At 32.5% G+C, this 230,686-nt stretch carries 261 protein-coding genes and 11 pseudogenes (1 of these 272 cut by a window edge); 122 read left to right on the top strand and 150 right to left on the bottom strand.

The window, feature by feature from the left end; all coding sequences use genetic code 11:
- The 32 genes and pseudogenes from NST60_RS26180 to NST60_RS26025 all read left to right on the top strand — a co-directional run.
- On the top strand, positions 1-284 hold the final stretch of the coding sequence (locus NST60_RS26180; protein ID WP_016204173.1) for a hypothetical protein. The gene continues 367 nt to the left of window position 1, outside the view; only the last 284 of its 651 coding nucleotides appear in the window; the start codon falls outside the window, past its left edge; it ends in the stop codon at positions 282-284.
- Entirely contained in the window at positions 272-952 is a 681-nt protein-coding gene (locus NST60_RS26175) for a hypothetical protein (RefSeq protein ID WP_016204174.1), read from the top strand. Before NST60_RS26180 ends, NST60_RS26175 begins: the two co-directional genes overlap by 13 nt.
- On the top strand, positions 945-1,502 hold the full coding sequence (locus NST60_RS26170) for a hypothetical protein (RefSeq protein WP_016204175.1): 558 nt from the start codon (positions 945-947) through the stop codon (positions 1,500-1,502). Before NST60_RS26175 ends, NST60_RS26170 begins: the two co-directional genes overlap by 8 nt.
- A 20-nt stretch (positions 1,503-1,522) precedes the next feature.
- Positions 1,523-2,071: a hypothetical protein gene (locus NST60_RS26165; RefSeq protein WP_016204176.1), complete on the top strand. Its 549-nt coding sequence runs from the start codon at positions 1,523-1,525 to the stop codon at positions 2,069-2,071.
- A gap of 165 nt (positions 2,072-2,236) precedes the next feature.
- Entirely contained in the window at positions 2,237-2,683 is a 447-nt protein-coding gene (locus NST60_RS26160; protein ID WP_016204177.1) for a response regulator transcription factor, read from the top strand.
- 98 nt (positions 2,684-2,781) lie between these two features.
- Entirely contained in the window at positions 2,782-3,093 is a 312-nt protein-coding gene (locus NST60_RS26155; protein WP_040343929.1) for a DUF2325 domain-containing protein, read from the top strand.
- A gap of 15 nt (positions 3,094-3,108) precedes the next feature.
- Positions 3,109-3,516 (top strand): hypothetical protein, encoded by a 408-nt coding sequence (locus NST60_RS26150; RefSeq protein ID WP_016204179.1) that lies wholly within the window; start codon positions 3,109-3,111, stop codon positions 3,514-3,516.
- A gap of 14 nt (positions 3,517-3,530) precedes the next feature.
- Entirely contained in the window at positions 3,531-4,376 is an 846-nt protein-coding gene (locus NST60_RS26145; protein WP_016204180.1) for a hypothetical protein, read from the top strand.
- 264 nt (positions 4,377-4,640) lie between these two features.
- Positions 4,641-4,883 (top strand): hypothetical protein, encoded by a 243-nt coding sequence (locus NST60_RS26140; RefSeq protein ID WP_156827841.1) that lies wholly within the window; start codon positions 4,641-4,643, stop codon positions 4,881-4,883.
- A 19-nt stretch (positions 4,884-4,902) separates the two neighbouring features.
- Positions 4,903-5,436 carry a signal peptidase I gene (lepB, locus tag NST60_RS26135; protein WP_016204182.1) on the top strand — a complete coding sequence of 178 codons (534 nt, stop codon included), beginning with the start codon at positions 4,903-4,905 and terminating at the stop codon, positions 5,434-5,436.
- Complete coding sequence (locus NST60_RS26130) at positions 5,433-5,843, top strand: hypothetical protein (RefSeq protein WP_016204183.1); 411 nt, start codon at positions 5,433-5,435, stop codon at positions 5,841-5,843. Before lepB ends, NST60_RS26130 begins: the two co-directional genes overlap by 4 nt.
- Positions 5,844-5,856: 13 nt before the next feature.
- Positions 5,857-7,203 (top strand): hypothetical protein, encoded by a 1,347-nt coding sequence (locus NST60_RS26125; protein WP_341100934.1) that lies wholly within the window; start codon positions 5,857-5,859, stop codon positions 7,201-7,203.
- A gap of 4 nt (positions 7,204-7,207) precedes the next feature.
- Positions 7,208-7,855, top strand: coding sequence for a hypothetical protein (locus NST60_RS26120; RefSeq protein ID WP_016204186.1), 648 nt, complete (start codon positions 7,208-7,210; stop codon positions 7,853-7,855).
- Between the two features lie 309 nt (positions 7,856-8,164).
- Positions 8,165-8,374 carry a hypothetical protein gene (locus tag NST60_RS26115; RefSeq protein WP_040343916.1) on the top strand — a complete coding sequence of 70 codons (210 nt, stop codon included), beginning with the start codon at positions 8,165-8,167 and terminating at the stop codon, positions 8,372-8,374.
- A 231-nt stretch (positions 8,375-8,605) separates the two neighbouring features.
- Complete coding sequence (locus NST60_RS26110) at positions 8,606-8,911, top strand: hypothetical protein (RefSeq protein WP_016204188.1); 306 nt, start codon at positions 8,606-8,608, stop codon at positions 8,909-8,911.
- Positions 8,912-9,028: 117 nt separating this feature from the next.
- A complete protein-coding gene (locus NST60_RS26105; protein WP_156827843.1) occupies positions 9,029-9,199 on the top strand; it encodes a hypothetical protein in 171 nt (56 codons plus the stop codon).
- A 21-nt stretch (positions 9,200-9,220) separates the two neighbouring features.
- Positions 9,221-9,451 carry a DUF3850 domain-containing protein gene (locus NST60_RS26100; protein ID WP_016204189.1) on the top strand — a complete coding sequence of 77 codons (231 nt, stop codon included), beginning with the start codon at positions 9,221-9,223 and terminating at the stop codon, positions 9,449-9,451.
- Positions 9,452-9,483: 32 nt separating this feature from the next.
- The gene (locus NST60_RS26095; protein WP_047944115.1) at positions 9,484-9,681 is read left to right on the top strand and encodes a hypothetical protein; all 198 of its coding nucleotides are present in this window, start codon (positions 9,484-9,486) and stop codon (positions 9,679-9,681) included.
- A gap of 557 nt (positions 9,682-10,238) precedes the next feature.
- A complete protein-coding gene (locus NST60_RS26090; RefSeq protein ID WP_156827845.1) occupies positions 10,239-10,406 on the top strand; it encodes a hypothetical protein in 168 nt (55 codons plus the stop codon).
- Positions 10,407-10,496: 90 nt separating this feature from the next.
- A complete protein-coding gene (locus NST60_RS26085; RefSeq protein WP_016204193.1) occupies positions 10,497-11,354 on the top strand; it encodes a DNA cytosine methyltransferase in 858 nt (285 codons plus the stop codon).
- A 242-nt stretch (positions 11,355-11,596) separates the two neighbouring features.
- Positions 11,597-11,740, top strand: coding sequence for a hypothetical protein (locus tag NST60_RS26080; protein WP_156827846.1), 144 nt, complete (start codon positions 11,597-11,599; stop codon positions 11,738-11,740).
- Between the two features lie 442 nt (positions 11,741-12,182).
- Complete coding sequence (locus NST60_RS26075) at positions 12,183-12,464, top strand: hypothetical protein (protein ID WP_016204194.1); 282 nt, start codon at positions 12,183-12,185, stop codon at positions 12,462-12,464.
- 181 nt (positions 12,465-12,645) lie between these two features.
- On the top strand, positions 12,646-12,996 hold the full coding sequence (locus tag NST60_RS26070) for a hypothetical protein (protein WP_341100915.1): 351 nt from the start codon (positions 12,646-12,648) through the stop codon (positions 12,994-12,996).
- Positions 12,997-13,055: 59 nt separating this feature from the next.
- Positions 13,056-14,617: pseudogene (locus tag NST60_RS26065) on the top strand (IS3 family transposase).
- 303 nt (positions 14,618-14,920) lie between these two features.
- Complete coding sequence (locus tag NST60_RS26060) at positions 14,921-15,130, top strand: hypothetical protein (protein WP_016204196.1); 210 nt, start codon at positions 14,921-14,923, stop codon at positions 15,128-15,130.
- Between the two features lie 344 nt (positions 15,131-15,474).
- On the top strand, positions 15,475-15,828 hold the full coding sequence (locus NST60_RS26055) for a hypothetical protein (protein ID WP_016204197.1): 354 nt from the start codon (positions 15,475-15,477) through the stop codon (positions 15,826-15,828).
- 55 nt (positions 15,829-15,883) lie between these two features.
- The gene (locus NST60_RS26050) at positions 15,884-16,048 is read left to right on the top strand and encodes a hypothetical protein (protein ID WP_156827847.1); all 165 of its coding nucleotides are present in this window, start codon (positions 15,884-15,886) and stop codon (positions 16,046-16,048) included.
- Positions 16,049-16,073: 25 nt separating this feature from the next.
- Complete coding sequence (locus NST60_RS26045) at positions 16,074-16,283, top strand: hypothetical protein (RefSeq protein ID WP_016204198.1); 210 nt, start codon at positions 16,074-16,076, stop codon at positions 16,281-16,283.
- Positions 16,284-16,322: 39 nt separating this feature from the next.
- Positions 16,323-16,472, top strand: coding sequence for a hypothetical protein (locus NST60_RS26040; RefSeq protein WP_198013219.1), 150 nt, complete (start codon positions 16,323-16,325; stop codon positions 16,470-16,472).
- 221 nt (positions 16,473-16,693) lie between these two features.
- A complete protein-coding gene (locus NST60_RS26035) occupies positions 16,694-16,831 on the top strand; it encodes a hypothetical protein (protein WP_156827848.1) in 138 nt (45 codons plus the stop codon).
- Positions 16,832-16,903: 72 nt separating this feature from the next.
- Positions 16,904-17,356: a DUF1281 family ferredoxin-like fold protein gene (locus NST60_RS26030; protein ID WP_016204200.1), complete on the top strand. Its 453-nt coding sequence runs from the start codon at positions 16,904-16,906 to the stop codon at positions 17,354-17,356.
- A gap of 180 nt (positions 17,357-17,536) precedes the next feature.
- Entirely contained in the window at positions 17,537-17,824 is a 288-nt protein-coding gene (locus tag NST60_RS26025; RefSeq protein ID WP_016204201.1) for a hypothetical protein, read from the top strand.
- A gap of 263 nt (positions 17,825-18,087) precedes the next feature.
- Here NST60_RS26025 and NST60_RS26020 read toward each other — a convergent pair whose 3' ends face one another.
- The gene (locus NST60_RS26020; protein ID WP_016204202.1) at positions 18,088-19,251 is read right to left on the bottom strand and encodes a tyrosine-type recombinase/integrase; all 1,164 of its coding nucleotides are present in this window, start codon (positions 19,249-19,251) and stop codon (positions 18,088-18,090) included.
- A 284-nt stretch (positions 19,252-19,535) separates the two neighbouring features.
- On the opposite strand from NST60_RS26020, the gene NST60_RS26015 reads away from it, so the two are divergent.
- From NST60_RS26015 to NST60_RS26005, 3 genes are all read left to right on the top strand, one after another.
- Positions 19,536-19,859, top strand: a complete 324-nt coding sequence (locus NST60_RS26015; RefSeq protein ID WP_144545643.1) for a hypothetical protein — start codon at positions 19,536-19,538, stop codon at positions 19,857-19,859.
- A 133-nt stretch (positions 19,860-19,992) separates the two neighbouring features.
- Positions 19,993-20,976 carry a helix-turn-helix domain-containing protein gene (locus NST60_RS26010; RefSeq protein WP_186325668.1) on the top strand — a complete coding sequence of 328 codons (984 nt, stop codon included), beginning with the start codon at positions 19,993-19,995 and terminating at the stop codon, positions 20,974-20,976.
- Between the two features lie 93 nt (positions 20,977-21,069).
- Positions 21,070-21,894 (top strand): abortive infection family protein, encoded by an 825-nt coding sequence (locus NST60_RS26005; protein WP_144545647.1) that lies wholly within the window; start codon positions 21,070-21,072, stop codon positions 21,892-21,894.
- A 106-nt stretch (positions 21,895-22,000) separates the two neighbouring features.
- Here NST60_RS26005 and NST60_RS26000 read toward each other — a convergent pair whose 3' ends face one another.
- Positions 22,001-22,474, bottom strand: coding sequence for a hypothetical protein (locus tag NST60_RS26000; RefSeq protein ID WP_144545648.1), 474 nt, complete (start codon positions 22,472-22,474; stop codon positions 22,001-22,003).
- A 175-nt stretch (positions 22,475-22,649) separates the two neighbouring features.
- Between NST60_RS26000 and NST60_RS25995 the strand changes: the two genes are divergently transcribed.
- Positions 22,650-23,765, top strand: a complete 1,116-nt coding sequence (locus tag NST60_RS25995) for an IS4 family transposase (RefSeq protein WP_100525938.1) — start codon at positions 22,650-22,652, stop codon at positions 23,763-23,765.
- 539 nt (positions 23,766-24,304) lie between these two features.
- Here the strand turns inward: NST60_RS25995 and NST60_RS25990 are convergent.
- Positions 24,305-24,649, bottom strand: a complete 345-nt coding sequence (locus tag NST60_RS25990; protein ID WP_144545650.1) for a helix-turn-helix domain-containing protein — start codon at positions 24,647-24,649, stop codon at positions 24,305-24,307.
- Between the two features lie 147 nt (positions 24,650-24,796).
- Between NST60_RS25990 and NST60_RS25985 the strand changes: the two genes are divergently transcribed.
- From NST60_RS25985 to NST60_RS25915, 15 genes are all read left to right on the top strand, one after another.
- Positions 24,797-25,099 (top strand): hypothetical protein, encoded by a 303-nt coding sequence (locus NST60_RS25985; protein WP_144545652.1) that lies wholly within the window; start codon positions 24,797-24,799, stop codon positions 25,097-25,099.
- A gap of 193 nt (positions 25,100-25,292) precedes the next feature.
- Complete coding sequence (locus NST60_RS25980; protein ID WP_100525935.1) at positions 25,293-26,417, top strand: IS4 family transposase; 1,125 nt, start codon at positions 25,293-25,295, stop codon at positions 26,415-26,417.
- 308 nt (positions 26,418-26,725) lie between these two features.
- The gene (locus NST60_RS25975) at positions 26,726-26,953 is read left to right on the top strand and encodes a hypothetical protein (protein WP_047944800.1); all 228 of its coding nucleotides are present in this window, start codon (positions 26,726-26,728) and stop codon (positions 26,951-26,953) included.
- A 54-nt stretch (positions 26,954-27,007) separates the two neighbouring features.
- Positions 27,008-27,307 (top strand): hypothetical protein, encoded by a 300-nt coding sequence (locus NST60_RS25970; RefSeq protein WP_144545654.1) that lies wholly within the window; start codon positions 27,008-27,010, stop codon positions 27,305-27,307.
- A 65-nt stretch (positions 27,308-27,372) separates the two neighbouring features.
- Positions 27,373-27,561 carry a hypothetical protein gene (locus NST60_RS25965; RefSeq protein WP_047944802.1) on the top strand — a complete coding sequence of 63 codons (189 nt, stop codon included), beginning with the start codon at positions 27,373-27,375 and terminating at the stop codon, positions 27,559-27,561.
- Positions 27,562-27,573: 12 nt separating this feature from the next.
- Positions 27,574-27,747 carry a hypothetical protein gene (locus NST60_RS25960; protein WP_186325669.1) on the top strand — a complete coding sequence of 58 codons (174 nt, stop codon included), beginning with the start codon at positions 27,574-27,576 and terminating at the stop codon, positions 27,745-27,747.
- A 185-nt stretch (positions 27,748-27,932) separates the two neighbouring features.
- Positions 27,933-28,556, top strand: a complete 624-nt coding sequence (locus tag NST60_RS25955) for a thermonuclease family protein (RefSeq protein ID WP_341100902.1) — start codon at positions 27,933-27,935, stop codon at positions 28,554-28,556.
- A 40-nt stretch (positions 28,557-28,596) separates the two neighbouring features.
- Entirely contained in the window at positions 28,597-28,770 is a 174-nt protein-coding gene (locus NST60_RS25950) for an aspartyl-phosphate phosphatase Spo0E family protein (RefSeq protein ID WP_016204211.1), read from the top strand.
- Positions 28,771-28,800: 30 nt separating this feature from the next.
- Positions 28,801-29,046 (top strand): hypothetical protein, encoded by a 246-nt coding sequence (locus NST60_RS25945; RefSeq protein ID WP_328283185.1) that lies wholly within the window; start codon positions 28,801-28,803, stop codon positions 29,044-29,046.
- A 296-nt stretch (positions 29,047-29,342) separates the two neighbouring features.
- Positions 29,343-29,669, top strand: coding sequence for a DUF4257 domain-containing protein (locus tag NST60_RS25940; RefSeq protein ID WP_016204213.1), 327 nt, complete (start codon positions 29,343-29,345; stop codon positions 29,667-29,669).
- Between the two features lie 115 nt (positions 29,670-29,784).
- Positions 29,785-30,039: a hypothetical protein gene (locus NST60_RS25935; protein WP_016204214.1), complete on the top strand. Its 255-nt coding sequence runs from the start codon at positions 29,785-29,787 to the stop codon at positions 30,037-30,039.
- 263 nt (positions 30,040-30,302) lie between these two features.
- Positions 30,303-30,758, top strand: a complete 456-nt coding sequence (locus NST60_RS25930; protein WP_144545660.1) for a hypothetical protein — start codon at positions 30,303-30,305, stop codon at positions 30,756-30,758.
- A 15-nt stretch (positions 30,759-30,773) separates the two neighbouring features.
- Complete coding sequence (locus NST60_RS25925; protein WP_144545662.1) at positions 30,774-31,055, top strand: hypothetical protein; 282 nt, start codon at positions 30,774-30,776, stop codon at positions 31,053-31,055.
- Positions 31,056-31,316: 261 nt separating this feature from the next.
- On the top strand, positions 31,317-32,912 hold the full coding sequence (locus tag NST60_RS25920; RefSeq protein WP_186325670.1) for an NlpC/P60 family protein: 1,596 nt from the start codon (positions 31,317-31,319) through the stop codon (positions 32,910-32,912).
- Positions 32,913-32,933: 21 nt separating this feature from the next.
- Positions 32,934-33,248: a hypothetical protein gene (locus tag NST60_RS25915; protein WP_144545664.1), complete on the top strand. Its 315-nt coding sequence runs from the start codon at positions 32,934-32,936 to the stop codon at positions 33,246-33,248.
- Here the strand turns inward: NST60_RS25915 and NST60_RS25910 are convergent.
- Entirely contained in the window at positions 33,228-33,803 is a 576-nt protein-coding gene (locus NST60_RS25910; protein ID WP_186325671.1) for a helicase HerA domain-containing protein, read from the bottom strand. The two genes, NST60_RS25915 and NST60_RS25910, sit on opposite strands and share 21 nt — an antisense overlap.
- A 127-nt stretch (positions 33,804-33,930) precedes the next feature.
- Between NST60_RS25910 and NST60_RS26910 the strand changes: the two are divergent.
- From NST60_RS26910 to xerS, 10 genes and pseudogenes are all read left to right on the top strand, one after another.
- Positions 33,931-34,020, top strand: a pseudogene (locus NST60_RS26910) (SEC-C metal-binding domain-containing protein); the annotation flags it as partial.
- Between the two features lie 138 nt (positions 34,021-34,158).
- The gene (locus tag NST60_RS25905; protein WP_321198299.1) at positions 34,159-34,563 is read left to right on the top strand and encodes a hypothetical protein; all 405 of its coding nucleotides are present in this window, start codon (positions 34,159-34,161) and stop codon (positions 34,561-34,563) included.
- A 308-nt stretch (positions 34,564-34,871) separates the two neighbouring features.
- Complete coding sequence (locus NST60_RS25900) at positions 34,872-35,564, top strand: DUF2726 domain-containing protein (protein WP_341100885.1); 693 nt, start codon at positions 34,872-34,874, stop codon at positions 35,562-35,564.
- Between the two features lie 277 nt (positions 35,565-35,841).
- Positions 35,842-36,150 (top strand): hypothetical protein, encoded by a 309-nt coding sequence (locus tag NST60_RS25895; protein WP_321198301.1) that lies wholly within the window; start codon positions 35,842-35,844, stop codon positions 36,148-36,150.
- Between the two features lie 22 nt (positions 36,151-36,172).
- A complete protein-coding gene (locus tag NST60_RS25890; protein ID WP_328283192.1) occupies positions 36,173-37,222 on the top strand; it encodes a hypothetical protein in 1,050 nt (349 codons plus the stop codon).
- A gap of 403 nt (positions 37,223-37,625) precedes the next feature.
- Positions 37,626-38,432: a hypothetical protein gene (locus NST60_RS25885; RefSeq protein ID WP_341100877.1), complete on the top strand. Its 807-nt coding sequence runs from the start codon at positions 37,626-37,628 to the stop codon at positions 38,430-38,432.
- A 22-nt stretch (positions 38,433-38,454) separates the two neighbouring features.
- On the top strand, positions 38,455-39,009 hold the full coding sequence (locus tag NST60_RS25880) for a hypothetical protein (RefSeq protein WP_152112342.1): 555 nt from the start codon (positions 38,455-38,457) through the stop codon (positions 39,007-39,009).
- Between the two features lie 92 nt (positions 39,010-39,101).
- Positions 39,102-39,899, top strand: coding sequence for a hypothetical protein (locus tag NST60_RS25875; RefSeq protein WP_341100875.1), 798 nt, complete (start codon positions 39,102-39,104; stop codon positions 39,897-39,899).
- On the top strand, positions 39,862-40,296 hold the full coding sequence (locus NST60_RS25870) for a helix-turn-helix domain-containing protein (protein WP_341100874.1): 435 nt from the start codon (positions 39,862-39,864) through the stop codon (positions 40,294-40,296). Before NST60_RS25875 ends, NST60_RS25870 begins: the two co-directional genes overlap by 38 nt.
- Before the next feature lie 80 nt (positions 40,297-40,376).
- Entirely contained in the window at positions 40,377-41,483 is a 1,107-nt protein-coding gene (xerS, locus tag NST60_RS25865; protein WP_341100873.1) for a tyrosine recombinase XerS, read from the top strand.
- 406 nt (positions 41,484-41,889) lie between these two features.
- Here the strand turns inward: xerS and NST60_RS25860 are convergent, their stop codons facing one another.
- The 3 genes from NST60_RS25860 to NST60_RS25850 form a co-directional block, all read right to left on the bottom strand.
- Positions 41,890-42,129: a hypothetical protein gene (locus NST60_RS25860; protein ID WP_144545499.1), complete on the bottom strand. Its 240-nt coding sequence runs from the start codon at positions 42,127-42,129 to the stop codon at positions 41,890-41,892.
- A gap of 322 nt (positions 42,130-42,451) precedes the next feature.
- A complete protein-coding gene (locus NST60_RS25855; protein WP_144545501.1) occupies positions 42,452-42,691 on the bottom strand; it encodes a hypothetical protein in 240 nt (79 codons plus the stop codon).
- Positions 42,692-43,488: 797 nt separating this feature from the next.
- Complete coding sequence (locus NST60_RS25850) at positions 43,489-43,734, bottom strand: helix-turn-helix domain-containing protein (protein ID WP_144545503.1); 246 nt, start codon at positions 43,732-43,734, stop codon at positions 43,489-43,491.
- Between the two features lie 91 nt (positions 43,735-43,825).
- On the opposite strand from NST60_RS25850, the gene NST60_RS25845 reads away from it, so the two are divergent.
- Both NST60_RS25845 and NST60_RS25840 read left to right on the top strand, forming a co-directional pair.
- A complete protein-coding gene (locus tag NST60_RS25845) occupies positions 43,826-44,797 on the top strand; it encodes a DNA adenine methylase (RefSeq protein WP_144545505.1) in 972 nt (323 codons plus the stop codon).
- A gap of 64 nt (positions 44,798-44,861) precedes the next feature.
- Complete coding sequence (locus NST60_RS25840; RefSeq protein ID WP_144545507.1) at positions 44,862-45,509, top strand: hypothetical protein; 648 nt, start codon at positions 44,862-44,864, stop codon at positions 45,507-45,509.
- A gap of 20 nt (positions 45,510-45,529) precedes the next feature.
- Here NST60_RS25840 and NST60_RS25835 read toward each other — a convergent pair whose 3' ends face one another.
- The 4 genes from NST60_RS25835 to NST60_RS25820 all read right to left on the bottom strand — a co-directional run bounded on the left by NST60_RS25835 (position 45,530) and on the right by NST60_RS25820 (position 48,511).
- Positions 45,530-46,792: a Y-family DNA polymerase gene (locus NST60_RS25835; protein ID WP_144545509.1), complete on the bottom strand. Its 1,263-nt coding sequence runs from the start codon at positions 46,790-46,792 to the stop codon at positions 45,530-45,532.
- A 10-nt stretch (positions 46,793-46,802) separates the two neighbouring features.
- Positions 46,803-47,024, bottom strand: a complete 222-nt coding sequence (locus tag NST60_RS25830) for a hypothetical protein (protein WP_016204233.1) — start codon at positions 47,022-47,024, stop codon at positions 46,803-46,805.
- Between the two features lie 339 nt (positions 47,025-47,363).
- Positions 47,364-47,516, bottom strand: a complete 153-nt coding sequence (locus tag NST60_RS25825; protein WP_162837595.1) for a hypothetical protein — start codon at positions 47,514-47,516, stop codon at positions 47,364-47,366.
- Between the two features lie 134 nt (positions 47,517-47,650).
- A complete protein-coding gene (locus NST60_RS25820; RefSeq protein ID WP_152112357.1) occupies positions 47,651-48,511 on the bottom strand; it encodes an ATP-dependent DNA ligase in 861 nt (286 codons plus the stop codon).
- Between the two features lie 323 nt (positions 48,512-48,834).
- Here NST60_RS25820 and NST60_RS25815 point away from each other — a divergent pair, with 323 nt between their 5' ends.
- Together NST60_RS25815 and NST60_RS25810 are read left to right on the top strand one after the other, a co-directional pair.
- A complete protein-coding gene (locus NST60_RS25815) occupies positions 48,835-50,016 on the top strand; it encodes a hypothetical protein (RefSeq protein ID WP_152112358.1) in 1,182 nt (393 codons plus the stop codon).
- Positions 50,009-50,755, top strand: coding sequence for a hypothetical protein (locus tag NST60_RS25810; RefSeq protein WP_152112359.1), 747 nt, complete (start codon positions 50,009-50,011; stop codon positions 50,753-50,755). The genes NST60_RS25815 and NST60_RS25810 overlap by 8 nt, the downstream gene beginning before the upstream one ends.
- On the opposite strand, the gene NST60_RS25805 is transcribed toward NST60_RS25810, so the two are convergent.
- From NST60_RS25805 to NST60_RS25770, 8 genes are all read right to left on the bottom strand, one after another.
- Complete coding sequence (locus tag NST60_RS25805) at positions 50,756-51,403, bottom strand: hypothetical protein (protein ID WP_152112360.1); 648 nt, start codon at positions 51,401-51,403, stop codon at positions 50,756-50,758.
- On the bottom strand, positions 51,400-51,945 hold the full coding sequence (locus tag NST60_RS25800) for a hypothetical protein (protein ID WP_152112361.1): 546 nt from the start codon (positions 51,943-51,945) through the stop codon (positions 51,400-51,402). Before NST60_RS25800 ends, NST60_RS25805 begins: the two co-directional genes overlap by 4 nt.
- A 17-nt stretch (positions 51,946-51,962) precedes the next feature.
- Positions 51,963-54,035, bottom strand: a complete 2,073-nt coding sequence (locus NST60_RS25795) for a peptidoglycan DD-metalloendopeptidase family protein (protein ID WP_226793379.1) — start codon at positions 54,033-54,035, stop codon at positions 51,963-51,965.
- Positions 54,036-54,041: 6 nt separating this feature from the next.
- Positions 54,042-58,424 carry a hypothetical protein gene (locus NST60_RS25790; RefSeq protein ID WP_053215801.1) on the bottom strand — a complete coding sequence of 1,461 codons (4,383 nt, stop codon included), beginning with the start codon at positions 58,422-58,424 and terminating at the stop codon, positions 54,042-54,044.
- Between the two features lie 20 nt (positions 58,425-58,444).
- Complete coding sequence (locus NST60_RS25785) at positions 58,445-60,559, bottom strand: VirB4 family type IV secretion system protein (RefSeq protein ID WP_047944562.1); 2,115 nt, start codon at positions 60,557-60,559, stop codon at positions 58,445-58,447.
- Positions 60,507-61,415 carry a hypothetical protein gene (locus NST60_RS25780; RefSeq protein WP_016204244.1) on the bottom strand — a complete coding sequence of 303 codons (909 nt, stop codon included), beginning with the start codon at positions 61,413-61,415 and terminating at the stop codon, positions 60,507-60,509. The genes NST60_RS25785 and NST60_RS25780 overlap by 53 nt, the downstream gene beginning before the upstream one ends.
- A gap of 1 nt (position 61,416) precedes the next feature.
- On the bottom strand, positions 61,417-61,767 hold the full coding sequence (locus NST60_RS25775) for a PrgI family mobile element protein (protein ID WP_016204245.1): 351 nt from the start codon (positions 61,765-61,767) through the stop codon (positions 61,417-61,419).
- A 68-nt stretch (positions 61,768-61,835) separates the two neighbouring features.
- Complete coding sequence (locus NST60_RS25770; protein ID WP_016204246.1) at positions 61,836-62,219, bottom strand: pilin; 384 nt, start codon at positions 62,217-62,219, stop codon at positions 61,836-61,838.
- 849 nt (positions 62,220-63,068) lie between these two features.
- On the opposite strand from NST60_RS25770, the gene NST60_RS25765 reads away from it, so the two are divergent.
- Entirely contained in the window at positions 63,069-64,403 is a 1,335-nt protein-coding gene (locus NST60_RS25765; RefSeq protein WP_016204248.1) for a hypothetical protein, read from the top strand.
- 709 nt (positions 64,404-65,112) lie between these two features.
- Entirely contained in the window at positions 65,113-65,250 is a 138-nt protein-coding gene (locus NST60_RS25760; protein ID WP_019380831.1) for a hypothetical protein, read from the top strand.
- Positions 65,251-65,352: 102 nt separating this feature from the next.
- Here NST60_RS25760 and trxB read toward each other — a convergent pair.
- The 24 genes and pseudogenes from trxB to NST60_RS25640 all read right to left on the bottom strand — a co-directional run bounded on the left by trxB (position 65,353) and on the right by NST60_RS25640 (position 79,609).
- Positions 65,353-66,304: pseudogene (gene trxB, locus NST60_RS25755) on the bottom strand (thioredoxin-disulfide reductase).
- Between the two features lie 168 nt (positions 66,305-66,472).
- Complete coding sequence (locus NST60_RS25750; RefSeq protein WP_016204384.1) at positions 66,473-67,642, bottom strand: MFS transporter; 1,170 nt, start codon at positions 67,640-67,642, stop codon at positions 66,473-66,475.
- A complete protein-coding gene (locus NST60_RS25745) occupies positions 67,623-67,772 on the bottom strand; it encodes a hypothetical protein (RefSeq protein ID WP_019380829.1) in 150 nt (49 codons plus the stop codon). The genes NST60_RS25750 and NST60_RS25745 overlap by 20 nt, the downstream gene beginning before the upstream one ends.
- A gap of 47 nt (positions 67,773-67,819) precedes the next feature.
- The gene (locus NST60_RS25740; protein WP_016204385.1) at positions 67,820-68,419 is read right to left on the bottom strand and encodes a class I SAM-dependent methyltransferase; all 600 of its coding nucleotides are present in this window, start codon (positions 68,417-68,419) and stop codon (positions 67,820-67,822) included.
- 26 nt (positions 68,420-68,445) lie between these two features.
- Positions 68,446-69,012, bottom strand: coding sequence for a peroxiredoxin family protein (locus NST60_RS25735; RefSeq protein ID WP_016204386.1), 567 nt, complete (start codon positions 69,010-69,012; stop codon positions 68,446-68,448).
- Entirely contained in the window at positions 69,009-69,734 is a 726-nt protein-coding gene (locus tag NST60_RS25730; RefSeq protein WP_019380828.1) for a cytochrome c biogenesis CcdA family protein, read from the bottom strand. Before NST60_RS25730 ends, NST60_RS25735 begins: the two co-directional genes overlap by 4 nt.
- Before the next feature lie 19 nt (positions 69,735-69,753).
- Positions 69,754-70,416, bottom strand: a complete 663-nt coding sequence (locus NST60_RS25725) for a hypothetical protein (RefSeq protein ID WP_016204387.1) — start codon at positions 70,414-70,416, stop codon at positions 69,754-69,756.
- Positions 70,417-70,641: 225 nt separating this feature from the next.
- Positions 70,642-71,034 carry a rhodanese-like domain-containing protein gene (locus NST60_RS25720; RefSeq protein WP_019380827.1) on the bottom strand — a complete coding sequence of 131 codons (393 nt, stop codon included), beginning with the start codon at positions 71,032-71,034 and terminating at the stop codon, positions 70,642-70,644.
- 319 nt (positions 71,035-71,353) lie between these two features.
- Positions 71,354-71,734, bottom strand: a complete 381-nt coding sequence (locus NST60_RS25715; RefSeq protein WP_016204390.1) for a peroxiredoxin family protein — start codon at positions 71,732-71,734, stop codon at positions 71,354-71,356.
- Between the two features lie 14 nt (positions 71,735-71,748).
- Positions 71,749-72,096 carry a DsrE/DsrF/DrsH-like family protein gene (locus NST60_RS25710; RefSeq protein WP_016204391.1) on the bottom strand — a complete coding sequence of 116 codons (348 nt, stop codon included), beginning with the start codon at positions 72,094-72,096 and terminating at the stop codon, positions 71,749-71,751.
- A gap of 52 nt (positions 72,097-72,148) precedes the next feature.
- Positions 72,149-72,925, bottom strand: coding sequence for a sulfite exporter TauE/SafE family protein (locus NST60_RS25705; RefSeq protein ID WP_016204392.1), 777 nt, complete (start codon positions 72,923-72,925; stop codon positions 72,149-72,151).
- Between the two features lie 52 nt (positions 72,926-72,977).
- The gene (locus NST60_RS25700; protein WP_016204393.1) at positions 72,978-73,205 is read right to left on the bottom strand and encodes a sulfurtransferase TusA family protein; all 228 of its coding nucleotides are present in this window, start codon (positions 73,203-73,205) and stop codon (positions 72,978-72,980) included.
- A 26-nt stretch (positions 73,206-73,231) separates the two neighbouring features.
- Entirely contained in the window at positions 73,232-74,359 is a 1,128-nt protein-coding gene (locus tag NST60_RS25695; protein WP_016204394.1) for an MBL fold metallo-hydrolase, read from the bottom strand.
- Positions 74,360-74,411: 52 nt separating this feature from the next.
- On the bottom strand, positions 74,412-74,804 hold the full coding sequence (locus tag NST60_RS25690; protein ID WP_016204395.1) for a DsrE/DsrF/DrsH-like family protein: 393 nt from the start codon (positions 74,802-74,804) through the stop codon (positions 74,412-74,414).
- Between the two features lie 12 nt (positions 74,805-74,816).
- Positions 74,817-75,050 carry a glutaredoxin family protein gene (locus NST60_RS25685; protein WP_016204396.1) on the bottom strand — a complete coding sequence of 78 codons (234 nt, stop codon included), beginning with the start codon at positions 75,048-75,050 and terminating at the stop codon, positions 74,817-74,819.
- Between the two features lie 16 nt (positions 75,051-75,066).
- Positions 75,067-75,642 carry a sulfurtransferase TusA family protein gene (locus NST60_RS25680; protein WP_016204397.1) on the bottom strand — a complete coding sequence of 192 codons (576 nt, stop codon included), beginning with the start codon at positions 75,640-75,642 and terminating at the stop codon, positions 75,067-75,069.
- Between the two features lie 60 nt (positions 75,643-75,702).
- A complete protein-coding gene (locus NST60_RS25675) occupies positions 75,703-75,999 on the bottom strand; it encodes a rhodanese-like domain-containing protein (RefSeq protein ID WP_016204398.1) in 297 nt (98 codons plus the stop codon).
- A gap of 15 nt (positions 76,000-76,014) precedes the next feature.
- A complete protein-coding gene (locus NST60_RS25670; RefSeq protein WP_016204399.1) occupies positions 76,015-76,377 on the bottom strand; it encodes a rhodanese-like domain-containing protein in 363 nt (120 codons plus the stop codon).
- Between the two features lie 44 nt (positions 76,378-76,421).
- Positions 76,422-76,901: a DsrE/DsrF/DrsH-like family protein gene (locus NST60_RS25665; RefSeq protein WP_016204400.1), complete on the bottom strand. Its 480-nt coding sequence runs from the start codon at positions 76,899-76,901 to the stop codon at positions 76,422-76,424.
- 124 nt (positions 76,902-77,025) lie between these two features.
- Positions 77,026-77,289 carry a metal-sensitive transcriptional regulator gene (locus tag NST60_RS25660; protein ID WP_016204401.1) on the bottom strand — a complete coding sequence of 88 codons (264 nt, stop codon included), beginning with the start codon at positions 77,287-77,289 and terminating at the stop codon, positions 77,026-77,028.
- Positions 77,290-77,301: 12 nt separating this feature from the next.
- Positions 77,302-77,673, bottom strand: a complete 372-nt coding sequence (locus tag NST60_RS25655) for a rhodanese-like domain-containing protein (RefSeq protein WP_016204402.1) — start codon at positions 77,671-77,673, stop codon at positions 77,302-77,304.
- 96 nt (positions 77,674-77,769) lie between these two features.
- The gene (locus NST60_RS25650; protein WP_016204403.1) at positions 77,770-78,573 is read right to left on the bottom strand and encodes a cytochrome c oxidase assembly protein; all 804 of its coding nucleotides are present in this window, start codon (positions 78,571-78,573) and stop codon (positions 77,770-77,772) included.
- A complete protein-coding gene (locus NST60_RS25645) occupies positions 78,554-79,057 on the bottom strand; it encodes a DUF2243 domain-containing protein (protein WP_016204404.1) in 504 nt (167 codons plus the stop codon). Before NST60_RS25645 ends, NST60_RS25650 begins: the two co-directional genes overlap by 20 nt.
- A gap of 150 nt (positions 79,058-79,207) precedes the next feature.
- Positions 79,208-79,609, bottom strand: a complete 402-nt coding sequence (locus NST60_RS25640; RefSeq protein WP_016204405.1) for a DUF2892 domain-containing protein — start codon at positions 79,607-79,609, stop codon at positions 79,208-79,210.
- A 111-nt stretch (positions 79,610-79,720) separates the two neighbouring features.
- Between NST60_RS25640 and NST60_RS25635 the strand changes: the two genes are divergently transcribed.
- Entirely contained in the window at positions 79,721-79,900 is a 180-nt protein-coding gene (locus NST60_RS25635; protein ID WP_016204406.1) for a hypothetical protein, read from the top strand.
- On the opposite strand, the gene NST60_RS25630 is transcribed toward NST60_RS25635, so the two are convergent.
- Genes NST60_RS25630 through NST60_RS25600 form a run of 7 tightly spaced genes read right to left on the bottom strand, consistent with a single transcriptional unit; the run spans position 79,897 to position 83,696 of the window.
- On the bottom strand, positions 79,897-80,676 hold the full coding sequence (locus NST60_RS25630; RefSeq protein WP_019380822.1) for a sulfite exporter TauE/SafE family protein: 780 nt from the start codon (positions 80,674-80,676) through the stop codon (positions 79,897-79,899). The genes NST60_RS25635 and NST60_RS25630 overlap by 4 nt on opposite strands.
- A gap of 60 nt (positions 80,677-80,736) precedes the next feature.
- Positions 80,737-80,964 (bottom strand): sulfurtransferase TusA family protein, encoded by a 228-nt coding sequence (locus NST60_RS25625; protein WP_016204409.1) that lies wholly within the window; start codon positions 80,962-80,964, stop codon positions 80,737-80,739.
- Between the two features lie 11 nt (positions 80,965-80,975).
- Complete coding sequence (locus NST60_RS25620) at positions 80,976-82,112, bottom strand: MBL fold metallo-hydrolase (protein ID WP_016204410.1); 1,137 nt, start codon at positions 82,110-82,112, stop codon at positions 80,976-80,978.
- 13 nt (positions 82,113-82,125) lie between these two features.
- Complete coding sequence (locus NST60_RS25615; RefSeq protein ID WP_016204411.1) at positions 82,126-82,362, bottom strand: glutaredoxin family protein; 237 nt, start codon at positions 82,360-82,362, stop codon at positions 82,126-82,128.
- Positions 82,363-82,376: 14 nt separating this feature from the next.
- On the bottom strand, positions 82,377-82,766 hold the full coding sequence (locus NST60_RS25610) for a DsrE/DsrF/DrsH-like family protein (RefSeq protein ID WP_016204412.1): 390 nt from the start codon (positions 82,764-82,766) through the stop codon (positions 82,377-82,379).
- A gap of 16 nt (positions 82,767-82,782) precedes the next feature.
- Positions 82,783-83,355: a sulfurtransferase TusA family protein gene (locus NST60_RS25605; RefSeq protein ID WP_016204413.1), complete on the bottom strand. Its 573-nt coding sequence runs from the start codon at positions 83,353-83,355 to the stop codon at positions 82,783-82,785.
- Positions 83,356-83,375: 20 nt separating this feature from the next.
- The gene (locus NST60_RS25600) at positions 83,376-83,696 is read right to left on the bottom strand and encodes a rhodanese-like domain-containing protein (RefSeq protein ID WP_016204414.1); all 321 of its coding nucleotides are present in this window, start codon (positions 83,694-83,696) and stop codon (positions 83,376-83,378) included.
- 314 nt (positions 83,697-84,010) lie between these two features.
- On the opposite strand from NST60_RS25600, the gene NST60_RS25595 reads away from it, so the two are divergent.
- Complete coding sequence (locus NST60_RS25595) at positions 84,011-84,211, top strand: hypothetical protein (RefSeq protein WP_142385654.1); 201 nt, start codon at positions 84,011-84,013, stop codon at positions 84,209-84,211.
- A gap of 130 nt (positions 84,212-84,341) precedes the next feature.
- On the opposite strand, the gene NST60_RS25590 is transcribed toward NST60_RS25595, so the two are convergent.
- The 7 genes from NST60_RS25590 to NST60_RS25560 form a co-directional block, all read right to left on the bottom strand.
- The gene (locus tag NST60_RS25590; RefSeq protein WP_019380820.1) at positions 84,342-84,725 is read right to left on the bottom strand and encodes a DUF302 domain-containing protein; all 384 of its coding nucleotides are present in this window, start codon (positions 84,723-84,725) and stop codon (positions 84,342-84,344) included.
- 12 nt (positions 84,726-84,737) lie between these two features.
- On the bottom strand, positions 84,738-84,911 hold the full coding sequence (locus tag NST60_RS25585) for a hypothetical protein (RefSeq protein WP_016204417.1): 174 nt from the start codon (positions 84,909-84,911) through the stop codon (positions 84,738-84,740).
- Positions 84,912-84,996: 85 nt separating this feature from the next.
- Complete coding sequence (locus tag NST60_RS25580) at positions 84,997-85,329, bottom strand: class I SAM-dependent methyltransferase (RefSeq protein ID WP_250637168.1); 333 nt, start codon at positions 85,327-85,329, stop codon at positions 84,997-84,999.
- A 136-nt stretch (positions 85,330-85,465) separates the two neighbouring features.
- On the bottom strand, positions 85,466-86,683 hold the full coding sequence (locus tag NST60_RS25575) for an MFS transporter (RefSeq protein ID WP_016204419.1): 1,218 nt from the start codon (positions 86,681-86,683) through the stop codon (positions 85,466-85,468).
- A 48-nt stretch (positions 86,684-86,731) separates the two neighbouring features.
- The gene (locus NST60_RS25570; RefSeq protein WP_016204420.1) at positions 86,732-87,460 is read right to left on the bottom strand and encodes an MBL fold metallo-hydrolase; all 729 of its coding nucleotides are present in this window, start codon (positions 87,458-87,460) and stop codon (positions 86,732-86,734) included.
- 19 nt (positions 87,461-87,479) lie between these two features.
- Positions 87,480-88,133 carry an ArsR/SmtB family transcription factor gene (locus tag NST60_RS25565; RefSeq protein ID WP_016204421.1) on the bottom strand — a complete coding sequence of 218 codons (654 nt, stop codon included), beginning with the start codon at positions 88,131-88,133 and terminating at the stop codon, positions 87,480-87,482.
- 437 nt (positions 88,134-88,570) lie between these two features.
- A complete protein-coding gene (locus tag NST60_RS25560) occupies positions 88,571-89,146 on the bottom strand; it encodes a recombinase family protein (RefSeq protein WP_016204422.1) in 576 nt (191 codons plus the stop codon).
- A gap of 147 nt (positions 89,147-89,293) precedes the next feature.
- Here NST60_RS25560 and NST60_RS25555 point away from each other — a divergent pair, with 147 nt between their 5' ends.
- Positions 89,294-92,260, top strand: a complete 2,967-nt coding sequence (locus tag NST60_RS25555; protein WP_152112362.1) for a Tn3 family transposase — start codon at positions 89,294-89,296, stop codon at positions 92,258-92,260.
- Between the two features lie 23 nt (positions 92,261-92,283).
- Here the strand turns inward: NST60_RS25555 and NST60_RS26905 are convergent, their stop codons facing one another.
- From NST60_RS26905 to NST60_RS25540, 4 genes are all read right to left on the bottom strand, one after another.
- The gene (locus NST60_RS26905) at positions 92,284-92,442 is read right to left on the bottom strand and encodes a hypothetical protein (RefSeq protein WP_161798415.1); all 159 of its coding nucleotides are present in this window, start codon (positions 92,440-92,442) and stop codon (positions 92,284-92,286) included.
- Positions 92,443-92,567: 125 nt separating this feature from the next.
- Positions 92,568-92,780, bottom strand: a complete 213-nt coding sequence (locus tag NST60_RS25550; RefSeq protein ID WP_016204426.1) for a hypothetical protein — start codon at positions 92,778-92,780, stop codon at positions 92,568-92,570.
- Between the two features lie 150 nt (positions 92,781-92,930).
- A complete protein-coding gene (locus NST60_RS25545) occupies positions 92,931-93,521 on the bottom strand; it encodes a cell wall hydrolase (protein WP_047944574.1) in 591 nt (196 codons plus the stop codon).
- Positions 93,522-93,694: 173 nt separating this feature from the next.
- Positions 93,695-94,600 (bottom strand): C39 family peptidase, encoded by a 906-nt coding sequence (locus tag NST60_RS25540; RefSeq protein ID WP_016204428.1) that lies wholly within the window; start codon positions 94,598-94,600, stop codon positions 93,695-93,697.
- 171 nt (positions 94,601-94,771) lie between these two features.
- Between NST60_RS25540 and NST60_RS25535 the strand changes: the two genes are divergently transcribed.
- Positions 94,772-95,065: an AbrB/MazE/SpoVT family DNA-binding domain-containing protein gene (locus tag NST60_RS25535; RefSeq protein WP_040344032.1), complete on the top strand. Its 294-nt coding sequence runs from the start codon at positions 94,772-94,774 to the stop codon at positions 95,063-95,065.
- A 108-nt stretch (positions 95,066-95,173) separates the two neighbouring features.
- Here NST60_RS25535 and NST60_RS25530 read toward each other — a convergent pair whose 3' ends face one another.
- From NST60_RS25530 to NST60_RS25520, 3 genes are all read right to left on the bottom strand, one after another.
- The gene (locus NST60_RS25530; RefSeq protein ID WP_016204430.1) at positions 95,174-95,353 is read right to left on the bottom strand and encodes a DUF2933 domain-containing protein; all 180 of its coding nucleotides are present in this window, start codon (positions 95,351-95,353) and stop codon (positions 95,174-95,176) included.
- Between the two features lie 88 nt (positions 95,354-95,441).
- Positions 95,442-96,389 (bottom strand): metal ABC transporter solute-binding protein, Zn/Mn family, encoded by a 948-nt coding sequence (locus NST60_RS25525; RefSeq protein ID WP_016204431.1) that lies wholly within the window; start codon positions 96,387-96,389, stop codon positions 95,442-95,444.
- Positions 96,390-96,511: 122 nt separating this feature from the next.
- Positions 96,512-97,777 (bottom strand): murein hydrolase activator EnvC family protein, encoded by a 1,266-nt coding sequence (locus NST60_RS25520; protein WP_016204432.1) that lies wholly within the window; start codon positions 97,775-97,777, stop codon positions 96,512-96,514.
- A gap of 264 nt (positions 97,778-98,041) precedes the next feature.
- On the opposite strand from NST60_RS25520, the gene NST60_RS25515 reads away from it, so the two are divergent.
- From NST60_RS25515 to NST60_RS25505, 3 genes are read left to right on the top strand one after another with little or no spacing between them, the layout of a single operon-like run.
- Complete coding sequence (locus NST60_RS25515) at positions 98,042-99,424, top strand: HAMP domain-containing sensor histidine kinase (protein ID WP_016204433.1); 1,383 nt, start codon at positions 98,042-98,044, stop codon at positions 99,422-99,424.
- Complete coding sequence (locus NST60_RS25510; protein ID WP_016204434.1) at positions 99,421-100,104, top strand: response regulator transcription factor; 684 nt, start codon at positions 99,421-99,423, stop codon at positions 100,102-100,104. Before NST60_RS25515 ends, NST60_RS25510 begins: the two co-directional genes overlap by 4 nt.
- Complete coding sequence (locus NST60_RS25505; protein ID WP_016204435.1) at positions 100,101-100,661, top strand: TVP38/TMEM64 family protein; 561 nt, start codon at positions 100,101-100,103, stop codon at positions 100,659-100,661. Before NST60_RS25510 ends, NST60_RS25505 begins: the two co-directional genes overlap by 4 nt.
- Positions 100,662-100,754: 93 nt before the next feature.
- On the opposite strand, the gene lgt is transcribed toward NST60_RS25505, so the two are convergent.
- From lgt to NST60_RS25440, 13 genes and pseudogenes are all read right to left on the bottom strand, one after another.
- Positions 100,755-101,558, bottom strand: a complete 804-nt coding sequence (lgt, locus tag NST60_RS25500; protein WP_016204436.1) for a prolipoprotein diacylglyceryl transferase — start codon at positions 101,556-101,558, stop codon at positions 100,755-100,757.
- 40 nt (positions 101,559-101,598) lie between these two features.
- On the bottom strand, positions 101,599-102,186 hold the full coding sequence (locus tag NST60_RS25495; protein ID WP_016204437.1) for a DUF1405 domain-containing protein: 588 nt from the start codon (positions 102,184-102,186) through the stop codon (positions 101,599-101,601).
- Positions 102,187-102,277: 91 nt separating this feature from the next.
- Positions 102,278-103,839, bottom strand: a pseudogene (locus NST60_RS25490) (multicopper oxidase family protein).
- A gap of 220 nt (positions 103,840-104,059) precedes the next feature.
- Positions 104,060-106,498, bottom strand: a complete 2,439-nt coding sequence (locus NST60_RS25485; protein WP_016204439.1) for a heavy metal translocating P-type ATPase — start codon at positions 106,496-106,498, stop codon at positions 104,060-104,062.
- A gap of 173 nt (positions 106,499-106,671) precedes the next feature.
- Positions 106,672-106,878 (bottom strand): copper chaperone CopZ, encoded by a 207-nt coding sequence (gene copZ / locus NST60_RS25480; protein WP_016204440.1) that lies wholly within the window; start codon positions 106,876-106,878, stop codon positions 106,672-106,674.
- A gap of 15 nt (positions 106,879-106,893) precedes the next feature.
- Entirely contained in the window at positions 106,894-107,235 is a 342-nt protein-coding gene (locus NST60_RS25475) for a metal-sensitive transcriptional regulator (RefSeq protein ID WP_016204441.1), read from the bottom strand.
- Between the two features lie 236 nt (positions 107,236-107,471).
- Positions 107,472-107,852 (bottom strand): hypothetical protein, encoded by a 381-nt coding sequence (locus tag NST60_RS25470; RefSeq protein ID WP_016204442.1) that lies wholly within the window; start codon positions 107,850-107,852, stop codon positions 107,472-107,474.
- A 124-nt stretch (positions 107,853-107,976) separates the two neighbouring features.
- Complete coding sequence (gene spoIIP, locus NST60_RS25465) at positions 107,977-109,083, bottom strand: stage II sporulation protein P (RefSeq protein ID WP_016204443.1); 1,107 nt, start codon at positions 109,081-109,083, stop codon at positions 107,977-107,979.
- Positions 109,084-109,235: 152 nt separating this feature from the next.
- On the bottom strand, positions 109,236-109,952 hold the full coding sequence (locus tag NST60_RS25460; protein ID WP_016204444.1) for a YwmB family TATA-box binding protein: 717 nt from the start codon (positions 109,950-109,952) through the stop codon (positions 109,236-109,238).
- A 131-nt stretch (positions 109,953-110,083) separates the two neighbouring features.
- Positions 110,084-110,701 (bottom strand): hypothetical protein, encoded by a 618-nt coding sequence (locus NST60_RS25455; RefSeq protein WP_016204445.1) that lies wholly within the window; start codon positions 110,699-110,701, stop codon positions 110,084-110,086.
- Between the two features lie 61 nt (positions 110,702-110,762).
- The gene (locus NST60_RS25450) at positions 110,763-111,344 is read right to left on the bottom strand and encodes a YdhK family protein (protein ID WP_016204446.1); all 582 of its coding nucleotides are present in this window, start codon (positions 111,342-111,344) and stop codon (positions 110,763-110,765) included.
- A 157-nt stretch (positions 111,345-111,501) separates the two neighbouring features.
- The gene (locus NST60_RS25445) at positions 111,502-111,861 is read right to left on the bottom strand and encodes a hypothetical protein (RefSeq protein ID WP_016204447.1); all 360 of its coding nucleotides are present in this window, start codon (positions 111,859-111,861) and stop codon (positions 111,502-111,504) included.
- 231 nt (positions 111,862-112,092) lie between these two features.
- Positions 112,093-113,208: an IS4 family transposase gene (locus tag NST60_RS25440; protein ID WP_169187985.1), complete on the bottom strand. Its 1,116-nt coding sequence runs from the start codon at positions 113,206-113,208 to the stop codon at positions 112,093-112,095.
- Positions 113,209-113,520: 312 nt separating this feature from the next.
- Here NST60_RS25440 and NST60_RS25435 point away from each other — a divergent pair, with 312 nt between their 5' ends.
- On the top strand, positions 113,521-114,762 hold the full coding sequence (locus NST60_RS25435; RefSeq protein WP_016204448.1) for a hypothetical protein: 1,242 nt from the start codon (positions 113,521-113,523) through the stop codon (positions 114,760-114,762).
- Positions 114,763-114,819: 57 nt separating this feature from the next.
- On the opposite strand, the gene NST60_RS25430 is transcribed toward NST60_RS25435, so the two are convergent.
- Complete coding sequence (locus NST60_RS25430) at positions 114,820-115,149, bottom strand: four-helix bundle copper-binding protein (RefSeq protein WP_016204449.1); 330 nt, start codon at positions 115,147-115,149, stop codon at positions 114,820-114,822.
- Between the two features lie 165 nt (positions 115,150-115,314).
- Between NST60_RS25430 and NST60_RS25425 the strand changes: the two genes are divergently transcribed.
- On the top strand, positions 115,315-115,980 hold the full coding sequence (locus tag NST60_RS25425) for a winged helix-turn-helix transcriptional regulator (protein WP_016204450.1): 666 nt from the start codon (positions 115,315-115,317) through the stop codon (positions 115,978-115,980).
- 219 nt (positions 115,981-116,199) lie between these two features.
- Here the strand turns inward: NST60_RS25425 and NST60_RS25420 are convergent, their stop codons facing one another.
- On the bottom strand, positions 116,200-117,207 hold the full coding sequence (locus NST60_RS25420) for a hypothetical protein (RefSeq protein WP_016204451.1): 1,008 nt from the start codon (positions 117,205-117,207) through the stop codon (positions 116,200-116,202).
- 175 nt (positions 117,208-117,382) lie between these two features.
- Here NST60_RS25420 and NST60_RS25415 point away from each other — a divergent pair, with 175 nt between their 5' ends.
- Positions 117,383-117,883, top strand: a complete 501-nt coding sequence (locus NST60_RS25415; RefSeq protein WP_016204452.1) for an RsfA family transcriptional regulator — start codon at positions 117,383-117,385, stop codon at positions 117,881-117,883.
- A 45-nt stretch (positions 117,884-117,928) separates the two neighbouring features.
- On the opposite strand, the gene NST60_RS25410 is transcribed toward NST60_RS25415, so the two are convergent.
- Positions 117,929-119,041: a tetratricopeptide repeat protein gene (locus tag NST60_RS25410; protein ID WP_016204453.1), complete on the bottom strand. Its 1,113-nt coding sequence runs from the start codon at positions 119,039-119,041 to the stop codon at positions 117,929-117,931.
- Between the two features lie 45 nt (positions 119,042-119,086).
- A complete protein-coding gene (locus tag NST60_RS25405) occupies positions 119,087-119,323 on the bottom strand; it encodes a hypothetical protein (protein ID WP_016204454.1) in 237 nt (78 codons plus the stop codon).
- A 321-nt stretch (positions 119,324-119,644) separates the two neighbouring features.
- Between NST60_RS25405 and NST60_RS25400 the strand changes: the two genes are divergently transcribed.
- Positions 119,645-119,884: a hypothetical protein gene (locus NST60_RS25400; RefSeq protein ID WP_016204455.1), complete on the top strand. Its 240-nt coding sequence runs from the start codon at positions 119,645-119,647 to the stop codon at positions 119,882-119,884.
- Positions 119,885-120,041: 157 nt separating this feature from the next.
- Here the strand turns inward: NST60_RS25400 and NST60_RS25395 are convergent, their stop codons facing one another.
- Both NST60_RS25395 and NST60_RS25390 read right to left on the bottom strand, forming a co-directional pair.
- Entirely contained in the window at positions 120,042-120,701 is a 660-nt protein-coding gene (locus NST60_RS25395) for a hypothetical protein (protein ID WP_053215802.1), read from the bottom strand.
- 481 nt (positions 120,702-121,182) lie between these two features.
- Positions 121,183-122,205 (bottom strand): annotated as a pseudogene (locus NST60_RS25390) (Tn3 family transposase); the annotation flags it as partial.
- 3 nt (positions 122,206-122,208) lie between these two features.
- Here NST60_RS25390 and NST60_RS26900 point away from each other — a divergent pair.
- The 4 genes and pseudogenes from NST60_RS26900 to NST60_RS25370 form a co-directional block, all read left to right on the top strand.
- Positions 122,209-122,385 (top strand): annotated as a pseudogene (locus NST60_RS26900) (Tn3 family transposase); the annotation flags it as partial.
- Between the two features lies 1 nt (position 122,386).
- Positions 122,387-122,725: pseudogene (locus NST60_RS25385) on the top strand (Tn3 family transposase); the annotation flags it as partial.
- Positions 122,709-123,302 carry a DUF4158 domain-containing protein gene (locus NST60_RS26895; protein ID WP_445304426.1) on the top strand — a complete coding sequence of 198 codons (594 nt, stop codon included), beginning with the start codon at positions 122,709-122,711 and terminating at the stop codon, positions 123,300-123,302. The pseudogene NST60_RS25385 and the gene NST60_RS26895, both read left to right, overlap by 17 nt.
- Positions 123,303-123,467: 165 nt before the next feature.
- Positions 123,468-123,797, top strand: coding sequence for a four-helix bundle copper-binding protein (locus NST60_RS25370; protein ID WP_016204462.1), 330 nt, complete (start codon positions 123,468-123,470; stop codon positions 123,795-123,797).
- Between the two features lie 134 nt (positions 123,798-123,931).
- On the opposite strand, the gene NST60_RS25365 is transcribed toward NST60_RS25370, so the two are convergent.
- The 7 genes from NST60_RS25365 to NST60_RS25335 all read right to left on the bottom strand — a co-directional run bounded on the left by NST60_RS25365 (position 123,932) and on the right by NST60_RS25335 (position 127,813).
- Positions 123,932-124,162, bottom strand: coding sequence for a hypothetical protein (locus NST60_RS25365; RefSeq protein ID WP_016204463.1), 231 nt, complete (start codon positions 124,160-124,162; stop codon positions 123,932-123,934).
- 12 nt (positions 124,163-124,174) lie between these two features.
- Positions 124,175-124,489, bottom strand: a complete 315-nt coding sequence (locus NST60_RS25360; protein WP_016204464.1) for an SHOCT domain-containing protein — start codon at positions 124,487-124,489, stop codon at positions 124,175-124,177.
- A gap of 40 nt (positions 124,490-124,529) precedes the next feature.
- Positions 124,530-124,718 carry a hypothetical protein gene (locus tag NST60_RS25355; RefSeq protein ID WP_016204465.1) on the bottom strand — a complete coding sequence of 63 codons (189 nt, stop codon included), beginning with the start codon at positions 124,716-124,718 and terminating at the stop codon, positions 124,530-124,532.
- A gap of 68 nt (positions 124,719-124,786) precedes the next feature.
- Positions 124,787-125,167, bottom strand: coding sequence for a hypothetical protein (locus NST60_RS25350; RefSeq protein ID WP_016204466.1), 381 nt, complete (start codon positions 125,165-125,167; stop codon positions 124,787-124,789).
- Between the two features lie 48 nt (positions 125,168-125,215).
- Positions 125,216-125,458 carry an SHOCT domain-containing protein gene (locus NST60_RS25345; RefSeq protein ID WP_016204467.1) on the bottom strand — a complete coding sequence of 81 codons (243 nt, stop codon included), beginning with the start codon at positions 125,456-125,458 and terminating at the stop codon, positions 125,216-125,218.
- Between the two features lie 296 nt (positions 125,459-125,754).
- Positions 125,755-127,122 (bottom strand): sensor histidine kinase, encoded by a 1,368-nt coding sequence (locus tag NST60_RS25340; protein WP_047944567.1) that lies wholly within the window; start codon positions 127,120-127,122, stop codon positions 125,755-125,757.
- On the bottom strand, positions 127,106-127,813 hold the full coding sequence (locus NST60_RS25335; RefSeq protein ID WP_016204470.1) for a response regulator transcription factor: 708 nt from the start codon (positions 127,811-127,813) through the stop codon (positions 127,106-127,108). Before NST60_RS25335 ends, NST60_RS25340 begins: the two co-directional genes overlap by 17 nt.
- A 985-nt stretch (positions 127,814-128,798) precedes the next feature.
- Between NST60_RS25335 and NST60_RS25330 the strand changes: the two genes are divergently transcribed.
- Both NST60_RS25330 and NST60_RS25325 read left to right on the top strand, forming a co-directional pair.
- Positions 128,799-129,653 (top strand): recombinase family protein, encoded by an 855-nt coding sequence (locus NST60_RS25330; protein ID WP_082138441.1) that lies wholly within the window; start codon positions 128,799-128,801, stop codon positions 129,651-129,653.
- 61 nt (positions 129,654-129,714) lie between these two features.
- Entirely contained in the window at positions 129,715-130,887 is a 1,173-nt protein-coding gene (locus NST60_RS25325; RefSeq protein ID WP_413466082.1) for a transposase, read from the top strand.
- Positions 130,888-131,010: 123 nt separating this feature from the next.
- Here NST60_RS25325 and NST60_RS25320 read toward each other — a convergent pair whose 3' ends face one another.
- The 14 genes and pseudogenes from NST60_RS25320 to NST60_RS25255 form a co-directional block, all read right to left on the bottom strand.
- The gene (locus tag NST60_RS25320; protein WP_016204921.1) at positions 131,011-131,295 is read right to left on the bottom strand and encodes a hypothetical protein; all 285 of its coding nucleotides are present in this window, start codon (positions 131,293-131,295) and stop codon (positions 131,011-131,013) included.
- A gap of 768 nt (positions 131,296-132,063) precedes the next feature.
- Positions 132,064-132,396 carry a hypothetical protein gene (locus tag NST60_RS25315; RefSeq protein ID WP_016204923.1) on the bottom strand — a complete coding sequence of 111 codons (333 nt, stop codon included), beginning with the start codon at positions 132,394-132,396 and terminating at the stop codon, positions 132,064-132,066.
- A 394-nt stretch (positions 132,397-132,790) separates the two neighbouring features.
- Positions 132,791-134,257 carry a hypothetical protein gene (locus NST60_RS25310; RefSeq protein WP_109769258.1) on the bottom strand — a complete coding sequence of 489 codons (1,467 nt, stop codon included), beginning with the start codon at positions 134,255-134,257 and terminating at the stop codon, positions 132,791-132,793.
- Between the two features lie 72 nt (positions 134,258-134,329).
- Positions 134,330-134,794, bottom strand: a complete 465-nt coding sequence (locus NST60_RS25305) for a hypothetical protein (protein WP_341100796.1) — start codon at positions 134,792-134,794, stop codon at positions 134,330-134,332.
- Between the two features lie 207 nt (positions 134,795-135,001).
- Positions 135,002-136,563 (bottom strand): annotated as a pseudogene (locus NST60_RS25300) (IS3 family transposase).
- 54 nt (positions 136,564-136,617) lie between these two features.
- On the bottom strand, positions 136,618-137,622 hold the full coding sequence (locus tag NST60_RS25295) for an alpha/beta fold hydrolase (RefSeq protein ID WP_341100794.1): 1,005 nt from the start codon (positions 137,620-137,622) through the stop codon (positions 136,618-136,620).
- A 410-nt stretch (positions 137,623-138,032) separates the two neighbouring features.
- Positions 138,033-139,676 (bottom strand): FAD-dependent oxidoreductase, encoded by a 1,644-nt coding sequence (locus tag NST60_RS25290; protein ID WP_016204927.1) that lies wholly within the window; start codon positions 139,674-139,676, stop codon positions 138,033-138,035.
- A 60-nt stretch (positions 139,677-139,736) separates the two neighbouring features.
- On the bottom strand, positions 139,737-141,035 hold the full coding sequence (locus NST60_RS25285) for an arsenic transporter (protein ID WP_016204928.1): 1,299 nt from the start codon (positions 141,033-141,035) through the stop codon (positions 139,737-139,739).
- A 15-nt stretch (positions 141,036-141,050) separates the two neighbouring features.
- Positions 141,051-141,380: an ArsR/SmtB family transcription factor gene (locus tag NST60_RS25280; protein WP_016204929.1), complete on the bottom strand. Its 330-nt coding sequence runs from the start codon at positions 141,378-141,380 to the stop codon at positions 141,051-141,053.
- A gap of 167 nt (positions 141,381-141,547) precedes the next feature.
- Positions 141,548-141,886 carry an ArsR/SmtB family transcription factor gene (locus tag NST60_RS25275; protein ID WP_016204930.1) on the bottom strand — a complete coding sequence of 113 codons (339 nt, stop codon included), beginning with the start codon at positions 141,884-141,886 and terminating at the stop codon, positions 141,548-141,550.
- Positions 141,887-141,999: 113 nt separating this feature from the next.
- A complete protein-coding gene (locus NST60_RS25270) occupies positions 142,000-142,209 on the bottom strand; it encodes a hypothetical protein (protein ID WP_016204931.1) in 210 nt (69 codons plus the stop codon).
- Positions 142,210-142,231: 22 nt separating this feature from the next.
- Entirely contained in the window at positions 142,232-143,602 is a 1,371-nt protein-coding gene (locus tag NST60_RS25265; protein ID WP_109769256.1) for an NAD(P)-binding domain-containing protein, read from the bottom strand.
- 1 nt (position 143,603) lies between these two features.
- Positions 143,604-144,131 carry an arsinothricin resistance N-acetyltransferase ArsN1 family A gene (locus NST60_RS25260; protein ID WP_016204933.1) on the bottom strand — a complete coding sequence of 176 codons (528 nt, stop codon included), beginning with the start codon at positions 144,129-144,131 and terminating at the stop codon, positions 143,604-143,606.
- A gap of 69 nt (positions 144,132-144,200) precedes the next feature.
- Positions 144,201-144,659 carry a MarR family winged helix-turn-helix transcriptional regulator gene (locus tag NST60_RS25255; protein WP_016204934.1) on the bottom strand — a complete coding sequence of 153 codons (459 nt, stop codon included), beginning with the start codon at positions 144,657-144,659 and terminating at the stop codon, positions 144,201-144,203.
- Positions 144,660-144,932: 273 nt separating this feature from the next.
- Here NST60_RS25255 and rnjA point away from each other — a divergent pair, with 273 nt between their 5' ends.
- The 3 genes from rnjA to NST60_RS25240 all read left to right on the top strand — a co-directional run bounded on the left by rnjA (position 144,933) and on the right by NST60_RS25240 (position 148,896).
- Entirely contained in the window at positions 144,933-146,603 is a 1,671-nt protein-coding gene (rnjA, locus tag NST60_RS25250) for a ribonuclease J1 (RefSeq protein WP_047945031.1), read from the top strand.
- A gap of 301 nt (positions 146,604-146,904) precedes the next feature.
- Positions 146,905-147,447 carry a recombinase family protein gene (locus tag NST60_RS25245; RefSeq protein ID WP_016204937.1) on the top strand — a complete coding sequence of 181 codons (543 nt, stop codon included), beginning with the start codon at positions 146,905-146,907 and terminating at the stop codon, positions 147,445-147,447.
- Positions 147,448-147,621: 174 nt separating this feature from the next.
- The gene (locus NST60_RS25240) at positions 147,622-148,896 is read left to right on the top strand and encodes an MFS transporter (RefSeq protein ID WP_016204938.1); all 1,275 of its coding nucleotides are present in this window, start codon (positions 147,622-147,624) and stop codon (positions 148,894-148,896) included.
- 33 nt (positions 148,897-148,929) lie between these two features.
- Here NST60_RS25240 and NST60_RS25235 read toward each other — a convergent pair whose 3' ends face one another.
- The 3 genes from NST60_RS25235 to NST60_RS25225 all read right to left on the bottom strand — a co-directional run bounded on the left by NST60_RS25235 (position 148,930) and on the right by NST60_RS25225 (position 151,419).
- Complete coding sequence (locus NST60_RS25235; protein WP_016204939.1) at positions 148,930-149,349, bottom strand: universal stress protein; 420 nt, start codon at positions 149,347-149,349, stop codon at positions 148,930-148,932.
- A gap of 166 nt (positions 149,350-149,515) precedes the next feature.
- On the bottom strand, positions 149,516-149,935 hold the full coding sequence (locus tag NST60_RS25230) for a universal stress protein (protein WP_016204940.1): 420 nt from the start codon (positions 149,933-149,935) through the stop codon (positions 149,516-149,518).
- Positions 149,936-149,955: 20 nt separating this feature from the next.
- Positions 149,956-151,419 carry a SulP family inorganic anion transporter gene (locus NST60_RS25225; protein WP_016204941.1) on the bottom strand — a complete coding sequence of 488 codons (1,464 nt, stop codon included), beginning with the start codon at positions 151,417-151,419 and terminating at the stop codon, positions 149,956-149,958.
- 174 nt (positions 151,420-151,593) lie between these two features.
- On the opposite strand from NST60_RS25225, the gene NST60_RS25220 reads away from it, so the two are divergent.
- Positions 151,594-152,151 carry a recombinase family protein gene (locus NST60_RS25220; protein WP_016204942.1) on the top strand — a complete coding sequence of 186 codons (558 nt, stop codon included), beginning with the start codon at positions 151,594-151,596 and terminating at the stop codon, positions 152,149-152,151.
- 363 nt (positions 152,152-152,514) lie between these two features.
- Here the strand turns inward: NST60_RS25220 and NST60_RS25215 are convergent, their stop codons facing one another.
- The 5 genes from NST60_RS25215 to NST60_RS25195 all read right to left on the bottom strand — a co-directional run bounded on the left by NST60_RS25215 (position 152,515) and on the right by NST60_RS25195 (position 157,557).
- Positions 152,515-153,042 (bottom strand): arsinothricin resistance N-acetyltransferase ArsN1 family A, encoded by a 528-nt coding sequence (locus NST60_RS25215; RefSeq protein WP_016204943.1) that lies wholly within the window; start codon positions 153,040-153,042, stop codon positions 152,515-152,517.
- A gap of 69 nt (positions 153,043-153,111) precedes the next feature.
- Positions 153,112-153,570, bottom strand: coding sequence for a MarR family winged helix-turn-helix transcriptional regulator (locus NST60_RS25210; protein ID WP_016204944.1), 459 nt, complete (start codon positions 153,568-153,570; stop codon positions 153,112-153,114).
- A gap of 284 nt (positions 153,571-153,854) precedes the next feature.
- Positions 153,855-154,826, bottom strand: a complete 972-nt coding sequence (locus tag NST60_RS25205; protein ID WP_016204945.1) for a TniB family NTP-binding protein — start codon at positions 154,824-154,826, stop codon at positions 153,855-153,857.
- 10 nt (positions 154,827-154,836) lie between these two features.
- Entirely contained in the window at positions 154,837-156,912 is a 2,076-nt protein-coding gene (locus NST60_RS25200; RefSeq protein ID WP_016204946.1) for a Mu transposase C-terminal domain-containing protein, read from the bottom strand.
- A 6-nt stretch (positions 156,913-156,918) separates the two neighbouring features.
- The gene (locus tag NST60_RS25195) at positions 156,919-157,557 is read right to left on the bottom strand and encodes a TnsA endonuclease N-terminal domain-containing protein (protein WP_053215733.1); all 639 of its coding nucleotides are present in this window, start codon (positions 157,555-157,557) and stop codon (positions 156,919-156,921) included.
- Between the two features lie 62 nt (positions 157,558-157,619).
- Between NST60_RS25195 and NST60_RS25190 the strand changes: the two genes are divergently transcribed.
- Positions 157,620-159,431, top strand: coding sequence for a TniQ family protein (locus NST60_RS25190; protein ID WP_016204949.1), 1,812 nt, complete (start codon positions 157,620-157,622; stop codon positions 159,429-159,431).
- A gap of 76 nt (positions 159,432-159,507) precedes the next feature.
- Here NST60_RS25190 and NST60_RS25185 read toward each other — a convergent pair whose 3' ends face one another.
- From NST60_RS25185 to NST60_RS25165, 5 genes are all read right to left on the bottom strand, one after another.
- Positions 159,508-161,400 carry a TniQ family protein gene (locus tag NST60_RS25185; protein WP_016204950.1) on the bottom strand — a complete coding sequence of 631 codons (1,893 nt, stop codon included), beginning with the start codon at positions 161,398-161,400 and terminating at the stop codon, positions 159,508-159,510.
- A gap of 167 nt (positions 161,401-161,567) precedes the next feature.
- Positions 161,568-162,830 carry a DUF3854 domain-containing protein gene (locus NST60_RS25180; protein ID WP_016204951.1) on the bottom strand — a complete coding sequence of 421 codons (1,263 nt, stop codon included), beginning with the start codon at positions 162,828-162,830 and terminating at the stop codon, positions 161,568-161,570.
- Between the two features lie 23 nt (positions 162,831-162,853).
- Entirely contained in the window at positions 162,854-163,147 is a 294-nt protein-coding gene (locus tag NST60_RS25175) for a DUF4258 domain-containing protein (protein WP_016204952.1), read from the bottom strand.
- Positions 163,148-163,335: 188 nt separating this feature from the next.
- Positions 163,336-164,697 (bottom strand): hypothetical protein, encoded by a 1,362-nt coding sequence (locus NST60_RS25170; protein ID WP_047943232.1) that lies wholly within the window; start codon positions 164,695-164,697, stop codon positions 163,336-163,338.
- Positions 164,669-164,908: a helix-turn-helix domain-containing protein gene (locus NST60_RS25165; protein ID WP_040344260.1), complete on the bottom strand. Its 240-nt coding sequence runs from the start codon at positions 164,906-164,908 to the stop codon at positions 164,669-164,671. The genes NST60_RS25170 and NST60_RS25165 overlap by 29 nt, the downstream gene beginning before the upstream one ends.
- Positions 164,909-165,284: 376 nt before the next feature.
- Between NST60_RS25165 and NST60_RS25160 the strand changes: the two genes are divergently transcribed.
- The 6 genes from NST60_RS25160 to NST60_RS25135 are packed head-to-tail and all read left to right on the top strand — an operon-like array spanning position 165,285 to position 169,684.
- On the top strand, positions 165,285-166,268 hold the full coding sequence (locus NST60_RS25160) for a Rad52/Rad22 family DNA repair protein (RefSeq protein WP_053215732.1): 984 nt from the start codon (positions 165,285-165,287) through the stop codon (positions 166,266-166,268).
- 56 nt (positions 166,269-166,324) lie between these two features.
- Positions 166,325-167,464 (top strand): DNA polymerase III subunit beta, encoded by a 1,140-nt coding sequence (dnaN, locus tag NST60_RS25155; RefSeq protein ID WP_016204957.1) that lies wholly within the window; start codon positions 166,325-166,327, stop codon positions 167,462-167,464.
- Positions 167,465-167,515: 51 nt separating this feature from the next.
- Positions 167,516-167,860 (top strand): hypothetical protein, encoded by a 345-nt coding sequence (locus tag NST60_RS25150; RefSeq protein ID WP_047943231.1) that lies wholly within the window; start codon positions 167,516-167,518, stop codon positions 167,858-167,860.
- Between the two features lie 14 nt (positions 167,861-167,874).
- Complete coding sequence (locus NST60_RS25145) at positions 167,875-168,426, top strand: hypothetical protein (RefSeq protein WP_047943230.1); 552 nt, start codon at positions 167,875-167,877, stop codon at positions 168,424-168,426.
- A complete protein-coding gene (locus NST60_RS25140; protein ID WP_047943229.1) occupies positions 168,404-169,117 on the top strand; it encodes a hypothetical protein in 714 nt (237 codons plus the stop codon). The genes NST60_RS25145 and NST60_RS25140 overlap by 23 nt, the downstream gene beginning before the upstream one ends.
- A gap of 27 nt (positions 169,118-169,144) precedes the next feature.
- A complete protein-coding gene (locus tag NST60_RS25135; protein ID WP_341100758.1) occupies positions 169,145-169,684 on the top strand; it encodes a hypothetical protein in 540 nt (179 codons plus the stop codon).
- A 129-nt stretch (positions 169,685-169,813) separates the two neighbouring features.
- Here NST60_RS25135 and NST60_RS25130 read toward each other — a convergent pair whose 3' ends face one another.
- A complete protein-coding gene (locus NST60_RS25130) occupies positions 169,814-170,929 on the bottom strand; it encodes an IS4 family transposase (protein ID WP_169187985.1) in 1,116 nt (371 codons plus the stop codon).
- A gap of 232 nt (positions 170,930-171,161) precedes the next feature.
- On the opposite strand from NST60_RS25130, the gene NST60_RS25125 reads away from it, so the two are divergent.
- From NST60_RS25125 to NST60_RS25110, 4 genes are all read left to right on the top strand, one after another.
- Positions 171,162-171,512: a hypothetical protein gene (locus NST60_RS25125; protein WP_341100755.1), complete on the top strand. Its 351-nt coding sequence runs from the start codon at positions 171,162-171,164 to the stop codon at positions 171,510-171,512.
- Complete coding sequence (locus NST60_RS25120) at positions 171,513-172,361, top strand: ThiF family adenylyltransferase (RefSeq protein ID WP_047943227.1); 849 nt, start codon at positions 171,513-171,515, stop codon at positions 172,359-172,361.
- Between the two features lie 216 nt (positions 172,362-172,577).
- Positions 172,578-173,102 carry a hypothetical protein gene (locus NST60_RS25115; RefSeq protein WP_016204963.1) on the top strand — a complete coding sequence of 175 codons (525 nt, stop codon included), beginning with the start codon at positions 172,578-172,580 and terminating at the stop codon, positions 173,100-173,102.
- 1 nt (position 173,103) lies between these two features.
- Positions 173,104-173,832 (top strand): hypothetical protein, encoded by a 729-nt coding sequence (locus NST60_RS25110; protein WP_047943226.1) that lies wholly within the window; start codon positions 173,104-173,106, stop codon positions 173,830-173,832.
- A 249-nt stretch (positions 173,833-174,081) separates the two neighbouring features.
- On the opposite strand, the gene NST60_RS25105 is transcribed toward NST60_RS25110, so the two are convergent.
- The 4 genes from NST60_RS25105 to NST60_RS25090 form a co-directional block, all read right to left on the bottom strand.
- Positions 174,082-174,267 (bottom strand): hypothetical protein, encoded by a 186-nt coding sequence (locus NST60_RS25105; protein WP_047943225.1) that lies wholly within the window; start codon positions 174,265-174,267, stop codon positions 174,082-174,084.
- A gap of 91 nt (positions 174,268-174,358) precedes the next feature.
- The gene (locus tag NST60_RS25100) at positions 174,359-174,919 is read right to left on the bottom strand and encodes a recombinase family protein (RefSeq protein WP_047943224.1); all 561 of its coding nucleotides are present in this window, start codon (positions 174,917-174,919) and stop codon (positions 174,359-174,361) included.
- 391 nt (positions 174,920-175,310) lie between these two features.
- The gene (locus tag NST60_RS25095; RefSeq protein ID WP_053215731.1) at positions 175,311-176,690 is read right to left on the bottom strand and encodes a phenylacetate--CoA ligase family protein; all 1,380 of its coding nucleotides are present in this window, start codon (positions 176,688-176,690) and stop codon (positions 175,311-175,313) included.
- A 111-nt stretch (positions 176,691-176,801) separates the two neighbouring features.
- Positions 176,802-177,464: a class I SAM-dependent methyltransferase gene (locus NST60_RS25090; RefSeq protein WP_047943222.1), complete on the bottom strand. Its 663-nt coding sequence runs from the start codon at positions 177,462-177,464 to the stop codon at positions 176,802-176,804.
- Between the two features lie 211 nt (positions 177,465-177,675).
- On the opposite strand from NST60_RS25090, the gene NST60_RS25085 reads away from it, so the two are divergent.
- Positions 177,676-178,017: an ArsR/SmtB family transcription factor gene (locus NST60_RS25085; protein ID WP_341100749.1), complete on the top strand. Its 342-nt coding sequence runs from the start codon at positions 177,676-177,678 to the stop codon at positions 178,015-178,017.
- Between the two features lie 59 nt (positions 178,018-178,076).
- Positions 178,077-179,638: pseudogene (locus tag NST60_RS25080) on the top strand (IS3 family transposase).
- A gap of 381 nt (positions 179,639-180,019) precedes the next feature.
- Here the strand turns inward: NST60_RS25080 and ccsB are convergent.
- The 4 genes from ccsB to resA all read right to left on the bottom strand — a co-directional run bounded on the left by ccsB (position 180,020) and on the right by resA (position 184,220).
- Positions 180,020-181,195 carry a c-type cytochrome biogenesis protein CcsB gene (gene ccsB / locus NST60_RS25075; protein ID WP_047943221.1) on the bottom strand — a complete coding sequence of 392 codons (1,176 nt, stop codon included), beginning with the start codon at positions 181,193-181,195 and terminating at the stop codon, positions 180,020-180,022.
- Positions 181,196-181,217: 22 nt separating this feature from the next.
- Positions 181,218-182,852 carry a cytochrome c biogenesis protein ResB gene (gene resB, locus NST60_RS25070; protein WP_047943220.1) on the bottom strand — a complete coding sequence of 545 codons (1,635 nt, stop codon included), beginning with the start codon at positions 182,850-182,852 and terminating at the stop codon, positions 181,218-181,220.
- Between the two features lie 104 nt (positions 182,853-182,956).
- A complete protein-coding gene (locus NST60_RS25065) occupies positions 182,957-183,664 on the bottom strand; it encodes a cytochrome c biogenesis CcdA family protein (RefSeq protein WP_047943219.1) in 708 nt (235 codons plus the stop codon).
- A 28-nt stretch (positions 183,665-183,692) separates the two neighbouring features.
- A complete protein-coding gene (resA, locus tag NST60_RS25060; protein WP_047943218.1) occupies positions 183,693-184,220 on the bottom strand; it encodes a thiol-disulfide oxidoreductase ResA in 528 nt (175 codons plus the stop codon).
- Between the two features lie 263 nt (positions 184,221-184,483).
- Here resA and NST60_RS25055 point away from each other — a divergent pair, with 263 nt between their 5' ends.
- The 3 genes from NST60_RS25055 to cysK all read left to right on the top strand — a co-directional run bounded on the left by NST60_RS25055 (position 184,484) and on the right by cysK (position 187,214).
- The gene (locus tag NST60_RS25055) at positions 184,484-185,161 is read left to right on the top strand and encodes a CadD family cadmium resistance transporter (protein ID WP_047943217.1); all 678 of its coding nucleotides are present in this window, start codon (positions 184,484-184,486) and stop codon (positions 185,159-185,161) included.
- A gap of 109 nt (positions 185,162-185,270) precedes the next feature.
- A complete protein-coding gene (gene lspA, locus NST60_RS25050; RefSeq protein WP_019380908.1) occupies positions 185,271-185,717 on the top strand; it encodes a signal peptidase II in 447 nt (148 codons plus the stop codon).
- Between the two features lie 564 nt (positions 185,718-186,281).
- Complete coding sequence (gene cysK, locus NST60_RS25045) at positions 186,282-187,214, top strand: cysteine synthase A (RefSeq protein ID WP_047943216.1); 933 nt, start codon at positions 186,282-186,284, stop codon at positions 187,212-187,214.
- Between the two features lie 79 nt (positions 187,215-187,293).
- On the opposite strand, the gene NST60_RS25040 is transcribed toward cysK, so the two are convergent.
- Positions 187,294-187,518, bottom strand: a complete 225-nt coding sequence (locus NST60_RS25040; RefSeq protein ID WP_047943215.1) for a hypothetical protein — start codon at positions 187,516-187,518, stop codon at positions 187,294-187,296.
- Positions 187,519-187,708: 190 nt separating this feature from the next.
- Between NST60_RS25040 and NST60_RS25035 the strand changes: the two genes are divergently transcribed.
- On the top strand, positions 187,709-188,002 hold the full coding sequence (locus NST60_RS25035; RefSeq protein WP_047943214.1) for a hypothetical protein: 294 nt from the start codon (positions 187,709-187,711) through the stop codon (positions 188,000-188,002).
- 223 nt (positions 188,003-188,225) lie between these two features.
- Here NST60_RS25035 and NST60_RS25030 read toward each other — a convergent pair.
- The 23 genes and pseudogenes from NST60_RS25030 to NST60_RS24915 form a co-directional block, all read right to left on the bottom strand.
- Positions 188,226-188,441, bottom strand: a pseudogene (locus NST60_RS25030) (putative iron-sulfur cluster-binding metallochaperone); the annotation flags it as partial.
- A gap of 232 nt (positions 188,442-188,673) precedes the next feature.
- Positions 188,674-190,314: a mercury(II) reductase gene (gene merA / locus NST60_RS25025; protein WP_047943213.1), complete on the bottom strand. Its 1,641-nt coding sequence runs from the start codon at positions 190,312-190,314 to the stop codon at positions 188,674-188,676.
- A 15-nt stretch (positions 190,315-190,329) separates the two neighbouring features.
- Positions 190,330-190,626, bottom strand: coding sequence for a mercury resistance system substrate-binding protein MerP (gene merP / locus NST60_RS25020; protein WP_220040973.1), 297 nt, complete (start codon positions 190,624-190,626; stop codon positions 190,330-190,332).
- 50 nt (positions 190,627-190,676) lie between these two features.
- On the bottom strand, positions 190,677-190,979 hold the full coding sequence (merT, locus tag NST60_RS25015; RefSeq protein ID WP_047943212.1) for a mercuric transport protein MerT: 303 nt from the start codon (positions 190,977-190,979) through the stop codon (positions 190,677-190,679).
- On the bottom strand, positions 190,976-191,236 hold the full coding sequence (locus NST60_RS25010; protein ID WP_047943211.1) for a hypothetical protein: 261 nt from the start codon (positions 191,234-191,236) through the stop codon (positions 190,976-190,978). The genes merT and NST60_RS25010 overlap by 4 nt, the downstream gene beginning before the upstream one ends.
- Before the next feature lie 13 nt (positions 191,237-191,249).
- Complete coding sequence (gene merR1 / locus NST60_RS25005; RefSeq protein WP_047943210.1) at positions 191,250-191,648, bottom strand: mercury resistance transcriptional regulator MerR1; 399 nt, start codon at positions 191,646-191,648, stop codon at positions 191,250-191,252.
- A gap of 508 nt (positions 191,649-192,156) precedes the next feature.
- Positions 192,157-193,146 carry an arsenic resistance protein gene (locus NST60_RS25000; protein ID WP_082138368.1) on the bottom strand — a complete coding sequence of 330 codons (990 nt, stop codon included), beginning with the start codon at positions 193,144-193,146 and terminating at the stop codon, positions 192,157-192,159.
- A 289-nt stretch (positions 193,147-193,435) separates the two neighbouring features.
- Complete coding sequence (gene lpdA / locus NST60_RS24995; protein ID WP_047943208.1) at positions 193,436-194,854, bottom strand: dihydrolipoyl dehydrogenase; 1,419 nt, start codon at positions 194,852-194,854, stop codon at positions 193,436-193,438.
- Positions 194,855-195,089: 235 nt separating this feature from the next.
- Complete coding sequence (locus NST60_RS24990) at positions 195,090-197,489, bottom strand: heavy metal translocating P-type ATPase (protein ID WP_047943207.1); 2,400 nt, start codon at positions 197,487-197,489, stop codon at positions 195,090-195,092.
- Positions 197,482-197,847, bottom strand: coding sequence for an ArsR/SmtB family transcription factor (locus tag NST60_RS24985; RefSeq protein ID WP_047943206.1), 366 nt, complete (start codon positions 197,845-197,847; stop codon positions 197,482-197,484). Before NST60_RS24985 ends, NST60_RS24990 begins: the two co-directional genes overlap by 8 nt.
- A gap of 402 nt (positions 197,848-198,249) precedes the next feature.
- Entirely contained in the window at positions 198,250-199,509 is a 1,260-nt protein-coding gene (locus tag NST60_RS24980; RefSeq protein WP_047943205.1) for a cytochrome P450, read from the bottom strand.
- Between the two features lie 257 nt (positions 199,510-199,766).
- Entirely contained in the window at positions 199,767-199,997 is a 231-nt protein-coding gene (locus tag NST60_RS24975; protein ID WP_047943204.1) for a hypothetical protein, read from the bottom strand.
- Between the two features lie 138 nt (positions 199,998-200,135).
- Positions 200,136-200,339, bottom strand: coding sequence for a hypothetical protein (locus NST60_RS24970; protein ID WP_047943203.1), 204 nt, complete (start codon positions 200,337-200,339; stop codon positions 200,136-200,138).
- A 273-nt stretch (positions 200,340-200,612) separates the two neighbouring features.
- Positions 200,613-203,558 carry a Tn3 family transposase gene (locus tag NST60_RS24965; RefSeq protein ID WP_047943202.1) on the bottom strand — a complete coding sequence of 982 codons (2,946 nt, stop codon included), beginning with the start codon at positions 203,556-203,558 and terminating at the stop codon, positions 200,613-200,615.
- 97 nt (positions 203,559-203,655) lie between these two features.
- Positions 203,656-203,814 carry a hypothetical protein gene (locus NST60_RS24960; RefSeq protein ID WP_161798403.1) on the bottom strand — a complete coding sequence of 53 codons (159 nt, stop codon included), beginning with the start codon at positions 203,812-203,814 and terminating at the stop codon, positions 203,656-203,658.
- Between the two features lie 73 nt (positions 203,815-203,887).
- The gene (locus NST60_RS24955) at positions 203,888-204,748 is read right to left on the bottom strand and encodes a hypothetical protein (protein ID WP_047943201.1); all 861 of its coding nucleotides are present in this window, start codon (positions 204,746-204,748) and stop codon (positions 203,888-203,890) included.
- Positions 204,745-205,407: a hypothetical protein gene (locus NST60_RS24950; protein WP_047943200.1), complete on the bottom strand. Its 663-nt coding sequence runs from the start codon at positions 205,405-205,407 to the stop codon at positions 204,745-204,747. Before NST60_RS24950 ends, NST60_RS24955 begins: the two co-directional genes overlap by 4 nt.
- A complete protein-coding gene (locus NST60_RS24945; RefSeq protein WP_047943199.1) occupies positions 205,404-205,979 on the bottom strand; it encodes a hypothetical protein in 576 nt (191 codons plus the stop codon). The genes NST60_RS24950 and NST60_RS24945 overlap by 4 nt, the downstream gene beginning before the upstream one ends.
- Before the next feature lie 160 nt (positions 205,980-206,139).
- Positions 206,140-206,985 (bottom strand): tyrosine-type recombinase/integrase, encoded by an 846-nt coding sequence (locus NST60_RS24940; RefSeq protein ID WP_047943198.1) that lies wholly within the window; start codon positions 206,983-206,985, stop codon positions 206,140-206,142.
- A gap of 417 nt (positions 206,986-207,402) precedes the next feature.
- Positions 207,403-207,861: a hypothetical protein gene (locus NST60_RS24935; RefSeq protein WP_047943197.1), complete on the bottom strand. Its 459-nt coding sequence runs from the start codon at positions 207,859-207,861 to the stop codon at positions 207,403-207,405.
- A 486-nt stretch (positions 207,862-208,347) separates the two neighbouring features.
- Entirely contained in the window at positions 208,348-209,292 is a 945-nt protein-coding gene (locus NST60_RS24930; protein WP_047943196.1) for a hypothetical protein, read from the bottom strand.
- Positions 209,293-210,009: 717 nt separating this feature from the next.
- Positions 210,010-211,464, bottom strand: a complete 1,455-nt coding sequence (locus NST60_RS24920; RefSeq protein ID WP_047943195.1) for a cell division protein FtsZ — start codon at positions 211,462-211,464, stop codon at positions 210,010-210,012.
- A 33-nt stretch (positions 211,465-211,497) separates the two neighbouring features.
- Positions 211,498-211,872: a hypothetical protein gene (locus tag NST60_RS24915; RefSeq protein ID WP_047943194.1), complete on the bottom strand. Its 375-nt coding sequence runs from the start codon at positions 211,870-211,872 to the stop codon at positions 211,498-211,500.
- Between the two features lie 1,177 nt (positions 211,873-213,049).
- Between NST60_RS24915 and NST60_RS24910 the strand changes: the two genes are divergently transcribed.
- From NST60_RS24910 to NST60_RS24830, 17 genes and pseudogenes are all read left to right on the top strand, one after another.
- Positions 213,050-214,342, top strand: a complete 1,293-nt coding sequence (locus NST60_RS24910) for a replication-relaxation family protein (RefSeq protein ID WP_047943193.1) — start codon at positions 213,050-213,052, stop codon at positions 214,340-214,342.
- Positions 214,317-216,941 carry a type IV secretory system conjugative DNA transfer family protein gene (locus NST60_RS24905; RefSeq protein ID WP_047943192.1) on the top strand — a complete coding sequence of 875 codons (2,625 nt, stop codon included), beginning with the start codon at positions 214,317-214,319 and terminating at the stop codon, positions 216,939-216,941. Before NST60_RS24910 ends, NST60_RS24905 begins: the two co-directional genes overlap by 26 nt.
- 200 nt (positions 216,942-217,141) lie before the next feature.
- Positions 217,142-218,047 (top strand): S1 RNA-binding domain-containing protein, encoded by a 906-nt coding sequence (locus NST60_RS24900; protein ID WP_226752557.1) that lies wholly within the window; start codon positions 217,142-217,144, stop codon positions 218,045-218,047.
- Positions 218,048-218,199: 152 nt separating this feature from the next.
- Positions 218,200-219,003, top strand: coding sequence for a replication-relaxation family protein (locus NST60_RS24895; protein ID WP_226752558.1), 804 nt, complete (start codon positions 218,200-218,202; stop codon positions 219,001-219,003).
- Positions 219,004-219,406: 403 nt separating this feature from the next.
- Positions 219,407-219,853, top strand: a complete 447-nt coding sequence (locus NST60_RS24890; protein WP_016205275.1) for a hypothetical protein — start codon at positions 219,407-219,409, stop codon at positions 219,851-219,853.
- Positions 219,846-220,460, top strand: coding sequence for a hypothetical protein (locus tag NST60_RS24885; RefSeq protein WP_016205276.1), 615 nt, complete (start codon positions 219,846-219,848; stop codon positions 220,458-220,460). Before NST60_RS24890 ends, NST60_RS24885 begins: the two co-directional genes overlap by 8 nt.
- Before the next feature lie 740 nt (positions 220,461-221,200).
- A complete protein-coding gene (locus NST60_RS24880) occupies positions 221,201-222,043 on the top strand; it encodes a polymorphic toxin type 44 domain-containing protein (RefSeq protein WP_053215730.1) in 843 nt (280 codons plus the stop codon).
- 591 nt (positions 222,044-222,634) lie between these two features.
- Positions 222,635-224,101: a hypothetical protein gene (locus NST60_RS24875; RefSeq protein ID WP_016205138.1), complete on the top strand. Its 1,467-nt coding sequence runs from the start codon at positions 222,635-222,637 to the stop codon at positions 224,099-224,101.
- Positions 224,098-224,847, top strand: coding sequence for a hypothetical protein (locus NST60_RS24870; protein ID WP_016205137.1), 750 nt, complete (start codon positions 224,098-224,100; stop codon positions 224,845-224,847). Before NST60_RS24875 ends, NST60_RS24870 begins: the two co-directional genes overlap by 4 nt.
- Before the next feature lie 15 nt (positions 224,848-224,862).
- A complete protein-coding gene (locus NST60_RS24865; protein ID WP_016205136.1) occupies positions 224,863-226,017 on the top strand; it encodes a ParA family protein in 1,155 nt (384 codons plus the stop codon).
- Between the two features lie 15 nt (positions 226,018-226,032).
- Positions 226,033-227,571, top strand: coding sequence for an ATPase, T2SS/T4P/T4SS family (locus tag NST60_RS24860; RefSeq protein ID WP_016205135.1), 1,539 nt, complete (start codon positions 226,033-226,035; stop codon positions 227,569-227,571).
- Positions 227,564-228,544: a hypothetical protein gene (locus tag NST60_RS24855; protein WP_016205134.1), complete on the top strand. Its 981-nt coding sequence runs from the start codon at positions 227,564-227,566 to the stop codon at positions 228,542-228,544. The genes NST60_RS24860 and NST60_RS24855 overlap by 8 nt, the downstream gene beginning before the upstream one ends.
- A gap of 22 nt (positions 228,545-228,566) precedes the next feature.
- The gene (locus NST60_RS24850) at positions 228,567-229,475 is read left to right on the top strand and encodes a hypothetical protein (protein WP_016205133.1); all 909 of its coding nucleotides are present in this window, start codon (positions 228,567-228,569) and stop codon (positions 229,473-229,475) included.
- A gap of 194 nt (positions 229,476-229,669) precedes the next feature.
- Entirely contained in the window at positions 229,670-229,825 is a 156-nt protein-coding gene (locus NST60_RS24845) for a hypothetical protein (protein WP_193224519.1), read from the top strand.
- 16 nt (positions 229,826-229,841) lie between these two features.
- Positions 229,842-230,018, top strand: coding sequence for a hypothetical protein (locus NST60_RS24840; protein ID WP_162837589.1), 177 nt, complete (start codon positions 229,842-229,844; stop codon positions 230,016-230,018).
- Between the two features lie 64 nt (positions 230,019-230,082).
- The gene (locus NST60_RS24835) at positions 230,083-230,454 is read left to right on the top strand and encodes a hypothetical protein (protein ID WP_016205132.1); all 372 of its coding nucleotides are present in this window, start codon (positions 230,083-230,085) and stop codon (positions 230,452-230,454) included.
- A gap of 9 nt (positions 230,455-230,463) precedes the next feature.
- Positions 230,464-230,686, top strand: a pseudogene (locus tag NST60_RS24830) (peptidase M23); the annotation flags it as partial.

The raw sequence follows: 230,686 nt of genomic DNA, 5'->3' as shown, positions 1-230,686 counted from the left end.
AATTTAAAAAGCTCATCCCTCTTTATCCCATAATTAATTCGATAGAGGTTCAAGGAGAAAGAAAACAGTTAAATCAAATTCGAATTTACCTTAACCCTAAGGAAAAATCCTATTTAATAAATGAAAATAAAACGGATGTTTTAGGACAATGGATAGCAAGTTTTGATAATTTTATAGACAATCTTCCAGAAACACCGTTCTATACAAAAATTAAAGTCCAAAATGGAATGATAAAACCAATACAATTTATAAATGAAAAGGAGAAATGGAAATGGTTCGTATAGGAGAAAAAAGTATAAATGAGATTATGGTAACAATTAAGGAAAAACAATTAAACTTATCGAGATTAGAATTTAAAACGAGAGATAAGTTTGTTTTAATAGGGCCAATTGGTACAGAGAATATAAAGCAAGAAGATGACTATTATGAAAATGTAAAAGAAAATCTTATATTTGCTAATTATAGCTGGCTTTCACCATTATGCGATGATTTAAATTGTCCATTTCAAGGACATTTAGAAGTCTTACCAACAGGAGAAATGAACCATCATAATATTGATTTAACAATCAGTATCCCACTATCTGGAAGTCTAGAAAAGGCAAAAATAATGAGTACATTATATGAGCAATTTAAGGTGTTAGAAAAATATCGGAATTTCATCCAATTTTTTGATGTAAGTGGTTTTAAATACATGACAAATCTCATCCATGTAAGTTTAAAAATTCCTGGTAATAAAATTACGCCTCTTTTAAAAGAGGCAAAAACAAAACCTGTGAATAAACAAATTATTTCTCAGTGGTTAGCTACAGTAGAAAATATCATGGATCAGAATGCCAATAATTTCAGTTATTCACATAAGGTTTATGCTGTTGATGGAAGAATGCAATCCACTACTTTTGAGTCGAAATTCACTTTTAAAGTTCATCAACGAAGAGGGATCTTTAATGATTAGAAGCCAAATCAAAACGATCATGTCATTAATAATATTCACAATTTTATTGATTCCTACAAAAGCAATGGCAAATCCCTTTAGTGATGCTCCATCTATGGATGATATGATTACAAATTGGGGAAATTCCATAAATGATTCTGCACCAATAGTTTCTAGTTTATTCTCTTCCCTTTTTACGATAATGTTCCTAGTTGGAGTTGTTAGGCTAGGGTATTCAATTGTTACAAAAACTGGGCAAGTTATGAAAGGGGCTACCGGAGTACTAATTTGGGCTCCAATTTCTTTCTTTATAATTCGTATTTTTTTAATAGTATTATTTACAATAAACACAACAAATGTTACACTGTTTGCAACTGATGTGATAAACTTATTACAGTTATCTGGTTTTTATACAGTAGTGGGAATGACATTAGTGGGATTAGTTATGTTTCTATTCTATAAACTTTTGAAACACCCTGAATTTGGTAGATGGAGTAAGAGACTATGGGCATCTGCGGGATTTCTATTGATTATTAGCTTTATAATCCCTTATGCATTTGGTGCAGCATAAATAAAGAAGGTGATATCTTGTTGTCTTTAGTAGTAGATAATACAAAAAATGCGAAAGAAATATCTTATACATGTCGGAATTCTTGTGATCTTTATGATGTTTTAACAGAATCCTGTTCAATTAAGAATAAGATAGATGTAGATAATCCGTTAGTTGTTTCAAAATGTAGTAGATATTTACCCACGAGTAGTTTGGAACTGGATATAAAAATAAATCAAAAAGAATTGGATGGATTAGAAGAAGAGGAAATCTCTTACCCTGAGATACAAGGACAAATTGAAACCTTAGAAAAATCGTGCTATCCTTATGAACCGGATTTTCCAGCTGGAAGAACGGATGCCAATTGGTATGTTTCTCCTTGTCAAGAATACGGTTGTTGGATAGTTAATGATTATAAGAAGCCAATTGTATTAGTTAGTCCTAATCCTGGAGAAAAAGTCTATAAGTCGGCAGTACCACTTCATAATCATAATGCATCAATAGGTTTAGCATCACGAATAGCTTGGTATATTGATGAAAATGGTATAGGGCGATATGTAACCTTACTCAATGGACATATTCTAAACTAACAAAGCCATCAAAGTTTGAAGTAAACGTTGATATCTAGCGATTCAAAGGATATAATAATATCAATTAATTGAATATCTAAAGGGAAAAACCCTATCTGAGTTAGACACTTTTATGGTGTCTTACTTAAGATAGGGTTTTTTTTGATTTCTTAGGGAGGACCAGCTATGAAGGAATGTATTTTTATTGTTGAAAATGAGAATATTACTTTTCGCAAAGGCTTTAAAGATCTATTGGAGGTGAAATTCGGTAAAGATTATATAGTCTCGACAAAAGATAGTCTACAAGATACTTTACGTGGTGAGCCAAAACTTATAATTCTCACACAAGAGGCTTTAAAAGAAGTAAAAGCTATGGATAAGATAAGGACTTTGTACGAGTATGGTACTAAGTTCATTTTGATTAAGGAAAATGATAATGGGTTTCCTTTTGAATTAAATATGTTTAACGGTTTTTTATCCAAACGAATGCCTACTAAAGAAATGACTGAAGCGATAGAGAACGTATTGTTACATGGAACAATCTATGTTCACCCTGATATAGGTGCATATATCTTATCAAAATATAACCGGTTTGTTAATGTCTTAAAAACAAAAGAAGAGGTTCGGTTGTAAATGATGTAATGAAAGTTTTGTTTTATTTTAAAATAACAGTTGTATTTGTGGTAGTTTATGTTATGATTATTTTAAATAAAATAATTGGAGTGGTCATAATGGCAAATACATTGTTGGTTGTTGGTGGAAATCAAGATAAAACGTTCAAAAAAATGGGCGGCAGATTTGAGCTTAAAGTGCTACATCATCCTGGAGAATCGAAAAAGTCAGGAAATAAAAAAGAATACCAAACTCTAATCAATAAGGCGGATTGTGTAGTTGTGTTAAAAGGGGCAATAAATCGTAAATCTATGATTATGGTTAAGGAGATTTGCAAAGAGCAAAACAAAACTATTGTTTATCATCAAGGACGCGGAGTAACAGGAGCAATTCAATCATCACTTGCTTATTTTGAAGGATTGTCTGCATAAAAAGGAGCTAAGATTATGTTCTTCATTACTACGGACATTAAAGGTGTAAAAGGTAAGATTAGCGTATTTTATAAAATTTCTTTTTCAAATGAAAAATTTGAAAAGTATTTATTAGAACTAGCTTATCAAAAGGTAACCATACATTTAGAAATTAAAAAGCAGCATTTTCATTTGTTTCGTAGAAATAAAGGAGCAAAAATCATTTTCTCTGATAGTTTGCTAACAAAGGATCAGGACTGTTTAGAGGACTATATTTTGAACGGGACGACATTCTCCTTTGCTGAGATGGAAGAGGCATTAGAGTTTGCAAAAAATATTAGAAAAGCAACTATATCTTATTTGAGAAAGCAAGAGAAGAAGTATAAATGGAAGTGCCGCCAAGTTAATTGGAGCACATATGTTAAAGCTAAATTTATGTTATGAAAGGAAGACATTAAATGATATCAGCTATGATTCGTGATGGAAGAATTATCTCTATTAATGAATATAATGATGAACTACACAGTCAACAAATTTATTGTATCGATAAAAGCTGCAAGGCACCATTGGTTCATGTAAAAGGTAACGAAAGAACAACACCATATTTTAAAACTACAGGTAAAAATGAATCTAAGCACACTTCTTCCTGTGGATTTTACAGACCTCTATCGTTTGAAGAGAGCCTTTCGAAAATTAATGACTATCAAAGTGATTTTATAGATCAAGGGTTAAGTGAAACAGTGATTAAATTAAGTTTTAATAAATTAGACCCTGATTATGAACCTAGAAAAATCCAAAGAGAAGACAAAGATGAAGAAAAAAAGAATAAGGAAACTATTAAAATAAAAAACGAAACCGCTCCTCCTAACAGCATAAGCTCACTGAAATCTATTGTTAAATTGTTTTCCACTTATGAACCAGATATTCTTAGTAGTATTTTAATTCAAGTGAAAGGCCACAAAATCCCTATTTCTAATTTGATTTTGTCCCAAGAGGTAGCTCATGAGAAGTTATGGTCTGATATGGCTGTACTTAACCTTCCTTATTTAGTTCATGGAGAGATAGAAGCAATAAATAGAAGAGAAAAAGTTATTTACTTGAACTTTAAAAAAATTAATAATATCCCTTTTTCAATCGTTATCTTTGAAAAATACTTTAAATATTTCACTTATACGGATGAAGAATTAATCGGAAAGTACATTCTTTCTTGGGGACACCTACATAAAAATACATTTAATGATAAGAGTTTTACCAATCTAATAATTAAATCGGACGAATATATAGAAATCATTAAAAAAGGATGAATTAATTTGATCAGACAAGAAGAAATAGAATCCTTAGAAGGCAGCCTAATAAAAGGGATATTTTTAGGGGGATGTTTCTCCATTCCGTTATGGATTTGTTTGATAGGTTGGATAAAGCTATTTATATATATTATGGAAAATTTTTTTGAAACGGGTTTCCCCTACATATAGAAAATTTCAACTTGTAGGAGAAACAAAAAGGCGAGGTTGTACATGAAAAGGGTGGGTTACTTAACTAAGAAAACCTCTAAAGGAAAGGTGTATTTGTATATTCGTAAATCTTATAGAGAGGGGAAGAAGGTAAAACATCAATATATATATGGATTTGGACCAATTGAAATGGCCAAAGAAAAGCTATATAAAATTTTTGAGGAAGAAATAGAATTCCCAAACGAATTGAAGATAAATGGATTTAATCTAGATGATGTCTATGATTGGATATTAACTTTAGAAACAGGTGTAACAAAAAGTGGAAGGTTATTTGATATAGGCTGTTTTCGAAAATAGATAGGAGTATAGATATAAGATGATGAGTCAAGTAGAGAGAACAAAAATGAAAACATATGTAAGGAAAATTCTTATTTTTTTTATAGTATTGTTCATCGTAAGATCATTTATTTTTGTTCCTTTAAAGGTAGATGGAGAATCTATGAAGCCTACACTACAGAATGGTGATTTAGTTCTAATAAATAAATTTAATACACCGGATAGATTTTCAATCATAATTGCCCGTCTTCCATCAGGAGAGAAAATAGTAAAGCGAGTAATTGGGTTGCCAGGTGAAACGGTCCAATACAAGAACAATCAATTGTTTATAAATAATGAAGCTATTGATGAGGTGTTTATACCTAAAAACAAAGATATTTATACGGAAGATTATGCTTTAGTGGGGAAAGTACCAGCTGATCATTTATTTGTATTAGGGGATAATAGACAATTTAGTACGGATAGTAGAGAAATAGGAACAATTCCTATTGAAAGTGTAGAAGGCTGCATTGGAATGCGTTATTGGCCTTTAAACAAAGTGTCTATTTCAATCGGAAAGGATAGTTATAAATGATTATTTTTCTTCTAATATGTGTTATATCGTTAATGTTTGTTATTGACTACTTGCAAAGAAATATAACGGAGTTGAAAAAAGAACAACGAAGAGACAGTTTGGAACATAGAAAAATCCAACAATTCATAAACGGAAGTAATGGTACTGAAATAAGAGAACGAAGTGAAAAGAAAAATGGGCAATTGAAAGGTTACTCTAATAAAAGCAGTTATGAAACTATCAAAAACTCTAATGAGTTTTTCAATAATAATTTTTATTTTGAAAATGGAAATGTCCTAAGGGAAATGATTGAAAATTCAAACGAGTCATCAAGTAGTTCTGATTATACAGACAATAATTCTTATGATTATTCATCTAGTGATTATAGTAATGACTCTTCAAGTGATAGTTCTTCATCTTTTGATTAAGGAGGAAAATGTAATGAAACAAAAAATAGCAATAATGTCCCTCAGTATTATTTTATTATTTTTCACAGCATATAGTACAGCCTCTGCAAAGGTATCTTTAGGGAAAACCGGAGGTTCTAGTGTGAAAAGTTCTTCTATTAATAGCGGTAAGGTTAGCTCAGTGAAATCAAAAACTAATACAAAAACCAATGTAAAAACTAGTCCTAGTAATATTAAAAGTAAAAATGCTGCAGCGACTGCAACTAAAGGAAACGATAAATATAAAGGACAAGCTTATTACAAGGGGAATAATTTTAGCAAAACATTATTAACCGCTGCTGGTGTGTATTTGATTTTAGATTCTGTGACCAATGAAGGAGATCCGATATACGTTTCTGCTGAAACAGGCGAACCAGTTAAAGTTGAAGAATTGAAAGATGTAAAACCTGTTGAGGATACTGAACCGATTACTGAAGAAGAAAAGGAAGAGGCGAGCAAAAAGGTAAATAGTTATTATGAATTAATAAGACAAGGGAATTATGGAACAGCAATTAAAGAGCTGTTACTATCTAAACCGGAAATTGAAAGTCAATTAGTGCCTGAAGAAAAGAGAAATACCTCTGATATTCAACAAGTAATAAAACAAATATCCCAATTTTATACTAGCAAAGGTAATTCTGTTGCTACTTTTAGCATAGAAGATGCTAAGGAAATCGATGGAAGAAGTATTTTGTTTACTGCTTCGTTAACTGACTCCAAAAAATATACCTATCAAGAAAGAATCGTTGCTATTAAGTTTGAAAATCAATGGTATTTAACTTTTGAACTAGTAGATGATGCTGTTAACCAAGTGATCGATAAACATGATTTAACCCCAAGGGAAGTAGTTACTAAATATTATAAAGAAGTAATAAATGCAAACTATGGGGCTGCAAGCACTTTAGTCTCTAAAAATCAAAGCTTTACAAAGGGGAAGACAGATGAAGAAATTAAAACTGAAATGATTGAAGCATTTAGTGAAAACGAAAACCCGTTATCATCAATAGACATACTTAAAGAGAAAAAAGAAAATGATCAAATGTATTCTTTCACAGTTAATCTAACTCATCTATATCCTGGATTTTTTGAGGATTATATAGAGAAAACAACTGAGGTTGAAATTAAAGCTTTATATGAGGGAGGAATGTGGAAGCTTAACTTTGATGATGAGAAAAAGGCAAGTAGCAAAAACGAATCTCCCTTTTTATCACTAGATGATTTAAAGATCCTGCTGCATATCGTCTTTATAGGTGCTTTATGTATTTCAATAGCGATAATGTTAAGCAATGGTTTAAAAGATCGGAAAAAGCTTAAAATGGCCATTATAAAAGGGAGAAGGTAATAACATGCAAATAATATTATGGATAGAAAAAATACTGTTGGTTTTTCTTATTGGTTCATTAATATTTAAGATTCATTATTCTCGTAAATATTTGGACCTATTAAAAAATCATAAAAAGGTAAGTTTTATAAATGAAATTGATATTCCTTATGGGAAGAGCATAGGGAAAGTTATTGAGTTTTCTTTTCCTATTAATGAATATGTCCCTCTGAATCCGAAATGGAATCTGATTTGGTCCATGAGAAAAGAAAATCTGAGGGTAAGTAACCGTTATTACGAAGTAAATAAAAGGAGATTTGCTTTCAAGCTGGACAATAGCAATTATTACTTATTCAGAAATGAAATTTTGATTCCTTTATCAAAAATTAAAGAAGAATATTTTGTGATTCATTTTAATGAAGAAATTATTTATTCGATTTCGTCATTGGAAGACCTCTCTAAAAAACTTTCTGAGCAGGATTTAAAAAAAGAGATAGAGAGAGTTATAGGTTTTATTAAGGAAATTTCTGAATATGCTAATGGAATTGAAAAGCAGGCTAGTCAAAAAGTAAAAATCTATCAAGATGAAAAGATGAAAGATATATTAGAGAAACATCATTTAGCTATGGAACAAAATATAAAAAAGGTGCAATTGATTAACAAGATCAAATAAATAGAGAAGGAGATCAGGTATGTTGTTTTATATTGATGTATTGGGGGCAATTCTGAAGATACTTGGTTGGATTAAATCATTGATAGAAATGATAGATTAGTAATAGGGAATAAAAGAGGTTTATCAATGAATAATTGTGTTAATTTTTGTGTTAGCAGGTTTTATTGGCATACTTTTAGGAAGACCATTTAAAAATTGAAGTTGAAAAATAAAGACCTTTAATGCGGAATTGAAATGAAAATATAAAAGAGAGGGTCATTAGTGAGTATGATAGTTCGAAACTATTCTGCTGTAGAAAGGGGTTTATATATGAAAGTTCCAAAAGAAATAAAGGATAGTATTAGAAAGTCTGCAAAAGCGTTTCACACAGCGAGAGAACATGAAAAAATAGTAAGGGGTTGGCTTGATGAACAAGGTCTTGAAAATGATACTGTTCACGATAGCTGGATTGACACAATTGAAATGGGGTCTGGAAATTCAAAAGATTTTATTGAATTTCTAAAAAGAGTTGATGAATAGTTCGAAACTATTGTGAAGGAGTGAGTTGTTAATGGAAAATGAAGTGGTTAAGACAGTAAGTCTTGAATGTTTAGGTGTGAATCTGATTTTCTTGCTTTAACTAATAGCAAAGAATATGAATTGAATATATGTTATTGATGTTTTCTAAATGGTATGGCTAATTCATATATGAAGAGAAACGGAATAGAAAATAGATAATTTATATGGGGTAGAAAGAAGGGGATTTTCTCAGTGTCGCAAAAAGATTTAAGAGTATGTCCGAAATGTTTAAATGAGAAGAATATTGCTGATAAGACATGTAGTTACTGCAAAGAAAAATCAATAGTAATTAAAGATGGGGTTATTCTGAATTTCTTATTATTCTTTGTCCTTATGGTAATTCAGCTTGTAGCATATACATACAATGCAAGTTCACAAGATAAGTTGCTAATAGGATTTTTCTCAATGTTACTTCTGATTTTAACGAATATATTAGTTTTTGTTGCCTTGAAAAAGTTTGAAGAGAAGAATAAGTATCGTAGAAGTAACAAAAATTGAATCAAACAAAAAACGTGTTTATCTTATATTATAATTGCAAATCATACAGCAAAAGATTATAAAAGGAAAAAATGATTTCAAAGTAGATAACTATTATTCATTAAAGGAGAGTTAATCGTGAAGAAAGAAAAAGAAAAATTAAACAAACCTTACACCATAGTTATTTTTCATAATGATAAGCCAGTTAAAAAGAAGAGATTTATTTCATTAGAAAAGTTAGATAGATATTGTGACCACGTTGAGAAATTAGGTAAAACCTATGGAACGTACAGCATAAACGCTTGGTAACTATTGCGAAGGAGTGAGGAAATGGAACACTTTTTAAAAATACAACCGCAATATTTTGAAGAAGTACGAAATGGAAATAAAAGTTTTGAAATCAGAAAAAATGACAGAGATTTTAAAGTTGGAGATACTCTTTATTTACAAGAATATAACCCTTTAGCACAAGAGTATACAGGGGAAGTAGTTAAAAGAGAAATTACTTATATTACTAATTATGCACAGCAAGAAAATTATATAGTAATGGCTATTGTTTGATAACTATTGTACGGTAGGAAAGGGGTTTTGCAATGAATAAGAATCAGAAAATTGTATGCGACTGGTTTCTAAACAATGGAATGGATTTTTTATCAGCTATAGTTGAATTAGAAGGGGTTTATGAGAGTATTCCTAACGAGGTTGCAGAAGCTTTTAGCGAACTAACTGATAAAGAAATAATAGAAGTAATAAAAAAATCAGCAAATAACATATTAAAACGTATAGCATAGTACGAAACAACTGTTCATTAGATAACCATTATGACGAAAAAATTTTAAGATTGGAGAAGCGAATCAAAAAGATGTGAATTTTAAAGTGAGTACCTTTCTAACAATAGAAGGATATAAAATATTAATACAATTAGTTGAATAGTACAAAGGTTATATGAAGGAGAGAAAATAAAGTGAATTTAATAAATATATTAATAGTAAGTTTAGTCATCATTAATTTATTTTTAATTAAGAATAAACGTTTTCCAATTATAAAAAAAGTATTGCCTTGGATAATTGTCATATTATTTTCATACCATTGGGGTGTCGGAGGATTAATTCAATATCCTTTTCTCGCTAATGTTGTTGGAATTATAGTCATTTCTTTTTGGTTTATAGTCATTACACAATATTTAAGAAGTTTATACATGAACAAAAAGTAGAATAACTAAATTTAATAGGGTTTAACAACACGAACTTGAAAAACTTTTATAATGAAAATCGTGTTGTAAAGATAGTACTTATAATATGCCTTGATATTGAAAATTAAATAACTATTTTGTGGAAAGGGAAATGAAATGAAGAATATGAAAGATTCCATTATTATTAATGAAGCGAGAGGAAAAGCAGTAAATAATTTAATAAAGATTATGAAGAGTAGTTCGAAAAAAAGTAGAATAGCAATTCATTTTACTAGACTTAATAACAAAAGTGAAAATCTACAAAGAATAATTGAAAAGAGATAATTACAAGGTTTTAGATAGATATAGCTATAGTATGGAAAATTAACCATAAGAAAAATAGCTTAGTAATGTAGGAAGGAGAACAAAATTTTGATGATAACAGCAAAAAGTTATTTTAGTGGTGCTGGTGGAATGGACTTAGGAATGTTAGACGCTGGTATTGAAATTATGGAATCTTTTGAAATAGATAAAGTTGCTTGTGAGACTTTAAGGAAAAACTTTAAACACAGAATAAACCAAACCGATATCACAAAAATAACTGTACTCGATCAGCAAGATGCAGATGTTTATATTGGAACTTTCCCTTGTACGAAGTATAGCCGGATTGCTGATATACATGGAACTAGAACAGGCGATGATTTATTTTTACATTTTTTTAGACATGTGGCTTTAGCACAACCAGAAGTGTATATAGTTGAAAATGTTCCTGGTATGCGAAAATTTCAAGTGGTGATGGAGTGCTTAACTAGATTACCCAATTATTACGTTAGAGTAGAATGCCCTGTTAACGCTAATATGTGGCTCCCTCAAGAACGTAAAAGATTAATAGTTATAGGAACTAAAAAGCCTTTCCATAATTTATCTTATCCAGAAGCAAAACCAATGAGAATGAGAGATATTATTGATATTGGAGCAGAAGTATATACTCCTGATTATGTTCAAAAAAGATTAAATGGTGCATATCGAGATAAGCCAATTATTACAGATTTAGATGGAAAAGCTCCAACTTGTGTAGCGCATTATTCTAAAGATAGATCGACAAGATTAATAAATGATAGCGTTTCTATAAGACCTTATTCAGTTAAAGAATATGCGAGATTACAAGGTTTTCCCGATTGGTTTAAATTTGCGGGAACAGATAATGATGCTTATCGACAAATAGGAAATGCTGTAGCTGTTCCTATGGGGTATTGGATTGGAAAGGAATTAAAGAAATACTTCGCTGCATAGTACAAAGACTGTACAATTTAATATATGAGTTAGAAAATGTTAATAGAAGTATGGCATATAAAAAAGAAAAACGCACATGTCCGATATGTGGAACTTACAAACAAATATCCCAAGATTTATGTAATAGTTGTTTGAGAGATAAAACAAAGAATATTTTTAGATAAAATCGACTTACTGTATGTGTACTTTGCTGGTTGGTGTCGTAGTTCGAAAATAAGAGAATAAGGAGAGAAGAAAGAAAAATGAAAAAAGAATTGAAGTATAAGATTAGACGTTTGGACGATGTGGTATTGGAAGCTTGTGTTACTTCAATTTATTGGATATTAGTTGTCGGTTTACCAGTAGGAGTTGGATTATGGTTAACCACTCTTATCGTAGTTTTATAAAAAAAGTTTAATCTATTTTACAGGTTCTCAGGTTTCTTGCAATTAAGACAAAAATAATAAGGAAGAAGTAAAAAATTAGTAATAAAAATAAAGTTGTTATTAGTGAACATAAAGGAAATGAAGTTCTAAAATATTTCAAGGAGATAGATACACAGAAAGAAACTATTAAATTTGTCGTTGGTAGAATAGGTAAGGGAATGTCATATGAAATTATTGATGATTCAAAAAAATAGTATTGTTAATGGAAAATGAAGTGGTTAAGGCAGTAAGTCTCGAATGTTTAAGTTGTGAATCTGATTTTCTTGCTTTAACTAATAGCAAAGAATATGAATTGAATATATGTTATAGATGTTTTTTTAATGGTAAGGCTGATTCATATATGAAGAGTATCGGAATAGAAAATAGATAACTTATATGGGGTAGAAAGAAGGGGATTTTTTCAGTGTCGCGTTTTGGAGACGGTTCGTATAAACAAGAAATTTTTGATAATTTGCATTGGATTATTTACAATCTAAAACCAGAGGTTTTAGAACCTAAAGAACAATTAGAATTTATACATCAAAATATTATTTATTTAATTACTAAACAATATGATAAGCTCAATTGGTTTATAAAAGAAGAAGGAGCGAAAAGAAATTATTCTTATAAAGAAATGTTAAAAGAACTTGGGGAAATATATCAGGTTATGACTGAATACGATTTTGAATTGTTAGAGGAAATATGAAAATTAAACCAAAAAAGGAGCTAACCATTATGCCAAAACTTAAAAATTTAATTGAAGCAGCATACAAGACTTTTGTTCGTTAAAGAAGGGAAGTAATGTTTATTCAAAAAAGAAAAAATAACCCTCAGGTTATTTAATGAAAGGAATAGGAAGAAAAGGAGAGTAAGGTGTTTATGGCATTTTGAAAATTCCATTAGATCATGAACTAAAGAAAAAATATATTTTTAATCATGAAGATAAAAAAGAATTGATTCCACTAGGTAAAAAGATACTAAAACTCATAATTGTGATTGCTGTAATTAAAATAACAAGAGTATTTTTGGTTGTAAACAATACAGTTAATAAGACTATAACTGAAATTTTCGCAATTGCTCCTCCTGAAGAGTTATTTCGTTTTTTTGCCTTAATGATTATGGTTTATGGATTTATAATATTGTTTTGTCTTTACTTAATAAAAGGAAAAAATGTTATAAAACATAAATTATTTATGTACATTATGTTATTTTGTATAATTGATACCCCCCTCTGTTAGGATAGATGTCGTAGGGAACTTTAGTGTATAGTTTAAATCATACACGGAGGTTGATCGACATGAAAAGTAATAATGGTAAACGTTATACAAAGGAAGAGAAAGCATCAATTATTAAGAGAATGATGCCCCCCACTAATGAATCGGTTGGCCAATTAAGTGAAGAGTTGGGCATTACTGAACCCACGCTTTACAAGTGGAGAAAAGAGGCTAGATCATCTGGAAACCCCACACCCGGAGATGGACAAAGTTCTGAACACTGGAGCAGTGAAGATAAGTTTCTCATAGTTATGGAAACATACTCAATGAATGGTGCGGAGCTAGCGGAGTATTGTCGAAAAAAGGGACTTTATAAAGAACAGATTGACGCATGGCGAGATTCATGCCTTAATGCAAATGGGCGAGAATCTAGTCAAACAAAGCAGTTAAATCAAGAATTAAAAGAGGAGAAAAAGCGAGGAAAGGCATTAGAGAAAGATTTGCGTAAAAAAGAAAAAGCATTGGCAGAAGCTGCAGCCTTATTACTATTAAGAAAAAAGGCCCAAGCGATCTGGGGGGACCAAGAGGACGAATGATCAGCCCGTCAGATCGCGCACTAGCAGTAGAACTCATCCAAGAAGCAAACCAAAATGGTGCGCGATTAGCCCCGGCGTGTAAAGAATTGAACATTAGCGTTCGCACCTATGAACGCTGGATTTCAGAAGGTGGAATCAAGGAGGATCAACGCCCTATTGCGTTACGTCCAGAGCCAAAAAATAAATTAACGATAGAGGAAAAACAAGAGATACTGGAGGTTGTTAAAAAAGAGGAATTTGTAGACCTACCGCCTACTCAAATCGTGCCAAAATTAGCAGATCAATGCATTTATATCGCCTCCGAATCTAGCTTTTATAGAGTTCTTCGTGAGCATAAAATGCAAAATCATCGGGGAAGAAGCAAAAAGCCCGAGGGTAGATTACCAGAAAGTCATTTAGCAGTAGCCCCAAACCAGGTATGGACATGGGATATAACGTGGTTAAAAGGGCCGGTGAAAGGCTTGTTTTATCGACTCTACTTAATTATCGATATTTTTAGTAGAAAAATCGTAGGTTGGGAGATTTGGGAGTCAGAGGAGGCAAAACACGCTGAAGATTTAATGAAGAAGACGATTATTAGTGAAAAAATCCAAGGTAAACCACTCGTTTTACATTCCGATAATGGCAGTCCCATGAAAGCCGCAACATTTCAGGTATTACTTGAAAAATTAGGGATCCAAAGCTCTTATTCAAGACCAAGAGTAAGTAATGACAATCCCTATTCTGAAGCAATGTTTCGGACTCTGAAATATCGACCTGAATTCCCGTACAGAGGCTTTGAAACACTTGAGGCTGCACGTGAATGGGCATTAAGATTTGTGAATTGGTATAACTGTATACATTTACACAGTGGTATAAATTTTGTGACGCCAGAACAATGCCACACAGGTGCGCATATTGGGATACTGAAAAAGCGCAAAGAAGTTTATGAACTAGCGAAACAAAAGCATCCAGAACGTTGGACGCGCTCAACTAGAGACTGGAGTGCACATGATTCAGTGGCTTTAAACCCAATAAAGGACAAGATAGAAAAGGATGGAACAAAATAGCCCCACTGCGACTGAGCTTGAACTACCCATTCCCTTCTCATCAAAGAACAGAATGAATTCTGTTCTTTGATGAGAAGGCCACCAAGCAAAGCGCGGTAGTTACCCTTACGTTCTTACACTAGTAAACAAGTTAAATGCGACAACTATCTTGACAAACACCGATACCTTATTTATTTATATTTTTCCAGAAATTCCATCATCCATATTCAAAGCAATATTTGGAACTACTTGATAAAACGTATGAACTAAACAATAAGTCTTAACCAACCGTTACGAATCAATTATATGATAAAGGAGAAAAAAATGAATAAACGTCAAAGAAAAAAGAGAATGAAAAAATATCTACCGATTATTGCTGATGAAGTAAACTTACTTAGTATGACAGATAATGAAGAGAACAAGCTTTTAAGGATTATGAAAATTTCAAAGAGAAATTTGCTTATAAAAAAAATTACAGAGATCTTAAAGAAGGAAAGCCATTGCATTATTTTTTTCCTGTTTCACAACGCTTAAATGATTTCCTAACTAACGTGTCTTCAGTTCTTAGAGGAACACGTAATACAATTAAAGTAACTCAAACTATGAAAGACTTTATCCAAAAGTAAATCGGAAAGTAAAGTAGATAACAACTAATATTATATTCCTTTAGACCAAAAAAATAATTAGTTGGGGGACACCTAACAATCACCGATTATGCTAAGATAAATAGAGCTGTTTTTAATAATCATGCAAATGAGAAAGAAATAGAATACTGGCTAGTAAGAAGGTTGACTATGTGGTAGAAAGGATGTCTATTCAAGTAGCAATTGACAATTATTATCATTTAAAAAATCTTAAGCAATAGAAAGGAAAGATTTATGAGCTATGATGTTTCTTTATATAAAGTTCCGTTGAAATTAAAAAAACAGCATTTTATTGATGATGAATTATTTGAAATCGCATATGGTAATGACAATGAAAAACACTTATTAGAATATACTAATTTTTCTATCGGAAATCCTAATGCAGTAGTTTTTGCAAAAGTATTTGACATTGTTTTAACAAACAATGAATATTTTAAAATCTACAAAATTAGTCATTATCATGAAGCGCTTAACAGAGTAGAATCAATGTCATTAGATAATGACTTGGAAGAAAGAATAAAAAGTTTCTTAAATGTAATAGTTCACGAATTGAATAATGGGGAAATACTCTTTTTTTGTTGTGGTTAGTGATAAAATACGTAGATTAGATAACTTATATGCGGTAGAAAGGAAGATGAAGAAAATGGGATTTGTAATTAGATCCAAAACAGGATTAATATTTGAAACAACGGAAGTAGGAAAAACAGGGGAACAAACTTTTGATACAAAAGAAGTTGCAGAAACAGCATTAGAAGAAGTTCAGAAACTTTATAAAGATGAAGAATTTTATGTAGTACCAAAAAAGTAGATAACTATTGGGAAGGACTAGGAAAATGGAGTTAAAAGAAATTAATCAAGAATATGAAAATATTATGCATTCCAATTTTTCTAATGATGAAAAAGTTCATAAGTTAGCAAATTTAATGACTCAAATGGAAGGTCGATTTTCTATTCCTATGTTAAAAAATCAAGAGTGGGAAAACGAAAATAGAAAAGTAATTGCCTTATATAGAAAAATATCTAGAAGTAGGATTTTTGATTAGTCACAATACGAAACTAAAGTACGGTAAGGAGGATATAAAATGGAAGAAAAACCAAAACACGACCCTCCCATCAAACTAGGTAAAGAAACATATGGTACTAAAAATATAGAAGTCGCTTTTAAGGAAGCGTTAGAACCTTATTTCAAACTAGATACTTCTATATGTGTAAAACGGAATACATTAAAATAATCACAGCTAATAATCAAAATATATATCGGGGTGAAAATGAAAGGAATAAAAAAGGTTGTGAGTAACTTGTAGTAAATGTGAAAGTAGCAACATTAAGTATGATCATTTAAACTCTATTATTAATGTTAATGATAATAAAACAAGTACACCAGTTAAATGTCTAGATTGTGGTTATGAAACAACTGAAATACATACACAACATACTAATTGAAGCAAATATAGTGAAGCAAGGTGACTTTGTTATAGATGAAAACAATAAGACAATTGGTAGTGGTAAAGAAGTGTTACGTCAATTCGCAGGTAGTTTGAGTTCTAATAACAATAAACGGAAAGAAGACTTTAAAGTAACTCAAGATTAGTGACTAAACAACACGAAACAACCAATACAAAATAATAACAAAGTAATAATTCATTAAAAAGGAGAGAAGAAAATGCCAAACGATATTTCAAATAAATTAAAAGTAATTGGTTCTCATGAGGAAGTACAAGAAGTAATGGAATTCTTAAAGAATGATGAAAAGGGAATTGGAACAATAGATTTTAGTAAAATTACTCCCATTCCAAGATGGATATATGGTTCTTCACCAGATATAACAGGGATTAGTTCAGTAGACGAGGAAAAATGGGGAAGTGAAAACACAATACTAAATTGGCAAAAAAAGTACTGGGGGACTAAGTGGAACGCTTACGGTCAACCAGATAGTCGAAGTACTAACGACACTATATATTTTCTAACCGCAAATAATAGTGTGGAAAAACTGATGCAGAAAATTGCTTGGATATTTCCAAATGTGATAATAGAATACAGCTATGCTGATGAAGATTTAGGAAGTAGCATTTACCAATTCAAAGAGAATGAGATATTAAAAGAAATTGACTTATGAATGAATAGATGAAGATTAAACCGTACGAAACATTCCGCATTGAATCCATAAAAGATTAATAAATATTGCCTCAATCTCTTACAAGTTGCATTTGTAGACAATGAGCACTATCGATACCTATTTTGCTTACCACTACAGAAGACTTATTATTAAAAACAAAAATGGAAGAAAGGAAAGAAGTTGCTTAATAAACTCAACGAGTTGATATCTGAAGGAAATATTAGTCTTGGACAATTATCCATTATTTTCGCTGTTATTCTAACAATAACTGCTATAATCGGTTACACCTTTCTTTTCTGGGAGCAGCGATCTTATGAAAAACTACTAACAGGTAAACCATTACCTTCTAATAGAACCCTGAAAAGAATAACGAAAGATATAGAAATCGGACAAGTATTTAAAATAGAAAAGGTTAATGGGGATTGGGTCGCATTCACGAAAGACAAAAAAGATGGTCAGAGAAAATGAATTATGGTTTAATAAATTACTAACAAATAAACGCAACAAGCGCTACAGAAGCTGTTTGGTCGCTGAACAATCCTTTTTAGGTATGGTCATAAGGGAGGCTTTAGCGGAGTACGCTTAAGACTAGATGAAGACAACGAATATAAACTCGTTATAAATGTGATGGTACAATAGACAACAAGGCGGACTGAATAAGGTCTGTTTTTTTTGTTTATCAAAGGGTTGTACGAATATACAACCCTTTTTTTTATATTGTCACCTGTAAATCACAATGAATTAATGATACTTGAATTTTTCCAAGCATGTCCCGCATTGTTTTCTCTTCTTGATTTCTTCTGCAGATAAATAGATGTTGTTTGAATCGATTTGTGCCCCAATGCAATTTTAATTTGATCCAAACTCGCCCCTTGATCAGAACTAATTTGTGCAAAAGCATGTCTTAGTGTATGTGGTGTAATTGGATTTTTCCTTGTTTTGATGAAAGGTAAATCCGCTTCATTAATTTTTTTTGTTAAATAATTAGATAAATACTTATAATTGTATGGTTTCCCTTTGTTCGTCATAAAAATATACGAATTATCACTACCATCTAATATAAAATCTAACCGTCTTGTTCGTCGAAATTTCCGTATTTCTTCTATTATATATGGATGTAAGAGTACCTCTCTTTCATGTCTCCCTTTTCCTAATACATATAACCAGTAATCTCCATCCACATAAGAAATATCCGATATTTTACTATGACATAATTCGTTTATTCTAAGCCCTGTTGTAATTAAGGTTGCTAGTAAACAATGAACAATGGGATGGTCTTTATAATAGTCCAATATCTGCACTACCTCATTTTTTCCTAAATCCCTATCTGGCCGATCAATATCCCGCACATTACTACTCAACATTTTTTCATGCAGCGGAACTTCTATATACTTTGTTTTATACAAAAAAGAAAGAAATCCTTTAAGAACTACCATTTTACGACTCAGTGTAGAAACTGCGTATGGCTTCTTCCCCTTCCCTAACGGAGCTGCAGCTAACCACTCTTGAAATTTTCTAATATGTACATGATTGAGTAGTTTGAATATCTGATAAGGATTTTGCTGTGCGTTTAAATCTAATCCAATGGAAAAAGCATTTTCTATTATCTGTTTATACATGATAAGTAAATCTCTGCTGTACTCTTCGATGGTGTTCTCCATTTTATTCTTTCGTATATCCATATCTTTCTTTTGGTGTAAAAATAAATACATCATTTCCAAGTCATTTATTTCCTTATTTTTAGATACATCCTCCATAATGATTAACTCGTCAGGTAAATTTTGAAATACTGATGGATCTTTTAGTGTTTTTGAAAACGATGCGATGGATGACTGACTTCCTGTAAATTCTAACGAATTTTTATTCGAATGGAAAGAAATTTCCTTTTCTAGCATTTTCACACCCCTTTTGTCATTTTTTAAAAGTATAGTAATTATCTGGTTATAGGTAATTCATTATTAAGTTAATTTAAATACATTTAATATCTACTCCTATATTAGTAGAAAAATCATTTATTTGTCTACTATATATACATATAAATAAAATTAATATTTAAAATACATTTTAATATAAAATAGTAGGCATTGTATTTTTTTATATAAAATGGACATTAAACCTTTGTTTAATATTAAGATATATATTATAATCTGATTAATGATAAAAGGAAGAGGTGGATTTTTTGATTAGCGAAAGTTTATACCGAGCATTAGATGAAAGTACTTTTTTTGTAAGTAAATATGAAGTGCAAGTGAAAACTTATTTCTTACAAAAATCCAAATATGGTCTTAGAGTGCAAGTTAGTAGATTTGTAGATAAAAGAGGAAGTTTGAGTCGAGAAAAAGATACAGTGGAGATTAAATTATTGATAGGGGGAGGAGGGGTAGTTATTGATAAAACTTTTAAAAGTATTACATTAGAAAAACCAACAAGAAAAAAGGTAGAAGAGTGTATTACAGATTTTTTAGAGAATGCTAGTGAGTATTGTAAACAAAGCAAGAATTAATACATAAATTAGAATTATTCCCCAATTGAATATTGACTATAGTAAATGGTAACATATAAATAGATTATAATATTGAGTTAATATTAAATGATATGTATACACTATTTTAATAATGATTAGTTGGGAGAATAAAATGGGCCAAGAAGATAAGAAAAAGCAAATTACTACAAAACAGGCTGCGGAATTATTAGGTGTTGCTGAGAATACAGTTTTATCATATTCCAGACAAGGCATATTAACTGCAGTGAATGAAAAAAGTTGGCAAATTGACAATACGAAGTACTTTTATATAGATGATGTAGAAGAGGTAAAAGACAAATTAAAAAAGCCAGGACTTAGCACTGGTGAAGTTGCTGCACAATTAGGTGTATCTACTGTAACGGTATTTAACTATATAAAGGATGGTAAACTTACTGCAGAGAAAGAAGTTTATAGAGGTAGGGAATTATATTTTATTAAACAAACGGAGCTTGAACGTTTTCAAAAAAATTATAAAAATATGAGAAGTAGAAATAATAAAGAGTTTTATTCAAAACCAAATAAACATGGTTGGTTTCAATTGTTTATTCATGAAAGAAGTGAAGAACATGGAAGATTGATGGTTGGGGAAGATGAAGATTACTTTTTATTAACTGCTAGTGGAAATAAGATTCCATATACGAAAATTGAGCAATATGGTTTTAAACCGGTTTATTTGATTGAAAGAGGTTCGATAATTTCCAAAAGGAAATTTGCTAAATTTGAGTTCCCTTATGAAAATAATGTTGAATCTAATATATACTCTTTCTTAGATATATGTTATGAATATATCACTCCAACAAATATGAAGATGAACATAAATAAAGAAAAGATAGAGTTAGAAATTAAACCATATTGTTTCCCTTACGATACTTTAGATGAAGATACGATAAAAACTATTAAGGAATATATGGTGGAAGGTTCCATAATCTCAACGATTAAAGGGATTTATATAGATTCTGAATATGACGTGTTATCTTTAGAAATACCATCTCAGGTTAAAGATTCTTTGAAACAAATTGCGTCTGAAAGAAGTTTGACTTTAGAAGAGTTGGTTTCTGAAATTCTTGTACAATATGTTAACGAAAAACAATACTAATAAGCTGTAGAATACTTTAGTACTAAATTATTCATTGGGATTGCAAAATACGAGAAAAGAGAATTTTGATTAATAGTAAGGGAGTTAATATGTATGAAAAGATTACCTTTAAATGATGAAATAGCAGTAGCGGTGTCCCATATAGTTGATGATTCTTCACCGACGGTACAAAATAGAAAGCCAAGCCATGCGGATCTTGAAAGTATAATTGTTAGGTTTAAGTTGGAAAAAGGTGATCCGAATTTAAACGGAAAGACAGTAGGGAAAGCAAAGAGGATTAGTGCTGTCTTAAATTGGGCTATTGAATACAATCATGAATCTGGTGAGTATTTATTAGGTAGTTTAATGTCTCTTATAAAAGGGTTTGGAGGATTTAGAGAGGAATCACCCAATTTCGTTGGAAATGAACCAATAAAAAACCTTCAAGATGCATTTAAGTCAGAGAACATAAATTTAACAAGTGATGGAGTTATAACACCTGTAGTTTTGGAGAATTTATCCTATTTTGAAATAGAAAAGGCTCTTGAAAATTACATACGCCGAGCAAAGCGTGGAGCTGCGGATGCTGCGCTATTAACAGGCACTAGTAAGGATTTACTAGAGGCGGTAGCAGCACATGTAATAACAAGGTTATTGGGTGAATATCCACAAAGAAATTTCCCTACTCTTTTGGGCTTAGCTTTCTATCAATTAGGTCTTTCAACACCACAAACTAAAGGAATTAACTCCGTTTCAGAACGATTCGAAATAAGTTTGTATGAATTGGGGTGTGCGGTGAATAATTTACGTAATAAACAAGGAACTGGTCATGGCAGACCCTTTTTGCCTACAGTTTCTGATAATGAAGCAAAAGCAGCTATAGAGAGTATGGGGATGATCTCTGAATTCCTATTAAATAAACTTAAAGAAAAAATTTAAATGTTTTGTAACCTATTATAGGAGAGTCATTGAAAAAAATAACGCAGGAAATCGATAGTTTGTAATTTTCTTAGGATTGTAAATTCGTATTTTCCTGCTATCTCCTCTATTTTATTTTTTCTATGCTTAATATTGTTTTTTCTTGTAAGGGAAAAATCACTTCATGTTCTGCTCTGATAGCGGGTGAGTTTAATTCAAAATTTGGAATAACCAATTTCATAGCTTCTATAAATCCCTTAACACTAATTCCTGGATTCTCTTTTGTTGCCTCCGCAGTAATAATTGTATGAGGAATCGATGAATTAAACCAATATATATCTTCTAAGTTTTCAACTGCTGTCCATGAAACATAGTGATTATTAAAATTTACATTATCAAGATCTAGGTGAACTCTTCTTAATTTGCCGGTATATTTTATATATTTTGCAAACTCATTGTCTTCTTTTTTTTCACTACTCTCCCAAATTTGGATATTATTTAATACTTTTTTCCAAGCTTCATCTGTATGGTTTAAATTTTTTCTACCATTTCCTTTTTTTGGATGATCTACCCATGTTTGAAAAAATTCATATAGATTCATATAGAATATACTCCTTATTTTTAATACATCTATTATCACTAGTGTTGCGTTAATTTAATTTAACTATTAAAAATACTTGAAATGTTCAATTTTATCATTTTATGCAAAGAAAAAGTCCTTTATAATGGATAAGTTAGGTGGTAACCCGTCCAAATCCACTAAAAAGGACTATCGCATGGACAAGATTACACGAAAAACTTCATTTGGACAATGGTTTTCACCAATAAATCTTCAATTATTTGAAGAAAACGTGAAAACGTTGAAATTAGATTTCTATACGAAAAAACTAACGACAGAGTCATTTCTAAAATTATTACTTTTTGCGCAGCTAGAAGAAGTCGAAAGTCTGCATGCGCTGAGCGATTGTCTTTTCGATGATCAACTGCAAAAGGGCATTGATCTTGATTCTATCAGTATTTCCCAACTCTCACGCCGTTTAAATGGCATGAATCCAGACTTATTCCAAAAGCTTTTCCTTGATTTAGTTTCACAAATTCATGCCAAAACGCACAACACGAAACTTGTGATGCCATTAAAAATCATTGATTCAAGCACATTGCCTCTCAATTTGACTAATCATAAATGGGCAAAATTCCGCAAAACAAAAGCGGGTGTTAAATTGCACTTACGCCTTGTGTTTATGGAAAAAGGTATATCCTATCCCGAAAAGGCCATTATGACAACGGCCAAAGAACATGACCGCGGTCAGCTTGAAGTAATGGTTGATGACAAGGAATGTATGTATGTGTTTGACCGTGGTTACTTAGACTACGAACGCTTTGATCGGATGACAGATGACGGCTACTTTTTCCTTTCTAGGCTGCGAAAAAACGCAGTCATACGGGAGGTTTACGATTTTAAACTACCCGAGAATACATCTGTTTTGTCGGATCAAATGGTGTTGATTGGTACGACGCAAAACCGTGCCGAAAATTACTTTCGTCTTCTAAAAGTGATTGATTCAAAAGGAAATGAGCTTCATTTAATCACAAATCGTTTTGATTTAAGTGCTGAAGAAATCTCAAAGATGTATAAATCACGCTGGGCGATTGAGTTATTTTTCAAATGGATTAAACAACATCTCCATATCAAAAAGTTTTACGGCCAAAGCGAATGGGCAATTCAGAATCAAGTGTTTATCGCACTTATTGTTTTTTGCCTGCATGTTCTCGCACAAATCGAGACAAAAAGTAAACGAAAAACCCTACAAATTAGCCGATATTTACGGGCAGCTTTGTGGAAACCAGCACATATTTGGCTTCGAAAGATTGAAGGAAAAACCATTCCTTAATAAACAAATTGTCGTCGTCTCTTAAGTCTAATTGTAAAAAATTTCCAAATGGATGGATCCACCTTTAGTTGGGTATTTACTTTTTTGGCTCTTAACAGGGGACATATTTAAACTGAATATTCTAACAACATTTATGCAACACTAGTGATCTATTATAATTCTAAAATGGTTCGAAGTCTTTAAATTTCATGAAGCATATTGTGAAAACCATACAATTGGTATGGAATAAGAATTAGTATTTGGGATGTATTATTGCTACTAAAAATTCTAAGTATTGCAAGGTTACAAGGTTAATACTAGAGTATGTAGGTTATTTGTTTTATGTTATATGGTTATTCCACAATCAGAGGTTTAATAAGGATTATCAAAATGTGATGGAGAATTTATCGTTAATTCTATGGGTATCTCTAATCAAATTTAGATGATAAAAATTTGAGGAATTTAAAGAACCTAACTAACACTAAATTGTAGTCAGGTTCTTGTATTTTATGTGCTAAATTAAAAGTCTTCTATTTTAACTTCCTACCTTTTTAACAATATCATTTTCGATCAATTAAATGCAAAATGCTTTGGGTTAATTGATGGACAATTATTATCTCTTCTGTACTTCTTGTACTTAATAATTCCTGATGAAGCTTTAATAGTACTGTCTTGTCAGTTTCTTTCTTTAAGAAGTTTTGTTCAAATAAATCAGTAGGTGAAATTTCAAGAGCTTCCGTAATTTTGTTAAGCGTTTCCAGGGAGATATTTCTTTCACCTCTTTCAATACCACCAATATATGTATAGTGAACATTTGCCTTTTCAGCTAGTTCCTCTTGTGTAAAACCTCTATATAATCTGAAATAACGGACTCTTTCTCCAATGGTTTTTACTAAGTTATTCATTTTTTCACCTCTTTCTATAAGGGTAAAAAACAATGGAAATACTATACAGTAGTTTATATTCAAAAAAATAAGTAAAATAATATTTATAAGTATTAAAAGACGGGTGAATTTCTACATTACTATAATAAGTAACAGAAAGGATTTCCCATGAGTGAAGAAAACTACTATATTAAGAAAAAAGAAACCATTATACCATTTTCGCATGGTAAATATAAAATTAAGAAAACTACATACTATCTGCAGGATAATGTGTATGGATTAAGAGTTGAAGTCACAAGATTTAGTTTAACCGGAACTGTTGAAGTGAGGCTAGTGTATGGTGGGGGACTAATTATTGAAAAAATTTATACAACTAAGAGTATTGTTCATCCTACAAAGGAGCAACTAGAAAAGATAATAAAAGAGTTCTGTGTAAATTCCCACCAATATAAGAAATTAAGTGGTAAATAATCAGTAATTATTGCTTTTTTCAAAATAATCAACTAGAATTTATATATACATTTTTTTGCACTAGCGTCGCATTAAAATAATACAACGCCTTCCGGAAATCTGAATTTTCTGTAATATTAATGATACACAAAAAAATCCTTTATAATGGTTGGACGGTAGTAAACCATCCAAATCCAACATAAAGGACATAAGCATGGATAAGTTTACACGAAAAACATCATTTGAACAATGGTTTTCACCGATTTCCTCCACAAAACTTGAAGAATTGGTTGAAACCCATCAATTAAATTACTATACAAAGAAGCTACACATCGCTTCATTCCTGAAATTACTGCTGTTTGCGCAGCTGAATGAAACCGAAAGTCTGCGTGCTGTCAGTGATACATTGTTTTCAGACGACCTACAAAAAGCAACGAATTTGGAATCGATTAGCTTTTCACAATTAGGACGTCGATTAAATCAAGTACCGACAGAGGTGTTCCAGCAGGTGTTTCTAGATTTAGTCGCGCAAATTCATGAGAAAACGGATTTTGATAAGCGACGTAAAATGACAACACCACTGAAAATCATCGACTCGAGTACGTTGCCACTGAATTTGAACAATCATAAATGGGCTAAGTTCCGCAAAACAAAGTCAGGCATTAAGCTTCATTTACGTCTTGTTTACTTAGAAAAGGGTTGTTCCTATCCAGACAAAGCGGTGTTAACGAATGCGATCGAACATGATCGAGGTCAGCTAGAAGTACTCGTTGACGACAAAGAGTGCATGTACGTCTTTGACCGTGGCTACTTGGATTACGAGCGATTCGACCGCATGACCGACGATGGTTACTTCTTCGTTTCACGCTTGCGGAAAAACGCTGTAACTCATCAAATCGAGGAATTTGATCTTCCAAAAGATTCAACCGTTTTATCAGATGAAATGATTTCCTTGGGCACAGCACAAAGTCGAGCAGGTAATGAATTCAGACAATTGAAAGTGTTGGATTCAAAAGGAAATGAGTTACACCTCATAACGAATCGCTTCGACTTGAGTGCAGATGAAATCGCTGAATTGTATAAATCACGCTGGGCAATCGAGCTGTTTTTCAAGTGGATGAAGCAACATTTAAACATCAAAAAGTTCTACGGACAAAGCGAACAAGCTGTGCATAATCAAGTGTACATCGCGATGATCGTCTACTGTTTACATGTACTGGCTCAGCTGAGTACAAATAGTTCACGGACGTACTTACAAATCAGTCGGTGGCTAAAAGCAGCACCCTGGAAACCAGCACGTATTTGGATTCGAAAAATAGCAGGAAGAGCTGTCCCGTAAAGGTTTAACCGTTTCTGTCGCCCTCGCCAAAGGTTATAGTAAAAAAATGGATGATTACTACCTCTGTTCGCGTGTCTTCGTTTTTCTTCTCAAACGGGAATATCAGAAAACAGAATATTCAGTTAGAATTTATGCGACGTTAGTGATTTTTTTGTAATTTTTATTTTTAGCTATCTTTATGATAAGCATATTCTAATAGACACGAAGCCTTTGGGCCTTTGATTTTTACTTAACAATATTTTTGTTAGGTTAATAAAAGGACCAAAGGCTTTTTTGTGTTTATCACAGAAAGGAGCGGCATGTAATTAATGAAGGGGAAATATTTAGGAAAAGCAGATAGTGCTAACTTAGTACCTGGAATGAGTTATTACTTATTTGAAAATGGTAAGGATTATTTTTATGTTTCACGTTTTAACAATAAGAAGGCTCATTTTGGTTGCTACGAAAAAACACCTTTTGAAATTAATGAGGAAACAAGGGAGAAAAGTGAGGTTACATTTAAAGTAAGCAGTTCAGGACAGATTTCATTTTTCTAAAAGAGATCAGTTGGCATTTATCATTGGTTTTTAAATAAAAAGGGAGGCAAAAGAATGGAAACTTTAATAAATACTGTAGAACAGGTGAACTTTAAAGTTGAAACTTCATGTTTTAAAACTTATGAATTTTCCACGCATAATGGATTATATGTTGAAGAGGCACAATCGGAGTTTAGTTCATTTCGTTTAATGATCTATAAAAATGAAGAAGCGGCTATATTTGTTGCAAATGAGTTTGATTATGATATTAGCGAAGAGGTTTCTTATTTATTTGATATCGAAAAGATTAAAAATATTTGTGAAAACCAAAAGGATGTACCAGATTTCTCTGATGATTACTATAAAGAAAATTAAAAATTCTGATATTTTTTTGAAATCATATTAGTAATAATTGGTACAGGTGAAATGGAGGAACTGAGATGTATTACGATCGTGAAATACATATAAGAGTGGAAAGAGAGAGAAAAAGAATAATCGAATTCCTAAAAGAAAAGGGGATCACACGAAATAAAGATGATGAAAAAATAGATGATTTAACACTTTTGTCATTAACTTTAATGGAAAATGAATTACTAGCAGATATAAATACCAAAAAAGTATCTATATAGGAGGATTATTTAATGATTAGTTATACTGAAGAAGAAAAAGAAGTTGTGACTAAATTAGTTATGGAGTTAGCAAGAATAGATAATAAGAAAAGAAGAAAAGATTTAGTTTGGTGGTATTCCATGGCCAGTGGAATCAATAATAATGAAAAAACTAAGAAAATCATGGAGGATATAGAAGCAATTTAGCTTTGCCTTTTCTGAAAGGAGAGTTTAGTTTTTTTTGGGTTGAATTTTTCTATTTTTATCCTTATTATAAATATATAGGAAATTAGAAGAGTGAATATAATATATTGAGAAATGGGAGCACCCCAATTACTAAGTAAAGTCTTAGTATATTGGAGTGCTCTCTTTTTTGGAAATGAGGGGTTTAGATGAAAAAGATTATTTCCACTTTATTTATTTTATTTTTATTAAGTGGATGTTCAACAGATAGCCGCCTAGTTACATACCAGTCTAAAGAGAACTACAAGACTGATAATCAGGTAGAAAAGGAGATTTCGTTTAAGAAGTACTTTAATGATGTCAATCGTTCTAGTGAAAAGGCAGCTGATATTAAAACAGAAAAACACAAAGCTATAGTAAAAAAAGTGATAGATGCTGACACTTTAGTTTTGGAAGCAGATAAGTATACCGCTTTGAGGTTAATCGGAATAAATGGACCTGAAATTACAAAAGGGAAGAATGAGCCATTTGGACAAGAAGGTAAGGAATATCTGGCTAACCTTATAGAAGGAAAGGAAATTACCTATCAATTGGATCCTAATGCTGATGAAAAGGATAAGTACGGAAGAATTTTGGCGCATGTCTGTTTAGATCAAATTAGTATTCAGTCATATTTATTAAAAGAGGGATATGTTAAATTAGCTTACTTATTTGATGAATATGAATTTATTGATGTCTATAAGGATGCAGAAAATATAGCAAAAGAAAAACAATTAAATATTTGGAGCATCCCTGGTTATGCAGATACTGACTTAAATGGTTTTGTTAAGTAATACAAAGATATTCTAAAACAATAAAATTGGAGGAATACTCATGTATAAACTAAGAGATCAAATAGAGCGGGTAAGAGAAGAAATGTTAAAAATTGCATTCTCAGAGGGATTTAATTCTCCCGAAGCAATAAAGAAGAGTAAAGAGTTAGATGAATTAATACTAAGATATCAGCAAATGAACCAAAATGAATCGGTAGAAGTTAGAATTTGTTAAGAGGGTAAGAATAGTTTAGGAGGGGACATAATGATAGATTGGAGAGAAGAAGACGTTAATAGATTCTTTAGCTATCATAAAACAATTACTTATTATGGTGATGAAATACCTAAGTATCTGGTTCTAGAAAATCCAGATGGGGACGGTTGGATAATTGGTATGTTTTATCCATTTATAGGAGGAGAGTACGTTCCATTAGAAGAAGCGGGAGACGTACGACTAATATTTTCTACATTAAAGTCAGCAAAAAATTATGTGGATTTTAATTTATGGTGAGAAGTGATCAAATAATAAAAATTCTTAGACTTGAAAATTTATATCTAGTAAAAAGGGATAGGTTTACTATCTCTTTTTAAATTGTGTAGTGTTATAAGAAAGAAAATCGTATAATAAATGTATAACCTTTTTTTCTTTTTTCTTTTTTGGCAATCCTATTTAGGATTAGCGTCTTAACTAATAAACACGCAGCCTTTGGGCTAATAGGCATAATACATGTAACGCATGTATTTATTGTCTATTGCCTCAAAGGCTTTTTTGTGTTTGCGCAAATTTTTCAAGAGAGGTGAATAGGCATGTTAAATAAAATAATTTTGGCTGGTTGTATTGGATTTGGTATGGGAGTTTTAACTCACGCAAAGAGGTATGGGACAATAAAAAAACCGAGGAATAATAAACTTACATTCTATCCGGGTTTCTTATTGGATGGTTGTTTTGGAGCTGTTGGAGCTATTGTTACGATTTTATTCAGTGATCCAAATGGAACGGAACGAGTAATTTTAACATCAATCTTAGGTGGATATGTAGGTGAAAATGCAATTATTAAAGTTGAAGAATCACTTCAATCAAAGAAGGAAAGCAGAATAGAGGAAATAAACAGAAAGATAAATCAGGATCTGTAGTGTTTATTTTTTCAACATGATTTCGATATGTTATAATATTTATAACAATAATCGTAGTATAGTGCAGAAGAGCATAGAATATAGTCGAGGTAAGATAGACGAGAGGAGAGAAATCATGAAACTGAATGATATCCTAACGGAAGAAGAAAAAAAACAAGTTAATGATTTAATGGTAGAGTTAGACGATTGTATTACTGAACGCCAAATGGATAAGATAACTAAGGCTATAGAAGAGATTTTTAATGAAGCAAAAAAAAGATATTATGAATCAATAGGTTCAAATAAAGAGCAAGCAGCTTCATTACAGGAAGATAGAAGGATTTTTCATAGAAGATCCCCTAAGCGATTAAGAAAAGTATCATCTTACTGAACAGAGAAGAGATTAAAAATCTCTTCTTTGTTTTGTTTTTTATAAGTACATAAGTACGATTCTTATGGAAATAAGAAAATAAAAGTGCTTATAGGATAAAGGAACATTAAATTAATGAAAATTAATAACAACTAGACTTTTCGTTATATGGTTGCTATAATTTACCTATATAAATAACGAAGAGGGAATCCCCCTAGATGAAGACATATAAACTGTATGTCTTATTCTAGGGGGATTTTTTTGTTGAAAGGAGAAAAAGCGTCATGGAAAGAGAGAAAAAACTGAAAGAAGGCACATACTGTACGAATGTTTTATTAAGATGGTTAACAACAGATTTATTATTAACTAATAAACGGTTTAAAGGGTATGATCGTAATACCGTTTTAGGTTTAATGCCTATAGGAAAAAATGAAGTTACTATGTCCTTAAAGAACATAGCTAGTGTTTCAACATCAACAAAATTTCATCTAAAGAGATTTTTGTTTGGTCTGTTTTTTACATTCATATTAGGACTTCCTTCTTTTGTTAATGGTGATTTTTTCATAGGATTAGTCCTTATTCTTATCGGTATTGTTCCCTTGTTTAACAGTTATACTTGTTCGTTAAATGTATCGAATAATGGAGGGGTAGCTTTACTTATTGAGATTTCTATACTGGAAAGAGGGAATTTACAAGAATTTGCAAATGCGATTAATGACAAAATTGCTGAAGTAGAATAGGGGGCTTAGAAACAAATGTCTCTATCTTCAGAATTAGTTAAAAACGACTTTATTCAATTTCCTACAGATTATACAGATATGGTAATTAGATATGAATTAAGTAAATATGAATATATTGAAATACCCTTTATTAAAAAAAAAATTGAGAGTAAAGAATTAGCAGAATTAATTATAGAAAAAAGTAGTAGAGAAGAGAAAAAAACGCTTGTTGAGATGATAAACCGTATTCAAAAAAGAAATAGCTCGACAAAAGGGTATTTGGGGATCCTAGCAGTAGCTTTATCTACCAAAGAGTAATGTTTGAGAAAGTAATCACTTGATTTAACAAAGGTTTGATAGAGAGTGAGAAGTAAATGTGTATAGGAAAAGTACTTTTTGGTCTGAATATGGGCATTGTGCTAGCATTACCTCAATTAATCCTAATTTTAATTGATTATTTAAAGTGTTAATACATGAATATGTTGAACAAATTGAAAATTCAAATGGGATAACCCCAAGATTCATAGAGAGACATTCATTTCTATGTATTCTTGGGGTTATTTTTTTGGGAGGGTTAAAATGAGTAGTAAAATTAAAAGTATCACTTTTCTTTCTGCTATTGGGTTATCCATAGGGTTGATAAATGGACCAATCCATGTTGCTGCAAATGAGAGTGAAAAAGAAATAACAACGATTGATTCGATTGATGAATATAATAAAAATTTGAAAGAACAAATTGTAAAGATGGATAAGGCTATAAATATAACCCAAAATGAATTAGTTTTAAAAAAAAGGCAACTAAATCATTTAAAAACAGCAATAGACTTAAATAAAAAGCAGGTAAAAAAAGTTAAAGATGAACTGGCCGCGAAAGAACATGAATATCGGGAAAAAAAGAAAAGTTCGGTGAATGATCTACCCTTTCTTTCGGATAATTTTGCCGGGATAAATGAAGATATTATTATAAAGAAGAACGTAAAGAACTTTAATTTCGTAGAAGATTTGAACAGAGATTTTACGTATTTAATGGAAAAACAAACATTACTCAATGAATTTAGCGATTTGAATGAACAATTGCAACAACAACAGGAAGCTTCCAGTAAGTTAATAGATGCATTGAAGGAAAAAGAGGATACTTATAAAGAAGAAAAAGAAAAATTAGAATTAAAAAGCAAAACTTTATCAAAGGATAAAGAGATGATTGAAGCCGCTATTACTAAAGAAAATGCCAGGGTAAATGGAGAACGATTTGAAAGTGATTTTTACCAAAAAAGCATTACATCATCTAAAGAGGTACCAGAAGAATATATGCCATATTATCTTTATGGTGAACAGACCTATAACATACCATGGTATTATTTAGCGGCTATACATGCTGTAGAAACCTCCTTTTCTACTCATGTTACCATGGAATCCAGTGTTGGAGCCATAGGACCTATGCAATTTATGCCTTCTTCATGGGTAGGATCTAAATACGATATTGGTGGAGGATTAGTAGCTGAAGATATAGACATCACCGATTTAGAAACCATAAAAAGAGGAAACGGGTTTGGAATTGATGCTAATAATGATGGAAAAGCAGACCCATGGAATCCAGCGGACAGCATTGCAAGCGCAGCGTATTACTTAGCCTCTCATGGATTTGAAAATAACAAAGAGAAGGCAATATGGGCCTATAACCATGCAGATTGGTATGTTGATAAAGTTATAAAGTTAGCAGAGAGCTTTAAGTTCCAAAAGGACATATCTACAATCGATCTAAATATTAATAATAATAGTGGGATTGATGTTACAACAGTAGGATATAAGTGGATAAATAATTCTTATTACGTATTTGGAGGAGGAAGGAGCAAAGAGGATATAAGTAGAGGGTATTTTGATTGTTCTAGCTTTGTTCATTGGGCATTTGAACAAGTTGGAGTAACCTTAGGCAATAGAACCGGAGTGACAACAGACACTCTTAAAGAAATGGGGAATGCGGTTAATTATGAAGCTGCTAAACCAGGAGATCTCGTATTCTTTGATACTTATAAAAAAGATGGGCATGTTGGGATTTATTTAGGAGAAGGGAAATTCATCGGCGCCCAAAGTTCTACCGGAGTTGCAATTGCAGATATGTCTAATGGCTATTGGAATCAAAAGTTTAATGGAAGAGTTAAAAGAATTTCCCATTAATTATATGAGGAGGAATGGGAAATGGATGATAAAAATAGCAAAATGTTAGATAATGCAAAGAAATTAGCAAATGAAATAGTAAGAATAGAGAATCAAATTCAGTTGATAATTGAATCAAAACAATATGTCTTTGATGTTTTATATGATGGGGAATTAGGATGGATTGTTCAAACTTCCTATTGTCAAATTGGAGGATGTATAGTTAATTACATTCCTTGCAAATCTAAAATCTCTGCTATTGAAGTCTCTGCAAGACTGACATTTAAAGGGATGAAACCTGCTGCGAATGGAATCTGTTCAACTTGTAGCAAGGATCTACATGAAATGATAACATAGAAAATAGCCATACTCAGAGAAAATGTTAATAGAGGAGCTATTTGAATAGAGATTTTTAAACCCGTAAGAAGTAGTGTACACATCTATCCTTACGGGTTTTTCTATAGCTAATTGTTCGACTAATATAGGTAATGAACACAGAGAATTGTTAATTATTCTGTTATGGGTAATGATATTACTCTCTTTTCCGTTTATAGAAATGCAAATATGCTTTCCTAAAACAAATAATTCTCTATTTGTTAATTCATGAGCAAATAAAACTACGTTTGGGTTAATTTGAAGAATCTTTAGTATTTGATTAAAGTCAAATATATAAACTTCTTCTATAACTATCAAGTCATAATCACTTCTTTTAAGAATAGAAAGATATAAATCAAGATTGACTATTGTAAATGGTTCTGGAGGTGTAAAGATAGTAATATATTCTAATGAATTTTTTAAATCGCTATACTCCTGATGAGGATCTACTAGGGCAATATGCTTATTACAAAAAAGTTTCATTAAGAGTTCTTTAGTAAAGAAAGTTTTTCCTTTCCCAATAGGTCCTTTTATCACGATAGGCATTCCATTATCAAATAATAATGAAATTAAATTAAAAATAAAGTGTCCTGAAAATGTTGTTATAGTAAAATATATCTAAAGAAAAATGGGAAATTAAGATTTGTTTGTTGATATTTGAAAAATTTCGATTAAGAGAGGGGATGGTTTTATAAAAATTAATAGAAATGAACTTTGTATTTGTGGAAGCGGGAAAAAGTTCAAAAAGTGCTGCATAAGCTGGAAGGAAAATTGGAGTAGAGCAATAAATAATGCTCTATGCGAACAAAAAATTAAAGATATATACAGAGGCGCTTTTGATTTTATAGTAGAGTATAATTACCAAGGGGGTTGTCATCTCCTATCAGCAATTATGCATATTCTATTAAGTGAGAGCGGATATAATTCTATAGTTAAAATTGGAGAAGTTCGGATTGGAAATTTAGTATTTGATCACTCTTGGATTGAGCTAGATGGCAAAGTACTAGATGTTGCAATTATGAATACTTTGCAAGATGGAATTATGTTCCCTCCAGTATTCTTCGGAAATTCCGTTGCTAGTGGAATGGAAGTTAATTATGAATATGGTGTGTCAAATGCGCTTGATGAAATTGCTCGGAGAGTATTAGATATGTCTATCGGCCGCTATATTATGGAAGGTGAGTCGATAGGGTCAATTGAAATAATGAAAGACATTTCCAGTAAAGCAGGATTTGAATATGATGACTTGGAAAATTTAATTTTAAAATATCAAAATGTATATAGGATTTTAGCTTAGCGGGTGTTTTCTTTTCAATTAGTAGCATCAATTATTTTGAAAAATATAAAAAACAATTTTTAAATTTTTTTCATAAACTTACATGAAACCTGCTACATAGTATTACTTTTCAAATAGAATCTTTTGTTTTTTACTAATCTATATTGCATAGATGGTGAATTAAAGAGAAATAGTAAACTTGGTTTACGGTAATAATACTAAATATGGTGATATACACTATGGAATTTAGAGGGCAAATAATCTTCTTAATAAAAGATAATAATAACTGTATTCATATCTATAAAAAGAAGTCTCAAGCAGCTGCAGAAATGGAAAAATATCAAAAATATATACTCAAGTTAGAAGAAGAATTAACAGATAAGTTGGTTAGAGTAATGCTTATTAAGTATGAAGAAGAAAGAAAACAATATGTTTGGTGTAATGAATTTTGGCGTACAGGCTTAAATGAGAAAATTTCACCTAATCATCAAAAATACTTGAATTATTTAGCAGATAATAGAAAAGATATTAGTTTCATAGGTCCATATAAAGCAATGAAAAGGAAGAGTTTACATCTGTGTAATAGGGGGCATGAATGGACAGTTGAACCTATAAAAGTTAAGAATGGAGAAACTTGTGCCCATTGTAAAAAGGAAGTAAGAGAATCACATGGAGCGAAGTTCATAACAAATTTGCTTGTCTCAAGGAATGTAGAATTTATAAAAGAAGTTTCTTTGAAAACGTTTGGCTATGAAATGGATCTTCGATTAGACTTTCTAATATGTCAAAATAATTTTCCTTTGTTCGCCATAGAATTTAATGGCATACAACATTATAAATTTGTGAAATCAGAATACTTTGGTGGTTATAAGGGGGCAAGAGAGAGAAGGAAACGGGATAAATTAAAACGTGAATTTTGTTGGTCAAAAGGTCTTCCGATTGTTGATATTCCCTATACAGAGACAGAAGAACAGATTACCTATACAATATTTCATTTTTTAAAAATGTATGAAATTATATAAGTAGTAATTGTATAGATGAAAAAAGGCAATTCATGTGGTATTAAAGGTACAATTGAATCTATTATATATGAATCTTTATGAATTATTTCGTATATGGGTAAACCATCCAAAATGCGGAAATGGCAGGAATAATTTAATCAATACAGATAAAGCATAGAAAAAGGTATTAGAAGATATTGAGAAATGGGAAAACAGTGAGAATGTAGAAGAAAGTGAGTTTGCGAAGTATCCTCTGTATACAAGGAAATTAAGTCGAATTCATTTAAATCATGATGACGTGAATTATCATAATCATTATGTTTCATGGACATCTTCTGAAAAGTTAGAAGATGTATATTGGTTTAATTCATCAATTCCTCCTACAATAATTACAGCTGAAGCTACAAAAGATAATCCTGGTAGTAGCCTCCGTGGATTTATAGAAGCAATGCAGATTGATGATCCGAACTTTGAATTGAATTCATCTGTTATCAGAGAAGAACAAGAATTCATTTTCCCATTACAAGAAAAATCAATAGTAAATATTGAAAAGATTAAATATAGATACTTTAAAAATGAAATTTATAGAGTCGTAAACGAAGAATAAATATACAGGGAAGTGCAGATTTATGATTTTATTGGATACAATAGCTTACAATACTTTTTTAGCTATGATTAGAGACGAACCAACTAGAATGGATCCCAAATTAAATAAAGATAAATTCATGGATTTTATTATGAATTATAAGGGGGAAAAATTAATACATAGTGCCACGATATTTGAACTATATATGAGGGATTTGAAAAATCCAAATATTAATCACTTTAATAGGTTTTTTGAGGATTTTAATGGGTTAAAGAAAAATGGCTTCAGACTTATGAATGAAAGTACTTGGAACTTTGACTGGAAAAAATTATTTTATGCTTCCGAGAATAATAAAAGCTATGATATGAGCGTTTATGTTAAGCAGAAAGTAGAATATGAAGTTACTAGTATTAGTAGATACTTCATGTATATGTTACTTATTGTATCCGATAAGTTGTTTGACAAATATGATGATAAAGTTGTAATAGAATTATTAAAAGATGTTATTAAATTTAATTTTCTTCTGATAGAGGCCAAACTAAAAGAATATTTATATAGTTATTATCTAACAAATGAGAAAAAAGAAGTATCTACTAAAAAATTTGATTATCTATTAGGATATATTTTATCTAAAATGGAAGGTATCATTAGAAATAAATTACTCCTAAAAAAGGGATTTATAAATCGCAAAAAAAATTTAGAAGAAATATATAGTGGCTTTAGTGAGCTTGAAAGTTTAGAAATTAGTGGAGTACAAAAGACACGTGAAATTTTAAAAGGAGTAAGTGGAAAAGAACTAAATTATTTAATTATTAATAAAGTGGAGCAATTTGAATCGGGCGTTATTTCAGAAGGTAGAAGATCTCTAACAGTAAATGAAAAACTTTATTTCATACAGGTTTTATTAATTAGATCCATACAACAAGGCTATAAGGTTACCAAAAATGATTTTTCTGATTGCACAATTTTCTCGGCATTTGATTGTTATAATAATAAAGGCAAATTAATAACTTTTGATGGGACGCTTAGAAAGTTATCTAAGGAATTTAATGTTTTTTATGATGAGATCATATACAATGAAATTTTTAAATAGTAATTATAATATTGACGAGCGACACAATAATACTTTAACCAGAAAGCCTTAGAATTAATGTTTTTTTTATGTAACTATTTTTGTGTTACTCGTCACAAATATTACAGCAGAAGAAGAGTAATTCTAACTATTCGTATAATACAAATTTTACGAATAAATATATAGAAATCAGAATGTATGTTTGGTATAATAAAAAGGATTAGAATAATCAATATTCTAATCCTTTTTATTATAGGTATGGGAACTACGCACCGCTGATTCAATGGCGCAGTGAGTACTTCCACCAAGTAATAAATAACGTGTCGCTATTTAAAGGCGCAACAAGTTATGTATTACTATACCCAAAATTAATGATTTATATATTATTATGCATGATTATAATTAAATTGTAAAGAGGGATTTTATGGAAAGAGACTTTGGGAGTATAAATTTAAAAATATTTTTTGATGAAAGCGGTAAAAATCAAACAAAACCTCATTTAATGGGCGGTTTAGCAATTCCAGAGTCTTATTATAACTCGCCTAAAGTACTTGCTTTAAATGAATTAATAAGAAAAAAAGAAATTCATTGGACTGCCTATGGAGGTGATAGTACAGAGAGAAATATAATTTGGAAAATAATATTGACATTGCTAGAACACCAATACCTATTGAAAATGAATGTTATTTCTTATAACCAGTCAAAGATTGAGGAAATTTCCAAAAAAATCAAAAATGTTTATGAAAATATTGCTGATCAAACAATTTATATGAAATTTCCTGAAAGGATAATATATGGACTTTTAAGAAAATATGGTTCTCATGTTCACTTAAATACTCAAATTTATATAGAACATGATACCACTTATCAAAATAAAAATTACGATTTAAGAAATCAACTTTTTGAACAGTTGAATATACAATCTGTTTATAGAGGTGAACACTTTACTATCCAAGAATCTAACTATTATTCAAAACAAGAAGAAGTTGGTATTGAATCAATAGATATTCTTTTAGGTATGGTACGTACTATAATTCGCAACGACTCCCCTACTTCCAAGAGAATTAGAGAAAAAAATAATCTAGTTATGAAGTTGCTTCTAAATGAAAAATTTTATCGTTTTATTACGCAAATTAAATACTTTGAATGGTCAAATTCTCCAGAATTAATTGAAGTAGACTTTGAAAATTATGTTCATATTTTTATGAGTTCAAATCAGATATTCGAATGAGAAATCTAGGATGGTGGTAAATTTGAAATATGATAAATTATATCTTATTAAAGTAGCAAAAGAGAATGCAGCATATTTTTCATCAGTTTCAACCTGGAATCAGCATGCTCAAGAGAATAATCTTCCAAGAGCAATGACATTTTCATATTATTTTGGGAGTTGGAATAAGGCTAAAGAGGAATTGTTTCCGAACATTGAAGTTTATAATCCATTCTTATCTGATTATACCAAAGAAGATCTTATAAAATTCGCTGAAACATATAAAAAGGAATTTACTACAGCTAGAAACTGGAATGATTTTAGTAAAGTACAGGGTCTTCCATCTTCCAAAGTTTACATTTATATATTTTCTTCATGGAACAACGCTAAGAAAGTGATTTTTAACAATTCATCTGTTAGAAAACGATATTATGAAGAAGATGAACTAGTAAATATTGCTTTAAAACACAACAAAGTTTTCACAACTATTAGTCAATGGACAACTTATTCTAAAATTAATAATCTCCCCTCTTCCAAAGTCTATGAACAACGTTTTGGCAGCTGGAATAAGGCTAAAGATAAAATATTTAATTCTTAAAGTAATAGAAGATGTTCCTCTGCCATCTGTTATAAATGTAACTTCATTTTTTATTATTATTACTTCAATGATTTAAAAAGGAGATGAAAAAAATGACTAAAATAGTTAGTTTGTTTAGTAGAAAACCAAATATGCAATATTTTTACAAAATTTTATCAAGGTTTGAGAGAGAAGTAGATTTCATAGTAGCTGATTATGCTCAATGGAGTGAAAAAATAGAAAAAGCAGATTTTGTAAGTAATGTAAATCTATATAAAAGACAAAACAGTGAAGAAACATATGAGGAATTATTTGCTAGGATTTCGAGTGCATTAACGGTGATAGAATCCCTCTGGAATTATTATGTTTTTGAAGATGATTTTATCAAGCGTACAAATGAATTAAATAGGAAAATAACACAACTTAAGAAAAGTGTGAGTATGGTTAAACAGAAATCAGATGAAATTACACAGGAATCCTTTTCACATATATTAAAAAAGATATGTGAAGAAAAAAACAATACAATAACTAGAGAAAATATCAAGAACATTTTATCAGTTTCTTATTCTGATTTTATTAATGAAATATTGATTCTCCCAATACATATAAAAAAGAAAGCCTATTTGTCACTAATTGAAACATATATTTTGGATTGTCAACATGGTAACTTTCGTTCTAGTAAATTTTCAATGAAAGTAGCTGAAGGTATTCATAACTTACCTTTTTTCTTATCCCGAGACCTAGAAAATTTTGATGATGATTATTTTTGGCATCCTATTTTCAATTCTAAAACAAAAAATTATTTAGTTCAGCATTTTTTTAAAGGGTTAGTAAGTGCAATTGTATATCATCCGTCAGGGAGTGATTATTTAAATGAAATCAATACCTCAAAGAGACATGAAGCCCATTAAAGAAAAGGTAGCAATACGGTTAAAAGCAATTCAAAAAGAGTATAGTCTATCTTTATCAGAAATGGCTATGTTATTAGAAATTCCAAAAGCTACTCTCAATTCGTATCTTAGAGGCTTAGCATTACCACCACTTTCGGTAGTAGAAAAATTTAACTTTAGCGATTTAGATGTTGAATGGCTTTATTACGGAGATATAGTTGAATATATAGGAGACTATTTGCTATTCAGAGGGCATGGGAAATTTCTAGATAGTCACCCGAATACTCCGCAGATGGTGTATCTGATGTATGACATAACTACTAGTGGTTCCAATCCTTCTGAAAAGGTAAGTTTAACAGATAAAGATATAGAGAGATTTTTTGAGAAGTACTATCGTGAGTGTATTAAACAAGTTTAAAAATAAAATAGTTTTAGAATTTAAATTGTTCGTAAAGATTGTATTATACGAACAAATGTTCTTGTTTGGAGGTGAGCCGAATGGCTATAACAAAACAACATGAATATTATGAAAGGCGACTAGAGGAACTTCTAAAGGAAATGCCAGACTTTATAAATGAATATGTAGAAGCCAAAATGGATAATCGCTCCCCTCTTACCCTATTCAATTATGTTAGAGATTATAAGGAGTTTTTATCTTGGTTAATGGCTGATGAAAGGGTCAAATGGTCTAGTTTAAAAACATTTCCAGTAAGCTTGTTAGGATCCCTTCCCCTATCAGATGCACAAGATTACTTTAAATATGTCAGTCGTAAAAAGTACGAGAAAGCAAATGAATCACATAAAATAAGTTCAAAAACGGTTAATAGGCATAAGTCCTCCCTTCGTTCGCTTTTCAATTATTTAACGATTGAAGCAGAAGTTTCAGGAACACAAGGTGAACCTTACTTTCATCGAAATGTAATGAAAAAAATTCCTATCAAGAAAGTTTCGGAAACTTTTAATGAAAGAGCACGAAAGATTTCGGAGAAAATTTTTATAGGAAATGAAGATCTCAATTTTTTGGAGTATATAAAAAACGAATATGAAAACACTCTTTCCCCTTCAGAATTAAAGTTCTTTAATCGTGACAAGGAACGAAATTTTGCTATCATTTCATTATTTTTGGGTAGCGGAATTAGAGTAAACGAACTGATAGAATTACGCCTTAAAGATATAGATAGTAAAAATAACGAAATAAGTATTATTAGAAAAGGCGGTAAGAAAGATACTATTCCAGTTACTCCTTCTTCGATGTTAGATGTATTAGATTATCTATCTATAAGAAATGAAAGGTATAAAGCAGGAAATGAGGAAAGTCAGTATCTATTTGTTAAACAATATAAGGGAGATACACTCCCTCTTACTGCACGTGCTGTTGAGAATATAGTTTATAAGTATACCAAATCATTTGATAAACGAATGGCCCCCCATAAATTAAGACATACTTACGCTACTAATTTAGCAGAACAAACAGGAGGAGACATTCCGCTTATTATGAACCAATTGGGTCATACACAATCTGACATTTCCTTGCTTTATATCAATACATCTAGAGAAAAAGCTAAGCTTGCTGCAGAACGTCTTGATCAAAGGAGAAATAAATAACAAAGGGAGCATTAAAGTGATAACTTAATGCTCCCTTTGTTTAGAAATAATAAAGATGATTAAAAATAAAATAGCTGTTTAAAAAGTACAATAAAGTCACTTCGTGAACGTAACATCCATAAGTAATTTTTTTCGTTGTTACTTTGACTTACTTAACGATAAACTGGTTGCTCTGTTCTACTAATAATTTCAGAATCTTTTAACCCATGTATTTTACGAGAATACTCAGTCCCACACTTCGGACATTCGCCTACCATTCTAGGAGAGAAATCCTCTGAATATGAAAAGTCAATCACATTATCACAACTTTTATTAAAGCACTTGATTTTCATATGAATAATTGTATGATCTAAGGTTGGTTCAAAAAACATTAAATCACCCTTTTTGTTTAATTATTTGTTATTTATTATAAATAACGCACTTCTACTGAAGGATTGAGATCCTGAATTACTATACCTAAATCTTTTTTTATTTTATCTGAAGCCTTAACTATTAATGAAATGTGGTTAATATCTTTGTTTGGGTTATTTTTATCTCCATTCAAATCTGCTTTTTCTGTTGCACTCTCAATATTAATTTTAGTTGCTATTTTTGTTTCTCCTATTGTAAAAATTATTTCTGCATTTTTAGTTTTTTTTGAAAACACAATCTGACTTCCTTTCTTCTATTAGTGGGTGCAAAGTTTGTAATTCCCTGAATATGATTTTTCAAAAGCCAAGGTTTTTTAAACTTTATATTTTATAATTAAGCTCTTTCTTTTTCCTTTCTCCTTTATAAAATTTTAAAAGAAAATCAACTACTATTCCGTACGTTTGATGAAGTGAAGATAGCCAAACTTTAGGATGAATATAGCCTAATAATCCACCAATAATTAATTTTTTGTACACAAATAATAAAGTTGTTGAAAAATAATATAGTTATTAAAAATAGATATTAAAGTCGTTTAATTTCTGACTTGTACCAGCAACTTAGATTGTCTTTATATCTACATTCAATCCTTTAATAAGTTTTTCGTATTCCTTGAAATCTTCTTCCTTCATAACAAGATTTAATTTCTCCATATGATTTTCATGAACATTTGCGATTTCATTTGTTGTAGATAGCATAACCCACATTAAAGGTGCTTCATTATCAACCACTTTACCAATAACATCTTTATATTTTCCTTCCATAATAATTACTAAATCTTCATTTTTGAATTTTCCCATGATTATTTAAACCCCTTTCCTAGTTCCTTCTTGAATACAATTTGTTAAACAACTTTATTATGAATATGGCTGATACGGATAACGTAGTCATAAGGGTTTGAAACTATATTTTTAAATAACTTTATTATCATTAAACATTTTTTTAAGTAGAATTTTGTATTATATGAATTATACTTTGTATAAATGATTCCTGGAACCTCTAAGTCGTTCATTATTATTACGTTATTGTTACTTGGTCGAACTAGCATTCTCTCCTTCTCAAGATCGGAAACTCTAATAATAACTTTATACTTTCTAGGTGAATTTTCATGCATATGTGAAAAGTAATAAGAATTGAAATTTGGCTCCATATTTTGTTCCTCTTGATGAAACCATATGTAGTTTTTTCTTTTATTTTTAAATTTCATTACATAATTTGTCTTGGCACTAATTTTAGCTTTCAATCTAATTTTACCTGTTTGTAAAAAATACTGATAGTCTTCATCAGATATGGAATTAGTGTAATGTATTAAGTGCCTATCTTTGATTTCCTCATATTCATTTGAAGTAATAGGATAAACATAAAAATTATTTGTTTTTCTTAGATAAAATTCATATGAAATAAATAATAGAATGAATAGAGCACATGTTAACAATTTTTCCTACAAGTAGGTTTGTAACCAATATTAAAGAAGTGAGTAGGAAAACATAAATGAAAATAGATAAAAATGCCATTGGTAGATGTACTAATAGCCTTACAGTTCCTAACCTCTTATTAAAAAAACTCACAAATTGTTCCCTCTTTCTAATTTTGAATGTTACTCCGCATCCTTCTTTTCCACACCAAACCAAACTTCCATTGCGTCCTTTGAAAGTATCCACTCTTTTTTGGTATCAAATTTACTTTGGTGGTATTTTAACAAGCCGAGTTCAATCATTTTTTCTGTTTTTTGCCATTTTTTTTTATTTGATGGTTTTAAATAGTTTCTTATAGTATCGGCAGGAACACCCCACCTTTCAGCTGCTTCTGAAACCGTCATAAAATTATCAATTGTTTTCTTCATAAAAAGATCCTTTCTATGCTGTTTCTACTACCATTTTAAACCGTATATGGTTATAATACAACCATATATAGTTTTTTAAAGGAGTTTGATTATGATAAAAAATTTTAAATGTCAGTATTGTTATAATGATGAAGTAGAGGCTCTTACCTTTAATAAAGATAAAACTGGATATTGGTGTGAGGAATGTGATGGGTTTACTTTAGTTAATCAAAAGGATACAGGAAGGTATTTACTTATATTAGAAGATTCCTCTGGAAAAAACGAATCCATTGCATCTACTATTAAGTTTAGAAAGAGACTCTCACCTTTACGTTATCCTGGTGGTAAGAGTAAAATGGTCAATTACATATATAATCAACTCGATAAGAAAAAAATGAATCACTTTGTTTCACCATATACAGGTGGTGGAAGTGTAGAATTCGCATTGTTAGAAGCGGGCGTTATTAACCACTTACATATAAATGATAAGGATTTTGGTGTATACGCCCTTTATTGGGTAATTTTTAATATGCCATTTGCTTTAACGGAACGATTGAAAACATATACTCCTTCACATGAGGATTTTTACAAAGCACAACTTACTATTAAGAAGGACTTTGACAAAATAAACATCGTTGAGGCAGCATGGAATACTTTGATTGTTAACAGGTTAGCTTATTCCGGAATATATAATGCTAATCCACTGGGAGGAAAGAAAGGTACACCGCAACAATTAACTTCTAGGTGGAATCCAGATGAACTAATAAGACGAATAGAAAAATTACATTCCTTTTCAGACCAAGTAACGATAACTAATCAGGATGCTTGTGAAATGATTGAAGAGAGTTATTGGTGGGATCAAACTACTATTTTTATTGATCCCCCATATGTCAATAAAGCCTCTTCACTATATCGATGTTATTACAAAGAAGAGGATCACATTAAACTTAATTGTTTATTAGATACTTTATATCATGGTTTTGATGGTGCGGATTTAATTATAACTTATGACAATAATGAATGGCTGGAGAGCTTATATTTATACCCAACTGTTAAAGCTGTATCAAGAGCTTACACCGTTTAAATATCAAGAACATTTTAAAATCGTCGATAATAATAGTAGATAAGAAAGGGGATTGTAAATTATAATGAGTTGGCCGTTTAGTAAAGAAAGATTATTTTTATATCTCTCATATGTTATATATAGTTTTATAGTTATCTATGCTATTACATACATATATCCAAATTACTTTAATGAAACGATAGTTATATTCCTTGCTGTAATGTTTTTCAGTTATGGTGCATACTTGATATCTCGCTTAACTGGTGTTTATAAAAAGGTGCAGGAAATCGAGGGGGAAATTTATCGACAAGAAATTAAGAAAGCATATGCTCATTTCTACTCAGAAAAAAAGAGCGATATTAGGAATTCTGCTTCTTCAAAGGAAACGAAAGTGGAAAAAGAGGAATGGATAGAATTCGAGAAGGCTCAATGGTCTTGGAAAGGGAAAACCAACCGTGAATTAACAGCTGCAGAGAGGTATTTCAAAACTGAAAATAGTTTAAGACGGATAAATACTTTCGATAGGATTATAAATCTCATTTCTTCTCATTGTTACGGATTCTTTATTTTAGTTAATCCTCTCTATGCTTTTCTAACAACTATTCCAGTAGTTATTATTTCATTAGTACTATTTTTAATCTACAGAAAACTAAGAAAAAAATTACAGGAATTGTATATTGAAGTATACCCCGAAAATGTACGAGAGACATTGGAGAGTCTTGGTATAAAATAAAATCCCCCTTTAAGGGGGGATTAGGCTCTATGCCCACCAACCAATTTGGAACGGTGTACAGCTGTCCCTCCTGGAGTATAGGAGACTGCCCTTAGTAAAGAGGTGGGGCCAAATTTATTTCTTAATTCGTCTACTACATAACCTATTTTTCGTTTTTTCCAACTATTAGTATCAAAAAGATCCAATTGCACTTCGTAATCATCTACGAGTTTGGACAAACTAACAGATATTTGTCTAACAATTTGTCCGCGATAATTTTCTCTCATAATATCCAAACATACCTTATATATATCCATGGTTGCATTAGTAGGATTTTCGATTGTTCTTGACCGATTAAATCCCCCACCATACTCATCTCGACTATATCCTAACCCAAAACTTATAGTGCGAACCGCATGATGATTTTTTCTTGCTCTTTTACATACCTCTTCGCACATTTCTAATACTACAGTTTCTATCTCTCTTCTTTCCTTGTAATCCCGAAGTAATATTTGACTTTTACCGTAACTGACTTGTCCAGCCATAATTGGTGAACCAATTTCGGATAAATCTATTCCCCAAGCATGATGAAACAATTGGTTTCCCAATATTCCAAACTTATTTTCCAGTAATTTTAAATCGTATCTAGCAAGTTGCCCTATAGAAAATATCCCCATACTGTTTAATGTTTTTTCAGTTCGCTTACCAATCCCCCACATTTCACTTAATGGTGATATTGGCCATAATTTCATTTGTACATCATTGAAAGTCCAAGTTGCAATACCACTATCCACCTTTTTAGCTTCTAAATCTAGACACAGTTTTGCCATAAGCATATTTGGACCGATTCCTACTGTACAGGGGAGTCCGAAATCACTGTAAATATCATATTGAATTTGTTTAGCTATTTCTTCTGGAGTGCCCCATTTATCAGAAGGGCCAAGTTCTAAAAAGCTTTCATCGATGGAGTAAACATGTACTTTATTAGGAGGTACATATCTATAAAATAACTTAATAATTTCTGTAGATACGCGGACAAATAAGGACATCGATGGATCAACTACAACAATACGAGGATCTTTTGGAATTTCAAACTTCCGAGAACCCGTTTTTATCTTAAAATCTCTTTTCATAGCAGGAGAGGCAGCAAGTACTACACTCCCCTCCCTCTCCATATTCCCTACTACAGCTAAGTGACAAGTAAGAGGGTCGAGACCTAATAATACAGCTGATACTGATGCATAAAATGACTTCATATCAACGGCTAGTATGTTTTTATGAGGAAACTGAGAGTAGTCGAACATAAACAATCACCTATTTTGTTATTTTACTTATCATTGAAAAAGGTAAATATAAAATTTCTTCTGTTGTATCTTTAACTAATCGAAAATGCTTGTTGTTGTAATCAATGAATATGGTTTTCCCTGTTATGATTGTCTCGCCTAATGCTAGGTGGTCAAAAACATAAAAAGAAACCGAAGAATTAGTTTCCATTGCATTATAAATTGTTTCTTCTTCAAGAAAAGAATAAGTCATTACTATCTCCTCCAATTAATATAAAAATTATATAAGAACTTATGTTCGATTACAATGTTATTTTCTTACTGGAATGTGTGATTTATACTATCGAATTTCAAATAATTGATATGATGAAATGAGAAAATGGAAGAAGAAGGTGAAATAAAAATACCTGTTATTGGAGAATTTAATTGAAGATGAATAGAGAATGTTAGAGGATTATCTATCTGTGATTTTAGATCCTAACGGATTGAAATTTTTGTAGTAAGGGTATATTATAATATATAAGAATTAAACTAAAAAAACCAAGGAGCTACAACTCCTTGGACAACTACTTACGAGTGGTATGCTAAATAGTTATTTAGAAGACCCACCCTTTTGCTTCCTACGGCGCGGGGCGGGTTTTCGTTTGTTCTTCTTTTTGCTTGCAAAGCGATTTGCATAGCCTGCAGCAAGAGTAGTAAAAAAGATTTTTGCTACATCTTTGAGTAAGTCCAATACGAAATCCATTTGTATGTCACCTCCTTTCCCTCTTAGACAGGAAAAGAGTGCATACCACCCGCACCTATGTAGTTGTATCACCATTATATCACACCATTTTTTCATTAGGACAAACAAAAACCCCTTACATTGTGTAAAGGGTGTTAAATGATAAATTTTTGAAAGCTAGCACTTCTCATAAAACCTTTAGAAGTTAAACATTGATATTTAATTTCGCCCTTTAGAAGAGGGTCTAAATATACAAAGTTCTTATCTTCTCCGATAATTAATTGTTTTGAAATTTTATAAAAGGCTTCCCTTTCCTTTTTGGGGACAAATTCCACAATTCCTCTTGATTGGTTCCCTTCTTTTATCAACCATCCAAAAGAGTTTTTTTTATATCCATAAATATTTCCTATTAAGAATTGGTAATTTTTGATTTTTTGGAAAGCGAAGGTTCGACTATCTAATATATATTTAGATGAGAGTTTTTTACTTACTATCCCTTCTAATCCTAGCTCCTTCACTTTATTAAATAAGGTTAGTCCATCGTTAAATGAGGTAGCTGCTGAAATTAGATGGTCATTATCAATAATCGAACTTAAGATATCTAATCTCTTTTCTAGGGGATCATGTATTGTAGATACTCCATTAAGGAAAAGAATATCAAATGCAACGAAGTGTACGGGGATAGCTTTCGCTAGAGAAACAATTTTATCTCTTTGAGACGCTTGAAATCGTGCCATTAGGCATTCGAAATTTGGTTTGGGTATTTCACCATTCTTATCAAGAACAATCACTTCTCCGTCCAATATACATGTTTGGACAGGCAAGTTTAAATTAAGTAATTCAATGTACTTTAATGTAACATCATTTCCATGTCTGGTGTAGATAGTGATTTTCCCATGATCGTAATGGAATAAAGCTCTATGTCCGTCAAATTTCAACTGATGTATATAATTTGAATCAGTTGATATAACCTCAGATGGTTGTAATAACATTGGTTTTAAAGGAGTGTTTAACACAGATTTTTCACCTCTTCTAATATCATAACAGAGACAGATTGGTCGATAAATAGAACGTTATTGTTAAAAGAGGAATAATGTGGTGACATAACCAAGGATAAGCCCTTCAGTTTATTAGAAGGACTTAAGTGTGGTGATTCATGCTTTAAGACTAATATATAACCATCCCGTCTATTTTATGCATTTGAAGTATGTATGATTGTATTAATTTTGATTACAGTTTTATCGTGGCGAAGAACATTGACTAAACATTGGTAATAATTTATAATTCAGTTATAAGCGGTGTAGTCATTGTTTTGTTCATAAAAAGGGAGAGGGCAGTTATGAATACGATACTTACATTCCTTAACGGTTTTGTTCAATACCGAAGGGGGAAACAGACAGGTTTAGCTGGATTATTAGGACTTATTATTTTTGTTTTGGCAGTTTACAGATGGGATATTACTTATCCAATTTTAGAATCGCTAAAAATTATTGATTTCTTTGATAATTTGGGTTTGATATATGAGGGCGAACCAGGAACGACGTTGTACGCAATAATGTTATTCTTATCAAGAGCAGCAATAGTAATAATGTTTTTCTTAGCAGTAGCTTTAATTCTAAGTTTATTTTTAATGATTATTGGATCTTCTAAGTTAGGCCAAAATTTATTAGCATACGTTGTATTAGTTATTATGACACCATTGGCAGTCTTGTGGATTATAGGATATGAGATTCTTCACTTATTGGGTTTCCGAACAAAAAAGGAAAAGGCAGAGGAGTCATATGAAAACTGGCATCAAGAGACTTTTGGAGAACATTCTGATAGATATAAGGAAGAGCAATTAAAGTATGAAGAGTCTCGTCTTTCCCCTTCTGATTTATTAAAAAAATACTGCACTACTTATTATATAGAGGATACAATTAGTCAGTTAAATAGATTGCCCATGTTTGGTGATACAGTTTTCATGCTAGGAGAAACCTATGATGGATCACTCTATATCTTAATGCCTGACCCTTTATTGAAATATAATAGAAAGATGGATATCGAATATAGGAGGAACTATTCTACTCCTATTAAAGCAGTACCATTTACTGTGAAAAATGTTGTGTTAGAAAAAAAAGATGATTCTAATATCATGAAATATAGACCAGAAAAAATGGTCATTTCTTTGAAGAAAAATCCCGAGTATAATGTAAATAGTGAATTAATTAAATATGAATTTTTAGTGGATATAGACTTTTTGGATATCAAGTCTTTTTATATGCCGGATCTTGATTTAAAAGACATTAAGCATTACATTAGCTCTTTCGGCAAAAGAAATGATTATCGAAGTTATTTAGAAGATAAGGTAGAAAAGTATTTTTCTCAAAAACAACATCTTTTAAATTTTTTATATAGAGACATATCAAGCGAAAAATTTCAAGAAGTTACTAATGACCTTAAAGAATTAAATGCAACAAATGAAGATATAGTTAAAATGATAAATGATTCTCCCAAAATACTAGGAGTGAATAATGAATAAAGAAACTTTAATAGAATTGTTAATTCCTCATAAAGAACATTTAACAACGGTAGGCAAGTGGGAAGAATATGCTTCAAAGCACAACCTACCATCCTATTACTCATTAAGAAAGTTCTTTAATGATTGGAACGAAATTAGAATCGCTTTAGGAACAGAGATAAAGGGAAAATATGATCGAAATAGCCTTATTCAAATCGGAAAGGAACATAAAGAGCACGCTAAAACAATAAGAATGTGGAAAGATTACTCTGCTAATCAAACACTAGATCTTCCGTCTCCTGGTCAGATTTTAACAGTATTTAAAGATTGGTCATCGTTTAAAAATGCCATTGGAGTAGAGAATGAAAGAACTCCGAAGTATACAAAGCAAAAAATAAAAGAAATTCTTGAAGAACATAATGAATTTTTTATTTCACGTTCTCAATGGGATATATATGCTTCTGAGAATAAATTACCAACTTATAAAACAATTAGAAATCATTATACGTACGATGAAATATTGGATATAGTAGGAAAGAAAAAAGTTTTTAATTTATCAAAAGAAGAACTAATAATACTTACATTAAAACCAGAGTATTTATACAAATTTCTCAATTCTACTAAAACAAAGTGGGATGAATTTGCAAGGGAAAATAATTTACCTTCTTCATATAAGTATATAAAAACTTTCGATACATGGTTAAAAGCAAAAGAAGAAATTGATAAAGCCTATCTAACAATGTCAAAAGGTACGGAATAATTACTTTACCGTACCTTCTATTTGTTTAACTATTTCCCAAGCGGAAGTTACAATAGAATATGTGGAATGGTGATGCTCCTCTGAGTGAGCGTACTCCGAGGGAGAAATACGAATTTCTATCCTTTTAGAAAGACCGTCTGAGTATTTTAATTCTAATAATACTCTATTAGAATTAGGACCAATCCCTTCTTTCGCTTCTTTGATTTTTAATCCCTCAATACTGCCGTTTCTTGAAATTCTGTTTATTATTTCCTTTACCACTAATTCTTTGTCCTCTTCTTTTGATTGGAATAAATCCTGTGAAAGAACTTCAATATCAAATGCAGAAGTAAAATAATCAATATTATCTTGTAATAACCCAGTCATAAAGTAGTTGATGACGTTTCTCTGAGGAGAAACGTCACTATGTTCATTTGGTTCATAAAAACCTAAGTCTAACTCCATGTCACCTTTTGCATTTTTTTCTGCCCACTCCATTGTCTTTTTTTGATATTCTTTATTAAATGATACTTCCTTAGCCACATTGTTTTGCATATCTTTTAAATCAACTGGAGTAAGTTTTTGACTGGAAGAAACATTGATATATATCGCAATACAGATTGTGATTATTGAGATACTGATAATCCAAATATAATGTTTTTTCATCATTTTTCTTCTTCCATAGCTGCACTTGCCAGCTCTTCTCTTAGTATTTTCCATTGGTTAGCAGTATTTGCTTGTTCCTTTTTAATTTCTATATATTCTTGTCTTAATGTGTCCTTATCCATGGTATTAGATTCATCTGTACTACTATTATTGGCACTTTCAATTGCTGTAAGTAATAATTGATGCGAACGATTGACTAAGACAATAAGATTTTGGTGTGCCTCAAAAAGTTCTGGATTAACATCTAGTGCCTCCACGTTGGAAACTAGTTCATTTGATTTTTTTATTGTTTCTTTCATTATTGTTGCAAATTGACTATTACTTACCTCATGGGTGTATAGTCCATCTAAAGAATTGTTAAAATTTGTTAAAATACTAGTCATTTCTGTTATAAATGTTTGTAACGATTCATCGTATTCAATGAGGTAGTCTATATTATCTTCTGTCACTTTTATATTAGCTTTAGAACTTGAAGAGCATCCACTTAAAATTATTACTAACGACAAAATTAGAAAAGAAAAACGTAGTTTACTAGTACCTTTCATATACTCACCCCTATAACTTAAAATTTGATGTATAAAGCGGGATTTTTAGCATTTGCTTTATTTGCAGTCCATGCTGGTGAATGGATTTCAAAATGCAAATGAGGTCCGGTGACGTTCCCAGTACTACCCATATATCCTAAAAACTGCCCTTGTTTTACTTTTGTACCGGCAGAAACAGCTCTATTTTGCATATGTGCATATACAGTTTCATATTTCTTACCACCTATTGTATGTTGAATGTAAACAACATTCCCATATGAACTACTTAGATAGGATCTATGAACGACACCATCTGCAGCAGCATATATTTTCACGTTTGATCTACCACCTAATCCAATATCTATACCATAGTGAGTAGCACCCCATCTTGCACCAAATCCAGAAGTAACTTTTCCTGTGGTAGGTCTAATAAAACTTCCTGGATTTAGTTCTGGTGAATCAGATCCACCGCTATAACTAGCGCTTGTTTTGAATTTTTCTGACCTAGCTAGTACATCGTTAACATACCAATCTGCATGGTTATATTGATAAATTGATTTTCTCTTATCTGTAGAGTAGCCGTTCTTTGAAAGATAATTTGCTGCGGTGAAAATAGCATCTTCTAAAGTAAATGGATCTGCCTTTCCATCATTATTACCATCTACTCCGTATCCTCCACCTGCTTTAATAACATTCAAATCTGTATAATTTGTAGTATTTGAAACTCTTCCCCCTCCAATATTGTATTTCCATCCTGCCCAAGTTGCAGGAAGAAATTGCATGTGACCAACAGCTCCTGCATAAGAAAGCATTGGTTTTATTGTACTGAAGGCTGTCTCCTTACTATGAATAGCGGCTAGTGTATACCAATGTACCCCATACTTTTTTTCTGCAGCAAGGTATATAGGCATGTATTGCGGAGGTACCCCAGCTCCAGGAATTATGTCACCATCATAACTGATATCATCAAACCCATATACGCCACCATTCCCTTTCAACCAATCTATATAATTTATATCTCCTTCAAGGAAGCTATAATTTGCTTCTATAAGCATCTTATCGTCCAAGCCCAGTCCCATTGAGTTTAATATTGCATCAAAATTCGCATAATCTTGTTTTACTTGTTTACTAGATTCAAAATATTGCTGTCTAGTTTTAGTTGTAGTTTTTACTTCTACAATTCTTTCAACTTTAACTGTCTTAGTTTTTAAAAGGTACACTTTAACATAACCTGAAGTGTTAATCTTATTTTTTTTCTGTCTGGTTTCTTCTGCTAGTAGTGATTTCCACGTTTTGCTGTTTGAATTATAAAATGGAAAGTAAGGATCTGACCTATCTACAAGATACATAGGGACTTCTAACGCTTTCCAATAGTCAACTTTTTTATTTTCTTTTATGGTTTTGTGGGTAATGACTGTATTTGATTTCCACGCTGTGACTTTGGGTTTATAGGTGAATATAGTTGAACCATTCCAATATTCTACAGAATTTAATTTGGTTACCATGTTTTTTGTATGTTGAACTTTCCCAACATTACATTCTTTACCTTCCTCACAAACAGTCACTTGCTTTTCTTTCCATTCATCATATTGACCATACTCAAATTCAGGAGCGAGTTTAGTAGCCATGTTTCTAATAATTTTTTTCGTTTGGGAAAGACTGTAATCTTTTTGCTCAAAAAAATCTAACATTATAGTTGAGGATATTAACCCTTCTGGTACACGATAAGGTCTTTCTAAATCACTATCCATATTCACAGTAGATTCGGATTGTTCCTTAATATACGCTTGAATTTTTGCATCATCACCACTTAAATTATCATCTGAAGTCCAAAAAAAGGATAATGCAACAGAGATGATAACAGTTACAATTATTATTCCTAAAGTTATTAAGATACCAGGAATACCTACTGTACCAATTAACCAAGCAAAAATCTGTTTTAGTACTTTTAATATTACTTTGGCTGCAACTTTTATGGCTTTTTTTGCAACCGCAGCAGCTTTTTGTTTAAATTTTTTACTGAAGGGTTTAGATAGTAATCTACCTAATCCCTTCATTCCATTTACTAATTTTTCATTTAAGGTTTCTTGAGTATTTTTGTTATCACTCATCACTTATCACCTTAAAGAACTAGTAAATGCCTTATTTCTATGCATTTCTAATTGCTTTCTTGCAAAATTACGTTTATTTGGTACAGCATATGCCATTAAATCTTCGGGTTTAAGTGAAGTTGTAAAGTCACTATCACTAAAAGAAGGAATTAATTTTTTATTTCGTACTTCACAATTAGCAGTTATTGTTTTATCATTTTGAACTCTTGCATCCCCTGGACCGTAAGGAGAAATACGATAAGTCGTTCCATTTCTAGTACCAGTCATATAACTTCTATTATGATCAATGACCATTTTGATGTTTTCCATTTCGTTTAAAGCATCTTTCATGTAATACTGTCCACTATCGACTAATTGATTGTAGCTTTGAACCTCTTGTACTACTCTTGGAGTCTTACTAGTGTTTCTATTGGTAAATAACTGGTTTGGATTTACATTAATTTTAGGTGCTGGTACTTTACCACCTCCACTGTCTAAAGAGTAGGAAGAACTTGCGGATAATAATTGACCGTCCCTAACAGTTAAATCTTGATAAACCACTTGGTTATTTTTCAGTCCAGAGTGACCTGAAGCCATACGCGAAACTACATGAGTTTGACCAGTTTTATCCCTAACTTGGACAACTGTATTCTTATTATCAGTTACCATTTGAATAGCCCCTTGTGCAATTTCAGTTTGGCCATTATCTAAAGTAACTGTTTGAGCCATATGTGCAACATCAGAAATTTCTTTTATTTGTTTATTAACTGCATTATTATATGGATTAAAACCTTTTAGACCAAAAGCCTTTGAGTTGCTCATACTTGGAGCGGCATATTTAGCCATCACTTGATAACCCCCAACTCCTGCAACCATACCACCAGCATAAGCAACAGCGTTTCGGAATTTCGCTTGCTTTTCTACCAAATTACTTGGAGTATATGTTTTAAAATCATTGGTAAAAGCCTTACTACCATCAATTAAGCTTTCCTTAGCTGCCGTCATTTTATCAGTTAAGCTTGTTAAATTTGGCTGTTTAGCAATATATGAAGTCGCCATTGCATTACCAAATGATTTAGTAGCATGACCAATTTTGGTATCTCCAACAAATTGACTTACCTCTTTAAGACCAGAGGCACCAACAACACCTTGTACTAATCCATTTCCTAGTCCAGCTGTAATACGTCCAGCTGAATTCTGAATAATTCTTTGTCCTAATGGAATGTTAGAAGGCATCGACTTTTGAACAGACGAAGTAATCTCTTGGGCTTTGCCACTTGAATCAAAGTTTTGATACGCTTGTGCGCGTGGTAGATTACTATTATTCGCAAAGGTCTCTCTAGCTTCATTTATTTTCATACTTGCTATTTGATTATTAACATAAGGAACATTCACTTCCTTACCAGAGTACATGGAAGTCCCTTTAACAGATGCAATTGAATCTTTTACATTATTAATAGAACTAATTGATTTTAACCCTTTATCAACTAACGATGGTGATGAAATACCTGTTTGAAGTTGTTGAGTAATAGCATTCATACCAGCTGTATTGTTAGAACTAATTCCCATTTCTTTTGCGATAGCTGAAGTTACTTTACTAATTTGAGAAGGAGTTCCATGAAGAACAGCATTGCTATTATCTCGGATAATATTACTAATACTTTGTTGTTTTTGTTGAACCTCAGAATTCCATGCTTTTTCTTTTTGTTGATTATGACTCGTTATCATTTCAGAAGTTGCATTGGCAGGAAGTGGATTAGACTTATCATAATTTTTCATGAAATTTTGTTTGTTGTTCTTTGCCCAACTAGATGCTAATACTTCAGTAGTATTGCTTACTTTTGAACTAGCACCTTGTACTGACGACAATCCAGTTTGTACTTGTGATGAAATAGCATTCATTTTACTACTATCAGAAGTACTAATTCCTAGTTCTTGTGCAATTGACTTTGTAACATTTTCTAGTGGAACATTTTTACCACTCATTATTGCGTTACTTTGGCTAGTTAAAATATTTCCAAGTTTTTGTTGCTTTTGTTGTACCTGGTTATCCCAAGCATTCTGTTTTTGTTGAGCATGGTTTGCTTTTACTTCAGATGTTGCATTATCTGGAAGTGGATTAGATTTATCATAATTTTTCATAAAGCTAGCTTTATTATCTTTAGCCCAACTGGATGTTAATGATTGAGTAGCGGTAGAAATCGGATTAGGTGAATACACATTATGAAGTTGATCACTTATTTGATCCATTTTTTCTGAGTTTTCGTTTACACCTATAATAGAACCGATATCTTTTGCCAATTGATTAGTAAATAGCTGATTTTTTTCTTGGCCATTTCTTAATTTCAAATTCCCATTGCCAAGAACATTAGCTATACTTTTCTGTTTATTATCAATTTCATTTTTCCATGCTTCTGCTTTAGCATTTGAGTGTGCAGATTTTTGTTCTGCAGTCGCATTTAAAGGTAAAGGATTTTTCTCATCATAATTTTTCATAAAGTTATCTTTGTTATCTTTAGCCCAATCTTTGGCAAGGTTTGTACTTGTTTTAGCAATAGCCTTTTGGGATATACCACCAGCCATTCTTTCGGCCATTCTTTTTTCAAAGTCCTCTTTATTTATATAACTATGATTTAGGGAAGCACCATTTCCGATATCATTAGCAACATCACTCGCTAAATTTTGTATCGAGCTTTCTTTTTCCTTTAATTGAGATTGCCATGCATTTTCACGAGCATTTTGATGGCGTGATATCTCCTCTTTACTTGCATTTTCGGGAAGAGGATTTTTCTGATCATATTCCTTCATAAATGGTTCTTTATTTTTCTCTGCCCATTTATTAGTTAGATTACTAGTTGCGTTTTTAACTAAAGAAGAAGCATTAGCATTTTTCCCTTCTTTGCTTTTCATACCCGCAACCATTCCTCTTGCTTCATTTAAAAATCCTGCTTTTTTTGAAGCTTTTTCATTATCCCAAGCTTTATTCACAGCTTCTTCATGGGCATCCGGGAAACGTTCTTTAAAGTCTTTTCTGAACCCTTCTTCATTTTCATTTGCCCATGCTGTAGCTTTTTCATCAGCAATAGTATTAGCTAGTTGTTCATCCGCTGCTTTATCAGCATTATTAATATCTTTAAAACCTTTAAGTCCACTTTTTAAAAGAGCTGAACCTCTGTTTGCTAATAATTGAGCACTTGCTCCACCAACTCTTCCTGCAAGTCCACCAGCAACACCGCCGGCATGAAAACCAATTGTTGAACCAGTTAGCACACCCATTGGTCCAAGAGCAGAACCAGCAAGGGCACCAGTAGCCCCAAATACAGCTTTACCACTTCTAGACAAAATGTTTCCTGGCTTTAACATTTTTTCAGCATTAGCAGTAGTCCCAGTATCTGTTCCTGTATTTCCTGCAAGAGTTTTTTTGATGTCACCTACTGTATCATTATCTTCTGATGATACATTGTCAGAGTCTTTTCCGTTACCTTTACCTTTGTTTTTAGCATTAAGGTATCCCCTTTTAATAGCATCTGTAACGGATGTACCTTCTAATGCCCCTTTAGCTGCTCCATACATACCAACTAAAGCGGACCCACCCATCATAGCAGCTGCTTTTGAGAAGCCATCATTCATTTTTCCTCCAAGACCTATTAAAGCTCTTAAAGATTCAGTTACTGGAATAAAGATAATCATTAGAATAACTGCTTCAATCGGATTTGCTGCACCAACCATAACAGCCATTATGAAATAAACGGCTGCATGAATAGATTGAACAAATATAGTGCCTACTAATTCTTTAAACCATGCCACTGTAATGGACTTTGTTTGAGGAATTAAGAAAAATACCAGCATCAAAGGACCGGTAATTAACAACAACATAAGTGTAAATTTCCGCATTGAATAATAGAAATAAGCCCATATACAAAGACCGACTTTTACAATCGTAATTGCTAAAACACCTAACACTCCACCTGGATATTTAGACATTTCTATAGCATTTTTTAAATTTAACAAGTCTACATCAGATCCAAATAATCCGACAATTGCCTGGTTAGTAAGAAACAAAATGGCATAAATTGAGTATAAGTTTGCGAATAGTACTGAAACTAATAATAATTCTTTAAAATACTCAATTACATAGGTTCTATTAGATGGATTGATACTGGTCGATGAAATTTTCATTGCTGCCATAATAATACTAATTAATAAAGCGGTAACTGCTAAGGCTGTGAAAATATTCATTCCTGGAGTGTAAACCTTAGTAATTTCATTTTCTGTAAAAGTTAAGAAAGCTAAATTTTCATCCCCTCCAAAAATCAAATTCTTTAATGTTGGGAGACTTTTAAAAGGCGATGCTATCCAATCACCCATAGCAGAAAAAAGTGAGGATATAAGTTCCTGGATTTTATTCAAAGCAAGATAACGCCTCCTTCCTAATAAAAACTACTAGCTTTTTGTTTTTGTCTTTGCATTGTTTCTTCATAAACCGCTTCATTGGATTCAATAAAGAATAATTCTTCTTTACTAGGATTCGTTCGTAACCATACAGATGATTTTCCGACTCGGAGAATTCCTTCTCCTTTATCCGGATTACCGAATAGAATGTTAATTTCTCCTTCAGATAAATCAAAATTTTCTCTTATAGCTTTTAAATCCAATTTGCTTTGTTTTAAAAACATAAAAGAGTAAGTGTTTTGTAGGATCCCCCTAGCTTTCTTATTTTCAACAAAACGAACAAAATCTTGACTTGCAAGTCTTAAACCAGCGTTCCGCTTACGAGAACGTCTTGCCATTTTCTCAAGAAAGTTAACAGTTTGCTCTGAATCTATTAAAGTCCAAGCTTCATCGGCATAAACAAATTTCTTTTTCTTTGCGTTATCCAAACTCTTAACAAAGTGTTCCCATGTATAGTTAAGGAGTACATGATAAGCAATAGGTCTTAAAAAGCCTTCTTCCATTTGACTAATATTGAAATTTACGAGTCTAGCATTTTCTAATGATTGAGTGACTCCCTTTCCTAAAAAAGTTTGTCCATCAAAAATAGGTTTACTACCAGTTCTTAAGAATGGTTTGATGGCAGCTATTAAGCGAAACGCCCTTGGTTCTTCGCCGTATTTTGTTATTAAGTATTCATTAACATCACTTATTGTTGGTTCTGGTTTTCTAACCCTCGATTGAACAAGATGATTATCGATAGTTCTTACATTGTTTTCAAATAAGGATTCAGGGTGTGAATTTATGTTTAATTTGTTATGAATAACATGCTGAAGTGCTTCTTCCAAATAGTTTCTTTCAAAGACATCTAAACCTTCAGCTTCTTGGTTTTTACCTCTACATATAATGTCAAAGAAATCGATTGCCTCATTGATTTTTTCTCGAATAGGTACAAATCGAATATAGATTTTCCCATCCTTTTCTATAATTTCCTTTTCGTCGCTTTCTTCTATTAAACTAAGTTCTTCATCTCCATCTTCAAAGGGAATATCAGAATAGTTTAATGCAAGAGGGTTGATACAGATATCTTCTTCTTCGTTAATATTTAAATTAATTCCACCTAAACGTTTTGTAATTTTAACAAATTCACCTTCAGGATCTATTAATCTAGCATATACATCTGCTCCGGTAAGTTCTCTTGCAATTAAGAGTTTAAGAGTAACGGACTTTCCGCTACCAGAAAATCCAGAAATAAACATATTATAATTATCAGGTCGAAAATCTTCATTTCCGAAACTATTTATAAATTCAAGTTGATCAGTAATTTTATTTATCCCAATAGGAACTCCACCCATGTACTTTCCACTTCCAGAAATAAAAGGCGAGAAAGTAGATAAAGCACGTCTATCTATATTTCTAAGAGAATCATGTATTTGGTTTTTTCCAAAGGGCAAGATACTTTTGAACCCCTTTTGGATCCTGCCCCATGTACTAGTTAATCCAAAGAAAGAACTACTTAATTCATCCTCTAAAGACTCACTAAAATAGTTTAATTGCTTCTCATTTTCTGCATATAACATGGCCAAAGTTCCAACATTAAACATATCATTTTCACCAAACTGTATTTCAGACATCAATAAGTCTGTATCTCTTATCTTTGCTGTTAAATCATTAATTTGGTCAATATTCCCTCTTTTCGTTTGAAAGGAGAGGTTAGATTCCAACATTGTAATTTGTCGCTGAAGAGTACGGATTGCATCTGATTTACCAACTTTATGAATATCAAGAAATACATCTACCTCTCCACTTGATAGTAAGGAATTGAGCCAATTGGTTTGCATTTTCCGTGGATATCCATCTCGAGGTATGTACATTGGTCTAAAATATGTTTTTGTACCTAATGATGTCTTTATAACCCCATAATCTTCCGACTCAATTTTTAAGCCTTCCGGAGAAATAATTTCCCACATTGTTGGTTTTGTATCAATTTGATAATCTATATCTTTTACTTCATTGCTTTTTTTATTTTTATTCCCTTTTGCTTTCTTACTAGTATTTTTTTTAGCTAGCTTCTTTTTCTCTTGCTCTCTCTCTTTCGTTTTCATTATCTTCATATTCCTGAATCGTCTCCTTTACTAAGTCAATATGAGAGTCTGTTTGATCTGCAGTTACATATAATGCATCCTTTTCTTGATTAACCAAATCTTTAAATCGGTTTTTTACAGCTTTACGACGATTAAATGTATAGTAAAGTAATTCATAAATACCTTCTGTTGGTAAAAGAGAGACATGTATATCGGCTTTTCGCAATTGATTTCTTGCTGAATTAACCCTTCTCATTAATTCAGCAAAAGCTTTATCTACAATTTTTTCTTCTAACTCTTCTTCAGAATCCGCGCTAATAGAGTTAACATTTATTTTATGAGTGAAAATCATATAAATTTTAGTTTCAAATCTTGGTGCAGATTTTTGCCATTCAACAATATCTGCAATCATCGCTTTTCCAAATGAAAGGGCAGCTTCATTTAAATCCTTGGATTCTTCCATTACTTTATTCATTGCTTCAATAGGCTCCGAAACATCAACGAATCTATTTTGGAGATAAACACTTACAGGATAATTAAGTGTTGCTGTCCAACTCTCAAAAGTCACATCAATTGCCTCTTGTTCAAATTGGCTTTTAAGAAAATAGTTAACAGGGTCTACTTCAGCGATTATAGAAAAAGAATAATCAGTATAATGAATAAGGTGATTAGATATATCTTTTACATCTGAGAATAACTCTTCGAATATTCTTGGATCTTCTTCGGCCTGAAGAGGATTATTCTTCCCTTTTTCATTATTTTTCTTATTTAACTTTATTGGTGTTGCTTTTTTTCCTCTACCTGGGATAATCGGTTCCTTCAGCATGATTTTCATGAAAACATATGCACCAACTGCAAAGAGCAGCATAATCAAAAGAGTTCCCACTTTAACTATTCACCATCCATTTCTTTGGATACGTTCCTTTTCTCCATATGCCATTTTGTTTTTTCATGTTCATTTTTATTAAAAAGTACTGATCGAAGTTTAAATGAAGATTTTTCTTTTTAAAAAAGCCAAAAACAATTACGAAAATTGCTGTTGGAATAACACTAAATACACATGCTATCAATGCCACAATAACACCGGCACTTGAGAATATTTTGTATACCATTGGGATATATGCATAAACTATTGACCCTGCTGCTCCTAGATAAATCAATTGTCTAATTGAGATGAATCCCAAAATAGTTTTTTGTTCAGATGCCATATCTATTGGAACCTCAGCTCTTCGACTCATTTAATAATTTCCCTCCTAGAAATGAACCCCTCAATGTAAAGTACGATAGAGGGGTTTCAAATCAATATTTAAGCTCCAAATCCTGCAAAATAACCAGCTATTACTTTTGCTTGTACAATAACAAAGACTCCGATACCCGCCATTGCAAGACCAATAAAACCTTGTGTTCTATTTTGTGGATTCCCTTGTGAGCCTGATAACTTCATTCCAGCAAAGATAATACAAGCTAGTGCCCATATTGCACCGATTCCTGTGATAAGATATACAACGTTATTTAACTGGGTATATATCTTACTGTCTTTTACATTCCCTTGACTGGTGATTCCAGCTTTTTTCCATGCTGCTAATGCAGACTCTGGAACAAATAAGTAAAGATAGGTTAGTATCAGTGCCCCTAGGTAAAAAGGAATATCATTTAACCCTTTTACTCTTTTGATTGCCCCTGTCTTCATTCTTAAAATCCCTCCTTTTAAATCAAGGAAAAACCAATAAAAAAAGTCCCCGAAAAGACTATGGAAGATTGTACTTATGTACAATGCCATAGAATTCTCGGGGACTTCCCGTTGTTTTTTCACTTGTAACCTTATCATAATAAAAACAAGAAATATGGTCAAGGTATTTTAGCCAAAAAATATACTGATACGAAACCCAACTTTAATTTAAAACATCAGAAAGTAAAACTATTAGAAGAAATACTAGATAATGCTGCTCTTGATATATTTATTAATATGATTTTAGAATTTTAATTTCTCGTGATTAATTCTTAGGAAAATTAAATCATTCAACCAAAATATTACACTACTAGAGATGATCATATAATAAAAATTTTGGTCTAAGTAAAATTTGGGATTTAGATCGGTAGCAAGCGGATAGAAAATCAAATTAACTATAAAACCTAATATAAAAAATAATACAAAATTTTTAATATAGGAATTATTTAGGGACTTTCTAAAGAAAAATTGAATGGGCGCTCCTAATACTAGATAGATTAAACTAAAAATTGTAAAAAATAACAAGAATGAAGCTAAATCAAAAGAGTCGAAAATAGAAAATGGAACCGTGTTAATAAAGTAAAACAAAAAAAGAGCAAGAAAAAAAGCTGAAGAAACAGAACAAATTAATAGTCTGATAAAAAAGTTGTTTATTAATTTCATGATAAACATAGTACCTCCTCCTAATTCCAATATTAGTAAGTTATACCTATATATAGTATAGATGTATATTGTTACAATTAATTATAGCATTACTACTATACATATATAGGTTTGTAATGAAAATTTAAAAAATAAAAGGAGGAAAAAATGTATAAAAAAAAGATTATTTTTACTTCAATTATAGCCTTAGGATTTGCTATGTCTCCCTTAATTGTTAGCGCTGACAATGATGTAACTGTTAAAACAAATGATAATAAGGTGATCTTAGAGTTAAGCCCTAAAAAGAACGAATACTATAAAATATACAAAGACGACCAGTTAGAATATAGTGGTACAAACAATAAATATACAGACTATATTGATCAATCACAAAAATATAAAATAGGAGTCTATTCAAATGGTAAACTAAACGAGGTACTCTCTGTTAAAGCGGCTGATAATAAACATAATATTTTTGAACCAACATCTATGAATACCGCAGAAAAAGAGGAATATATTGATAGCATAGTTCAAAATACAAGATTAGAAACTATCGTCACCTCTAATTCAGTAACTATACAATGGCCTAAACTTCCAGATGAAGATAATGTTTATGAAATATTCAAAAATAATGTAAAAATCGCTGAGACAACAGATCTACATTATGTTGATACTAATGTAGAGAGTGGCAAAGAATACAATTACATGCTAAAAATTAATAATGTTGTTTCTGAAGAAACTGCAGATTTAATAAAAAATGAAGCAATAAAAGAAAAAATAGTATTAACTGATGAAATGTTTGAATATGATGGCTCAATATCTACCCTAGTAGCAATACCATCCGTAGAGGAAGAGTCATTGACTGAAGATCCAATTATGGATCCTATCTTTGAAAAGGCAAAGGGTAGCGGCACTATTGGTACAAAAGCAATTCCTAAATCAAATGAGTTTTCATTTGATTACAGGACTTATATACCATTCAAGTCAGTTAAAAATCCAAATGTTTTAACTAATGATGACTATCCTTACTTAAAAGGAGATAATAGATCAAATCCTACTGCTTATTCTGACAAATACAGAACAGAAGCTAGAGTATATGCAATGTTAAGTCAACCAGCAGCAGTAACCTTATGGAAAAGTGTTTCAAAATCACATTATTGTACTGCTTCAAGCTGTTCATCACCAAAATCTCTTGGAACTGCATCGGATAGTGGAATTAAATTACTTAAACATAGAGTTAAAACTAATGACTTAATGTGGGCTGTGAATCATGCAGTGGGTGTTCCAAAAATTTCTGCTCCTAAAATTGATTATAATTATGTTGCTCAACTTTCTAATAAATCATTTATTGCTTATGGAAAACATGATAGAGCACCAAGTCATGAATTTTATATGAATTACCCAACTGGTAGCAAGAAAATTTATTCCCATCAAGTTACTAGTTCACTCGAATTTTTATTGCTTTTTGGTGTCGTACAAGGATCATGGAGTTTTGATATGTAATAATAAAACCATAAACTGTGCTCACTAGAAGGTGTATTGAAGCAAAGTTTTTACATCAAATAAAGTAAAAAAATGCGAGTATTAAAATTTTCTTCTCATAGCATGGGGTAGCGTCAGGAAAATGCGGTTTTGCAAAGCTAAACCTATTTTCCTGACGATTACCCCTTCTTTATCCTTATGATGATATATGGTTTATTTTCCCCTAGGGTATTGACTTATTCCCCAAAGAGGGGTAGCGTCAGGAAAATGCGGATTTACAACGTTAAGGAAATTTCAATATCAAAAAGCCTAATTTCTCAATTAACTGTGAAGAAACTAGGCTTTTTTCATTTCTCAATTAAAGCGCCTGATTGTAGAATATAATTTTCTTGTTGAACAGTATTTTTGTACTGTGCAGTAAAGAAATTCTATGTATAATTAAAGGACCTTTCTTTACTTTTTTTATTTAGAGCTTTCCCTCTTTATACTATATTCACCATATCATGGGAAAAAATTGCTTGTCTCTAATCTGCATTTGTCTCGATCAATAATACATTCTTTTTTACCGATACTCTTTTTTGCCCTACGAATTTAATGACGTGAAACAATCCATTATGAAGCTCCCCCTCTTGGAGTAAAACTTCGCCCATAAAAAGAAGCATATACTGCTGGATTAATCGAAATAGAAGACCTTAACGAAGAAAAGGAAAGGACTGAATGGAAAAAATTATTGCCGATGTTAATACAGAAGCAAAAACCTGAGAAGTCGATTCAAAACATTAGGGATACTATTGATTCAATTCCACCCCAAGGCGCTGAACCATTACTACAAACTAGTGTAGAAAAAGTAGATGTTTATGGAGATTAAGGAAATAGAAATTGGACTTAACATAATTTAACGAACTTCTAATTAAAAAAACGAGATTCAATCTCGTTTTTTCTACTTTTTGTAATGTTTTTTACTATCCACTCAACTAAATGTTTTACTCCAGTCGTGAACAGCACTACCTTCTACGTACCTTTCTGCATCTAGATTCTGCCATACAACCTGTACCTGCGGCTGTAATGGCTTGCCGGTATTTTTTATCTTGAACATCCCCACATGCAAAAACTCCAGGAATATTCGTTTCTGTTGTTCCAGACTTAACATTGATATAACCCGTTTCATCGGTTTCAATTTGACCATTTAAAAAACCGGTATTAGGTGTATGTCCAATCGCTACAAATATCCCATCTGTTTGTATCACTTCATCTTCTCCAGACTCATTATTCTTCACTTTTAAACCTGTAACGCCATTCCCTCCTGCCAAAACTTCGATAGGTGTTTTATTTAATTCCCAAGTAATCTTTGTATTTTCTCTTGCGCGGTCCTGCATAATTTTTGAGGCTCGGAGTTCAGTCCTTCTATGCACGATAATGACTTCATTTGCAAATTTAGTTAAAAAACTTGCTTCCTCCATCGCAGAGTCCCCACCGCCTACAATAATTACCTTTTTTCCTCTAAAGAAGAATCCATCGCAGGTTGCACAGGTACTCACTCCTCGCCCGATGTTTTCCTTCTCTCCAGGAATATTTAAAAGTTTAGCTGAAGCACCTGTTGAAAGGATGAGAGACTCTGTTACAATTTCTGCTTTTCCGTTTACTTGTAAGGTATACGGTTTTTTCGAAAAATCAACGTTAGTTACCCATCCTCTTTTAAACTCAGCTCCAAAACGTTCTGCTTGTTTTCTCATATTATCCATGAGTTCTGGTCCCATAATGCCATTAATAAAACCAGGAAAGTTTTCAACTTCAGTTGTTAGTGTTAATTGGCCGCCTGGTTGATCTCCTTCTATAACAATTGGTTTCATATTTGCTCTTGCTAAATAAATAGCAGCTGTTAAACCTGCAGGACCCGTTCCTAAAATAACGACTTTTTCCACGATTATATCCTCCACTGATTTTAATATTTTACGATTATCTTATCCCATCTTTTCTTTATTTACCCAAGGAGTAAAATAAAACTAAAAGGTAGGAAGAGTTACTACACTAGCAATTCCATAACAATTAACCTAGTTCTCTAAACAGACCTTTATTACATATATATATTACTAGTGGATAACCAAAGAAAATAAAAAGATTGGTATGTAATGATATCCCTGTGTAAAATCTAGCCCCATAATAAGGAATAAATAAAAGGAAGTACGCCCCACATTGAGCATAAACTCCCTAATTAACAGATAGTGAGCCGTTAATCCAATATCACAATCCACCTCTGACTCGCAAGCTAGCTCCTTAATCTTTGTATAATGAATAACACTAACCGGGATCCATATTAGAGGTAAAGCAATTGCTGCCAATACATTAAAAATAATCAATGTTGAAAAACTCGGGAAAAATAAAAAAATAGTCATGACGGTCGCTAATATAGCACCTACATACGTTACCTTCATTCTACTTTTTACAAGTCGTGGACGGCTTATGAAAACAAGTGTTAAGATTCCTGTAATTGCAAATAATGTGTTTAACCATCCAACAATCGTTTCCTTCTGAACATATTGAAATAAGAGAATGCTGGATGCGAGTTGAATTATACTTTGAAAGAAACCAAAAGCCACTATAGAAACGAGAACAGCTTTATACTCCTTCCATATATCTTTATACCGTAAGGATGAAATATTGAAGTTGCTTTTATATTTTGGTGTAAATAAACTTATAATCACTTGAATAATCAACATAACAAATATTAATCGAAATGTTTCATTATAATCATAATAAAGAATTAAATAAGAAAATATTAATGGTGTTAAGACTGCGGTGATCCGGTTCATACCTTGCTCCATCCCCATAAAAAGTTGCCTATTTTCAGGGTTGGTTAATAATATTGAATAAAGATTAAATCCAGAATAATACAATCCTACAGCTGTACCATATAAAGTACCTAAAATGATAATATATCCTATTACATTCTCTTCTTTACTTATGAGTAATCCGAACACCGCTAGTAGAAAGGAAGAAGATAAAACAAACGTCATTCGACTATTCATCCACCTCATCGTATATGCCCCTATCATTGTTCCTATGAACACAGATACAAAAACCGAGGCATTGTATACTCCTATAGTAGAAAGACTTGCTCCTTGATTCCATAAAAAAATGTTTATATATAAGTTTGAAAAAGCTAACACACCTGAGAAGACGGTATTCATAAATAAAACAATAAAAATAGGATTTTTCATTATCAATTCACTCATTTCACGACTATTTTGTGTTATCTTCATGTCCGTTTTCTTTATTTTTCATGAATGTGTATACAAAATAGCCTCCACCAACAAAAATAACTACCCAAAAAATGGTCATAATTAATCCACCCATACCATAAAACATTATATTCTCCATTGTATTTTCCACTTGTATTCACCACCAAAAGAGTTGCTGAAGGCAACTCCAAAGTTATTTTATTCTCTTTTTTGCGCCACAAACTGAATAACATGTGACAAACCATTATGAAGTTCTCCTTCATTCCTTACAACCTCGCCCATAAAAAAGTGAACAATCCGCCAATCAAAAAAAACGCTTAAAAACTCTTCTGGTTTATAAAGTAGTTCTACGTTTTGTGGTCCTCCACTTTTGTATGGTAGCTGATAAACCGAATACACCTCTGAAATAAAATAACCACCTGGTTTAACTGCATCTTTAACACCTTCAAGTGTTTTTGTACGTAATGCCTCTGGAAAGTGACCAAAAATACAAATCAATTCATCCCACTGCTCTTTATCCCAGTTAGCTTCATTTAAGTCTACAAGCTTTGTTTGAACTGTTACATTTCTATCCTTGGCAAGCTTTTCTGTTTTAGCCAGTCCGGATTGCGCATAATCCCATGCAGTTACATTCATTCCTTGTTGCGCCAAGTAGACTGCATTTCTACCTTCTCCTTCAGCAATAGCCAATGCATCTCCTGATAGGTTTAATTTTTTATGGACATCCGCAAGAAATACGTTTGGATTAGTTCCATAAACATAATTCTCATTTTTAAATCGATCATTCCAGGAATTCATAGCTTGTTCTCCTTTGATTTAATTTTTTAGTCAATACTTTTTATTAATTGCTCCATCATTTCCTTATCCATCGGTCCGACAATTTTCTTTCGAACAATCCCCTGCGAATCAATTATATAACTTGTTGGGATCGTAAAAGCTTGATATGTTTCTCCTGTATCGCCTTTAGTATCAAGCAGTATTGGAAAAGTTAATCCATAATCTTTTACAAATTTTCCAATATCATTTGTGTTCTTTTCTGCAGTAGTTAAATTAACTGCTAAAATTTCTACATTTTCATTTTGTTGATCTAGATAAAATTCTTGCATATGAGGCATTTCAGCTTTACAAGGAGGACACCAAGTAGCCCAAAAATTTAAAATGACTTTCTTTCCTTTATAGTCAGACAGTTTTACTTCTCTTCCTTCTAAAGTCTGGAGTTGAAATTCAGGTGCCAAATTTCCTTCTTTTATTCCACTAATTAAATCATTATTTTCTATTCGATTGTTAAGGGAGGTTTCATCCATATTGTCTTTTTCTGAAAATGCATAGTCATATACTCCCCAACCTAAAAGACCAATCAAACCTACTAAGACGAGTATTTGTTTGTTCATAATCCCACTCCTTCAAAAATCGTGAATGTAGAGAGATAAGCACTGATCTTTTCCATTTGACCAGTGAATAATAACAATCCCATTATGATAAGGATTACTCCATTAACTAACGAAAGCTTTGGTAAAACCTTATTGATTCTTTTAATCACATTTAAAGAGTATGTCACAAGAAAAGATAACATGAGAAAAGGAATGCCTAGACCTAAGGCGTATATCCATAATAAAAACATGCCAGAATAAATCGTTTCAGTTGAACTAGCCAGTAATAAAATGGACGATAAAGCAAGTCCTACACAAGGTGTCCATCCTGATCCAAATGCTAAACCAAGGATAAATGATTTTAGAGAACTAGCTTTGGACTTCCTATTATAATCAAACCGTTTTTCAGTCATTAAAAACTTTATTTTAAACACACCAAGCATCTGTAACCCAAAAATAATGATGAGGAATCCCCCTATCATTTGAATTAATTTCTTATTATCTAAAAATATTTGTCCTACAACACTTGCTGAAGCTCCTAGTAACACAAATACAATACTAAATCCAAAGATAAAACTTATTGAACGAGAAAACAGGACACTCTTCTGGGTATTTACTTTTCCATCTTTTACTGAACCATCGGTTAAATGAGCAACATATGCAGGAATTAATGGAAACACACAAGGTGAAAAAAATGAAAGTACCCCTGCAGTTAATGCAAAAAATATTGTGATATTTTCCAATTCTTACCCACCTATCTTTCTACTGTAGTTTTCTATCCCAAAGGTAAAGAGACAAGATTATTAATCCTACAAAAAACCACTGCTCCATCGAGAAAATAAAAATCGTATTTTCATTGATTAGAACCAATGAGAGTATTATTTTGTAGAATGAAAATAAGACGATGACAGAAAAAAATGATTTATATGAGGATAGAATTTTTTGAACTAGAATGAGTATCAAATTAGTCAACGAATAAATGCCAAAAAGAACATGATAAATGAAATTATCCTCTACAAAGGTGGCGGATAAAAAGTGATAGACAGACAGCACTGAAAAACTAAATAGTAAGCCGTATTTCAAAGTAACTAGCATTGAAATATCTAATTTCCTTGCTTTATAAATAAAGTAGTAGATTGAAAAAATAATAGCTAAAATTAAGCCACTTCTTCCTCCTGTAAAATACAACAACGACAAAGGACTTTTTATTACTAATGAAGGTTCCGTAAGAAGTAAGCTACCTTTCCAAATAAAAAAGCCTAAAAACACGCTATTAGTTAATAAGTCAAATACTGCCTTATTATGTTCCCTATTCGGTAAGCGTAGGAGCAATACTTTTATAAAAACTATTCCAAATAGAATTGCCACTCCAAGAAGAAACCATTTAAGGAGAATCGTAAATGAACCGATTTGAATGATATCCATGGGTACCTCCAAAAAAATTGCTTGATGTTTACACAAAAAGGGGCTGTTTAGCCCCTCTTCTTAAAAGATTCTTTGAAACAAGACGATGACTCCTACCAGGAGCCAGACTAAAATCCCTGGTCATATGGGTGGGAAAAATGACCGTGATTTTTTGTTAGGAATTCCTCAACTACCTTTGCCACAGTTGTTATGATCTTTATTCATATTATCAGCCTACTCCATTACTTATTTTATAATTTCTCCCTGCCATTCTTGAATACCGCCACTTACACTTACAACATTACCATAACCATAGTCTTTTAAAATGTTTGCAGCTTGAAGACTTCGTTTCCCACTTCTGCACAATAGAACGATTTCCGCATCTTTAGAAAGACCTTTATAATCGGATTTTAATGTGCTTAGTGGAATGTTTTTCATCCCTTTAATATGACCTGCTTCATATTCATGGGGTTCACGCACATCAACAAAGATTATGTTACTTGATTTGGGATCCTGTAATTTTTGCTCCAACTCATTAATTGAAATTGTTTTAATGCTATTATTTTCAAACTGGGTATAGCCAAAATATAATACTAAAATGACAAGGGGTAGATATAATGCTATTGTTTTAATCTTCAAGGAAACTCCTGCTTTCAGATGTACTTATAGTGTAAGGACAATAAATTGCCCGCCACCCAATATGGTCTTGGTATAATCAATTTTGACATTATTAAAATATGGTTTACTTGTTTCATGTACTAAAAAACTTATGCCATCTTGTTCAATAATCTCATCATTTTCTAAAGCTGACTCTTCCAGAGCCAGACGAAGCTGAGGTCCCCCTCAACCAATGCCCATTGCAAGACGAATAAATGGTTTTTTTACATCTTTAACTTCTTGTTTTATTTTTGATATCGCAGCATCTGTAATTTTAATCAACGTTATTCCTCCTCAATATTTAAAAATGTACAAACAAATCCGCTGAAACTGCCTCATTTAAAACCCATTTAATGGGGACTTGCTCAGCTGGGTACTTAAATTGCGTATGGTCCTTTATATCTAAGTCCACCACATAAAATTTAACGCCAGATTCAACAGCTATCTCAAGTAAATCGTTAATTGAAGGTGCGTTAAAATCAGCTAGAGCATTAGACAAGTATTCAATTCCATCCGATGGAATAGGAATGTATTTTTGATCTAAAATGTTTACTCCTTTTCGTGAGAAGGCTAAGATCACATCAGCCCCGGATGAAGCAGCTCCAACAGCAACATTTAAAGGTGGGTAAGCAGACTCTAATTCATCATGAAGTGCTAAAACGACAACTTTTTTCGTATTCATGTTTAGTCCCCCTCTTAAAAACTTAAAACAGCATCAGCTTGGTAGGCTGTTTCTAAAAAGGTAACAACGCCCGCGAGTTCTGCCCCTTCTATTAATTCCAAACCATCAGCAATTAACACATTCATTTGACAACCATACAATTTAATTCCCGCATTTAAAGCCAAGTTAAAAAGTAAGGATAGATCTACTCCATGTGTTCTCGTCATTCTTTTTAAATAACGTTTATCTAAAACACGCGCTCCATCAAGATCAAAAAATATGGCGACTTCATTTTTTTGTTCAACCATTTCGATTGATTTCTTCAACACATAGGGAACATTTGAGCTTAACGATACAAAATAAACAAATTTCTTGTTCGTCATTATAACCCCTTCTTTCAAACCTACTATGAATACACTTTATTTTCCCCTGTTTTTACAAAATATCTAACCAAATCTTAACGGCAGTAGCTCCAATTAATAACGCTAAAATGACTTGCAACACTTTGGTATTTACTTTTTTTCCAGCCATTGCACCCAATGGGGAAGCAATTAAACTTGCAACGATCATAATAAAAGCTGGGAAGTAGTCAATTTGTCCGGTCGTAATTTTACCTACTGTCGCTCCGATTGATGAAATAAACGTAATCGCTAGAGAAGAAGCGATCGTCATTCTTGTTGGAATTTTTAATACCACTAACATGATTGGCACTAATAAAAAGGCTCCTGCTGCTCCAACGATCCCAGCCCCCACCCCTACAATAAGGGCTAATAGTGCTGCAAGCCATTTGTTAAATTTCACCTGATCTAATGGAATGTCGTCTATTCCCTTTTTCGGAATAAACATCATCACTGCTGCAATTAAGGCTAATATCCCATAAATTAAATTAATGCCTCCTTCAGACATTAACTTTGATCCAAATCCTCCAACAAAACTACCCACTAAAATACTAGCACCCATATACATAATTAACGTTTTATTTAAATATCCACCTTTTCGGTAAGCCCAAACTCCACCAATAGTTGCAAAGAATACTTGAATCGCACTTATGCCTGAAACTTCATGTGCAGTAAATGCTGCTAAGCCAAATAACGGTGGAATATATAATAACATTGGGTATTTAATAATAGACCCGCCGATTCCTAACATTCCTGAAACATATGATCCAATAAATCCTATTAAGAAAATCGTAATGATGAATCCAAAATCCATGGTGTTACCTCCTTTTGAAAAAAGGGAACCCTACATAGGCTCCCCTTATTTTTTAACCTTTTTTAATCCAAAATTTAAATACATCATTTTCTTCTTCATGCTTAATTAGTTCATGACCACCAGATTTTGCCCAAGCTGTTAGGTCGTTTTTAGCACCTTTATCAGTAGCATGAATTTCTAGAATTTCACCTGATGCTAATTCATTGATTGCCTTTTTTGTTTTTACAATTGGCATTGGACATGCTAATCCTTTTGCGTCTAATACTTTAGTTGCTTCCATTTCGTTATTCCTCCTAAAATAAGTTTTTATCGAACCGCACAACGGTTTGGTCCAATTTCCATTTCACGTTGTTTTTCATCATCTGGGTTAATTTTCCCCATGTTAGTTTCACGAATTTCTTGATACGCATTTGGTTGTGGTGGTAGGTTTTCTGTTACTAATTTTCTGAATTCATTTTCGTCCTCGATGTTTAGACCATGATTTTTTGCAAATAGTGTCCCTAATTTTTCTGATACACTACCATCGTCATTCAATTCATCAATGATCATAAAGTGCGCTGGTAGAACAACTAGTTCTTCTGAAAGCTCTCTGTAACGGATGTACAAACTTTCTCTTAAATCTGCTACCCAGTCTTCTGCCATCCCAGCTAAGTCTGGTCTGCCGATTGAATCGATGAATAGGATATCACCTGATAATAAGAACTGAGAATCCACAACAAACGATGTAGAACCAATTGTGTGACCTGGAGAATACAGGGCATGAATATCGATGGCAGTATTTCCGATTGTTACCACATTTCCATCTTCTAAAGGCTTATACTCAAATGTGACTTCTGTTGCATCCTTTGGTGGTAACCAATACGTAGCACCTGTTCTCTCAGCAATGACTCTTCCACCAGAAATGTGGTCAGCATGAAGATGCGTATCAAATACATGCGTAATTTTTGCACCAATTTCTTTTGCAAAATCAAGATAAATATCAGTCATACGAGTTGCATCGATGATAGCTGCTTCCCCATTTGAGACGACCATGTAAGATAGGCAGCCCTTACCGATACGAACGAACTGATACACTTCACCTCCATCGTTTAAGTCCCCGACCTTCACAGGCTCTAAGTACTCACTCCACGCTTTCATCCCACCTTGCAGGTAAGAAGCCGTTAATCCTTGTTCTGATAACATCTCTGCCACCATTAATGAAGATCCTTCTTTTGCACAAACGACTAAAACTTCTTGATTAGCCGGGATTTTATCTAAGATTCCTTCCACTCCATCCAGTAACTCGAAATACGGAATATTATAATAGTCGAAGTTTTCTCCTTCAATTTTCCAATCTTGAAAGTCACTTTCATTACGAACGTCTAGAATAAATAATGGTTCTTTATTAAATACTTTTTTTGTTACTTCTTTTGAAGTCATAGCCTTTACAGTCATATCATTTTACCCCCTATGGTATATTTAAATTCAAAAAAATAATTAATTTTTATTAAAACGTAAGAGTTACATCTGCATCTTTTGCAAATTCTAAAAAGGTTACAGCTCCACCCACTTCAATTCCATCCACAAATGCTTCCTTTTCTAATCCCATCACATCCATTGTCATTTGGCAACCAATGAATTTGACACCCATTTCTTGTGCCATTGCCACTAACTCAGGTATAGCTGGTACGTTTGCTTTTGCAAACCCTTCAGCAAAATGCTCTTTCCCCTCTGGCATTGGTAGTTGTGTGTATGCCTCTTTATGAATTAAGTTTAATCCTTCAAATGTAAAGAATATGGCAACTTCCTGATCAGATGCTGCTGCAGCTGTTGCGATATTAAAAACTTTATATGCATCAAATAATCCACCATTACTTGCTATAATTGCTACTTTACTCATTCTTAATTCCTCCTAGTTTCTTAATGCTAGCATTATATTATTTGGATCATAACCAACAACCCACTTGCCATTTACCTCTGTTTGAGGCACACCCAGTTGTCCGGTCTTTGCGACTAGTTGGTTCATAATCTCTGGGTTTTCTTCAACATTTACCTCTTTAAAAGGTATAGTTTGATCTGCCAAAAAGTTCTTTAGCATAACACAATACGGACAGCGTGTGGTTGTGTATACCGTTACTGTGCTCATATCAAATTTCCCCTCCTTATTTATTTAAACTATTGGTTTTGCCTGACCAAGCACTCATCCCTGGCACAACATTAATCACATTTGCAAAACCTTTTTCAGCTAATTTTTGAGCTGCGAGATCACTACGGTTTCCAGTTCGACACACCACATAAATCTCATCAGCTGTATTAAGCTCTGAAAGACGATCCTCTAACTCTCCTAACGGAATAGAGATGGCGTTTGGAATATGGTTGAATGCGTACTCCGCTGCTTCTCTAACATCGAGAACAACAATATTCTCGTTAACATCTAGTTTTTTCTCCAACTCTTCATTGCTTGTGATGTTAGGATGTTTTCTTTCAATTGTTCCATCATTGGAAGATTTTCTAAGGTAATGCTTTAACACATCTCCTTGTTCAATTGTGCCTAGATACTGATGTCCAGCGCTTTTTGCCCATGCTTCAAGGTCAGCTTTTGACCCTTTATCTGTTGCTTGAACCTCTAAGACTTGACCAGATTGTAACTCATTCATTGCCTTTTTTGTTTTGACGATAGGCATTGGGCAAGCTAGGCCCTTTGCATCTAATAAAAGATCTGTTTTTAATGAATTCATAATATAAAAACCTCCTGTTTATTACCCTTACGAGTATATTGACTTCTAAAAAAAATCACCTTATTTTGTTTCGCCTTCCCACGCAAGCATTCCGCCTGTCATGTTGGTTACCTTAAACCCATGACTTTCAAGAAATTGACAGGCGCGACCACTACGTGCACCAGAACGACAAACCATGATATAGTCTTGAGACTTATCTAATTCATGCATACGGAATTCTAATAACCCTAGTGGAATGTGGATCGCTCCTGGGATTTTCCCAGTTTCAACTTCATCCACTTCACGAACATCAATCAAGTTTAATGGTTGACCTTCTACTAACGATGTTTCCACTTCTTTTGCTGTTAGTTGTTTCATTTTCTCTCCTCCTTTTTATCTCCAGGCACTCATACCACCTTTTACATTTGTCACGTTCGTAAATCCTAATTTTTTTAATATTTTAGTAGCATTTTGACTTCTCATTCCACTTTGACAAATAACAACTACTTCTTTGTCTTTTGATAGTTCCTTCTCCGCTTTTTGCGCAAGTTGTTGGAGTGGGAGATTTTTAAATCCTTTAATGTTTCTTCCCTTAAACTCCCCAGGAGTACGTACATCAACAAATTGTTTATTCCTATCTTTTAATTCATTCTTTAAATCTGTTGTTGAAATCTGTCTAACACCTTTAGCCGGGATGATTCGTTTAATGATAAATAACAGAAAGAGTCCAATGATTAAATAATTTAGATATTCCAAACTTACTCCCTCCTTTTATGTAGGGGATAATCCCCCTAACGTGTTTAGATAAATAGGTTTACATTTCCATCTTCTGCATCAGCTAAATATGCAGCTACACCTGCATACTCGATATTATCTAAAAGTTCTTCTTTTTGAAGTCCTAATAAATCCATTGTCATCGTACAAGCAACGAGCTTAACATCTTGTTCTTTTGCCATTTCAATTAAGTCTGAAAGTGGCATTGCATTATGCTTTTTCATTACATCTTTAATCATTTTAGGACCGAAACCTGCAAAGTGCATTTTTGACAGACCCATTTTTTCAGCACCTCTTGGCATCATTTTGCCAAACATCTTTTCCATGAAACCTTTTTTCACTTCAATATCTTCATCCTTACGTAGAGCATTTAATCCCCAAAATGTGTGGAAAATAGTTACTTCATGATCATAGGCAGCTGCCCCGTTTGCAATAATATAAGCAGCCATTGCTTTATCATAATCACCACTAAATAATACGATTGTTGTTTTTTTTGTTTCTGTCATGTTTGTTCCTCCTCTTGTTGTTTACCCATTAGGGTATTTTTCTGTATAAAAAATTTTCCTTTTACCTTTACCCCTATGGGTATAATATTATTAAAAATAAAAGAGAGTGTCAACCCCTTTATTTCTATCTACTTCTTACAAGCAGATTGACAGCTTCTTTTAATAGTTCTTCTGTATTTTTCTCACCAATTTCTTCGGCGTTACGAACACATTCCACTAAATTTGAACTGACGACAACTCCAATCGTCCGATCAATCGCTGTTCTTGCTGCAGACAACTGAGTAATAACATCTTTGCAGTCTTTATTTTCTTCCATCATTCTCAAAATTCCTCTAAGTTGTCCTTCAATGCGCTTTACTCTGTTTTTCATTTGGTCGTTGTATTCCATCTGTTTTCCCCCTTAACAATAACTTTCTTTATTTAATTGATTTTCCTTTAATACTGTTTGTGTTTGATTTGTAATTAAATAGCCAACGACCTTAAAATCTCTTTTGCGTAAGAAACGAATCGCTAGATTCCTTTCAAGGCGGTTTGATGCCACTACAATCAAGTCACTTTTTGGGATTTCTGAATAAAACCTATTAAGGTATGCCACTGGAACATTGATGGCTCTTTCTATTGGGCTGTTATGAGACTCAATATAATCTCTTACATCTACGACTATTGATGTTCCCATATCAACGTGATTAGTTATATTTTCAACCCTAAAAACGGGAAAATGTCTTTTAAAAAGAGCAACAATAATGGCACTCATTATTATAGCAACTATCATATGCTGTCTCCTTTACTAATAAAAAAAGGAATGTCTTACAACGTTTATATTATACCCATTAGGGTATATTGTCAATACCTTTAAATTTATTTCTTTTTAACTTTGTAAGAATAATTTTGATTTATCAGATACCCTTCTTTTATTTGTGGATATATACCATTGATAACAAAAAATGAAGATTAGAAATATATCGATCACATCTCCACCATAATACATTAGCACTCCACCCATCTCGGCTTGGGAAATTGGTACACTCTTTGGGGGATGGGCATAAATATACTTTGATAGAATACCGTGGATGCCTGAGGCGATTATTAAAACAATAGAACGATAGAGGAAACTTGTTCTATGGGCAACTGGATCAATATAGATCATGGATACTGTAAAAAGGTATCCTGCTATGAATACATGAACGTGTATAAAGACATAAAGATATAAATTCCCGTGCATTTGTGCGTATAAGTCCGTTGTATAGAGTACCCATAGTCCTCCAATATTTAGAAGCGATGCGATAAAAGGATCACTTACAATGCGGACCGGGTAACTTTTTAATATCTGTGTAAACCGTCGTGCTAATTTCACAGACAGAGTTCTTAAAAAAAGCGTCATCGGTGCAGAAAGCGCAATAAGTAGAGGTCCTAACATCCCAAGAAATAAATGACCTAGCATGTGTATTTTAAGATCCATATGGGCTTGTTCAGCTACCGGTCCCACTACAGCAAGTGCTACAAACAGAACCCCTAAAAGCCAAGATAACGTTCGGTATGGCGACCATTTTTTATGCTTTCGATTGGATAAAACAACTCCCATTATATAAAGAATAATCATTAACACAAATACCAAAATGAAGAAATAATCTAAATAACTATAACCGGAACTATCAATGTGATTGTGATCCACTAAGAATTTCCTCCCCTTGGGATAATTGCTTTCTTGTGCGAAATACGAGAATCACCCCAACAATAATGAGTGCTACAGCAACTAAATTCCACACTAAGTCGTAAGGAAGTATTTCTACATTGTAACGAATCTGATGTATTCTCATGAACTTGTGTTGGATGATACCATCATACAAATTAAAGCCTCCAGCCCCAAGCAATATTCCTCCCCACCATCTTGCAAGCCAAAAAGCATTTCTGCGGCGAAGGTCTGCAAACATAAAAGCTGAAAAGATGGTCGCAAACCAACTAAAAGCATGAAACAGACCATCCGAAACTAGTCCAATATCAGTTGTTGATTTATCATAGAAGTGATGCCAGTGTAGTAGTTGATGAAAAACCGTTTCATCAATAAAAGCTACAAGACCAAGCCCAAATAAAAAGCCACCAAATAAATTGCGATTCGCAAAAATAAACTTTTGTTTTGAGTTTTTAATAATATTCATCCATTTCCCTCCTATATGTTCATATTTAATTATTTTGTCCATTCAACCATTACTTTTAAACAATAGGTGATGAAGAAGGATTTTGATTCTGTTTTCATAATAAAAGAACACTCATAAAGTCACGAGTGTTCTATAAAAAATAACCCAATATCAGCTTTTATTTAGTATCTTCTTTAATGCTTCCTTCTCTTCAAATATTTCTGTTGCAGTCCTAACGCCAAGTCTCCTTATCAGTGGTAATGGAGGACACCACCCCTGTAAAGAATGTTGGATCATAAATACACTTGTTATTCCTGACAATGCCATCCATTTTTTATTGCTTAATAATCCAAGTAAAGATGATATCAATACAATTGATGCAAAGTTAAGTTCTAAAACTCTTTCGGTATCCCATTCATAATTTAATTCTTTAATACGTTTATCTATTTCTTTTTCAGTTTTCCCGTAGTAATTGTTGATATTATGTGCAGTTTTTCGTTCTATATCATTATTGATTCTATCATCTGTGTTTAACTTTACTTTAGTCGTAGTTGGTGGAAATAGATCTCTCATACATTCCCATCCTCTCGTTGATTGGTATATAAACCCATTGAGTTTTTTAAATAAATCTTCTACAATACCTAGTATAACAATAGGAATTAATGGGTATAGGAGGAACCTAATATGAAACGTTTTTTCAAATCTTTTTTCAATGAAAAATGCCCTACTTGTAATAAAAATTTAGTCAGCGATAAAACGAACTCATTACTCTCAATTGTAATCAAATCATGTCCAGATAATCATTTTCAAAAGGAATATCATCCTGCACTTGAGACATACGTTGAAAGTAATAAGGTCTCTTAAAATAAAATATCAGACCAAATTTTAATTGAAGTAGCTAATATGAGTAATGCCAAAATCCATTGTAGGATTTTGGTATTTATTTTTTTACCAAAATTAGCACCAAGTGGCGAAGCGATTAGGCTTGCTACAACCATGATTAACGCTGGATAATATTCGACTTGACCTGTTGTAATTTTCCCAACAGTTGCACCAATAGACGAGATAAACGTAATAGCTAAAGAGGTCGCTATCGTCATTCTAGTTGGAATTTTCAGCACTACGAGCATGATAGGAACTAAAATGAACGCACCAGCAGCACCAACAATTCCCGCACCCACCCCAACAATTAATGCAAGAACAGCTGCGAGCCATTTATTAAACTTCACCTGATCATGTGGGATCTCATCGATTCCTTTTTTAGGTAAGAACATCATCACAACGGCGATTAAAGCTAGAATTCCATATACAATGTTAATTCCACTTTCGGTCATGAGCTTTGAGCCATATCCACCAATAAAACTACCAATTAATATGGCAACACCCATGTATATAATTAACGTTTTATTCAAGTACCCTCCTTTTCTATAAGCCCATACTCCCCCTATTGTGGCGAAAAAAACTTGTACGGCGCTAATTCCAGATACCTCATGTGCACTAAATGCAGCTAATCCAAACAGTGGTGGAATGTATAAAAGCATGGGATATTTAATAATCGATCCACCAATTCCTACCATTCCGGATATGAAGGATCCAATAAAACCGATAAGGAATATAACCACGATAAATCCAATATCCACTTTCTTTTTCCTCCAATCAAAGGGGGAGGGTAACCGTTTAAAGGTACCTTCCCCTAAATTCTATCCTTTTTTTAACCAGAACTTATAAACACCATTTTCTTCTTCATCTTTTAGCAATTCGTGTCCACCCGATTGTGCCCATGCAGTCAAGTCATTTTTTGCCCCTTTATCTGTTGCATGAATCTCAAGGATCTCTCCTGAACTTAATGAATCCATTTCCTTTTTTGTTTTTACAATTGGCATTGGACAAGCTAGCCCTTTTGCATCTAATACTTTTGTTGCTTCCATCTCTTTTCCTCCTATCTCACTGCACAGCGATTTGGTCCAATTTCCATTTCCCTTTGTTGTTCTTCTTCTGGTTTGATTTTACCCATATTTGTCTCACGAATTTCTTGGTATGAATTCGGCTGTGGCGGAAGATTTTCTGTCACCGTTTTTCTGAATTCAGCTTCATCATTAATATTTAATCCATGATTTTGTTGATAAAGTACACCAAGTTTTTCTGAAATACTTCCATCATCATTCATTTCGTTAATTCCCATGTAATGGGCAGGTAAGACTAGAAGATTATCAGCTAGCTCTTTGTAACGTTGATAAAGGGTATTTCTTAAATCTCCTACCCAGTCTTCAGCTTTACCAGCTAGATCAGGGCGACCAATGGAATCAATAAATAAAATGTCACCTGTTAACAAATATTGATCATCAACGACAAAAGATGTACTACCAATGGTATGCCCAGGAGAGTAAATGGCTTTTATGGTTGTCTGTCCAACCTTGTATTCATCGCCGTCATTAATTTGTGAGTAGTTAAATGTGACTTCTTTAGCATCCTTTGGTGGTAAATAATAGGTTGCACCATGTTTTTCAGCAAGTTCTCTACCACCAGAAATATGGTCAGCATGCAAATGAGTATCTAAAACGTGTGTTAACGTAATATTATGTTCCTTTATCATCTCTTCATATGGAGACAACATTCTGTTAGTATCAATTATTGCCCCTTTTCCGTCAGACTCAATTAAATAGGAAAGGCAGCCTTTTCCAATCCGTACAAATTGAAAGATGCTTCCTCCATTTTTCAAATCACCAATCTTTATTGGCTCAAGGTGTTCACTCCAAGCCTTCATTCCGCCTTCTACTGAGTAAACATCTGTAAACCCCTGTTCCATTATTTGTTCGGCGACAAATTCTGATGCACCACCTTTAGCACAAATGACATAAATTTCTTTGCTCTTTGGTAGTTTATCTAATATTGAATCGACTCCTTCTAATAATTCAACGTAAGGAGAATTGATTACCTCTATATTGCGCCCTTCTATTTTCCAATCGTCAAAATCGCTGGTATTACGGGTATCAAGGATGAAAAGGTCTTCATGATTAATGACTTTCTGGGCTAAATCTTTAACAGATATTGTTTTCAGAGCTGTTGTTGTTCCCATGTGTCTCCTCCTTTTACTTTTCTAAAAGTTGAGTAATCGTTTCCGGATCATACCCTAAAACCCACTCACCACTAATTTCAATTTGAGGGACTCCCATCTGACCTGTTGTTTCAACCAATTTATCTCCTGCTGCAGGATCTTCTTGCACATTTACTTCTTTAAATGCGACACCTTGCTCATTTAAAAAGTTTTTTACCATTACACAATAGGGACAAGTGTTTGTGGTATAGACAGTAACATTCTTATTCATCATTCTTCACTCCTTTAGAACGTTAGCGTTACGTCAGCATCTTTAGCAAACGCTAAAAAGGTAACTGCACCGCCAACATCAATCCCTTCTACAAAATGCTCTTTTTCTAAACTCATAACATCCATTGTCATTTGGCACGCAATCATTTTCACACCCATCTCACTCGCCATTGCAACAAGCTCTTCAACTGGTGGAACATTCGCTTTTTTAAATCCTTCTTGATAATGTTCTGTTCCTGTAGGCATTGGCAAATTTTTATGACCTTCTTTATGAATGAGATTTAAGCCTTCAAATGTAAAAAAGATTCCCACTTCAGCATCAGTAGCAGCTGCAGCCGTTGCAATATTGAATACTTTATAGGCATCAAACATCCCACCGTTTGAGGCAATGATAGCTACTTTCATTATTATTCCTCCTTGTTTAATGATTTTTATCGATAGGTCCTGTCCAGTCTTTCATTCCAGGAACTACATTTTTAACGTTGTTAAAGCCTTTTTCGGTTAACTTTTGTGCAGCAAAATCACTACGACTACCCGTTCTACAAATGACATGTAGATTGTCTACATTGTTAAGTTCCTCAAACCGATTTTCTAATTCACCAAGTGGGATATTAATAGCACCCGGTACATGACCGAATGCATATTCAGCCGGTTCTCTCACATCTAAAACAGTTATTTTTTCATTTCCATCTAATTTCTTTAATAATTCATCTAAATGAACCACATCCGGATGTTTTGCTTCAGGTTTTTCTTCTTCTGAACGAACTTTTCGAAGATAATGTTTTAAGGTCTCTCCCTCTTCTACAGTTCCTAAATACTGATGACCGGTACTAGAAGCCCAAGCCTTTAAATCAGCTGTTGAACCTTTATCGGTAGCTTGAATTTCCATCACTTCACCTGGTTCAAGGGTGTTCATTTCTTTTTTTGTTTTTACAATTGGCATCGGGCAAGCCAGTCCCTTTGCATCTAACACCCTATTAACTGTAACTTCCATTGAGATTCCTCCTTCTTGGGTTACGGTTTTTCGACTTCATCTTCCCAATTAAGCATTCCACCAACCATATTTTTCACTTTATACCCCTTATCTTGCAAAAATTCAGCAGCCATTCCACTCCGATTCCCCGATTGGCATACCATAAAATGCTCCTTGTCTTTGTCAATTTCATGTAATCGATTTTCAAGCTCTCCTAAAGGAATATGGTAAGCACCTGGGATTCTCCCTTGTGCAACTTCTTCATGTTCACGAACATCGATAATACTTTGTGCTTTTCCTTGCCTTACTTTTTCAGATACTTCTTTTGGTAAAATCTCAGCAACTTTTGACTTAGTATTCATTTCGTCACTCCTTATGTTGAAGTAATACAAGTCATACTTAGAATTCTCTTTTATCGGTTAAATATGTTTATTTGCCACGTCCATATAAATCCAAAATAAGCTTCTAATTGTAACTTTTATCACACTAATTGATTTTAGTAATGTTAATATCACAATACTAACAGGGGTATAAAGTTGAACTGGAGTGATTAAAATGAATAAAAAAATAATAATAGTAGGTGGAGTTTTAGGTGGAGTTTAATTTTGTTTGAAATATTAGGTGGATTAACCTTAGGGCTATAAAAGACATTTATTCGGGAAAGCAGTAAAAGTGAATGTCTAAACAAGGAGGAAAACAAATGAAAATAAAAACAAATCAACGTGTCGTTGCCGTTTTAGCCTTACTCCTTCTTGCCGGATATGGTGGCATCGATCATATGATGTACTCTGGTGGCATAAGCCCAAATATGTATGCTGGACATGATGGCAGTACCGGAAATGCAAGATGGCATGATAGAAATATTTCAAAGTCCTGAAATGATAGATACGATAAATAAAATAGTAAACGAAAAATAAAAAAAAGGACGGCGATAGTTTTTTATCGTCGCCCGTTTTTTTCAAAGTAGTTATAAAATATTTATTTCTTGACAGGCAAATTCACAGTTTCTATATACTTTTATTAATACAATTAATTAAACGATCCTCAATATCTTTTGCAAGCTTTATGATTTCATCATTATTCACAAGCTTAATAAGTGCTGTTGGTCTAGGCATCCCTATCTTAGTTTGCCCATTGTCACTGTAAACAACAATTTTACATGGTAAAAAATACCCCACTAATAAGTTTTCATTTAAAACTCTCTGAGCTTCATGTGGATTACAGACTTCTAAGACCTTATATTCCTGATTAAAATCTAGTCCCTTCTCTTGAAGTTTGTCTTTGATATCAAACATCCACAAAACGCCAAACTTCTCTTCTTTCAAATTAGTTTCTAAACTTGTTACTGCTTCATTAATACTCTTTTTTGTTTCAACGGTATAGTCAAACATTTTTTATCCTCCTTAAAATTTAATGTTTTTAGCAATTATTGCATAAATTGATTGATTTAAATGCACAAGTTTTGGATGAAAGCCGTTTTGTTCTAATAACTTTTTCATGGTTATAGACGGTACTTTCTGTTCTATTGAAGGTCCTATCTCTGATTCCACCGCTTCCCATTCTAACAATACAAACATTCCACCTGGCTTTATAATCCTACGAATTTCTCCGAGTGCAGCTTTTATATCAGGCACTTCATGTATGACAAAAGCTATTAACGCTTTATCTATCTACAATATTCTTTTCCAATTTTATATCCTCAAGATTACTTTCAACATACCTGATATTACTTATGTTCTCCTTTTCTGCACGTTCCATTAATAATTTCAACATCCTGGGTTCAATATCTACAGCATAAACCATCTTAGATTTTTTCGTTAGTGAAAGTGTAAAATAGCCGTTACCCGCACCTAGATCAGCGACATTTTCAAACTCTTCAAGTTCTAATAATTCCAATGCCTTATTGGGTGTTATAAGCTTTTTTCTCTTTGGATCAAAGAGCCTATATGCTCTATTTGGATCAGTTCGATGAGACAGAATCATCCCCCCTTCCATTATATACGTATACCCGTAATGGTATATATTAATTATAAAATGAGTAATAAGATACTACAAGCCTTAAGTTTGGTCTTTGTCGTACATTGAGTAGGATTTTTCAATAAATCTTTTATATTGATTCAATACTCTGTTCCTACCTTATTAATGTTTCATTCATTCGAACTGCTGTTATGATTCCTGCAATTAGAGGTAATAGAGCAACTAAACCAATTGCCCAACTAATATTAAGCATATCTGCAATAAATCCTGCAAATAATGCTCCAAATGCATATCCACTATCTCTCCAAAAACGATAAACTCCCATTGATGAGGCTCTCCATTCTGGTTGTGCTATATCACTAATTGAAGCTTGTAAGGTTGGATATACCATTGCGGTTCCTAGTCCTAGAAGAATAGCTGCTATGAACCATAGGCTATATTCGTTTACAAATAAAATCATCCACAGAGAAAGAGCTTGAAGCCACATTCCACCAACAATGAACCACTTTCGTCCGATCTTATCACTTAACGCTCCGGTAAACAGTTGGAAAAATCCCCATGAAGCTGGATAAATCGCAACTAACACTCCAATTTCTGATACGGTTAAGCCAACACCTGTAAAGAATAATGGGAAGAGTCCCCAAGCCATACCATCTTTAAGGTTTGTGCTTAATCCTGCAAAAGTGATGCTAGATAAACTTTTATTCTTAAACGTAGTTATTTTGAACACTTCTTTTGCAGATAAAGTCGGACCATTATTGGATGATTTTGTTTGAAGCTTTATATGTTCTTCTGTATCTCTTACAAGTAATGATAAGATAAAACCGATTACCACAATAATAATACCTAAATAAAATGGTTCGGGGCGGTTAGAAAAATTTGTTGCAACAAAACCAGAGACACCAGCCATTACAGCTACTCCTATATACCCTGCAAATTCATTTAACCCTACAGCAAAACCTCTTTGAGTAGGTTTCGATAAATCAATTTTCATATTTACGGTCATGGACCAAGATAATCCTTGGTTGATACCTAAGAAAATATTTGCAACTACAATCATCCACCATGAGGTCGCAAATATAACCAGCAAAGGAACTAATAAGCCGATACTCCAACCGATAAGAAGGACTTTCTTTCTTCCTAATCGGTCTGCGATAGCACCTGCAAAATAATTCACAATAGCCTTTGAAAATCCAAAACTAATAATAAAAGATAATGCCGCACTAGCCGATGCCAAACCAAAATCTTCTTCACCAATAATCGGGAGAATGGTTCTTTCTAAACCAACCATTGAACCAACAAAGAAGTTCGTAACAACTAGAAGTATGAAATTTATTAAATTTTCTTTAATTCCAATTTGTACTTTACTCAAACCATTCACCTCCAAAAAGGGAGAACCAAATAGAGGTTCTCCACTTTATTATTTTCCTTGATTTGTTTTTCTCATCTCTTTAAAACCTTCTGGTTGTGGTGGTACGTTCGTTGTCATAAAATCAACAAATTCCTTCTCGTTATCAAATCTCATTGCTTCATTGTGACGTTTTTCAAATCCAATGGTTGAAGAAGGTTTCCCACTTAAACCACGTCCACAAACTGATCCTGAAAACGCTCCAGGATAAATTTCAACATGGTCTTCTAATTGAGTGATCTTTTTTAAGCTTTGATACAAATCTTTTGCCCCTTCTTCAATAGATACAGCCAATTCAGTTCTACCTGCATCTCCAACCATTAACGTATGACCTGTTAAGACAAACCAAGGTTCATCAGCTCGACGTTTATCAGAAACCACGATAGAAATGTGCTCTGGTGTATGACCTGGGGTATGCAAGAACTTTAATAGTGTATTTCCAGCTAATAATTCATCCCCGTCTTCTACTGGAGTAAAGTTAAAGCTTGTTTCTGCTGAAGAATGAAGGACATATTTTGCACCTGTTTTCTCAGCTAATTTTCTTGCACCTGATACATGGTCAGCATGAAGATGTGTATCAATTACATAAACAATATTCATGCCTAACTTTTCAGCTTCTTCTACATAAAAATCAACTTGATCTTCTAGTGGGTCTACCACCACTCCTTGTGATTGACTTCCACACCCAAAAAAATATGATGCTGCTACTGGATTAGTGTGTAAATATTGACGAAATAACATTTTTAATTCCTCCTTAAAATTAATGAATATAATCAGATTGTTTCCACTCATGAACCCCTTCTTCCATGCGATAAGCTTCGTATCCAAGGGAGTTTAATGTTTCTACTGCTTGTGTTGCAAAAGCACAATAAGGTCCACGACAATAAGCAATTATTTTTTTATCTTTTGGAAGAGAAGAAATATGCTCCTCTAGATCTTCAACAGGTATCGATAGAGCTCCCGTAATATGTTGATTTTTATATTCATCTTCTGGTCTAACATCAATTAGAACAGCCTCACCATTTTGTATCTCTTTCAACATATCTTTAAGATGAACCATTTTAATCCTTTCATCTCTTCCTATATAACCTTTTCTTACGTGTGTAATATCACTAAACTGCATTTCGGCTAAATTTTTAATCGAATGCAGGAGTTCAATTACGTTATCATCTGTTAAAGAGTAGAATACAAAGTTTTTATCCTTACTAAATTTAACTAATCTAGCCTCTAGTAGTGCCTGAAGGTGTTTTGATGTATTTGCTACAGACATCTTTGCTTCTTTGGATAACCTCTCCACTGTTTTTGGTCCTTGAGATAAATAATCTAATAACTCAAAGCGCTTAGGACTAGATAGAGCTTTACTAATTCGAGCAAATTGACTGTAAACAAGATCTTTAAATTCTCTAGGTTCCATATAATCACCTCTAATCTATTCAACTTATTGATTGAATAGTTGAATTGTATAATATATGATTTAATTTGTAAAGTGGTTTGCTAAGTGGAAAAATATAGTTTGAAAAATTTAATGTATTTTATTATTAACCAAGCTGAGAAGATTAAATGATATATAAAGTTAATAATGAAACTAGGAAGGATATGCTTTAGCCAAAATGTTTGCTGCAATCGTTAGATTTTCCGAAGAGGTATAGGGTCTTTTTATTTATAAAAAAACACCGCAAACCACGGTGGAAAAAGAAAAACCATTAATAATGGATAGCTGTTTATCTCTTTTTATTTCTGCTATCTTTCTTGCAATAACTTAATTTAAGACATTATTTATTGCGCAGTATTTAGTCTACTACGTAATTAGAGATACTCCACAATCGGGGCCTTATATGGAATAAGGAGTGACTAATTGTTCACTTCTGACAGCTTTCTATATAATGAAGCCCTAGATACATTTGTAATTTCACAAATTTGATTTACAGTCATATTTCCTTCTTTATATAGCTTTACTGCATAATTCATTCCTGCGTGATTTTTATGATATTTCTTTAACCGTCCTTTAAACTTCCCTTCTTTCTTTGCGAGCTCAATTCCTTCACGCTGACGCAAACGAATAAGGTCTCGCTCTAATTGGTTAACACCAGCCATTACCGTAATTAAGAATTGGCTGTATGGATTATCTTCTGATAAATCTAGCCATGTATCCTTAAGTGATTTTAAGCTTGCCTTTTTATTTCGTATTAAATCAATCAATTCAAATAAATCTTGCGTACTTCGAGTGATCCGAGTTAAATCTGTAACATAAATAACGTCACCTTCCTGTAAATCCTCTAACATTTTTTGAAGTTGTTCACGATCCTTTGTGGCTCCTGAAATTTTTTCTTCATAAATAATATCCATTCCAATTTCGTTCAATTGCTGAAATTGCCTTGAAGGATTTTGGCTAGTCGAACTGACGCGTATATAACCGATTTTCTGCAAAATTTCACCTCGTTTTTGAGACAAGTCTTATGAGACACTCTTAACTATGATTTTATCAGTCTACTATACTTGTATCAATAGAGTACACTCTATTGATATATAATTAAACTAATTAACTGAAAAATTACAGAAATGGGATGAGACTATATGAAAATTGCGAGAGGTAGAGAATTACTTACACCAGATCAGAGACTTGCTTTAATGCAAATCCCTGAAGATGAATGGGTATTGGGAACCTACTACACTTTTTCCAAACGAGATTTAGAAATTATAAATAGGCGAAGGAGAGAAGAAAATCGTTTAGGGTTCGCAGTTCAATTGGCCGTTCTTCGGTATCCCGGATGGCCATACACTCATATCAAAAGCATCCCAGATTCCGTCATACATTATATATCGAAACAAATCGGTGCCACACCATCCACGATTAGTCTTTATCCTCAAAGAGAAAATACACTTTGGGATCATTTGAAAGAAATTCGAAGTGAATACGACTTTGTAACTTTTACTCTAAAAGAATATCGAATGACATTTAAGCATCTTCATCAAGTAGCTTTGGAAAATGGTGATGCCATACATTTACTACATGAATGCATAGATTTTCTAAGAAGAAATAAAATCATATTACCTGCTTTCACCACACTTGAGAGAATGGTGTGGGAGGCAAGGGCGATGGCTGAAAAGAAGCTATTTAACATGGTTAATCAATCTCTAACAAAAAAGCAAAAAGAAAAGCTGGAAGAGGTCATTACTTCGCAGCATCCATCCGAATCCAATAAAACGATATTGGGTTGGTTAAAGGAACCACCAGGTCATCCTTCACCCGAAACATTTCTAAAAGTAATAGAACGACTCGAATACATACGAGGAATGGAGTTAGAAACGGTACAAATTAGTCATTTGCATCGCAATCGCCTGTTACAGCTATCTCGCTTAGGTTCAAGATATGAGCCTTATGCATTCCGTGACTTTCAAGAAAATAAACGATATTCGATATTAACCGTCTATTTATTACATCTTACTCAGGAGTTAACGGATAAGGCATTTGAAATTCATGACAGACAAATACTAAGTCTGTTATCAAAAGGCCGTAAGGCGCAAGAAGAAATTCAGAAACAAAACGGTAAAAAGCTAAATGAGAAGGTAATACACTTTACGAACATCGGACAGGCTTTAATCAAAGCAAAAAAGGATAAACTAGATGTTTTTGAGGTTTTGGAATCTGTTATTGAATGGAATTCTTTTGTTTCTTCTGTAGAAGAAGCTCAGGAGCTTGCACGTCCTGCTGACTATGATTATTTAGACTTACTGCAAAAACGCTTTTATTCACTTAGAAAATATACGCCGACGCTATTAAGAGTATTAGACTTTCATTCTACAAAGGCAAATGAGCCACTTTTACAAGCTGTAGAGATTATCCGAGGAATGAATGAATCTGGAAAGCGAAAAGTACCTGATGACTCACCAGTGGATTTTATTTCAAAACGTTGGAAAAGGCATTTATACGAGGATGATGGTACAACAATTAATCGTCATTACTATGAAATGGCTGTTTTAACGGAACTTCGGGAGCATGTTCGGGCAGGAGATGTTTCCATTGTTGGTAGCAGGCAATATAGAGATTTTGAGGAATATTTATTTTCAGAAGATACATGGAATGAAGCGAAGGAGAATACGAGATTATCAGTTAGTTTATCATTCGAAGATTATATGACGGAGAGAACCAAAAGTCTTAATGAAAGGTTAAAGTGGTTAGCTGCCAATTCCGTTAAGTTGGACGGAGTTTCTCTTGAAAAAGGAAAGATATCAATTGCACGCTTGGAAAAAGATGTTCCGGAAGAAGCAAAAAAATTTAGTGCGAGCCTGTATCAGATGCTCCCAAGAATAAAATTAACCGATTTACTCATGGATGTTGCTTATATAACAGGATTTCATGAACAATTCACTCATGCTTCCAATAATCGAAAACCGGATAAAGAAGAAACGATTATTATTATGGCAGCCCTTTTAGGAATGGGAATGAATATTGGTTTGAGTAAGATGGCTGAAGCAACACCCGGACTTACATATAAGCAACTAGCCAATGTATCTCAATGGCGCATGTATGAAGATGCCATGAATAAAGCACAAGCCATATTAGTAAATTTTCATCATAAATTACAATTGTCTTCCTATTGGGGCGACGGTACAACATCCTCATCGGATGGTATGAGAATGCAGCTAGGTGTTTCATCACTACATGCAGATGCAAATCCACATTATGGAACCGGAAAAGGAGCAACCATCTATCGTTTTACTAGTGATCAATTCTCTTCTTACTACACCAAGATTATTCATACTAATTCAAGGGATGCGATTCATGTTTTAGATGGTTTGTTGCACCATGAGACGGATCTAAACATAGAAGAGCATTATACAGACACAGCCGGTTATACAGACCAAATATTTGGACTGACTCATTTATTAGGATTTAATTTTGCTCCAAGAATAAGAGATTTATCAGATTCGAAATTATTTACAATAGATAAAGCAAGTGAATATCCAAAATTAGAAGCCATTTTACGTGGACAAATAAATACAAAGGTCATTAAAGAAAATTATGAGGATGTTTTGCGATTAGCTCATTCTATACGAGAAGGAACAGTTTCAGCATCCCTTATTATGGGGAAATTAGGTTCTTATTCAAGACAAAACAGCCTAGCTACAGCCTTACGTGAGATGGGACGAATAGAAAAAACTATCTTTATTCTTAATTATATTTCAGATGAATCTTTAAGAAGAAAAATACAAAGAGGATTGAATAAAGGAGAATCTATGAATGGACTGGCACGAGCTATTTTCTTCGGAAAGCAAGGAGAGCTTAGGGAACGAACCATACAGCATCAATTGCAAAGAGCCAGTGCCTTAAACATAATCATCAATGCCATCAGTATCTGGAATACTTTACATCTAACAAAAGCAGTTGAATATCAAAAACGGTCAGATAGTTTAAATGAAGAATTATTGCACCATATGTCACCTCTAGGTTGGGAACATATTAATTTATTAGGAGAATACCATTTTAATTCCGATAAAAAAGTTTCGTTAGATTCTTTAAGACCATTGAAACTTTCTTAACGTTGTTAAAAATAGAGAATTCGTCAGGAAAATAGGCTTATCGTTGTAAATCCGCATTTTCCTGACGCTACCCCTAATATCTGTTTTCTTTGTGATAAAGGCAGATTTGTAACATCGTCATTATTGGCATAAAGTACGTCAAAGACTCCATACTGAATAGGATTTGTATTTTTGGATGACATAAATCTTTCCATCATGGATTTTATCTTTATCTTATAAATTCATAATAAACAAAGTAGTTATCATTAAATTTCAATCAGAAAATTTTGTTATATCTTGTTGGTTGCTTTTTTCTCATCTATTTCATTTATTGTTGCTTGTCTTTGTCTATACTATTATTAATAAGTTTTACTTTTCCTTTTTTATTTAATTCTTCATTAATATCTTCTTTTTCCTCTATTCTTAGAAATAGTAGCCGAGTTAAGGGAATTTTAACTGTGCAGGCAGCCTGGAATGACATGAAAATAGACGAATTGTACGGCTTTGTCCCACAGGCAGTTGTTTCGTTTCCTACTGGCATAATTGTATTGTCCCACCTATGTTGACATATACAACAAGAGCTACGTAGGATGTAATAGTTATATACATGTTTATAACTCTAATAAAATCGAATTTGTCAAAATACTTAAATTTAACAAAAACACAAAGGGGGCCCCTTTGTGTTTCATCCTTACTTTGCAAAAGTATGATTTCCAATTCTCACCGTTACTTCTTTAGTTAGAATCCACTCACTTTTTGCTGTTTGGGGGTTGTAAAAATACAGGGATCCGCTCCCTTTTCCTCTATATGCTACTGCCTCATCTACTGCTCTATAATCTATAGTGGTTGGATTATTATTTATTTTTCCATTTTGGACTGGAGAAAAAGCATAATAGCCATTAGAACGTTCATAAATTACTTCTCTTATTGTATTTGGGAAAATGTCACTATCTACACGATTTAAAACTACAGTAGCTACTGCAACTTTTCCAGCATAAGGTTCCCCTTGTGCTTCGGCAAAAACCAATTGAGCTAATAAAGTTCTTTCACTTGCGGTAATTGGTTCTGGTAAACTTAATCGTTGTCCTACATGTAATTTATTATCTTTTAAATTATTCGCTATTTGTATAGATCCTATAGGAACTCCACTTTGCTGACTTATTTTCCACAGAGTATCTCCAGATTTTACTGTGTAAAGAGACGCTGCTTCTGTATTTTCTCCAAAAAAGGATGACAATAATATTACTAGAAACACAGAATATAAAAATTTATTCGATTTCATATATACCTCCTAGTATTAATGTCCACAGGAATCATATTATCAACGAAACTATCTATTTACTACCTCCAATATTTTCCCATTCACTTTAAGACGATACTATTAAGGTTTCTTATATGTGGCACATGTTTCCACTTGTACTATTACACTGTTAATAAATTACGAATCTATTTTTCTTAATCATACTTTAAGGAAAGAGCTTGACTCCCCATTTGTTTCCACGCATCTATAAAAGGACCTAATGGTTCTTTTTTGTTTTTTTCACCACTAATGGGATCATTAAAATATACAAAAGATTCATCATATCCTGTAATTAACACCGAATGTTCTTTATAGGTTATTTTTACTTTTCCATTTGGCGTCTCCCATTCTTCAAAGGATGAGTTAGGTAATTTTTTATAGGTTGTATTCGTTATTATCCAAACAGGCCTTTCTTTTGAAAGATATAATTTTAGTTCCTCAAACTGTTTTCCTGTTAGATTATCTATTTTGTTTGGTAAATACTCTTCCGCCAACTCTATTATAGGCTTATGATAAACTCCATAGCCTGGTTTGCTATAAGAATACATATCTCCAATATATCCATCATTGGGATCTCCCCAATGTATCTTTCCATTTTTAGTTGATAATGGTGTCTTATCTCTTTCTATTTTTTTAGCGAGTTCCATTTTATCCGTTTTAACTTGATAATATTGTAAGAACATTGCTAAACTAGTCACTTCACAGCCCCTAGGTAACTCAGGAAACTGTTTTATTATAGGTGCATCTAGTAAAATTTCCTTCTTAATTGTATCAACTTTTTTAGATGGTTGATTTACTTCCTTAATGATGTCCTCAACTTCTTTAGGCTCTTCTTCTCCCTTTTTCATCATAAATTCCGGTAGTGGTATATCTACAATTACTTCTTTACGTAATATCCTCTTTAGTTTGCCATTATCAATACTAAATAAAGAAAATAGTATAATTAAATATAAAGTAGTAAGAGAAATTATAACTATATTAGTTCTTTTTACAAGTAATATTATTAAAACACTTGTAATCAACAAACTTATCATAATTAAGATAATAAACTGAAGTTTCATCGCTATTCTCCTAATAAATTTATAAATTAATAACTTAGTAATTTAAGTTTATAATCAAATCATCAAAAAAGTATGGAGAAAGAATGTTATCTTAAATCTGCACAATTTCTTCAATAATGACTTCTATAATAGAAAAAAATATTATTCAAGAGAAATTAAAAAGGTGTGGAAATGACTGTGTATAAAAGGAGAATTTATAATAATGGACAAATTGCTGTTCCTAAAAAATTACAGAAACAGTTGAACTTTAATGCTGGAGACCTTTTATTTATATATATACTAGACAAATCCATCATAATAAAAGCAAACCATGATAATAAAGATTTAAATCAATGTTATTTAAGTGGAAATCGTATTTCTATACCCAAGGAAATAAGAAATATACTGGGAATAACAAGTGATACACCACTTATTATGGGTATTACAGATGATAAAAATGGAATTTTTATAAAGATTGAAATATAATGCAATAAATTTTTATCCTTCAATTTTTTCTTAATCATTGAGAAAACAAAAAAGAACACCTTAAGTGAAATCAAAACTAAGGTGTTCTTTTTTATATTACATATATCATCATTTAGGCGAAAGTTCATTTAGTTTCCTATGCAATTCCCTATTTTCATTTTCTAATTTAATGACTCTTTTATCTAATTTATTATTATTCCTATTATGACTATGTCCTCCATGACTTTTCATCATAAATAACATCATAATTGGACATACAAGTACTAGCAAAATAGATAACCATTCCATTTTTATCACTCCTTTACTTTTTATTAGAATAATGTTAAAACAAGGATTTTTTATCGAGAAATTATGAACATATTTTTAACTTTCATTTTTATTGAGTAGCTAATTTTAATGTTGCTAAATTTTCTCGCATTACCGAAAAGTAATCATCTCCTTTTTTTATTTCTTTATTTGTTAGACCTTCAATGGGATTTAATGTTAAAGATTTTGCACCAATAGTATCTTTAACTGTTTCTGCTACTTTTGGACTTACTAAAGTTTCAAATAATATATAATTTATTTGCCTTTCATTAGCAAAACTTATTAATTCTTTAAGCTTTTTAGGAGATGGCTCATCGGATGGAGAAATTCCTGTAATCGCTATTTGTTCCAATCCATATCTATTAGTCAAATAACCAAATGCATTGTGCGAAACTATTACTTCTTTTCGAATAGGATTAGATAATGCTTCAGTATATTCTGAATTTAATTCATCAAAGTTAACAGCAATTTTGTTAAAGTTCTCTTCATAAACAACTTTTCCATCTGGGTCCAGTTTAATTAGCTCTTCCTTAATAACTTCAGCTATTTGCTTAGCTCGTATAGGATCTAGCCAAAAATGGGGATCGTATGTTTTATCTTCCTGGTCTTCTTTATCATTTGGTTCCGTACTCTCACCAGTTTCTCTTAAAGTCAATAAATCAACATATTCACTAGAATTAATAATCTTTTTATCTTTCGTATCAATACTTTTTATCGTATCTGTTACCCAACTTTCATACCCAGCACCATTGTATATAAATAAATCAACTTCATTTAGATTTGCCAAATCTTTTGGTGATGGTTCATAATCATGTGGCTCAATACCCGGTTGCACAAGATTTATAACTTTAGCTCGGTCCCCTGCTATCTTAGTTGTAAAATCATATAAAGGGTAAAAGCTGGTCATTATTTTTAAACTTTCATCAGCAGTTTTTTCATTTGTGTTTTGGTTGTTATTACAAGCAGCCAAAAAAATAACCGATACAACAAACAAGATAAAAATTTTACTTTTAAACATGGTTTCTCCTCCAAGATTCAATCTTTAAAGTAAGTAATTCTAAAAAAAACATTAACCTAATTAACACTTCTTTAATCAAGTTAATGTTTAAAATAATTTAATTGTATGATTTGATTGATGATTTATATTGAAATATAATCGAGTGGGTTAACAGCATTCGATTTGGATGCATTCCACTGACCTTTATGAAGTTCAAAATGCAAATGCTGACCAAAAGATTGTCCAGTGTTCCCCATAATTCCTACTTGTTGCCCTTTGGAAACAGATTCCCCTGTCTTAACTACTCTACTATCCATGTGCGCATAAACAGTTGTATACACCTGACCATTAATTGAGTGAGAGATAAAGACTACATTACCGTAACTTGTGGAATAATAAGATCTACTAACAACCCCATCAGCAGCAGCAACAATTGGCACATCAGCACTGTTAGCAATATCTATACCAGCATGAAACTTGTTCCATCTTTCACCAAGGGTGGATGTTAATCGTCCTTGAGCTGGAGTTGTCCATACCCCTTTGGTCTTTTTAGAAACATTTGTGTTCGCTTTAATACTACTAGAAGTACTTTTTGCTTCATTTTCTTTTTTAGTAGCTACTTGAGTTTTCTTCTCAGATTCTATTTTTATAGCTTTTTCGATAGCTTCCTTTTGAGAATCAAGTAATGAATTTTGTTCTTCTAAACTTAGTTTTTCATTTTCTAAATCTTCTTCTTTGTCCTTTAGAGATTGCATAATATCATCTTTATTTTTCTTTTGTATATCTAATTCGCTTTTTAGTTTCTTTTGAGACTCGCCATAATTTTCAAGTTTCACTAACAGATCTTTTGCTTCATTTTCCTTATCTTCTAACACTTTTTTATCATCCATATGTTGTTGGATTAAATCCTGATCTGCAGTAATTATTGTTGTTACCGCACCCGCTCTATCTAAAAAATCACTAAAACTCTGTGAGCCTATTAAAACATCCAAATAGTTAATAGTCCCAATCTCTTGATAAGATCGAGCCCTTTCTTTTAACAACTCTTCGCGTTGTTTTATTCGTTCCTTAAGAGTTTTTATTTCTTCATTTAATTTTTGAATTTTTATATTTGCATTTTTTATATTTTCATCATTTTCGCGTATTTTACTATTCGTTTCTGTTATTAACATATCTAAACGTTTAATCTCATCATTTATTTTATCTTGTTCTGTTTTTATGTTATCAAGCTCTTCCTCTGCTTGTTCTAAACCATCTTGGACTTTACTACGATTTTCTAGTATATTGAGTTTTTTATTTTGTAAATCTTCCTCAGAAGATGCTAATGCAATAGAAGTTGTATTAGTTAATGCTAATGAGGCTGCAATTCCGAACGTTATAACAGATGTCTTAATCAATAATTTACTCATTCGAATGTCCTTTCTTTATCAATCTCTAATAACAAGCAAAATTATAACATCACTTTTTGTCGAATTTGGAGATGAAAAATATTACAATTATATTTCACTGTAATATTCTGATAAAATTCAAGGAGTAATTTACCACTAAGAAGTTCATAATAAAACTTTATTCACTAATATAAACGTTTGGTGAATCACACATTTAACTCCCTGCATAATTTCTTCATATAATTGGAGTATTATAAAAAATATAAAATAAATTCAGGTGACCTAATGAAAAAACTTTCCATAAAACTAGGGATTCTATTTTTCATAATCATTTTTGGCTTAGAAGCATTTATGTTTTCTTATCTTCATAGCTCTTTAGTTAATGTGAGAATTGAGGAAGAGCTATCCGCTTTACAAGCAAGGGGTAATTCTCATAGAGATATTCTAGAGAAACATTTTGAAGAAGATTCCATTAGTCACGTTATTTTAATGGAATCAGAAGCTTTAACTGATGTAGTAATTGTTAATCAAAAAGGTGATATTTTGGGAACATCTTTTGACAATAATAATTACAAAAAATATTTAATTCAGCAAAAAAAGGAACTAAAGAGTGAAGGGAAAGTTGTTGAAGATGACTGGAAAAATAAACCTTACATTATTACTTTAAGTCCGATAATGCAAAAAAATGAAACTATAGGATATGTCTATATGTACCAAGAGACAGCATCCATACACACTTTAATTGGAAGGTTAAATGAACATTTTGTTCTTGCTGGTATAATTGCGCTTCTTTTAACTTTCGTTGTGATTGTACTGCTTACTAGAGCATTGACTAAACCACTCGTAAAGATGAGGGAAGCGACTTATCAAATAAGTAAAGGAAATTTTTTAGTTGATCTTCCTAGGACAAGTAATGATGAGTTAGGTGAACTAGCAGTTTCCATAAAAGAATTAGCTAGAGACTTAAATTTCTTAAAGAAAGAAAGAAATGATTTTTTAGCAAGCATTTCCCATGAACTTAGAACACCGTTGACTTATATAAAGGGTTACGCAGATATTTCCCTAAGAAAAAATATTGAAGAAGAAGAAAAAGAAAAGTACTTACAAATTATTGTAGAAGAATCAAATAGACTTTCTTCTTTAATAGAGGACTTATTTGAGTTAGCCAAGATTGATAAAAATACATTTCTCATTCAGAAGCAACAAATAAATTTAAATGAACTTTTAGGAAAACTACAAATAAAAATGTTTCCCGCCTTTAAAGAAAAAGAAATTGATTTAACAATTTTTTGTCCTAAAACCACTTCTTTTTATGGAGACCCAGCAAGAATGGAACAAATTTTATTCAACTTATTGGATAATGCTATGAAGTATTCTCCAGTGAAGAGCAAAGTAGATGTTATGGTTAGATTCAGAAAAAAAGAAACGGAAATAACGATAAAGGATAATGGAAAAGGAATACCGGAGGAAGATCTACCTTATATTTTTAATCGTTTTTACCGTGTTGATAAATCAAGAACAAGATCACTAGGTGGATATGGGCTAGGATTATCGATTGTCCAAGAATTGGTCCAAGCACAAGAAGGAACAATAAGAGTGGAAAGTAAGCTTAATATCGGAACAACATTTATTCTAACATTTAAAAATCTTGGAGGAGAAATCAAATGAAAAGCATCTTAATTGTAGATGATGAACAGCAAATGCTTGATCTAATTGCTCTATATTTATCACCACTAGGCTATAATTGCAAAAAAATAAGTTCTGCGATGGATGCTTTACTTTATTTAGAATCGAACACCGTTGATCTTATATTATTAGATTTAATGATGCCTGATATGGATGGCTGGGAAGCATGTATAGAAATAAAAAAATACTGGGACACCCCAATAATAATGCTTACTGCAAGAACAGATAAAAAGGATGTTGTAAAAGGCTTAAATACAGGAGCAGATGACTATATATCCAAACCTTTTGATGGGGAGGAACTTGTTGCTAGAATAGAAGCAGTATTAAGAAGAAAGGGTAATAGGTTGGAATTAATACAGTTTGACGGTTTAACCTTAGATCAAGAGTCTTTTGAATTACACTATCAGATGAAGAATATACCTCTTACTCCTAAGGAATTTGCACTTATGAAGCTATTTCTCCAAAACCATAATAAGGTGTTCACAAGGGACCATCTTATACACTCCATATGGGGCCATGGCGTAGAAACAGAAGATAGAACTATAGATTCTCACATAAGAAACTTGCGTGATAAACTTAGGAAGGCTGGTTTTCCATCAGAGGAATATTTATTAACAGTTTGGGGCGTTGGATACAAGTGGATTGGAAAAGAATCTGATTGAGGGACCTTTTTATAGAGTATTTACCAGGAAACCCCTTAATTATAGCCACTGTTACTATAATTGCAAATATTATAATAGCAATTTTTGGAGTTCTTCCTAGTGCTTTTCTTACTACTATAAATATTATTTATTTTGATTTAAAATTAGCAATTATTATTTCAATAATTGGTGAATCATTAGGTGCTATAGTAAGTTTTATCTTATATCGTAAAGGATTAAATCGCTTTACTGCTAATTATAAGATAAGAAGTCACTTCTTAAAAAAGTTACAAAGCACAACTGAATCTAAAGCCGTAATACTTATAATCCTGTTAAGAATTCTTCCTTTTATTCCTTCAGGTGCCGTGACATTAACCGCAGCATTAAGTAGCATTAGAATTATCCCTTTTACTATAGCTAGTACAATAGGAAAAATCCCATCGCTTCTAATTGAAGTTTATTCCATTAATAAGGTATTCAGCATCAATTCATCTGGATGGAAAGAGACAATAATATATTGCTCACTAATCCTGTTATTAATATATATTTTAAAAGAGTTTAGAAAAAAAAGAAAATAAAGCAATAAGATGAAAAATGGAGATTAAGACACTTATCATAGAAAAAACAACAAAAATAGGCTTCCGAAAACAAGGAGCCTATTTTTGTATACTTTACATTATCCCACTTTTGTATGCCTTCCTTCTTCTATACCAGATTAATAGGACAGCGGAAATAAAGAATATCAAAGAAATTACTTGTGCAACACGTAAGTTAGTTGTAAGCATTAAGCTATCCGTTCTTAACCCTTCAATAAAAAATCTCCCAAAAGAATACCACATTATATAAACTAAAAATAGTTCTCCCTTTTTAAGGAAAACAATTCTTCTAGCAACAATTAATAAAGTAAAACCAAGAATATTCCATAAGGATTCATACAAAAAAGTGGGATGATAGTACGTACCGTCAATATACATTTGATTAATAATAATATCCGGCAAATTTAAATTCTCCAGAAAATCTCTAGTAACCTTGCCGCCGTGAGCTTCCTGGTTCATAAAGTTCCCCCAACGCCCTATTGCCTGACCTAGTATAAGACTAGGTGCAGCAATGTCAGCCAATTGCCAAAAGGATAAACCTTTCTTTTTAGCAAAAAACCAAGCCGTTAATGCCCCTCCAATAATAGCTCCATGTATGGCAATACCACCTTCCCAAATTGCAATGATATCCCCTGGATTTTCCGAGTAATATTCCCATTTAAATAAAACATAATAAAGTCGGGCACTAAGAATGGAAATCGGTATAGCCCATAATAAAAGATCCGAAAAAGTATCTTTAGGAAGACCTTGTCTTTTAGATTCTTTTGTAGCAAGAATCCAACCAAGAAGTAAACCAGCTCCAATAATAATTCCATACCAATAAACAGTGAAAGTTCCAATTTCAAAAGCGACTCTATTTAGCGGTTGAATATTTTCCACAAAGATTCACCTCGTTTAAATTTTTAGATTAGCCAAAATTTCAAATTTCCGATATTGCTTTTTTCCTTCTTATACAAAGAACATACGTAATGCTGATTGAAAATACACTTAACCAGAAAGTAAAATAGCCTATTTGCGGAATATAATTGTCTAGTACGCTGTATCTTGGCATCATTTTAAATAGGTAATCAATCACATCATTATGAAGAGTCCAAATTGCAGCAACTACTAGATGCCAACCTTTTATTTTATAGGAGTTTTTATATAATAAACCCTGGATTGCCATTGCTCCATGGGAAAAAATCAGCATGTAACTAGACCAATCTAAATAGCCTATTTCTATCAGAACTAATAAATTCATTACAACTGCCCATATTCCATATTTCAATAGTGTTACTATAGCTAGTGCCTCAAACAGAGGTAAGTTAGTTTTCAAAAATAAAGCAATTAATACAAAAACAAAAAATAAACTAGCTGTTGGGCTATCTGGAACAAAAATTAGATATTTATTAGGTGTAACTGATAGTTGGCCTCCATACCATAAAAATCCATATAATGTGCCTATAATATTAACTACTAACAGAATAAACAATGCCTTTCTATTTGTAAGTAATGAAGTAAAATTCAAATGATACACTTCCTTTCCAATAGGTTACTATCATTAATTAGCAGTAAAATGCGGCCTTTTAAAGGCCGCATTTTACCCTGTTTTATATCATTTATTCTGGCTGATTATTAGCATTTTCATCTGGAATAAAAGTAGGCTGAAATCCTTTATATTTAACCATTGTTACCATACCTGCAGAAGCATGATGTAAATCATGGCAATGGAATAGCCAATTCCCAGGGTTATCTGCTTTGAAAGCTATCTCATACTCATCTCCGGGTTCTAGATTTACAGTATCTTTAATAATTGATGCACCCTCAAGTTTTTTACCGTTTTTACTTAAAATTTGAAAAGATGTACCATGTAAATGCATAGGATGGTCTTCACCTTTAGAGTTATTCACAATCTTTACTTTTACAAGGTCACCTTCTTTAACCATAATATTTTCTGTATTAGGGAAAGCTTTTCCATTGATTGTGTAAGCCATATTATTATCTAATACTTCTGTATTTAAGTTCATTGTATATTCAACATCATACTTCTGATTTAGAGTGAACTCACCGTCTTTTGAAGAACCATAATTTGTGTATGTGAACTCTGGAAGTTCTATATCCTGATTCGGTTTGTCTGTAGATAAGGAACTACCTTCATATTGTAATTTCACTTTCATTCCAGCTGTTCCTTCCATATTTCCATGACACTCCAGATACCATTCTCCTGGGTTATCTGCTACAAACTCAATATCATACCGTTCACCTGGTGATATTGAGATTAACTGATCTTCTATTACTTCTGGGTTTTCTATTTCTTGCCCATCAACCGCAACTACATTAAATTTCTGACCATGCAAATGCATTTTGTGTGTCATATACCCAATATTAGCTAAACGGAGTCTTACCGTCTCACCCTCCTTCATTTTTAAAGGCTCAATACTCTCACCACTTTTTCCATTGATGGTAAAATGTCATACGCGCTCATATCGTCCATCGTCATGCTTCCGCCATCATTACTCGTATCCATATCCATATCCATACCTTCCATTTCATCACTTTCACCCATGTCCATACCTTCCATATCGCTCATATCCATACCTTCCTCTGGATTACTCATCCATTCGTCAAGCATTAACGTATAATCACGATCGTATGTTTTTTCTTTTGGTTCAACAATTAAGGCACCATATAGACCTTTATCAAGTTGATTAACACCGTCTTGATGAGTGTGATACATATAAGTACCAGAAATTCGGGGTGTAAACTCATAAGTAAATGTCTCACCTGGTTGTACAGCATTTTGAGTAACTCCAGGTATACCATCCATATTATTTGGAAGAACAATACCGTGCCAATGTATAGTTACAGGATCGGGAAGTTCATTTTTTAAGTTGATTTTTACTTTTTCCCCTTGCATTACACGAATTTGAGAACCTGGTACCGAACCATTAAAAGTCCAAGCATCTACACTAATATCTTTTGTTAATTGATGAGTTGCCTCTTTTGCAACAATCGTAAACTCATTCCCTTTTAAGATTTCTGTCTTAGTTGTTTCTTCTGAAGAAATCTTCTCAGCCTGTTTTTCAACATCTGCTCGATTTATACTCTCGTTTTGTTTATTGGAGCATGCTGAAAGGATTAATAATAGGAATCCAATTAATGCTAGTATTTTTAATTTCATACTCTCTCCTCACTTTCATGAATTATGATATTAAAAATAATTGAAGATTTTATGCATTTTATATGAACAAAAGTTCATAAATTTTAAACGTTATACGTTCTAGTCTAAAAATAACTAGAACGTATAGGTAGAAATATAAAACAGCAACAACAGTACAACAGTAGTTGCCCCTAAATAAAACAAACAACCTGCAGATAATTTGCAGGTTGTTTTTATCCATTTATCTAATTGGTCTCCATTTGCGAAGAAATAATGTATTTCCTACAACGGACACGGAACTAAAAGCCATAGCACCACCGGCGAGTATTGGATTTAATAATCCAATGGCTGCAACCGGTATGAGGATGATATTATATGCAAATGCCCAAAACAAATTCTGTCGTATTTTTCTCATCGTTGATTTGGACAGAAGAATTATATCGACTATTCCCATTAAATCCCCGCGCATTAGCGTAATGTCCGCTGCCTCCATTGCAACGTCTGTACCAGTTCCAATTGCAATGCCTACATCAGCAGCAGCAAGTGCCGGAGCATCATTAATTCCATCTCCAACCATCGCAACAACTTTTCCTTCTTTCTTTAGTTTTTCTACCTCGGCAGATTTATCTTCTGGCAGAACTTCTGCGAGCACTCGGTCTACACCAACCTGGTTGGCAATTGCTTCTGCTGTAAGTCGATTGTCCCCCGTAATCATTATGACCTCAATTCCTAATTTCTTTAAAGCCTTAATGGCATCCGAGGATGTTTCTTTAACAGTATCTGCTACGGCAATTATGGCTGCTAGACTGTCATCAATAGCCATAAGCATAGCAGTTTTTCCTTCACCTTCAAATTTTTCCATAGTATCAATAGAAGCATTAATATTTACATTATTCTGGGCCATAAGCTTTTTATTACCGATTAATATCTTTTGTTTATTGATACTAACTTCAATCCCATGCCCTGGAATAGCATTAAAATTATTAGCTTTTAATAAGTCTATTCCTTTTTCTGTTGCACTGTTTACAATTGCCTCTCCAAGTGGATGTTCCGATCCTTTTTCAGCAGTTGCAGCAATTTGTAATATTTCATCTTTAGAAAGGTTACCGTAAGGAACAATATCTGTTACATCAGGTTCACCCTTAGTAATAGTACCGGTTTTATCTAATACTACAGTTGTTACTCGCTGTGAGTTTTGAAGGTGTTCAGCACCTTTTATAAGTAGTCCATTTTCAGCACCTTTACCAGTACCTACCATAACAGCAGTTGGCGTTGCTAATCCCAATGCACACGGACATGCAATAACAAGTACAGCAATTGTACTAACTAAAGCCGGGGTAAATCCAACAAGTGCGAATGTAATACCAAAAGTAGCTAGAGCTATCACAATGACAATAGGAACAAATACTGCTGAAATTTTATCTGCAACTTGCTGAATTGGAGCTTTGGATCCTTGAGCTTCTTCTACTAGCTTAACAATTTGAGAAAGGGCAGTATCTTTCCCAACTTTCGTTGCCTGGAATTTAAATGAACCATGTTTATTCATAGTAGCACCAATAACATTATCCCCAGCTTTTTTACCTACAGGCATACTTTCACCTGTTAACATGGATTCATCAACTGTTGTATTTCCTTCTATAATTATTCCGTCAACTGGTATTTTTTCGCCTACCCGAACAATAATAAGTTCTCCTGTTTGAACATCTTCTAGTGGTATATCTATTTCTACACCATTTCGAATAACTCTAGCCGTTTTTGCCTGTAAACCCATTAATTTTTTTATGGCTTCTGAGGTTTGACCTTTAGCCCTTATTTCAAGTAGCTTTCCTAATACAATTAGAGTCATAACTATAGCTGCTGCTTCAAAATAAAGATATTGCCCAGTTCCCATTATAGTAACAACTAAACTGTATAAATAGGCTGCAGACGTTCCTAGTACTACTAGGACAGCCATATTAGCACTACCTCCCCGAACTGAGTTATAAGCATCGCGGTAATAATGACCCCCAACATAAAATTGAACTACAGTGGCTAGTAAAAATTGAATCCAAGGATTTAAGTGAAAGAACCCTCCATTTCCGTACTCCATCATAAAATCTGATATCATCATGACTAAAAAAGGTATGGATAAAATGGCACCAACAATAAATTTTATTTTTTGCTTTCTATAAGCTTTTTCTCGAGTACTCTGTTCATAATCTCCTTCATTTTCACTAACTAATTTTGCATCGTAGCCAGCTTTCCTTACCATATTAACTAATTGATCTACATTGGTACTTCCAGGGATATATTCAACACTAGCTTTCTCTGTAGCGAGGTTAACATTAGCATTTTTTACTCCGTCTACCTTATTCAATACTTTCTCAATACGAGTAGCACATGCAGCGCATGTCATACCTATAATATTTAAATTTACTTTTTCTTGTTCAACCCCATACCCTGTTTTGTTAACTTTTTCAATTATCTCTTCAATTGATACTTGCGAAGGATTATAGGTCACTGCTGCCTTTTCAGTAGCAAGATTTACATTTGCTTTTTGAACACCTTGCACTTTTGATATGTTTTTTTCGATTCTAGTAGCACATGCGGCACATGTCATTCCAGTAATATTTAGTGAAACACTTTCATTATCATTAGTATTAGGTTTAGGCTGTGCTAATGAGCGATTATCTGTTTCCATTTTATACCCTCCTATAACTTTCGATTTACCGTTATCAAACATTTTCTTAATGTTACACAAACTAGAGTTTATATTCTTATTTAATTTGTCACAAAACATTTATACCCTATGGGGGTATAAATGTTTTATAAAGAGAGGGCAACCGTTATTTTAAAACGTTCGCCCTTGTTGCATTATTGTACATCATAACCTTGATCATCGATTGTTTCCTTAATTTTATCTAATGTTAATACTTCTTTATCAAACTCTACAAGAACAGTTCCGGTTCCAAGGTCAACTTTTACATTTGATACACCATTGAGCTTACCTACATTGCCTTCAATTGAGTTAACGCAATGATTACAAGACATACCTTGAACATTTAAAGTTACTTTTTCCATATTTATCTTCTCCTTTTACTTTTTCATTAATTTTTGTATTGTAATTAATACTTCATCTACTACTTCTAGGTCACCTTCTTGAATACGCTCAACAACACACTCTTTCAAATGGCCCTCAAGTAAAATTTTTGCAACACTATTCATAGCTGCTTGTGTCGCAGAAATTTGAGTTATAACATCATCACAATAAGTATCTTTCTCTATTAATCCTTTTATACCTCGTATTTGACCTTCAATCCGATTTAACCTGGTGATAAGATTTTGTTTAACCTTATTGGAGTGATGGCTTTTTCGCTCACTTGAAGTGGAACAATGAGTTTCCTCTAAAGATTCATCATTATCTAAAACGGATGCCATTAACTATTTCACCTCCACAAGCACATTATAGTATACCCCCGTACCCTATGTAAAGCCTAAATTTAAATTTTTTCTTTTTTCTTCTCTGTTTACTAATTATTATGTTTAACAATCATGTATTTTTTGCTAAAAAAATTCAAATACATATGCAATATACAAAGCATTTAAGTGGAAAATATATAAAAAAGTACGCTCTGAAAACCGTTTAAAGCGTACCCTTTCATTAAATTTTATTGTTAAACATTAGCATGTGCATTTAATTCTGATGTCAAACAAATTTCCTTGTGATGGTATCCGATTAATATATTACTAAAACCGTTTAAATCTTTTACATCCATGAAATTGACAAAAATTCCGTTATATACTGAATGTCCTACTTCCTCTTCATAAACCTGTACATCCTTTTTATTATTGGGTATCTCTATTTTATCTGGAATATCAACCAGATTCCAATTTTTACTTGTCTTTTTATTGTCACTTATAAGAACTACTTCCTTTAATTTTTCTTCACTATTAACTGCTGTATTTGTTTTTTCACTTAGAGTGGACATACATCCTGCTAAGATAATGATGATAAATGAAAGAAGTGTTGTTATTATTACCCGTTTAACTTTCATTCTCTTTACTCCATTCGATTATTTTACTTGCTTAATATAGATTAAAACATTGAAGAAAGTGTGGATTTTTTATCTAACACAAAATAAAGTGTTTTACAGTAACCAACTAGCTACTAAAAGCTAATTAATTATTTACTTCCTCTACTTCTCTATAATACTCACTAAACACCTCGGCAAATTCATCAACCGTGTTGAAAAGTTCCTGCTGCTTATTATCCACCCCTCCAAATTCTAAGAGGATTGAATTACTTGATAAATCTTGATTATATACCCCATTCCCTTCATCTTTACTTTTCACAAAGACTCCCCTACTAATTCCAGGAATCTCATTTTCTAATCTTTCATTTAGTTCTTTTGCCAATTTGAGATTTCGTTCATAGTTTTTATTTTCCTTTCCAACTACAAAGAATAATCTTGCATATTCAATACCATTAAACTCTAACGTAGTAATCTTTCTTGCCTGTGAATCCCTATGTATATCAATAAGATAAACTAAAGACTTTTCCTTAGTAGTAGCTTCTTGGACGATTTCTCTTGTTAAACTATAGGATTGAGCGTAACTCCAACCCTTTTTTTTAAGTTCTGCTGTTACATTGGTAGTACTATGTTCAGCTCCTATCCCCCTCTCTAATAATTCATTTTGCAATTGGGTACCCACTTGGATTACATTTTTCTTTTCGTCCAAACTAGACGCCTGATTTGGATCTGTAATACCTGAAAGTTGTGGTAAAAATGCTTCCCAACTATGAGAATGGTATATATATACAACATTTTTATTAGAAGCTTCGTTCTTTGGAGATTCTATTTTGTCTTCATTGGAACTGCTATTATTTTCATTTGTAAGAATATCCTCATTAGGAGGCGGAGACTCTATTGGTAGCGTTGCTAGATTAGTCCCTTTCCCTGCGATAGCTATCTCAGTATTAAATTGCGAAAATCCTACTAATTCTCTTCCTAAAAAAGTCCTTATATCTTCAGGCCAAATATTTGAAGTAAGCCAAACTACGCCGTTTAAAATAGATGGTTTTTTAATTTCTTCGTTAACATCTGATAGTTGAAACTGTCCAATTTCAAATAAAGAAGAAAGAATATCTGCATCTAGTTGCTTAGTAGAAACAGAAACAATGTCTGATGAAAGTTTTATATCTGATTTCAGATAATTTATTAGGAAAATACTAAAATACATGACAATAATAATAGCTAGTAGATAACCATTTAATATTCGTATCATAATTTGACCTCCCTATTTGATAGTGGTATCTACATATTTATATGTAATAGTTTCATCAGTAGTCTGCATGTTTTCTGCACATTCAAAGAGACAGGTATTTTAAAGATTATATAAAAAATGGCTACTCATTATGGTAGCCATTTTTAAAAGTTTCAATATTCTTCTGTTATAATAGGGCTTCCAATTGTTAAATTATAAGTGTCTTGAAGCTCTTTATTTGTCCTTATACCAAATTGAATGTTAAATTTGTTTTTTTTATTACTAGATAAATAATCCTTCCACGACTTGTTATAAGCAGTAATTGAAACAAAATCATCTTCAACTAATTTTTCAATAGAGTTTGCTGTAAATTTTTTCAAAAGTAGCGTTGAAATTTGTTTAATATTTTCTTTCTTTCTTACTAAAGCCTTAACAGTAAAAAAGTAGTTTTCTTTCTCATCTAGTGATTTCAAAACATTTTGGTATTCCTCTTTATTCCAATCTGTGCTTTTATAACTATAAGTTTCTAAAATGTTATATTTATCATTTTCATTATATGCAGTTAAGGTAATTAACTGCTGGATATTTTGGTCTTTTAATGTACCAGTTAACTTAATATGATGATTTTTATCTTTCTCAACTTCCCAATTAAACTGTTGATATTTTTTCTTTAATTCAGATTCTCTTTGATAATATATATTTAATGAAGTATTACTCTTCTTTTCTTTTTTCGTGTAGATAGACCATTGAGAAATATCAGCATTAATTGATTGAAGATTAACTATGGTTTTTAATAATTTATCCTCTTTTCCAGAAACCTTATAATTAAAATAAAAAAATAAAGAAATTAAAAGGACAGAAGCAGTTATATAGATAATTGTTTTCTTCATAAAATATCCCCCTTTAGTTTCATAGTGTCCTATATTAATTACTTTTATACCTTAATATCTTTTAATCTATAACATTAAGTAAACTAGAAAAATATAAAAAAGGTAATAGAATCGCTCTATTACCTTTTCTATCAAAGACGTTCCTTGATCTGATCTATTCCAATTCGGTTAACAAATTTATAAAACTTTTCTCTTTTCTTTCCTTCATTAATATATAATTCTAATATTTCCTCAACCTTTCTATATAGTTCCTCTGGTGAAAGTTCCTTCATTAATAATGTTCCTATTTCTGCATCTTTTCCAGTTGCTTTACCTCCTATATAGAGGGAGTAAGTATCTTTTATTTTCATTATTCCTATATCGTTAACTAATGGTTCACCACAACCAACAGGACAACCAGTATATGCAGCTTTTAAGGTAAATGGTACCTCTCTCCCTGCAATTATTCTGTTCAATTCCTGTGCTATAGGCATCCCTTCTTCCTCAGACCCTTTACAAAAATTACATGTACGTAAGCTTTTTACATAATTACCTACAGGATAACAACTTAATCCACTCAGTCTAAATTCCTGCATAATTTCAGTAGCATTACTTTGGGGAACCTCCAAGTATATTTGTTGAAAGGTAGTTAATTCTACCTCTTGATCCTCATCTAAATATTTAGCCAAAAGCGCTAATTGTTTTGCATTTAATTTAGCTCCAAACTGGATACCACCGTTGACTGCAATTTTTATCTTTTCAACGCTCATATTTTCCAACTCCCACATTATTATAAATGTAAAAAAGGCTACCAAAAGATAGCCTTTTTTATTATTCTACTGGAGATAATTCACTTTCCGTAATCCATTGGTGGTTCGTTACTTTTTCTCCACCTGTGGTTGGGGTATAATCTACCATATAAACCGTTGTTTTTTCTGCTGAATCGATTGTAGCCTTTGCCCCCTTCATGCCTTCCATATGGTCTGCGTTGGCTATAACTTCTGTACCTGGCTCAATTGCTTCATCTCCAGCGTCTTCAATTTCCTCTTGAATTACCCATTTATGATTTGTTACTTTTTCTCCACCTGTTGTTGGAGTATATGAAATTGTGTAAACAATTGTATCGTAAGCACCTACGATTGTCGCTTCTGCTCCATCCATACCTTTCATATGGTCTGCATTGATTATTGCATTACTTCCAACCTCATATTTAGGCTTTTCAGCGACTTTTAGACCCTCAGGAACTTCTCCTGAACCCGACATATCCATGCCTTCCATATCATGAGAAGACATATCCATTCCCTCTTCACTTTTGTTTGAGCTATTTTCGTTGTTATTGTTTGAACAAGCAGCTAATAATAAGACCAATAGTGTTAAGATTAGACTGCTTTTCATGAAAGTTTTTTTCTTCATTTGAATTCTCCTTTTTTTCTTGTTCAACAATTAGATGTTCCTCATAAAAAGATGAAAAATATTTATTGGTATATTGACTGTTTCTGCTCCTTCCTATTTTATTTTCCCCTATTTTACAAAGAAAAAATGCAAAAAATATGCAGAAATTTAATATATCTTAAATCAGGAACATTCTTATAATACTAAATAAGAGCAATAATGGAACGACTGAAAAAATAAAAGCCCAAATTCCTTGTGTATCTTCTTTCCTTTGTAGCTTTGTATATTTCTTAAAGGAAATTTCTCCTTTTGCAAATTTCATTCCATTTTGATTTGGCTTTATTACGTATTCTTGATCGTAGTTATCTTTCAAGACAACATTGGTAATAAGGGACTTTTCATCCCAATTAGAATCTAGGAAGACATCTATGTTGTTATTTGAGTAGATTACTCGGTCAAATTTATATATGGAACTTTCTTTTATCGTTTTACTTACTTTATAAGCCTGTTCTTCAACAAAATTGTTTGTTAAGCACATATTTGACCCACACCTCTTAATTAATTAGGTTTTTTGGAAATGTTTAAAAGACTTTTTCACCACATAATGTTACATATATTATCACTAGTGTTGCATAAATAGTGTCATAATTTTCAGTTTACTCACCTTCCCTGTTTAGAGGCAAAAAAGTAAATACCCAATCAAAGGTGGCCCCATCCATTTGGAAATTTATTTACAATTAGACTTTTGCAACGACGACAATTTGCATATTTAAGGGATGGCTTTTCCTTCAATCTTTCGAAGCCAAACATTCGCTGGTTTCCACAATGCAGCCCTTAGATAACGGCTAATCTGTAAGGTTTTTCGCTTGCTTCTGGTCTCGATTTGCACGAGAACATGTAGGCAAAAAACAATTAGTGCGATAAATACTTGATTTTGAATCGCCCATTCGCTTTGACCGTAGAACTTTTTGATGCTGAGATGTTGTTTGATCCATTTAAAAAACAGCTCAATTGCCCACCGTGATTTATACATTTCTGAAATTTCTTCGGCGCTTAAATCAAAACGATTTGTAATTAAATGAAGTTCATTTCCTTTTGAGTCCATCACTTTTAGAAGCCGAAAGTAATTTTCAGCACGGTTTTGAGTCGTACCTATCAACACCATTTGGTCTGATAAAACAGCTGTATCCTTGGGTAGCTTAAAATCGTAAACGTTCCGTATGACTGCATTTTTGCGTAGCCGTGAAAGAAAGAAGTAGCCATCATCAGTCATGCGATCAAAGCGCTCGTAGTCTAGATAACCACGGTCAAACACATACATGCATTCCTTGTCATCCACCATGATTTCAAGCTGACCACGGTCATGTTCTTTTGCCGTTGTCATAACGGCCTTTTCAGGATAGGATATACCCTTTTCCATAAACACAAGGCGCAAATGTAACTTTACACCTGCTTTTGTTTTGCGGAATTTAGCCCATTTATGATTGGTCAAATTAAGTGGCAATGTGCTTGAATCAATGATTTTTAACGGCATCACGAGTTTCGTGTAATGCGTTTTGGCATGAATTTGTGACACTAAATCAAGGAAAAGCCTTTGAAATAGATCAGGGTTTATGCCGTTTAACCGCCGTGACAACTGAGAAATACTAATAGAATCAAGGTCTATCCCTTTTTGAAGCTGGTCATCGAAAAGACAATCACCCAGCGCATGCAGACTTTCAATTTCTTGTAGCTGCGCAAAAAGTAGTAATTTTAGAAATGACTCTGTCGTTAATTTTTTCGTATAGTAATCTAATTTCATCGTTTTCACGTTTTCTTCAAATAATTGAAGATTTATAGGTGAAAACCATTGTCCAAATGAAGTTTTTCGTGTAATCTTGTCCATGTGATGGTCCTTTTTTAGTGGATTTGGACGGGTTACCACCTGACTAATCCATTATAAAGGACTTTTTCTTTGCGCAAAATAATAATATTGAACATTTTGAGTATTTTTAATAGTGAATTTAAATTAATGCAACACTAGTGATATATTATATGTTTATTAATGTCCCATTTACACTATGGAATTTAAAATAGGTACAGTTTCATGAAAAGCTTTTATTAGCCTTTAATGCTAAGAATTACCGAAAACAAATTTGTTAACCATTTGAGGATTCAATCAAAGAGTCTAAATTTTTATTTATAAAGGAGTTATATTATGACTTTTACTTTACTTAAAGCAATCGATGAATATAAAAATGACCCAGAATCTGTTTACCAAACCTGGTTTATAAATAACAACGATAGACTAAAGGCATTTCGTACGATAAAAAATGCTATAAAAGTAGTTATTAAGGAAATAGAGAATAACACATTTCCTTGTGATTTTAAGGGTTCATCCCTTGAGGTAGCTATTTCAGCAATTGCGGAACAAAAGCAAATCTTTGAGGGCGCAGCTCATGCTTTTTATTGGAAGCCAAAGTTAAGAATACCTGATATTTATGAAAATGAAGATAATAAAAAAGCCTTTGGTCAATTTTTAAAGGAAACATTGCTCTATAATCAAGAAAAACAATTAATCTATAATATTATGAAACTTCAAGAAAAAAATATAAAAGGACTAGGTCCTGCAGTAGGTAATATTTTATATTTTCTTCACCCTACTATTTTCCCGCCTTTCAACACTAGCATTGTTAAAGGTTTTAATATGATATTCAAACAAAAAATTAAATTAGGATCATGGGAAGATTATTTAACGATGCGCGAAATTATGATGGAGTATAATAATAACCATAACCTAGTCCTATCAAAAGATTTAGGTGCACTAGCAGGATTACTATATGAGATAGGTTCTGGCAGACAAGTTATTCAAGAAAACCACACTCTACTATTACAGGATATAGATAAAGTTAATAAAAAGCTAAAAAAAAGACATGAAGAAATTCAAAAGGAATTAGCCGAAGAGAATGAACATACTGAAATGCAATATTATTTAGCTAAAATAGGGACGACTCTTGGTTATAATGTGTGGATAGCAAAAAATGACCATAAAAGAGAATGGAAAGGATATAAATTAGGCAACTTTTCTATTCCCCATTTAAACTTAGAAACAATTTCAAGTGCTGTTAGTGAAACGATTTCTTTTATCGATGTTCTATGGCTTAATGGTGAAAATAAAGTTATAGGTGCATTTGAAGTAGAAAAGTCCACGTCTATATACTCTGGAATTTTACGCCTACAGGATTTGTCTATGTCCTTTAACAATGATAAGTCCAGATTTTATTTAATTGCTCCGAATAAAAGAAAAAAAGAAATTAAAGCACAATTATTAAGACCATCCTTCCAACATGACAGTATGTGTAAAATTTCTTATATTCTATTCTCGGATTTAAGAGAAGACTGTGAAGCTATGTGTAAGTTTGGAGTTAATATTTCTGTATTAGATAAGATATCAAACTAAATCATAATCCTATAAGTTATACTTGTATATATAACTTATAGGATTTTTTACATTTTATTAAGAAACCATTTTTCTACAGAATTCTGCACATTTAAAGCAAGATTCTGCGCATTGGAGACAATGTTCATGATGACTGTGCTTTTTACATTCTTCCCCACACTTTTCACAGATATCCGCACATAACAAACATATTTCCTTTACTAATGGGCTATTAGACTGCATTGCTTTTGCGGCTAAACTACAGATATCCGCACACTCTCGATCTAATCTAATACAACGAGCCATCATTTTAATATCTTCTTCATTTAAACAAGCATCAAAACAAGAATTACATGCTTTCATACATTCCAAACACGCTTTAATACATTCTTCGTAGTTCATATTCATTCTTTTCCCTCCTATTAATTTATACAAGAATATTATTCCCATGGATTTAATAAATAAACTGCATAAAAAGTGCAAACTTTTTATGCTTAATCTGCAAAATTTCTACATACTTCACTTATATAATCCTATTTAAAATCTAATTCAAGTTAGAATAGGAGAGTTTTAATGAATAACATTTTGTTAATTGGAGCAAGTATTGAAGAAAAGTGGAATACTCTATTAACAAGAAATGGATATAATTGTATCGGACCGATAAATATTGAAGAAATTCCAAATTACATTTATTCTCCATTAATTGATATTGTTTTAATATATGATGAACATTTATCCATAACAGTGGAATCAATTTGTATAAGTATTAATAAAATTTCTCCTGCTTTTATCATGGTAATAAGTAGCAATATAAATTATTCACTTGTTAATATTTTAAAAAGTGGGGCAGACGTTTGTTTATTTGAACCAATATATGAGGACGAGCTAATTGCCAGAATCAACTCATTATTGAGGCATAAGAATAAATTAACAAATGATATATTTACTTACAATAACTTAGAATTAAATATAAAAAAACGGAAAGTACATTACAGAGAGAAAATAATTCCACTAAGTCAAATAGAGATAAAGATTTTAGAAATGCTGATAAAAAATGATAACAAAGTTTTGTCCACTGATTTTTTAATAGATAATATTTGGGAAGATCACAAAATAAGTGCTCAAACGCTCCGTTCTTATATTCGTAATATTAGAGATAAAATTAGAGATTCTGGTTTCCCTGTTGATAAGTATTTAATTACAGTTTGGGGAATGGGTTATATATGGAAGTTTGATTAATAATTTCTCAATATATCCTTTTAATTGAACAGGAAAATAAATTCGTTTTCTTGACATTATTATAAATAGCAAATATGGTTAATCTAACAGAACCCACCACGCCTCTTAACCTTTGTTAACGCGGACCAAGGTGGGTCATTTTATTTTAAGGAAAAATTTAATTTGAATTCTGAATTTGCTTCCAAAATAAAAAAAGAATTGCTTCTGCAATCCTCTTTTTTATTTACTTGCGATTTTTTGAATATCCTTCTCAAGTAATTTTTTCCTATTATTTATTTCGTCAATTTCTAGTTTTTGTTCTAAGATATAAACAATAGCAGCATAAACTGTATCATAATTATCCAAACAATCTTGATCAGATAATTCATGAATTCCTTGACTTAAAATCCCGTATAGCACCTTGTTATTTACTAAGAATTGAGGTAAATAATCTTTTAGAAATTCAATCTTTTCGTTCATACGCATTATTAAGAATTCGTCTTTATTAGCAGATGGATTTTCATTTAAATAAATCTCAAATTGATCAAAAATCAAATTTTCGAATATTCTCCGAAGATAGACATAAGAACCAACACCAACCCCATGAGATTTCAAACCTACTGAAGTGCTTAGTTCGGTCATAATAAGTTTGTTCTGCTTACCCTTCATTATTGATTTATATCTTTTGGTTGAATTATCAAACTCTCTTATTGAAGGATTTTGCCCAATCTTCGTTAAATGTCCTTTTTCATCAAGCATAAAAATAACATTGAATTTATGTTGCTCTTTTGCAGTACAGTTTAATTCAAGTGTTAGTATGCCATTTTCAAAAAATGACTCTCTTAGTATTTTAACATTTTCTTTAGTTGCCCTTTTAGCATAATCAATGTTCTCCTCATATTGTTCTTGGCTACGAATATTACCATCCGAGATTAAATAAGAAGATTTAACACTTTCTGGAACTTCTTTAGTACTTTTATAAACTATTGGAACTTCTTTGTTGCAAAAAGGACAAAAATGAAAATCATTTAATTTATCATTTGAAAAAATACCTTTTAAAGCTTGAATATCAATGTTTTCCATAAAATGAGTTATATTCCAATTACCTGTGATCTCACCGTCATTATCATAATAAGGTTCAGCTTCCTCATCTTCTACAATAGATGTTTCAATTTTAATTTTGCTATATAAAGGGAAATCTAAAAGCAATGAATATTCTTTACCTATAAATTCATGTAATCTTACCATTGTAATCCATCCTTCAATTTATATTAATATAAATAATGCTATCACAATTATATATACTTTTTATTTTAAAATGTGCTAAATTCAACATTTTTTCTATCTCTGTACTTGTTTCTCGTGGACTTTCTTTTTTCATATAAAGCATATATTATGGAAAAGAGTAGGAGGTTTTTTCTATATGTCTACAAGACAAAATGGCTGGACAAAAGACGAAGACTTATTGTTGGCAGAAACAGTTATTCAGTTTATTAAAGATGGTAGGACACAGCTTCAGGCATTTGAAGAAGTCGGAAAACAATTAACAAGAACTAGTGCAGCTTGTGGCTTTCGCTGGAACTCAGCTGTCCGTAAACAGCACGAATCGGCTATTAAGACAGCTAAAGAACATAGAAAACAACTAAAAAAAGGTGTTAATATTGAGACAAGTGTAATAACAATTCAAGAGTCAGAGCAATCCCCTATTAAAAGTGGTGATGATTTTGAGCAAATACTAGCGTTTATTAAAGACATTTATAATAAATCCAAAATATATGAAGAACAAGCAGGTTTATTAGAAAAAATAAAAGAACTAGATGAAGAAAATAACAGGCTTCAAAACGAACTAATCTCTACAGATGAGGCCTATCAAGCCATAGTTGAATTAATGGAAAAAGCAAGGGAAATGGTCTTGTCCAAATAAAAGCAGCTGCCGAAGTGGCAGCTGTTTAGTATCTCTATGATGGTTTTAGTCCATCCTTTTTTTAATTTTATGTCTTGCTTGAAGTGAAAAATAAAAGTACTTACTAGCCTTTTCAAAATCTTGTCTTTCATTATGATAAGATGCTATTAAATCAGCATATTCTTCTTGGTCAATCCATCGTTCTTTTTCTGTAAAATAAGTGATGGCGGATTGAAGCGTTTCATCGTCTGCTTGGTCCTGAAGATATAATTCATTTAAAATTACGTATTTATAGTGATAAATCATATTATCATTTTCAATTGTTTCCGCTAGTCCTCTATAGCAATGATTTTTAGCTTCCTCAATGCTTCCATTCATCAATAATTCCTTAGTAAAAAGAAACCTTAGTTTAGCTTGATCCAAATGATATTCTTGCAACTCTAATGCTTTCCTTATGTATTTTAAGGCTGTAGTACTTTGGCATTGGTCACTGTATAAAAAAGCCAGGTTGTGATATGAGAGTGCTATTAACTTCTGGTCATCTAACTTTTTAGCAATTGAAAGAGCTTCTAATAATAGTTCTTCAGCTTCAACATGCTGCTTTAAATCAATTAAATTTAGAGCCTGAATCAGCTTGTACTCTGCTATCTTGTTACTTGGTGACTCCATATTCACATAAACATTAGTTTCATAAAGATTGATACATTTTTCGATACTCCGAATAGATTTTACTGTTTCTTCAGTATAATAATATACTGAAGCTAATCGGTAATAAAATGCAGATAACTCCAATTCATCTTTTATACTACTTAAATATACTTCAGCTTGAATAATCCACTCTAAGGAATTCTCATATTTCCCCTTAGTATATTCAATATTACATTGTGCCATAAAGTAGAAATACTTCTGTTCTGAAGTAATGTTCTTACTGCTCAATAACGCTGCCGCTTTTTGTAAAGCTTTATCTCTTAAAGAAGTACTTCCGAATAAGTGTTCATGTAGTGCTATATTAGCATGATAAAGCATCCCTAATTGATCATTGTGAAAATAGGCAAATTGCTCTTGTGCTGCCTGAACTTTAAAGAACATACTCTTTCCTCTATCATAATTGCGTAGTACACGAGTCCAATTTAAAAGTAATTCATACATTCTGTTATTGGATATAAAGGAAATACTCATACCTTACTTCCCTTCTTGATTTTTCCATATTATATCGCAAAAGAACTACTTACGCTTATATAAATCTCTAGCCTTTTTAAATTCCTCTAAATCAGGTTTCCAGAAGAGATAAGTGTGGGTATTCCCCTTCCCTAAAGTTACTTTCTTCATTACAGGTATCTTTCCATTGGTTAATGCAAATTGAAAGTTAGCTTTGGTCATTTCAAGAAACTCTTCTGCTTCAGGACGTAATAATACTTTCTCAATGGCTTCCTCTTTTTTTAAATCTTCATTTTGGGACATATTAATTCTCCTTATTATTTATACTTAATTATTATATCATCCCTTATATATTTGTGAAATATAACTTAATAATCATTTAACTATGCTATATGTTTATCTAATCCTTAATATGGTATAATTGAATTATAGATTAATATAGTTAGCCGGATAGTAAAAATAGTAATTAAGTAATATTCTATTTATATAATCTAATAAATTTAGAAAATAATAAGATAATAATACCCAAATTAAGTTTTGAACGGTAGTGGAAGAAGATAAACGAACAACTAAAATTGTTTCAGAAAAACTGATACAATTAATAATAAAATGGAGGTATGAAATATGGAAAACACGATAAAGCAAAAAAGTAGTCTTAGTAAGATTATTACTATTACTATTATTACTGCATTAGTAATAATTTCAATATTCAAAATAGAACTAATTGGTAAAGTTATCTTCTGGATACTTGCTGCAATTGTGGCAGCTGTTTTCTTTAAACGTGCAGCTTATACTATACTTGGAATTTCTCTAATTATCGGGGCTATCTACCTTATAGTAAAAGTATTTCAAATAGGACTGTAGCTTTATCGATTTACAAGTTTTTGGAGGGGAAAAAAAGTTTTTTAATCTTGAAAAGCTAAACAAACATAACCCCGACAAGACGGGGTTATGTTTGTTTAGCTTTAATTTTAAAATATAAGTTACTTCATCATTTTAAAAAATGACAATTTCACTATTTTTATTTTCTATTTTTCTTTCGTGACTTTCTTTTTTGCTTTTCATTTATGCGTTTACTATTTGGTTTCTTCTTTTTGTTCTTTACTGGAATATTTTCTTGATATATATTTTCAAGTGCAGGATAAAGACCCTGTTCCAAGTAGTAAAAGCTTCTTGTTTGGTAAACTAATTCTGAAAGGTTCATTAATGACTGAAATATATCCCAACAACTTCGAGTAAAGTCTTTTAGTGAAATAACGGGAGGTTGTTCATTACCCTCTTTACCTTTCGGGAAATACGTGATCTGCTGACTTTGTATATCTATTTTATATGTGTTATGTCCAATAGCATTTCTTAGTTCCTTATTTAGATGAGGATACACAATATTATCGAATGCTTCATTTCCATCAATAAAGCTTAATTTAATACCTTTAGATTTCAGTTTATTTGTATAGTCGTCTAAACTAACGACATCGCTCCTTATTTCTTTCATTAGTAAAAAATCACCGCGATATTTTAGGTTATTATAAGCTACTATAAGCTCTAACATTTCAGTGATAACCTCATAAACATCTACATAAAATTGCTTTAAATCCTCAAAGGATACTGTAGTAATACCTTTTTGATCTAATACATTTTCAGAAGCTTCTTTATAAAAATCCATACCAAAAACGGGAATCATGAACCTGAATTTCTCAGTGAATTGCTTAATGCATTCAAATATTTTTTCTTCGTTTCTATGGATGGAGGTAGAGAAGTGTTCTACTAAAGCAGTAAATTCTTTATCTTTAGTTTTTTTTAGATTTAAAATTTCTTCTCTAATAAACGTGATTTGCTTATTAAAGAAACTTTTACTTAATATATTTGATAATAACCCTACTATATTAATCTGTCGAATGGCAGTAATGTATTGTAATTCATTATCTAATGGAAATTTCCTATTAGGCCTAGTGACAGGGTAGCTGCTCTAGTCCGCGGGATTTCTTCCAATAAAAGTAAAAAAATAATAATTTTGAGAAGTATTGTTGATAGCTGTCTATGTTGAAATTTATACTGTTTATAAAATGACATAGCGAGAAGAGGGAAACCAGTTTTTGAATGAATATCTGGTTGCCAAAAGTTCACAATTCTTCAGAAAAGCGCTCGATTGTTGGAAGGCGGGGCTAGGCTATGTATATATATTTAGGTTCTGTTATAGTTATGGTTGGATGGGTACCTGTATTCGTTCCTAACCCAAATAAACTTAGAAGGAGCCGTCGCTGGATGGTTTCTCGATCTAAAATCTCTCGATCGGCTGTAGTCTTAAAGTGCTTGGTAAACTTCGTATGAAAATCTGTTTCTTTTAATAAATCCAATAGATTGATATCAGACCAACGGTTTTTAATATCCTGTTTAATCCTCATCACATGTGGGGGTTCAATTTGCTTTTCAAGTGGAGTGACCCGAATCCACCCCTTGTTATTTCTTGTAGTAATCGCCACTTTTTCGTTACTTTGATCCTCTAACCCTTGATTCAGTAAATGGAGTTTATCTTTCATCAACTGTATAATATCTTCGATAAAAGGATCTACATCCAGTGGCGCTTTTAGTGCTTGAAAATATTCTTCCTTGTTCTCTTCAAAATCTTGGGGGAGATCTTCATCTGGGTTTCGATATCGATCAGCACCCTCAATCCAAATTTCTTTACACCGAAGTCGAGTGCGGAGCGATTGGATGACTGCAATTTCATAGTTAATTCGATTTACTCTTTCTATTCCTTTGCTGTCTGTCTCGACAATAACGTCTTTCCATTTCGGCTGAATTACACCTTCAATGGGAACTTCATCTCCAGCAGCAAAATAACGTTGCCCACTTTCTCCGTACTCTCGAATGAGTTGGATAGCCTTGATAATCGGCTGATGAAATTGATTATTTGAGCGAAAAGTAAGGTTGTTTAAAATTTTAGAAAGGGACTTCCGATAATGCCCTTGGTAAGAAGAGTGCATTTTTGTATAGACTTTTTCTTTGTACTCCCGGTTATTTTTTGTCATGTCCTTAATAATATCTCGAATCGTATCAGAGCTAACAATGGGGAATAGAGTATCTTGAATGACCCCTTCTGGGTGATCTACGGTTGCTTTTAATAAATTGATAATATGTTTATTTTTCCCTTGGACTTTTTCTAATTCTTCTACTGCTTCTTTTCGTTGCATCCAACCTACCAGGCTTTATGTGAATTAGGGAAAGCGATTAAAACGATCTTTTTATGTGATTATTTACATGATGAAGAGATTCGCAGAGAAATCCATCAAGGATTAAATACAGTGGAACAATGGAACTCTGTCAATACCTATATTTTTTATGGGAAAAACAGTGAAATGCGTTCCATGTCATCTTCTTGGTTTTAAACTGATGCCACGCTTTAAAAATATTGGTTCTCAAAAGTTATATCGTCCAGAAGCTGGCATGAATGAGGAATATCTTCACCTGCAACGGGTTCTAAGTAGACCGATTAATTGGGATCTTATTCGGCAACAGTATGAACAGATCATTAAGTATGCAACTGCACTAAGGTTAGGTACTGCTTCTGCTGAATCCATATTAAAGCGATTCACTAGGGATACAAAACATCCAACCTACCAGGCTTTATGTGAATTAGGGAAAGCGATTAAAACGATCTTTTTATGTGATTATTTACATGATGAAGAGATTGAAGAGAAATTGGAATCAAAAAGAACTCGATGAACATTTTAGTTTATTGCCAAATGAAAATCATTTAGTGCTGAGTAAGAAAACAAGTGCAAACCGTATAGGGTTTGCTGTCCTTCTTAAATATTTTCAACAGGAAGCACAGTTTCCTAACAAGAAGCAAGATGTGCCTAAAGATGTCGTTCAACATCTAGCTGATCAAGTAGATGCATCGGTTGAAGACTTTTACGACAGCTATGGTTGGGGTGGAAAAGAAAGAAGTTATACAGAACATCGAAAGGCAATACGCAATCTTTTCGGATTTCGCGAGATTACTGCAAATGACAATCATCTTTTCGCAAAGTGGTTAGAAGAACAGGTCCAGTTTACACATGATACCGACTATTTGAAAAACCAATCCTACAGTCTCTTTCTATGGGAAATTTCAAATGATAGTGGGATGGGGATGATGGGTGGAATGGCTCATCCTTTTCACGCTCATGGCGTACAATTTCAAATTCTAGATCGTGATGGAAATCCACCGCCTAAAAACGAAACAGGATGGAAAGACACCATTCTCGTTTATCCGGGAGAAAAAGTTAGAGCCATCATTTAATATTGATTAAACTTTTGAGGATGTTTTTCAGAGTACTTGAAGCAGAAGCAGGAATATTCAACAACCATATGACAGCATTTAAATTTATGATTTATAAAATCATTTCATATTTTTGCTTTTTAAGGAGATGATAATACCGTATTAAATGTAAGGAGGAATTTTGATATGCAAATGACCTATGAAGAGTGTATCAAGGCATGTCTTGAATGTATGGAGGCATGTAATGGTTGTTATGATGCCTGTTTAAAAGAAGATGATGTAAAAATGATGGCGGAATGTATTCGTTATAACAGAGAGTGTGCTGTTATTTGTGCATTAGCAGCACAAGCAATGCAATCTGACAGTCCTTTAGCAAAACAAATTTGCCAATTCTGTGCTGAAATATGTGATGCTTGCGGAAAAATTTGTGAACAACATGGACATGCCGAGCATTGTAGAAAATGTGCAGAATCCTGCCGTAAATGTGCAGAAGTTTGTAGAAAAATGGCTTCTTAAATTAAATGTGGCAACCTTTTATTTGGTCGCCACATTTAATAGTATCAAGTTGGGTTTATCAAGTTAAATACTTGGAGAATTCAACCAATAATCAATGAATCTCCATCAATCCTTACTCTATTGTACTTTGTATATTATAAATTCTTTACAATTTGTTCATATTCTCCTTTGTCAATTTCTCCCCGGACATAACGGAGCTTTAAAACCTCTAAAGGATTATTGTAGCCTTTGTTATTTTGTTTTTCTTTTTTAAAGACAATTAGGAAGTCAAGAACAAGGTTTTTGGCTATTTTTATTAATTTGAATAGATCACCTGTCTTCACAAGATAATAAAAGATTATAATGGATAAGGTTGCGTTTAACACTCATTTCACCTCTTACTTTTTAATCGTTTGTAGAATGGATTGAAATTCATCATGTGAAATCTCACCACGGGCATAGCGTAACTTTGCAACCTCTTCTGCCTCAATGACTGTAGTATTATTCATTTTAATTGATGAAACTCTAGTTTGTTGTTTTTGATTTCTGAGTAGTAAAAATAGAACCACCCCGATCAGAATAAACATTAAAATAGTCATAAAAGACCCATTAAACATCATGTCAAACGAGTTAAACCCTGATGGCATTCCATTATAACCGTAAAATCCTCCATTACTACCTCCAAAGGATCCCATATGTCCCCCATTCATCATTTTAGTTTCTCCTTTCCTGTGTGTATTTAGTTGATTTATCTTATAACAATTCTTTTAGTTTATTGTATTCTTCCGTTGAGATTTGACCGGATGCATATCTATAATCAATAACCTCTTTTAGTTCGTTTGAGCTGTTCGTTTCTTTCGGTTGAATTTGATTAAATAATTTCTGTAGTTCTCCCGTTTTATACAGATAAAAACCAACAGCCAAAAGTAGGAATAAAAACATATCTTAGTTTCCTCCAATATTCATATTTTTGGGGAAGCAGGTCATTATCGACCTGCTTGAAATGAAAATTATAAATTTCCCATTTCTCTAAAGTTGCTGCTTTGAGAAGAACCACCCGTTCCGTGCATTCCCTTGTACATTTCTTCGAGTTGTTGATTATTTAAATTAGGATGCATTTCACTCATATATGGTTTCATTTGACCAAAGTTCATATTTCCTTCTTCCATGAACTTTTGCATCTCGTCAACATTCATATTTCCTTCTTCCATGTATTTTTGCATACTTCCAACATCGCCTGATTCCATCAATTCAACCATTTGATCATAATTACCACTTTGTTCTTGAATCACTGTATTTTGATTTGGAGTATCTTTATCTGAAAATAAGGCTAAACCTGTTCCTCCAGTAAAAGCTAATGATGCTGCTAGAATTCCATTAATAATATTCATATCTATTCAATCTCCTTTTAATAGTTATATTTTTTAAAATAGTTATTCTTATAAAATATTTTTCTTGATTTGCTCAAATTCTTCAAAAGAAATTTCACCTTGAGCAAGTCTAGACTTAGCAATTTCTAGTGCGTTTGAACTTGTTACTTGCTGGTTTCCATCTTGTGTACCTATTTTTTGATTGTTTATTCCCAAATAGAAAAGGTAACCAATTAGCAAAACGACTAAAATCATCATAATCGATCCACCTCCCATTCCGAACATTCCAAAACCATGACCTAATCCCATCATTGTTTTATCTCTCCTTTCCTATTTTTATCTTACAGCTCAAGAATGTAGAATTTATGAGGAATTTATGTGAAAGTTATGGAGAAAGTTTTCTCATAATTAATAGGTTGTTAACCGGAACACTGAACATCTATCGCCTCCTAATTTTTTCTTGTAAAGTTTCATGTTGCTTTCTTTACTTGCTCTTATCATAATCAACACTTGTAAAGAACTTATGAGTAAGGTATGAAGAACTTATGTGGATGAAAGTTAACTTTTTTTCCTAATCAAAAAAGGATTAAGTCAAGTGACTTAATCCCTTACTGCTTTGGAATCTTTACCTCTACAGTTGTTCCCACATTTAATTGACTATCGATCTTTATTTCGCCATGATGGGCTTCTACAAGTGCCTTTACGATAGATAACCCAATCCCAATGCCCCCTGTTTTCCGATCACGTGATTTATCACCCCGATAAAATCTTTCAAATAAGAACGGGAGATCATCCTCACTAATTCCAACTCCTTCATCTTTAATAATAAAACTAATTTGATCATTTTTTTCCTCTATATAAATCGATACTTGTTTTCCTTTCGATGTATATTGAAGGGCATTATTGACTATATTAGTTAAAATTTGAATGATTTTATCACGATCACCTAAGAACCAATGCTGCTTATCGGGGTGTTGAATCCTTAATTCAACACCTTTTTTCATAAACAATGGACTGAATTGGTCGTTTATAAAAGATAATAGTCTTCCAGTTTCTAACTTTGTTTTATCCAATCTAATCTGAGGATTTTCTGCGGCCATTAATTTTTCTAACTCATTAACTAGGCGAACTAGCCGCATTAGTTCCTCATGACATTGATCTAATCTTTTCGAATTTGGTTCCCAAATACCATCTTGAAAAGCTTCAATATGACTTCTTAATGTTGCAAGTGGCGTTCTAAGTTCATGAGCAAAGTTAGATGTAAATTGTTTTCGAAGCGATTCCTGTTTTGCTAAAGATTCTGCAAGCTGATTAAAGGACTCCCCTAAAGGCTTCATTTCTTCTGTCAATTCATCAATAGGTACTCTAGTTCGCCATTGATGATTACGTAACTCAATAATCGCATTGATCAGTTTTTTAAACCCGGTTGTTAGTCGTTTAGAAAATAATAAACTAAATAAGAACGATAATATGACTGTAACCAATACCGCAAGGTAAATGTTTCTTTTAATAGACTTCAAAAAGTCAGAATCCTTACCTATTAATTCTTCAGGATAAAATACCGTCAATTTGCCGACTAATTTATTATTGATTTTTAATTGATAGGAAGTTGATTGATAATCATTAGGATCTAGTGAGGTATGATTACCTTCCATCATTCCCATCATGGAACGTACTGAGGTTGTATCAATCAGTAAGTTCCCATTAGTATCATAAAGTCTATAGAATAAATTTTCAGTCATTGCTTGTTCATGCATCTTAAAACTCAAATTTTGATTAATTAATTCTCCTGTCTCATTAAATTGTTGCAGTGCATCCTTTTTTATTGATTCGATACTTTCATCTCTATTTTTTTTGAGATAATCGGTAAATTGATTTTCAACCCCAAAAAAGATGGTAAAACTTGTAATGAAAATGCCACTCAAAGAAACAATCAAAAGATAGATTAAAATCCTTGACCTAAGTGTTAGATTCATCTTTTTCTCCCCCAAACTTATAGCCCATTCCGAACACAGTAATGATAAATTCAGGGTGACGAGAATCGGTTTCAATTTTTTTTCGCAAATTTTTTATATGTGTATCAATACTTCTTTCGTATCCTTCAAAATAGACACCATCTTCTTGAATTTTTTCTAATAAATCAGCCCTACTATAGACTCTTCCCGGATATCTTGCCATCGTAATTAATAGCTTAAATTCATTTGGGGTTAGCGCGAGTATGTCACCATTAAACTTTACTTCCTTTTTCACATGATCAATCATAAGTTTATGGTTATTAAAACTGATTTGATTTACATTCTCCATCTTTTGTGTTCTTCTTAATAAGGCTTTTACTCTTACAACCACTTCTCTTGGACTAAATGGTTTTGTCACATAGTCATCAGCACCAATGACAATTCCATTAATCAAATCAGCCTCAGCTGACTTTGCGGTAAGCATAATAATGGGGATATCACTTTCTTTTCTCACTAACCTACACACCTCTTCACCTGAAATATCAGGTAACATCAAATCTAACACAATAAGGTCAGGACTCTCATCCTTCACTTTTTTTAAAGCTTCGATTCCATTGGTAGCAAAAGAAATTCCCCAACTTTCCTTTTCAAAATAAGCTTCTAACACTTCAAGAAATACCTTTTCATCATCTACTACTAGAATTTTTGTCATAAAATAATCACCTCTTATTAGCATATTATCATCTTATTTACGAAAAAAAATAATCTCCATAATTTCCACACAACTTCATCTTGGAAACTACATATTGGGTATGTAAAAAGAAATTTAATTAACCAAAGAAAGAAAAGGAATTAGAGGAAGAAACGAATAAATTTTTATTCGTTTCTGGCTAGGGGTGCGGACATACCATGAAGGATAATAACTCTTTAATGGAGATATAGTACCATTTTTTATTATGAGAAATTAGGAATTGGCAAGAGCTGAAAAAGAAAGGAACCAAATTTGAGAGATTCATGACGATATGAAAAAGAATTTAGTACCATTTATACAAAAAGAATGACAGAAAACCATCTCCACAAATCACAGTGGAAAATCTAGAAACATAGTAAATTCTTATCAGCTTTCGATTCACATACTTAGAGTGTATAGAGATTTGCATTATTTAGAAACCTACCTAGAAAACCATCATTTAATTCTTTAATCGGGGTTATATTTTCTTTAGACACTTTTTTATTGTCATAATTTCTAAATGGTTTCAGTACGAGGTTAAAAAAGTTGTTAAAATTTGATGTAAAATACTTCATTGCAAAAAGTATAACAATAAAGTTGTTTTAATCTAAGGGTTATTCAAGAATTACTCCTGTTAATTGAATTTTTTCTTTCTGACTTTTACCAAGCTCCATAATAACACCCAAGTAATCCCAATAAAAAATATTTCTATTATATAAGATTCAAAGTCATTCATATTGGTATTTCAAACATTTCCAAACAGGTTCTTCCTCCATTAAATGGCCCTTTTCTGGAATAAGCATATAAAAGAAAACTTATTATCAAAAACGAATGTATTTGATAAACTTAAATTCCTAAACTTTTTGGTCACAATAACCTTATTCACTCGTTATCAAAACTATTATCAAAAACAAATTAACAATAACACCCTTTAATGATAAGATTATCACTAACAAAAGGGGGGACCATGATGCAATACACTTATGGATATGCAAGGGTTAGTACCAAGCAACAAGACTTGATTCGACAACTGGATTTGTTAAGCGAATACAACTGTACCGAAATATTAACAGAAAAAATGTCGGGTACAAAAACGAACAGACCGGAACTTATTCGATTAAAGGATAAAGTTAGACCCGGAGATTCAATCGTTGTAGAGAGTTTTTCAAGATTAGGTCGAAGTACAAAAGATTTGATAGAGTTAGTTGAGTACTTTGAAAATAAAGATGTTAAATTGATTAGCATAAAAGAGAATTTTGATACGAATACACCACAAGGTAAACTTATGCTTACTGTATTTCAAGCATTCAGCCAATTCGAAAGAGACCTAATTGCTCAACGAACAAAAGAGGGGTTAGAGAGTGCAAGATCCAGAGGAAGAAATGGTGGCCGTCCAAAAGTGAAAGAAAAACAGATAAATAAAGCTCTAAATTTATATCACTCTAAGGAATACAGTATTAGCGAGATTGTAGAAATGACCGGAATAAGTCAAGCAACATTGTATCGTTACATACGAACAACACGGCAAGGCAAAGATCTAGAAAACACTGCAAAAATAAGAATGGGGCTGCGAATAGAAAATAACAATAAATTTGTACGTGGCAAAGGGAAGGTTAGAGAAAGTATCGAACAGTTCCTAAAGGATAATTACAAAATGGAGATCATAGCTAACGAGTATATAATCTATGTCCCTTACACAACTATCGATGCGTTAGAAAAGACAGTGTATGATATTCTGGGTGAATTGGATAGTGAGGCTGATATGAAGAATTGTTTTATTGAAGCAGCCGTTTATTGCGATGAATTAGGACTCACATGGTAATTTCAATGGGTTTATTTTTGGTTTTCCTATTTCCATTTCTTTTCTATTACCTTATTAAACAATTAAATTACTTTTATTGGAAGAAATCCTGCGGACTAGAGCAGCTACCCTGTCACTAGGCCTTTTAGGAATGGGAATGAATATTGGTTTGAGTAAGATGGCTGAAGCAACACCCGGACTTACATATAAGCAACTAGCCAATGTATCTCAATGGCGCATGTATGAAGATGCCATGAATAAAGCACAAGCCATATTAGTAAATTTTCATCATAAATTACAATTGTCTTCCTATTGGGGCGACGGTACAACATCCTCATCGGATGGTATGAGAATGCAGCTAGGTGTTTCATCACTACATGCAGATGCAAATCCACATTATGGAACCGGAAAAGGAGCAACCATCTATCGTTTTACTAGTGATCAATTCTCTTCTTACTACACCAAGATTATTCATACTAATTCAAGGGATGCGATTCATGTTTTAGATGGTTTGTTGCACCATGAGACGGATCTAAACATAGAAGAGCATTATACAGACACAGCCGGTTATACAGACCAAATATTTGGACTGACTCATTTATTAGGATTTAATTTTGCTCCAAGAATAAGAGATTTATCAGATTCGAAATTATTTACAATAGATAAAGCAAGTGAATATCCAAAATTAGAAGCCATTTTACGTGGACAAATAAATACAAAGGTCATTAAAGAAAATTATGAGGATGTTTTGCGATTAGCTCATTCTATACGAGAAGGAACAGTTTCAGCATCCCTTATTATGGGGAAATTAGGTTCTTATTCAAGACAAAACAGCCTAGCTACAGCCTTACGTGAGATGGGACGAATAGAAAAAACTATCTTTATTCTTAATTATATTTCAGATGAATCTTTAAGAAGAAAAATACAAAGAGGATTGAATAAAGGAGAATCTATGAATGGACTGGCACGAGCTATTTTCTTCGGAAAGCAAGGAGAGCTTAGGGAACGAACCATACAGCATCAATTGCAAAGAGCCAGTGCCTTAAACATAATCATCAATGCCATCAGTATCTGGAATACTTTACATCTAACAAAAGCAGTTGAATATCAAAAACGGTCAGATAGTTTAAATGAAGAATTATTGCACCATATGTCACCTCTAGGTTGGGAACATATTAATTTATTAGGAGAATACCATTTTAATTCCGATAAAAAAGTTTCGTTAGATTCTTTAAGACCATTGAAACTTTCTTAACGTTGTTAAAAATAGAGAATTCGTCAGGAAAATAGGCTTATCGTTGTAAATCCGCATTTTCCTGACGCTACCCCAAAGAGTGGGAATCTTTCTAACACAGTCCAGTTAAACGGATCTTTTATTCTAAAAGAACTCTAAACCTATCATTAAATGATAGAGTGGACTAAAGAGATCTGATTCAACAAGTTCTTTCATATGGTCAAAATGAATTTGTAATTCTTCCATTTCGCTGAGAAGAATTTCGTTATTTGAACTTCCTTCTAAGATGACCTTAATATAAAGAACATCTGAAGATAATTCATCAAGAATTTGCTTATCATACAACTTTTTTAAAAGTTGATCTTCCTTTCTTCTGTTTACCTCATTTAAGAAATTTTCTAATTGGTTAATTACTTCTTTTTTCTTCATTTTATTATCTCCTTTCACTTTGAACTTTCTAAGTAAATAGATTACTTCGTTCGTGACTTTATTATAGTTAACTGTCCTTTATATATAACCGGAAAATGTTCGAGTAATTTCAGCCCTATAATTAGATACTTGCAATCTTAACTTCTATTAGGACAAACGGTTAATATTAAACATCTAAAGAGTTATAGGGAAAAAGTGAAGAGAGTGTACCAAAAATTAAACTTTTTTTGAATAAATTGTGAACTAGTAGGATTATATACTTATGAAATAGAAAGATTAATATGAAAGGAGGGATATAATTGAACGACTATGATTTGTTACTCCATCTAAAAAACCAATATGATGCAACCAATACTTCCACCGACCTCAAAAACCTCATCGATACCTTCTTAGAATATTTTCCAATCGAATAACATATAATAGTTCATCTATTTGTTTTGAATTAACATTAATATGCAGCTTTACTAAAAAAAGAGGAAGACAAAGATGTAGGATTGTTACTTGAAGAAAGAAAAAGATTATTAATTAAAGAACCTTGTTCAACAATAGAAAACACAAGGAATAAAAAGGAATTTCAATTTCTTATTAATAAGTTTTTATCTAAGAAATTATCTTTGGTTGTTATGATAGTTCTACACTTAATAAATAATGTACTTTATTTATTAAGTGTAGAAAATAAAATACATTTTCTAAATATTAAAAATCTCTCGGTTGAATAATGTACCTATCAAGCCGAGAGATTTTTGAATGCCATTTTAATTGTTACATTTAACTAATTTTGATATCTGAAAGTGAATCAACTATGTCTTCATGAAGAATATTGACCTTGAAGTATTCTCTTAATTTACATAAGAATACGTTTAAATTATATTTATATCTTATTTGTATTTTGGTAATACCCGATTCAGGTAAATATTCATGTCCTTTATAACTTCCACCTACTATAAAGAGAGTGATTGTATCACCTTTATAGTCTTGTCCGTTAAAACTAGGTAAGATGGTTAGCGTTTTATTTCCTATATAAGCGGCTGCAACATCTATTGCTGCTTCCGTTGGAGTTACTTTCACTTTAGTATTATTAAAAATGCTATATACTGGCATATTAAGGTCCACCTTTTAAATTTTTTAGATTATAACTTCTTTATACTTATACTAAATTCCATCAATATGTTATTTTTCATAATCTTTCGGAATGCAATCTTGCTAAAGCGCCTATTTTTTTATTGTTTTCTTCATAATTATCAGGAACGGTCATTTTAATAGATAAATACTAATTATTTTTTCATATTTAATCGGAAAAAATATTTTGTTTTCTATTAGAAATAATATATTAGCTACAGAACTACAAAGAATATAAAGGTGGCTATGCAGGAGGAAGAGCAACTTTTGGGGCAAAAATAATTCAAAAAAGCTACACAAATGATAAAATAATCAAAATGTGTAACTTTAAATTTGGGTGTAAATTTTAGGATTTTAATTAACTCTCTATATAATACTAATCAACCCAATTTATTGATTTCAAGTCTTGCTCTAGCCATTTATAAATAATGTCAGTTATTGGTGTATCCTCGAATATATCTAATACTTGACCAGTACGAGTCACACTTAACCACATACAATCATCTCGACGATATTCTTTAATTTTTTTACCAATTTCATAGATAATATTATCATCAAGATGAAAATCATCTGAATCTTCTTTTGTAAATTGGATATCTAAAATAAAATCTTTATAATCTGATGGCAAAGGTTCTAAGTGCCAATTTAATCCCGGACCCGCAGAGAATCCATCTGTTTCTTTAGGTGCTTGTAAATCTCCTTTTAGAGTAAAAGGATAAAGTACAAACTTCCTTAACCTATTTTTTAATAATGGGAAGAATGTTTCAACAATCTCTTTATATCCAATAATCACTTCTTTATAAATTTTTACAGTTCTTATATATAGCTGTTCATCGGAGTAGGCACTCCATACCCAATTGTCTTTAGGATTTTCAATATCCTCCCCAGGTATCGGACATTCTACAACATTAATACCTTTAATCTCTAAATTTGCAATGTAATCCTTATACAATGACATTGGAACTCGTTTTTTATTTACATTTATATCTGAAATATTCTGATATTCTTTTTCAATTCTAGATTTTATTTCATTTATACTGATACTTTTGGTGTATAAAGAGCCTTTCCTGACTATTTTTAAGGAAGTGCTCCACATTAATTCTTTATAAATTATCTCTGTACAGATGGGCAATGCCTTATTTTTAATTATTTTTGTTAATTTACCCCTTAATTCCTCGAATGTCCATCTCCAATACCAACTTGATCTATCACCTGGTCTAGCTCCTTTATAACTTAGCCAGTCATATTCAATCTTATTTCCATCTAGGATATTGATTTCAGGCAGTTTTTTTCTTCCCCTATACCAAGATATATATAACCATTCGTCATCTTTCATTATTCCAATAGGTAGGATAGTTCGATTCATATCCACTGGTGCAATAATATCAGCTAAGATGCCTAAAGATTTTATCCAAGAACTCATGGTCATTCTAATTTTTTCTCCACATTCTTGTGTTGATAAAGAGGTTATATCATTATGAATTCCCCATTTTTTTATACTTTCCTCTATTAGTACTGAAGCAAAACCTGGTACCTTTTCTACAATTTCGCGAAGAATATTGTCAATAGTATCCTCCTTAAATATGGTAATTAGAATAATAAGAGGATATTTCCAGTAATCTAAAGTACCCTTTTCAATTATGTGATTAATATTTATCATATTTTCGGATAACGACTTAGCAGCAAACCATTGATTCAATATCGGAAGAACAAATGATATGTAACCATTTTCTTCAATAATCAAACCACTGTTTAAGAGACTCCTAACTTCGACAATGTCACCTATTTCAGTCTTTTTAACAGGAACATTTCCACTGCTAGTACTTATCATAGCTAAATTCATTAGTAACTGATTTGTATTTGATTCATTTATTTCTACATTTTTAAAGGCGTTTTCTATTAAGTATGCTAGTAGTTAGCCACTGGTATTTGGGATTATATTATTTGTTTTTCTTAAATATAATCCAAGTAAAATCGCGAAAAGAGGACGTTGAATTACTACTTCTATGTCTTTAGGTAGATTGTAAAAATGATAAAGTTTTTGCTGATTATTGATAAAATTTACTATCTCTAATGCTTCATCTTCATTCAAACCTTTCATTCTTATCTTTTCAGAGATATTAGCAAAAATACTTAATGGTCTGCTTGTAAGGATTATGCAGAGATTATCCCATCTTTCAATAGCAATACGCATATTTTCTAATATATTTGATGCGATTGATACTGATACTTCATCCATTCCATCTACTATAATCCAGTATCTTTTTGATTTATCAAGAACTATTTTTTCTAGATACTTTTGAACGTCAATGTCTAATTGTGCTGCATTTATACTTATCGGAATAGGAAAATCAAATTCATTCTCTGCTCTTAATAACAAATCTAAATAAATCTTATCAATAGCAAAAGATTTACCTAGTCCAAACCGGTGTTTGTCAAGATAGTTGTCGCATTTAACTTGTTTACTAGTGTAAGAACGTAAGGGTAACTACCGCGCTTTGCTTGGTGGCCTTCTCATCAAAGAACAGAATTCATTCTGTTCTTTGATGAGAAGGGAATGGGTAGTTCAAGCTCAGTCGCAGTGGGGCTATTTTGTTCCATCCTTTTCTATCTTGTCCTTTATTGGGTTTAAAGCCACTGAATCATGTGCACTCCAGTCTCTAGTTGAGCGCGTCCAACGTTCTGGATGCTTTTGTTTCGCTAGTTCATAAACTTCTTTGCGCTTTTTCAGTATCCCAATATGCGCACCTGTGTGGCATTGTTCTGGCGTCACAAAATTTATACCACTGTGTAAATGTATACAGTTATACCAATTCACAAATCTTAATGCCCATTCACGTGCAGCCTCAAGTGTTTCAAAGCCTCTGTACGGGAATTCAGGTCGATATTTCAGAGTCCGAAACATTGCTTCAGAATAGGGATTGTCATTACTTACTCTTGGTCTTGAATAAGAGCTTTGGATCCCTAATTTTTCAAGTAATACCTGAAATGTTGCGGCTTTCATGGGACTGCCATTATCGGAATGTAAAACGAGTGGTTTACCTTGGATTTTTTCACTAATAATCGTCTTCTTCATTAAATCTTCAGCGTGTTTTGCCTCCTCTGACTCCCAAATCTCCCAACCTACGATTTTTCTACTAAAAATATCGATAATTAAGTAGAGTCGATAAAACAAGCCTTTCACCGGCCCTTTTAACCACGTTATATCCCATGTCCATACCTGGTTTGGGGCTACTGCTAAATGACTTTCTGGTAATCTACCCTCGGGCTTTTTGCTTCTTCCCCGATGATTTTGCATTTTATGCTCACGAAGAACTCTATAAAAGCTAGATTCGGAGGCGATATAAATGCATTGATCTGCTAATTTTGGCACGATTTGAGTAGGCGGTAGGTCTACAAATTCCTCTTTTTTAACAACCTCCAGTATCTCTTGTTTTTCCTCTATCGTTAATTTATTTTTTGGCTCTGGACGTAACGCAATAGGGCGTTGATCCTCCTTGATTCCACCTTCTGAAATCCAGCGTTCATAGGTGCGAACGCTAATGTTCAATTCTTTACACGCCGGGGCTAATCGCGCACCATTTTGGTTTGCTTCTTGGATGAGTTCTACTGCTAGTGCGCGATCTGACGGGCTGATCATTCGTCCTCTTGGTCCCCCCAGATCGCTTGGGCCTTTTTTCTTAATAGTAATAAGGCTGCAGCTTCTGCCAATGCTTTTTCTTTTTTACGCAAATCTTTCTCTAATGCCTTTCCTCGCTTTTTCTCCTCTTTTAATTCTTGATTTAACTGCTTTGTTTGACTAGATTCTCGCCCATTTGCATTAAGGCATGAATCTCGCCATGCGTCAATCTGTTCTTTATAAAGTCCCTTTTTTCGACAATACTCCGCTAGCTCCGCACCATTCATTGAGTATGTTTCCATAACTATGAGAAACTTATCTTCACTGCTCCAGTGTTCAGAACTTTGTCCATCTCCGGGTGTGGGGTTTCCAGATGATCTAGCCTCTTTTCTCCACTTGTAAAGCGTGGGTTCAGTAATGCCCAACTCTTCACTTAATTGGCCAACCGATTCATTAGTGGGGGGCATCATTCTCTTAATAATTGATGCTTTCTCTTCCTTTGTATAACGTTTACCATTATTACTTTTCATGTCGATCAACCTCCGTGTATGATTTAAACTATACACTAAAGTTCCCTACGACATCTATCCTAACAGAGGGGGAAACTCACCTTCTATTACTACTAATCGTTTTTCGTCAGTTGGCTTTAAATATTCAAAATTATAGTGTTTATTCTCTAAAAAATATAAAGCTTGTTCTTTATCCAAACCATTTGCCTTAAGTCGTGAAATAGATTTTGCTAAAGTTAGCTTTCTTTGCTCATCTATTATTTTTTTTTTTAATACAATATCTCTTTCAAAAATCTCATTTACTGCTTCACTAACATGTCTGTAACTTATAGAACTATGATTTTCTACTTTTAAGATCCCACTATGATCTCCTGGAAGAGGAATTCCTCCTGTCCATTTCGATCTGACAATATGTGGAATGGCGCTGTTTTCTGGCACAATAGTATCCTCTGTTCCAAAGAAAAATTTAAAATCTAAATTAATTGTTTCTAAATGCTTTTGCCATAATCTTATCGTTTCATCTAAAAAACTGCTATTAGGCTCTAAAGATGGAATTTGAGCATGCTTGTTTATACTCTTTATTAATTGATTATATAAAGCAAATGAAGAACCATTATATGGTGTAGCTAAACTAATCATACCTTTTACATTATGAGTTTGATTATGTTCAAGTTCCTCGAGAATATATCTTATAGCTACTAATCCACCCATACTATGACCGATTAATAATACATTTTTATATTGCTTAATTTTTTTCGAGTCAATTTCTCTTTTTAATTCCCTAGCCAAAGTTTCAATAGTAGTAAAAGGACCTTTTCCAACAGAAAAACTTTTAAATTTACCTAGTTTAAGTTTTTTAATTCCCATTAGAGCCAATAATCCGTTTGCTAAATGGAATGTATCATAAGTTATTTCCGCTACATCTACATTTTTAAATGTATCATCAGTTAAAAATAGATCTATCCATGAAATACCATCCTGTTTCCATGTATTATCAGATGCACCAAGTCCATGTATCAGTACGATTAAATTATCATTTTTTATATCATTTTTTTTATGTAACAATAAATTTAACGCCAATTCAAATCCCTCATTTATCCATATATAACAAAATGTTAACACTCATAGTCAATTATACCAAGATATGCTTCATCATTCATTACAATAAGCGAAATACATTGAAACTTCGCTATCTTTCAAAATTACTAACTTTCACCATCTCTTTATCTTTTGAAACAAGATTGTAAGTTTGATTAGAGTTCATTATATCAATTTCTATCTGGAACGAAAAAATCATAATAATCACCTTGTATAATTATTCTGCTCCCATAGCGACATAAGGAAGAGAAGTTCCAATAATTCAAGGGAAGCACTCATTTGTTTAAGTACATTTTTTTACAAGCTCTTCTTCTTAACTTAGTATTGGATATATAACACTTTTGCAAAAAAAGACCCCAAGTACTCTACACCCGAGGTCTAAATGTTAATTATTATTTGTTCTTCATATAATTTTGGTAATTCTTATTTCCACCAGAAAGATTATATATATCATTAAACCCTAAGTTACGCAAAACATTTTGTGCAGCATTCCCAGTGACTCCACCATTACAGTAAGTTACGGTTGGTAAGTTACGATCAAGCTCTCTACTTTTCACACGTAATTCACCTAGTGGTATATTTATTGCACTCTCCACTTTTGATACATTATGTTGTTTTGGTGCTCTGGTATCAATTACTTGAAGAGCTTCTCCTTTTTCTATTCTCTCCGTTAGTTCCTTTGGTGTAATTAGCTTATTTTTCTTTTCAATAGCATTTTGCAGAGCCATTCCAGTGTACATTACTGGATCTTTTGTTGTACTGAATGGAGGTGCATAGGCAAGATCTAGATGGAATAAATCTTCTGCTTTTGCTTTAAACGTCATTGCTGTTACAAATACATCAATCCGTTTATCTACACCTTCTTCTCCAACTATTTGTACACCTAATATTCTGCCAGTTTCTCTATCAGCAATTGCTTTAATAACTAATTCTTTTCCTCCGAGGTACTCTGCTCTAGCCGGTTTAATATTATGAAGTATTTCGATATCATAGCCTTCTTCTAATGCTTCTACTTCATTCATACCTGTTTGACCAACAGCCAAATCAAATACTCTTAAGATACCAGTACCTAAAATACCTCGGTGTTCTAAAGAACCTCCCGTTATTACATCTCCAGCTATTCTTCCCATTTTATTAGCTGTACTTCCTAATGGACGATAGATAGGTTTTCCTGTAATAACGGAGTAGCTTTCAGCAACATCACCAACAGCATAAACATCAGGAAGGTTAGTCTGCATTTTGGAGTTAACTGCAATAGCTCCAGTACTACCAATTTCAACACCGATTTCCTTAGCCAATTGTGTATTTGGACGAACACCCGTAGCTAATATAACAATATCCGTTTCAATAGCTTTTCCTGATTTAGTTTGTACTTCCTTCTTGCTTATCGCAGTTACCTCATCATTTAAGATGAGATTGACTCCTTTTTTAACTAAGTGTTCTTCCACTCGTGAAGCGATATCTTTATCCATATGTGCCATTACATGATTACTACGTTGTACGATTGTTACCTCTAAACCTCTATGAGTAAGCTGTTCTGCCATTTCTAATCCAATATAGCCAGCTCCTATGATGGTTGCTTTCTTTGGTTGGTTTGCTTTCATATATTGATCAATAGCTGCTGTATTTTGTATCGTACGAACTTGGAAAACATGCTCTCCATCTACTCCATCAATATCAGGTTTAATTGGAGAAGCCCCTGTTGCAAAAACCAATACATCATAAGAGTCTTCTTTTATTTCATTTGTATCTAAGTTCTTCACTTGAACTTTCTTCTGCTCGGCATCAATTGTAGTTACTTCATGACGAGTAAAAATATCTACGTTATATCGCTTTTTAAACCAAGCAGCACTTCTTGGAGTTAATGTTTCCAGATTTTCTACTTCTCCACCTAGAAAATAAGGAATACCGCATATGGAATAAGAAATGTCATAGTCTGCATTATATAGAGTGATTTCCGCATTTTCATCGTTCCTACGTGCCTTTGCTGCTACAGATGTTCCTGCTGCTACAGATCCTATAATTAGTACTTTCATATTTATATCCTCCAAAATTAGTATCAATATTACTCTGTATAATTAACAATTCCCGTTCATTTATGAAAGAATGGAAAGCCACAGATATAAGCCGATTAGAGTTATCAAAAGGGTTGGAATAGTTAAGACAATACCTGTTTTAAAATAAGTTCCCCATGATATTTTTACACCTTTTTGAGATAAAACATGGAGCCATAACAACGTTGCTAATGAACCAATTGGTGTAATCTTAGGACCTAAATCAGATCCAATAACATTGGCATAAATTAACCCTTCTTTTATTACTCCTGTAGCATTTGTATCTGCAATTGCTAATGCATCAATAAGTACAGTTGGCATATTATTCATTATGGACGATATGATTGCTGCAATGAATCCCATTCCCATGGTTGCAACAAACAATCCTTGGTCTGCAGCTGCTTGAATAACACTAGATAGCAGGTCTGTTAAACCTACATTACGCAATCCATAAATTACGACATACATTCCAATAGAGAAGAATACAATTGCCCACGGAGCACCCTTTACTACTTTCTTAATAGATACAGCAGCGCTTCTTCTTGCAAATACAAGGAAAATAATCGCAATTACACCTGCTATGATTGAGACTGGAATAGACAGGAATTCACTCACGAAATAGCCAATAAGTAAAACAGCTAAAATCATCCAAGATAAACGAAACATCTTTAAATCTTTTATTGCTTCTTGTGGTACTTTTAATTGATTTAAATCATAAACCTTTGGAATTCTTTTACGGAAATATAAGTACAACACCAGGATACTTGCTATTAAAGAAAAAATATTTGGCACAATCATTCTGGATGCATATTCTACAAATCCGATATCAAAGAAATCAGCAGAAACAATGTTGACCAAATTACTAACAACTAAAGGTAATGATGTAGTGTCTGCTATAAAACCACTTGCAATGATAAACGGAAAAACCATTTTCTCGTCTAACTTTAAAGCTCTAACCATCGCTAAAACGATTGGTGTTAAAATTAGTGCTGCCCCATCGTTTGCAAAAAACGCTGCAACAATAGCACCTAAAATAGCAACGTAAACAAACATCTTGAGTCCATTACCACCAGCAACTCTTGCCATATGTAAAGCTGCCCATTCAAAAAATCCTATTTCATCTAAGATTAAAGAAATAATAATGATTGCGACAAATGCAAGTGTTGCATTCCAAACAATTCCAGTTACGTCAATGACATCATTGAAATCAACTACACCAACAAGAAGAGCTAATATTGCCCCGCCACATGCTGACCAACCAATCGAAAGATTTTTCGGTTGCCAGATAACTAATGTCAGTGTTACTAAAAAGATAATTATTGCTAATATAGTTTGTAACAAAGCTGTTAACCTCCATTAATTACATATAATTCTTAAACCCTTTTCCTCTAGCCATAGTAATTTTTCTCTCTGACTTGGAACATGTTTTAATAACTCTTTAACTAATACGTAGTATTCACTTGTTGTGTTTAAAGAATAAACCACCCACTGACCTTTTCTTTGTTCTTTAACAATTCCAAGATCTCGCATCTTCCGTAAATGCTGGCTAATAGAAGGTTGTGACATATTAAAAAGTTCAACAAATTCACAGACACAACACTCCTGTTCATCCAACATGCTTACCATAGATAATCTTGTTTTATCTCCTAAAAGCTTTAATACATTTGCAGTATCCTTTATATCCATTACAGTTGCCAGATTTATTTACCTCCCTTAGTATCTTCAAAAAAAAATGGTACTCATGTAACCAATCAAAGATATTAATGAAGAACTCATTTGCGTATATAATTATATGCTTATATGTTAATTATAAAAAAAGTTAATGTCAACCACATTAACCCTTATTATTTTATTTATTCACAAGAAATACGCATTCCGTTTTCCTCAAGCCAAATAAATTTTTCATTTTGATTTGGAATGTAATTTAAAATGTTTTTAATCATAGGGAAATATTGATTTCCTTGCTCTAGAGAATAGATAACCCATTTGCCTTTTCTTTGCTCTTTAACCAGACCAGCATCTTTTAATTTTCTCAAATGTTGACTTATAGCTGGCTGTGACATTTGAAACACATCCACAAATTCACATACACAGCAGTCATTTATCATTAGCATTCCCATTATGGATAACCTTGTCTTATCACCTAGTAGTTTCAAAATATTCGCAATAGTATCTATTTGTTCAATAGTCATGTATAATCATCCGTTCCATTTGAATTACCTTTATACTAAATGGAGTAGTCATAGTATGCAAGAAAATAAGAGTTAGTTAAACTCTTATTTTCTCTTTTCAATAGTATATTTAATTAATGAGCTATTTCCTTCTCTAATTCGCAATAAGCTCGAATGAAATTACTATAGGATATAGATCCAAGTGTATTTTCTTTATTGCTAAATAATCTTGCAAAAGCCTTCTCTCTTGCTAATTCAATGGAAACTTCCAAACTATTCATGATTAATTTCAAGTAAGCTTTAAAATAATCTTTACTTAGATTGCCACCTTTATTTATAACCATATATAACCCTCACTCTTAATTATTAGGAGCAACACGAATTCGTCTCACAACTATTATTAGGTGTAATATTAGAGAAACTCACGCTACAAACCCCTGTCTCAGGTAAATCTAGCTCTACTTTTTCAGAAGATTCTATATCTCCTGCCATAAATGCTGCTATTGAACGTACCTGTTCATATCCTGTAGCCATTAAGAAGGTTGGAGCTCGACCATAGCTTTTAGATCCAACAATATATAGATTCTTCTCAGGCTGCCTCAATTCTTTTTCACCATGTGGACGAACTGTTCCACAGCTATGCAAATTAGGATCAATTAAAGGAGAAATTGCCTCTACACTTTCAGTAGCAAAATCAACTTTTGTACGTAATTCATTTAAAAAAGAGTAACTAGGTCGATTTCCTGTATTGACAATAACTTCATCAATCGATTCAATTTCCAGCTTTACACCGTTCACTTCTCCTATAATATTTAGCGTTGAGGTATTATTCCTTTTTATCAACTGATCTACTCTAAAGGAAGTGTGTACTTGAACGATCCCTTTATCCACCAATCCATGAATCCTGCTGCCTAATAATCCTCTTGCTTCTAAGGCATCCTTTTCCTCTCCACCATATGCATCCTCTACCCGTTCTTTGCGGATAATCCATATAATTTCTGTTTTAGGGTTCTTTTCCTTTAAAATCCCTAATTCTAATAAAGCATTAATGGCAGAGTGACCGCTTCCTATAACTGCTACTTTCTTATTTTTGTAGCGGTTTATACTTTCTCCCAAGATATCAGGTAACCCATAAAAAATGTTGTCCTTCAGGGATTTTTCTGATTCTAACCAAACTCCATTGGAGTTAGCTGGATTAGGATTTCCCCATGTACCAGTAGCATCAATGACAGCTCTTGACTCAAGAACTTGAATAGTCCCTTTATACTCTGTATAAATAACAAATGGGACATTCTCTCTGTTAGCTGTCTTCATTTTATCGGTATTTTTTTTGGCTATAGAAATGACTTTTGTATTTAAAGCTATTACTTCTTGTAATTCTGGAATCTTTGATAAAGGGATTAAATAATTTTCCACGAGTTCTTTACCAGTAGGTATTTCCTCAAGATTCGGTTGTTCCCATCCATCTCTCTCTAATAAAGTAGATGCTGCTTTATCGATGTTGTATTTCCATTGTGAGAATAGTTTTATATGCTTCCAAGTAAGGATGTTTGCTCCCACTTCTGTTCCAGCTTCTAGAACAATCACTTTTTGCTTATATTGAATCAAATGAGCTGCAGCAGCTAAACCTACAGGACCTGCCCCAATAATAGCAATAGGTAGTTCTTTACTGATAGTTGTATTTTCTTGAGTTTCATCCGATGGCTGACAGCAAGATGATAAGATAAAATCAGACATATTAATTACTCTCCTTTGTATTTAACAAATAGTAATCTTGATCAAAAAGCAACTTTTCCATTATCATTACATCTACAAATTTGCCTCTTAATCTTCCTTGATTTTTAAATAATCCAACCTCCCTATAGTTTAGTTTTCGGTATAAACCTTGGCCTAAAGTATTTATAGGAAATGTAGAGAGCACTAGTTTGTAGAAATCCTGTGATTTTGCTTCTTCTTCTAAGACATGTAATAGTTGCTGTCCTAGTCCTTGGCCCCTAAATCCCCTATGTATATATATGGATATTTCTCCTACGCAATCATAAGCAGCCCTACTATTGTATGGGTTAATCGAAGCCCACCCCATAATTTCTCCTTGTTCATTGGTTGCTACGAAAGCACAATATCTTCCATTATGAAGATTAAAACAATTGTAAATATAGTTTTCGTCTTTAGATTCTTCTTCAAAGCTGGCTATTCCATCTTCAATTCCTTGATTATAAATCTCTAATATAGCCGATAAATCCCTTTTCTCTACTTTCCTAATCATTTTTCCATCCCCTTAATTGACTTTTTCATTAATTGACTTTATCAACTATATTGTTTAATGAAGGCCACCTTATTTGGTGGCACAACTACCTAACCCATTATTTTTGTTCATTGCAACCAATAGCAAACTTAGACTTTCTAAAACCTGTTGATGCTTATCTTCCTGTATGTGCTCGAAAATATTACCGAGATACTCCATCATTTGATTGGAAATTTCATCTGCTTTCGATTCCCCTTCATCTGTAAGTGACAAAAGGACATATCTTCTATCATTAGGGTCTGGAACTCTTGAGATGAAGTGAAGCTCAACCAATTTATTAACCTGACGACTTAAAAGTCCTGTATCCATGATTAACTTTTCTGCCAATGTCTGTAGAGATATATTCGGACTCTTACTTAACTCATAGACAATGTGACTTTGCGATACTGTAATTCCACAACAGTCAGAACCATCTTTCTGAAGAAGTCCAAAGTCCCTTACCAACTGTTGTAACAACTCACGTATTTGAATTTTATCCTGGGTTTTCATATATTATCGCCTCTACACTAAATGATAACGTCATTAATTGATATTGTCAAATGTTAAACTTCCTAATTCTTATGAGACATAAGAAACAGTTTCAAAAAGGTTCCTTTTTAGGTCTACAAATGATAGACTATGCTTAATAATGGTATGAAAGATGAAGATAAAATATTTATATCAAAAGTAATTCTTCGAAATTTAGAAAAATCATTAATAAAATCTAGATATATATCGATATTAATTTCTCTTATCGAATTTTAATTTAGAAGGAGTTAGAATATGAATAGTTTACAATATAGCAGCAAAACAAAAATATTTGCTTTAGGTGGTCTAGGAGAAATCGGAAAAAACATGTATGTAATCGAGTACAATGATGAAATTATAATTGTAGATGCTGGATTTAAATTTCCTGAATCCGAATTATTAGGTATAGACTATGTTATACCTGATTATACGTACTTGGAGAAAAACAAAGACAAAATTAAAGGTTTATTTATTACACATGGACACGAAGATCATATAGGTGGAGTTCCTTTTTTATTTAAGCGTATAAAAGTACCTATTTATGCAGGGGCTCTAGCAACAGCATTAATTCAGAGTAAGTTAGAGGAACATAAAACAGGTTATGTAGAAATGATACATATTTCAGATGATATTGATGTTCAATTTGACAATATAAAAGTAAGATTTTTCCGAACAACACATAGCATTCCAGATTCTTTCGGCGTAGTAATCACCACACCTGATGGAAATATTGTGCATACAGGTGATTTTAAATTTGATTTTACACCAATGGGGATAGAAGCCAACCTTCACAAAATAGCAGAAATTGGTCGAGAAGGAGTTTTATGTTTATTATCTGATAGTACAAATAGTGAAGTACCCGGTTTTTCAATGTCTGAAAAAAAAGTTGGAGAATCGATTAAAGAGATATTCGAAGCAACACAATCTCGTATTTTATTTGCGACATTTGCATCAAACATTCATAGAATACAACAAGTAGTTGAAGCTTCTATTCGTTATAAGCGGAAAATCGCTATCGTTGGAAGAAGTATGGAAAAAACAATTCAGATAGGAAAAAACCTAGGTTATATACAGGCTCCTGAAGATATATTTGTTGAAATCAGTCAAATTAATTATCTTCCAACTCATGAAGTAACTATTATATGTACAGGAAGTCAAGGAGAACCTATGGCTGCATTGTCGAGAATAGCAAATGGTAATCATCGACAAATTCATATTGTCAAAGGTGACACAGTTGTTTTTTCTTCCTCTCCTATTCCTGGGAATATTATAAGTGTTAATCGGACAATTAATCAATTATTCCGAGTAGGTGCAAATGTTATACACCATAAAATTAGTGATATTCATACATCTGGTCATGGTACCCAAGAAGAACAAAAATTAATGATATCACTAATAAAGCCCAAATACTTCATGCCCATTCATGGAGAATACCGAATGTTAAAAAAACACGTAGAATTAGCTGTTGATTGGGGTGTTTCACTAGAAAATTGCTTTGTTATGGATAATGGTCAAGTACTAGAAATCTCTGAAGATGAAGCACGAATTAACAGTAAAACAATACCTTCCCAAGGTGTCTATGTTGATGGAAGCGGTATAGGTGATATAGGAAATATTGTATTACGTGATCGCAAAATTTTATCCGAAGAAGGAATTATCATCATAAGTCTAAGTATGGATAGTAAAAAAAAGCAGTTAGTATCTCCACCTGCAATAGTTACAAGAGGATTCGTTTATATGCGTGGGTCTGAAGAACTTATGAGAACAATAGAAAAAGTGGTAAATGAATGTGTATCCACACTACTCAAACAAGATATATTAAATTGGGGGAAAATTAAACAAGAGATTGTGGAAGTTCTTAGTCCATTCTTATATGCTGAAACTGGACGTCGACCAATGTTACTACCCATTATTATAGAAGTGTAAGAATACAATATTTTCTTTTATAAAAATTGTCACAGAAACTAACAAAGGGTTTCTTTTTTCAACTACTTTAAGAAACCTTTTTATATAAAGTAATAATTAGAGATGCACTGTTAAGCTAAGCCAATTATCCTCCTGATAAATAAAAATATGAAAAAATTATTATCTATCATAGTTGATTGATTTACCTTGTGTCCAATTAAACTTAATAAAAACATTATCTCTAATAAGAGGAAAATCATAGGAAGTACAATAAAAAAATATGTTATTATAGTTTGGTCACAACACCATCAGGAGGATAAATATGTTATATGGCTACGCTAGACCAACACAAGAAGATCTTACTTGCAAAAAACAAATAACTCAATTAGAAGCAATAAATTGCACATCTATCATTTTAGAAGACCATTCCTCAGCCAAAAAAAGAATAAAATTAATAGAATTAATAAACTCTCTTTCAAGTGAGGACAAAATTGTTATTACTAAATTTTTCGCACTTGCTGATTCCACCCGTCATCTTCTGGAAATAATGGAGAAAGTTCAGAAAAAGAACGCATTTTTGCAGTCGTTACATGAAAATGTCGATACTAGCATAACAAAACACTATGAATTTACTGGGATACTAAATCATTTAGTTGAATTCCAAACAGACTTGATTAGTGAAAAAACCAAAGAAGGATTATTTGAAGCAAAAAAAAATGGAAAAGCACCTGGAAGACCAAAAAAGCCAGATAAAAATGTTAAACTTGCCATGTCAATGTACAAAAGTGGAAAATTCAGTCTTGCCCAAATAAAGGAACATACCGGAATCAGTAAAACTACTCTGTATCGATATCTAGAAAAATAATACTTCATCAGTGTTTTACAAATCTCCAATTAATTACTAGTGAAACTAAATCATTACTTAGTGTAGCTATTCTCCACTATAATTCATCACTTTAGAGGTTGGCTCCTTAATACAAGAATTATTTTAGATAGCCATCTTCTCATCTTTTTAATCAAAAGGAGTGTAGTTAATACTATGAATAAAAGGAAGAGGAATACTTCTATATTTTACGGTTGGTTTATTGTTTTTATAGCAGGTTTAGGTACATTTTTTTCAGGGCCTGGTCAAACCTATTCAAATTCGACATTCATTGAGGAATACATAAAAAGTTTTGGGTGGAATAGAACCGAAATATCCAGTCTATATTCCATCGCTACTTTATGCTCTGGATTTCTGATAATGTTTATGGGAAAGTTTATGGATCGCTTTGGTTATCGTAGAATGCTCGGAATAGTAAGTGTCTTGTTTTCATTAGCTTGTTTTTTCAATAGTTTTGTTACCAATATTTGGATGTTAGGAATTGGTTTTTTCTTGATTAGGTTCTTGGGTCAAGGAAGTATGACGTTAATTCCTAATACCATAGTGCCACAATGGTTTATAAAAAAACGAGGAAGAGCAATGAGTTTTATGGCTATAGGAAGCTTTTCAAGTGCTGCTTTTTTTCCTATTGCAAATACGTGGTTAATTGATAAGTGGGACTGGCAAACAACCTGGCAAATATGGGGAGTCGCATTACTAATTATTTTCACACCCCTTGCTATAATAGGAGTGAGAAATAGGCCTGAGGATATTGGAGCCTTGCCAGATGGTATTACAGAAAAATTCAAGAATAAATCTCATAATAAAATATCCCATTCTTATTTAGTGATGGATTGGACCTTAAAAGAAGCTATGCAAACTAAAGCTTTTTGGGCAATTTTAGTTTGCGTGGGAATCCCTGCACTTGTAAATACAGCTATTACATTCCATCTCTTATCCATATTTCAAGAACAGCACCTGTCCCCGCAGTTAGCAGCTAGTGTTTTAAGCCTGATGGCATTAGTTGGATTCCCAATTTCATTTTTGTCAGGTTTTATACTAGAAAAAATACAAACAAAAATCCTTTTGATGGGGATATTCTTAACAGAGATTACATTCCTCATTCTGTTAATAAATGTAAAAAGCATTTGGATTGGAATTATTTTTGGAATATTATGGGGAGCAAGCAATGGAATAGAAAGAATTACACTCAATATTATATGGTCTGATTATTTCGGAAGAAAATACCTAGGGAGTATAAACGGGATTGCTATGATGGTTATGGTTGTAGGTTCTGCAATTGGTCCATTGCCACTAGGAATAGGATATGATTATTTTCACAGTTATATAGAAAGCTTATTATTTTTACTGTTATTTCCGATTCTTGGAATATTTGGAGCAATCCTTGCAAAAAAACCTCAGAAAGTAACAATAGCAAAAAGAGCTAATTAGAGGAGGTTTTAACCTTCTTTCTAATTAGCAAGTTTATTTTACAATTAATACTGGACAGTTAGCTCTTTTAGTTACTTTATGACTTACACTACCTAAAACAAATTCCTGTAGGACGTTTAATCCTCTGCTTCCCATTATTGCAAGATCTGTACCCTTGTTATTAATGTAGTCTACTAAAACTTGACCTGGTTCTCCCTTTAATATAACAACTTCATAATTGAGCCCCGATTCTTTCACTAACTTTTCCACTTCTGAAATTTTCCCTCTATTTTTATCAACAAATTCAGAGCTATTCCAATTATGAAGGGTCTCAGTCTTTGCCTTTGAAGGATCACTTACCATAACGATTTCTACTTTAGATTCTGAGCAACAGTTAGCAATATAAATTGCGTTTAATGCAGCTCTTTTTGAGTGTACGGAACCATCGGTTGCTAATAAGATATTTCTATACATTTTCATTCCTCCCAACTAAGCAAGCGCTTACATATATAATATAACTTTTTATATAAAACGGGAACTTAATTTATGTTATTTTTATTTTATTTTCAATTAAACTCATTCATTTCCATTTTCCTCAAAAATAAAACCCACTTTTTTTAAAGTGGGTTTTATAATACAATTATTTTACTATCAATACTGGGCAATTGGCTCTTTTAACCACCTTATGGCTGACGCTGCCTAGTACCATTTCTTGTAGAGTGTTAAGTCCTCTGCTTCCGATTACAACCATATCAAACTTTTTTTTATTAGCATGTTCTACTATAGCTGGTCCAGGGTCTCCGTGTAATAATTCAAAACTAAAATCAATATTATTGGCATTTAATAACTCTTCAAAAGGCAATAATTTTTTCTTGCGAGATAACTCCAATTCCTCCTTATTATGAGCGTGTAAAACCTCATCTTTTGATTTGGAAAAATCCACAACATAAACTAATTTTATTGTACTTTCTTCACTTAAAGAAGCAATTTTCATTGCTTCCTCTGTTGCTCTTTTAGAATGTTCTGATCCATCAATGGCTAATAGTATTTTTTTATACATTATACACTTCACTCCCCTTTTTAGTGTGCAGATAATTTTGCATTTGGATCGTTAAATACTGCCAACTTATCCACGATTTTTTTACTTGCTGCATTTAAGTTTTTAATAGTCACGTTGTTATGATTTTCTCGATATTTAATCACTACTTTATCGATCGCACCAACAGCTGAATCATCCCATATGTGCGCATTGGTGAAATCAATAATAATATTCTTATTCTCCACAGAAAAATCAAATTGCTCCACGAACTCTTCCACGGAAGCGAAAAATAACTGCCCTTCTACCTCGAAAGTAATATTCTGGTTATTCACATTCCTAACCAACTTAATTTTAGATATTTTAGCCACAAAAAAGATGGCGCTTAATATAACTCCTGCTATAACACCGATAGATAAATCATGTGTTGCTACTACGATGATAACAGTGACTAACATAACTGCTGCATCTGTTTTTGGAGCGTTTTTTAGGTAAGTAAAAGATGACCAGTCAAATGTACCAATAGAAACCATGATCATTATACCTACCAGGACTGCCATTGGAATTTGGACTACTATATTCCCTAATACCAAAATTAGAAACATAAGAAATAGTCCAGCAACAAGTGTAGATAACCTACCTCTACCACCTGACTTTACGTTTATAACGGATTGTCCTATCATCGCACAACTTGCCATACCACCAAAAAAACCTGTAATAACATTGGCAATTCCTTGCCCTCTAGCTTCCCTATTTTTATTACTACCTGTTCCAGTCATGTCGTCCACAATGGAAGCAGTTAAAAGAGATTCTAATAAACCTACAATAGCTAATGCAATGGAATATGGAAAAATAATCTTTAATGTTTCAAAATTAAGTGGTACATCAGGAATAAAGAAAGATGGTAACGATTGAGTGATATTACCTAAATCTCCAACTGTTCTTAAATCAAAGTCAGAGAAAATTGCTAAACTTGTTAATAAAACAATTGCAATTAATGGTGCTGGAACCGTCTTTATAAATCTTGGTAAGATATAGACAATCAATAATGTAATGGCTACAAAGATATAAGTCATATTGGAGATACCTATAAAATGAGGGACTTGTGCCATAAATATTAAAATAGCTAAAGAATTAACAAAGCCAACCATAACTGCCCTCGGAATAAACTTCATTAGCTTTGCTATTTTTAAAACTCCAAAAACAACTTGGATAATACCTGTTAATATAGTGGCTGCTAATAAGTAGTTTATACCGTAGTCTTTTACTAATGGCACCATTAGTAATGCCATAGCTCCAGTCGCAGCCGAAATCATAGCTGGTCTTCCGCCAACAAAAGAAATGGTTACAGCCATACAAAAAGAGGCATACAGGCCAACCATTGGATCAACACCCGCAATAATGGAAAACGCTATTGCTTCTGGAATCAGTGCCAAGGCAACTACTATTCCAGATAGAATATCTGCGGGAATATTTGAAAACCAATCTCTCTTCATTTTTTCAATCACTAAAAAATACCTCCGTTATAATATTTTATATAATAAATATATAATCAGCTTTTTTAACTTACTTTGAACAGTCTAACACCAAAAGAACCAAAATGGAACCATTTTGGTTCTTTTTTTCAAATAATTTTTATGATATGGTTTATTTAAACGCTTAAAAACTAAGGAGGCTAATACATGTTAATTGGTTATATGAGGCCTGTTGAAGATGACCCTAATTGTATAGATCAGTTAGAAAGTCTTACTACCTATCATTGTAACGTAATCTATACTGAAGAACTTAGTTCTCACAAGAATAAAACTACACTTAAAAAGATGTTATTAAACTTAAATAAACACGATAAGATTGTGGTTGAAAAATTTTATACAATTGCTGATTCATTAAAAAAATTAAAGGAGATATTAAATATTATTAGGGAAAAAGATGCTTATATTTTGTTTATTAAAGAGAATATTGATACGAGTAATGTAATGGAAGAAAAGTTTAATGAATATGTACAACATCTAATAAACCTTCAGGGCGATATTATAAGTGAAAACACTAAAATAGGAATAAAAACAGCTAAAAACCAGGGGAAAAATACAGGTAGACCCAAAAAGTCTTTACGTAATATTCAAAAAGCAATTGATATGTATATTAGTAAGCAGTTTTCATTAATAGAAATTCAAAATACAACTGGAATTAGTAAGTCCAGCTTATACAGATATTTATCAAATTGGGAGGGAAAATCCTAAGCTTAAATTATATTGGGTGACTACCAATTTGTGATTTTTTCAAGTATTTTTAGGTAACATCAAGTGCTGGCTGATAATTGTTAATTTCCTTATATTGATTGGAAAAAATATAAAAACCTCTGTCAAATTTAAGAACAGAGGTTTTCCAATTTTTTGTCTATTTTAATTAATCTTAGATGAAATAATACTAAATATTTAGTTATTTTACATTTAACTTCAAATCAGTTGAGAACTTTTTGTAAAAAAGCAACTTTTTTCATCTAGAACTTTATTTTAATACAACAACTCAATTATATTACGAATATTTATGACAAATCATTCCGGAAAAATTACTAAATTAATCCGATTTTGAATTCTGACATATTATTTACTCTCCTTTGTTTTTAACAAATAATAATCTTGATCAAAAAGCAATTTTTCCATAATCATTACATCTACAAATTCCCCTCTTAATTTTCCTTGATTTTTAAATAATCCAACTTTCCTATAATTCTGCTTTCGATACAGACCTTGACCTAAAGCATTGATAGGGAATGTAAAGAGCACTAACTTGTAAAAACCATGTGATTTTGCTTCTTCTTCTAAGACCCGTAATAATTGCTGACCTATTCCTTTCCCCCTAAATCCCCTATGTATATATATGGATAGTTCTCCTACACCCTGGTAAACAGCTCTTGTATTATAAGCATTTATGGAAGCCCAACCAGTTATTTCTCCTTGTTCGTTTGTTGCTACGAAAGCACAATATCTTCCATTATGGAGATTAAACCATTTGTAAATATAGTTTTCGTCTTTAAGTTCTTCTTCAAAGGTGGCTATTCCATCTTCAATTCCTTGATTATAAATCTCTAATATAGCCAATAAATCCCTTTCCTCTACTTTCCTAATCATTTTTCCAACTCCTTAATTGACTTTCACATTAATTGACTTTATCAATTATAATATTTAATGAAAGCCACCTTATTTGGTGGCACAACTACCTAGCCCATTGTTTTTATTCATTGCATATAGAAGCAAACTTAGACTTTCCATTACCTGTTGATGTTTATCTTCCTGAATATGTTGAAAAATATTACCTAGATACTCTAACATTTGATTGGAAATTTCCTCTGCCTTCAATTCCCCTTCATCCGTAAGTGACAAAAGGACATACCTTCTATCATTAGGATCTGGAACTCTTAAAATAAAGTTAAGTTCAACCAGTTTATTTACCTGTCTACTTAAAAGCCCTGTATCCATCATTAACTTTTCTGCCAATGTCTGTAGAGATACATTTGGGCTCTTACTTAACTCATAAACAATGTGACTTTGTGATACTGTAATTCCACAACAATCAGATCCGTCTTTCTGAAGAAGACCAAAGTCCCTTACCAATTGCTGGAGCAATTCACGTATTTGAATTTTATCCTGTGTTTTCATATATTATCGCCTCTAATTAGATGTTATCATCATTAATTGATAATGTCAAATAATATTTTGAACTTATACCTTATTCAACTCCCCCTTTAGTTACACAAGAGACTCCTCCACTAAAATAAAATGAGTGTTAACTTTTAAATTAAGCGTTAATTACTATTAACCTTAAATCTCATAAAAAACGTCTAATCCCTTATGAAACAAGGTTCTAGACGTTTATCAATTATAAAAGCGTTAATATTAGTAAAAACGAGTTCATTTATTTTTCACCTTCTTATTACGCGTTATTATATGTATTTTTTCATCCTTTTCTCTTTCTCAAATGCATCAATCAAATTAAATTTCTCATCATTAAATGGATTGATAACAAAGGGTCTTGTTGATAATGAAATGGATTTAAATGAAATATACAAGTCATCCTCAGAAATTAAATCACTCCCACTTTTTAAAGCCTGTACGGTTGATTCTTCTATTAGTTTTTTTATATAATAAGGATTTCCTTTAGTTGCATAAAAAATCTTCTTTGCTAATACTGGATCAGCTAAGAAAGCTTGCTCAGGAAAGGGCAGTTGCTTATCTAATCCATTTAAAAACGCTCTAAATTCTATTTCCTCTTCTTTCGATTGGTAGGAAAAAGGCTGTAAACTTTGCTTTTCACAAAAGCGGCGGTCTAATTGTTCATTATAAACAAAGACTTTATTTGATTCAGGCATTCCGCATACTAATATTGGTATTCTAACTTCATTAGATAAATTTTTCACCCAATTAGATGCTTTGTTTAATACATTTTTACTTTCGCTATCAATTAAATGTTGAAACTCATCTACTATAATCATTTCAACTTCACACTTTTCAACAAAAGATAATATTCTGACAGTCATATTATTCTCTGTACCACGATCATAGTTTGGATCTCCCATATTCAACAATATTTTAGAAGCCACTGACTTTGGTGTTGCTCCTACAGGAACTGTTAAATATAAAATCGGAATTTTTGTAAAACCATCAATAATTTTTCTCGGATATTTACTTTCATACTCTTTGAGTAGAGTAGATTTCCCAAGACCAGTTTCACCATATATAAATAAACCATCAGGCTGAACAGAACCAAAGGATAACTGATGGTGTTCTTCTATTTTATCTAATATTTTTTTATAACGCGGATATTGAATAATGATACTTTTAACGTGCTCTTTCCTTTTTTTTATTTCTTTGACATCAGGAATTTTACCTTTTAGTGGCTTAAATAATTCATTCATCGTTATGACCTCATTTTTTGAAACTCACTCCATAATCTGGTAATGAGTCTAAATCAATATAATCACTATTACTTTTCCCAATCATTGTTTCTTCATCTTGTAATTGCTCTTTTTTACTTTTAGTTGCATATTTTTTCTGTTTATTTTCCCTTTCTTTCTGTTCATCAAAATGAACAACTATTGTATCAGCTTCAATAGGACTTTCTATTTGTAGTTCCGCTAATCCCATTGAAGAAATACCTTCATAATTATAACTCTTAGGCAAATCTCGTTTATTCAACTGTTCCAAGTTGCGTTTTTGTTGGTTATATTTCTTTTTATCACAATTTGTGAGCTCTTTTACTTTTCTTATGGTTTTTGCTAAATTAGTTACATCATCTTTGTTAGCGCCAAGTGTTCTTACCGAAGAGTCTAGTTCTAACTGAGACAAATAAACAGGTAAATTCGTGGGAATTTCCTTTCTTTCAAGAGATGTGTTATTTGCTTGAATATATATTTTTTTAAATTTATCATAAACATAAACAGATCTCATATCCGCTAAGTCATATCGAACTTTAACAGACCCAATTTTCTTTTCGTGTTTTACCTCGTTAATTAAGTTAGCTCTAAGTTCCATTAAATCTTTACTATTATAGTATTCGTTTTCTATAACAACGCCTTTATTTTGTATCTTTCTATAATCTATTCCACTCATAAAAATTAATTTAAGCTCTTTTTTGCTTTGTGGTATAGGTAATTGTAGCAAAGGATTATTCACTAATCCTTTAAGCCATAGATCCTTTGGCTTTCCTCCTCGTCTCTTATCATAAGAATTCGCAATTACATCTACCATCACCAGATGAGCCATATAAATAAACGTCTGCATTGTTATACAAGCTTCTCCTACAGAATCATATAATCCTTTCTCATAAACATTTGAAAAAGTCGTTCCTTTTAATGTATGAATCCATGTAGTGTTAAGTGTTCTAAATCCTCTCTCGATAGTTCCCTTTTGATAACCAGCACCAACTTTACAAAAGTGAACATTTATATTTAACTGTTGGCAAGTATCCTTAACATCATACGATTCATTTATTATTGAATTATCAAATACTACCTCAGAGGGTTTTCCATATGCTACCCAATCATTTTCTATTAAGGGATATAATTTTTTCAGGTACGTTTTTGGCATAATAGAATGTAATAGACATTGTTTCACCGCAGATGCATTTACATCCTTAAATGTTACATAAAATCCTAGTGGATGACCGGTAGCTTTATCTATTGCATAGACTAGCCAAGGACGTTCTGGCTTTAGTGTCGATGGATTAATTAATAAGACATCGACAGGTGTCCAATCAATCTCCACTCTTTCCAAGGGTTTAGTAATTACAACTTCTTTTCTAGAACCTTTCTTCCTCAATTCAGTTTCAACTTTACCAAGCCTAATCTCTTCTTTTCTAAATTTGTCTTCTATAGTTTTCTTCCTTCTATAAAATGTAGAACGAGATACTATTTTAATTTTATTTTTATCATCTCTAAATCTGTTAATTTCTTCGATTCTTAATGAAAATTCAGAAAAAAGATGTTCATCTGTAAACTTTTCACCACTATATTGGAATTCATTTACCAGTTCTTCTATTAGTTCGACTATCTCTCCCTTTGTATAATGATTTTTGGGACCAGGCTTCTTTTTTACAAGAGTTCGAATATCTTCATATTTTTCCCATCTACTCTTCCATTCATAAAAGGTTGTTTTACTAACTTTTGGTTCTATCGTATCTAAATAACTCTTAATTTCTGCAGGTAGTATCTCTCCGTCTATCACTGGTTTTATAATTTTATACCTTCTTTTAGCCTCGTTAACTGAATCTATATCTAGCAATGAAAAGTCCCTAATTTCAGATTCACTGCTGCGCCAATCGTTATTTCTGAATACTAATTCTTCTTTATTCCACTTTTCTAATAAGTGTTCTTTATCCCAAATCTCGATTTTATTGTAATTTAAATTCTCTAGTTCGATTGCTCCATTTATTTCTCTTCTAACTATATATCTATCTTCATCTATCATTAACTTTGTTCCTGCTAAAAATGCAAACATACTCATTAGTAACTATCCCCTCACAATATCTATAAAAGTTTCATCATTGAGTAATTCATTTATGAGATCAATATTTAATTGCTGATTATAAATCATATAGTATAAATTCGAATAAATTTCTGGACTAGGTATACTATCATCAAACTTTATGATATCTTCCATCTTACTTTTTCCATTTTTTTGTATAAAATTATAAATTTTTATTTTTGTACTTTCTTTAGTTAACCTTTCGTCGACTCCTCTAATCTTATCGAGGTTTTGTATTAGATATCCTTGTCTTATATCTTTTTCTGTAACTATTTTGAATTTCCATCCTTTTTTTTCACAATATATTTTCCCTACTTCAAATTTAACTTTATTATCTTCTTCTTTAATCTTATCCTCTGGCTTAACTTCAAAAATAATATACTGTTTATCCTTAGTTTCCACTAAAAAATCAGGAAAATATTTGTATATCTTCCCTTTATATCTGTATTCTATTTTTATTGGTTGAGATTGAATTTTTATGATTGAAGGATCAAAATCTAAAACCTTAATGAAGTCCTTCTCTAACAGACTCTCCCAAGCAACCATTTCATTAGACTTTTTGCTATTTATAAAGCCTCTAAAGCTGCCTTTTTTGGATGGTTTTATTTTTCTAACTTGTTCCATATTATCACCTAGTTTACCAGAGTATTTTTTTGGAGATTATTATATTTGAGGTGAAGAACATCATGTTACTTTTTTATTTAAAGCCTAAGAACAACGAAAGCCTTACTGGATTCTTTTATAGGACGGCAAAAGAAAACTTAATGGATAACATAAAATGGATTAATGATCACTTTTCCGTATTTACAGGTTATCAGCCTAATGTTAATTTAATGAATTGGGGCGAACAAAACCATATTAAAGATACTTCAAACTTTTTACGCATCGAATATCAGCTTGCAAACAGTATGACTTTTACTTATCTATTAGAATTTCACGGTTTAAGAGTAGATTATACCAAGAACACTATTAAGTGCCCTTGGTTTTCATACCAAACAACAAAGGTTTGTCCAGTATGTTTAATAGAGGAACCGATTCACCGTTTAGACTGGAGTTTTACATATAGTTTTATATGTAGAAAGCACAAATTATTTCTAATTGATAAATGTATGTATTGTTCTAGAGATATAAATATTAAGACCGTTATTTCCGATAAATGTGTTTGTGGGATGCCTTTATCTTCAGCTAAACCCAAAAATGTTACATTATCTCTTCTATTTAATTATCAACAAGAGGTTGATAAATTTTTCTCCCATGATAAAACTGTTAATATTAATGATTGGATTTCAAATTCTTCGACATTCTATTATGCATTAGAGTTTTTAGCAACTTGGATACCACAAACAATCAATATTGATGAGATTATAACATTAGATGGTTTTAAATATAGCGGAAACGCAGTTGTTAATAGCCGTTTAAAAAAATCAAAAACACTTATTCAATCTTGTCCTTTATACATACACGCTTACATATTATTGAGGGATTGGCCAAAGCAATTTTATACATTCATTAGATTGATGAAAAATAAAAACAACCTTAATAGTTTTCGTCTATTTTGTAATGCTGTTAATAAGTTAATTGGCACTAATTTGGAACCATTGCACACTGAGTTTATGAACTATATACTTAAGAATCAATTACCAAATAGTTATCCAAATCAATTTATTAGTATAAAAAAGGCATGTGAAATTACTAAATTAAAAGAAGATACAATTAAAAGAAGTGATTATTTTCAGCTGTTTATGTGTAACTTCAAGGAAATGGAATTTTTCTTTGTGAAAAAAATTGAAATCGAAAAATGGTTGTCCCTTTACAAAGAATCGATTTCAAAAGAACACTTACGGAATACTTGGCGGACAAGCCCAAAAGTTACTTTTAACATACTTTCCAATAATGTATTATGGCCAGCTATTAACATACAAACTGGTTCTGTAATGCAATGGCAAATCCCTATTGGCAAATTAGAAGAAATCACTTTAAGGTTACAACAGAGAACCACTCTAATAATTGGACCAAAAATTATTTTAAATAAAGCCTTTCAGTGGGTTGGTGTACATTACTCTTTTGTTGTAATTAAAGCAATGTTGGCAGGGTGCTTACCATTCGAATTAGATAAAAAAGTTTTGGGTAATTCTTTGGTTTCAAAAAGAGTACTTTTTAAAATAGTTCGAAATATTGTTGTTAAACTGGCTAAACAAAGTGGAGTTTTATCGCAAAAAGATGTTGCCTTCTTGTTTGGTGTTAAGAAAAAGGATATTGAATATTGGATTTGTACAAATAGACTTAAAACTAATAGCTCAGGGGCTATTACAAACGATTCCTTTACTAAATTTGAATCCAAGTACTTTACAACCTTTCAAATTTCTATGATTAAATCTATTAGTACAAAAAGAATATTAAAAAAATATAATAAGGGGAAATTGATTGCTGTTTCAGGACCTGAATTAAACGATGGTAAACGCTTATTATTCTTAAAAAGCGTAATTAACATAATCTAATAAAGATTAAAATAGCTTTCTAATGACTGAATCTACTGAATTTTATTAATTATTCAAAAAAGCTGAGATTTTATATTTATTCTTCTATAATTAGCTTTACATCACTTTTACTATATATTTTAAATTTATTCTGGAAATGATTTAATACAGGGCTAATGTCTTTACTAGTTAATGTGTTTAACAGTAAGTCAATGTCTTGGGAAACAAGATCACTAAGCTGAGATAAATTAATATAATTATTTTTGTATTTTTTTGCTTCATTTACTGAAAAATATGGCTTTTCCATTAGTTCGGTTGGTTTTAATAGCCCATATTTGATTAACAAACTAATTTGACTATTTTTTATCCCTAGGTATTTAACTAGTTCCAGTCGAGATAATACCCCTTTTCCTGTTTCTAACTTATTTTTTAATGACTCTTCCCATACTTCATTTTTTCTAATAAGATATCGTTTTAAGCCTGTATCTTTCACTCTTTTATCAACCACACGTATTTTCCCCTTGACTATAAGTGTAATCATATCGGATAAATTAGTGCCTACTGAATATTTAATACTCTTTGTAATATCTGTTAGCTCTTCTTCATTACAAGAAATTTGATTACTTTGTAAACAATATCTTTCATACCTTTTCTCTATAATTCGGAAGATTTGGTCAATCTTCCGCCGGTCATATAATACTTCATTAGTACCATTAATGATTGGAGAACTTTTTACTTCCAAAAGAGTCTTTTCTAAAGAAATCACACCGTTAAGTGATATGTTTAAAATACTACTTGTTACTTTTCTATTAACCAAGAATCTTTTATTTGAAAGATATCTATTAACACTTTCTCTTGATATTAATAAAAATTCTTCTCTCTCCTTGGTAATACTCGCTTTAAGAAATCCATTAGCTATAAGTTTTTTTACAGTAACATGTTTGCATTTTAACATGTTAGCGACTTGTGATAATGAAAGATAATAAGCACTATAAATATCCTTGTTAAAACTCCTACTATTTGAAATTAATGAACTATCCCAGTTTTTAAATATATAATTTTCAAATTCATTTCTTAAGAAGTCCATTTGAGGATGATTATACTTATTATATAAATCAATAAAAAAGTAGCCAAAGTTATTAATATAACTGCCTCTATCATATTTAGGCTTACACTTCTTAAAATTTCTGTACAATTCCAAAAAATCAGAATAATTAACAGGCCAATTTTCGAATCTTTTTGTAATGTTCATAATTAAGGTAGTAAATTCCCTATCTTCATATTCAAATGGAATTGAAATACTCCCTACTCTACTCTTATCTCTATAGTACAATCTTATAAAAAAGTGATAAATCAATAAGATATATTTTAGATCAAGTTTAGTTAACAAATTTAGATTACTTTCTTTAAAATTTCTGGTATCAGAGTTAAATTTATAATAGATGATTCTTGACACGAAGGAATTGCTTTCGTCAGCATTTTTAACTTTTAAGGTCCTTAAGTCCTTATTACATTTACAATAATAAAACTTCTTTCTATATTGTTTAATTGGTTTTCCACAGCTACTACATGAAGAAACAAGGAAACAATTATGTATTGGACATACTAAAAAAATTCTTATATCCCATAATTTATGATGAATACCAACAGTTTCAAGGCATCTAGGACATACCTTAGCATGAGCATTCATCAAACTGTCTTGATACAAAGTAAAATTAAAATGCTTAAATTTTCCTTTTTCATAATCAAACTCGTTATAAAATGTAGTTATTAATAATTCATTAAGTGACAAGCCAGTTAAATTCATTAAAGATGAAAAATCAAATTTCCATGGTAGCAGATTGCGAGGACCAATATAGTGATTAAAATCAGAATCGTTTAATATCCATGTATTTGTTTCATACATATTTTCAATTGATAATCTATTAATATAACTAAAGATATTTTCATCTTTTCTAGGTTTAACTACACAAAGTAATTTTTTGTTCAATAAATAATCACCCCCAAAAAAGTTATTTTACTTATAAGTTTAAAAGATATAATAATATATAATTGAGTAATCTTAAATCAATTTAAGATTACTCAATTTTTCATTCCGAATAATTATGAAAAACTATTCCGGTCAATTATGAAATTATTCCGGAGAATTATGAAAAATCACAAATAAATCCTTTTAATGTTAGGGATTTTATTTTTTAATAATAAATCATCAATCCCTTTTCCATCCGATTCTTTCCAAACAATTAAATTAGCATGAAATTTTTGTTTTTTTAATTCCTTTGCACACTCCAATAGATGTTTTTTTACATAAACATTCTCAATAGCATCTGCATCGAAACAAATATTAATAGTTTGAACCCCCATCTCTTTCAATACTGGGATTGCTAACCTCCATGCTCCTACACCAGGAAGACTAATGAAAGTATCTCCAATTTGATCTATCTCTAATGGATCATATAGATTAGCCATTAAGTCAACTGCTATATCTCCTTTTAAAGCTCCTTCACCAAGCCACACGGTTTTAGCTTTATAAAGAGTACCAGGAACCCATTTTTTTAACTTTGTACTAGGAATTGATACATGAATAGGTGCTGGATTACCAGAACCTGTCCCATTAGGTTTATTGGCAGAACTTAACCAGTAATATCTATTCGCTTTTTTAACTCTAATCCATCCCAATAACTCATTATTATCTGTAATAGTAGTCCATTCCTTTTGTAGAGGAACCTCGCCTTGAAATATGATATTTCCTTTATATTTTACTTCTACAACATTTGGCTGTTTGATTACTTTAGCCTGAAATTCTTTCCCATTAAGTTTAACTTCCACTATATTCGGTGGGTTATCAATTCTATATTGAAAGCCTTCGATTTGGTTATATTGGTTTCTGTAAGGAATGAGAATTCCTTTCATTCCTGCTATACTCCAATAACCATTTTGAAAATAGAACCCTGGTATCCCTTGAAAATCATTTATCCCTAAATCATTGCTAATGGCTTTAACAATAGTCCACGGCTTATCAGGGAATGATTTATAATTTCTGATAGTTATTTGTTCATCACTCAATTTGCGTTCATTTGAAGTTAAATGATTATAATGAAAATCATCTAAAATTAGATTATCTAAAAGCGCATGATAGATTGTATCTAATGTGATACTGTCCTTTTTGGGAAATCCATTTACTTCTTCAGCCATTTCCTTTACATTCACTTTATTTCTATTATCTTTTTTTAATACATGCAAGTAACTAATTAACGCGGAGTTTTTTGAAAAATGAATGTCACTTTCTACTCGAATGCATACTACTTTGCTATTATCTTCATTGGTCATGCATGCTCCTGTTTTGCCACAAATAGGACAAGGAGTACGATAATATTCATAAAACCCTTTTACTTTTGTTTTTCTATATAAGGAATTCATACTTATCCTCCTCTTTCGTCTTGTTAAATACAATATTTAAATCTACTACGATCAATTGGTGGCATAGTTGTAACAATCTTAAATTGATGATTTGATACTTTTGCAATTACTACAACCACTGGATTATCGTCAGTATCTCTTCCAAGTACTGCAACTTTTGAAATGGATTGCCTTTCCACTATTTCTCCATTTAATATGGCAGTAACTATATCTGCTTTGGTATAACCTCTTTGCTCTAATCGCTGCATAGTATGAATGCTGATTATGATTTTGCCTTTTCCACTAAATAGTACTTTTTTTACTTCTTGTAATTTCATCTCCTTCACCTCCAAAAAAAAAGACTTTGGTATGTAGTTAAAGGACAGAAATACTCCTCAAAACTACGAACCAAAGTCCGCTATTATTAATTATTAAACCGCTTATCAAAAAGAAAGCAACAAAATACTAAAATATATACAATTTATGTATTTATCATAGCACTTTATTTAAGTTCTATTCAACCTCTTCATTGGAAAAGTTTTTTGATAATTGTTTTGAGAGGCAATTTTTTTGGATTTGATATGGAATCCAATTGAAATCCCGCCTTAATAAGATGTTCATAATTCTCTTTTACTTTTTCCCTTACTTCATCAAATGAGATAAGAGGCTTCTTTTTATATTGTAATCGAATATATTCTTCTGTTAGATCCGGAAGGGTGCCTATTATCGGGAGTTCAAGGCCATTCACTAAAGAGTTAATCTTACTAAATGGAAAACTACGATTATAGATTAATTTCATTGATATTCCATGTCTTTCTCTTAATTGGTGAATATATTTTTTCCACATTAAAATATCTACAATTGAATTGTCTACCATTACCCAAAGTTCATCTATATTTTGAAGTACTTTTTCTGTTTCTTCGGTCATCTTTCCACTTGGCAAATCTGTTAAAATTACATCATGATATCGAAAAAATTGAAAATACACCTCTAAAAAGTCCTCAGTCCAGTTATAAACATAATCTTTTTCTCCAATAGGCAGCCACAGAACTCCCATATATTGCCAATTCGTTTTGTGATAATCTAATTCCATAAGTTCATATTCTTCTAAATGAAACACTTCTATAAAAGAACGAAAATTAACCGGCATTGGTTCATATCTAGACAAAACACTAGATAATTTTGGAGGTTGCATTGCCTCTATAACAGCTGTTTGTATTTTTTGTTCTTGAAGGTATATTGCAAAGTTTAGAATAAAACTCGATACTCCTATACGATGAAGTGGAGACCATACAGCAATCGTTTTGTTTTGTGGGTATTGTTTCCCTTTGTATACATATTGCTTTCTCATAGCTTCAATTTTATTTGTACTGAAATGACTAATACTAATAGGATATTCCGTCGATGGGAAATCATCTTTAATATTCACCGGTGGTGCATTATTACAATCAAAAGTTTCAATGGAGTCAGTTATTTTATTTTCTTGTGCCTCACCTGTAATTGAAGTATGTAAAGGTCCCTGGTCAACTTGAATCTCCATATTGAGTGTATTCTCAGAAGTACTAATATCTTTATCTTGATTATTTTTTACTTTCTTTGGCCAGATGAATAGAGCCTTTCTGAGCGAATCCTCATTCTCAAAGAAATACATGTTTCTCCTATTTGCTTTATTGTCATTTGAATTACCCAAAATGTAAATATCATGGACTTTAAGAGACGTAAGGAACTGATTGTTTATTTCATCTGAAGTAATAATTAACAAATTAAAGATGTAATTTTCTTCTTCATGGTTAATGAAGTTAGAATCATAGAATACAATTTCTACATCATTTGATTGTATTGCCCCGATGATCTGTTCATCACTTATAGAGGTTAGAACCTTTTTCATAGATTAAATGCTCCTGTTTTAAGTATTCATCAATTTTTTTTCGGAATTTAAATGGAAAAGGAATTGTTCTACTTTCCACTTTTCTTAAATAGCTGCTACTGATGCCTATCTCTTTCGCGAATTGAAATTGATTTAACTTCAATCGTTTCCTCAAAATAATAAGTCTTTCAACATCATCTTCAATACAAATTTGGTTTAAATTTCTCATCATTTTTCCCCTTCTTTCCAAAAAAATAAAAAAAACCGCTAATACCCCCTTAGATAAGAGGATACTAGCGGTTATCGCTTTCATGTTTACTATTAATCTAAATAGAGTATATCATAGACTTTAAAAAATATATAGAATGAATTATTTAATAGTTGTTACAGTTGGAGACAAAATGTATAATTTAATTATAACTTTTTTATATTTTTTAATTTTTTGGCGATCCTTTTGGATTTGCGGTTTCTAAAATAAACATACAGCCTTTGGGTTGATAGATTTTAAGAATAGCATTTTGCTATTCTTTCCCTATCTCTCCAAAGGCTTTTTTATGTTTATCGATGTAAAAGAGTTATAAATTATTCTAAGAAAGGGAGAGAAAAAAATGACGACGCAATCTACAGAAGAAATTCTTAACAAATTAAGACAACCATTCTCACAAAATGATATAGAATGGAAAGTTCAAACAAGTAACAAAGGTAACAACGGAGCTTATGCTTTTGTAGTAGCTTACGTGAATAACAGAGCTATTCAAAATAGACTAGATGAAGTATTTGGTATTGGCGGCTGGAAAAACTCATACGTAGAATTCTCCGGTGGTATAATTTGTGAACTTAGTTGTTATATTAATGGCCAATGGATTACCAAATCGGATGGTTCTGAACCTTCTAATTTTGAAGCCTTTAAGGGTGGTTTATCGAATGCGATGAAGCGAGCTGCTGTACAGTTTGGTATTGGGCGTTATTTATACAAATTAGAGCCTATATATGTTAAAATCTCTGAAACTAAAAGTAATAATTCTATCTACTTGAATGATAAAAAAAATAAAGTAGTGGGATATTATGATCCACCGCGTTTACCTGATTGGGCTTTACCACCTAATGAGCAAAAACAAGGAAAAAACAAAGAAACAACTAGTACTACCGATAATAACAATAAAAAAAGAGAAATTGATAAGAAGACTGGAAATAACAATTTCAATAGGAATTCTTATTTTATTTCCATCACAGAATTTATAAATAAAATCAATCTTAAACCAAGAGCAGCAATGGAGTTATTTCATCATATAAATTCTGATACTAAATCTGATTGTGTTGAAATAAAAGATATTAAGGAAAAGGCTACTGACAAAGAGTTAATTAAATACTATGATACTTTAAAACCCGTAAGTGACTTAGTTAAAATGAGTATTCATTATAAAATACCTGTTGAAAATGTATTAAATTATGTGAGAATTTTAAAACCACAAGAGAAAATCGATAGCCTTCATTCTTGTTTAATACGTTTGAACAGAGAAGATATTAAAGAAATCAATGGATTTATTGAAGGTGATATAAAAAATAATATGTTTGAACATCAAACAGCGTAAACAAACACAAAAATACTTTTGTGTTATTTTTTTAACCTTTTTTAGGAGGAAATTACATGGAATTTATTATTAATAAAGAGAGTTTATTAGAGGTCCTTTCAAAAGTAGAGAAATTAGTAAAAACTAAAACATCAAATCCAATACTACAAGGTTTTTATTTAGAAGTTAAGTCAGATAAGATAATCGTTATTGGATCTGATTTAAACACTACTATCCGTTATGAATTACCAGTTTTATTCGAAGATGAGTCAATACTTATTAATAAAGAAGGTAAGGTAGTTGTTCCCTATCAGTTATATGAAATTGCTAAGAAAGTTAAAACCGAATTAAGCATTTCGTTAGATGATACGCAATTAGTAATAAAACATGGGAAGAAAAAAAAGAGTGAATTTAAACTATCAGTTTTTAAGGCAGAAGAGTATCCTAAATTACCTAGATTTGATGGTATAGAGCCAACTCTGTCTATTAAAGGAACCGAATTTAATTCATTTATCAAAAAAACAGGGTATGCAGCTTCAAGTTCTGATGCTAGACCAGTTCTACAAGGAATTTGTTTTGAAATTACAGAAGATAAGCTACGACTTGTCTGTACGGATTCTCACCGTTTAGGCGTTATTGACGTCACAGAATCTCATAAGGAGTCCAGGAAGATTATTATCCCAGCAAAATCAATATTGGAAAGTTTGAAATCCTTTGATTTAAGTGAGAAAGTTACTGTGTTTTGTGAAAATGATCGAATGCTTATTTTACAAAATAATAATCTCACTTTTTATTGCCGTCTATTAGAAGGAACTTATCCAGATGTAAGCCGCTTAATTCCAAAAGAGCATCTTGCTGAAATGAAAATAAGCAGAAAAGAATTTTTGGAAGGCTTTGAAATGATTAATGGTTTGACTAATGCAGCAGATAATGAGACTAAAGGAATCGTTAAACTCCATGTAAATGGAGTTGCGACTTTATCAACATATCAAGCGCAAACTGGAAGCGGAAAAATTGAAATCGATTATGAAAGTTTAGAAGGTGAAGATAATTTTGATATTGCCTTTAATAATAATTATATGATCGATACATTAAAAGCAATGGAATCAGAGTATGTGTCCTTTAAATACCAAGGTTCTATGCGTCCATTTTTATTAACACCATGTGATTCTTCTCATGAGGAAATACAATTGATTCTTCCGGTGAGAAATAAATAACAAAATGTAAGAAGAAAGGCTCTCCTTTCTTCTTTTTCTATTGGAGGATTTATGAAAATAAATATGAGGAAACTCTCACAGGAAATTAAAAATAAAAATATTATTGTTAAACCAAATTCATCGGAAGCAGGAATGGCCTACTTTATGGATATAGTTATTAACCATTCTGCAACAGAAAGTATTAATTTCAATTCATTTACCTATGATGAAGCAATTCTTGCCTTCAATGAATTCTATTATTTACCATCGGATGAATATACGGATGATTTTTCTGAAGAAGACTATGACAATATAAAAAATAATATGTGGTCCTCTTATATGCAAACCCAAGAATTTTTTGTCCGTTGGAGTCAAGAAACCAAAAAAATATATTGTTATGAGGATGATTTTATTTAGGAGAGGTGAAGAAAATGACATCAATTTTGATGGATGCAGAGTCTAAAGCAAGTTATGACTATTCAATTTCTAACTTATTAATGTTAAAGATTCTCCATGACGCTAAAGTGGATGTAAGTGGATACGGTAACTATCGAGTAGAAGTAGGTTTTATGTCTAATCCTGGATACGATTTTTTAATGCGAGGTATGAATGATTTAGGTTTTGATACAAAACACGCAACAGTTTATACGGATGATCCAGAAGAAATCTCACTTGCTAAACAAATCGAGAGTGTATTCAACCCAAATGCAGAATGGTATATAGTGTTGAATAGCTTTAAAGTGGAAAAAATACTACTTTCTAGTCAAAAAGATGAGTATATAGCCTTTATTAAGTCAACTTTGAATCACATTGATTTAGAATGTGAAGCATTTGTAGAGGAGTCTTTGGGTATTATTATTGGATTCATTTTTGATGGATTTTATCATGAATTATTATCAGCTTTAATAGAGGTGGCTGATGAGACTAATAATATTTACGAAAAACTGGAGGAACAGCAAAATGGACATTATCTTTCGGCTTAGTGATGAACCACAGCACTTAAATGCACAAGTCGAAGTGTTACAAATCACTTCTGATTTCAATAATACTTTAGAGTCATTGGATCAAATGATTAAGTTAAATGGAAGAATGGTAGAGGGATTATATAACATTACCCTCCCTAATCTTTTTAGTATTCTTCAAGAAAGTATAGAGGATTACATAATTGATTCTCAAACTCCAATTCTTCCAAAAAATTGCGTGAAACATGTTTGGATTAATGAATTAGTAAAGCATCAACTAGTATATATAGAGGTACCAAAACAACAACTTGATATGCGGTATGGAAAAACACTATTTAAACAGGTTGGACTACCAAGACTAATCTTCTTATATGAAGTAATGGAGAAAAAAGTAAAATTGAAAAACATTGTTGCTGTTAAAGGCTCCAAATTTTTGACAAAAGATAAGGAAGTATTTCTTTTCCCCTTTTCACATGTATCTTTAGATGGTCATGTTTGCATGGGAGGAAATACTTTTCCTGAAATAGATGACATCTATCAATTAAACAGTTTGCATTTATTGTTTTTGCAGGCACCTTTTGGAGAAGATTATGGAGCAAAAACAACTACTAATTTAAGTGTGGCAGCATTATTTAAAAAATATGAAAATAAACAATTTGATGATGAAATCTTATTACCACATTCGAAAATTCAAATTTTAGAGAATCTATAATAAAAATACAATATGGAGGAATTGAAAATGACAATAAAACAGGATGATATCTTTTCACTATTTGATATTGAAGTGGAGACTAAAAAAGTTGACCTTAATAAAATGAATGATATAAAGGAAAATAAACCAAAGCTAAAGACTGATACTAATTCTAGTTCTACAAAGAGTTCAACAAATAAGAAAGATAACTTTAAATTAACAAGTAAAACCATTATTCGGTTTGGGATGAATGAATATCCAGTTACTAATTATTTCTCCAAGGACGAAATTGAAAGAGGACTTCCATCTAAAAAAACGTCTGAGGATGGAGAAATTGAATATAAACCTATTAGTGAGGAACAACTTAGAAAGAAATTAGAAAAAGACTTTCCAATCTTAGTACCTAAATATACCACCTTGGTATATGTAGAAAAACAAGATGTGGTTATTCCTATTATGCAAGCAAAGAAAAATGGCAGCATGGATAATAAAGAGTTCTCTTTCGAGGACTCTTCTTTAAAACATCAAAAAAAGAAGATTCCATTTCAAATCTTATTAGATTTTATCCCACTAGTGTTGCATAAATAGTGTCATAATTTTCAGTTTACTCACCTTCCCTGTTTAGAGGCAAAAAAGTAAATACCCAATCAAAGGTGGCCCCATCCATTTGGAAATTTATTTACAATTAGACTTTTGCAACGACGACAATTTGCATATTTAAGGGATGGCTTTTCCTTCAATCTTTCGAAGCCAAACATTCGCTGGTTTCCACAATGCAGCCCTTAGATAACGGCTAATCTGTAAGGTTTTTCGCTTGCTTCTGGTCTCGATTTGCACGAGAACATGTAGGCAAAAAACAATTAGTGCGATAAATACTTGATTTTGAATCGCCCATTCGCTTTGACCGTAGAACTTTTTGATGCTGAGATGTTGTTTGATCCATTTAAAAAACAGCTCAATTGCCCACCGTGATTTATACATTTCTGAAATTTCTTCGGCGCTTAAATCAAAACGATTTGTAATTAAATGAAGTTCATTTCCTTTTGAGTCCATCACTTTTAGAAGCCGAAAGTAATTTTCAGCACGGTTTTGAGTCGTACCTATCAACACCATTTGGTCTGATAAAACAGCTGTATCCTTGGGTAGCTTAAAATCGTAAACGTTCCGTATGACTGCATTTTTGCGTAGCCGTGAAAGAAAGAAGTAGCCATCATCAGTCATGCGATCAAAGCGCTCGTAGTCTAGATAACCACGGTCAAACACATACATGCATTCCTTGTCATCCACCATGATTTCAAGCTGACCACGGTCATGTTCTTTTGCCGTTGTCATAACGGCCTTTTCAGGATAGGATATACCCTTTTCCATAAACACAAGGCGCAAATGTAACTTTACACCTGCTTTTGTTTTGCGGAATTTAGCCCATTTATGATTGGTCAAATTAAGTGGCAATGTGCTTGAATCAATGATTTTTAACGGCATCACGAGTTTCGTGTAATGCGTTTTGGCATGAATTTGTGACACTAAATCAAGGAAAAGCCTTTGAAATAGATCAGGGTTTATGCCGTTTAACCGCCGTGACAACTGAGAAATACTAATAGAATCAAGGTCTATCCCTTTTTGAAGCTGGTCATCGAAAAGACAATCACCCAGCGCATGCAGACTTTCAATTTCTTGTAGCTGCGCAAAAAGTAGTAATTTTAGAAATGACTCTGTCGTTAATTTTTTCGTATAGTAATCTAATTTCATCGTTTTCACGTTTTCTTCAAATAATTGAAGATTTATAGGTGAAAACCATTGTCCAAATGAAGTTTTTCGTGTAATCTTGTCCATGTGATGGTCCTTTTTTAGTGGATTTGGACGGGTTACCACCTGACTAATCCATTATAAAGGACTTTTTCTTTGCGCAAAATAATAATATTGAACATTTTGAGTATTTTTAATAGTGAATTTAAATTAATGCAACACTAGTGATTTTATCCATATTGCAAAGTACTTTTCAGATAATCACGGTACTGAAGTATTTGCTAATATTTACTTTGATCATGACACTGAGGAATTTTTTATGGATATTCCTTCCCAAAGAGTTAGCAGATATTTAGTCACTATTACAGAAGAGGCACAAGAGACCGCTCTTAAACTCATAGAGAGAAGGTATTCAAAGGTAATGGAAATACATTCACATCATATTTTAAGTCCTACTCCGTCCAAAATAGACGATGACAACCAGCGTGCTCCTATTTTATATGCCATTATTGGTAATATTAATGGATTATTCCCTGATGTGCTAGTTCGTACATTCAATAAAGAATTAAATGAACATATTATTATAGATAGTAGCAAAGTATTTGAATTTACATTGACAACTAAACAAAAGGTAAATGGCTATGATCTAACTGTAGTGGAGGTTGAATAGATGCAACCTATTTCTATAGATTTAAGCCGCTCTTATCAAAGGGAAGTATATTATCAGATTCTAGTTATAGGCGCAGGAGGTACTGGAGGAATTGTTATTCAGCAATTGTGCCAAATGTTAAGTATGTTTGAGATATCGGCAAAGTTAATAATTGCTGAACCAGATATTTATGAAGAAAAAAATAGAAATAACCAACTATGCTTAGCAAAAGATGTAGGTAAAAATAAAGCAGATGTCTTAGCTAAAAGGTATCGTGCTGCTTATCAACTAGACATAGCCACTTACACTGGAGGTTATGTAGAAGACACTAAAACAATAGACACATTGTTCCAACTCAATTATGAAAGAATTCCATATAACTATAGAATAGTCCCTATTCTTATTTCTTGTGTTGATAATAACTATTCAAGAAAGATATTCCATGAGTATTTTAACACCGCTCAGACCCTACTATATTTTGATGTGGGCAATGAAAATGTTATCTTACCAAAGGATCACAGAAATAGACCAATTGAGTCCTGGACGAAAGAGGAATTGGAAGAATATAAAGATTCAGGTTTCACTGGACAAATGGTTTGTGGTTTTAAGTCTGATTGGAAAATACTCTCAGAACCAATAGGTACGTTATATCCAGATATTTTAGAGGACAATGATGAAATAGCTCCTTCTCAATTAAGTTGTCAGGAACTAGCTGCATCCAATCCTCAGAGATTAATAACTAATCGTTATAGTGCTATATCTGTAATTACTGTACTGAATGAAATATTTGAAACTAAAAGTCTATCAACTCACAGGATTCTATATCATGCAAAAAGAGGTTATATGAAGAGTGAACCAATTTTAGGGTAATAAAAAAGTAGCACAGACTAAGAACTTGTTTGTGCTACTTAATAATCTATGTATGATTAACTTTTTTTACTTCACCTCTATTCAGTTTTCCCCCCTCATTCAACAATCTATATAGCTCCTATGGAACAACAAATAAATTTTCTGAAAACACTTCCATTATTATCCTTTTATGATATATAATGAAATTGAAACTAATATAATAGGAGGTTGTTTTCTTTGAAATTTAAAAGTTTTCTAGCATTATTAGTAGTTTTTGTTCTATCATTTGCATTGGTACCAAATATATCTGCAAATGAATCAGTTTATGTAAATGAGGATGGTCAAGTTCTCCAATATTTAGATGAAGTAGCAAATGAAGAAATACCTGTAGATGAAAAAAATCCAGAAAAAGAAATTCAGCTGTTTAGCTCTATTGTTGGTGGTGGAGTAGCAAAAGCATGGCCAATAAAAGGTGGAGCAGAAACAACTGTAGAATTAATTTCCCCTGTGCATAGTATTCAAAGAGGAAGTCTAACCTATACTTTTGAAAAACAAAATGAAAAGGGTACATGGCTATTTTATGGTAGAGCAACAAGGTCTTCCTCAGGTTCTAATTCTCGAATATTTTCACAGGGAATAAATTGGGTCCTTAAGCCAGGAACTTATAGAATAAAAGTAGGAGGTACTTTAACGGCACTTACAGCTCCAGACAGTACTTTAATAGTTCAACAAATTTTCTCCAATAAAGTGACAGTAAAATAAAATGAAAAATTTCAAAAAAATTTCTAGAGAAGAATTAGTTATTTTAGATACAGAAAATAATGTAATTGTTAACTTCGACCATAAAGAAAAAATAACAAACATAAGAAATATTGAAGTACCTAATAATTTATCGATTGTGCAACAAATGATAATTTCAAAATACTACTATATTTCTGATGATTTCCAAGAGTTAATATATATAAATAAAAATAATAAATACGAATATGATAATATTATATGCTTATTTAATAAAGGATATTATTGTTATAAGGACAATAATAAAATTGCTATTCTATTATCACACCCCAAACAGCAAGCTATTGATAATTTTAGAGACTCGGTGAAAAAGAATACTCTAAGCCCTTTTTTAAATTGTTTTTATAAGAAAAAAACGATAAATACATTGGTTAGTGACCCTGAAGAAATGGTGTCATTAGAGATGACTGAAACCGATCCTATTGTACCAGAGAAAAGAATATTAAGTTACTATTTACTTGACACACTATCTACTAATTCTTCATCAATAGATTCAGAACATAAACACTTACTGAATTTTTTACAAAGTCATTATCCAATTAGCTTTGCTATTCCTTCACCGGATAATATTTCGTTAAATAGCGATATTAATAATAATTTGGGTATAAACTTACTATCATCAATTTATAAAAAAATTGTATTTATAATAGATGATAAAGATAATAGTATTTTACAAATATCATTTTACAAATAAATATAAAAGGTTGTAGAGAAAGAAGCAACTCCTCTACAACCTTTTTATATTTGCGAACCAACAGTCCGTATTTTATGTCCATTTTGGTGGATGTTCATTAATCCTTCTAAACGGCAGGTGCGAAATACTTCCACATCTTTTTTTTCTAGCAAGCTTCATTTAACTTTTTCTCTTTCTAAATTTTTTAGTAATAGGAATAATAAAGATGATTAAAAAATCAAATAATTGTTTGAAAGAATAATAAAGTCGTTAATTTTCAAATACAATACCAATTATCCCCCTTATCCATTCATTACAATACTTTATTAATTCATTTTCTGTAATCGTCATTTTATCAAAAACTAGATATAGATTTTTACCACTATCCCCTGCATATTTAACGGTAATATCATATAATTCAAAAAGGCAAATCAATAATAAGTTTTGATAATCCAATTCACCTTCTAGGGGCAGTACCAGCGTTCGTGCAACCAGGGGCAAAGTAAATCTGAGAAATGATCGACAGAATTCCTTTGTCCGATGGTTGCTACTCGATTTTATTGTTATTTTGCATCTTACGATACAAAGTCATGCGAGAAATACCAGCCTTCTCGGCAGCATCAGTACGACTCAACCCTTGGTCCATAAGATACAAGGCATACTTAACCTTTTCCTCATCGGTTTTCGGTCTTCCAGGATATTTTCCTCGTTTCCTTGCAGCCAGAATCCCTTCTTTTGTCCGTTCAGAAGTTAAATCTCTCTCAAATTGAGCAATACCCGCAAAGATAGTAAACAACATTTTCCCATGTGCTGTTGTTGTATCAAGCCAGGATTCCTTTAAACTTTTTAAATGCGCTCCCTTTTGTGAGATGAGTTCTGTAATTTCAATAAGGTCTTTCGTAGAACGGGATAGACGAGTCAGATCCGTCACAACAACCGTATCGTTCATTCGCAAAAATTCCAACATACGATTCAACTCCGGTCGCCCTCGTTTCGTACCAGTTACTTTTTCAAAGAAAATGCGATCACACCCAAATTCTTCAAGTTGTTTCTTTTGGCGATCCAAATTTTGATCAAATGTAGAAACACGCATATAGCCAAACTTCATGTTCATCCTCTCCTCTATCAAATATTGTACCAAAATCCATTCGTGATAAATATTGTTACGAATAATATTGTGACATATTTTTGTTACGCTCATTATACGAGTTAGCTAGACTAAAAGTTGATCATCACTACACGTAACAAAAATGTTCGTTTTTGTTACGTGTAGTACAAAAAAAGCTTATTATTAAAAGTAATAATGTTTATGATATTTATTTTATGTACTATTTGGGATCTAATATAATAAATAGAAAAGATAAGACTGATTTCTCCAACACTAAGGTGAATTAGCCTTGTCTTTATATGTCCAGAGCAAAAACGTGAATTTAATACTGTAAGCAAATTTGAAATCTCTTAGCGTACAGAATATACGTCAATGTTATTTAATATTTGTTTTATTTAAGATAATCAATCAAAACATGCTGGTACTTTCCACTTTTAAGGTGCCTTTGTGGCAATTCTTCCGATTTTTCTATTGAAAGGTTAGTTAGTCCCTGGGTAGCAAAGTAATCTAATAGGGCTTCTCTAACATTTTCCCAAACTTGATCTCTAAGATTACCCTCGTCTACTTCTAAACGTACTGTTAATTTATCTGGTGCCGTTTGAATTAGTTGAAAACGCCTTACGCCTAGTATTTCCTCCACAATGGTTTTTAGAGCCAAGGGCAGAATATGAACGATTTGACCGTTGGAGGTAGAGAATTTTAAAATGTCATCCGTTCTCCCTTCGACTTGAACGACCGGGAATGGTCTCCCGCATTTGCATGGTTCCGAAAACATGGTGACACGGTCAGTTAGTTCATAACGAATTAGGGGCTGAATTCTGTTGGCCAGATTTGTAATTAAAACCGAATGGGATTGTTTTCCTGATGGCACAGGTTGGTAAAATTCATCTACCGGTTCAAATATAATCCAATCGGTATTTACATGAAACTGACCTTCTTCACATTCGAAAGTCATGGCTGTTGCTTCTGTACCGCCGTAAAGATCTAGAACGCGAGCTTGGAAAACAGATTCTAGTTTCGCACGAACATTTGGATATAACTTTTCTCCCCCCAAAAGGATTGCAACAGGCTGAATATGTAACCGACCTGCTTTTTGTTCCTCTGCTAGAATTTCCATCGCTGTTGCATACCCCCCAATTAAGGCTGGTTGATATTCATTCAATTCTTTTACAAGCGTGGAAAGGGGGAATTGGATAGAAAAAGCTCTAATTTTTCCGTTCGAAGGATTTCTTAAACGCAGACGTTCAGCTGTGCTGAATGCCGTAAAATGACCAGCCGTAGAACATACCGCCGCATTTCGTCCGCCCTTGGCTGCTACTTTCAATATGTCACTCCATTTTAATTTTGTTGTTCCGCGAATAGCCATTAATGTTTTCATGATAGTATCTGAAGCTTTATCCTGAATAAAGATTCCAGGTACTCCGGTTGACCCTGAAGTGGTCGAAACCATATAGCGCCCTAAATAAAGATGTCCAACTAATGACATATTTGACACGAATTCCTTTACACCTTCTATGGTGATTTCTGGATCAGTTACCCAATCATTAAAATGGTCCATGAGTTCTGATTTGGTGACTGGAGGGATTTGCTGTATGCTTGAAATCCGTTCAGGCAACTCGCTATATTTTTGTGCGTAATATTGAGAGTTTGATCTTGCAAAACTAATAAGGTCAGTTAAACGAGATAGTTGCCGAGAGAGAATGTCTTCTGGTTTGCCTCGTTTAACCTTCCAGATATCCGTAACTGCTTTTAAAGGTGAAATATTCTCCATGTATGTCATTCCCATCTCTCTGTTTTAATTTTTTATGGTCAATACTATTTACAGTAAAATGGACATTTAAAAATTACATAATGCAAGAAGTCTGATAAAAAATCAAACAGCTTATGGCTTAAAAGCTTTATATGCCCTTAGTGTGCCCGTGATAGTTGAAAATTGTCCAGTTTCTTCTATTAAAACAAATCCTGTTTCTTTTAATAGGCTAGGGATAACCCCTTTAACATGATTTGAAGTTGTTTCAAACCCATCTAAAAATTGAATAGGAAAAAATGCAACACGCATCAACCAATTTTGTGGCTTTTCAAAATCAATAATATGGAATTGGCCACCAGATTTGAGTGTCCGATAAACTTCTTCAAATGTTTTCTTTTTCATTTCCAGAGTTAAATGATGAATAAATAAACTTGTAAATATGTGATGAAATAGATTATTGGAAAAGGGAAGTTTATAAGAAAACCCTTCCTCAAAGGTGATATTATTAACTTGAGTTTCTTTAATTTTCTCCATAGCAATTGATAATATTTCAGGATCAGCATCAACCCCAATTACTTGCACACCAGGTTGTGATTGCTGTATTAAAAGTGCCAGCGTACCTGTACCGCAAGCTAAATCCATTATCGTTTCCTTTTGTTGGAGGTTTGCTTGCTTAACTAAATGCGTTTTAAACTTTTTTTCTTGCATTCCCCATTGAATTAACGGATCATAAAATCGAGTCATCCAATGGTATTTTAGTGCAGGGATATAATCACCTTTCTTGTTTTTATCCATTAAACATGCATCCCTTCATTTATAATAACTTATGATGATTTTTGGATTACTTATAAACTAAGAGCGAAAATAAAGTAACATGTTGATCTTACGATTTGTGACATAAAAGAATATGAAACACTTCGCTTCTTTATTCAAGTAAATATTTGAATATTGACATTAAAGCTTGCTCATTATAAGCTAATCACATATTTTTAATGAGGTGGGAAAATTGTCATTAGTTGATAAAAATATAAAAGATACTCTAAAAGATGAATGTGAGATCTATTGTTATGACCCTATAAAAGTATCAAGGTTACAAGATTTGTTAAGTTCTAAAAGTACACTTCATCTATCAAAAAAATTTAAACTTCTTGCTGATGAGACACGATTAAAGATTATTCTTTCATTAGCTATAGAAGGGGAACTTTGTGTATGTGATGTGGCTAATATTATTCAGTCCTCTATAGCTACAGCTTCGTATCATTTGAGGTTTTTAAAACGCTCAGGTGTAGCTAACTATAGAAAGGAAGGTAAATTAGCATTTTACTATATCGATGACCCCCTCTGTTAGGATAGATGTCGTAGGGAACTTTAGTGTATAGTTTAAATCATACACGGAGGTTGATCGACATGAAAAGTAATAATGGTAAACGTTATACAAAGGAAGAGAAAGCATCAATTATTAAGAGAATGATGCCCCCCACTAATGAATCGGTTGGCCAATTAAGTGAAGAGTTGGGCATTACTGAACCCACGCTTTACAAGTGGAGAAAAGAGGCTAGATCATCTGGAAACCCCACACCCGGAGATGGACAAAGTTCTGAACACTGGAGCAGTGAAGATAAGTTTCTCATAGTTATGGAAACATACTCAATGAATGGTGCGGAGCTAGCGGAGTATTGTCGAAAAAAGGGACTTTATAAAGAACAGATTGACGCATGGCGAGATTCATGCCTTAATGCAAATGGGCGAGAATCTAGTCAAACAAAGCAGTTAAATCAAGAATTAAAAGAGGAGAAAAAGCGAGGAAAGGCATTAGAGAAAGATTTGCGTAAAAAAGAAAAAGCATTGGCAGAAGCTGCAGCCTTATTACTATTAAGAAAAAAGGCCCAAGCGATCTGGGGGGACCAAGAGGACGAATGATCAGCCCGTCAGATCGCGCACTAGCAGTAGAACTCATCCAAGAAGCAAACCAAAATGGTGCGCGATTAGCCCCGGCGTGTAAAGAATTGAACATTAGCGTTCGCACCTATGAACGCTGGATTTCAGAAGGTGGAATCAAGGAGGATCAACGCCCTATTGCGTTACGTCCAGAGCCAAAAAATAAATTAACGATAGAGGAAAAACAAGAGATACTGGAGGTTGTTAAAAAAGAGGAATTTGTAGACCTACCGCCTACTCAAATCGTGCCAAAATTAGCAGATCAATGCATTTATATCGCCTCCGAATCTAGCTTTTATAGAGTTCTTCGTGAGCATAAAATGCAAAATCATCGGGGAAGAAGCAAAAAGCCCGAGGGTAGATTACCAGAAAGTCATTTAGCAGTAGCCCCAAACCAGGTATGGACATGGGATATAACGTGGTTAAAAGGGCCGGTGAAAGGCTTGTTTTATCGACTCTACTTAATTATCGATATTTTTAGTAGAAAAATCGTAGGTTGGGAGATTTGGGAGTCAGAGGAGGCAAAACACGCTGAAGATTTAATGAAGAAGACGATTATTAGTGAAAAAATCCAAGGTAAACCACTCGTTTTACATTCCGATAATGGCAGTCCCATGAAAGCCGCAACATTTCAGGTATTACTTGAAAAATTAGGGATCCAAAGCTCTTATTCAAGACCAAGAGTAAGTAATGACAATCCCTATTCTGAAGCAATGTTTCGGACTCTGAAATATCGACCTGAATTCCCGTACAGAGGCTTTGAAACACTTGAGGCTGCACGTGAATGGGCATTAAGATTTGTGAATTGGTATAACTGTATACATTTACACAGTGGTATAAATTTTGTGACGCCAGAACAATGCCACACAGGTGCGCATATTGGGATACTGAAAAAGCGCAAAGAAGTTTATGAACTAGCGAAACAAAAGCATCCAGAACGTTGGACGCGCTCAACTAGAGACTGGAGTGCACATGATTCAGTGGCTTTAAACCCAATAAAGGACAAGATAGAAAAGGATGGAACAAAATAGCCCCACTGCGACTGAGCTTGAACTACCCATTCCCTTCTCATCAAAGAACAGAATGAATTCTGTTCTTTGATGAGAAGGCCACCAAGCAAAGCGCGGTAGTTACCCTTACGTTCTTACACTAGTAAACAAGTTAAATGCGACAACTATCTTGACAAACACCGATGATGAAATTTTTAAATCGATGGTTCTACTTTCTTTTCATCATAAGGAGAGTTGAATAAGAATAGAAATTCGGATATGTTTAAAATACATTTTCAAAAATACTGTCAATTTACATAAGTGGAGGGGATCTACAAGATTATTCCCCTCCAATAACATAGATAAAAATGAATTTAGATTTATCACATAAACTTTTAGTTAGCTTTAAAAGAATTTATTTCTTTATGCATAAGAGTGTAGACCAGCAATAATTAGATTAACGAAAATTAGGTTGAAAATAATAATTCCAAAACCTATTACTCCGAGCCATGCTGATTTTTCACCATGCCAACCTTTCGATAGGCGGAGGTGTAAATAGGCAGCATAAAATAACCATGTAATTAAGGCCCATACCTCCTTAGGATCCCATCCCCAGAAACGCGTCCACGCAATTTGAGCCCAGATCATCGCAAAAATAAGAGCACCCAAAGTGAATATTGGAAAACCTATTGCAACGGATCTGTATCCGATTTCATCGACCAAATCAAGTTTGATATTTTTCGTTAATGGCTGAAGCGCTGCAGCAATTCTTTTTCTTAAAATCAGTCTTAGCACCCCGTATAAAAATAAACCTGTAACAGATGACCAGATAACTGTGTTTAGTTTGCCTGCTGCAATGATAGCTGGTACTTCAACAAAGGCTTCCATTTTACCTTTTGTAAGTAATTCACCTTGATTTGGACCTACAATGGAAGGTAGATTATATGTCATTTCAACCTCTTGATCATTTTTATCAACCCATTTGTAGACGGCTTCATACTCCATCCCTCTGAAAACACTTGTAACCACTACAAAAGCAAGTGTCGCCACAATCGTGTACATGACAACTTCTAGCCAAAAGGTCCCTTTTGAGCGTTTCGTCTGATCAACAGAACGAAGTAAATAAATGACCCCTGAAATGAAACTACTGGCCAAAATAGCTGAACCTAGTGCAGTTGTTGTTACGTGAATAGCAAGCCAATCGCTTTGAAGTGCTGGTATTAATGGAGAAATGTCTGTCGGAAACATACTCCCATAAGCAATAATCAATAATGTTATTGGTAAAGTAAACAAACCTAATACTGCTACCTTATAGATAAAATAAAGAATTATGAAAGCCAGGACCATCATCATGCTAAAGGCTGTAATGAATTCAAACATATTACTAACAGGCGCTTGTCCAGAAGCGACCCATCGAGTAATAAAATATCCCAAATGGGAAGCAAAAGCTAGAATAGTGATAGTTATTGCGACTTTTGCCCATTTACTTGGTTTTTCATATTGTTTTCTCTTATCTCGAATAGCTCCTCCAAATAAAAATGTTGCAACTAGATATAGTAAGAATGCTGCATATAATAAGTTACTGCTAAGGGCTACCACATCATTTCCTCCTTTACGAATTTTAGCTTTTCTCGTTTGTTTGATCGGTTAGTTCTTGAATGCTGGTTTCTTTTAAAATACCGTTCACTTCATTTTGTATACCATACCAATTTTTATTTGTATGTCCTGCAATTAATACGTTGTCACCATCCCGTCTAATCCATATACGTCTATGATTCCAATACATTCCTTGAATAACTCCAATCATGAAAATAGCACCGCCAACTCCTAGAAACCATAACGTATTATCTTTCCGAACTGTAAGGGCTGACAGGTTTTTTGTTTCAACGCCTTCAAATTTCATTTTTAATTGATTATCTTCGTCTGGGTCAAATGTTTGTTTAATGGCAATAAAGCTTCTTTCACCTTCTGGTTTTTCAGGAGATATCATGTTAAATACAAATGCTGGATTGTCGGGAACACGGTTTTTTGTATCAGGTACACCTTCACTATTGAAATAGAAGTTTGGCAAATAAGTCACAATTTCAACTTTATACCCATTGCCTAAATCATACTCCTTGTTTGGCTCTAACAAATCAACTTTAATCTTGCCAAAACTTTCTTCTGTCTCTTTGTCTACTAAATTAAAATTAAACTTATTTAGTTCATTTAATTTATAAGAGGTTTGATAAAGAGCATATGAATCGTGTTTTAAGGGGTAATTAACTCTAATTTGTTCATCTTTTATCTTTTCAAGTTCAGGTTCTGCCCCGTGAACAATTTCACCCTTTCGTTCATACAAAGTCACGTTTGTTTGAAAGTTTTTAACGACATTTCCATCTCCGACTCGTGAAAGAGTATTAGAAAAAACTTCATCCTCTTGATCTTTTTGATAGGTATCCATAATGAACTTATCGCTGGTTAAATAGTATTTTCCATCGGTTCCTGGGATAACACTTGTTTCACCGTCACGAATCCAAAGCATTTCGTCTACATACATCCCCGGCACAAATCGCAGCATTCCTCCAATGAGGAAAATAATTAGTCCAACATGGTTCACATAAGGTCCCCATCTTGAAAATCGACTTTTTTCAGCTAGAAAATGACCATTTTCTTCACGTACTTGATAACGCTTCCTCTTCAAGTTGGATATTATCAAATCCAGTTGTTCATCAAGGTTCTCTTCGACATTTGTTTCACTGAAAAGACGTTGTCTACGCAAGAAACTTTCATGACGTGTAATCCCTTGCTTTTTCAAAGCGCGATACAATGGAATAAACCGGTCCAAACTCGCGACAACAAGTGATATCCCAAGAGCTGCTATTAATAAAAAATACCACCATGAACTATATAGATTGTGAAAACCTAATTCATAATACATTTGTCCAAGAAATCCATATTCATCTTTATAAAACTCTTGTGGGACAACGGTTGGAGGAATATACATCTCTTGAGGAAAAATGGTTCCAATCGCAGAAGCAATTAAAAGAAGAACAATTATCCAAATTCCTACTTTAACGGATGAGAAAAAGTTCCAAATCTTATCGATAAGTGACTTTTTATATGTTTGTGAGCGTCTTGCGCCTCCATCGTATCTCATATCCAATAGTTTTTCAGAAACTTCATCCTTCTTATTCCCGATAGTTCGTCCACAAGATTCACAAAGAACCGTTCCATGTGGAATGGAGTGACCACATTCGCATTTGACATGTTCCATTCTAATAACTCCTTACGATTTAATCATTTAAATATACTTAACTACACTTTTAATTTTTCAGATTTGCTTTTTAATCCATTAAAAAGAATGATTCTAAAAACCCCTTAAAATCCAGTAAATCCTCCGAACAAACTTGTTAAGACTGCAATAATTTTTGTCATCATATTAAAGTACAATAATCCCCCCATCACAATCATCAAAATGCCTCCTATTGACATAAAGATTGCACTGTGTTTCTTTAGAAAAGTCATCTTATCGATAAATAAAGACATTAATAGAAATGGAATAGAAAAACCTAAGACATAGAACAGCATGTATAGTAATCCTTTTCCTGGGTCTGATACACCTAATGCAATGACACCTGCAAGAATTGGACCTGTACAAGGAGTCCATCCAGCAGCAAAACCAAGCCCAATTAAAATTGATCCAATATAACCTGAAGGCCTCTTTTGAAAATGAATTTTCTTATCAGAAAGTAGGAAATCAAATTTAAGAACCCCTGTTAGAACTAAACCAAAAAACACCATCACAATAGCTCCAAGTTGCCTTAACAAATCTTGATAATCCATAAAAAATGTACCGATAAAAGAAGTAGAAAGTCCCAAAGCTAAAAATATGATGGAAAATCCTACCAAAAACAAGATGGTGTGTATAAAAGCTTTCCTTCTTAAAATACCTTTTCCTTCTTTTAGGTCATTTATAGACACTCCTGTAATATAGGAAAGAAAAGCTGGATACAAAGGAAGTGAACAAGGCGAAATAAATGATAAAAGACCTGCACCAAATGCAAGAAATAAGCTTAGTTGTTCCAAAAAGATACCACCTAACTGTTTATTAATTCTATGGCTTAATGAGTTCCATGTAATTTGCTATATCCCTTTCGGTCATACTTCCTGTGATCACTTTTAACACTTTTCCTTTCTTATCGATCAAAAATGTTGTAGGAATCGGGGTTATGTCATATGCTTCCGTCACAGCTCGATCTTTATCTTTAAGTATAGGAAATGTAAGCCCATGCCTATTTACAAACGATTCAATAGCAATATCACTTTCTGCAATATTAACCGCCAATATCTCTACACCAAGATTCTTAAAATGGTTATACTGTCTTTCCATATATGGCATTTCCTTTTCACAAGGCTTGCACCAAGTACCCCAAAAGTTTAGAAAAACTCCTTTTCCTTTTAAATCAGAAAGTTGAACGTTGTTACCGTTCATATCTTCAAGAACAAAATCAGGTGCTTGATCCCCTGCTTGAACCCGTATTCTTTCAGTGAAAAAGTTTTGATAAAGAGTATAGGCTACTGCTAAAGCCATAAGAAGTAGAAGGCTAATACGTACAATAGATCTGGTTCTTTTGTTTTTCATTTTACTCTCCCTTTTTATTTTCATTCAAACCAACATTTTAATGTTGACATTTTACATTAATAATTTTAATCTAAAAGCACAATATACTCAAATGATTATTTGAATAATAACTTCCAATATTTTCACCTAAAATACTATCTATTAATTTTAGGATCGTGCAAAGTGAAATTCTAAATCATTACATGAAGGGTAAATAATAGAATGTGTAACAAACTAACACAACAAAATATATTCTATTCCGTATTTTAAAAAGGAGTTTTTTTATGAATTTAATTTTAACTATTCTCTCTGCTTTAGGGTCTTTTATAGTAACCAATATCGATGATATTTTTGTCTTGATGTTGCTGTTCTCTCAGGCAAGTTCACAAGCTAAAGCAAGTAATGGCCGAACGGTTAACATGCAGCCGAAGGGAAGTCGTATTTACCCTAAAGATATAGTCATTGGCCAATATCTTGGTTTTGCACTTTTAGTTTTAATTAGCCTTTTAGCTACATTTGGAGTAACACTCATTCCTGATCAGTGGGTAGGATTATTAGGACTAATCCCGATCTACCTAGGAGTTAAACTGTTTATAAAGGGTGAAGATGAAAATGAAGGTGCTATTCTTTCCAGTTTAAATAAATTTAATAAGTTCTATTTAAGTGTAGCCTTTATCACCTTTGCTAATGGTGGAGATAATATTGGAATTTATGTTCCGTTCTTTTCTACTTTAAATAACAACCAACTGGTCATTACAGTTGTTACTTTCTTTATAATGGTTGCGGTCTGGTGTTTAATCGGATATCGTCTAGCAAGATTCAGATATGTTTCTGAAACACTTGAGAAATACGGCCGATGGGTTATTCCAATTGTGTTTATAGGATTAGGCCTTTATATCATGGCAGAAAATAATATATTTTCTAACCTGTGGTCTCACTTCGTAAATTTTGAAAATAATTAAATTCTCAATTAACCGTAATGACTTACGATCATTTTACTGATAAATCCCCTTTACTTTTAAAGTATTAAGTACAATTCTTTATAGAAAATAGAACTCCGAGGTGACGACTTTGTATTGGATCATTATTCTCACAGTAAGTATTGATCAATTATGTAAATATTTAGTTCGAAATTTTATGGACTACGGACAATCCATTCCACTTATCAATGGTGTTTTTCAATTAACATCTCATCGTAATGCGGGTGCTGCCTGGGGAATTTTTTCGGGACAAAAAATATTCTTGATTAGTATTGCAATTATTGTTATTGTCTTTGGCCTTATTTATTCTCGTAAAGTCTCCGATAAGCTAACACGTATAGCCTTTGGATTTTTTATAGGAGGTGCAATGGGAAACGTTGTAGATCGTTTAATTTTTGGGGAAGTAACAGATATGTTCGAAGTTACATTTATTAATTATCCAATTTTTAATACTGCGGATGTATTTTTAGTTAGTGGAGCTATTTTATTAATGATAAGTACTTATAGAGAATCTAAAACACAAAAAAATCTATCCTAGATTATAGACACAAATCCATTTCTCATTCGATTTTTAAAGAAATTGACAAAATAACTTTATTAATTAAACGATTATTTTATTATTGAAATGAAGTGTGTTTTTCTTTATATGAATATTCCGTAAAACTCTTCAGGAAAGAGCTTTTAAGTTTTTTTATCATCCTTTCGAAAGGAGGTGATAAATTGTATTATTGATTGAAATCGGAACTACTGCGTTAGCACACAACAGTAATAACAATAGCAATAATCACTCAATGTTCGATCGTACACACTACCATTTATGAAGGAAATGCAGCCAAATCTAACCGAACAAGAAATCAAAAATATGTATGATTTGTGTCTCAGCGACCAGGGACAAGCCTTAAACGCTATGCTCAGTACGAAAAATAATGAGCAAAATGCAATGAAAGTTGAACTAAGTCATAGACAATACGTGATAACGACTGTGATATAGGGTGGTAATAAATAGCTATCGCCATTTCAGGAAAGATAAGCCCTATCACTGTGAAGGGCAGTGGTTGGTAAGCCTATATACCAACAATTACTAGTATTGGAGGAGATTTTGATGAAAGTGGCTAATTCAATTGTAGAACTTATCGGGAATACTCCACTTGTTAAACTAAATCGCGTTGTAAATCCTGATCATGCAGATGTCTATTTAAAGCTTGAATATTTTAACCCAGGAAGTAGTGTAAAGGATCGTATTGCTATAGCCATGATTGAAGCAGCTGAAAAAGATGGAATCCTAAAGCCGGGAAGTACGATTGTTGAGCCAACTAGTGGAAATACAGGAATTGGGTTAGCAATGGTAGCTGCCGCAAAGGGATACAAAACGATTATCGTCATGCCAGAAACCATGAGTATGGAACGTCGAAATTTACTCCGTGCCTATGGTGCCGAGCTCGTTTTAACTCCTGGACCGGAAGGTATGGGGGGAGCAATTCGCAAAGCTCAAGAGTTATTGGAGGAAAATCCACAGTATTTTGTTCCTCAGCAGTTTAATAATCCAGCCAATCCAAAAATCCATCAAGAAACAACTGGACAAGAGCTTGTTGGTCAAGCTGAAGAAATTGGTGGAATTGATGCTTTTGTTTCTGGAATTGGTACAGGAGGTACGGTTACAGGTGCTGGTCAGGTCCTTAAGGAAAAGTTTCCAGCAATACATATTGTTGCCGTTGAGCCAGTAGCATCCCCAGTCCTTTCTGGCGGTAAGCCAGGACCTCATAAAATTCAAGGAATTGGAGCTGGATTCATACCGGAAATTTTAGATACTGAAATTTATGATGAGGTCATTACAGTAGAGAATGAGCAAGCTTTTGAAACTTCACGTCTGGTAGCAAAACAAGAAGGGATTCTTGGTGGGATTTCTTCAGGAGCTGCCATATATGCTGCCTTGAAAGTAGCTGAGAAGCTTGGTAAAGGAAAAAAAGTTGTTGCGATTATTCCAAGTAATGGAGAAAGATATTTAAGCACACCTCTTTATCAATTCGAAGGTTAAAAATTCTATGGGTGTAACTTGTTAAGAGCTACACCCATAGAATTTTTTTAGTGAAAAAAAGGAGTAACCTGTTTATATATTATGAAAGGCCTTTATACTTTCTTTCTAAATTACATAATCTCCTTTCAATATGATGGATCTTTTCTAATATTTCCTTTTGCATCAACAATTGCTGATACATCATTTTCCTCATATCATCCATAAATTTTTTCTCAATTTCCCATTCCTTTTCCTCTTGTCCATTATTTTCTTCTAATCGATAAACATATGGATATTGATACCATTGATTAGGATAATAATACATTTTTACCCTCCTTTTCATACGAGCGATCAATCTAAAATATGTATATAGGTAAAACTCAGTGTTTGTTTAAAAAAGTTTATTTTACTTATAAAGAAAGCTTTATCATTTTTGAATTTTTGTAAAATTCAATCTTCCCTTTTTTCGTATTTTATATATATGGGTATAATGAAGACAAAGGAGGGTGGAAGTATTGAAAAAATTACTTACGTCTTTTGTAGCTATTGCTTTATTTCTAGGTATTGGCACTGCTGCTCTTGCACATTCAAACAACACTCCTAGTCAAGGGAATGGGAATGGAAATTTGCAACAAATGATGGATTATTGTTCTGAAATGATGGATTCTTTCATGAATAATCATCAAAACAATATACCTAATGAAACCTCAACATCAAAGAATTTAAATACAGGACAGACAAATTCAAATAATAGTACCACGAATAACCACCAGAACCAAAACCATTCTATGTATGACGATTGTTGGTAGAAAATAACAACAGAAAGAGCATGGGCTACAATAAATGTCCAAGCTCTTTCTTTTTTTTATAAATAAAAAAACAGTTTCCTATATCCTTACACAATATTTACGTCTTTCATGCTAATTGTAGCTTTGAAATGTTAAAAGTTTGATAAAAATGGATTCTCATATCAATACTTAGTTCAATTTTTTATAAAAAAGTTTGATCATTTCGTTGAAGGTGAATTTTTATTTAGGTTAGTTCTTTGATATAGCCAATAACATTCCCTAAACAACAACTACCTTGAGGGTTGTTCACCTCACAACCACATCGGTTTCCTTTTATGTTTTCACGAATATGTTTTACTGGATTAGGAGTAAGTCCTTTTTCAATATATTGTTTAATTTTTTCTTTTGTCCAACCGAAACAATAGCAGACTGGAACAACGGAAGAATCATCTTTTTGATGGGGTAGCGTCAGGAAAATGCGGATTTACAACGATAAGGAAATTACAATAATAAAAAGCCCAATTTCTCAGTATTAAAATTGAGAATTTGGACTTTTTTCGTTACTCTAGAAAAGCGTCTGAGTGTGGAAGATCTTAGTATAAAAGAATCAATATTGAAGTAATGTTTCTTACTATACTAAAGCGACCCGTTAGTAGCAAAAGGTAAGGTAAAAAAGCTCCAAAAAAGAAGATTTAACCAGCACAACAAGATAATTTTGAAACATCTTTATCAAACGTAAGGGCAGCTAATTTTAACCCTTCTGCCATTGTTAAATATGGGGCAAGGGTTTCGCGAATATCATCTATGGTTAAACCGAATTTGACAGCTAATGTAGCTGCATAAATTACGTCTCCTGCATTTTCTGCCACCACATGAGCTCCCAAAACTTTCATTGTTTTCGAGTCTGCCACTAATTTAAACACGCCTGTTGTTTCCCGATTAACCAAGGCCCTCGGAACGGCATCTAACGGTAAAACGGATGTTTTAACCTCATAGCCTTTATCTTTTGCCTGTTGCTCCGTTAAACCAACGGTTGCAATTGCCGGGCCCGTAAACGTAACCCCTGGAACCACTTCTAAATTTAGCTTTTTGTTCAGTCCTCCGATAGCATTTCCTGCTGCCACTCCACCCTGATAGGCTGCCACATACACGAATTGGGGACCTAGCGTGACATCTCCTGCGGCATAAATACGAGTATTTGTTGTTCTTGAATAATCATCTATTATGATTTCACCACGAGAACCTATTTCCACGCCTGCTGCCTGTAAGTTTAAAGTAGCCGTGTTTGGTGTTCTGCCTGTCGCAACTAGCAATTGATCTGCTTCAATGATACGCTTCTTGCCATTAACTTCTACAAGAACCTTTTTTATGTCTCCATTTTTTTCGATTCGTTCATAGGTTGCTCCTTTTACAAGATTTATTCCTTGTTCGACTAGAGATTTTTCAACTGATTCTGAAATCTCTGGATCATATTCTTTTAAGAGGCGTTCACTTCGTTGCATTAACGTAACTTCTGAGCCGAGATTATGAAATAGTTGTCCTAATTCCATGCCAATATAACCAGAACCAATAACCACAAGACGTTTTGGTACCTTCTTTAATTCAAGTAAAGACGTGCTAGTTAAATAATCTACCTCATTAAGCCCAGGAATGTTTGGTTTAGCTGGTGAAGCACCTGTCGCGATTAAGAATCGTTTAGCCGATATAAGTGCTCCGTTCACTTCAACAGTTTTTTCATCTACGAATTTTGCTTCACCTTCTATTAATTCGAAACCATAGTCATCAATTAAATCAACATATTTAGAGTTTCTAAGCTCTGTTACCAACTCATTTTTTTGTTTAATCAATGGCGCCAAATCAACTTCACCGGCTGATGTATGCAATCCTACAAACGGATTGTTTTTTGCTAAATGATTAATTTCGCCAGCACGTAACAAGGTCTTTGAAGGAACACAACCAATATTTACACATGTTCCACCAATTGTTCCACGCTCAATCATCGCCACTTTTGCTCCATATTTCACGGCTTCAATGGCTGATGAAAAGGCAGCTCCGCCGGAACCAATGATGATGTAATCATAGTCACCTTCATCACCTAACTGTACCATTTCTTGCAATTGTATTTCTTCAACTTCTCCTGGTTGATATTTAGCTTCAGCAATCACTTTCTTCGCTGTTTCAACTTCTACGTCATTTGGAAGTTCAAATACAGCTTCCCCACGGCGAAAATCCACTTCAATCCCGTTTGCTCCCATGTTTTCAAGAGCAACAGCAACATGCTCTTCGCAACCCGTACAGGTCATTCCTTGAACGTTTACTCGATATTTTTTCATGTTAAAGCCCTCCTTTTACTCGACTCCAAGCCCTAAATCCGACACTGCCAACTTAATTGATTTTAAATCCGTTTTCTTATCATCATAAGATACTGTTACTTTCCCCTTACTTCCACTGACTTTAATGGCTGTTTTGCCAACACCATTCACTTGTTTCAAAACATCTTTGACAACTGAAGGCGGACAACAATCCATCCCCAAAACCGTAAATGTCCCTGTTTTAGTTTTTTCAATGGTAGCTTTTACATGCTCCTTAGCATCTATAGTATTTTGTGCTTCTTTTTCGTTACTACACGCACTAACCACTAACAGAAGGGATAATTAATCCTAATTAAGTGTACTCTCATATAAACACCTCATTTTTATAATCCACCTTCAACTAGAAATAAAAAAAGAAACATACAAAAAACGAAAAATGTCGTGATCCATAAGCCGATGATAGAACTTTTTCTTTTTCCCTTTCTTCCATAAACCATGTAAAAGGAGTAAGCAAGAAGGATAATCGTTACGATGCTAAACAATAATCGATATTTCAATGAGTAGAAGGCTAATGCTCCGGCAAAACCGGTTAATCCCAGGGGGATAAAAATCAACGGGCCCAGGCAGCATCCAGCCATAACAAAAGCCGAAAAGATGGTAGCTAATTGCGACACTCTTTCCTTCATGCTTTAAACCTCTCCATGCTACAACAATCATGTGTCGTTGTGCTTTCTTTCTTTGTTTCTGGATTAAGTTTCCTCCAACCCATAAAAAGAGCAAAAACGAACAACAGACCCATCATGATGAAAATAATATCTTTATATTCCGTGAAGTATGATGCCAATGCTGTTCCTGCAAACAACGGAAGCAGTAAAACCAGATGGCATGGGCATGTGATTAGAGCGACAAGAAACCAACCTGTGCTTTTTATTGTATTTTTCATCCTGTTTCACCTCTTATTTCTTCATCAGTGTTTCAATAATAGGGCATTCGTAAATATCTTTGTTTTCGGGACATCTTTCTTTAAGATCCACCAGTATTCGTTCAATTCTCTTAAGATCTTCAATTTTACGCTGGATGTCCTCTATCTTAAGAACAGTGAAATCATACATATCACGGCATTTGGTTTCGTCGCGATCGACGACCCCTAGCAATTTATCAATTTCGTTTAAGGTAAATCCCAGTTCCTGCATCCGTTTGATAAAATTCAACCGATCGACGGTTGGTTCTGAATACATTCGGTACCCTTTTTCGGTACGATCAGGCTCTGGAACTAATCCTAAACGTTCATAATATCGTATGGTCTCCTTGTTAACGCTACACTTTTCAGCCAGTTCTCCAATACGAAATTGCATTTATCTCACCTCATATAAAGTATAAACCCTGTACCATGGTATAGGGTCAAGAATAGTATTATTTATATTTTATCGATTAACTGTGACTTTAAGAGATAAATTGCACGTTTTTTAAACGCGATTTTGCACTATAAGTAAATATAAAAAGCCCAATGTCCCAATAAATTGAGAAATTAGGCTTTTTTCGTTGCTTCATTAAAGCGTCCGTTTGTGGAAGTATCTTGTTTAAGTGTTGCTTTGAAATAAAGTTTGATCAAAAATACCTCGCAAACCCATATTTTACGATAAATAAAAAGAATCCATTTTTGAAAAAAGTTTGATCAAAATGGATTCTTATCCAGCAGATTTAAGTTTGGTTTTTATAAAAAAGTTTGATCATTTTCTACCTATGTTGCTCTACAATCGCGCATGATTGTTGTAGATCACTAAAGCTTCTATTAACTGGTTTAGTAAAAGAAGAAACTATTGATATATTCATTTCCCTCTCTCAATCAAACATTAATATTACTTAAAGTCCCTCTTTGTAATCAGTATGATCTTTCAGTATCAATTTAGGTATAGCCTTGATATAGAATAATTCTCCGATCAACTCCACAATGGTCTGTGTAACAATCACAGCTGCAGCTAACGTTGCCCAAGAATCGGGTAAAGCTAATGCTAAAGGAAGAACTACAAGGGAGTTCCTTGTTCCAGTACTAAAGATTAATGCTCTTCCTGCACCTATATCTAATTTGAACACAAATGCGATAAAACGCGATATAAATGGTGTAATGATTAAAAACAAAATATATATCGGAATCACACGCACAATAATTTCGAAATCACTGTATACCTTACCAATTTGGGAAGTCACTACCACAATTAATACTAAAGCCATAAATGGTACGGGGAACCACGTTGTAATATCTAATACCTTCTCACCTAGTGCTGTCTTTTTAGCCCACAATTGAGTAATGATCGCTAATATTAAAGGCGTAACTATTAGTAATAAAAAAGCTTCTAGGAATGGCTCTATATGAACAACTCCTCCCATTTCTTCACCTATAAATAGCCATAAATACAATGGAAGTAATATCATTTGTACTACAAACAAAATAGGCGTGGAAGCTAACATTAATTTCTCATTTCCCTTTCCAAGTTGAGTAAAGACTATTACGTAGTCAATACATGGCGTAAGTAAAACCAAACAAACGCCTAATAAAATTGGTGGAGATTGTGGAAATATCATTGTTAATATCCAAACAATTATAGGCACAGCTATAAAATTTCCAATTAGTAATGCCGCCATGAATCTGAGATTTGAAATTGCCTCACGTAGTTTTAAGAATGGAATTTGTGCAAACATTCCATACATGAGAATGGCTATGAGTGGCGAAATAGCCCAATCTAAGCCTTTTCCTAAATCCTCGTTTGAGATACCTAGAATCCCTCCAAACAGAAGCGATATACCATAGATCCAAATTTGTTGATTTTCTAACTTTTCTCTAGTAATATTCACTTTTAAAATCATCCTTTATTAATACTATCTTTTCGAATTGTTTCTCAGTTAAGTAAGCTTTTATCTTTTTCAAAATACCTTCATTCTTCTATCACGTTTTAACAACAAGTGCCATTTGAATGAACCTTTGTGAAACATTCCGACCAAGTAAGACATTCACACTTCAATCCATTCTTTAATACATCCAACATTAATGATTTCCATTAATCGTCACTCCAAAATAAATAATTCGACCTGCACGTATGATTGTGCAGGCCTAGTTAAATTAAATATGCTCTAACTGTTCGAATTATTTTTTATTCAGCATATGAATAGCATGTCCCATAACGCCTTCAGCTGCTTCCATGAGTGGTTCAGGTAAAGTTGGGTGTGCATGAATTGTAAGGCTGAGATCTTCTGCCGTTGCCCCTGACTCAATTGCAAAAACTGCTTCAGCAATAAGAGATGATACTTCTGGCCCTACCATTTGTACACCTAAAACCCGATTAGATTCTTTATCCGCCACAACTTGTACAAAACCATCGGCATCCGAAACAGATAAAGCTCTGCCGTTAGCTTGGAATGGAAAACGGCTAGAGACCGTTTCATATCCTTCTTCCTTTGCTTCCTTCTCCGTTAAACCTGTATAGGCTACTTCAGGATCGCTAAAAATAACAAAAGGCATTGCCTGAAAATCAATTACACTTTTTAGCCCACTTATTACCTCTGCAGCTATCTTACCTTCATAACTAGCTTTATGAGCAAGGAGGTAACCACCAGCACAGTCCCCGATCGCATATACATGTTCAACATTTGTTTGACATGTATTATTTATCTTAATAAAACCGCGTTGATCTAATTCAACCCCGATATTTTCCAATCCAACTTTTCCTGTGTTCGGTTTTCTTCCAATGGAAACTAAGCAATAATCCCCTTTAATTATCTCTTCCTTCCCATTAACCTGAACTTGAACATTTACTTCATCGCCTGTATTTTCTCCACCTTGGACTAAAGCATTCGTTATAACTGTGATTCCAAGTTCCTTTAAATGACGTTTTACTACATTTGTAAGCATAGGGTCCGTACCTGGAAGAATTGTATCTGATCCTTCAAGGATGGTCACTTTAGCTCCGAATTTAGCATAAGCAGTACCCAATTCCAAACCGATATAACCACCACCTACTACAACTAAATGTTTTGGTACTTCTTGAAGCATCAATGCCTCAGTTGAAGAGATAATTCTTTTTCTATCAAATGGCATACTTTTTAACTCAGTAGGTAATGATCCTATCGCAAGGATTAAGTCTTTGTATGAAAAGAATTTTTCTTCGTTACCAATTTTGATTTTGGCAACATAGGGTTCAGTAAGATAAGCTTCCCCACTAATGACTTCCACTCCATTGCCTTTCAGTAAAGTCCGAACTCCATTCGTTAGTTTATTTACTATACCGTCCTTCCACTTCACTACTTCTGGCATCTCTACTTCAACTTCACCAGAAACCTTTATTCCCATTGAGTTGGCATGTTTTATGTGTTTTACTCGTTCAGAAGCACTAATAAGAGCCTTTGAAGGTATACAACCACGGTTAAGGCAAACCCCTCCTAGTTCTGCTTTATCCACCAAAACCACTTTTTTCCCTAACTGAGCAGCACGTATGGCAGCTACATAACCTCCTGATCCTGCGCCTATAACTAACAGATCTACATCATTTTTTCCTTCAACAGTCATTTCAGTTTCCTCCTTCGATTTTATAAAGAATGAAAAGAATTATTTTAAATTAAGGATGAAAGCGTTTTTGTCCCATGTGGATACCAATATGTAATATAAAAGCTGCTGTTTTACTTATACCCAATCTTTCCATTTTTAATTAGGCTGGATATTTAGAAGTTATACTATTAATGAGATCATTTTTAGAAAAGGGCTTTCCAATCTGTCTGGAAAGCCCTTTTTAGCCCTTTTCCCTTTATTCTTTCACTCTCATTAGTCGCAAACCATTTAGTGCTACCAGAAGGGTTGCACCCATATCAGAAAGGATAGCAATCCAGAGCGTTAACCAACCTGGGATAACCAATAGTAAGGCAATAAATTTAATAGCAATTGCAAAAGTAATGTTAGCTTTGATTATATTTAGAGTTTTTCGGCTAAGTTTTACAGTGAATGGAAGTTTTCTTAGATCGTCACCCATTAGAGCGACGTCTGCCGTTTCCAGGGCTGTATCTGTACCAGCTCCACCCATTGCAATTCCAACTGTTGAGGCCGCCAATGCAGGTGCATCATTGACACCATCTCCTACCATAGCTACGTTGCCATACTCAGATCTCAACTGTTTAATAAAGTCTAATTTGTCCTGTGGCATTAGTTCTGCCTCAATATCAGATACTCCAACCTGCCCTCCGATAGCATTAGCAGTACCTTTGTTATCACCTGTAAGCATAATTGTTTTTTTGATTCCAAGTTGATGTAACTTTTGAATAATTTCCTTACTTGATTCACGAACTTCATCAGCAACTGCAATAACTGCAAGTATTTCTTTTTCGGTTCCAATAATCATGGCTGTCTTACCTTGATTTTGAAGTGTAGTAACATTTTGTTCTAAGTCTTTATCGAAATTAGAAATTGCTAATTCTTTAAAGAGTTTCGGACTTCCAATGTAATAAGTAGTCCCGTTTACAATACCTTTGATACCCTTACCTGTAATAGAAGAGAAGTCCTCTACCTGTACGTCAGAATAAGAAATGTTCTCCTCTTCTGCTTTTTTCATAATCGCAGATGCAAGTGGATGCTGAGAACGATACTCTAATGCAGTAATGATGGATAGTAATTCTTTTTCATTTATCTGTTTGTTCAACACATTAAAATCAGTTACAGCTGGGACACCTTTTGTTAATGTACCTGTTTTATCAAATGCAATAGCCTTTAAGGCACCCATTTCTTCTAAATACACTCCGCCTTTTACAAGGACACCTTTTTTTGCGGCATTCCCAATCGCTGAAACGATAGAAATCGGAGTCGATATGACCAACGCACAAGGACAACCAACAACAAGAACAGCTAATCCTTGATAAACCCATGTTTCCCAACTACCATCAAAGAATATAGGAGGGACGATAGCAACTAATGCTGCAATGATCATAATGATCGGTGTGTAATATTTTGCAAATTTATCGACAAATGCTTGCGAAGGAGCCCGTTCTCCTTGTGCTTCCTCTACAAGATGAATAATTTTAGAAATCGTTGTATCTTCTACAAGTTTCGTTATTTTTACTTCAAGTAATCCTTCTTCATTTAATGTACCTGCAAATACTTCATCATCAACTGTTTTCTCAACAGGGACTGATTCACCGGTAATAGCTGCTTGGTTGACTGCAGAGTAGCCACTTACGACTACACCATCCATCGCAATCTTTTGACCAGGTTTGACAATCATAATATCCCCAACAGCAATATCATCGACATGAATCATTATTTCTTGCCCATTACGTCTAACGAGTGCCTCTTTAGGAGCGATATCCATTAATGAACGAATCGATTGTCTTGCTCTGTCCATAGAGAATCGCTCAAGTGCTTCACTGATTGCAAAGAGAATAACAACAATGGCAACTTCTGCCCATTCTCCAATAATAGCACCACCTATAACAGCTACTGTCATAAGGGTTTTCATGTCAAATTCAAAGCGTAGTAAATTTTTCAAACCGACTTTAAAAAGTGACAACCCTCCAATAATCATGGATGCTAAAAACAATAAGGTAGTAACAATGTTCTCTTCTCCGTTCACAGACGAGGAAAGGTAACCAAAAGCAATCAATAAGGAAGCATAAAGTAGAGTACTATGCTTTTTATAAAACGGCACTTTTTCTTCTTTCGTATCTTCTTTTACCTCTTGTGAAACTTGGCGAGCCGATTTTTCAGGAGTCACTTTAAGATTTTCGAATGCACCGGCTTTTTCTAGTTCTTCAATTGTTGCATCACCGTAAACAGATATCTTAGATGCACCAAAATTTACTTTTGCATCCTGAACTCCTGGAAGCTGTTTTACGTTATTCTCAAATTTCCCAGCACAGTTTGCACATGTAAATCCTTCAACACGGTAAACATTTTTATCCTCTTTAACCTCTTGTTTAGCTTCCCGCCTTGGTTTTTCAGGAGCCACTTTAAGGTTCTCAAATGCACCAGCTTTTTCTAGTTCTTCAATCGTTGTATCACCGTAAACGGATATCTTAGATGCACCAAAATTCACTTTTGCATCTTGAACTCCTGGAAGTTTTTTAACATTTTTTTCAAACTTCCCTGCACAATTTGCGCATGTAAACCCCTGAACGCGATAAACATTTTTTTCAGCCTCTAATGCTTTTGCTTCAGACAATTTTTACAACCTCCTTCTGATGTGCAAATGCAACCTGTATTAGTTGCTTTACATGATCATCATCTAATGAATAGTAAACTAACTTACCTTCTTTTCGATATTTAGCTAATCCAAGATTTTTAAGTAACCTCAAATGATGAGATGTTGTGGCAGTTGTAGCACCAACAATATTTGCTACATCACATACACACAATTCATCTTCCAAAGAAAGAGTATACGCAATCTTAATCCTAGTATCATCCGATAAAGCTTTAAAAACTTTGGCTACATCCATAGGATTTTGTTGGAGTAGTTCATTTTTACCTCTTTTGACTTTTTCTTCATCTATACACGTAACTTCACATGCATCATATTGCAAATTTTTCACCTCATATCAATCAAATATTCATTTGAATATTATTATATGTGAACAAAAACAAATAGTCAAATATACGTTTGAATATAATTTGCATAAAAAGCAGGTTTTCTTTAGTTTGCAGTAATTAATTATTCTTATAACTAAATTTAATTTCCTTTTTATGTTGGATACACTAGAAATATTGTCAGGGTGCCAGTTTTAAAACTTGAAGAGTTTTTCAATATAAAAAGCCCAATTTATCTCTTTATTAGAGAAAAATAGGCTTTGCGGCTGACTCTCCATTAATTAAGGTGTCTTCCTTATAAAACAGACTTCTGTGATTAAGAAATCAACTTTTGTCATTTATCTTGTTCGGCAAAAGGCGTACTTAATAAGCTAATTATCTACGAAAATTTAGTGTAATTATAACTTTCGTTTAACATTCTTTATCACTACTTTGCTATGGGGAATACTTGGCATGCTCACCATGCTGTAACTTAAATCCTGGTTAGGAATTTCATATTCCATACGCTTGGCCAGATAATCAAGACTTACTTTCATGACTTCAATGGTGACCCACTCTCCAGCACAGCGATGACCCATAAAGTAATCACCACCACCCTGCGGAATGAAGCCAAATGGGCTTCCTTCCCATTTAGCAAACCGATCAGGACTGAACAAATCTGGGTTTTCCCAAATTTCAGGGTCATGATTTGTGCCATAAAGATCCAGTAAAGTTAATGTGCCTTCTTCAAATTTATAGCCGTTCCAGGTGAAATCTTTTTTTACCAATGCTACGACAAACGGAAAAAACGGATAAAAACGGCGAACTTCCTGTACAAACATCTGAGCATATTTTTCATCACGGGATTCAAGTTTCTCCCTTTCTTCCGGATAATGATACAATGCCAGCGCAGTGAAATTGATGAATATAGCGATCGCCACAATAGGTCTCAAGATATTGATCACTTCCACAGCAGCAGTCTCGGTATCCAAAAGATTCCCTTCTAAATCGCGATGCCAGGCAAATATATGTAAAGCTGTATCTTCTGGAGGATTTATTTCCTCATTACGCACCTTATCAACTAACTCACCAATCCAATTTTCTACTTTATTTCTTGCATTTCTCGCTAGCCAATGATTTGGACCAACGGCAGCCGGAGACTCGAACATCGCCGCCAAGTCTTTTGTCAATTCCTTAACATCGTCTTCTTCCAACGGGACACCTGCCCACTGGCAGGCTGTTCTGCATAGGATTTCTTTTACTTCTTCATAAAGAATAACTTCATCCATCTGTCCCCATTTATTTAGTGCTGTCTTCCACTGTATTTTTGTAATGTTTGTTAAGTTTTGAAGTCCTTTAGGAGACATGATGGACATAAACATTTCTTTCCGATGTTTGTGATCTTGTCCATCCAATGCCTGCACACCATTCTTCCCAAACAATGTTTGAACCGCCCGGTTCGGTGCTGCATCTTTCCTTTTGAATTTTTCAGTGTCATAAAAAACTTTCGCAGCTTCCTTTCCTACCATGCAAATCGCTTTCTTTCCTAGCAATCGGGTCTCAAATATATCAGAATTAAAACTTTTACGTCTGTTCAAAATGTACATGTATCCTTCTCTCATAAGGCTTAAGCTATGATCTATGCCCTCTTCCCGAGGCATTTGATTTGTATCTGCCATATCATTCATCTCCATTTTCATTAGTGATGTTTTTATTCTTTGTAACTTTTCCCTATTTACTCATAAAAAAACTTGAATCACATACCACATATTGAACATTATCAAGATAAAGAAAATGGCTGCCGACTTTGTCGACAGCCTGAGACCCTAATCCAAATTAGGGTCTTTTTATTTTTTTTGTTTATTCTGAGTGTGCCCTGTTTAAAATGTAGTAAAATCAATGGGTTGTTTCGACTGGAAGATCCTTTTATACTAAATTAACAGCAATCTATATTTGATTTTTTCATCATTTTCTTACAATCTTTCATTTTCATTTTTCCATTTTTTGTCATTTCACAACAATCCATTTGACAGTTCATTTCCTCACACATTTCCATACATTCTTTTTTTGATTGACAACAATCCATCTCTTCCGATTGTGCTGCATAAACAGAACCACTAAATGCCATCACTACTAAAAATGCTAAAGAAAATATTATTTTTCTCAACCCTTTTCCCCCTTATGTAAAAATGATTGATGTGTCCAATGGTATTATACTATACCGCTAATTAACACTCACTAGATTTCTAACACTACAAACATAAGAAACGAGAGCTTAGGATAACAAGCTCCCGTTTTAATAGAATTAGTAAGCTTTATATTGGTTGAACACCTGATCCACCACAACAACCACATCTTTTGCCACCATGACAACACGGACAACATCCACTTCCCTGACAATGAGGACATCCTCTCCCACTACAACAACAGCACATACCAGCACCACCACAATAACGACAACATCCTGCGCCTTGGCAGCAATGACATTTATGCATACATACACCTCCATAAGATAACCACGCATAGTATATATATTTACTTGGTGTCAAGTTTAAACATGCCTATCTAAATTAATAATTTAGTTATAATAAATACTCTATACATTTCTAGTTATCACCCCCTTAATCGCTAAGGGGGTTCAAATTGTCACAATTTATGGTCATTTAACATCTAATTTTTGATTTTTGGTGATGTTTTTCATAGTGACCCCTTATTCTTTAAATCGTTTCCGGACCCCATGACGGTAAGTTTCTCTTTAAAAAGAAAAGATATATCGTAATTCTTAGGAAGATCTTTCAATTGGCAGACGTTCTTGCATGTTTAGCTTAAATGTCCCATACGGGTTTACATGGGCATAGATTAATGGTGTTAAGGCTCTAAAATCCTCAGGAGTTAACTTTTGAAGAAGAGATTTATTTTGTTCCAAAAGTACCTCTTGAATCATCAGTGTATTAATTAACACCAAACAGTTTTGAAGAAGATGGAGAGCAAGTACAGCGACTTCTTGATCTTCCATTCGGTTTGTTTGAATTTCTCCTCCTTTTCCGTAAAAAATAAAGCTATTGGCTGAGTTCCAGTTTTCAACGACATTTAACCCTTCATGGATTTCTCTTCGGACTTCTTCTGATGATAAATACTCACAAAGGAAGATCGTTTTTAACACTTTTCCTAATTCGCTGAGTGCCCGATACGTTGGATGCCCACTATTACGAGTGAAACGCTTGAGAATCGCCTCTGTTTCAGCTGTACCCAATCGTAAAGCAGTTGTATATTTAATCATTTGATCATACTGTTGTTCAATTAAACTCCAATTAATCGCTCTTGTTAAAACAGGCTGTAAGTTTGGATATGAGTCTTGCATGCCTACATCTGGACGATACAGTTTTTGAGCATGAATGGCTTTAAATCTCGGCATTAGTTGGAATCCAAGCAAATGACAAAAAGCGAAGGCAACTTCACTTTGACCGTGTGTATCCACGTAGTTTTTTTCTACTTCCATATTTGTGCAATGACGAAGTAACCCTTCGATCATAGAAGCTACTTCTGATGAAGAACAGGATTTTAGTTGCGAATAAATACATGTAGAGTTCTTTTCCACGTGCCAATAAATCATTACTCCACGTCCCCTATATCGAATATGCCATTCAGTCAACAAGTTCTGATCCCAAGCCCCAAACTTTTTACTATCAGACGCACATGCAGTTGTTCCTTCACCCCATACTTCTGTTACACGAGCATCTAGAATGGCATTGGTTACCTTTGAAATGGCTTGCCGTAGGTTCTCTTTATGGATGAATTTCCGCCGTACATAGAGTAAGTCCTTGTAACTTCCCCCATGTTCACCAGCCGCAATTCGCTTTAATCCTGTGTTTGTTCCCAATCCATATAAGCAAAGAATAAGTCTTCGTTGCAGTGTTTCCTTATCAAGGATCTCACGATTACCTAGCGTTTGGAACACATCTGTCAGATGTACACGTAAATCTGCCTCTTTTAAAATATCCAAAAGATTGGTCATGGGCCAACGCTTCATGACCTCTGCCTTTACGAGATTTAGGTTAACCGGTTCAGCCTGTGCCTGTAAAGGTGACACAGAAATCCAGCCATTTCCCTTACTCAATATACGTACCTTGGAGTTATTTTTAACACTTCTATTTAATTTCTCGAGAGCCGTATTCATACTCTGTTTCAGTTCGTTAATAAGTGTTTGTACTTCAAGGGGCTTACAAAGCGCTTCATAATGTTTTTCTCTATTTTGTTCAAAATCTTTTGGTAAATCTTCCTCTGGGTTTCTATACCGATCAGCTCCGACTACCCATACTTCTTTACAACGTAATCGATCTCGCAGAGCTTGGAGTACACAGATTTCATAATTCATTCGGTTTACACGGTTTGTTTCTTTATCAATGACCGTATCAATCCAACCTGGCTTAACGATTCCTTCAATTGGGATATAATCTGTTTCATTATATGTATACTGATTGGTAAGCTTATATTGTGTAAGTAAATCAATTGCATCTATCACAGGTCGATGCACATCATTATTGGATTGAAATTCTAGAATATCAAGTAAAGCTGGAACCATTCTTCTGTAATGAGTACCGTAGGAGGATCTCATAACAGTATGTACTTTTTGTTTATAGGAGGGACCTGTATGTTTCATTTCCTTCACAATATCTTTTAATTTATCTTCGCCTACGACAGGAAATAAAACATCTCGCACAATACCGTCTGGTTGTTCCACTGCCTTTTCAGCCATGCGGAACAATACGTTTGTCTTCCCACTTACTTTACGAAAATCCCGTAAAAATTCTTTTTCTACTTTTCGTTCCGCCCGAGCACCGATTCGATGAACAATTTGGATAATGAGCTCAACTAAGTTATCCGTAATTTCTCTACCTCTACACCAAAAGAAAGCTGCCAATAAAGTATAACGGATCGGATCAGGATGCCTGCGCAACTCTCTAATATCTTCAGAAACAGCTCGCTGTCTGTACGTTCGGATCATCTTGGGTGAAACACCGTAGAATAAATTTGGTGGAAGCTGTATATCTCGTACTGTTCGTAGTTTTTCTATCTCTTGAAATAAACTGTCTAACCCGATTCTTCCAGGATCAGATACAAGCTCTCGGAAACTGAGAATGGTTTGATCTTTTTCTATCTGTTCTGTATGGGACCAAGTACGTATAAATGTATCTAACTTAGATTGAGAGTGATCAGAAAGTTTAGAGTAAATGGATTGAGAAATCCGGTCCTCATACTGATAAATGGCTGACTTGATGTTTCGATCTAAATGGTCATGAGCTGGGGGAACAATTTGTTGTTTTCTTAGGTGATGTAGTACATGTTTTCTTACTCTGTCTATTTGTAGCTCCTGCGGTAAGATGTTAGCCTGAAGCCAGGATTTTACTTGTTCCATATCAGTAAGGGTGCTGTCCCTAAATCCCATGTAATCGCGAATTTGAGCACGATGATATTTAATTGACCTTCCGTCCCAATCGTACGCTTGAAATAAATCCGCAGGTACATCTACTTGCTTGGCAATGTATTGAATAACATCTTTACTTATTTCCTGTTTCCCTTTTGGAAAACGTCCCTGATATTGAAAGAACTTTAGTAGAACGGCAAACCCCAGTCGTGTTCCTCCATATCTGTTTCCGAGTAAACGCATTTCTTCTGGAATAACGGTAAAATGTTCAATAAGTTCTTCTAAGTCCCAATTTTGCTTCACTTTGTTTTTCCTCCTTATCATACGTATCAGCAAAATCTTATAGGAATTCAGAATATAAAAAAAGTCCCTAGATTCAGGACTGAATCAATAAAAAGATTTACTTTGCCCCTGGTTGCACGAACGCTGGTACTGGGCCTTCTACAAGATAACTATTACCTTCGTATTCGTATGCGAATCGGTATTCTAACACTTTTTCACATTGAGGTTTTCCAGTATGCAATGTTGGCTCATATTTATAATGATTTAATTGAATCATCACAATATACTCCTTATTTTTAAAGAACTTTATTATTTACCAACACTCGTCTTAAATTTCTATTTAATTTATTTCAATATGCAATGTCACCGAAATCTTCTTCACTAATATCAAAGAACTCTTCAACGACTGCCATAGTCTTAATTAATTTTCCCGTCTTATATTTTTCTTTAAGTAAACCTTCAATTTGATTAAAAATCATGTTTCTTTGAACGAGAGATAATGAATTTTTCATTATCACATTTAAATAGAGATCACCAACTGAATTTTCGGCCACGAATATGTCACCTATCTTGTCGAAAGCATTCCAAAAAGATTGGGTAATTGTCCATACTTCTACATTGTTATTTACAACTGAAATATTCATAAATACATCTGGAAAAAGGAAGTGTGTATCTTCTATATTCGCTAATATTCCTCCCTCTTTATTTTGATTCGGTAAACTTATGTCTCTTCTATCCCGTTCATCTTGAAAGGCAAGTTGTACACCCAAAACGGTTGTATAAAATGCATAGTTCAATAAAGTAGGAAGAATATTTTCATATTCTATTACTAGTTTTGCAGTTAATTTTCTATGTGGTTCTGTAATTAATGTATCCTCTACATTTTCACCTAAGACCTGACGGAGCATATCAAAAGTTTGTTGTTTAAGGTTGGCATTACTTTGTTCAAATATTTCATCATCTTTAAATATCTCTTCTAGATTGTTTAATATTTCCATCCCAATAAAATATCCATTAAATAAAAGAGATTTTGATACTTTAAATAGATGATTCTCATATTCCTTAATTTTCTCTGCGTCCATAAATTGTTCAAGGTGTATACGCACATATTGGTTCAAAAGAAAAAAATCTTTGTTAAACTCTCCATTTGTTTGATAGTGTAACATCAACATTTCCTCTGTTTTTTGCTGAATTTCTTCTAAAGTTTTCATTTTTCTTTTCCTCCTTGGGATTCTTCATAAAAAGGATCTGATGGCTCATCAGTAATATATTTCCAAGCACCATCTTCTTTATAAATAGAAGTAATAAAATAATTAATTCCTTCTGTACTTAATACTTTGCGATAAAAGTACCCCTGTCTTTTAAATCTATCTAAGTTTACTACTGTAATATCATAAGACTCCCCTTTGACATTAGCTTGTAAATAGGAATCTTGTATTGATTTGAAAATATTTATGGCATCGTGTTTTTGTGGTAATTCTTCAACGGTCTGAATACTACCATAGTCTAAAATAAATTTGTAGAAGTCCTCAGGAGAAATTTGCAGAGATTGGAATTTGTATAAGATATCGGCTGCATACCTTGCAAACTCCTCTGGATCTTCATAAGAAGATTTTACTTCCACTTCTTTCTTATCTAGTATTTTGACAGATTCACCGTCCAATTCAGCAACAACCTCATCTAAAGGCCGTACCTGATCCTTATAGAATGATTCTAAGTCCTGGGATTTACTATCAGTTTCAGTTTCTTCATGTGTATCCTTTGTTTCATTTATTTTTTTCGCTTCCTTAACAAATGGATCATTACTACAACCTGAGAGTATGATAAAACCTGAGATCAAAAGTGAAGAGTAAAATGGTTTAAATCTCATAAAAAACTCCCTTCCTTTATTTCTTTTTTCTCTTGTTCTGTAAGAAAATCAACAAGTTCCGCTGTATGAATAGTCGAAGAATTTCTAAAAACATTCATAAAGAACTGTTTAACATTAAAAATTCTAATTCGATCCCCATGGAAAGAAACTGGGACATTGATGTTTTTATTTATACATAAGCACAAAGTTTTAAGATGATCCTTGTGAATGCTGGAGTGTATGCTAATATAATCCTGTTTTCGTTCCCCAAACAAAATAGCAGCAATTATGATAGCTTCCTTATCAATTAATGATGGATCAACACGATAACTAAATATCTTATGGTCTTTAATGTACCAATTGCTTAGGAAGAATCCTAAAGCATTACTATGAATAGTGAATTCTCCTTTTTTGAATTGCACTGACACGCTATTTTCTAATTTGTATTCTGCTAATAAGTTAGATAAATAAAGAATTTTTTTCTTATTAAATGGAACTTTAAGTTTTCGCGAACTTGATTGTATTTCTTTTTCTCCTTCACTTAAGAGGGACGCAGTAATAACTTTGTTAATAAAGCTGTTTTCCCTTTCCATTAATCAACTTCTCTCCCTAAAAAAAGAACCCAGAATAAACAGCTCTATTATAGAACTGTTTATTCTGGGTTCTTCCCATTGAATGATTTATTTAAATGTATTATAGCCTATAAAGTTATTATATTTCAACCTATTAATAATATTAGATTCTAATTAAGTTTTAGATGCTTTTCATACTCTTCGTTAACTTACTTAAATAGATAGAAACAGTTTGTTCTTCTATACCCATAATCAAAGCTATACGTTGGACTGCGAGTTTTTTATTAATATATAAATAGTAGCACAGAGCTTTTCTAATAGTTGTTAACTGCAGGTCTTGATTAATATCATAATCCTTTTGTATATTTTTTAAGTGATAGTGTATTCCCATAAAAGTAATAGGTATTATTCTATTATTTACTGAATCCGTATAAGTGAATAGATACTCTGACTCGTTTAGTAAATTATTATAATAAAACTCAAGAAAAATACTTGCATCAATGTTATCCAATGTAATGACTCTATTGGAAAGATTAATCTTAATTCTATCATCGATTATAGAAACATCATCCTTTTTAAACTTAAATTCGGAGGCTTTTAATCCTTCCATAGCAAGTATAAACAATGCTTTTCGCTTTGCTGTATAATTGGTATTTGCTATTACAAGTTCCTTTACCTTAAGTAAATCTTCATAAAACAAACTAATATCCAGGTGTTTTTGTACCTTTAGTCTTTTTATTTTTGCTGCTGGATCAATAGGTACTTTGTTTCTTTCCCATAAATAATCAAAATAGGATTTTAAAATGGCCAACTCTTTATTAATTGTGGAGATTGCCTTCTGATTATCTCCCTGAGTTGAAAGATAGTCTCTTATATCTTTAGATTTGATTTCATATAATTCTATTTTCTTTTTATAGAGTTGTCTTAGGAATGAGAAGAATTGATTTAAAACAAGTTCATAACTCGCTATAGTAGTTTCACTATAATTCTTTTCTTCTAAAAACGAAATAAAACCATCATACTTCATCTTCTATCCCCCTTTTAAAAACTATATAGTAATTTCAACTTATAATCTCTACTTCGAGAATTTTATTTACTTAGTCCTTAGTATATTTTAGTATAAATTATGGATAGTAATATGTCATTTTAATCTAACGTTTTTAAAAGGGAAATACCCATTAATGATGTGTATTGGTTATTTATTTTAAAAAGCTTAGAGTATATATGTACTCTAACGTAATTGTTAAAAGATAATATGTCATTAAGGGGTATCCGACAAAGTAAAAATGGACCACCTATAGTAAGTCAGTCCATACGGCATCGACTTTTTAATTTGACTTGAAAAAAACCAAGAAACCGTCTTTTGCTTTTAGCAAGACGACTTCTTGGTTTTTGATACAAAATAAGGGAAATTGGTATGAAATTGATTCAATTGAGTGTATTTTTATAGTGAATTTCTTATAGTTCCAGTTGTTTTTGACGCAGTACCTGAGATTATTTCGATCCTATACTCCTTACCTTTTTCCATCCAATAATCTTGCGTAGCTTCGCCACCCTCTTCGAACAATTGTAAACCAGCAGATCCACCCATAGTTACCCAATTATTTCCGATCTTTTCTTGCACCCATAAACCTGCAACCCCAGTAGAATAAAGCTTTATTTTACCATACTGACCTTTACCAACCACAGATCCTGACACCGCTTTCCATTCAGGCGGACTTATAGTAACACTTGATGAATCTGCAGCATATGCAGTTAAATTCACATATGGAGTAGATAGTTCGTTACTTGCTGAAGTTAGTTGGCTTTCAGTATTTCCTGATGCCGCAAAAGTTGGAATAGCAGAACCACCTACAATAGCTATTGCTACAGTAGCACTCAGAACTAGTTTCTTAATTTTCATTTTTGGGAACACTCCTTTTTAATATTTTTATAACTGTTAGTTACAATGTACTTATTCTATTTTTGGTATTAAATACCTTTTGAAAAATGTTAATTATTTGGAAAAAATGTAAAATGAGTAGATATTACTATGATTTTATGAAAATTAAAAAAGAAGGTTATCGGTTCTCGCGCCAAAATTTAGAAAGGCTAAGTCCTATCAGAAGATAATCCATACAGCCAATTCTTAATTACTATTACATAACGATTAACAAAGAAATTATTATAAACAAATCAATAAAAAAAGACTAAGTACAATTAACTTAGCCTTTTTTATTTAAAAGTACCCTTTATATGCTTACTAGTATTGATCCAACTAGAGTAAAAATAGATACTATTACAATTGTATTTAAAATAATGTTTTCAGATTTTTTTGTTTTAAGTAAAAACATTAAAACCACCTCAGTTCATTTATATACCATTATTATAAAACAATATGACAGAATATTCAATCTATTATATTGTTCTCTAAAGGATTATTTAGAAAGTTTTGAACCGAGTATTTCCCCTCTTCAAGAATTCTTTCCTGTTCCCTTAGAGCTAGTTCATATTTTTGCTCCATTTCAGCTATTTCTTCTTGTATACTATTCAATTCTTTATAATAGCCATCAATCTTTTCTTTTAATAACTCAGTCTTACTTTGAACAGCAGCTTCTTGCTTTTCTTTAAGTTGTTTATCTACTTCTATATTAATAAGTTCTTCTTTAGAATCATTTTTAAATCTACTAAAAAAACCTTTTGGTTTTTTCTTTAATGAGGCAACTAAAATTTGGTCTTGCCTTTCCAAGAGATAATTGCTCATAGAATCATTTTTAAGTTCAGTAACCTCGGATTTAGCATCAGCAATTTTTCTATCAATGTTTACTGACTCAATTCTTAAATTACTCAACTTTTTTTCATAAGATAATAACAAAACCGTTTGCTGCTGCATTTTTACTAACAACTGATTATTAAACTTATAAGAAGCTTCAACAAATTGAGATAACTTTTTAAGATCGTCATATAAAGGTGTATTTTTACTAGAAGGAACAGTTGTAGTTTTATGACCTAACTCAGTTAGTATTTCAGTTGTAGACAACCCCCCTATATCTATTAATATAGAGACTAAATGAATTTTAAAGATAGTATAATAACTTAATTTATAATATCTCCCTTGTTTTTCCGGCTTTATATAAATATCACTTAGCTCATGTCTTAAGTAATATCTTATAGTTGCATCAGCACGTCCAATAAATTTACTTGCTTCTACAGTATCGTAAGTTCGCTCATTACTCATACTTAAAATTTTTTCAGTCCAAATGTAATCTTCTAATTCACGAATAATAGCAACATTATAAAGAGGATCAAGTTTAAATTCATCTTCTAATAATTCTCTCATAGAAATTTCACTCATTCACCGCACCTCCTACCACTTTTATTGTCAAAAATGACACTTTACAATTGATTTTACACGGAAAGAACCAAAAAATCAAAGGAAGTAAAGGACATTTTTACATACCATCAATGCAAATTATCCTTACATTAATCATCACCTTACAACAACTCTACATAAACTTTATAAAAAACTTTTGTAAGCATTACGTAAAATAAATATTATGTTACATAAATTTTATATCATAAATACGTAAGACTTACATAAGTACATAAGATTAATATATAAATTACATCATTATTACGTAGTATTTTCATTGGTAAATCTCATAGAGTTCGTTAATTCCATGTTAATATACACTTTATCTATAAAATTCAACGTAAACATCACATAAAACAACCATTTACATAAACTTTCTCTTATAATGAATGCGCTTTCCGAAAGAATTTAAGCGAATAGGGGAAACAAATAGATTATAATAGCATTATTGACTATAAATTAAGGAAGTAATGAGATGAATAATTATTTAACGAAAGAAGAAATTGATATAAATAAAATCTATGATTATAATTTATATCCTGACAGGATTAGTGGTAGATGCGACAATTGTAATATGGCACATTTTAAAAGTTCTATATCGAAGGGGAAACTACTTAGGGAATGCCGGAATTGTTCCATGAAAAAAAGTATCTAAGTCAAAAAAAGCAAAGAATAGGGCGATTCTTTGCTTTTTTTATCTTATTTTAATTCATTCTCATTTATTTGTTGTAAAATATCATCAATATCTATATCCTCATCATCCTTAGAAGATGCTACTTCTCCAACCGATTCTTCAAAAAGATCTTCCACTCCTAGTTCTGCAGCCAGTTCAGAAAGATCAAAATCATCCTCTTCGTTAGTTTCACTAATTTGCTCAATGCCTTGGGACATATAGGTTATTTGTTTTTGTCTTTCTTTAAATTCGTTATATTCTTCCACTAATCCCTTAGCCAATCGCTTAGGAAATGCCTCCGCTTTAAAAAATGTATAAACAGTTACAGAAAAATCATTTTGTTCTTCAATATACCCAGAAAAAACAGTACCGTTTAGGGGTAATTTATTAATAATTTCATCTCTAGCATCATCAATAAAAGAACTACCAACTTTTAATTTTGAATCAATAATAGCTAAAATCCCTATATGGTGAATTTTGGCCATTTGATTTGTCTCTGGATTAATCAATTCTATAGGATCGTGAAAGCTATTTTTATCGAGAGACTCAGAAAACATTTTATTAATATCATGACCATTTTTTATTTCAGAAGCAGGTTTAGTTACCTTACTTATGAATAAACAACCTTGATGCTCTAAAATTGTTCTTCTAAAATCAGCACTATCAAAAGTAACCGAGGTTCCACCACCAGTAGTAGCAGTATTTAGTTCATGAAACTCTTCAACTAGTTTAATATTTGCATAGTCTCGGTAATTTTCAATTCCTTTTCTCTCATTTTCTAGTAAACTATTGAACTCTTCATACATTAGTTGGTTATCAGGATAGACTACAAATGCTACACCTTTATTAGGGTTTTTGGCAATATCATCAATTTTTTTAGTGAAATTATTTACTTGTCTTAATACATCAGGACCATCCGCTCTAGTAGGGATAGTAGCCACTACACCAATCTTTGTAAATCGCTTACGAGCAATTTTAGTAGCCTCAATTAAGTATTTTTTTGGCTCTTTTTTTATCTCATCTATACCATATTTTTCTTTTAATTTATTAAACTCTTCTTGAATTTTAGGTTTATTGTTATATTCATAAAATTCTTCAATTGCCTTTACGATAGTAGAGGTACCCGTTCCGCCACCTAGACCAGCAAAAAACATTACTAAGTCGTCAGTCGGTCTAACTCTATCTTTTATGAAACTTTTTAGTTGCTCTTTAACTTTTTCATTTGTTTCTAAAATTTGCATTGCCTCTTCAGGATTCTTACCTAAACCACCCAGCTCTAGACTCTCTCTATTATTGGGAGTGATGTGCTTTAATCCCGCTAAATCACCATCATTACTGTTTAATGCTAGACAATTATATACAGAAGTACCATCAGCATTTTTTATAGCTGCAAATTGATCTGCCATTCTTGAACCGGCTTGTCCAAACCCAACCATAGTAATGTTAATAGCAGGTTTATTTTTTGTGAATGTTTTAGCCATTATTTTCATCTCCTTATTTACTAATAATCTTCTTCATCCATAAAGTCTTTGAATTACTTGTTTGCCGCGAATAGTTAAAAACAAATGCTTATATGGTGGAACAGCTTTATAATATATCAACGACATTGCTAACAAACGCTCAACTATTTTTTCCGCTTGTTTTCTATGTATGTAATCATCCTTGCAAACAAATGAATAACGTTTATTTTTTTCAACTCTATGTTTTCGTTCTACCTGTACTTTTTCAGATATTTCTCCAACTGTTACAATACTGTCCTTTTCGTTCTTTGCAATAAAGAGAAATACTTTTTTTAATACTGTGTCATTAGATATTAAATCGGTGAATAAATCTAATGTTTCTGGATCAAATTTTGTATTTTTATATTTTTGATGAAGCTCTAAGTCCAATATTATCCTCCTTTACTAAGATATTCTTATAATTTAAATATATAATAACCAATTAAAGTTACTAATTCAAGTGTCTACACTTTTAATAAATAAAATATCATATGAAATATATCTCACAAACCCAATAATATCAACGATTTACTCATAGTTACTAAAATAAGTTACTTTATGGATCGATTATAAGTTATCTCACTTAATTTTCAGTAATTATTGCTTAGAAAAATAAATTTAATTTATCTAAAAGTCACAAATTAGTATTTTTAGTTATTTCGCTATCATTTGAAGGTATTTTTTTATATTAAATAATTAATATAGTAACTATATTTAGTTACTATATTAAAAACCTTATATACCTTGATATTTTTTATATATTACAGTTCCATAAATAAGTAGCAAATGATATGGTTACCACTATTAGTTACTACTTATTTAATTTGTTTTTTCATAGTGGTTTTACATCTAAATTATATAAGCACTGCAAATAGCATTCATATAAACCAATGTTTTACGTAACTCTTACATCAACTCAATAAACACTTTCCTTACTCTAAACATACTTTTTACATTAATCAAACATAAACGAGAGATTAACATGGCTTCTTCTAAAAAGAAGACTTATAAGTCAGTTTATTCGCAATTAGATTACTAACTCGAATATAGATGACTCCCATTTTCATTGTCCTTCACCTATAAAATTTAGATGAAACAGTTCATATTTTATTCACTTTTTTATACACTCGTGATTTTATAAAAAATGCTGACTTTTTTAATTAATTCCAACTGCTTACGGATATCCTATTACGGATAAGGTTATTTGTCCGTGAGCGGACATCCTTAACAGAGGATGATGTTAACCCTTGATAAACTTATATTTTTTTATGTTTTCAAACCCCAACTTCATATGTTTTTAGAGTTAGAAAACACACATCATTTTATGTTTTTTGTACTCTAATCAAAATTTATTTTTTACAGTAGTTTTCTCGAGTGTTTTTACTAGTGATTAGTATGCCTAATGAATGAATAATACTAATATTTATGCATAAAACTCTAGTTGTTAGGATCATCCCAAAATGATATACTAGTCACAGTTTAATAATACAAAGGGAAAAACCCTCAAAATGATGAAGATTGATTCTTCACTATTTTGGGGGTTTTTCTGATTTAAGGAGGAGGAAATTTGGAATCAGCCAGAGTATGGTATGGATTTGATAATGAACATGAAAAAAGAAAAGGAGCCTGGATAAATTTAACTGATTTGGAGCTATTATCACTTATTTGGACTAACCGTTATTTAACTAATAAGCAATTAACCAAATATGGTAATCAATTATTTGGATATAAAGGGGATTCTATTCAAAAGAAATTAAAGAGGTGGTCAAATTACGCTATTGTAAAAATAGAATATCAGTCCGTTCTAAATAAACCACCTATATCATGTTATTACTTAGGAAAGAATGGTATAAACATTTTAAAACAAGAAGGAATTATTAAGGAAGAAGAAAAAGCTATAAATATCAATAATTACATTAGAAACTCTTCTCATTATTTAGGAATTCAAGATGTGGTTATAGATACTCTCATAGCTTTAAAAACAAATAGGAAAAACATAATTTCAATACATCCCAACAAAGATACCTACAAAAATGAAGTTGGTGAACCATTTATTGTCCCTGATTGGGTATTTAGAAAAGGTAGTCGCACTCTAAATATTGAATATGACACAGGTTTACAGACAATGACAAAAATCAAAGAAAAAATAAGAAATTACATCAAATTAAGTAAACACAAACCTGAGGAAGAACATTATGTATTAATATCAGTTGCAGATAACAGCAATATCTATACAGTAAAGTATTATGATGATAGAAGAACTAGGGTTTTAAATATAAAAGACACCATAATTCATAAAGGCGCTGATAAGATCTCTAACCTTCACTTTTATGTTACTACAGCTAGTCGCTCACCAATTATTGCAAACAATATATTAAAAGGAATTTATCCATTTGATAAATCTACTTTTAAGTCTGAACAAGAACTTTTTGAACTATCAATGGAAATAAGCAATTCTAATTATCAATTGGTGCCTCTTCCAAAAAAGGAAATATTTCATAATGATAGTTATAACATTGGAGAGATAGCACAATATGAATTGATTCATAAAGAAAGAACCAATTCAAAACAAGTTTTAGTTTTGAATATAGTGGAAGAGGCAAGTGTTGCTGCATTAAACAAAATAAATTTTTTAGAAGAAGAGAACAAAAATAATAAATTTAAACAAGAGGTTTCACACCTTCTTATTGTTTATCAGAGTAGATCAGAACTAGAAAATGACATTGTAATGAAAAATTATGAAACACTAAAATTTACAGATACTAAAAATTGGCCATTACTTCTCCAAGGAGAAAAGCAGCTAACATTGGAGAAGAAAAAGGGGGGCAGAGTACTTGAAAGAACTAAAGGTTCATCCTAAGCTCCCTGGGATCACTATTTTAGTTACTGGGTTAGTCTCTGTTTTTTTATCAGTTAGAAGTATTTGTAACTATCTTTTCTTAGTTATTGGGCAGTTTTACAATAGTGTTCCTAGCTTCGTTTTATTTGGTAACAGCTTAAGTCCAGGCTTAATTGGTTTTCTTACATGTACAGTCTTCTTGATTATCTCTTGGTTAGTAAGTACAAAATATGAAAAAACACAAAAAAAGTTGTGGAGAAGCCTATGGTTTTGGAATATGTTCATTGGAATAACAGCCTATTATATGTGGTTAATCACAGCACCTGTTTATAATACGCTCATTCCTTACCTAGGAAATCTTATCAATAGCATACATGTAGATAATATTTGGTTTAATGTAGCTGTTGGGGATATTAACACTTTGTTTTACACCTTAGTTTTTACTCCCTCAATAGTTACAAGTATTATTTTAATTTGGTTGGGTGGACAATATTCCCAATACTCTAAACAAATTAAAGAAGCATTTGAAAAATTTGAATTTAAAAATGTATATTTACAAAAATGGTTTAGAAATAGTAAAGAAGAGGTTTGGCCAGACGTTGTTCTAGGTCCCGATTCTCAAACTAAAGAACTTATTATTCAACCTGGTAAAGATAGATCATTACATAATGGCATATTCGGACCACCAGGAACAGGAAAAACATCAGCATTAATATTACCTATCATTAATCAGGATTTGCACTGGCTAACAAAGTTTATCAATGTATTTCCTAAAGTCTCTAAATTATCCAATTATAAAACGGAGGAAATAAGAGGAACATATTTAAGTAGTATTAGTATAATTGAACCATCTAACGATTTGTGTCAGAAAGCATTTCAATTAGTTAAAGCTCATGATATACCTGAAGAGGCTGTATTCTATATTGACCCTACGAACCCCAATACACCATCTATTAATCCCATGCAAGGACCAGTTGACCAGGTAGCCGAAGCATTTGCAATGGTAATGGATGGAATTCAAGAAGGGGGAACAGGAAACTTTTTCTTTCAACAAAGTCAAAGAAACCACTTAAAAAACTATATTTATCTATTAAAATTACACGACCCGTCTACAGAGGCACAATTTGATACTTTATTAAAAATGTACAATGATCCTCAAATTGTTAGGCATATGCATTTAAAGTTAAAGGAAACTATCCCTAAAGATTATCACCTTATTAAAGATAGGGATGAACGAAACCATTGGGATATCGTAAAACAAATTGATAATTGGTTTAACATGAACCATATTCCTAAAACTAGTCGAAATGGAGCTAATGAACAAGTTAAAGAAGGCGAATACTATGGGGAAACAGCTTATTTTGACGCACAAGGAGAATATGTTCAGGGGCTAAGAAACGTTCTAAATGATATAGGAGCAAATAAACTGATAAGACGCGTACTATTTGATAAATCAGAGTTTTCTTTTGACGAGCACTTAAATAGAGGCGGTATATTATTAGTCAATACGGCAAAAGATGATTTAGGAGGTCTTTCTAACGTTTTAGGGAAGTTTGTTTTGCTAAGCCTACAGAATGCTGTATATAGGAGAACACCTCTAACTAGTACTTTTGCACATATAATCATCGATGAATTTCCAGACTATATTTATTTACCATTTAAAGAATTTATATCGCAAGCTAGAAAATATAAAGCTATTATTACTGTTGCAGCACAAACAGTAGCTCAATTGGCAGACAAATACGGAGAAATGTACATGCATACTTTGTTAACTGGTTTTAGACACAAAATGGTTTATGGAGATATCTCTTATTTTGACGCACAATTATTCTCAAAATTATTAGGAGAAGAGGATAGTTATGAAGAAGGGAAAAACGAACAGACTGTTAGCCCTCTTCAAGAAGAACCTGTTATGCGATCCGGTAGTAGCTATCAACAAAAAACAGATGTCATTCTAACACCAAATAAGTTAATTTTTCAGGAGCCATTCCAAGCTGCTGTGAAAATAGTTGTTAATAATAAACCGATACCTGTAAGGCAGATTGATGCAAACTTTGTTCCAAAGGCTGAATTTAAAGAAGCGAAAGTAAAAGTAATCCAGGAAAGTGCTAGTATTTGGTTGGAGTCAAAATCCTTAAATACGGAATTGTTTCACGAAACAGATAAAGCGCTATCCGAAATAATTGATATACCACTTCAAGAGGAAGAACCATTAATAGGAATTCCTCTTCCAGAAAAAGATGCTGTAGAGGATATAGAATTAGAATTAGTTGAATTTGATAGATACCCCGATAAATATTTATCTAAAAAAGAGATAAAAGAAGAAGCATATAAAACGAAGCCTATATCACAAAAAAGAACTTCTTTAGGCGAAAAAGCAATTAACATAAATGATGAGGTGGTTGACCTTGATGTATCAAGACTATTTTCAAAAAATATACCACCTTCGAATGAATTAGCTAATCAATCAGTATCAGAATTAGATGAAAAAGAAGAATCATTCTATAATGATTTAATAAAAGAAATTGATGATACTACAAAAGAGGGGAAGGTTGAGAAAAAGGAAGAAGGAAAATCTAGTCCTTTTGACTTTATTACTCCATTTTCTGATAAAAGTTAAATATATATCCTAGGTAATTTTCAGTAAGTATTGAAAAAATTAAAAATATAGGTTAAAATTCCAATAAGTTAGTAAACATAAAAAACAAATAATAAAATTAAATATTTAATGGGAACGACCCAAGACGAAGTAGTTTGAATAACTGCTTTTGTTTTGGGTCGTTTTTTATGTTTACAGTAAATTCACTATTAGGAGGGAAAATGATGGCTGAAACACTAAAAACATCATGGGTTAATGACAACCAATTAAATGAACTAGCAAAGATTAAGCGAGATAGAACTATAATTAAAGGAGCTGTAACTGCAGTATCAACAAGGGAAACCAAAGTATTAGAAGATGGAAAATATGTAAAAAAACAGATGGAAGTAGCAACATTTCTCTTAGAAGGTACAAACATTACAGCATATTGCCCAAGCAACGAATTTTCTGATCATGATTTCCGTTCATTAAACGGTTTTACAGGATCAATTCAAGAAGTGATTGTAGACCAAATAGACATTGAAGACAATATTGTATTGGTATCAGTTAGGAAAGCGGATGATATCAGAAAAGCGGAATTCATGAAACAATTAGTAACACTAGAAGCTGAAGATTCCTTAAAGTCAACAATTTTTGACGGTGTAGTAAGAGGTTATAATCCAAACACGAGGAAGGTTTTTGTCCGTATTAATGGTGCAGATTGCTTTATGAACGCTAGACATTGGAGCTGGGAAAATGGAAATATTCAGCATGAAATTAATCGAGGAGAAACAATACAAGTAAAAGTTTTGAGATTTGATAAAGAAAATAATCTTATTCAAGTTAGCAGAAGGGATACTCAAGATGATCCATTTAAAAAATTAATCGAACTTTATAATCAAAACAGTACAGTCGCTGGTAAAGTAACGAATCTAGACCCCATACATGGAATATTTGTTAAATTAGATGCAGGATTAGAAGTTAAAGGGATCCGTCCCCGTCACTTGCCAGAGCCAGTAGTTGGAGATATTGTTTCTTGCACTATCCGCTCCATCGATAAAGATAAAAGACATGCCAAAGTAACTATTACGGGGTATCCAAGGGGTAAAAAGAAAATCAAAGATGTCGCTTCATTCCTCTTTGAATAATGAATATTTCTGAACAAAATAACTTAGTAATGGACGATTTCCCTGTTTTCACCACAAGAAATGGTGAAATCCCTTTCTGGGACCATCCACTACTTAAAAGTAGTTATGTAAAACCTTCGAAATATTACCCATATACAGGGATAGAAGGTGCTATGACACTATTAAACAGAAAAATTATTGATGAAGCGGATTTTACCCTTATTAAAGTTCTAGGTGACGCTGTTTGTGCAAATGAGGACCAAATTAGGAGATATATGTCTTCTCTAATGAGTAGGTCAGAAACCTCTAAGCGTTTAGATCGATTGAGAACCAATGGTGTTGTAGATAGATGGAAAGTTAGAATACGGGGTGATGAAGAAACACGACCTCCCGCTCCCTTTACATTAGGGGTAGCGGGTTATAGGCTACTAAAACATTATTATAGCGATCAGTTCTTTATGGCCCCTGATAGATGGGATAATTATGGTGTAGGTGGATTAAAACGATATGTATCAATGAATGAGCTTCGCTGCCAATTCATAGAAAAGAAAGTTGTTTCTAAATGGAAATGGAATGCTCGTCTAGCAAATAATGCTCGGTATAAGTTCCCAATGAGTGCAGCAGAAGTAAAAACCCCTAATGGGAATATTAACTTTCTTATTGACAGAGCACAAATGAACCAAAACTTTATTGGTTATTTCAGAGATAAGTTTGAGAATTGGAAATATGTCTATAATAAATATGGTAATTTACCAATTTCAGATTTTCCTGAAAATCCGCAAATCGTAATTATATATACATCTACCATATCTATTGCTGAAGCAATTCATAAAGAACTGTTATTAGATACATTACCATTTAATATTCTTTTCTTAGTTGAAGAATTAATAAATGAAAATTTAGAGAGTGCCTATTATCAACCACTGAAACATCAAAAATTACAAAGAATAAATGTTCATTTGCAGGGGAATTATTAATTAAATTTCCCTGTAATTATATATCATTATTAAAATGCTGTAAGTATCATAAAAGAACAAATTACCTTAAAAGAGATGAACTTTTAATTATGTATAGCGGCCCTTATCCAGAACCGCTATTTTTTTATTTTTACTTTCTTAACTGCTGCTGATTTTTTCCCTAGCTCTCCAAACTGTTTTAAAACTTCCTTAGATACAGGACTAATTACAGTGTTTTTTTTTGCCATATAAAAAGCTCCTTTTATATAAAATTATTCGTCTATTTAAAGTTTGTCCAAAATTCTAGTTTCTATACGTTCTAAACCTCTCCTCCTCCTCATACTCTATCAATATAACAATTTGGCATACTGACACTGAGATAAAGTAGGGCAAAACAAAAAAAGAAGAGGGGGAAGAGAGGGCTATGGATGGAAGGAAGCCATTAAATCCTATTTTTAACAACAATCATAAAAAGAAAGAAGATCCATTACTAATAAGGAATGTTCGGAAAATACCAATAACAAAAGATGAGGGACGCAAAACGAGGATAGATAAAAAAAAGGATGTTAAGATTCCTCTTTCAGATGAAGAAAGAAAACTCATTAAAAGATTGGCAAATAGGAGAGGACTACAACCAACACCTTTTTGTTCACTCTTAGTAAAAAAAGCTCTAACAGAATATAAAGATGCCCAAATTTTTGATGACTCCTATGACCCAAAAGGCAAGCCTTATCCTGCTAAATTAGAAGTTTACTATCATGACCTACTCTTTGATAAGACAGTTGAATGGGATTGTAGCCTTAAAGAAGCAGCATACCGCCTATTGAAATTCATGTTAATAAAAGAAAGAGATGGTCATTTATATGGCTAAATCAAATAAACCAATATATCCTGTTTATGAAGAGGAACTTAATGAGTTATCGTATCGACCAGATGGATTTTTTGACAGATTATTAAACTTTTCATTAAATAAATTAACTAACCCAGTTAAACTTCCTTATTCCTTTTTCATCCCTGTTTCTGAATATTTGAGAGGGGAGTTATTTTGTGAAGATGTCGCGGAGGCAATGGGAAATTATGAATTTACCCAACGAGATCTTATAAGTATTTTAGTCGATGACTTTCTATTTCAAGTTAAAGATAGGAACAATCCTTACGACTTATATCATGAATTAAAACAGAGAAATGATTATTTTGTAAAAATATATAGTTATTCGGAAGATAAGCATCAACCTCTTACTTTTGCTAAACCAAATAAAACAACCAAAACAAAACAGATTAAATGTTCACTAAGAAGAAAAGTAGCACTTAGATTGGAGGTAATGCTATCTGATATTACAGATGTTGAACCAGAAAATGAATTTGTAGTAGAGGATATATTAAGATTACTATATCGTGATTTTATACAACAGTATAAGAAAGGTAACTTAGGAAACGTAATACCAGGTATAATTAGAAGATTGAATGCTGATAAATAAAAAGAAAAATCAGAATGGACTAACTACTTTGTTTTGCCTTACACTGATTGCAACAGTAAGGCAAAATAAACTTTCAAGATTGAAATCCTAGTAATACATGTTTATTTATAGAAAAATTATTATAATCGATATTTTGAAGGACCTATAATGAACGTCCTATGCTATTGTGTGTATTAATGACTATTGACTATAATGACGAACAAGTTAGTCTAAGAACTACATTTTATTACCAGTTAAAGACTTAAATAATTTCCCCTCAATTTCTCAAAATTTATCCCCACCTATTATCAATTATCCAACCTAAAATATTGATAATTTTCAAAAAAAATTGAAAAAACAACAAAATTTCTATATAATGGAATAGTTAGCAATAAATTTACAGTATAGAAAGGGGGGGAAATATGTCTATTAGAAAAAGATTATTTCAGTTATTATTAGTAGATTTTGTTTATTTATTGATCTATTTTATTTACATTATAAGTCCAATATATCCTGGATATTATTTATTAGGAATTATAAATATTGTCTGCTTAATAATTGGTCTAGTTTTATTTCTTATGTATTTAAAAAATGCCATAACTATAAAGAAATTTAAAAGTGTAGATATATTTTTGACTATTGGGTACTTAATTTCAATTTTTATTATGTCTTATACTTTTATTGTCTGGTTACTTTTTAGTCCAGATTGGTTCAATGGTTAGTAATCTTAAAAAATAATTTAATAGTGAGGTAATAAAGTTATGAAGAGTAATAGAATTTTTTTAACTAAATTTATAATTGTTATAGCTTGTTTATTTATTCTTACACCTACTAATATTTATGCTGCTGAACCTGACTCTTCAAATGGTGTTTTAAATGAAATTAATAATTCTATAGAAGACATATATAATGATTCAATTGATTTAAATGTTACAGCCGTTTCTTCTGATGAAGATGCTTATACACTACTTCTTAAACATAAAGATCTAGTTTCATTAAATTCCGATAAAACACTCAATGTTAATTATAATAGTTTTGTAGATGCTGAAAAATTATCGGAGAATGATCTTAATACTTTAAAGAATTTTATTGAAAAAATAAATGTACTAATTACTGAAAAAGCAATTACCGTAGACAAAGATCTTTTAATTAACTATGTTACAGATGTACCTAGGGAAATTGTTATAAGACCTATGGCGCAAATTATTAGTATTATGTCTTCAACTAGAAGTCATGCAAAATCACTTAAAAAAGTATATGACAATGCTGTATTTGGAACTAGACATCTAGTTGCTGGTTCATATTTCGCACAAAGAGTTAAACCCGGTGGAGTATGGGATTATAAAGTTCAATTAGGAACAACAACAAAGTATACAGTTTCAGATTTAAATAAATCTTTAATGACAGGTGAAGCAATTGGTAATTTTCATTATGGGTATGTTGGAAGATCTATTTTTAGTGCTACAACTTTAAAGTCTGCAGCTGGGTTAGTACAAATCGGTGTTGGAACTTCTGACATAAAATTTTACAAGAGTTTTTTCGATGATCCAAAAGATCAAGCACAAATTCAAAAAGGGATAGATAAATATAATTCTGAACATTAGAATACACTTGGAACTTTTATAAGATAAAATAATTGATTAAACAGAATAAACAGAGATACCTGTAGTTAGGACATTTTAAAAAGAATGCTAACTACAGGTATTTTTATATACATATCTATTATATTAATTAATCTTATATTTGTAATTTAACAGGTATATTTAGAATATTTCAAAATATATTATGTTAAAACAACTAATAATCTCTTATTTATTGTTAAGGAGCATTTTCTAGCTTTTTCAATATCAACTTCTAATACTTTTTTCTTATTCTTTGTAAGAGACTCCTTAAAAGAAGCTAAATATAACTTTTCATATGTAACAGAAATTGATTTAAGCGATAATTAAATTTTTCAATACTTTTTGTTAATAATTAACTTGAATGTGGAGTAGTAACATGATACTATAATTTTAAAGATTGAATCGTCGTCAATCTTTCTCTTTTAAATGTAAATGTCTTCTAGGATTCTAGAAGACTTTCATACCGAAAATACGCAAATTAATATAATGACTAACGGGAAGCACCCGAATGTAAGACAATTCTTTGTAATTGCCTTGTGTTCGGGTGTTTTTTTGTTTTAAAGGAGTTTTAGTATGACAAAGAAGGTTCTTATAGCGGTAGGTGATAAAACCTATACCAAGATTTTAATTGAGACCTTTTCAAAGTATCCTGAAGATTTCACTTTAAGTAAACAAGAAATTTTACATCGAAAATATCTCTATGAAATTGTTAAAGAAGAAACTCCTTCAATACTAATTGTGCATGATACTTATTTAGAATCCATGCAAGAAAATCAAAAAGATAAAGATATTGAGCTGTTAAGTATTATAAAACAACTCCGACTTGATTTCGACGACGCATTAAGAATTGTTTTCCTATGCGAACGATCAAGCAATGATCCGCTTCTTTCTCGACTAGTTAGTATGGGAGTACTTGATATATTCAATACCCAAAGAATAGATATTGAACAATTTATAAACCAGTTAAAAGGGAAAGTCTCATTCGCAGAAGTAGCACGTTTTATCAATAACTCTCTTAGTATCGATGGTGAAGTGATTCCCTCTCTACTGGAAGAAGATTCGGAAGAGGAATCTGTTAACGAAAATGAGAACGGTAAAACACACAAAGAAAAAAACACTAAAGAAAAAACTATCGTACAAAGAATCGTTCAAAAAAATGTCATAAAAAGGGAATACTCAATTCACGTACATAATGCACCCAGTGAAAAAGTAGTAGGTGTTCCAGTTAGGAAGAAAACTATCCTTGTAGGTAGCTTTTACCAACGCAATGGTACAACATTTATTTCACATATATTAGCTCGTAGCATAGCAAATTACCAAGTTAGCACATTATATGTGGAAGATCCCTTGCTAAATCCCTATACATATGACCGTTTTTATGGCCATGAATTTGCTCCAAATTACGTAAATAAGTGGAGTGCACAACAAGAGAATACTTCAGATATTCAAACAGAGTGGTTTCGTGATGGTGTTGAACTTATATGTCATAATCCCACTTTAAGTGAGGAACCAGTAGGAATTAGCTTTGAGGATTATATAAAGTTACTCTACACTAATTCATCACTTGTAACGATTATTGATGTTGGTAGCAACTTAGACAATGAGGTAGTCACTGATTTATTAGAGATAGCAGATCATCTATTCATTGTTCTTGACTCAGATGTCACCCAACTTCAAGGGCTTGGTGAAAATCCACTATTCTCTAGCCTTATCGAATCTGAGAAAACACATATCATTGGTAATCGTTTCAATGAAAAAATAAAGAAAAATCCCTTAATTCAAGATTTATTTAAAGATAAATTAATCTCTATAATTCCCTCTTTTGAAGATGAAGATGTATATGAAGCACAGTATCAAGGGATATTCCTTAACGACTATAAGGATTATAAAAGCAAAGTAAATGAACTTTTGGTACCTATATTAGAACTTTTACTTCCTAATAAACTCTTGAAAACTAAAGCAAGCGGGATATTAAACAAACTCTTCAATAGAAAAATTAAGATAGAAAAAACGAATCCAGGAGGTAATCAAAACGAATGAATTTCTTTAAAAGACCTTCCATCAAAATAATCAGCGGTCTATTGGTAGGTGTATCAGCTATCGGTTTAACCTTATTCTATGATCAATTTTTACGAGTACGAATTGATTCAACAGAGGTTGTAGTGATTAAGCCCTCTTCTGAAATATTAAAAAATGAACCTATTACAGAAGATAAGATACTGATAGAACGTAGACCTAAACAAACTTTAATGAATGACGTCATCCTACCTGCAGAAGTGGATGAAATTATTGGATTAGATGCTAATCAAATTATCCAAGGGAATTCACTTCTTAGTAAAACAATGATAGATTACGACGAACTTTTACCAAATGAAGAGGAAGGCGAAGCTATTCGCCCTATAACGAAAGAAATGATTTATGCAATGCCTGGTTCTTTAAGAAGAAAAGATACCGTTAATATTTATTTGATTTATAACGATGGAACTACAAATTTAAATAAAAATGGTCCATCTACTACTAGCTCTGAGGATACAAAAGAACAGATCGAAAAAATATCTAATTCAATGGAAAGTGAACCGTTCTTAAAATCAATAAAGGTTGTTTATGTAAAAGATTCGAGTAATAAAGAGGTAATCTCATCATCAGAAAACAACAAAGAGGATAAACGACTTAATGCTACTTCAAGCATAAGTGATTTGGAGATTATTTTAAATGAAGAGGACTTTAAAAAGTTAATGAACGAAGTGCTCGGTAAAGGAGCAAAATTATATATAACTTATCAATAGGGAGAAGGACATGTAATGGAAATATTAATTTTTAGTCAAAACTCTATCTACAAAGAACTAATTGACAAAATGGACAACCTCCATGCTCATATGGGCAATATTGATTATTCAAATAAGGAAAAAATGGATGCTGTTTTATTAGATGGAGATTCATTTGACATCAATAACATAGGAGTAGTTAGAGAGAAATATCCCTCTATTCCCATGTATTTTAAGCCTAGTCAAATCAAGAGCGAACAATTTACTAAGACAATTACAAGACTATGTGCAGCATATAAAGTAACCCTTATTCATGAATATTCTACAGAACTTCAAGTAGTTGAATACTGTATCAATAACCTAACGAATAAAGATGATTATTTATCAAAGAGAATCATTGGCATATTTGGCACACATAATGGTGCTGGTGTTTCCTCTACTACTTTAAATTTAGGAAGAGCATTATCACTCAAAGTAAAAGAAAAGGTTTTAGTTTTGAGTTTAAATAGTTGGGATCCAGCCGATTATTTTTACTTGTATCAGGGTCAATATTTAAATGATTTGAAAGTAGATCTCAATGTCAAAAATTTAACGATAAACAGGTTATCCGAAGCTATTTATTATCATGATTCCTTTTATCATTTGGCCGGCAACCGCGATATTAAAATGCAAAGATTTTATAAACCTTATGAAATTGAACATTTGATTCAAACAGCTCAACAGTTATTTGATGTAATTTTAATCGATTCGGGCACTCACTTTGATTCTGCACTTGCAGCACAAGCTTACTTAAGTAGTAATATGAAATTTCTTGTTACTAATCAAGAAGAGAAAGGCTATAGAGGATATTATCCTTATCTATACCAACAAATAATTGAACCTTCTGGTGGGAAAAATGATGATTTTATGCTTGTTATCAATAAATTCCAACCTGCGAATGCATTAATAAGCGAAAAAAAACTTGAGGAAGAACTAAATATGAATCGAGTTGTCACAATACCAGATATGAAGGAGCTAGGATCCATTGCTACTTTTGAGAAAAAATTACTATACGATTTTTCAGATAGTAGCTATAACAAGCCAATAGATGTTTTAGCCAATGTCATAATTGCTGAAGCTAAATTAACAGAAAAAGAAGATATGAAGACGCACAAAGATAAAAAAGGATTTTTATCTATATTTAACCGGTAAAATGGAGGCGAAAAAATGACTTCAAATGCAGCTAAAAATGATACAGAACAATCATTAGGATTAGAAAGTGAGTTTGAGCCTTCCCAATGGTTATCTAAAACTATTGAGGAAAAAGGGTTAAAAAAAGATTTTGTAACTACCTATGAAAGAAAAAAGACATTTCGTTTAATTTGTAACCAAGTTAAAGAAGAGCTACAAAGTATCATAATAGCTGAATCTGTAGAAAATGATCAATCTTCCTCTTTAATAAACGAAGATTCAAATAGTGATGATGTTTGGTTAAACAGACAGCACCAAGCAGTTATTGGTGACAAACAAGCTATATCTTACTTTATAACAAAAATAAACGAAGTCTTACAAAAAGAGAATATTACGTCCGATGAATATCCCTCTTTTTATGATTCTTTACCAGAAGCTATTTTCCATGAAGTATGGGGCGTAAGTATTCTACATAAATGGGATAAGGAACCTAATAGTGAATCAGCTGTTATCAGAGGGACAGAATTATGGATCGATAAAAATGGTTATTTTCAAAAACAACCAGAAGAATTTGAAAGTACAGCAGTCGTAAATCGTATAAAAAAAGCTTTTCAAATAAGAACAAAAGAAGCACTGATTAATGAGCAGCAACCAGAACTGGAAATAGAACGAGAAGATGGTTCGCGAATCACCATGATGATGAATCCTAGAACTAAACTAGACATTATAGTATTTAGACGATTCGTAATTAAAAATAACAGTTTAGAAGAACAAGCAAGATTAGGAACAATCCCACAAGATGATGTTCCTTTTTATCGAGCCTTATCAAGAAGCATGGCTAACACCATTTTTGCTGGAAGAGTTCGATCTGCAAAAACAACTTTTATGAAGTCTATGATACGCGAAAGACCACCTGAATACACAATTGCAGTATTAGAAAAACATTTTGAATTAAATCTAACCGAGGATTTAAAAGATCGTTTAATTTATGAAGTTCAGGCCACAGAAGGAGACCTACATCATGCCGTACCAAGACTTCTTCGTATGGAACATGACTATATTACTGTTGGGGAAATTCGTTCTCTAGAAACTGAGGGGTACTTACAAGCTTGTGAAAGAGGAGAACGCGGTGCATTTTCTACTTACCATTTAACAGCCGTTAAAAATATCGTTGCTCAGATTACCCGACATTTATTAGATGAATTTCCCAATCGGAAATTTGATAACGAACAAGAGAGGGTAGCGAGAAATATTGACTTGGTCATTTCCCTGAGCGCGGAAAGAGATAGAAGAAAGAAAAGGGTTATCGGTGTAACAGAAATTATATGGGATGAAATCGAAAAAAAACCAAAAGAACAAGATCTCGTTCGCTACCACCCAATAAGCAGACAATACTATTATTCTTCTAACATAAGTAAGGAACTTTTATATCTAATGGCTGAAGAAAGTGTAGAGGATACTAAAATTCTATTAAATCATCTAAAGAAGAAAGAAAAACTTTTTCCAATGAGCGAATACGAGAGACAAAAGGATAATATTCTTAATGATTTATTAGATGGTGCTTTAAATGAATAATTTTCAATGGCTTTGGCAATCTGGTATCAATTACGTTCTCTATTCCATCGTAATCGTTTCTGGGCTTTATATTTCCTATCAGATTATGATGGATTCAGTCAAAATAAAGTATCAAGAAGTTAATTATAAGTATCGAATAAGAAGAATCAAAAGTGGTAATGCTTCACCTGAATCGCATACTTATAAGCACCCTTTTTTTAAACACATAAGCTTATTAATAAGAACTACAAGTAATCATCGTAGTGACAATGATACTGGAGTATTTCTCCTATTCACCGCATTACTTGGTTTGACTAGTTTCGCTTTTATCTATTATTTAATAAAAGATTTTGTTATCGCCCTACTATTCGGGTTACTTCTGATGACCGTACCATATTTAATGTTAAGGATAAAATTAAACAAATTGAGATATGTCATGAGTACAGAATTTCTAAGTATGGTTCAGAAACTAACCCAAGCCTATAGTGTTAATAAATATGATATTTATTACGCTTTAAGTGCCATGCAAAACGAAATACAGAATAAAAGTTTAAGAAAAGTAACAGTTCGCTTAATTACTGATCTTCAGTTATCTCGAAATGAACAAGAATTGAGAGATAGCATTCAAGTTTTCACTTATACAACTGGAACCAATTGGTCAAAAAGATTAGGAAGTATTATTTTAAAAGGCTATAAGTATAAAGAAAACGTATTACATTCCCTCTTAGTTCTAACAAAACAAATAGAGGATACAGAAGAAATGTTAGAAGAAGAACAATCTCTAACTGTTGAATCTATTTATGATGGATTCCTAACGGTTCCATTGTTTATTGGCTCACTATTATTAGGTTATTTTACAAGTGGAGCACAGGATTGGTTTAAGCTTCAATTTGGAGAAAAATGGACATTATTTACCTTTTGCCTTTCCGTAGTAGGGACTGTTTTTTCACTTATAATTTCAATTTATTTAAAACATCCTAAAAACGACCTATAACAAGGAAAGGAGTAAAATTTTTATGGAATCAGAAGTTCTATTATTTAAATACATAGATGTATTTAAATACTTAGTTGTGATTGTTCTGTCTTTTACTTCAGGATATTTAGTGTATTTGGGAATGAACTCAACATCTGAACGAATGCAACACCGTTTACGGTTCAAAAGCAATTTACAAAAAAATAAGAACTCTATTTTAGGACTTGCTAAAAATTCTAAAGCCGAGGAATGGTTTAAACAAGCAAAGTATCCATTAGGACTAAATGGTATTAAATACTATTTAATTCTATATTCAGTAACAGCATTTTTAGTTCTTTATTACATAGTTTTTCCGGTTTTATTAGGGAATATGGATTATCTTGCACCAAAGGCTGCTGTTATATTACTTCTATTTGTTTTCGCTCTTCCTAGTAATCCTATTTCGTTATTTGTTTATATCATGAAAAGAACCATTGACTATCAAACATCGAAATTACATTCAGAGATTTTTATGCTCTATGATTTAATCATTAACGAAATAGAAATGATGACTGTCCATCGTCTTAATACTTATAGTATTTTGCAAAATATAAAGCCATTTTTCTATTTGCTACAAAAACCGTTAACGGAATTACTAAGTTCATGGACTAGTGATGGACCAAGTAAAGCATTAGAACAATTTTCTAAACACTTAGATTCTAAACCCAGCGAGGCGCTAATCGGAGTTTTACAAAATCTAGACAGTATGAAAAGAGAGACCGCACTTGAACAGTTAAATGGAATGCATGGAACATTTGCAAAAAAACAAGTTGAAAATTACAGAAGAAAAAGAAAAATAACAACAGATCTATTAAAAATTCCTATCAAAGCTACACATTTTATTCATATATTAAACTTTGTACTTGTAGTAGTAATGATGGTAATAGCTATATTAGATAAATCACAAATGTAAAGGTGGAATCTATTATTCTTTTAAGGAGGTGACCAACAATAAATACGTCGCTAAGTACTTTCATGAAAGTCGCCATTACAGCCATTGTGATAAGTACATTTATTTTTGTAGCTTTGTATCAGGAATTATCTGGTTTCTCTGATTCTATGGCTCTATATACTGCAAAAAGCGGTGGATAACGAGGGGATATTATTATGAATAAATCACTATTAACATTTATGATGATGGCAGCAATTGTATCCATTATGACTTATTTAATTTTAGGAACCTCATTTAATGCTTATAAAGCAAAAAACAATCAGTATCAAGATATGCTACAAAATGAACATCAAATAAAAATCAAATTGTAAAAGGGGAATTTTAAAAATGAACACAACTTTAGCTCAATTCTTGAAAATCGGACTTACAGTAGTAACAATTAGCGCATTCTTATTCTTCATCGGATACAATCTAGTAGGTTCAAATACTACTACTTATTCCGCAAAAATTAACGGAGCACAAAGCAACCTTCCTACTGGTGCTGGTGTATCTAGTAATAATTAAAAGATCAACATTTACAGTCAAAGGAGTTTACCGCTCCTTTGATTTTTTCAAAGGGGTGTTCTAAATGGCAAGAACGTTAGCCGAATGGATGGTATTGTTTATCACAGTAAACCTTATATTCACACCAATATTAGCATCAATTGATAGTATGCATCGTGAAGCAATTGAAGTTACTTTAACTGAAGGAGCAAAAAAAGCATCTATTGAAGGCAGATTAACACCAGAAATTATTAAGGAAATGAAAAAAACTCTAGTAGAGGGTTATAACTTTGACGAATCTAAAATTATCATCACAGGAACATCTAAATTAACCCCTCGAAACGAATATATAGAAGCTACTATTGAAGTGCCACGAACTTTTATATTTATTCTTAATATATTCAACCAAGGTCCTAGAACTATTTCAAAAAGCACCAAAATCTTAAGCGAATATTAGGAGTATATAATGAGTACAACATTAAGAACTTTATTATTTGCACTACTTTTTGCATTAATTATGCAATTACAGCTTAATTTAGATACAGACAAAACCGCTTCTAGACAATTAAAGAACTCTTTAGAATTAGCAGTTCATGATGCTGGTCTTGCGATTAATCCAGCTGCATTATCTGAAGGAAAGATAATCTTTGATAAAGAAAAATCATTAGAAAATCTTAAAAATAGTTTAA

Source organism: Niallia sp. FSL W8-1348 (assembly GCF_038006745.1).
Taxonomy (GTDB): domain Bacteria; phylum Bacillota; class Bacilli; order Bacillales; family Cytobacillaceae; genus Niallia; species Niallia alba.
This window is presented reverse-complemented; position numbering and strand designations above follow the sequence as displayed.

Bases quoted from the DNA above. Each gene is read 5' to 3' on its own strand.
- NST60_RS25645 (WP_016204404.1), bottom strand. From the start codon at position 79,057: ATGAATATTATTAAAAACTCAAAACAAAAGTTTATTTTTGCGAATCGC.
- dnaN (WP_016204957.1), top strand. From the start codon at position 166,325: ATGGAATTTATTATTAATAAAGAGAGTTTATTAGAGGTCCTTTCAAAA.
- NST60_RS25710 (WP_016204391.1), bottom strand. From the start codon at position 72,096: ATGACGAACAAGAAATTTGTTTATTTTGTATCGTTAAGCTCAAATGTT.
- NST60_RS25640 (WP_016204405.1), bottom strand. From the start codon at position 79,609: ATGAGAGATCTATTTCCACCAACTACGACTAAAGTAAAGTTAAACACA.
- NST60_RS25735 (WP_016204386.1), bottom strand. From the start codon at position 69,012: ATGAACAAACAAATACTCGTCTTAGTAGGTTTGATTGGTCTTTTAGGT.
- NST60_RS25785 (WP_047944562.1), bottom strand. From the start codon at position 60,559: ATGAAGATAATGAAAACGAAAGAGAGAGAGCAAGAGAAAAAGAAGCTA.
- spoIIP (WP_016204443.1), bottom strand. From the start codon at position 109,083: ATGATACGAATATTAAATGGTTATCTACTAGCTATTATTATTGTCATG.
- NST60_RS25435 (WP_016204448.1), top strand. From the start codon at position 113,521: ATGACTTTTACTTTACTTAAAGCAATCGATGAATATAAAAATGACCCA.
- NST60_RS25660 (WP_016204401.1), bottom strand. From the start codon at position 77,289: ATGGAATACAACGACCAAATGAAAAACAGAGTAAAGCGCATTGAAGGA.
- NST60_RS26005 (WP_144545647.1), top strand. From the start codon at position 21,070: ATGAAAAGATTACCTTTAAATGATGAAATAGCAGTAGCGGTGTCCCAT.
- NST60_RS24890 (WP_016205275.1), top strand. From the start codon at position 219,407: ATGGATGGAAGGAAGCCATTAAATCCTATTTTTAACAACAATCATAAA.
- NST60_RS25905 (WP_321198299.1), top strand. From the start codon at position 34,159: ATGCATATTCTATTAAGTGAGAGCGGATATAATTCTATAGTTAAAATT.
- NST60_RS25750 (WP_016204384.1), bottom strand. From the start codon at position 67,642: ATGAAGATAACACAAAATAGTCGTGAAATGAGTGAATTGATAATGAAA.
- NST60_RS25810 (WP_152112359.1), top strand. From the start codon at position 50,009: ATGAATAAAGAAACTTTAATAGAATTGTTAATTCCTCATAAAGAACAT.
- NST60_RS24920 (WP_047943195.1), bottom strand. From the start codon at position 211,464: ATGGCTAAAACATTCACAAAAAATAAACCTGCTATTAACATTACTATG.
- NST60_RS25230 (WP_016204940.1), bottom strand. From the start codon at position 149,935: ATGTATAAAAAAATACTATTAGCCATTGATGGATCAGAACATTCTAAA.
- NST60_RS26175 (WP_016204174.1), top strand. From the start codon at position 272: ATGGTTCGTATAGGAGAAAAAAGTATAAATGAGATTATGGTAACAATT.
- NST60_RS26030 (WP_016204200.1), top strand. From the start codon at position 16,904: ATGCCAAACGATATTTCAAATAAATTAAAAGTAATTGGTTCTCATGAG.
- lpdA (WP_047943208.1), bottom strand. From the start codon at position 194,854: ATGACTGTTGAAGGAAAAAATGATGTAGATCTGTTAGTTATAGGCGCA.
- NST60_RS25610 (WP_016204412.1), bottom strand. From the start codon at position 82,766: ATGAAAGTAGCTATCATTGCCTCAAACGGTGGGATGTTTGATGCCTAT.
- NST60_RS25570 (WP_016204420.1), bottom strand. From the start codon at position 87,460: ATGTTATTTCGTCAATATTTACACACTAATCCAGTAGCAGCATCATAT.
- resA (WP_047943218.1), bottom strand. From the start codon at position 184,220: ATGAAAAACAAAAGAACCAGATCTATTGTACGTATTAGCCTTCTACTT.
- NST60_RS25585 (WP_016204417.1), bottom strand. From the start codon at position 84,911: ATGTTTGTATTGTTAGAATGGGAAGCGGTGGAATCAGAGATAGGACCT.
- NST60_RS26050 (WP_156827847.1), top strand. From the start codon at position 15,884: ATGGGATTTGTAATTAGATCCAAAACAGGATTAATATTTGAAACAACG.
- NST60_RS25360 (WP_016204464.1), bottom strand. From the start codon at position 124,489: ATGATGAATGGGGGACATATGGGATCCTTTGGAGGTAGTAATGGAGGA.
- NST60_RS26045 (WP_016204198.1), top strand. From the start codon at position 16,074: ATGGAGTTAAAAGAAATTAATCAAGAATATGAAAATATTATGCATTCC.
- NST60_RS25140 (WP_047943229.1), top strand. From the start codon at position 168,404: ATGGACATTATCTTTCGGCTTAGTGATGAACCACAGCACTTAAATGCA.
- NST60_RS25160 (WP_053215732.1), top strand. From the start codon at position 165,285: ATGACGACGCAATCTACAGAAGAAATTCTTAACAAATTAAGACAACCA.
- NST60_RS25240 (WP_016204938.1), top strand. From the start codon at position 147,622: ATGAATAAAAGGAAGAGGAATACTTCTATATTTTACGGTTGGTTTATT.
- NST60_RS25510 (WP_016204434.1), top strand. From the start codon at position 99,421: ATGAAAAGCATCTTAATTGTAGATGATGAACAGCAAATGCTTGATCTA.
- NST60_RS25925 (WP_144545662.1), top strand. From the start codon at position 30,774: ATGTCTCTATCTTCAGAATTAGTTAAAAACGACTTTATTCAATTTCCT.
- NST60_RS24885 (WP_016205276.1), top strand. From the start codon at position 219,846: ATGGCTAAATCAAATAAACCAATATATCCTGTTTATGAAGAGGAACTT.
- NST60_RS25370 (WP_016204462.1), top strand. From the start codon at position 123,468: ATGCAAATGACCTATGAAGAGTGTATCAAGGCATGTCTTGAATGTATG.
- NST60_RS25900 (WP_341100885.1), top strand. From the start codon at position 34,872: ATGGAAAAATATCAAAAATATATACTCAAGTTAGAAGAAGAATTAACA.
- NST60_RS25355 (WP_016204465.1), bottom strand. From the start codon at position 124,718: ATGTTTTTATTCCTACTTTTGGCTGTTGGTTTTTATCTGTATAAAACG.
- NST60_RS25010 (WP_047943211.1), bottom strand. From the start codon at position 191,236: ATGAAAAATACAATAAAAAGCACAGGTTGGTTTCTTGTCGCTCTAATC.
- NST60_RS25280 (WP_016204929.1), bottom strand. From the start codon at position 141,380: ATGGATATAAAGGATACTGCAAATGTATTAAAGCTTTTAGGAGATAAA.
- NST60_RS24950 (WP_047943200.1), bottom strand. From the start codon at position 205,407: ATGAGATTTAAACCATTTTACTCTTCACTTTTGATCTCAGGTTTTATC.
- NST60_RS25775 (WP_016204245.1), bottom strand. From the start codon at position 61,767: ATGAGTCGAAGAGCTGAGGTTCCAATAGATATGGCATCTGAACAAAAA.
- NST60_RS25915 (WP_144545664.1), top strand. From the start codon at position 32,934: ATGGATGATAAAAATAGCAAAATGTTAGATAATGCAAAGAAATTAGCA.
- NST60_RS25835 (WP_144545509.1), bottom strand. From the start codon at position 46,792: ATGTTCGACTACTCTCAGTTTCCTCATAAAAACATACTAGCCGTTGAT.
- NST60_RS25515 (WP_016204433.1), top strand. From the start codon at position 98,042: ATGAAAAAACTTTCCATAAAACTAGGGATTCTATTTTTCATAATCATT.
- NST60_RS24900 (WP_226752557.1), top strand. From the start codon at position 217,142: ATGATGGCTGAAACACTAAAAACATCATGGGTTAATGACAACCAATTA.
- NST60_RS25450 (WP_016204446.1), bottom strand. From the start codon at position 111,344: ATGAAGAAAAAAACTTTCATGAAAAGCAGTCTAATCTTAACACTATTG.
- NST60_RS25965 (WP_047944802.1), top strand. From the start codon at position 27,373: ATGTATTACGATCGTGAAATACATATAAGAGTGGAAAGAGAGAGAAAA.
- NST60_RS25150 (WP_047943231.1), top strand. From the start codon at position 167,516: ATGAAAATAAATATGAGGAAACTCTCACAGGAAATTAAAAATAAAAAT.
- NST60_RS25690 (WP_016204395.1), bottom strand. From the start codon at position 74,804: ATGAGTAAAGTAGCAATTATAGCAAGTAATGGTGGATTATTTGATGCA.
- NST60_RS25955 (WP_341100902.1), top strand. From the start codon at position 27,933: ATGAAAAAGATTATTTCCACTTTATTTATTTTATTTTTATTAAGTGGA.
- NST60_RS24960 (WP_161798403.1), bottom strand. From the start codon at position 203,814: ATGATTCAATTAAATCATTATAAATATGAGCCAACATTGCATACTGGA.
- NST60_RS25135 (WP_341100758.1), top strand. From the start codon at position 169,145: ATGACAATAAAACAGGATGATATCTTTTCACTATTTGATATTGAAGTG.
- NST60_RS25805 (WP_152112360.1), bottom strand. From the start codon at position 51,403: ATGATGAAAAAACATTATATTTGGATTATCAGTATCTCAATAATCACA.
- NST60_RS25870 (WP_341100874.1), top strand. From the start codon at position 39,862: ATGAAATCAATACCTCAAAGAGACATGAAGCCCATTAAAGAAAAGGTA.
- NST60_RS26130 (WP_016204183.1), top strand. From the start codon at position 5,433: ATGATTATTTTTCTTCTAATATGTGTTATATCGTTAATGTTTGTTATT.
- NST60_RS26145 (WP_016204180.1), top strand. From the start codon at position 3,531: ATGATATCAGCTATGATTCGTGATGGAAGAATTATCTCTATTAATGAA.
- NST60_RS25535 (WP_040344032.1), top strand. From the start codon at position 94,772: ATGACTGTGTATAAAAGGAGAATTTATAATAATGGACAAATTGCTGTT.
- NST60_RS25125 (WP_341100755.1), top strand. From the start codon at position 171,162: ATGGATATTCCTTCCCAAAGAGTTAGCAGATATTTAGTCACTATTACA.
- NST60_RS25635 (WP_016204406.1), top strand. From the start codon at position 79,721: ATGAAACGTTTTTTCAAATCTTTTTTCAATGAAAAATGCCCTACTTGT.
- NST60_RS25215 (WP_016204943.1), bottom strand. From the start codon at position 153,042: ATGATTAGGAAAGTAGAGGAAAGGGATTTATTGGCTATATTAGAGATT.
- NST60_RS25800 (WP_152112361.1), bottom strand. From the start codon at position 51,945: ATGAAAGGTACTAGTAAACTACGTTTTTCTTTTCTAATTTTGTCGTTA.
- NST60_RS25425 (WP_016204450.1), top strand. From the start codon at position 115,315: ATGAATAACATTTTGTTAATTGGAGCAAGTATTGAAGAAAAGTGGAAT.
- NST60_RS25460 (WP_016204444.1), bottom strand. From the start codon at position 109,952: ATGAAGAAAACAATTATCTATATAACTGCTTCTGTCCTTTTAATTTCT.
- NST60_RS25990 (WP_144545650.1), bottom strand. From the start codon at position 24,649: ATGAATAACTTAGTAAAAACCATTGGAGAAAGAGTCCGTTATTTCAGA.
- NST60_RS26095 (WP_047944115.1), top strand. From the start codon at position 9,484: ATGAATAAGAATCAGAAAATTGTATGCGACTGGTTTCTAAACAATGGA.
- NST60_RS25315 (WP_016204923.1), bottom strand. From the start codon at position 132,396: ATGCCAGTATATAGCATTTTTAATAATACTAAAGTGAAAGTAACTCCA.
- NST60_RS25600 (WP_016204414.1), bottom strand. From the start codon at position 83,696: ATGAATACTAAGTCAAAAGTTGCTGAGATTTTACCAAAAGAAGTATCT.
- NST60_RS25470 (WP_016204442.1), bottom strand. From the start codon at position 107,852: ATGAAAGTTAAACGGGTAATAATAACAACACTTCTTTCATTTATCATC.
- NST60_RS25175 (WP_016204952.1), bottom strand. From the start codon at position 163,147: ATGAAATTACAAGAAGTAAAAAAAGTACTATTTAGTGGAAAAGGCAAA.
- NST60_RS25685 (WP_016204396.1), bottom strand. From the start codon at position 75,050: ATGAGCACAGTAACGGTATACACAACCACACGCTGTCCGTATTGTGTT.
- NST60_RS26090 (WP_156827845.1), top strand. From the start codon at position 10,239: ATGAAGAATATGAAAGATTCCATTATTATTAATGAAGCGAGAGGAAAA.
- NST60_RS25165 (WP_040344260.1), bottom strand. From the start codon at position 164,908: ATGATGAGAAATTTAAACCAAATTTGTATTGAAGATGATGTTGAAAGA.
- NST60_RS25590 (WP_019380820.1), bottom strand. From the start codon at position 84,725: ATGTTTGACTATACCGTTGAAACAAAAAAGAGTATTAATGAAGCAGTA.
- NST60_RS25705 (WP_016204392.1), bottom strand. From the start codon at position 72,925: ATGGATTTTGGATTCATCATTACGATTTTCTTAATAGGATTTATTGGA.
- NST60_RS25850 (WP_144545503.1), bottom strand. From the start codon at position 43,734: ATGAAGAAAACAATTGATAATTTTATGACGGTTTCAGAAGCAGCTGAA.
- NST60_RS26000 (WP_144545648.1), bottom strand. From the start codon at position 22,474: ATGAATCTATATGAATTTTTTCAAACATGGGTAGATCATCCAAAAAAA.
- NST60_RS25595 (WP_142385654.1), top strand. From the start codon at position 84,011: ATGTCTAAACAAGGAGGAAAACAAATGAAAATAAAAACAAATCAACGT.
- NST60_RS25840 (WP_144545507.1), top strand. From the start codon at position 44,862: ATGAGTTGGCCGTTTAGTAAAGAAAGATTATTTTTATATCTCTCATAT.
- NST60_RS25530 (WP_016204430.1), bottom strand. From the start codon at position 95,353: ATGGAATGGTTATCTATTTTGCTAGTACTTGTATGTCCAATTATGATG.
- NST60_RS25655 (WP_016204402.1), bottom strand. From the start codon at position 77,673: ATGATAGTTGCTATAATAATGAGTGCCATTATTGTTGCTCTTTTTAAA.
- NST60_RS25855 (WP_144545501.1), bottom strand. From the start codon at position 42,691: ATGGGAAAATTCAAAAATGAAGATTTAGTAATTATTATGGAAGGAAAA.
- merA (WP_047943213.1), bottom strand. From the start codon at position 190,314: ATGAAAAAATATCGAGTAAACGTTCAAGGAATGACCTGTACGGGTTGC.
- NST60_RS26100 (WP_016204189.1), top strand. From the start codon at position 9,221: ATGGAACACTTTTTAAAAATACAACCGCAATATTTTGAAGAAGTACGA.
- NST60_RS25555 (WP_152112362.1), top strand. From the start codon at position 89,294: ATGAAAATTGCGAGAGGTAGAGAATTACTTACACCAGATCAGAGACTT.
- NST60_RS25995 (WP_100525938.1), top strand. From the start codon at position 22,650: ATGGACAAGATTACACGAAAAACTTCATTTGGACAATGGTTTTCACCA.
- NST60_RS25985 (WP_144545652.1), top strand. From the start codon at position 24,797: ATGAGTGAAGAAAACTACTATATTAAGAAAAAAGAAACCATTATACCA.
- NST60_RS25920 (WP_186325670.1), top strand. From the start codon at position 31,317: ATGAGTAGTAAAATTAAAAGTATCACTTTTCTTTCTGCTATTGGGTTA.
- NST60_RS25205 (WP_016204945.1), bottom strand. From the start codon at position 154,826: ATGAATGAATTATTTAAGCCACTAAAAGGTAAAATTCCTGATGTCAAA.
- rnjA (WP_047945031.1), top strand. From the start codon at position 144,933: ATGAATAGTTTACAATATAGCAGCAAAACAAAAATATTTGCTTTAGGT.
- NST60_RS25520 (WP_016204432.1), bottom strand. From the start codon at position 97,777: ATGAGTAAATTATTGATTAAGACATCTGTTATAACGTTCGGAATTGCA.
- NST60_RS25400 (WP_016204455.1), top strand. From the start codon at position 119,645: ATGGAAAACACGATAAAGCAAAAAAGTAGTCTTAGTAAGATTATTACT.
- NST60_RS25975 (WP_047944800.1), top strand. From the start codon at position 26,726: ATGAAGGGGAAATATTTAGGAAAAGCAGATAGTGCTAACTTAGTACCT.
- NST60_RS25935 (WP_016204214.1), top strand. From the start codon at position 29,785: ATGAAACTGAATGATATCCTAACGGAAGAAGAAAAAAAACAAGTTAAT.
- NST60_RS24880 (WP_053215730.1), top strand. From the start codon at position 221,201: ATGAAGAGTAATAGAATTTTTTTAACTAAATTTATAATTGTTATAGCT.
- NST60_RS25765 (WP_016204248.1), top strand. From the start codon at position 63,069: ATGTATAAAAAAAAGATTATTTTTACTTCAATTATAGCCTTAGGATTT.
- NST60_RS25830 (WP_016204233.1), bottom strand. From the start codon at position 47,024: ATGACTTATTCTTTTCTTGAAGAAGAAACAATTTATAATGCAATGGAA.
- NST60_RS25845 (WP_144545505.1), top strand. From the start codon at position 43,826: ATGATAAAAAATTTTAAATGTCAGTATTGTTATAATGATGAAGTAGAG.
- NST60_RS25220 (WP_016204942.1), top strand. From the start codon at position 151,594: ATGTTAATTGGTTATATGAGGCCTGTTGAAGATGACCCTAATTGTATA.
- NST60_RS25130 (WP_169187985.1), bottom strand. From the start codon at position 170,929: ATGGACAAGATTACACGAAAAACTTCATTTGGACAATGGTTTTCACCT.
- NST60_RS25740 (WP_016204385.1), bottom strand. From the start codon at position 68,419: ATGAATTCCTGGAATGATCGATTTAAAAATGAGAATTATGTTTATGGA.
- NST60_RS25330 (WP_082138441.1), top strand. From the start codon at position 128,799: ATGATGCAATACACTTATGGATATGCAAGGGTTAGTACCAAGCAACAA.
- NST60_RS24845 (WP_193224519.1), top strand. From the start codon at position 229,670: ATGAATAAATCACTATTAACATTTATGATGATGGCAGCAATTGTATCC.
- NST60_RS25665 (WP_016204400.1), bottom strand. From the start codon at position 76,901: ATGACAGAAACAAAAAAAACAACAATCGTATTATTTAGTGGTGATTAT.
- NST60_RS25255 (WP_016204934.1), bottom strand. From the start codon at position 144,659: ATGAAAACCCAGGATAAAATTCAAATACGTGAGTTGTTACAACAGTTG.
- NST60_RS25545 (WP_047944574.1), bottom strand. From the start codon at position 93,521: ATGAAATCGAATAAATTTTTATATTCTGTGTTTCTAGTAATATTATTG.
- NST60_RS25245 (WP_016204937.1), top strand. From the start codon at position 146,905: ATGTTATATGGCTACGCTAGACCAACACAAGAAGATCTTACTTGCAAA.
- NST60_RS25210 (WP_016204944.1), bottom strand. From the start codon at position 153,570: ATGAAAACACAGGATAAAATTCAAATACGTGAATTGCTCCAGCAATTG.
- NST60_RS25970 (WP_144545654.1), top strand. From the start codon at position 27,008: ATGGAAACTTTAATAAATACTGTAGAACAGGTGAACTTTAAAGTTGAA.
- merT (WP_047943212.1), bottom strand. From the start codon at position 190,979: ATGAAGGAAAGAGTGTCGCAATTAGCTACCATCTTTTCGGCTTTTGTT.
- NST60_RS25420 (WP_016204451.1), bottom strand. From the start codon at position 117,207: ATGGTAAGATTACATGAATTTATAGGTAAAGAATATTCATTGCTTTTA.
- NST60_RS25445 (WP_016204447.1), bottom strand. From the start codon at position 111,861: ATGTGCTTAACAAACAATTTTGTTGAAGAACAGGCTTATAAAGTAAGT.
- NST60_RS26010 (WP_186325668.1), top strand. From the start codon at position 19,993: ATGGGCCAAGAAGATAAGAAAAAGCAAATTACTACAAAACAGGCTGCG.
- NST60_RS26155 (WP_040343929.1), top strand. From the start codon at position 2,782: ATGGCAAATACATTGTTGGTTGTTGGTGGAAATCAAGATAAAACGTTC.
- NST60_RS25615 (WP_016204411.1), bottom strand. From the start codon at position 82,362: ATGAATAAGAATGTTACTGTCTATACCACAAACACTTGTCCCTATTGT.
- NST60_RS25565 (WP_016204421.1), bottom strand. From the start codon at position 88,133: ATGGAACCTAGAGAATTTAAAGATCTTGTTTACAGTCAATTTGCTCGA.
- NST60_RS25930 (WP_144545660.1), top strand. From the start codon at position 30,303: ATGGAAAGAGAGAAAAAACTGAAAGAAGGCACATACTGTACGAATGTT.
- NST60_RS24955 (WP_047943201.1), bottom strand. From the start codon at position 204,748: ATGAAAACTTTAGAAGAAATTCAGCAAAAAACAGAGGAAATGTTGATG.
- NST60_RS25620 (WP_016204410.1), bottom strand. From the start codon at position 82,112: ATGGGAACAACAACAGCTCTGAAAACAATATCTGTTAAAGATTTAGCC.
- NST60_RS25960 (WP_186325669.1), top strand. From the start codon at position 27,574: ATGATTAGTTATACTGAAGAAGAAAAAGAAGTTGTGACTAAATTAGTT.
- NST60_RS24860 (WP_016205135.1), top strand. From the start codon at position 226,033: ATGACTTCAAATGCAGCTAAAAATGATACAGAACAATCATTAGGATTA.
- NST60_RS26115 (WP_040343916.1), top strand. From the start codon at position 8,165: ATGAAAGTTCCAAAAGAAATAAAGGATAGTATTAGAAAGTCTGCAAAA.
- lepB (WP_016204182.1), top strand. From the start codon at position 4,903: ATGATGAGTCAAGTAGAGAGAACAAAAATGAAAACATATGTAAGGAAA.
- NST60_RS24835 (WP_016205132.1), top strand. From the start codon at position 230,083: ATGGCAAGAACGTTAGCCGAATGGATGGTATTGTTTATCACAGTAAAC.
- NST60_RS25550 (WP_016204426.1), bottom strand. From the start codon at position 92,780: ATGCCAGTAGGAAACGAAACAACTGCCTGTGGGACAAAGCCGTACAAT.
- NST60_RS25675 (WP_016204398.1), bottom strand. From the start codon at position 75,999: ATGAAACAACTAACAGCAAAAGAAGTGGAAACATCGTTAGTAGAAGGT.
- NST60_RS24840 (WP_162837589.1), top strand. From the start codon at position 229,842: ATGAACACAACTTTAGCTCAATTCTTGAAAATCGGACTTACAGTAGTA.
- NST60_RS24970 (WP_047943203.1), bottom strand. From the start codon at position 200,339: ATGGAGGTGTATGTATGCATAAATGTCATTGCTGCCAAGGCGCAGGAT.
- NST60_RS25190 (WP_016204949.1), top strand. From the start codon at position 157,620: ATGTTACTTTTTTATTTAAAGCCTAAGAACAACGAAAGCCTTACTGGA.
- NST60_RS25875 (WP_341100875.1), top strand. From the start codon at position 39,102: ATGACTAAAATAGTTAGTTTGTTTAGTAGAAAACCAAATATGCAATAT.
- NST60_RS25540 (WP_016204428.1), bottom strand. From the start codon at position 94,600: ATGAAACTTCAGTTTATTATCTTAATTATGATAAGTTTGTTGATTACA.
- NST60_RS25475 (WP_016204441.1), bottom strand. From the start codon at position 107,235: ATGGCATCCGTTTTAGATAATGATGAATCTTTAGAGGAAACTCATTGT.
- NST60_RS26085 (WP_016204193.1), top strand. From the start codon at position 10,497: ATGATAACAGCAAAAAGTTATTTTAGTGGTGCTGGTGGAATGGACTTA.
- NST60_RS26080 (WP_156827846.1), top strand. From the start codon at position 11,597: ATGAAAAAAGAATTGAAGTATAAGATTAGACGTTTGGACGATGTGGTA.
- NST60_RS24855 (WP_016205134.1), top strand. From the start codon at position 227,564: ATGAATAATTTTCAATGGCTTTGGCAATCTGGTATCAATTACGTTCTC.
- NST60_RS25350 (WP_016204466.1), bottom strand. From the start codon at position 125,167: ATGAATATTATTAATGGAATTCTAGCAGCATCATTAGCTTTTACTGGA.
- NST60_RS25275 (WP_016204930.1), bottom strand. From the start codon at position 141,886: ATGACTATTGAACAAATAGATACTATTGCGAATATTTTGAAACTACTA.
- NST60_RS25235 (WP_016204939.1), bottom strand. From the start codon at position 149,349: ATGTATAGAAATATCTTATTAGCAACCGATGGTTCCGTACACTCAAAA.
- NST60_RS24850 (WP_016205133.1), top strand. From the start codon at position 228,567: ATGGAATCAGAAGTTCTATTATTTAAATACATAGATGTATTTAAATAC.
- copZ (WP_016204440.1), bottom strand. From the start codon at position 106,878: ATGGAAAAAGTAACTTTAAATGTTCAAGGTATGTCTTGTAATCATTGC.
- NST60_RS26125 (WP_341100934.1), top strand. From the start codon at position 5,857: ATGAAACAAAAAATAGCAATAATGTCCCTCAGTATTATTTTATTATTT.
- NST60_RS25040 (WP_047943215.1), bottom strand. From the start codon at position 187,518: ATGTATTATTATCCTAATCAATGGTATCAATATCCATATGTTTATCGA.
- NST60_RS24930 (WP_047943196.1), bottom strand. From the start codon at position 209,292: ATGAGTGAAATTTCTATGAGAGAATTATTAGAAGATGAATTTAAACTT.
- NST60_RS25270 (WP_016204931.1), bottom strand. From the start codon at position 142,209: ATGGTTATAAATAAAGGTGGCAATCTAAGTAAAGATTATTTTAAAGCT.
- NST60_RS25940 (WP_016204213.1), top strand. From the start codon at position 29,343: ATGTTAAATAAAATAATTTTGGCTGGTTGTATTGGATTTGGTATGGGA.
- NST60_RS25310 (WP_109769258.1), bottom strand. From the start codon at position 134,257: ATGAATTTAGCTATGATAAGTACTAGCAGTGGAAATGTTCCTGTTAAA.
- NST60_RS25725 (WP_016204387.1), bottom strand. From the start codon at position 70,416: ATGGATATCATTCAAATCGGTTCATTTACGATTCTCCTTAAATGGTTT.
- NST60_RS25200 (WP_016204946.1), bottom strand. From the start codon at position 156,912: ATGAGTATGTTTGCATTTTTAGCAGGAACAAAGTTAATGATAGATGAA.
- NST60_RS25345 (WP_016204467.1), bottom strand. From the start codon at position 125,458: ATGATGGGATTAGGTCATGGTTTTGGAATGTTCGGAATGGGAGGTGGA.
- NST60_RS24940 (WP_047943198.1), bottom strand. From the start codon at position 206,985: ATGAAGTATGATGGTTTTATTTCGTTTTTAGAAGAAAAGAATTATAGT.
- NST60_RS25485 (WP_016204439.1), bottom strand. From the start codon at position 106,498: ATGGAAACAGATAATCGCTCATTAGCACAGCCTAAACCTAATACTAAT.
- NST60_RS25945 (WP_328283185.1), top strand. From the start codon at position 28,801: ATGATAGATTGGAGAGAAGAAGACGTTAATAGATTCTTTAGCTATCAT.
- NST60_RS25410 (WP_016204453.1), bottom strand. From the start codon at position 119,041: ATGAGTATTTCCTTTATATCCAATAACAGAATGTATGAATTACTTTTA.
- NST60_RS25170 (WP_047943232.1), bottom strand. From the start codon at position 164,697: ATGAAAAAGGTTCTAACCTCTATAAGTGATGAACAGATCATCGGGGCA.
- NST60_RS25605 (WP_016204413.1), bottom strand. From the start codon at position 83,355: ATGGAAGTTACAGTTAATAGGGTGTTAGATGCAAAGGGACTGGCTTGC.
- xerS (WP_341100873.1), top strand. From the start codon at position 40,377: ATGGCTATAACAAAACAACATGAATATTATGAAAGGCGACTAGAGGAA.
- NST60_RS26020 (WP_016204202.1), bottom strand. From the start codon at position 19,251: ATGCTAGAAAAGGAAATTTCTTTCCATTCGAATAAAAATTCGTTAGAA.
- merR1 (WP_047943210.1), bottom strand. From the start codon at position 191,648: ATGCAATTTCGTATTGGAGAACTGGCTGAAAAGTGTAGCGTTAACAAG.
- NST60_RS25095 (WP_053215731.1), bottom strand. From the start codon at position 176,690: ATGGAGAATATTTCACCTTTAAAAGCAGTTACGGATATCTGGAAGGTT.
- NST60_RS25320 (WP_016204921.1), bottom strand. From the start codon at position 131,295: ATGAAGAAAAAAGAAGTAATTAACCAATTAGAAAATTTCTTAAATGAG.
- NST60_RS25885 (WP_341100877.1), top strand. From the start codon at position 37,626: ATGGAAAGAGACTTTGGGAGTATAAATTTAAAAATATTTTTTGATGAA.
- NST60_RS25430 (WP_016204449.1), bottom strand. From the start codon at position 115,149: ATGAATATGAACTACGAAGAATGTATTAAAGCGTGTTTGGAATGTATG.
- NST60_RS25580 (WP_250637168.1), bottom strand. From the start codon at position 85,329: ATGGAAGGGGGGATGATTCTGTCTCATCGAACTGATCCAAATAGAGCA.
- NST60_RS25195 (WP_053215733.1), bottom strand. From the start codon at position 157,557: ATGGAACAAGTTAGAAAAATAAAACCATCCAAAAAAGGCAGCTTTAGA.
- NST60_RS26120 (WP_016204186.1), top strand. From the start codon at position 7,208: ATGCAAATAATATTATGGATAGAAAAAATACTGTTGGTTTTTCTTATT.
- NST60_RS25455 (WP_016204445.1), bottom strand. From the start codon at position 110,701: ATGAGCGTTGAAAAGATAAAAATTGCAGTCAACGGTGGTATCCAGTTT.
- NST60_RS25055 (WP_047943217.1), top strand. From the start codon at position 184,484: ATGAATTTAATTTTAACTATTCTCTCTGCTTTAGGGTCTTTTATAGTA.
- NST60_RS24945 (WP_047943199.1), bottom strand. From the start codon at position 205,979: ATGGAAAGGGAAAACAGCTTTATTAACAAAGTTATTACTGCGTCCCTC.
- NST60_RS25700 (WP_016204393.1), bottom strand. From the start codon at position 73,205: ATGGAAGCAACTAAAGTATTAGACGCAAAAGGATTAGCATGTCCAATG.
- NST60_RS24895 (WP_226752558.1), top strand. From the start codon at position 218,200: ATGACACTATTAAACAGAAAAATTATTGATGAAGCGGATTTTACCCTT.
- NST60_RS25715 (WP_016204390.1), bottom strand. From the start codon at position 71,734: ATGAATACGAAAAAAGTTGTCGTTTTAGCACTTCATGATGAATTAGAG.
- NST60_RS25625 (WP_016204409.1), bottom strand. From the start codon at position 80,964: ATGGAAGCAACAAAAGTATTAGATGCAAAAGGGCTAGCTTGTCCAATG.
- NST60_RS26905 (WP_161798415.1), bottom strand. From the start codon at position 92,442: ATGTCATCCAAAAATACAAATCCTATTCAGTATGGAGTCTTTGACGTA.
- NST60_RS24865 (WP_016205136.1), top strand. From the start codon at position 224,863: ATGGAAATATTAATTTTTAGTCAAAACTCTATCTACAAAGAACTAATT.
- NST60_RS26060 (WP_016204196.1), top strand. From the start codon at position 14,921: ATGAATAAACGTCAAAGAAAAAAGAGAATGAAAAAATATCTACCGATT.
- NST60_RS26170 (WP_016204175.1), top strand. From the start codon at position 945: ATGATTAGAAGCCAAATCAAAACGATCATGTCATTAATAATATTCACA.
- NST60_RS25890 (WP_328283192.1), top strand. From the start codon at position 36,173: ATGATTTTATTGGATACAATAGCTTACAATACTTTTTTAGCTATGATT.
- NST60_RS25395 (WP_053215802.1), bottom strand. From the start codon at position 120,701: ATGATTCCCGTTTTTGGTATGGATTTTTATAAAGAAGCTTCTGAAAAT.
- NST60_RS25340 (WP_047944567.1), bottom strand. From the start codon at position 127,122: ATGAATCTAACACTTAGGTCAAGGATTTTAATCTATCTTTTGATTGTT.
- NST60_RS26055 (WP_016204197.1), top strand. From the start codon at position 15,475: ATGAGCTATGATGTTTCTTTATATAAAGTTCCGTTGAAATTAAAAAAA.
- NST60_RS25525 (WP_016204431.1), bottom strand. From the start codon at position 96,389: ATGTTTAAAAGTAAAATTTTTATCTTGTTTGTTGTATCGGTTATTTTT.
- NST60_RS25795 (WP_226793379.1), bottom strand. From the start codon at position 54,035: ATGAGTGATAACAAAAATACTCAAGAAACCTTAAATGAAAAATTAGTA.
- NST60_RS25145 (WP_047943230.1), top strand. From the start codon at position 167,875: ATGACATCAATTTTGATGGATGCAGAGTCTAAAGCAAGTTATGACTAT.
- NST60_RS26160 (WP_016204177.1), top strand. From the start codon at position 2,237: ATGAAGGAATGTATTTTTATTGTTGAAAATGAGAATATTACTTTTCGC.
- NST60_RS25290 (WP_016204927.1), bottom strand. From the start codon at position 139,676: ATGAAAGTACTAATTATAGGATCTGTAGCAGCAGGAACATCTGTAGCA.
- NST60_RS25335 (WP_016204470.1), bottom strand. From the start codon at position 127,813: ATGACAAAAATTCTAGTAGTAGATGATGAAAAGGTATTTCTTGAAGTG.
- NST60_RS25265 (WP_109769256.1), bottom strand. From the start codon at position 143,602: ATGTCTGATTTTATCTTATCATCTTGCTGTCAGCCATCGGATGAAACT.
- NST60_RS25680 (WP_016204397.1), bottom strand. From the start codon at position 75,642: ATGAATTCATTAAAAACAGATCTTTTATTAGATGCAAAGGGCCTAGCT.
- NST60_RS25415 (WP_016204452.1), top strand. From the start codon at position 117,383: ATGTCTACAAGACAAAATGGCTGGACAAAAGACGAAGACTTATTGTTG.
- NST60_RS24875 (WP_016205138.1), top strand. From the start codon at position 222,635: ATGACAAAGAAGGTTCTTATAGCGGTAGGTGATAAAACCTATACCAAG.
- NST60_RS25770 (WP_016204246.1), bottom strand. From the start codon at position 62,219: ATGAAGACAGGGGCAATCAAAAGAGTAAAAGGGTTAAATGATATTCCT.
- NST60_RS25100 (WP_047943224.1), bottom strand. From the start codon at position 174,919: ATGAAGTTTGGCTATATGCGTGTTTCTACATTTGATCAAAATTTGGAT.
- NST60_RS25120 (WP_047943227.1), top strand. From the start codon at position 171,513: ATGCAACCTATTTCTATAGATTTAAGCCGCTCTTATCAAAGGGAAGTA.
- cysK (WP_047943216.1), top strand. From the start codon at position 186,282: ATGAAAGTGGCTAATTCAATTGTAGAACTTATCGGGAATACTCCACTT.
- NST60_RS24980 (WP_047943205.1), bottom strand. From the start codon at position 199,509: ATGGCAGATACAAATCAAATGCCTCGGGAAGAGGGCATAGATCATAGC.
- NST60_RS26040 (WP_198013219.1), top strand. From the start codon at position 16,323: ATGGAAGAAAAACCAAAACACGACCCTCCCATCAAACTAGGTAAAGAA.
- NST60_RS25440 (WP_169187985.1), bottom strand. From the start codon at position 113,208: ATGGACAAGATTACACGAAAAACTTCATTTGGACAATGGTTTTCACCT.
- NST60_RS25950 (WP_016204211.1), top strand. From the start codon at position 28,597: ATGTATAAACTAAGAGATCAAATAGAGCGGGTAAGAGAAGAAATGTTA.
- NST60_RS25090 (WP_047943222.1), bottom strand. From the start codon at position 177,464: ATGGATAAAAACAAGAAAGGTGATTATATCCCTGCACTAAAATACCAT.
- resB (WP_047943220.1), bottom strand. From the start codon at position 182,852: ATGGAACATGTCAAATGCGAATGTGGTCACTCCATTCCACATGGAACG.
- NST60_RS24870 (WP_016205137.1), top strand. From the start codon at position 224,098: ATGAATTTCTTTAAAAGACCTTCCATCAAAATAATCAGCGGTCTATTG.
- NST60_RS25260 (WP_016204933.1), bottom strand. From the start codon at position 144,131: ATGATTAGGAAAGTAGAGAAAAGGGATTTATCGGCTATATTAGAGATT.
- NST60_RS24935 (WP_047943197.1), bottom strand. From the start codon at position 207,861: ATGAAAATTAAGAAACTAGTTCTGAGTGCTACTGTAGCAATAGCTATT.
- NST60_RS25815 (WP_152112358.1), top strand. From the start codon at position 48,835: ATGAATACGATACTTACATTCCTTAACGGTTTTGTTCAATACCGAAGG.
- NST60_RS25405 (WP_016204454.1), bottom strand. From the start codon at position 119,323: ATGTCCCAAAATGAAGATTTAAAAAAAGAGGAAGCCATTGAGAAAGTA.
- NST60_RS25825 (WP_162837595.1), bottom strand. From the start codon at position 47,516: ATGGATTTCGTATTGGACTTACTCAAAGATGTAGCAAAAATCTTTTTT.
- NST60_RS25180 (WP_016204951.1), bottom strand. From the start codon at position 162,830: ATGAATTCCTTATATAGAAAAACAAAAGTAAAAGGGTTTTATGAATAT.
- NST60_RS25695 (WP_016204394.1), bottom strand. From the start codon at position 74,359: ATGACTGTAAAGGCTATGACTTCAAAAGAAGTAACAAAAAAAGTATTT.
- NST60_RS25110 (WP_047943226.1), top strand. From the start codon at position 173,104: ATGAAAAATTTCAAAAAAATTTCTAGAGAAGAATTAGTTATTTTAGAT.
- NST60_RS26150 (WP_016204179.1), top strand. From the start codon at position 3,109: ATGTTCTTCATTACTACGGACATTAAAGGTGTAAAAGGTAAGATTAGC.
- NST60_RS25980 (WP_100525935.1), top strand. From the start codon at position 25,293: ATGGATAAGTTTACACGAAAAACATCATTTGAACAATGGTTTTCACCG.